We start from the raw sequence: 203,982 nt of genomic DNA, 5'->3' as shown, positions 1-203,982 counted from the left end.
GCACGCGCGCGACTTTGCCGCTTGGCGGGTTACCCTTCCGGGCTGGCGTTGACGCGCGTGCTTCGACAGGCTCAGCACGAGCGGATTTCGGGGTAGCGGGCCGGGGCAACGGCCCCGTATCCCAAACGACAACGGCGCCGGCCGATGAGGCCGACGCCGTGTTTGACGTGCCTTTCGGCTCAGATCCGCTCGATCACGATTGCAGGCGCCATGCCGCCCGCCGCGCACATCGTGACGAGGCCGTAGCGGCCGCCGGTGCGTTCGAGTTCGTCGAGCACGGTGCCGATCAGGATCGAGCCGGTGGCGCCGATCGGGTGGCCCAGCGCCATGGCGCCGCCGTTGACGTTCACTTTGGCGCGGTCGAGGCCGAGGTCGCGGATGAACTTTTCGGTGACGACGGCGAAGGCCTCGTTGATTTCCCACACGTCGATGTCGTCGACTGTCAGGCCCGCCTTGGCCAGCACCTTCTTCGCCGCCGGGACCGGGGCGTTGAGCATCAGCGTCGGATCGTCGCCCTGGTTGGCATAAGCGACGACGCGCGCGCGCGGCTTCAGCCCGTGTCTTTCGGCATAGGCGGGCGAAGTGATCAGGATGGCCGCCGCGCCGTCGACCACGCCCGATGAATTGCCGGCATGGTGCACGCCTTTCCAGTCGAGATCGGGATAGCGGCGCTGGATCTGCTTGCGGAAGGTGACGCCGCCGCCAAGGTCGAAATCGGCCACCCCGTCAAAGCTGGCCTTGAGCGACGAAAGCCCTTCGAGCGTCGTTTCGGGGCGGGGGAATTCTTCGTGATCGAGCGCGACCGAGCCGTCTTCGTTAAGCACCGGCACCAGCGATTTGGCAAAACGCCCTTCGGCAATCGCGACCGCGGCGCGCTGCTGGCTGACCAGCGCGAGCGCGTCGAGATCGGCGCGGGTAATGCCTTCCATGGCTGCGATCGCATCGCCGCACACGCCCTGATGCGATTGCGGATGGATCGCGTCGAGCTCGGCATTGCCCGAGCCCATACCCAGCAGCGCAATCCCGGCATTGGCCAATTGCGCGCCATAAGCGGCGGTAAAGCTCATCATTTCGGTGCCGCCGGCGATCACGCAGTCTTCCATGCCCGACAGGACGCTGGCCGTGGCGAGATTGACCGAGGTGATCCCGCCGCCGCAGAAGCGGTCGAGCGTAGTGCCGCTGGCGGTGATGTCATAGCCGGCGGCGAGCGCGGCCATGCGCCCCAGATCGCCGCCTTGCTTGCCATATTGCGACGAGGTCGACCAGATCACGTCATCGACGGTGGTGGTGTCGAGGCCGTTGCGGTCCTTGATCGCCTTGAGCACGGTGGCGGCGAGGTGTTGCGGGTGCAAGTGCGACAGCGCGCCCTTGCCGGGCTTGCCCACCCCGCGTGGCGTGCGGACAGCGTCGATGATATAGGCTTCGGCCATGTCTCAATCCTCTCGATTGTATTTAACCGAACGATTAAAGGCTTTGCGGACGCCGCGCAAGCGTTAAGGTGTGGTCTGACCGCGCGAGGAGATACCCCCCCAATGCCGCCAATTGACATTCTTGAACAGGCGAGGGGGTTTGCCGACCGGATCGTCGCGCTTCGCCGCGCCATTCATGCCGAGCCCGAGCTGGGCCTGGCCAATCCGAAAACGCGCGACAAGCTGCGCGCGGCGCTGGCCCATTTGCCGCTCGAATGGCGCGAGGGGCCTTCGACCACCGGGCTGGTCGCGCGGCTGGTCGGGACGGGAGCGGCAGACGGGCCTTTGCGCCGTGTGCTTTTGCGCGGGGATACCGATGCGCTGCCGATGGCCGAGGAAACCGGGCTGACCTTTTCATCACACGTGCCGGGGGCGATGCATGCGTGCGGCCATGATACCCATGCCGCGATGCTGGCGGGCGCGGCGCATGTGCTGTGCGCGCGGGCCGATCTGTTCGCGGGCGAAGTGGTGTTCATGTTTCAGCCGGGCGAGGAAGGGTTTCACGGCGCGCGCTACATGATCGAAGACGGGCTGCTCGATCCGTTGCCCGACGCGGCCTTTGCCCTGCACGTCATGCCCGACAGTCCGCACGGGCTGATCGCGGGGCGCGCGGGCGCCTTGATGGCTTCGGCCGATCGGTTCGAGATCATCGTGACCGGGCAGGGCGGCCATGCCTCGATGCCGCACCAGACGCTCGATCCGATGCCGGTCGCCTGCGAAATCGTCACCGCGATCCAGACGATGGTCACGCGGCGCTTTCCCGTGGCCGACCCGGTGGTGGCGACGGTATCCGAAATTCACGCGGGCACGGCGCACAACATCATCCCCGATCGCGCGGTCTTGCGCGGCACATTGCGCACGCTGTCGCGGCATAACCGCATTGCGCTGCATGAACGGCTGACGACGCTGGCCAAAGGGATTGCGGCGGCGCACGGGCTGTCGGCCACGGTCGCGGTGTTCGAGGGCTTTCCGGTGACCATCTGCGATGCGCGCGCGGTCGATCTGGGCGAGGCGGTGACGGCGAGCCTTGGCACTGCGGCCGGTTTTCAACGCCTGTCGCATCCGATCATGGGCGCCGAAGACTTTGCCTATGTGCTTGAAAAAACGCCCGGGGCGATGTTCTTTCTCGGTGTTGCGGCGCCCGACGCCGATCCGAAACAATGCTGGGGCATTCATTCGCCGCGCATGGTGGTCGATGAAGCCGCGCTGCCGATCGGCACTGCGCTTCTGGCCGGATGCGCCGAACGGTTTCTGACGCGCGGCTTCAAGTAGGAATTCGACAGCGATGATCGATGAACGGGTTCTGGACTTCGAAGGCATTCACAATTTCCGCGATTATGGCGGCTATGCCGCGCGTGGCGGGCGGCTGGCGCGCGGGCGGCTTTGGCGATCGGGGCAACATGCCGGGGCGTCGCCCGCCGATCTGGCACGCGTGCGCGATCTGGACATCGCCACGGTGATCGACTTGCGCGGCGACAGCGAGCGCGCCGCGTTTCCCTGTTTGCGGCACGAGGATTTTGCGGGCGAAGTGCTGTTTTTCCCGGGCGAGACGGCCAGCATGAAAGGCCGCGCCGCGCATGAGGAAATGGCCGATGCCATCCGCAGCGCCGACGATGCCCGCGCGGCAATGGTGCGGCTCTATCGGGGTATGCCCTATCGCGACGTGCTGATCGGGACATGGCGGCTGTATGGCGAGGCATTGGCCACGCGCGACGGGGCGAGCCTGTTGCATTGTCTGGCGGGCAAGGACCGCACCGGGGTCGGGGTCGCGCTGGTGCATCATCTGTTGGGCGTCCATCGCGACGACATTTTCGACGATTACCTGCTGACTAACCGCGCGGGCAATGTCGAGGCGCGAATCGCGTCGCAAAGCGCCAATCTGGCCGACAGAGGGCTTGGCGATGCGGCGCTGCGCGTGATCCTGGGAGTCGAGGCGGACTATCTCGACGCGGCGTTTGCCGCGATCCGTGAAAGCCATGGCAGCATCGAGGCCTATGCCGATGCGGTGCTAGGCATAGGCCCGGCGCAAGTCGCGGCGATCGAGGCGCGCCTGCTGGCCTGATTGCCTGACAGATTGACTCCGCCGTCTGCGCGCCTATTTCGCCGGGGCACTTCGGAGGATTTCATGGCAACCACGCACAAGACCCGCATGCTGATCATCGGTTCGGGCCCCGCCGGGCTGACTGCGGCGATCTATGGCGCGCGCGCCGGGATGCAGCCGATCGTGGTGCAGGGTCTGCAACCGGGCGGCCAGTTGACGATCACCACCGATGTCGAAAATTATCCCGGCTTTCGCGATGTGATCCAGGGCCCCTGGCTGATGCAGGAAATGCAGGCCCAGGCCGAACATGTCGGCACGCGCATGCTGTGGGACACGATCACCGACATCGATCTCGACGGATCGCCGTTCCGCGCCACGGGCGACAGCGGCGATGTCTATGAAGGCGATGTCCTGGTCATTGCCACCGGCGCACAGGCGCGCTGGCTGGGCGTGCCGGGCGAGCAGGAACTGTCGGGCAAGGGCGTTTCGGCCTGCGCGACCTGCGACGGGTTTTTCTATCGCGGCAAGAAAGTCGTGGTGATCGGCGGCGGCAATACGGCGGTCGAGGAAGCGCTGTACCTGACGAACCATGCCAGCGAAGTCGTGCTGATCCATCGCCGCGACACGCTGCGGTCGGAAAAGATCCTGCAGGACCGTCTGTTTGCCCATCCCAAGATCAGCGTGCTGTGGAACAAGGCGGTCGATCGCTTTGTCGGCGGCGATAAAGGCCTGACCGGTGTTGCGCTGATCGACACGGTGACCGGCGAACAAAGCGAAGTGTCGACCGACGGCGCGTTCGTTGCGATCGGCCATGCGCCGTCGACCGAGCTGTTCCGGGGCAAGCTTGAGCTTGATGCCGCCGGTTATGTCGTGGTCGAGCCGGGTACGCCGAAAACCGGGATTCCCGGCGTGTTTGCCTGCGGCGACGTGATGGATCACACCTATCGTCAGGCGGTCACGGCGGCGGGCACCGGCTGCATGGCCGCGCTCGATGCCGAACGCTTCCTCGCGCACCGCGATTTCGCTGCGGGGCAATAAGCCGATCCTCCCCGAATCGGGGAGGATTTTTCAGTGCCGCGAGGCGTTTTCAGTGCCGCGAGGCGTTTTCAGTGCCGCGAGGCGTTTTCAGTGCCGCGAGGCGTTTTCAGTGCCGCGAGGCGCTTTCAGTGCCGCGAGGCGTTTTCAGTGCCGCGAGGCGGTGGCTTCGATCAGGCGGTCGAACAGCCAGTCGCCCGCGTTGTCGGCAAATGTGTGGCTGCCGGTCGGGTGGATCATCACGCGCGGATCGTCGTTTGGCCAGACGGCGCCAAAGCGTTGGCCGACACGGTCGCCCGCCGCGATCAGCAGCGTGACCGGACCAGCGAAGCGCGCGAGGCCTGACCGGAGCGTGTCGACCAGCGGCGAGGGGGCCTCGCTGCGCTGCACCGCGCGGCCAAGCCCGCGAAACAGCTTGCGCAGATCGATCCGGCCGCTGAGCAGCCGCCATAGCGCGCGCGGGTCGGCCAGCCGCGTCAGATAGCGCCGACGCAGCGCGCCGGGCGTGTGGCCTGCGGCATCATCGTCCGCATCGTCGAGTGTCCAGGGGTTGGCGAGAACCAGCCCGTCCAGCCCCGCGCCATACAACATCAACGCGCTCGCCGCATCGCATATGCCAAAGCCGACGACCCGCCGCATCCCCGGCAACGCGGCGCGAAACGCGGCGAGCGCGGCGGCAATGTCGTCCTGCGATCCCTGCCAGCCGCCGTTTTCGCCGTCGCTGTCGCCGATCCCGCGCCGGTCGAAGCGGAACACCGGAACGCCGCCCGTTTCGGCCAGCCGCGCCGCCAGGTGCGCCATGCCGCCAAAGGCACCCGCACGGATCTCGCTGCCGCCCGATACGATCAGCAGCCCGGTCATCCCGTGTGCCCCGGCGCAATCGAGCATCCCGTAGAGCGTGTCCGGTCCGCAGGAAAAGGCGATCGGGCGGCGGCTCATGCGGTGATTTCCGCCGCGATGACGCCCGCAAGCCGCGCGGCTTGCGCCGGGTCATCGCCCGGTTCGGCGCGCAACCACAGCGCAGGGCCGCCCAGTTCGGACTGGCGGATTTCGCGCTGGCCTTCATCGAGCGGGCGCGCGCTTTCGAGCCCCGCGATCAGCGCCGGGCCAAAGTCGTATCCGGCGAGCATGATCCCCTCGGTGCGGCCCGTGTCGATCAGCGCGGCGCTGTCTTCGTGCCGCCCGGCTTCGCGCGCAGCGATCACCCGCGCGCGCACCATCTGGCGCAGGATCGCCGGGCCGGAGACCGGTTCGAGCACCCAGCCGGGCAATGCATTGGGAAAGATCAGCGCCCCGCCGCGCACCGCGAGCACATGGCTGGCGGCAAAGTGCCGTGCCGCGCGCGCCATCGCCTGGCGCCAGCCGTGCAGGCTTTGGCCGAAGAAGGGTTGCAGGCTTTCATTCGTGCCGGGCAAGTCGGGCAGGAAGCTGTCGATGCCATGCCCATCGAGCGCGCGCATGGTCGAGACGAGCAGGCGCCGCGTGCGGTTCATTTCCGCCAGCAAAGGCGGCACGATCAGCAGGCGGTGGCGCCGATTGCGATCGATCGCGGCGGCGAATTCCTCGACGGGCCGATCGCGTCCTGGCCCATCGCGACCAGAGGCTTTGTGATCCGAGCAGGGCCAGGCTACGATCAAGGACGGCGCTTCTCGCGCACGAAATCGAGCAGGGCGCCATACGTTTCAAGCAAGTCGCCGCTGATTTCGGCATCGTCGATGAACACGTCGAAGCGTTCCTCGATCGCTCCGAACAGCGTGGCGATGGCCATCGAATCGAGCTCGGGCAAGGCGCCGAGCAGCGGGCTGTCGGGCGCCAGCGCGGCGCGGCGCGCGCCATTCAGGCCGAGCACGTCGCCGAGCACCTGGCGCAAACCTTCATCGCTGTCGTCGATCACGCTCAAAGTCCCGCTGTTGCGTGCGCCGCTTTATCCATGGGCTTCGGGCCGGGCAAGGCGCAGCACGGATTTCGCCACTATTCTGCCCGCCATCGGCCAGCGGCGCAGCGTTCCGGGGTATGCCGCTTCCAGCCGATACCGCGGGCGGACATCCTCCATCCAGTCGCGCTTGTAGGCATCGTCGCCGGTGCCGAAATCGATCGTGGCGACGCGATCTTCGTCGAATGCCATGGCAAACAGCGCGTGGCTGAGCAGCGTGCCGGGCGAGTGCATGGCGGCGGCGGGGCTGTGCGCGAGCTTGTGAATGAACGCGGTGCCGTCCTCGATGGTCCAGAACTGCGTCGCGACCGCAAGGCCGTCGATGCTTGCCAGCCCCAGCCGCAAGCGGCCCGCCGCGCCTTCGGCTTCGGCAAAGCGGCGCAGGAAGCGCGGCGAGCCTTCGGCGGGTTTCCAGCTTTGCGCGTAAATCGCTTCGTAGGCGTCCCAGTCGGCTGGATCGAAGGCGCGGGCGATGCGGATGTCGACAGTGCCCTTGCGCTGTTTGCGCCGGACGGTTTCGCGCAAAGGACCGGGGCGCCGGGCCCACCATGCGGCGAAATCGCGCCCGGCGGGGTGCAGGACGTGGTTGTGATCGGCATGGCCGAGCCGTGCGATCCAGCCCGCCGCCCGCGCCGCATCGTGCAACACAGCCGCTTCGGGCGCGGGCAAGGGGGCAAACGACAGCGCGCCGACGCGGGTCAGGCTGCGCAGGATCGCGGTCATCAGGCGCGGCGCGGCGCCGGTATCGTTCCAGCGCGGGCGGGCGATGAAGCTGTACCAGTTGGCCAGCGCGCCATAGCCGCCGGGGCCTTCGACCAGAGGCAGCGCCGCCAGCGCCTCGCCTTCGCGCGCGACAGCGATCAGCGTGCGCGCCGGGGCCAGACATTCGTCCGCCATCAGCCGCAGCCAGTCGAGCCGATCGAACGGCGTTGCGCCCGGCGCGCAGGCGAACAGTGCGGCCAAGGCAGGGTCCGCTTGCGCTTCGGCGAGTTCGGCGTGATAGACTTTCATCGTGACCGCGACTGTCGTTCCCATATCCGAGGCGCCCATACCCGAAGGGCAGGCCCGCCCGCTCGATCACCTGCCGCTGATGGGCGCAGGCGATGCCCCCGCACTGGTGCTGGGCGAGCAGGTCATGGACCATGCCGCGTTAAATCGGCGTATAGGCCAGTTGGCGGGATGGTTGGCAAGTCGCGGGTTGGCAAGTCGCGGGTTGGCAAGTCGGGGGGGGCCGGGCGCACGGGTGGCGAGCTGGTTGCCCAAGGGGGAGCTGGCGTGCCTGCTGCCGCTGGCGACGGCGCGCGCCGGGCTGATCCATGTCCCGATCAATCCGCTGCTCAAGCGGGCGCAAGTCGCGCATATCCTGTCCGACAGCGGCGCGGCGCTGCTGATCGCCAATCCCGCGCGCGCGGCCACTTTGGCAAGCGGCGATCTTGGCGCTTGCCGGTTGATCGAAGATGTCGCGTTTGACGATGGTGATGCTTTGCCGCCGTCCGCTGCGCCGGTCGATGATCTGGTTGCGCTGCTTTATACCAGCGGGTCGACCGGGCGGCCCAAGGGAGTCATGCTCAGCCATGCCAACCTTTGGCTCGGCGCGGCGAGTGTGGCGCGGTATCTGGGGCTTGGCTCCGATGATCGCGTGCTGGCGGTGTTGCCGCTGGCGTTCGACTATGGGCAGAATCAGCTGTTGTCGGCGTGGTTTGCGGGGGCCTGTGTCGTGCCGCATGATTATCTCGTGCCGCGCGATGTCGTGCGCGCGGTCGAGCGGCACGCGATCACCACGCTGGCCGGGGTTCCGCCGTTGTGGCGCCAATTGGCCGCGCTGGACTGGCCGCCTGCCGCCGTGGCGGGCTTGCGCCGGATGACCAACAGCGGCGGCGCGCTCGACGAGGCCCTGGTGCGGCGGTTGCGCGTCCTGGCGCCCGATGCCGATCTCTATGCGATGTACGGGCTGACCGAGGCGTTTCGGTCGACCTTTCTCGATCCCGCGTTGATCGATGCGCATCCGACCGCGATCGGCGAGGCGATCCCTTTTGCCGAAGTCATGGTGGTGCGCGACGATGGCGCGGCGGCGGGGCCGGGCGAAGAGGGGGAACTGGTTCACGCCGGGCCGCTCGTCGCGCAAGGCTATTGGCGTGATCGCGCGCGCACCGCCGAACGCTTTCGCCCCGCGCCCGGCTGGTCGCGCCATGGCGGGGTGGCGGTCTGGTCGGGCGACCGGGTGCGGCGCGATGCGGCGGGCTTGCTCCATTTCGTCGGGCGGCGCGACGCGATGATCAAGACGGCGGGCAACCGGGTCAGCCCGCAGGAGATCGAGGACGCGGCGCTGGCCACCGGGCTGGTCGTCGAAGCGGTCGCGCTGGGTCTGCCCGACGCGGATCTTGGGCAGGCGATCCATCTCGTCGTTAGCGGCGCATCCGACAGCGGGGCCCTGATCGCCGCGCTGGCGCGCGATCTGCCCAATTTCATGGTGCCGCGCGCGGTGCACTGGCGCGACGCGCTGCCGCTCAATCCCAATGGCAAGATCGATCGCGCGGCGCTTTACCGGGAATTATCCGCTTTGCCCGATAAGCCGGGGCGATGATTCTTCCCTGCAAACCGATGGGCCCCATACCGCAGGGCTTTGCCGCGACAGGCGGGCAACTGGCGATCGGCGGCCTATCCGTGCGCGATCTGATTGCCCAGGCCGGCGGCGCGCCGCTGTTCGTCTATGACGCGGGGCTGATCGGGCAGAAGATTGCGGCGTTTCGCGCGAACCTGCCGGGCGTTGCCTTGCATTATGCGGTCAAGGCCAATCCGTTTGCTCCCTTGCTGGCGTTCATGGCCACCAAAGTCGACGGGTTCGACATCGCGTCGGCGGGGGAACTTGCGCGGTTGCAGGCGGCGGGCGTGGCGGGCGCGCGCATCGGCTTTGCCGGGCCGGGCAAGCGCGATGCCGATCTGGCCATGGCGATTGCCGCCGGAGTCACGCTGCACATCGAATCCGCGCGCGAGGCGGATCGCGCGCTGGATGCAGGGGGCCGGGCGGGGATCGCCCCGCGCCTTGCCATCCGGGTCAATCCCGATTTCGAGCTCGGCGGGGCAGGCATGCGCATGGGCGGCGGCGCGCGGCCGTTCGGCATCGATGCCGAAGCCGTGCCCGCGCTGGCACGGCGGCTGGTCGCGGCAGGCGCGGACTGGCAGGGCTTCCATGTCTATGGCGGCAGCCAGTCGCTCGATGCCGGGGCGATCGTCGCGGCACAGGCGGCGACGCTGGATCTGGTCGCGCGGCTGGCCGAGGCGGCGGGGGTTGGCGTTCCGATCTGCAATCTGGGCGGCGGTTTCGGCATTCCCTATTTCGCCGGGCAGCCGCCGCTCGACCTCGCGGCGGTCGGCAGCGGGCTGGGCGAAGCGCTCGCGCGGCGCGCGCCGGTGCTGAAGGAAACGCGCTTCGTGATCGAGCTGGGCCGCTGGCTGGTAGGCGAGGCGGGGGTCTATCTCGCCGAGATTGTCGATCGCAAGACCAGCCGGGGCGAAACCTTTCTGGTGATCGACGGCGGGCTGCATCATCAGTTGGCAGCGAGCGGCAATTTCGGCAGCGTGATCCGCCGCAATTACCCGTGCGCCGTGGCGACGCGGTTTGACGCTGCGGCGGACGACGTGGCGCATGTCGTGGGCTGTCTGTGTACCCCGCTTGACCGGCTGGGCGATTCGCTTGCGCTGCCCCATGCCGAGCCGGGCGATGTCATTGCCCTGTTTGGCGCCGGGGCTTATGGTGCAAGCGCCAGTCCGTCGGCATTTTTGGGGCATGGCCCGGCGCGCGAGTTGCTTGTCGGTCTTGGTTAAGCATTCAGTAAGGCGCTGTTCCGTCTTGGGACGGCGCTGCCCGAAGCTGAAGCACTAACGGTATCTTCACCCTTTTTGGACATAGCGTTGCCGTGGAAATGCGCGATCCGCGTCCCCATCAGGGACATGCGGAACACCGGGTTTGCCCCGTTGCGGCGGGGCAGCGCCGTTGGAAATGCGCGAATGCGCTTGCAAAGGATGGTTCATGCCGAACGACGCCTCGTCCGCCTCACAAGGCCGCCCGGTCACCCGGCGGGCCGCTTTGGCGTGTGCCGGGCTCGCGGTCGTCGCGCTGTCGGGCTGTGCCGGTGGCGGGGGCGGGGTGCAATTGCCCCCGGCTTCGTTCGTGTCGCTGCAGGAGGGGCCGGGCGAAGACTATATCATCGGCCCGCTTGATCAATTGACCATTTTCGTGTGGCGCAATCCCGAGCTTGGCGCGCAAGTCCAGGTGCGGCCCGACGGGCGCATCACCACGCCGTTGATCACCGACATGCCGGCAGTGGGCAAGACGCCCTCGATGCTGGCCGAAGACATCAAGCTGCAACTGTCGCAATATATTCAGGAACCGATCGTCTCGGTTATCGTCGACAAGTTTTCCGGCACGTTCAGCCAGCAGGTGCGCGTGGTCGGCGCGACGGAAAAGCCCGCGTCGATACCCTATCGCGCCAACATGACTCTGCTCGATGCGATGATTTCGGTCGGTGGGCTGTCGGAATTTGCCGCGGGCAATCGCGCGCGGCTGATCCGCTTTGACAAACAGACCGGCAAGCAGAAGGAATTCGCGCTGCGCATCAACGATCTTCTGCGCAAGGGCGATACGCGTGCCAATGTCATGCTGATGCCGGGGGATGTGATCATCATCCCCGAGAGCATGTTCTGAGCGGCGGGGCCAACGGCATGGGGGGGCTTGTCGATCAGATCCGGGCCGCGCTCTACGGCATCTGGAACCGGCGCTGGATTGCGCTGGGGGTGGCGTGGATCGTGTGTCTGGCCGGATGGCTGGCGGTGGGGGCGATCCCCAACAAGTATGAATCGCATGCGCGCATCTTTGTGCAGATCGACGACGTCTTGTCCGACCAGATCGGCGTCGGGGCCGACCGCCATCGCGACATCAGCCGTGTGCGCGAAACGCTGACCAGCGCGGTAAACCTCGAAAAGGTCGTGCGCGCGACCAGGCTGGGCGAAAAGGTCACCAATGAAAAGGCCATGGAAAGCGCCGTGACCGCGCTCGCCAGCGCGGTCAAAGTCACCAACAGCCAGGAAAACCTGTTCGAGATCAGCGCCACGTCCGGCAGCGGCGGCTATACCGATGCGGAAAATGCCAAGCTGTCGCAGGATATTGCGCAAAAGATGATCGACATCTTTCGCGAAGAAAACCTGTCGGGCGGGCGCGGCGAGATGAGCGACACGCTGGCCTTCATGGATCAGCAATTGTCCGATCGGCAAAAGGATCTCGAAGCTGCCGAGGCCAAGCGCCAGCAGTTCGAGGCCAAAAACGCCGGATTGATGCCGGGCACCGGCGCGGTATCCGCGCGGATCGAGGGCGCCCGTTCCGAATTGCGCGGGGTCGATTCAGACCTTCTGGCGGCGCAAAGCGCGCTGGCCTCGATCAACGGGCAGATGGCCGGAACGCCGCCGACGATTACCCTTCCCGGCGCAAGCGGCGGGGCAAAGGGCGCGCTGGCGCAGGCCCAGTCCGACCTTGCCGCGATGCGCGGGCGCGGGTTGACCGACGGCCATCCCGATGTGATCGCGCTCAAGGCGCAGATCGCGCAACTGTCGCGCGCGGCCGCAGCCGAAGGCAACCATGGCGGTGGCGGCACGCCCAACCCGGCCTTTGCCTCGCTCCAGTCGATCAAGGCCGACCGCGAAGCCAGCGTTGTGGCGCTGCAATCGCGCAAGGCCTCGCTGCAACAGGACATTGCCCAGCTCACCACGCAGCAATTCAGCGAACCGGCGGTCGCCGCCGAAGCCTCGCGCATCAATCGCGATTACGATGTGCTCAAGGAACAGTATGACAAGCTGTTGCGCGATCGCGAGGCGCTGCGCCTGCGCGGGCAAGTCGAAAGCGAGCACAATGCGATCAAGTTTGAAGTGATCGATCCGCCGACCGTTCCGCATGGGCCTTCGGCGCCGAACCGTCCCTTGCTGCTGGCGGGCGTGTTGATCGCCGGGCTGGCGGCGGGATGCGGCGTCGCGTTTGCGCTTGGCCACATGCGCGGGACATTTGCCACGACGGCAGAGCTGGAACGGACGATCGGCCTGCCCGTGCTGGGCGCGGTAACGCTCGCGCTGACTCAGCCGGCGCAGGCCGAACAGCGCCGGCAATTGAAATGGTTCGGCGGCGGTCTTGCGGGGCTGGTGCTGGTGCTGGTCGTGCTGATGGCGTTGGAATTCATGAAACGCCGGTTGGTGGCTTGAGCGGACGGAGCAGGGAACCGATGACCGATCAGAGCCATCTGCCGCCGAAAGGGCCGGCCAAGCGTCCGGGAAGACGCACCTCGCTGATCGAACGCGCGGGCGGGGGCGATGACTGGCGCCGGATTGTCGCGCCGGAATCGCAAGCCCCGGCGGCACAGCCCGAAGCGGCGCGCAAGGCGACATTCGCCCCGATCCAGCCGCCGATTGCGCTGGAAAGCGGCCCGCTTGACGGGCTTTCGCATGAACCGGCCCCATTTTCCGCGCCCGCAACGCAAGCGGCGCGCGACCCTGCGCGGTTTGATGCGATACCGGCGGCGCAAGTGTTTCGCGGCACGTTTCATGCGATCGACCGCAAGCATTTGCGCGAACAGGGCCTGATCGAACCCGAAGGGCCGGTCACCGGCCTGCTCGAGGAATTCCGCATCATCAAACGCCAGTTGTTGCTGACGGCGGCGGAAACGCGCGCCGGGCGCGGACCGGTACACGGGATGCGGATACTGGTCTGTTCGGCGCTTCCGGGCGAAGGCAAGACGTTTTGCGCGGTCAACCTGGCGCTGTCGATGGCGGCGGAAAAGGATACCGAAGTGCTGCTGGTCGATGCCGACTTTGCCAAGCCCTCGGTGCTTTCGACGCTGGGTCTGCCGGGCGGGCCGGGGCTGCTCGATGCCTTGTCCGACCCGCGCGTTGCGGTCGAGGACTGTATTCTGGGTACTGACATTCCGGGGCTGTTTGTGCTGCCGGCGGGCAATGCCTCGGGCTCGGACACCGAATGGCTGGCGGCGGCGCGGACAGCGCAAGTGCTCGACCGGCTGACATCGCAGACACGCGGGCGGATCGTGATTTTCGACAGCTCGCCGGTGCTTGCCGCCTCGCAGGCGAGCGCGCTGGCGCTTCATGTCGGGCAGGCGGTGGTCGTGGTTCGCGCCGATATGACCAGTGAGGCCGCGCTGCGCGATGCGGTCGGGCTGTTGTCGGGCTGTGACGACATCAAGCTTTTGCTCAACGCAGCCCATTTTTCGCCGAGTGGGCGCCGTTTCGGCACCTACTATGGCTACAAGGAGTAAGGCCGCATGAAGGGGGTCTTGCATATCACCGTCAGTGCGTTTGCGCTGATCGCGTCCGGGGGATGGGGCAGCCTTGCGCTTGCCCAGACCGCAACGGGTGTGCGCGGCGGGGGCGCGCCGTTGACCTATTCCAATCCCGATGGCGGCGACGATGCCGCGACCGCGCCCGACGGCAGCTTGGCCGCACCGTCATCCGATCGCGCCTATACCCCGCCCGGCGGTGCCGGCACCGGGGGCAAGCCGCGCAAGCGCACGCGCATCGTGCCCTATCTCGAAATCGATCAGACCGTCTACGATGAGGTCACGCCGCATAGCCCGACCGTTACCTATACGACCCTGGCCGCCGGGGTCGACATGACGATTGCCGATCGTCGCACCAGCGGCATGGCCTCGATCCGCTATGAACACCATTTTACCGAAACCGGCGGGGTCGGCAGTTCCAATACCGTGACCGGCATTGCGCGCACGTCGACGCAGATTCTGCCGCGCACGCTGACGTTCGATTTCGGCGGGCTTGCGACGCGGACGTCGATCGCGCCGAGCGGCGGGGTGCTGGCCAATCCGGTCGACAATCTGGGCTCGATCTATCAGATCTGGTCGCTCTATGCGGCGCCTTCGCTGTCGACCCATGCCGGTGTGGTGGGGATCAAGGCGTCCTATGGCCTGGGCTATAACGAAATCGACCAGATCCGCGCCTATACCCCGTCGGGCAGCAGCACGCCGGTCGATCTGTTTGGTCATTCGCTCAGCCAGCAGGCCTCTGCCTCGGTCGGGGTGCGCCCGGGCGAAGTCATGCCGTTCGGCGTGTCGCTGCTCGGTGCCTATTTGCGCGAGGACATGTCGAATCTCGATCAACGGCTGATCGACGAACGGGTGGGGCTTCAGATCACGCAGCCGGTGTCGCGCACTGTCGCGCTGATCGGCGATGTCGGCTGGGAAAAAGTCGAAGTGGCGCAGCGCAATGCCGTGCTCGATGCCAACGGCAATGCGGTCACCACCGCCAACGGCCAATATGTCATCGACAAGAGCAAGCCGCGTCAGCTCGCCTATCGCACCGACGGACTGACCTGGGATGTCGGGGTGGTCTGGCGGCCGAGCAAGCGGACCATGGCGTCGGCCACTATCGGCAAACGCTATGACAGCACGACGTATTACGGCAGCCTTTATTATCAGCCCAACAGCCGCCAGTCGCTCAACGTTTCGGTGTTCGACGGGATCTATGGCTTCGGGTCGGGGATGATGACGGCGCTGCAACAGTTGCCGACCGATTTCACCGTCACGCGCGATCCGTTCAGCGGCAATGTCGGCGGCTGTTTCCTGGGCAGTACGGGCGGCAGCTGCGTCACCGGTGCGCTCGGCTCGGCCAATGCGGCGGTTTTCCATGCGCACGGGGTCAACGCGGCCTATGGGGTCACGCTCGGCAAGATGAGTGTCAGTCTGGGCGGTGGCTATATCGCGCGCCGTTTCATCACGGGGGCGGATACCGTGCTGGCCAGCGAAAACGGCGCGCTCGATCAGACCTGGTTTGTCGATGCCGGGCTGTCGGGGCCGATCGACCGCCAGACACGCTTTTTTGTCAACGGTTTCGCTTCGGTCTATCATACCAGTGCTGTCGCTTATGGCGATACTGCAAACTGGGGGATAAACGGCTCGCTGGTTCATCATCTGACCGATCGCCTGATCGGGACGGCTTCGGTCGAAGTGATGGGGGTCAATCCGCAGGTTTCGCCCGATCAGCTCGACATGCTCGGGCAGCTCGGGCTGCGCTACAACTTCCGTTAAGGGCAGGGAACGCCAATGTACGATCAGTTCTATGGGTTCAGCGGCCGTCCGTTTCAGCTCGCGCCCGATCCGGAATTCTATTTCGAAAGCCTGACGCACCGCAAGGCGCTGTCCTACCTCGGCTATGGGCTGGCGCAGGGCGAAGGCTTCATTGTCATCACCGGCGAAGTCGGCGCGGGCAAGTCGACGCTGGCGGCGCATCTTGTCGCCTCGATCGATCGTCAGCGGCTGACCGTGGGGCAGATCGTGACCAGCCGGCTCGATGGGGACGAACTGGCCCGACTGGCGGCGCAGGCGTTTGGCGTCGTGCCGCAAGCCGCGCACGACAAGGCCGCCGCGCTCGGCGCGCTCGAGATGTTTTTGCAGGACGAAGCACGCGCGGGGCGCCGCTCGCTGCTGATCGTCGACGAAGCGCAGAACCTGTCGGTGGCGGCGCTCGAAGAGCTGCGCATGCTGTCCAATTTTCAGCTCGGCGCGCATCCGTTGTTGCAGATCCTTTTGCTCGGGCAGCCTGAATTTCGCACCATCCTGAGCTCGCCGGGGCTCGAACAGTTGCACCAGCGGGTGATCGCCACGCATCATCTCGATGCGATGGAGGCCGACGAAGTCGGGCCTTATGTCGAGCACCGCCTGAAGCATGTCGGATGGAGGGGGCGCCCTGCATTTGCCGCCGGTGTCTATGCCCGGCTGGCCGAAGCGAGCGGCTGCGTGCCGCGCCGGGTCAACCAGTTGGTCAATCGGCTTTTGCTGCTTGGTGCGGTCGAAAAGGCCGACACGATCGATCTCGACATGCTCGACGAAGTGATTGCCGACCTCGCCGGCGATGCCGACGACGATGCCGTTGCCGCGCCGCGTTCGGTCGATTTCGTGGCGCCGCCCGCTGCAAGCGAGGCGCAGGAAACGCACGAAGAGCCCGCTGCCGCCGATCACGACGGGATCATGGACCGGCTGATGCGTGAGCTTGCCGCGCGCGACGAACAGATCACCGAATTGCAGCAGGCGGTGATGGAACTGGCCGAAATGCGCGCGCCCGCAGCCGTAGTCAGCGCGCCGGAACCCGATCTCGAACCGCTGCTGTCGGCGATCGTCGACCTGACGCGACGTATCGATGCGCTCGAAGTGCGCACCGGCGATCAGAATGAAGCCATCCGCCACGTGCTGACCATGCTGATCGAATGGCTCGAAGCCGAAAACGCGTCGGCGCGGGCCGCCTGATCCAGACCGCCGGGGGTTACCCATGCACAGCCTGATCAGTCAGCCGGTCAACGGCCTTTCGGTCGATGTGGAAGACTGGTTCCAGGTCGGTGCGTTCGAACATGTGATCGATCGCGACCGCTGGGACAGCCTCGATTTGCGCGTCGAGCGCAATTGCGATGCAATTCTCGCGCTGTTTGCCGAGGCCGGGGTGAAAGGCACGTTTTTCACGCTGGGCTGGATTGCCGAACGCCGCCCGGCCATGATGCGGCGCATCGCGGCGCAAGGGCACGAAATTGCCAGCCATGGCTGGGATCATGCCCGCGTGTTCACCATGGACCGCGCCGGATTTGCCGCCGATCTCTCCCGCGCCCGCGCGGTACTGGAGGATATGACCGGCGCACAGGTGATCGGCTATCGCGCGCCGAGTTTCTCGATCGACGCGCGTAATCCCTGGGCTCACGAAGCGCTCGCCGAAGCGGGCTATCGCTATTCGTCGAGCGTCGCGCCGATCGCGCATGATCACTATGGCTGGCGCGAGGCGCCGCGCTTTGCCTTTCGCCCCGTCGCAGGGGCTGATCTGATCGAGATCCCGGTGACGACGGTCGAATGGGCCGGGCGGCGCATGGCGGCAGGCGGCGGCGGGTTTTTCCGGCTGTTTCCTTATGCCCTGTCGCGCTGGGCGCTGCATCGGGTCAACCGGCACGACGCGCGGCCAGTGCTGACCTATTTTCATCCCTGGGAAATCGATCCCCATCAGCCGCGCGTGGCCGAGGCGCCGTTGCGCTCGCGTTTGCGCCATTACAGCCGACTGGGCGCGATGCGCGGCAAATTGCGCCGCCTGCTTGGCGATTTTGCCTGGGGCCGGATGGATGCACTGGCCCAGGCCGAAGCGGCCCGGCTTGAAACGGGGCGGGCGGCATGATGATGCATGCGCCCATCGCCCGCGCCCCCCTTGCCAGTGACGGCGTCCGGCTCGCCGGGCCAGACGACGCCGCGCGGATTGCCCGTTTTGTTGCTGAATGTGCCGACGCGACGGCGTTTCACCGTCCCGAATGGCTGCACGCGGTCGAGCACGCCTGCGGCCATGAAGGGCATGTCCTGCTGGCCGAAAGCGGGGGGGCAATCGCCGCTCTGCTGCCGCTTCATGCGGTGCATTCGCCCCTGTTTGGTCGCGCGCTGGTGTCGATCGGGTTTGCCGTCGATGGCGGCGTCATCGGCGATGCCGCCCATGCCGGGGCATTGGGCGATGCGGCGATCCGGCTCGCGGCGCGGCTGTCGTGCCCGTCGGTCGAATTGCGCGGCGGGCCCTTGCCCGCGGGGCCGGGCTGGCATGTGAAAACCGACAGCCACGCCGGGTTTGTCGCGCCGCTCGCCGCCGATGACGACGCGCAATTGACCGCAATCCCGCGCAAACAGCGCGCCGAAGTGCGCAAGGGCCTGGCCAATGCGATGACGGTGCGCATCGGGCGCGACGCGGCGGATCGGGCGATGCACTACGCGGTCTATGCCGAATCCGTGCGCAATCTCGGCACGCCGGTTTTTCCGCGCGCGCTGTTTGACGCGGTGCTCGATGCCTTTGGCGCCGATGCCGACATTCTGACCGTGCTGGCCGATGATCAGCCGGTGGCTTCGGTGCTCAGCCTTTATCATCGCGGCGCGGTCATGCCGTATTGGGGCGGCGGGGTGTTTGCCGCACGCGCGCTGCGCGCCAATGACGTGATGTATTACCGGCTGATGTGCCATGCCCGCACGCGCGGCGCCGACAGGTTTGATTTCGGCCGGTCCAAGACCGATAGCGGGGCGTTTCATTTCAAGCGCAACTGGGGCTTTGCTCCGCAACCGCTGGCTTATGCGCAATGGACCGCCGACGGTATGGCGCCGCGCGATGTCAATCCGCTGAGCCCACGCTATCGTGCGAAGATCGCGCTGTGGCAAAAGCTTCCGCTGGCGATTGCCAACCGGGTCGGCCCGCTGATTGCCGGGGGGCTTGCCTGAACCGCCATGGCTGATCCGCATCCCGAAGTTCTGTTCCTCGCCCATCGCATTCCCTGGCCGCCCGATCGCGGCGACCGCATCCGGTCGTGGCATCTCCTGCGCGCGCTGTCGGCGCATGCCCACGTCCATCTCGGCTGCCTCGTCGAGGATGCGGCCGAGGCCGCCCGATCCGGCGCGCTTGCCGAAATCACGGCAAGCCGCTGCCTCGCGCCGCGCAAGGGCTCGATCGGCTGGGCGGGAATTCGCGCGTTGATCACGGGGCAGCCGGTCTCGGTCGCGGCATTTCGCTCTGGGCGGTTGAAACGCTGGGTGCGGCAGACGCTGGCGACGCGGAACATCGGTACGATTTTCGTGTTTTCGGGGCAGATGGCGCAATTCGTGCCCGATGATTTTCGCGGGCGCGTGGTGATGGATTTTGTCGACGTCGATTCGGCGAAATATGCCGCCTATACGGCGGCGATGCGCCCCGGCCCGGTGCGTGCGATCCATGCGCGCGAGGCGCGCGTGCTCTCGGCTTATGAAGAGCGCTTTGCGCGCCGCGCGGATCTGTCGCTGCTGGTCACGCCGGAAGAACGCGATCTGTTTGTCGCCGGGCTGACCGATCCGACCGGGATTGCCGTCGCGGCGCTGGGCAACGGGATCGACGCGGCGACCTTTTCGCCCGACGCGGTTGCGCCCGAGTCGAGCCTGGCAGAGGGTGAGGCGGGGCCGCAGATCGTGTTTACCGGGCAGATGGACTATGCCCCCAATGTCGCCGCCGTGTGCCTGTTTGCGCGCGAGGTCATGCCGATCATCCGCGCGCGTTGTCGGCAGGCCCGCTTTTCCATTGTCGGGCGCGCGCCGACGGCCGAGGTGCGCGCGCTCGACGGGCTTAACGGGACGCGGGTGACCGGCGAAGTGCCCGATGTGCGCCCCTGGCTGGCGGGCGCGGATCTCGTCGTCGCGCCCTTGCTGATCGCGCGCGGGGTGCAGAACAAAGTGCTCGAAGCCATGGCCATGGCCCGCCCGGTCTTGCTGACCCCGGCGGCGGCGACCGGGATTGGCGCGCGCGACGGGGTTCATTTTGCGATTGCCGAAGGCGTGGATGCGCTGGCGGCGCGCGCGCTGGCCTTGCTCGACGATCGCGACGCGGCGCGTGCGATGGGGTCGGCGGCGCGGGGCTTTGTGCTTGCCGAAGCGGGCTGGGACAAAGTGCTGGCGCCGCTGCCGGACATGATGGGGTGGGACGGGATGGAGCGGGCCGGTGCAGACTGAGGGCGTGTCCGCCGATGCCGCGCCCGTGCTGCCCGCGCATTGGCGCACACCGCTGGGGCAATTGGCGGCGGTCTGGCTTGGCCTGATCGTCCTGTTCTTTCCCGATTGGTCGGCGATGGCCGGGCAATGGTGGGGCAGCTCGACCTATAATCACATCCTGCTCATCCCGCCGATCCTCGGCTGGCTGATTGCGCAACGGCGCCGCGAAGTGCTGCGGCTGACCCCGGTCGGCTGGTGGCCGGGGCTGATCGTGTTTGCCGGTGCCGGGCTGCTTTGGCTGCTGGGCGATTTTGCCGGGCTGTCGGTGGTGCGGCAATTGGCTGTCGTGATCATGGCGCAGGCGTCGCTGGCGGCGATCCTGGGCCCCGAAGTCGTGGCGGGGCTGCTGTTTCCCTTGTTTTACATGCTGTTTCTGGTGCCGATGGGGGATGAGCTGATCCCCTTTCTGCAGACTCTGACCGCGCGGCTGACGATGGTGTTTCTGGGGCTGGCGCATGTTCCGGCGACGATCGAGGGCGTATTCATCACTACCCCGGCGGGCTATTTCGAAGTGGCCGAGGCGTGTTCGGGGGTGAAATTCCTGATCGCGATGGTCGCCTATGGCGCATTGGTGGGCAATGTCTGCTTCTTGCGATGGAGCCGCCGCGCCGCGTTCATGGCGGTCTCGGTCGTCGTGCCGATCCTCGCCAACGGCTTGCGCGCGTTTGGCACGATCTGGATCGCCGGGTGGTATGGCATCCGCTTTGCCAGCAGCTTTGATCATGTGTTTTACGGCTGGGTGTTCTTTGCCGTGGTCATGGCGCTGTGCATGGCTGTCGGCTGGCGCTTTTTCGACCGCTCGGTGGAAAGCGCGATGATCGATCCCGAAGCGATCACAGCGCGCTCGCTGGTGCGCCGATTGCGCGTGATGCGCCTTTCGGGCAGCATTGCCATGCCGGTGATGCTGGCCATCGCGCTGGCCTTCATCGGTTGGGGCGGGGCGGCATCGTGGCTGACGGCCAAACTGCCTGAAGGGACGCGACTGCCTGCGATCGAGGGGTGGGAACCTGTCGCGACCGATGACGGCGTTAACTGGACCCCGCTGTACGGGGGATCGGATCGCCATGTCCGGATGCGTTTTCGCAATGCTGCGGGCGACACGGTCGATGTTGCGTTTGCGCTCTATGCCAACCAGGGCAAAGGGCACGAGGCGGGCGGATTCGGCCAAGGTGCGTTGCCGCTCGGTTCGCACTGGGCGTGGGAGCGTCCCGGGCCTGCGGTGGGCGTGGCGAAAAGCGATGTGATCCAGGCACCTGGCCCCGAACGCCGGTTGTGCCTGACCTGGTATCGCAGCGGGGATCTTTTGACCGGCAGCAATCTGGCGCTGCGGCTCCATGTCATGGTCGATCATCTGCTGTTGCGGCGGCAAGCGACTGCGGTGCTGATCCTGTCGGTTTCGGATCGGCTCGATCATGATCCGGCAGCGGCTTTGACCGCGTTCATTGCTGCCGCCGGTCCGGTCGATCGCTTGATCGCCGGGATGGGGGGCTAGCGCGATGTGCGGCATTGCCGGGATCTTCGATACGCGCGGGACCGGCCCGGTTGACAAGGGCCGGATCGAGGCGATGCTTGCCGCCGCGCCGCATCGCGGGCCCGACGGGCGGGGCATCTGGACCGCGCCGGGGATCGGGCTGGGGCATCTGCGCCTTGCGATCATCGATCTGGCCGGATCGCCGCAGCCGATGGCATCGAGCGATGGCGCGGTCATGCTGGTGTTCAACGGCGAGATCTACAATTTCCGCGAATTGCGCCGCGAACTGCAAAGCGAAGGCGCGCAGTTCCACACCGATGGCGACAGCGAGGTGATCATTGCCGCCTGGCAGCGCTGGGGCGTCGCTTGCCTGCCGCGCCTGCAGGGCATGTTTGCCTTTGCGCTCTATGACTTGCGGCAGAAGACCTTGCTGCTCGCGCGCGACCGGCTGGGGGTCAAGCCGCTGTTCACCGCGACGCTTGCCGATGGCAGCGTGCTGTTCGGGTCGGAGCTGAAGCAGCTTCTCGCGCATCCCGGTCTGGCGCGCGACATCGATCCGCTCGCGGTCGAGGACTTCATGGCATGGGGCTACGTGCCCGACACACGCTCGATTCTCAAAGGCGTCGAAAAGCTCCCCGCCGGGCATTACCGCCTGTTGCGTCACGGCACGCCGCCGACCGCGCCGGTCCAGTGGTGGGATGTCAGCTTTGCCGATCGCGCCGACGGATCGGTCGCCGCGCTTGGCGAAGAACTGCTTGATCGGCTGCATCAGGCGGTGACCTCGCGGATGACCGCCGACGTGCCGCTTGGGGCGTTCCTGTCGGGCGGGGTCGACAGCTCGACCGTGGTGGCGCTGATGGCCGAGGCCAGCGCCGATCCGGTCAAGACCTGTTCGATCGGGTTCGACGTCGCTGCGCTCGACGAAACCGCCTATGCCGACCGCATCGCCGCGCAGTTTCACACCGAACATTATCGGCGGATGGTCGGATCGGGCGATTTTGCCGCGATCGACACGCTCGTCGCGATGTTCGACGAACCGTTTGCCGATGCCTCCGCGCTGCCGACCTGGCGGGTGTGTCAACTGGCGCGCGAACACGTCACCGTCGCACTGTCGGGCGACGGCGCGGACGAGGCGCTGGCGGGCTATCGGCGGCTGGCGTTTCATCATCGCGAAGATCAGGCACGCGCCTGGCTGCCGCGCGGTATGCGCCGGGGCCTGTTCGGGGCGCTTGGTGCGGCCTATCCCGCGCTGGGCTGGGCGCCGCGCCCGCTGCGCGCCAAGGCGACTTTGCAAAGCCTCGCGCTCGACAGCGAAGAGGCATATGCGCGAACGTTGTCCGTCACGCGCTCGGAAGTGCGCGGCGCGCTCTATTCCGATGGTTTCAAGCGGGCGCTCGGGGGCTATCGCGCCGAAGATCCGGTTGTCGATCTGATGCGCCGGGCCCCGGCGCGCAGCGGGCTCGACCGCGCGCAATATGCCGATTTGAAGCTCTATCTGCCCGGTGACATCCTGACCAAAGTCGATCGCGCGAGCATGGCGGTCAGCCTTGAAGCGCGCGAACCGCTGCTCGATCACCGGCTCATCGAATTTGCCGCGCGCCTTCCCGAAACCTTCCGCGTGCGCGGCACGACGGGCAAATGGCTGATGAAAGAGGTGATGCGCCCGACTTTGCCGCAAGACATCCTGTTTCGGCCCAAGATGGGCTTTGTCACGCCGATCGCGGCATGGTTTCGCGGGCCGCTGGCCGGCGCGGCGCGGGGGATCGCGGCTGATGGTCTGCTGGCCCAAACCGGCTGGTTCGCTCCCGAGGCGATTTCGGGTCTGGTCGATGCGCATCTGTCCGGGCGCGCGGACACCAGTCGGACGCTGTGGCAGCTGCTGATGCTTGAAAAAAGCCTTGTGCGTTTGACCGGTTTTCCCGGCTGAACCGGGCATGGCGAAAGGCCGCTGCCTGGTAACGATTTGGTAGCTTTCACGCCAAGGCATAGGTTTGCGTGGTTGATATGTCGTAACCAAGGTAAGGGGATGTCAACCAATTCGGACTAGTTTCATGGAGCTTATTGACGGTTCCAGGGATCGATGCGTAGACTTTTGCGATCACCACTATGGCTCGCGCTGCTCCTTGCCCTGGCTGACTGGGCAACGGGCTTCAGCGACCCTGTGGCGCATGGTTACTGGCACGCCGTCTACAAGAACTGGCAGAACGCGGCCCCGCAGTCGATCGTCGTCGTCAATGTGGGTGACATCAGTGATCTGGGATCTGCGGGTGAAGCGCGGCTGATTGATCTGGTTCGGTCAAGTAAGCCTAAGAACCTATATCTTGATTCTAAATTTCATTTTGATAAAATCAGCTCTGATGATGCGAAATTGCGTGTAGCGTTGGATAAGCTTGGACAAAATACGGTATTTGTAATAAGGCCTTTGAATAATAATCACTTTATTGAGAGAGATAAATTTGAAATTCCAGATCAGTCATTGATCAGAAATCGCCGTGTTGCAGTTTCGGCATGGCAGGATAATTTTATTTGGTTTGCTGAAAGCGCGCCCTATTGGGTCGAGATAGACGGAACGCGCTATCCGACTTTCAGCACTGAACTGAGCGGAGTCCATTCCGGACTCCAATCGCTGTATTATCCGGATTTTTCGGTCGACCCCGATACTATACCGTTCATTTCTGCGCGGGCGCTGCTCGACGGACGCATGCCATCAGCAGCACTTGCCGGAAAGGCGGTCGTCCTCGAGGCGTCGGGGCAGGAGAGCTCGCTCCGCTATTTCGGTCATGGTACGGTCACTCCGGCAGCTTTCGACATTGCCGGTGCGGTCGCGCTGAGCCGTCCCATTAACGTCAACCTGAGTGGACTGGCGATGCTGGCGCTGGTCTTTGCTCTGCTTTATTGGGGGCATGGTGCGGCCACCAAGCGGACGAAGTGGCTGGCTTACAGCCTCGTGCTCGTTGCGGTTCTGCCACTACCGGTGTTGCTGCGTGGAATGGGGCTGATCGCCTATCCCGATGCCGCGATGTTCTGCGCGGCGGTCTTTGCGTCGATCCGGATCTGGCAGAAGCGTATCAAGCGGGTCCAGCATACCAGTGCCTCGGGCTTGCCCAATATGCTGGCGCTGTCCAACAGCACTTTGCCGGTCGGCTGCGATGTGGTGGTTGCAAGCGTTGCACGGTATGAGGAAATGCTGGCGACGTTGCCGCGTGAATTGCACGGCGAATGCGCGCGGCAGATCGCCCGGCGCATTGCGGTTGGGTGCGGCGCGACCGAGATATATCATTCCGACGGCGGCCATTTCGCCTGGACCGAGGAGGCCCGTCCGCTCGACATGCAGTTGAGCCATCTCGAAGGGCTGCGCGCGCTGTTCGCCGCGCCCTTGCAGATCGGGCCGCATACGTTCGACACCAACATCCATTTCGGCCTCGACCGGAATGAAGGCGTCGAAACCGCAACGCGGGTCAATTCCGCTCTGGCCAGCGCCAACGAGGCGCTTGCCAATGGCCGCGCGATCGAACTGTTCGAAGCGCACCGCCTGGCCGAGGCTCCGTGGGAGCTTTCGCTGCATGCCCGCATCGACGAAGGTTTGCGCAACGGTGATATCTGGCTGGCCTTTCAGGCGCAGTGGGACATTGCGACCAACCGGATCTGCGGCGCCGAAGCGCTGATCCGCTGGAATCACCCGACGCGCGGGCCGATCGCGCCCAATGCCTTTATCCTTCAGGCCGAACGCGCGGGTCGCATCGACGCGCTGACCTATTGGGTTCTCGATCAGGCGATCACCGCTGCGCAGGCGATCAATGCCAAAGGCGAACGGTTTCAGATGAGTGTCAACTTGTCGGGGCAAATGGTCGACAAGCCCGATCTGGTCCGGAACTTTGCCGAAATTGCCGCACGCCGCGGCATCGATCCGCACCTGATCACGGTCGAAGTCACCGAAACCAGCACGATGGGTAATCGCGCCGCCGCAGTTCACAACCTCACGCAACTGCGTCAACTGGGTTTTCGGCTGTCGATCGACGATTTCGGGACGGGTGAAGCCAGCCTTGCCTATCTCGCCGATTTGCCGAGTGACGAGCTTAAGCTCGACCGCCGGTTTGTGGCACGGATCGTCGACAGCGATCGCGAACGCGCCATCGTTGCCAGTACGATCGGGCTTGCGCACGCTTTGGGCCAGACCGTGGTCGCCGAAGGGATCGAGGATGCCGCAACGCTCGCGCTGTTGCGCGACATGGGCTGTGACCTCGCTCAGGGTTTCTACCTTGGCCGCCCGCAACCCTTTGCGGTGTTCGAGCGCGAATACGACGCCAGCGGGTTGCGCGAGTTTGGCCGTGTTTAGAACTTGTTAACCATCCGATGTGGTAGTAAATGATGTCCTCCACCGTGGATGGAGGACAAACTCATGTGGCGTTATTTTTTCCAGTAATCAGTTCTGGCTTTGCCGACTGATCCTTGCAGGCCGGGTGGCGAAATCGCGGATTTCCGGGAAATTAACCACCTTGCTTGAGCAAGAATTTGAAGCCCGTGCTCTGCGCGGGCTTCTTTTTTTGGGGCAAAGGCAGCCGAATCAGAGTTAACGCGCGGCCGTTGATGGCAGCGCCTGGCCCATGTCCATGCGAAGCAATTGTCTCATTTCGGGATCGCGAAGGGCCGGGATCGCGAACGGCGGCGATCAATCCTCGCCGTGGCCCAGCGCCAGATAGTCCTGGCTCTGCATTTCCATCAGGCGGCTGACCGTGCGGTCAAAGGCAAAGCGCCCTTCGTCATCGCCGCCGCCGCTGGTGTCGTAAAGCGCGCCAGGCGCTGCCGCGGCCGTAACGATCAGCTTGACCTTGTGTTCGTACAGCGCGTCGATCAGCGTGATGAAACGCATCGTCTCGTTGCGCCGCTCGGGGCCGAGCTGCGGGATCGCGACGAGAATGACGGTGTGATACTTGCGCGCGATCGCCAGGTAATCGGGGGCGCCGCGCGCCTCGGTACACAGCCGCTTGAAGCTGAACACCGCGACGCCTTTCAGGCTTTTTGGGACATGCAGCATCCGTCCGCCGCCCACATCGAGCTCGGCCGAAGGAACATGCGCGCTGTCTTCGGGCGGATAGTCGGTCAGGCGGAAGAACGCTTCGCGCACTTGCGCCGTCGCGGCATCGCCGACCGGCGTATGCCAGGTGCCGACGCCCTGCATGCGGTCGAGCCGGTAATCGGTCGGGCCATTCAGCGTCAGCACGTCGAGCCGACCCTTGATCAGCGCGATGAACGGCAGAAAATGTTCGCGATTGAGGCCGTTCTTGTACAGTTCCGACGGAGCGCGGTTTGACGTGGTGACGATGACCAGGTCATGTCGTTCGATCAGCGCGGTGAACAGCCGGCTCATGATCATCGCGTCGGCGCTGTTGTTGACGACCATCTCGTCGAACGACAGCACGCGCGTTTCTGCTGCGATCGCCGCCGCTACCGGCAGAATCGGATCACCGCTTTCCTTCTTGCGCTCTTCGCGCAGGCGCGCATGCACATCGAGCATGAATTCGTGAAAATGAACGCGACGCTTGGCGGAAATGGCCAGGTTGTCGTGAAACAGGTCCATCAGCATCGACTTGCCGCGCCCGACGCTGCCCCACAGATAGACCCCGCGCGGGGTGGCAGCGGCCTTGCGCCCGAACAGCCGCCCGACGAGGCTTGCCGCAGGGACGGGATGCTCCAGCTCCTGCTGCAACCGGTCGAGTCGCGCGGCAGCGGCGGCCTGTTCGGGATCGGGGCGCAATTCGCCAGCGGCGACGAGTTCGGCATAACGGTCGGATACGCGCAAGATCTAAGGCCCTCTCAGCGAACCGACGGCTTGCGCACGGTGCCGTTGTAGGCGGCGACAAGGTGTCCGTCCTGTTCGATCACGCCGCGCACGAATACCAGCCGCCGCGTTTCGCGCAGCACTTCGCTGACGGCATCGAGTGGTTGACCGATGCGCCCGGCGCCGATGAATTGAGTCGACAGATCGAGCGTGACCGATCCACCGGCATCGGCACCCAGAATCAGGCGAATGCCGGTAAACAGCGAAATGTCGATCAGCGCCAGCGTGACCCCGCCATGCACTGCATCGAGCAGATTGCTGTGCTGCCGCTCGGGAAACATGCGCAGGCGCACGGACGGATTGCCGCCCGGCAGCGTTTCCTGCCGCACCAGCATCCGCCCCATGGTTTGGGAATTGAAACGGGTCTGATCGGTCAGATCCCAGGTGAACCAGCCGGGATGATCCGCGGCTGGTTCATGAAGGAAATCGACTTTGCGCTCGTCCACGATCGATCAGAGCGCGCGTTCGGCCTGAAGCTTCTTGATTTCGGCGATCGCGCGCGCGGGCGACAGGCCCTTGGGGCAGACATTGGCGCAGTTCATGATCGTGTGGCAACGATAGAGGCGGAAGGGATCTTCCAGCTCGTCGAGCCGTTCGCCGGTCATTTCATCGCGGCTGTCGGCCAGCCAGCGATAGGCCTGAAGCAGGATGGCCGGCCCCAGGAACTTGTCCGAATTCCACCAGTAGCTGGGGCACGACGTCGAGCAGCAGGCGCACAGGATGCATTCGTAAAGCCCGTCGAGCTTTTCGCGCTGTTCGGGGCTCTGCAGGCGTTCCTTGCCCGAGGGGGTGGGCGAAACGGTCTGCAGCCAAGGGCGGATCGAGGCATATTGCGCATAGAAATGCGTGAAATCGGGCACGAGGTCCTTGATCACCTGCATGTGCGGCAGCGGGGTGATGCGGATTTCACCCTTGAGATCTTCGATCGCGGTCGTGCAGGCAAGGCCGTTGCGGCCATTGATGTTCATCGCGCACGAGCCGCAGATGCCTTCGCGGCACGAGCGGCGGAACGTCAGCGAAGGATCCTGATCCGACTTCATCTTGATCAGCGCGTCGAGCACCATCGGGCCGCAGGCATCGAGGTCGATGTCAAAGCTGTCATAACGCGGATTTTCGCCGCTGTCGGGGTCATAGCGATAGACTTTGAACTTCCGCACCCGTCCGCTGGTTGCGGTCGCGTGATGGCGCGCCTTGCCGGTAATCGTGGAATTCTTCGGAAGACTGAAAGTCGCCATGTCCAAACCCTTCTTCGACGCAGCGTCGCGCTTGTCCAATCCTGGCATAGACCTCGGGGGAGGCCTGCCGGTTCTGTTCGCGCATGCGAACGTTCGAGTCGTCCTTAGCGCAACCGGCGCAAGGGGCAAGAGTCTGATCGTCTGATCGACCCTGTCCGATCGTGCGAGGCGCATTTGGGAGGATCGAAAAAGGCGGCGCCGACCGTCGGAGGCTGTCGCGGACAGACCGGCGCCGCATGTCGTTCACCCGCCGCGCGAGCCCGCTCCGGGGGGACGGGCAGGATCCAGGGATTCCGGTGATCAGTCACGCGTGGGGGCGCCACGAGGGAAGGCGTGCATGCGATCGCGTGAATAACCATCGGCTTCGCCCATTGGCTTCGATCTCGCGTGCCAGAGAACGCGCGGGAACGACGCGGCAGGGTGCGCTGGTCAGCCGTCTGACGAGACGGGCAGGCCTTTGCAAAACCAAAAGTGAACGCATCGCGTTAAGGAGAATTTGACCAGCGCGGTTGATTGACCGGAAACCACGTTTTGTTGGAAATCATCGCTGGAGTCGCGTTGCCGCTAAAGTTCGGGCGCGGCCCAGCGCATGTCGTGAAGATAGGGCGTGGCGGCGCGCGCGGCGGCGATGGCTCCGGGATCGAGCGTCGTGATCAGCAGGCCTTCGTCATCGGCGGCGCGGGCGCGGACGAGGCCGTCGGGACCGACGATCGCCGATTGCCCATCGAAGCGATAACCGTATTCTTCGCCCGATCGGTTGGCAAAGGCCAGCCATAGCCCGTTTTCAAGCGCGCGGACGCGGATCACCGCTTCGGCAATCAGCGGGAATTCGGCCCCGACTGCGGTCGGTGCGAGGACCAGATCCGCTCCGCGCAAGGCGAGATCGCGCAGCGTTTCGGGATATTCGGTGTCGTAACAGATCGAAAAGCCGATGCGCCAGCCGTGCAAGTGCGCGATTGCGCTGGCCGTGTCTCCGGCGGCAAACAGCGCCCGCTCGTAATCGCCCCACAGATTGACTTTGCGATAGGCCAGCAAAGTTTCCCCCTCGGCGTCGATCAGGCGGACGCTGTTGTAGCGTACCTGATCGGGAGCGAGTTCGGGGTAGCCATAGGCCAAGGCCAGGCCATGGCGGCGGGCGAGCGTCGCCATGCGCGCCTGCCATGGGCCGTCAGCCGGTTCGCTGGCGGCGGTAACCGCAGGGGTGTCGAAATAGCCGCTGGTCCAAAGTTCCGGCAGCAACAGGAGGTCGACACCGCCCAGCACTCCGCTGTCGAGCAATGCGGCAAGCCGGTCGATCATCGCATCCGGTTGTCCGCACAGGCCGGGTTGCTGCCATACGGCAAGCGTGAACGGGCGGCGTGGTGCGGTCATGAGGGCGAGCCTTTGCAGATCGGACGATCCCGCCCGCGACCGTTCGGTCGGCGGGCGGGACTATCCTCGATCACGCGCCGAACGTGCGCTGCCACCAGCCGCGACGGGGCGTTCCCGCTTCATCGCTGCCGGCATCCTCGGACGAGGCGTCCGCAGGGGCATCTGCCGCGGTGGCGTCGACCGCCGCTGCGGGTTCGGACGCTGCTGCAGGTTCGGATGGGGCTGCAGGTTCGGATGGGGCTTCGACATCGGCCTTCTTGCGGCGCGTGCGCTTGGGCTTGGCCGGTGCTTCGGCTGCAGGCTGGGCCTCGGCCTCAGGCTGGGCCTCGACCGGCGCGGCTGCTTCGGCTTCGACATCGGCCTTCTTGCGGCGCGTGCGCTTGGGCTTGACCGGTGCTTCGGCTGCGGGCTCGGCTTCGACCGGCGCGACCGCAATGGGCGTTTCGGCCGCTTCGGGCGCGGCTTCGGCGGTCACATCGGCCTTCTTGCGCCGGCTGCGCTTGGGCTTTGGCTTGGCTTCGGCCTCAACCGGCTCGGCGATTTCCGGCGCAGGTTCGACAACGACGTCAACGACGGCTTCGGCCGGAGCGGCCTCGTGCGTGTTGGCGTCGTCGGTGTCGTCTGCGCCCGCTTCGCCTGCATCGGCTGCGCTATCTGCATCACTGCCGTCGCGGTTGCGACGACGGCGGTTACGGCGGCGACGCTTGCGGCGGCCTTCGCCCCCGTTTTCGCCCCCGTTTTCGCCCCCGTTTTCGCCAAGGCCTTCGCCCGCGTCTTCGGCGTCGCTACCCGCTGCTTCGTCGCCGGAGTCGTCGGCTTCGCCCGGTTCGTCGCCTTCGGCGGTTGCGTCGGCTTCCGCTGCGCCTTCGTCATCACGCTGGTCGCGGTTGCGACCGCGCCGACGGCGACGGCGTTTGCGCCGGTTGCCACCTTCGCCGTTGTCAGCGGCTTCGCGCGGTTCGCGCGGTTCGCGCGCGGGCTCGCGTTCGGCCTCTTCCTCTTCCTCGATTTCGTCTTCTTCCTCGATCAGATCGTCTTCGACGGGCTCGACGATCGGTTCGAAGCGGGGGATGAATTCGGGGCGCGGCCCGCGCGATGCGACGCGCATCTTGGCGCCTTCGTTTTCGCCTTCGGGGATCACTTCGACCACGACGCCATAGCGCGCCTCGATCTCGGCCAGATCGGTACGCTTGGCATTGAGCACATAGATCGCCGCTTCCTGGCTGGCATAGAGCGTGATGACGCTGCCCTTGCCCTTGGCGGCTTCGTCTTCGATCATGCGCAGCGCTGACAGCCCGGCGGACGATGCCGTCCGCACCAGCCCCGACCCGTCACAATGCGGGCAGGCGCGGGTGGTCGCTTCGAGTACCCCGGTACGCAGCCGCTGACGGCTCATTTCCATCAGGCCAAAGCCCGAAATCCGCCCGACCTGAATGCGCGCGCGGTCGTCCTTGAGCGCGTCCTTCATCGCCTTTTCGACTTTGCGGACGTTCGATCCGTATTCCATGTCGATGAAGTCGATGACGACAAGCCCGGCCATGTCGCGCAGGCGCAACTGACGGGCGATTTCGCGCGCCGCTTCGAGATTGGTCGACAGCGCGGTCGCCTCGATCCCGAGTTCCTTGGTCGACCGGCCCGAGTTGATGTCGATCGACACCAGCGCTTCGGTCGGGTTGATCACGAGATAGCCGCCGCTGCGCAGCTGGACCACGGGATCGTACATTGCGGTCAATTGATCTTCGGCGCCATAGCGCTGGAACAGCGGGACCGGGTCGGCATATTGCTTTACCCGCTTGGCGTGGCTCGGCATCAGCAGCTTCATGAAATCCTTGGCGGCGCGATAGCCCGCTTCGCCTTCGACCACGACCTCTTCGATTTCGCGGTTATAGATGTCGCGGATGGCGCGCTTGACCAGATCGCTGTCCGAATGGATCAGCGCGGGCGCGCTTGCAACCAGCGTGTTTTCGCGGATTTCGTCCCACAGCCGGGCGAGGTAGTCGAAGTCGCGCTTGATCTCGGTCTTGGTGCGCTGGAGCCCGGCGGTGCGCACGATGCAGCTCATCGTCTTGGGCAGCGCCATTTCCGAGATGATCGTCTTGAGCCGCTTGCGATCGGCCGACGAATTGATCTTGCGGCTGATCCCGCCGCCATGGCTGGAATTGGGCATCAGCACGCAATAGCGGCCGGCGAGGCTGAGATAGGTGGTCAGCGCGGCGCCCTTGTTGCCGCGTTCTTCCTTGACCACCTGGACCAGCAGCACCTGACGGCGCTGGATCACGTCCTGGATCTTGTAGCGGCGGCGCAGCGCCAGACGGCTTGCGCGCAGTTCGTCGGCTTCCTTGGCCTGACCCCGGCTCTGGCGCCGACGGCCGCGCCCACGGCGCTGCCCCCCGTCGCTTTCGCTGCCTTCGCCTTCGGCGTCTTCGTTTTCGGCGTCGTCGCCGTTTTCTATCACGCCGCCTTCGATGGTCGCAACCTGGCCGGTGCCGGCGTTGTCGACTTCGGTTACGCCGTCGGCATCGTCGAACGGATCGCTGCCCTCAAAGCCGCCATCTTCGAATTCGTCATCTTCATCCTCGTCGGCGGCGCGCAGCGCGGCCTCGGCCTCGGCATGACGCGCCTCTTCGGCGAGCAGGGCTTCGCGGTCTTCCTTGGGGATCTGGTAATAGTCGGGATGGATCTCGCTGAACGCAAGAAAGCCATGACGATTTCCGCCAAAGTCCACGAATGCGGCCTGAAGCGATGGCTCAACCCTGGTTACCTTGGCAAGGTAGATATTGCCCTTGATCTGTTTGTGATCGGCAGACTCGAAATCGAATTCTTCAATCCGGTTGCCTGTTAGCACCGCCACCCGGGTTTCTTCCTGGTGGCGCGCATCGATAAGCATGCGCGTGGTCATTACATAATCTCCAGCCGCGCGGCCGCGGGACGGATCCCGGGAACTGGGCGCGGTTCATTGCGGTGGCGCGTGCGCCAGCCGGGCAGCGGTAGCTGCCGGCTGGGCGGTTCGCGAATGCGGGTTTGCCGGTTACGAGCGGGGCCCAAGGCCCCGAATGCTCGCCGCCCGGCGGCGGTTGGCGTGAATCTGCCGAAATGACGATGCGCGGCGACAAGCGCGCAAGCCCAACGATAAAAAGACCAGCAAGGTCAAATCCTGCACGGCCATGATGGGGGGAGCCGCATTTTGACCAACCGCGAAAGGCCCCCATGGGGCGCTTCGTCAGGCTGGAAATTCGGCTCGTCATTATCGGCATCAACCTCTGGCGGGGGGGAGGGGCAAAAAATTATGCCGCCTTTTCCCGCATTTTCAACCGGTTCGTCCTGCCAACGGCCCTCTCTCGCCAGCCTTGCTTGATAGGTTTGCATCGTGCACGCAAAAGGCATGCATTCCGCAGCAAGGCGCGACTGGTGCCGGTGCTGGCATTCTCCGGTATGTGGGGTGCTAGCATTGCAATTGCAAAGCGGCAATTAAAACAATTGCGCCTTTTTAGCCGGATCGGCGGCTTTTTTTGTGGGCGGCCGCTTTTTTTAGGGTGGTTTGGGCAATGGGCTGGCGCAAGGCTCTCCGGAAGGGTTAATGGCAAATCGGGATGGAACCGGCCGAACGAGGCCACAAGCGCAAAGATCACGGTTGCCAGATGGATGTGTCGGCACGCAATGACAGGGGGGCGCGGCGCAGCGGCGATTGGGTGCGCTTGCTTTGGGCCGGCGCGATCATGGCCGGTTTTGCCCTGACGCTGGCGGTGCTTGGGGCATGGCTGCGGTTTGAAATCGCGGGGCGCGGCGGCATGCCGGCCTATGTCGTGCGGATTGCACTGCCCGATGGCCGGGGCGCAATCGGGCTGCCGCCGGTCGAAGGGCCTGCCGATGCCAGCCGTCCGCTGGTGGTGATCGATGCCGGGCATGGCGGGCACGATCCCGGGGCCAGCGGGCCGGGCGGCGAACATGAAAAGACGCTGACGCTGGCGCTGGCTTTGGCCGTGCGCGATGCGCTGTTGGCGGATGGGCATGTGCGCGTGGCCCTGACGCGCAGCGACGACCGCTTTCTCGCCTTGTCGGAACGGTCCGGGATGGCCCGGCGGCTTCATGCCGACGTGTTCCTGTCGATCCACGCTGATGCGGCCGATGCGCCGGACGCGGCGGGGGCAACGGTCTATACGCTGTCGGATACGGGCTCCGGCGCGCTCGCCGACGCGGTGGCGGCGCGCGAAAACCGCGTCGATACGATCAACGGCGTCTCGCTTGACGGCAAGGACGATGCCGTCTCGCAATTTCTTGTCGACTTGTCGCAACAGCGCATGCGGCGCAATTCGCAGGATTTTGCCGCGCTGATCCGGCGCGAAGGCGAAGGGCATATGCGGTTTCGCGATGTCCCGCTGCAACAGGCGGCATTTGTCGTGCTGAAATCGCTCGATTTGCCCTCTGCGCTGCTCGAAGCGGGCTATGTCAGCAATCCCGCCGATGTTCGCGCCATGACGTCGCGGCCCTGGCGCGACGGGTTCGGCAGGGCTGTGGCCCATGCGATCGAGATCTTTCTGGCCGGTGGGGGCGGGGCATGATGCAGCCGCGCGCAACTTGTGCGATTTCCAAAACGCGCATCGTGCTCTAAAGCCCCGGCACGATGGCCAACGATACCCCGCCCGACGACACGCCGCCCCAGGACACGCCTTCCTCTGGCGCTGAGCCCGTGACCTATCGCATTCGCCGTTACGGGTCGGGCTGGCCGGCCCGTGTCTGGCACGCGTTGACGGCAAAGGGGTGGCCGCGTCGCCTGGGCATCGTGGTGGTGGTGCTGGCGCTGCTTTACGGCGTGGCCTGGTTCACGTTTATCCGTGGCTTGCCCGGCGCCGACAAGTTGCTGACGTATCAGCCGCCTTTGCCGACGATGGTGCGCGGCGACAATGGCGAGATCGTCTCGTCCTATGCGCGCGAACGGCGGGTGCAACTGCGCTACGTCGATTTTCCGCCGACGCTGATCGGCGCGTTCCTCTCGGCCGAAGACAAATCGTTCTTTCAGCATCACGGCGTCGATGTGACGGGGCTGGCGGGCGCCGTGGTCGATTATGCGACCAAGTTCGGCACCGGGTCGCGTGCGCGGGGCGGATCGACGATTACCCAGCAGGTTGCCAAGAACCTTCTGATCGGAAACGAATATTCGGTCACGCGCAAGCTCAAGGAAATGGTCCTGGCGCTGCGCATCGAATCCGTGCTGACCAAGCAGCAGATTCTGGAGCTCTATCTCAACGAGATCCCGCTCGGGCGGCAGAGCTTTGGCGTGCAGGCCGCTGCCCGAGCCTATTTCGACAAGGACGTCGGCGATCTCAAGCTCAACGAGGCCGCCTTCCTCGCCATTCTGCCCAAGGCGCCCGAGACCTATGGCCGCGCGAAATCCGTCGACAAGGCTCTGTCGCGGCGCAACTGGGTGCTCGATCAGATGGTCAAGAACGGCTATGTCACACGCGCCCAGGCCGATGAGGCCAAGGCGCAGCCGCTTGGCCTCGTTCAGCGCCGCGCCGACAATTACACCAGCGATGCTGGCTATTTCCTTGAAGAAGTGCGGCGCCAGTTGATCGACACATTCGGCGAAAACGCAGATGATGGCGCCAACAGCGTCTATGCCGGCGGGCTCTGGGTGCGCACCTCGCTCGATACGCGGTTGCAGACCGCCGCGCAGGATTCGTTGCGTGCCGGTCTCATGCGCTATGCCGCCGGTCGCGGCTGGCACGGGCCGATCGCGACGGTCGATCCGGCGCAGTGGCAGGGGCAGCTGATCGGCAGCAATATTGCGATCAGGTATCTCGACTGGCGCGTCGGGGCGATTCTCGAAAAGGCAGGCTCGGCGGGGCGCATCGGCTTTGCCGATGGCAGCACGGGGCGCGTGTTCGGCCTGGCCGACGGGGTAAAGCCCGGCGATGTCGTCGCGGTTGCGCCAAGCGGCGCCGACTGGGCCTTGCGGGTCATTCCCGAAGTGTCGGGCGGCATGGTCGTGCAAGACCCCGAAGACGGGCGCGTACTTGCCATGCAGGGCGGGTTCGATGCGCATCTCGGCTCGTTCAATCGCGCGACCCAGGCCAATCGTCAGCCCGGCTCGACCATCAAGCCGTTTGTCTATGCCACCGCGCTCGATAACGGCATGACGCCGACCTCGATCGTCCTCGACGGCACGTTCTGCGTCTATCAGGGCGCGGCACTGGGGCAGAAATGCTTCAAGAACTTTGGCGACGAAGGCGGCGGCGGCAGCCACACCATGCGCTGGGGCCTCGAACAATCGCGCAACCTGATGACCGTGCGGATCGCCAACGATGTCGGCATGGACAAAGTCGTGCGCACGATCAAGACGGTCGGGATCGGCGCCTATCCCGCCTATCTGTCGATGGCGCTGGGCGCGGGCGACACCACCGTCTCACGCATGGTCAATGCCTATGGCGCGCTTGCCGATCATGGCCGGCTGCATGACCAGACGCTCATCGACTTTGTCCAGGACCGCAACGGCAAAGTGATTTTCCGCGCCGACAAGCGGACGTGCGACACGTGCAACATGGCACAGTGGGACGGCAAGCCGATGCCGCGCTTCAAACCGACCGGACGCCAGGCGCTCGACGCGCGCACGGCCTATCAGGTGGTACACATGCTCGAAGGCGTGGTCGTGCGCGGTACGGCGGCCAGTCTGCGCGATCTCGATTTGCCGCTGTTCGGCAAGACCGGCACGACGTCGGGGCCGACCAATGTCTGGTTCGTCGGCGGCAGCCCGCGCATCATCGCCGGGATCTACATGGGCTATGATCAGCCGCGCAGTCTGGGCGGCTATGCGCAAGGCGGGCGGATCGCCGCGCCGATCTTCAAACAATTCGTCCAGGCCACGCGCGACCAATGGCATGCGATTCCGTTCACTGCGCCCGAAGGCATCCGGCTGGTCAAGATCGACCGTGTTTCGGGCAAGCGCGTGTTCGAAGGCACGCCGGCCGATCGCGATCCCAAGGCCGGGGTGATCTGGGAAGCGTTCAAGCCCGACAGCGAGCCGCGCCGCACCAGCCGCGATCTTCAAGTCTCGACGCGCGAGGCGGTGCTCGATGCGTTGCGCAAGGCTTATGCCGCGCGCTACGGCGCCGGGGCGATCGGCTCGAGCGATGGCGATGCCGTCGAGGAGCAGGGCACGGTCTATTGATCAAGGTGGGCTATCGATCGGGGCGTGCGCTTGATTTGGGCAGGACGTCTTGCCGCTTGAGAGCGCGCGCGGCTGTGGTATCGTCTGCGTCATGATCCCACATCGCCTTGCTGCGGCCGCTGCCGCGCTTTCGCTCGCCCTGGCCCCGCTTGCCGCTCACGCCGAACTGGCCGTGGGGGCAACCGCGCCCGATTTCACCACACAAGGGGCGCTCGGCGGAAAGCCGTTGCCCGTCTCGCTCAAGGCGCTGCTCGCCAAGGGGGCGGTGGTTCTCTATTTCTATCCCAAGGCATTTACCCCCGGCTGCACGCTCGAAGCGCACGCCTTTGCCGAGGCCAGCGCCGATTTCGCCAAGGCCGGGGCAACCGTGGTCGGCATGTCGAACGATTCGATCGAGTCGCTGCAGAAGTTCTCGACAATGGAATGCCGGGACAAGTTTACCGTCGCCAGCGCCAGCCCGGAGGTGATCAAGGCCTATGACGTCGCGCTCGTCGCCGACGGCAAGAACACCGGATTGGCGAGCCGCACCAGCTATGTGATCACACCCGACGGCCGCATTGCCTTTGCCCATACCGATATGGACTGGCACAGCCATGTCGAACAGACGCTCGCACTGGTGAAAATGCTCAACAAGGAACATTGACGGCCCGGCCCCACCGGCAGGCAGGGCCAGAAGCGGCTTTACAAGCTGCGTCGCTTCGTTAAGCGGCGCAGCTTGTCGTTTTTGTAATGCGGTGCGCTGTCTTGCGCACCGGGGCGATGGAGTGGAAAAGTCATGCGTGCCGAAGGGCAGGCCCATATCGACCGCATCGAACGCGCGCTCGCGCTGGTCCGCAAGTTTCTCGACTGGGATCGCGCGGTGCGGCGGCTCGACGAGCTGAATGCGCGAGTCGAGGATCCGAAGCTGTGGGACGATCCCAAGCAGGCCGAAGCGGTCATGCGCGAACGTCGGCGGCTCGAAGCCTCGATCGGCACGGTGAACCAGATCGGTCAGGAAATGGCCGATGCCGTCGAATTCATCGAACTGGGCGAAGCCGAAGGCGATGACGCGATCGTGGCCGAAGGGCTCGAAACGCTCAGCCGGCTGGCCGCGCGTGCCGATGCCGACAAAGTGCAGGCCTTGCTTGCCGGTGAAGCCGACGCCAACAATGCCTTCCTCGAAGTCCATGCGGGCGCGGGCGGCACCGAAAGCCAGGACTGGGCCGAAATGCTGCAGCGCATGTATACGCGCTGGGGCGAACGGCATGGCTACAAGGTCGAACTGGTCGACTATCACGCGGGCGAAGCCGCCGGGATCAAGAGCGCGACGCTGCTGATCAAGGGCGAAAACGCCTATGGCTATGCCAAGACCGAAAGCGGCGTGCACCGGCTCGTGCGGATCAGCCCTTATGACAGCTCGGCGCGGCGCCATACGTCGTTCAGCTCGGTCTGGGTCTATCCCGAAATCGACGACAATATCGATATCGAGATCAACCCCGCCGACCTGAAAATGGATACCTATCGTGCCTCCGGCGCTGGCGGGCAGCACGTCAACACCACCGATTCGGCGGTGCGCATTACCCACATTCCGAGCGGGATCATCGTCGCCAGCCAATCCGACCGCAGCCAGCACAAGAACCGCGCCACGGCGATGGGGATGTTGCGCGCGCGGCTCTATGAAGCGGAACTGGCCAAGCGCGAAGCGGTGGCCAGCGGCGAATATGCCTCCAAGACCGAGATCGGCTGGGGGCACCAGATCCGTTCCTACGTGCTGCAACCCTATCAGCAGGTGAAGGATCTGCGCACCGGGGTCGTCTCGACCAACCCGGGCGAAGTGCTCGACGGCGCGCTCGATCCGTTCATGGCGGCGGCGCTGTCGCAGCGGGTGACCGGCGAAAAGGTTGCGGTCGAGGATGACGATTGACCGAGGGGCAGGCGAGCGAAGTCGCTGATTTTGCCGATTGCCCAACGGTGATGTCCCGGCGGTAATTTCAGGGCAATGCTCTTCCGCTTTGGTGCAATTGCGCCTAACCTGAGAGCTACAGGCGGCCCGGTTGGGGGGCCGTGGGGGTTGCTATCGATGGCTGGCGTGGCGACACGAATGAGCCGGTTGTCAGGTCTGAAAGTGTAATATGTCTGTTTTCAAAGGTTTGAAGCCGATCCTTTATGGCGGTCGTGAAGTCTGGCCGTTGATCGAGGGGGGCAAGGGGGTTGCCGCCACCAATCACGCCAGTTCGGGCGCCTGGGCTGCGGCGGGCGGTATCGGCACGGTCAGCGCGGTCAACGCCGACAGCTACGATCCCGAGGGGAAGATCGTACCCCAGCTCTATCCGCAACTGACCCGCCGCGAACGGCACGAACAACTGATCCGCTATGCCATCGACGGCGCGGTCGAACAGGTGCACCGCGCGCATGACATCGCGGGCGGTCATGGTGCGATCAATATCAACGTGCTGTGGGAAATGGGCGGGGCGCAAGCCGTGCTCGAAGGCGTGCTCGAACGCACCAAGGGCCTTGTCACAGGCGTCACCTGCGGCGCGGGCATGCCTTACAAGCTGTCGGAAATCGCGGCGCGGTTCAATGTCAATTACCTGCCGATCGTGTCTTCGGGCCGCGCCTTTCGTGCGCTGTGGAAACGCGCCTATCACAAGGTCGCGCACCTGATGGCGGCGGTGGTCTATGAAGACCCCTGGCTGGCCGGGGGGCACAACGGCCTGTCCAACGCGGAAGACCCGCGCAAGCCCGAAGATCCCTATCCCCGCGTCAAGGCGCTGCGCGACACGATGCGCGCCGAAGGCGTGTCGGACGATGTGCCGATCATCATGGCCGGCGGCGTGTGGTTCCTGCGCGAATGGAACGACTGGATCGGCAATCCCGAGCTGGGCTCGATTGCGTTCCAGTTCGGCACGCGCCCCTTGCTGACGGCGGAAAGCCCGATTCCGCAAGAGTGGAAGGATCGCCTGCGCACGCTCGATCCGGGCGACGTCCTGCTCCATCGTTTTTCGCCGACCGGCTTTTATTCCTCGGCGGTGCGCAATCCGTTTCTGCGCAGTCTCGAAGCGCGCAGCGAGCGGCAGATCCCCTATTCGCGCGTCTCGGCAGGCGAACACACCGTGCAGCTTGACGTCGGCGTGCGCGGCAAGAATTTCTGGGTGACGCCGACCGATCTGGGCCGCGCGCGCGAATGGGCGGCGCAAGGTTTCGAACACGCGCTGCGCACGCCCGATGACACCGTGGTGTTTGTTTCTGCGCAAGAACGCGACGCGATCCGCAAGGATCAGGCCGATTGCATGGGCTGTCTGTCGCATTGCGGTTTTTCGTCGTGGAAGGATCACGACGACTATTCGACCGGCCGTCTCGCCGATCCGCGCAGCTTCTGCATTCAAAAGACGCTGCAGGACATCGCGCATGGCGGCGACATTGACCAGAACCTGATGTTTGCAGGGCACGCCGCCTATCGCTTCAAGCAGGATCCGTTCTATTCGAACGGCTTCACCCCGACGGTGAAGCAACTGGTCGATCGCATCCTGACCGGCGACTGATCAACGGCGCCTCCCCAAAACGCGCCCCCAAAAAATGCGCGGGGCGCGCTGGGGGAGGTGTTGGACCTATTCGCAATCCCGGCTTGAAACGCCGTGGTTTGCCTGATCGGCGCCGTCGATCTCGGCGGCTTCGCTGATGCGCATCGGCACGATCATGGCGACCATCAGCGCGACGATCGCAGTGCCGATGGCGCTCCATGCCACGACCACGCCCACGCCCATCGCCTGGGCGATGACCTGGCGCAGCGGGCCCATGCCGGGGGCATAGCCGGTCCCGCCCAGCGTTCCGGCGATCAGCGGCGCGGCGAGCATGGCGCCGGCCAGCCCGCCGAAGCCATGGACCGCGACAAGGTCGACCGCGTCGTCGATCCCGCTCGCCCGGATCAGGCGCGCCGCGATCCAGCCGACCAGCGCACCGGCCAGCCCGGCCAGCATCGCCGTGCCCGGGGCGATGGCATTGGCGGCCGCGCTTGCCGCAATCAGGCCTGCCAGTGCCCCCCGTGCGAGGCTGAACGGATGGGCTTTGCCACTGGCCAGCGTATCGGCGAGCAGCCAGGTCAACGCTCCTGCGGCGGCGGCAACTTGCGCATTGATCAAGGCGGTTGCGGCATCATCGCTGGCGGCCAGTGTTGCCCCGGCGGTCAGGGCCAGCAACGCGGCCCACACCATGCCGGTCCCGGCCAGCGCCAGCCCCGGTGCCGACCCGTGCGGACCATCGGCTCCGGTCAACCGCGCGCGCCGCCCCATCAGCAACGTGATGACCAGTGCCGATATCCCGACACAGCCATGGACCACCAGCGCGCCGCCGAAATCGACGGTGCCAAGCCGCGTTTCCAGCCAGCCGCCGCCCCGGATCCAATGGGCCAGCGGGGCATAGACGACCAGGCTCCACAGCCCCGCAAAGGGAACGATCCAGGCGATGTTTCCGCGTTCGGCCCATGCCCCGGTCAAAAGCGTCGCGGCGAGCACGGCAAAACCCAGTTGCAACAGCACGAAGGCGGTTTCGGGCACAGCGCTCGATCCGCGCACATTGGCAAGATCGAGCAGCATCCAGGCATTGCCGCTGCCCAGCCAGCCGCTGGTGACGTTGCCAAACCCGAGCGTATAACCGACCGCGACCCACGCCAGTGTGACGATCGCGGCAATGGCGCCGACTTCGGTTGCCGTCGCGGCGAAGGCTTTTGCCCGCAATCGCCCGCCATGATGGAGGATGATGCCCGGCAGGATCAAGGCCAGCGCAAGCAGGGCCATGCCGAGCACGAAGGCGGTATCACCGCTGTCGACCGCATCGCCGCCATCGACTTGTGCATGCGCGAGCGAAGGGGCGAAAGCCAGCAGCCCCGCCATCCAACGCAAACCGATACTGGCTAATCCGATTTTGGCCAATCCGATCCTGCGCAGCCAAATCCTGATCGCGTTCGAAATCCGCATGCCTGTCCCTGCCAAGACCGTGGGGTCATTCGCAGGCCTTATGCCTCGCCCATGCTTAACGGACCACTAGCAATCTGGCCCCCTGTCTCTCAGGCCCAGCCTTCCAGCACCTGATCGGGCGGACGGTGGCCGTCGACCCAAAAGCGGATGTTGGCGATGACCTTGTCGCCCGAGGCGATGCGTCCTTCGACCGTGGCGCTGCCCATGTGCGGCAGGATGGCGACGTTGTGATGATCGCGCAGGCGTTGGTCGACCAGCGGTTCGTGTTCGAACACGTCGAGTCCGGCGCCGCCGAGATGGCCCGAGCCGAGCGCCTGGATCATCGCTTCTTCCTCGACGATCGTCCCGCGCGCGGTATTGATGATAAAGGCGCCGGGCTTCATCAGTGCGATCCGCCGCGCGTCGATCAGATGAAGCGTTTCGGGCGTCGCCGGGCAATGCAGCGTCAGGATGTCGGTTGCCGTCAATAGCGCGTCGAGATCGGGTTCGTACCGCGCGCCGAGCATGGTTTCGAGCGCTTCGGGCACGCGATGGCGGTTGTGATAGACGATCGGCATGCCAAAGGCCCGCGCGCGGTGTGCAACCGCCTGGCCGATCCGGCCCATGCCGACGATCCCCAGCACGCGCCCGCCAAGGCGATGGCCGAGCAGAGTCGAGGGCGACCAGCCATGCCATTGCCCGCTGCGCAAGAGGCGCCCGCCGTAATTCAGCCGCCGGGCGACCGACAGGATCAGCGCGAGCGTCATGTCGGCGGTATCGTCGGTGAACACGCCCGGCGTGTTGGTCACCATGATCTTGCGCGCGCGCGCGGCAAGGAGGTCGATATGGTCGATGCCTGCGCCGAAATTGGCAATCAGCCGCAGCCGGGGCGGTGCCAGCGCGATCAGGTCGGCGTCGATCGTGTCGGTGACGGTCGGCACCAATACGTCGGCATCAGCCATCGCGGCGATCAGTTCGTCGCGGCTCAATGCGTGATCGTCGCGATTGAGCACGACGTCGAACAATTCGGCCATGCGTGCCTCGGTCTCGGGCAGCAGCCGCCGGGTGACGACGACGCGGGGCTTGCCCGCCACGCGGCGAGTTTCGACAGGCGGGGTAACGCTGGGCGTGTGGCTCGGCATGGCCTATCGCTAGTCCGGCGGTGGGGCAGGGGTCAAGTGTCCGGGGGCAGACGTCGGGAAATGTCCACCGCTTGTGGTGCGGCGGCGCCTTGCCCTTCGCGCATGATGGTGTATCGCCGATGCCGATGCCGTTGCGGATGAAGGACACGACACCGCTCTCGAGAGCGTTTGGTTTGGCGGCTGCGGGCGCGCTGGCGCTCGGGCTGGTGGCCATGGTGTTTGACGTGCGGCCTCATGCGGCGCACGCCGCCGACAGCGAGGCAAGTTCCTATTGGGTGTCGCTTCGCAACAGCCAGACCAACATGCGCGTCGGGCCGGGGCGCGATTATCGCATCAACTGGATCTATGTCCGCGCCGGATTGCCGCTCAAGGTGTTGCGCGAAATGGGCGGCTGGGTTCTGGTCGAAGATCCCGATGGCGCGCGCGGCTGGATGCTGACCCAGTTCGTTTCACGCAAGGCGCATACCGCGATGGTGCGTGATGCAATCGCCGAGATCCGCGAAAATCGCGATGGATCGGGCCGCATGTTGTGGCGCGCAGAGCCCGGCGTGATTGCCCGGCTGACCGGTGACTGCAATGTCGGCTGGTGCAAGGTCGACATCGATGGCCGGCAGGGCTTCGTTCGGGAATCCGCGCTGTGGGGCGCGGCCAAGCCCTGATCGTGCGCCGAACGGTGAGGGGTTTCGCCGGTCGGCAAAACCCCCCGTTTCAAGTCAATCAGACCAGTTCAATCGCCACGGCAGTGGCTTCGCCGCCGCCGATGCACAGGCTGGCCACGCCCTTCTTGAGCCCGCGCGCCTTCAAGGCGCTGATCAGCGTGGTGATGATGCGTGCGCCCGAAGCGCCGATCGGGTGGCCGAGCGCGGTCGCGCCGCCGTTGACGTTGACCTTGTCATGCGGGATGCCGAGGTCGTGCATCGCGAACATCGCGACGCAGGCAAAGGCTTCGTTGACTTCGAACAAGTCGACATCGTCGATCGACCAGCCGGCACGGGCGAGCAGCTTTTTGATGGCGCCGACCGGAGCGGTGGTGAAATCCTTGGGTTCCTGAGCATGCGCGGCCAGGGCGATGACCTGGGCGACCGGAGTCAGCCCTTCCGCCGTGGCCACCGACTGGCGGGTCAAGACGAGCGCAGCCGCGCCGTCGGAGATCGATGACGATGTCGCCGCGGTGATCGTGCCGTCCTTGGCAAAGGCGGGCTTGAGCGTCGGGATCTTGTCCGGCTTGCCCTTGCCCGGCGCTTCGTCGGTGTCGACGATCGTTTCGCCGGCGCGCGATTTCACCGTGACGGGTGCGATTTCATCGACAAAGCGACCGTCGGCGATCGCACTCTTGGCGCGGTGCAGCGATTCGATTGCATAGGCGTCCTGCGCCTCGCGGGTCAGTTGATAGGCGTCGGCCGTTTCCTGGGCAAAAGTGCCCATCGCGCGACCGGCTTCATACGCGTCTTCGAGACCGTCGAGGAACATGTGGTCATAAGCGATGTCATGGCCGATGCGTGCGCCCGAACGGTGTTTTTTCAAAATGTAGGGCGCGTTGGTCATCGATTCCATGCCGCCCGACACGACATAGTCGACCGAACCCGATGCCAGCGCTTCGGCGCCCATGATCAGCGTCTGCATGCCCGAGCCGCAAACCTTGTTGACCGTGGTTGCCTGAACCGAGGTGGGCAGTCCGGCCTTGATCGCGGCCTGGCGTGCGGGCGCCTGGCCGAGCCCGGCGGGCAGGACGCAGCCCATGTAAACGCGATCGAACTTGTCACCGGCAACGCCCGAGCGGGCGACGGCGGCCTTGACCGCAGTGGCGCCGAGGTCGGTGGCCGAGACATCGGCCAGCGCGCCTTGCATCGCGCCCATCGGTGTGCGCGCATAAGAGAGGATGACGACCGGATCGGCGGCGGAAAACTGGGCCATGAGAAAGTTCCTCTGCTCGTGTCTGTTCTGCTGTGTCTGCATCTAGTGCCCCGGGCCGCTCTTTGCAATTCGACGAAGGGGCGCCCGGCCGCGAAAATGTTGCGCTGCACCACGCGAGGATCGGTTGCCAAGCCGCAGACGAGGCGTAAACTCGCCGGGAAAAGGCGGGTTTTGGCCGTTTCAGGCTGTGTTGACGCTACGGCCCGGAGACAATCCGGAAATGCAATTGCGGCAGCGACCGCGTGGCGGCCGATTCGCCGCAGAAAAACGGGGAGAAGAACATGGCAGGCGCAGTGAACGAGACCGGGGCCGGCAACACCCCCGCAGCGATGCAGGCGCTGCTCGAGCGGCAGAAGCGCGCCTTTGTCGAGGCGCGGCCCGAGGCGTTGAGCGTGCGCCGCGACCGGTTGGCGCGGCTGGCCACGGTGCTCAAGGAGCATGGGGCGGCATTCGCTCGCGCCATGAGCGAGGATTTCGGCCATCGCAGCCATGAACAGTCGATGCTGACCGACGTGATGCCCTCGCTCAGTCTGGTGCGCTATTGCGAAAAGAACCTGTCGCGCTGGACCCGGCCCGAGCGGCGCGGAACGATGTTTCCGCTGGGACTGCTCGGGGCGAGGGCCGAAGTGCGCCATGAACCCAAGGGCGTCATCGGCATCGTTTCGCCGTGGAATTTCCCGATCGGGCTGACTCTGGCGCCGCTGGCGCAAGTCTTTGCCGCAGGCAACCGGGCCCTGATCAAGCCGAGCGAATTCACCGAGGCGACGTCCGCGCTGCTGGCAGACGTCCTGTCGCGCTATTTCGCACAAGACGAAGTCGCCGTGATCGAAGGCGGGCCCGAAGTCGGGCAGGCGTTCTGCGGTCTTGCGTTCGATCATCTGCTGTTTACCGGCGCGACGGGCGTGGGGCGCCATGTCTTGCGGGCGGCGGCGGAAAACCTGGTTCCGACGACGCTTGAACTCGGTGGAAAATCGCCGACGATCCTGGGCCGAAGCGCCGATATTCAGCGCGCTGCGCAGCGGATTGCGCTCGGCAAGATGATGAATGCCGGGCAGATCTGCCTCGCGCCCGACTATATGATGGTGCCCGAGGACATGGCCGACCGCGCGATCGGCGCGATCGAAGCGAGCGTTGCGGCGATGTATCCGACGCTGCTGTCCAATGACGACTATACGTCGGTGATCAATCGCCGCCATCGCGACCGGCTGGTCGGACTGGTCGAAGACGCGGTGGACAAGGGTGCCGAGGCGATCGTGGTCAATCCCGGCGGCGAAGACTTTGCCTCGACCAACGGCAACAAGCTGCCGCTGACCATCCTGAAGGGCGTCAACGACGACATGAAGGTCATGCAGGACGAGATATTCGGTCCCATCCTGCCGGTCATGACCTATCGCGGGGTCGATGAGGCGATCGATTATGTCAACGCGCACGACCGCCCGCTCGGCCTCTATTACTTCGGCGAGGATTCGCGCGAACGCGAACGCGTGCTCACGCGCACGATCTCGGGCGGGGTCACGGTCAATGACGTGATCTTCCATGTCTCGGCCGATGACTTGCCGTTTGGCGGGGTCGGGCCGTCGGGCATGGGCAGCTATCACGGTATCGAGGGTTTTCGCAGTTTCAGCCACGCGCGCGCGGTCTATCGTCAGCCGGCGATCAATGTCGCCGGGCTTGCCGGGCTGATGCCGCCTTATGGCAAGGCAACGCAGCGCACGTTGAAGATGCAGTTGAAATAGCGGCATGATCCAACATGCAATCGATGCACGCGCATGGTCGATCGGCGCAATCGTGCGACCGTCGACCATGGTCGGTGCGGATTGCCACTTTACCGTGCGAATGCCCGCAACGTCACGGAAATCAGCCGAAAATTGATCATTTTGCCATGTTGCACTGCCCAAAAAGGATGGGGCAAGCCGGCAAATATGCAATGCCAACCACTTGCGCCGGGGCCGAGGCGGGACTAGGGGCCGGGGCACAGACTTAAAAAGGCGAGTCAGCCCCTTGGTCGACCAAACATCCTATCTGGCAGGTTACCTGCCGATCCTCATTTTCCTCGGAATTGCGCTGGCGCTTTCTGCTGCCTTCGTTTTCCTGCCGATCGGTGCATCGCGCCTGACCGGTACGCACAATCCTGATCCCGAAAAGCTGTCGGAATATGAATGCGGTTTCCCCGCGTTCGAAGATCCGCGCAGCCAGTTCGACGTGCGTTTCTATCTCGTGGCGATCCTGTTCATCGTCTTCGATCTGGAGGCCGCGTTCCTGTTTCCCTGGGCGGTCAGCCTGAAACAGACGCAATGGACAGGCTGGACGACGATGATGCTGTTCCTGTTCGAACTGGTCATCGGATTCATCTATGCCTGGAAGAAAGGGGCGCTGGACTGGGAATGAACGACATGGCGACCTCTCCCGTGCCCGTTGGCGGCGCGAACCTCATCGCGCCCGATCAGGCGTTTTTCGACAGCCTCAATGCCGAAGTGTCGGACAAGGGTTTCCTTGTCACGTCGACCGAGGAATTGTTTCAATGGGCTCGTACCGGCTCGTTGTGGTGGATGACATTCGGCCTCGCCTGCTGCGCGGTCGAGATGATCCACGTCAACATGCCGCGTTATGACATGGAGCGTTTCGGCGTTGCCCCGCGCGCTTCTCCGCGTCAGTCCGACGTGATGATCGTGGCCGGTACGCTGTGCAACAAGATGGCCCCCGCGCTGCGCAAGGTCTATGACCAGATGTCGGACCCCAAGTACGTCATCTCGATGGGCAGTTGCGCCAATGGCGGCGGCTATTACCATTACAGCTATTCGGTGGTGCGCGGTTGCGATCGCATCGTGCCGGTCGACATCTATGTCCCCGGTTGCCCGCCGACTGCCGAGGCACTGCTCTATGGCGTGATGCAGTTGCAGCGGAAAATCCGCCGCGCCGGCACGCTGGCGCGCTGAGAAAGGGGCAAGGGATGGCACACGTGCTCCACTCCGCACCGCGTTACGCCTCGTTTGACGGTGTGCTCGACGGACTTCTCGCGCGGCTTGGCGATGCGGTCGTCGCCTCGCGCGAAGAACATGGCGAAATCGTTCTGACGGTCGTGCGCGATCAGGTCGAAGACGTGCTGCGCACGATCCGCGACGAGGAATCGTTTCAGCAGTTGATGGACATCGCCGGTGTCGATTATCCCGACCGGGCCGAGCGCTTCGAAGTCGTCTATTGCCTGCTGTCGGTCACGCGCAACTTGCGCCTGATCGTCAAGGTTTCGACCGACGAAGCGACTCCGGTGCCGACGGTGACGACGCTGTGGCCCAATGCCGGCTGGTACGAACGCGAAGTCTACGACATGTTCGGCGTGCTGTTTGCAGGCAACACCGATCTGCGCCGCATTCTCACCGACTATGGCTTTCAGGGGCATCCGTTCCGCAAGGACTTCCCACTGACCGGCTATGTCGAACTGCGCTATTCCGAAGAGGACAAGCGCGTGGTCTACGAACCGGTGCGCCTGGCGCAGGATCTTCGCCAGTTCGATTACACCAGTCCGTGGGAAGGGCCGCATTACGTGCTGCCCGGCGATGAAAAGGCACAGGGAGAGAAGGCATGAGCTTTACTCTCGAACAGTCGCCGACGACCGGCGATGAAGTCATCAGCAACTACACCATCAACTTCGGCCCGCAGCACCCTGCGGCGCACGGGGTCTTGCGCATGGTGATGGAGCTTGACGGCGAAATCATCGAACGCATCGATCCGCATGTCGGCCTGCTGCATCGCGGCACCGAAAAGCTGATCGAGTACAAGACCTATCTTCAGGCGTTGCCGTACTTCGACCGGCTTGATTACTGTTCGCCGCTGGCCATGGAATATTCCTACGTGCTGGCGATCGAAAAGATGCTCAATGTCGAAGTGCCGATCCGCGCGCAGTATCTGCGCGTGCTGTTTGCCGAACTGACGCGCATCTGCAATCACATGCTCAATCTCGGCAGCCACGTCATGGACGTCGGCGCGATGACGCCGAACTTGTGGATGTTCGAGATCCGCGAAGACTGTCTGACGTTTTTTGAACGCGCTTCGGGCGCGCGGATGCATTCGGCCTGGTTCCGCCCCGGCGGCGTGCATCAGGACGTGCCGCTCAAGCTGCTGACCGACATCGGCGAATGGCTCGATACGCGCCTGCCCGAATTGTTCGAAGACGCGATGAGCCTGGTCGTCGACAACCGCATCTTCAAACAGCGCAATGTCGACATTGCTCTGGTCAGCAAGGAAGACGCGCTGGCCTGGGGCTTTTCGGGTCCGATGATCCGCGCTGCGGGCATTCCCTGGGATCTGCGCAAGGCGCAGCCCTATGATGTCTATGACCGGATGGATTTCGAAATTCCGGTCGGCACCAATTCCGACTGCTATGACCGGTTCATGGTCCGCGTCGAGGAAGTGCGCCAGTCGGCCCGCATCATGAAACAGTGTCTGGCAGACATGCCCGAAGGCCCGATCGCTTCGTCGGACCGCAAGGTCTCGCCGCCCAAGCGCGGAGAGATGAAGAGCTCGATGGAATCGCTGATCCATCACTTCAAGCTCTACACCGAAGGCTTTCACGTTCCGGCGGGCGAAGTCTACGTCGCCACCGAAAGCCCCAAGGGCGAATTCGGCGTCTATCTGGTCAGCGACGGCAGCAACAAGCCCTATCGCTGCAAGATCCGCCCGACCGCGTTTTCGCATCTGCAGGCGATGGACTTCATGTCGAAGGGTCACATGCTGCCCGACGCGACCGCCATTCTGGGCGCCATCGACGTGGTGTTCGGGGAGTGCGACCGGTGAGCGCGCCGTCGCGCCCTGGCCTCTTGCGGCATGTGTCGATCGTGGCCTGCCTCGTCGGGCTGGCCACGGCCGGCGTGTTCCTGCTTGCCACCTGGAAAGGCTCGCCGACGCCGGCGTGGATGCCCATGCTGCTCGCCATGGTCGCCGGCTATGAACTGGTACAGTGGGGCCAGGGGCTCTGGTTGAAACGGGCGGGGCGTTGATCATGATCGGTACACCTGCCTTTATTATCAAGGACATTGCCTGAGATGGCCGACCGTCATCCCGAACCCGATAGCCCCGAACTGCGCGCGCGCTGGGGTCAGTTTGCCTGGACCGGCGACAATGCCGCCAAGGCGATCGAAATCGTTGCGCGCTATCCTGCCGGGCGTCAGCGCAGCGCGGTCATGCCGTTGCTCGATCTCGCGCAGCGTCAGGTCGGCGCCGAAGAGAACACGCAAGGCTGGTTGCCGCTGCCGGTGATCGAATATGTCGCGACCTATCTCGACATGCCGGTCATCCGCGTGCTCGAAGTCGCGACGTTCTACACGATGTACAACATCGCGCCGATCGGCCGGTTCCACGTTCAGGTCTGCGGCACGACGCCGTGCATGCTGCGCGGGTCGGACGACATTCTGGCGGCGTGCAAGGCGCGCGGTCTGAAAAAGGGCCACACCACGGCGGACGGCGTGTTCACGCTGACCGAAGTCGAATGCATGGGCAACTGCGCTTCGGCCCCGATGGTTCAGATCAACGACGATAACTACGAAGATCTGACCGCCGAAAGCGTGACACACATTCTCGACGAACTCGCGGCAGGCCGTCAGCCCAAGACCGGCACGCAAGCGCCGGGGCGTCACACGGTCGAACCGTTGGGCGGGGCCACCTCGCTGACGGCGATGGTGACCGGGAACCACGATTATCGAGGGGAGTGGTAAGTCATGGCTCTGCTCGACAAAGATCGCATCTTCACCAATCTTTACGGCTTTCAGCCGTGGAATCTGGCTGCGGCGCAAGCGCGCGGCGATTGGGACAATACCAAGGCTCTGCTCGAACGCGGGCGTGACGCGATCATTCAGGAAATGAAGGATTCGGGGTTGCGCGGGCGCGGAGGCGCGGGCTTCCCGACCGGCATGAAGTGGTCCTTCATGCCCAAGGAATCGCGCGATGGACGGCCCAGCTTTCTGGTCATCAACGCCGACGAATCCGAGCCTGGCTCGTGCAAGGACCGCGAAATCATCCGCCACGATCCGCACAAGCTGATCGAAGGCGCGCTGCTTGCCGGTTTTGCGATGGGTGCGCGCGCGGCCTATATCTATATTCGCGGCGAATATATCCGCGAAGCCGAAACGCTGTTTGCGGCCGTGCGCGAAGCCTATGATGCGGGTCTTGTCGGTCGCAACGCTGCGGGTTCGGGCTATGATTTTGACGTCTTCGTCCATCGCGGCGCGGGCGCCTATATCTGCGGCGAAGAGACCGCGATGATCGAAAGCCTCGAAGGCAAGAAGGGCCAGCCGCGGCTCAAGCCGCCGTTTCCGGCAGGCGCCGGGCTTTATGGCTGCCCGACCACGGTCAACAACGTCGAATCGATCGCGGTGGCTCCGACCATCCTGCGTCGCGGCGCGGCGTGGTTTTCCTCGTTTGGGCGCGACAACAACAAGGGCACCAAGCTCTTCCAGATCTCGGGGCATGTCGAAAAGCCCTGCGTGGTCGAAGAAGAAATGGGGATCCCGTTTCGCGAGCTGATCGAGCGCCATTGCGGCGGCATTCGCGGCGGATGGGACAATCTGCTCGCGGTGATCCCCGGCGGGTCTTCGGTGCCGCTGGTTCCGGCCGAGCAGATCATGGATGCGCCGATGGACTTTGACGGACTGCGCGCGCTGGGCTCGGGCCTCGGCACGGCGGCGGTCATCGTCATGGACAAGTCGACGGACATCGTCCGGGCGATCGCGCGGCTTTCGCACTTCTACATGCATGAAAGCTGTGGTCAGTGCACGCCTTGCCGCGAAGGCACCGGCTGGATGTGGCGCGTCATGGAGCGCCTGCGCACGGGCGATGCCGAAGTCGAGGAAATCGACATGCTGTTCAATGTCACCAAGCAGGTCGAAGGTCATACGATCTGTGCGCTGGGTGACGCGGCGGCCTGGCCGATCCAGGGCCTGATCCGCCATTTCCGCCCCGAGATCGAACGCCGCATCCTCGAAAGAGGTGCGCTTCGGGAGGCTGCCGAATAATGCCCAAGGTCAAAGTAGACGGCGTCGAACTCGAAGTTCCGGCCGGGGCCACCGTGCTCCAGGCCTGCGAGCTCGCCGGCAAGGAAATCCCCCGCTTCTGTTATCATGAGCGCCTGTCGATTGCCGGCAATTGCCGCATGTGTCTGGTCGAGGTGAAGCCCGGGCCGCCCAAGCCGCAGGCGTCGTGCGCGCTTCCGGCCAGCGAAGGCCAGGAAATCCGCACCGACAGCGAAATGGTCAAGAAGGCGCGCGAAGGGGTGATGGAGTTCCTGCTCATCAACCACCCGCTCGATTGCCCGATTTGCGATCAGGGCGGCGAATGCGATCTTCAGGATCAGTCGGTGGCCTATGGCCGTGGCGGTTCGCGCTATCACGAAGAAAAGCGCGCGGTCACGCAGAAGAACATGGGCCCGCTGATCAAGACGGTGATGACCCGCTGCATTCACTGCACGCGCTGTGTGCGGTTCAGCGAGGAAGTGGCCGGGGTCGATGAAATCGGCGCGCTTTATCGCGGCGAAAAGACCCAGATCTCGACCTATCTGGAAAAGGCCGCGAAGCACGAGCTGTCGGCCAATGTCATCGATCTGTGCCCGGTCGGTGCGCTGACCAGCCGTCCCTATGAATTCGAAGCGCGGCCGTGGGAATTGAAGAAGACGCTGTCGATCGACGTGTCCGACGCGATCGGGGCCAATATCCGGCTGGATTCGCGCGGTCGTGAAGTTCTGCGCATCCTGCCCCGTGTGAATGACGACGTGAACGAGGAATGGCTGGCCGATCGCGCCCGTTTCCTCGTCGATGGGCTGACTCACCGCCGGCTCGATCGCCCCTGGCTGCGCCTCGACGGCAAGCTTCAGGCAGCGACGTGGGCTGAAGCGCTGGCTGCGGTCGGCAAGATCAAACCGGGATCTTCGGTTGCGGTGATCGCGGGCGACATGGTCGATTGCGAAACCCAGTTTGCCGCCAAAAAGCTCGCTGCCGCGCTCGGTTCGACTTTGCTCGAAGGGCGTCAGACCGGCCTTGCCTATGACACCTCGAATCTCGCGGTGCTCGCGTTCAACACGACGCTGGCCGGGATCGAGGATGCCGATGCAATCCTGATTTACGGCAGCCACGTCCGCGACGAGGCGCCGCTGCTCAACCCCCGGTTGCGCAAGGCCGTCAAAAAGGGCGCCAAAGTCTATATCATCGGGCCCTGGTGGGAACCGACTTATGCCGCGACGCATCTGGGCGACGATGCCGGGGCGATCGACGCCTTGCCCGAAGACGTGGCCTCGGTGTTTGCCAATGCGGCACGCCCCGCGATCATCATCGGCGGCGGCGCGCTGGCCAAGGGCGGTCTCGAAGCGGGTCTTGCCTTTTCGGCGCGCTTCAATCTGGTCCGCGAAGGGTGGAGCGGCTTTAACGTGCTGCACTTCGCTGCGGCGCGGATGGGCGGGCTGATGCTCGGTTTTGCGCAGAAGGGCGGGATCGCCGATCTCGTTGCCGCGCAGCCCAAGCTGCTGATCTCGCTCGGTGCCGACGAAGTCGACTTTGCCAAGTTCGCCAATTCGATGATCGTGCACATCGGCCATCACGGCGACAAGGCGGCGCATCTCGCCGACGTGATCCTGCCGGCTGCCGCGTTCAGCGAAAAGGACGGCACTTACGTCAATACCGAGGGCCGTGTGCAATATGCGGAAAAAGCAGTCTTTGCGCCCGGCGACGCGCGTGAAGACTGGTCGATCCTGCGCGCGCTCGCCGATGCCCTGGGCGTTTCGGTCGGCTTTGACAGCTTTGACGAATTGCGCGCCGCGATGATCGCCGAGGTGCCCTCGCTCGGTGTCGAAGGGCTCGCGCCTTATGGCGACATCCCGGCGGCGCCTGCTGGGGCGCATGCTTCGGGCGTGATCGGCTATCCGGTCAAGGATCGCTATCTGACCAACGCGATCGGTCGCGCCAGCCCGACATTGCAGCGCTGCTCGGCCGAATTGATTCACGGCAAAATTCAGGCGGAGGCCGCGGAATGACCCCGTTTCTTCAAGGACTTGGTCTGCCCTTCGGGTGGGCCTGGACGCTGGCCACGATCATCGAGATCCTGCTGATCGCGCTGCCGGTGATGCTGGCGGTGGCGATGGTGATCTATGCCGACCGCAAGATCTGGGCGGCGATGGCGCTGCGTCGCGGGCCCAACGTGGTTGGCCCGTTCGGCCTGCTTCAGTCGTTTGCCGATGGTCTCAAGGTCTTTCTGCAGGAAACGATCATTCCTGCCGCGGCCAACAAGACGCTGTTCCTGATCGCGCCGATCATCACGTTTACCGTGGCATTGCTTGCCTGGGCGGTGATCCCCTTCGCGCATGGTGCCATGCTCGCCGATATCAATGTCGGGCTGCTCTATATCCTCGCGATCTCCTCGCTAGGGGTTTACGGCATCGTCATTGCCGGATGGGCGTCGAATTCGAAGTATCCGTTCTTTTCGGCGATGCGCGCTTCGGCGCAGATGATCAGCTATGAAGTCTCGATCGGTTTCATCCTGATCTGCGTCGTGCTCTGGGCCGGCAGCTTCAATCTCGGCGTGATCGTCGAGGCGCAAAAGGGCTTCGGCTTTGGCGTGATCAACGGTTTCTGGTGCAGCCCGCTGCTGTTTCCGGTCTGGGTCATGTTCCTGATCTCGTCGATGGCCGAAACGCAACGCGCGCCGTTCGACCTGACCGAAGCGGAAAGCGAACTGGTCGCCGGCTATCAGACCGAATATTCGTCGATGGCTTTCGCGCTCTACTGGCTTGGCGAATATGCCAACGTGCTGCTGATGTGCGCGCTCAATGCAACGTTGTTCTGGGGCGGGTATCTGCCGCCGTTCAACTGGGCGCCGCTCTATCTCGTGCCCGGGCTGATCTGGTTGATCCTCAAGATCCTGTTTGGCTTTTTCGTGTTCAGCTGGGTCAAGGCGACCGTTCCCCGGTATCGCTATGACCAGTTGATGCGCCTTGGCTGGAAAATCTTCCTGCCGCTCTCGCTGCTGTTCGTCTTCCTCGTCAGCGGCTACCTGATGCTGATCGGACATTTCGCATGACCGCCGCGCAACTCGTCAAGAGCTTCACCCTGTGGGAGTTCGTCAAGGCGCACTGGCTGACCTTGAAGTATTTCTTCAAGCCCAAGGCGACCGTTAACTACCCTTACGAAAAGAGCCCGATTTCCCCGCGTTTTCGCGGTGAACATGCGCTGCGTCGCTATCCCAACGGTGAAGAGCGCTGCATCGCGTGCAAGCTGTGCGAAGCGGTCTGCCCGGCGCAGGCGATCACGATCGAGGCCGAGCCCCGTGACGACGGTTCGCGCCGCACGACACGCTATGACATCGACATGACCAAATGCATCTTCTGCGGCTTTTGCCAGGAAGCCTGCCCGGTCGATGCGGTCGTCGAAGGGCCGAACTTCGAATACGCCACCGAAACCCGCGAGGAGCTGCTTTATGACAAGGCCAAGCTGCTCGCCAACGGCGACAAGTGGGAGCGAGCGATCGCTGCCAATCTCGAAGCCGATGCACCGTACCGGTAAGGGGGCCTAAGTCCATGATCCAGGCAATTGCCTTCTACCTCTTTGCGACCATGATGATCACCTCCGGGGCGGTCACCATCCTCGCGCGCAACCCGGTCCATTCGGTGCTGTGGCTGATCCTCGCGTTCTTCAACGCTGCCGGGCTGATGGTGCTTGCAGGCGCCGAATTCATCGCGATGCTGCTGATCATCGTCTATGTCGGCGCGGTTGCGGTCCTGTTCCTGTTTGTCGTGATGATGCTCAACATCGACTTTGCCGAAATGCGTGCCGGATTCATCCGCAATGCGCCGCTCGGTGTGGTGCTGGGTGTCGTGCTGTTCGTTGAACTGTTCGTCGGCATTCTGGTGCGCAGCGCCGGTGACCTCGCGATCGGCAACGCGGCGAGCGTTTCGGCGGTTCCTGCCGGTCTGTCCAACACCGCAGCGATCGGCGCTCTGCTCTATACGCATTATCTCTTCGAATTCGAAGCGGCCGGCATGATCCTGCTTGTCGCGATGATCGGCGCGATCGTGCTGACCCATCGCCAGCGCAGCGATGTGCGCGGCCAGAACGTTTCGAAGCAAGTCGCCCGCCGCCCCGAAGAGGCGACGATCAACGTGAAACCCGAAATCGGCAAGGGGGTGTCGCTGTGACCCTTCGACAAGCTCAGGGTGAGCGGATTTCCAGGGAGCTACGCTCGTGATTGGTATCGGCCACTATGTCGTCGTGAGCGCGATCATGTTCGTGCTCGGCGTGCTCGGCATCTTTCTGAACCGCAAGAATGTCATCATCATCCTGATGGCCATCGAGCTGATCCTCCTGTCGGTAAACCTCAATCTGGTCGCGTTCTCGGCGTACCTGCACGATCTTGTCGGGCAGATCTTCGCGATGTTCGTGCTGACCGTTGCGGCGGGCGAAGCGGCGATCGGGCTGGCTATCCTCGTCATCTATTTCCGTGACCGCGGCACGATCGCGGTCGATGACGTCAACCGGATGAAGGGCTGAGAGAATCCAGATGTCTTCCATCCAGATCATCGTCTTTGCGCCGCTGATTGCGGCGATCATCGCCGGGCTCGGCAACAAGGCGCTCGGGGCCGTTCCGGCCAAGCTCCTGACCACTGGCGCGCTGTTCCTGGCGTGCGGGTTGTCCTGGCCGATTTTCTGCTCGTTTCTCGGCGGCCATGCCGAGGCGAGCGTCACACCGATCCTGAGCTGGGTAAAGTCGGGGGATCTCGATTTTGCCTGGGCCTTGCGGGTTGATACGCTGACTGCGGTCATGCTGGTGGTGATCACCAGTGTTTCGGCGCTCGTTCACCTCTACTCATGGGGTTACATGAGCGAAGAGCCGGATCAGCCGCGCTTTTTCGCGTACCTCTCGCTGTTTACCTTCGCCATGCTGATGCTGGTGACGGCGAACAACCTGGTCCAGATGTTCTTCGGCTGGGAAGGGGTGGGGCTCGCCTCGTACCTTCTGATCGGGTTCTGGTTTCGCAAGCCCAGTGCCAATGCTGCCGCGATGAAGGCCTTTGTGGTCAACCGTGTCGGTGACCTTGGCTTCATGCTCGGCATTTTCGGCGTGTTCCTGGTGTTTGGCACGGTCTCGATCCCGCAGATCCTGCATGATGCGCCGGGTCTTGCCGGTTCGACGATCGGCTTTCTGGGCTATCGCTTCGACACGGCTACGGTGCTGTGCATCCTCTTGTTCATCGGCGCGATGGGCAAATCGGCGCAGCTTGGGCTGCACACCTGGCTTCCCGACGCGATGGAAGGCCCGACCCCGGTGTCGGCGCTGATCCACGCGGCGACGATGGTGACCGCCGGCGTGTTCATGGTGTGCCGTTTGTCGCCGCTGTTCGAACAAAGTCCGACGGCCCTGCATTTCGTCACCGTGATCGGCGCGCTGACCTGTTTCTTTGCCGCGACGGTCGGCACGACGCAGACCGACATCAAGCGCGTGATCGCCTATTCGACCTGTTCGCAGCTCGGCTACATGTTCTTTGCAGCCGGTGTCGGCGCCTATGGCGCGGCGATGTTCCACCTGTTTACCCACGCCTTTTTCAAGGCGCTGCTGTTCCTCGGCGCGGGCTCGGTGATCCATGCCATGCACCATGAACAGGACATGCGGTACTATGGCGGGCTGTGGAAGAAAATCCCGCTGACCTTTGCCGCGATGACCGCCGGTACGCTGGCGATCACCGGGGTCGGCATCGACGACGTGTTCGGCTTTGCCGGGTTCTATTCGAAGGACGCGATCCTCGAAGCGGCTTTTGCCCGTGGTACCGAAGTCGGCATGTTCGCTTTCGCGATGGGCATCTTTGCCGCGCTGCTGACCAGCTTCTATTCCTGGCGTCTGGTGTACCTGACGTTCTTCGGCAAACCGCGCTGGGAACAGTCGGAGCATATCCAGCACGCAGCGCATGATGCGCATGGGCACGATAATCATGGTCATGACCATGCGCATGGGCACGGCGATCATGACCACGCGCATGCCAGCGACGGCACATTGGGCTATCACCCGCATGAGAGCCCGCTCAACATGCTGGTGCCGTTGATCCTGCTGACCGTTGGCGCGGTGTTTGCCGGGTTTGTGTTCGCCCCGTTCTTCCTGAGCGAAGGCACCGGCGAATTCTGGAAGGGTGCGCTGGTCTTTGACGAAGCCTTGCTCCATGCCGCGCACCATGTGCCGGGTTGGGTCAAGCTGGCACCGGCAGGCGTCATGCTGACCGGTCTGGCCATCGCGACGTATGCCTATGTGCTGAACCCGGCGTTCCCGGCAGCATTTGTCCGGCAGTTCGGTTTCCTCCACCGTTTCCTGCTCAACAAGTGGTACTTCGACGAGCTCTATGACGTCATCTTCGTCCGTCCCGCCCTGTGGCTGGGCCGGGTATTCTGGAAGGTGGGCGACATCGGGATCATCGACCGCTTCGGTCCGAACGGCGCCGCAAAGGTCGTCGCTCTCGCCAGCCGCGGGGCCGTCAGGCTCCAGTCCGGATACCTCTACAGCTATGCGCTGGTCATGCTCGTCGGCCTTGTCGGCGCGATCAGCTGGGTGATTGCACGATGACCGGCTTTCCCATCCTTTCGTTCATGTTGCTGGTGCCGCTGGTCGGTGCCGTGTTCAGCCTCAAGACCGGCCGCGAAACGGCGCGCATGATCGCGCTCGTCGCGACGCTGATCGATTTCGCGCTCGGCGTGGTGCTGTGGACGCATTACGACGTCGGCGGCGCGCAATGGCAGTTTCAGGAACGCGCCGACATCTTTGCCGGTTTTTCCTGGAAGCTCGGGATCGACGGCATCGCGCTGGTGCTGCTTGAGCTGACCGTGTTCCTCATGCCGATCTGCATCGGTGCGAGCTGGAACTCGATCGAAAAGCGCGCGGGCGAATATTACGCCGCGTTCCTGTTGATGGAAACGCTGATGATCGGCGTGTTTGCGGCGCAGGATCTGTTCCTGTTCTACATCATGTTCGAAGCCGGGCTGATCCCGATGTATCTGATCATCGGGATCTGGGGCGGCGCGGAGCGGATCTACGCCAGCTACAAGTTCTTCCTCTACACGCTGCTCGGCTCGGTGCTGATGCTGATCGCGATGTTCTGGATGGTCAACGTGGCAGGCACGACCGACATCCCGACGCTGATGCAGTATGATTTCCCGGCGCAGGCGCAAACCTGGCTGTTCCTTGCCTTCTTCGCGAGCTTCGCCGTCAAGATGCCGATGTGGCCGGTCCATACCTGGCTGCCTGACGCGCACGTTCAGGCGCCGACCGGCGGCTCGGTGATCCTGGCCGGCGTTCTGCTCAAGATGGGCGGCTACGGCTTCATTCGCTTCTCGCTGCCGATGTTCCCGATTGCCTCTGCGCATTTCGCGCCGCTGGTGTGGGGTCTGTCGATGGTGGCGGTAGTGGTCACTTCGCTGATCGCGCTGGTTCAGGCCGACATGAAGAAGCTGATCGCCTATTCCTCGGTCGCGCACATGGCGATCGTCACGGTCGGGCTGTTTGCCTTCAATCGCCAGGGTCTCGAAGGCTCGATGGTGGTGATGCTCAGCCACGGCCTCGTGGCGGGCGCGCTGTTCCTGGCTGTCGGGGTGATCTACGATCGGCTGCACACGCGCGAAATCGTCCGCTACGGCGGGTTGGCCATCAACATGCCCTATTACGCGCTGTTCCTGCTGCTGTTCACGATGGCGTCGATCGGCCTTCCGGGGACGAGCGGGTTCGTCGGCGAATTCCTCTCGATGCTTGGCGTGTACAAGGAATCGAGCTGGGTGGCGGCGATCTCGGGCACCGGGATCATTCTGGGCGCGGCCTATATGCTCTATCTCTATCGCCGCGTGGCTTTTGGCGAACAGAAGAACGCCGATGCCGCATCGATGCTCGATCTCGACGGGCGCGAGTGGGCGATGATGGTGCCGATGGCCGCTGCCGTGTTGTGGATGGGGGTCTATCCGGAATCGTTCATTGCGCCGATGCGCAAGGACATCGGGGTGGTCGAGGCGCGCGTCGCCATCGCCAAGCCCAAGGGAGATGCTGACGTGAAGATCGGTGCGCCTGCGACTGCTGCATCCGCAGCGCTTGCTGCTGCTCAGTTGAAGGGGGTGAAGTAATGGATTTCATCCACTCGCTGGCTGCCGTCTCGGCAGAAGAGCTGATCAGCAGCGCGGGCCTCGTGCTCCTGCTCGTGGCGGCGTGGGGTGGCGACAAGGCCGGGCGCGGCATTGCGATTGCGGCGTTTGCCGTGCTCGTCGGCGCGGCGGCGATTGCCCTGCCCACTCTGCTTGGCAGCGTCGGCGGAAGCGCGTCGCTGGCATTCGAAGGCCATGTCCGGCTCGATGCTTTCGCTGCATTTGCCAAGCTGTTGATCTATCTCGGTGCCGGTGTCGCGCTGATCGTTGCGCCCGCGTTTTTTGAGCGTGAGGGCGGTTTGCGGGCTGAATTTCCGCTGCTCGTGCTGCTCGCGGCGCTGGGCATGGGGATCATGGTTTCGGCCAACAACCTGCTCACGCTTTATATCGGGCTCGAACTGAACAGCCTGGCTTCCTATGTGCTCGCGGCAATCTTGCGCAGCAACGGGCGCTCGGCCGAGGCGGGCCTGAAGTATTTCGTGCTCGGCTCGCTCGCTTCGGGCATCCTGCTCTATGGTATCAGCCTGACTTACGGCTTTACCGGGACGACGTCGTTCGACGGCATCCGTGCCGCGTTTGGCGCAGGGCCGCTGTCGGTCGGTGCGACCTTCGGGCTGGTCTTCGTGCTGTCGGGTCTTGCGTTCAAGATCAGCGCCGCGCCGTTCCACATGTGGACGCCCGACGTCTATGAAGGCGCGCCGACGCCGGTCACCGCGTTTTTTGCCACGGCGCCCAAGGCGGCGGCGCTCGCGCTGCTGATGCGGGTGAGCCTGGGGGCGTTTGGCGCGCAGCCGGGCGCCTGGCAGCAGATCGTGATCTTTGCCTCGCTCCTGTCGATCGTGATCGGTGCGCTCGGCGCGATCGGGCAGGACAATATCAAGCGGCTGCTTGCCTATTCGTCGATCAACAATGTCGGTTTCATGCTGATCGGTCTTGCCGCCGGGACCCAGGCGGGCGCTTCGGCGACGCTGGTCTATCTGGCGATCTATGTCGTGACTTCGGTTGCTGCGTTCGTCGTGGTGCTGGCGCTGCGCGATGCGCAAGGCAAGGCGATCGAATCGATTGCCGATCTTGGCGGCCTGTCGCGCACGCATCCGGGGCTTGCCGCCGCGCTTGCGGTGGTGATGTTCAGCCTCGCCGGTGTTCCGCCGCTGTTCGGCTTCTGGGGCAAGTTCCTGGTGTTCCAGGCGGCGGTGCAGGCGCATCTTGTCGTGTTGGCGGCGCTCGGTATTGCGGCATCGGTGATCGGCGCGTTTTACTACCTCAAAGTGGTGAAAGTGCTCTATTTCGACGATGTGGTCGACAAAGTGCGTGGGGGCAGCGAGTTTGCCAACCTGGTGCTGCTGACCGCGTCGACGCTGTTCCTCTCGCCGCTCGGCTATTTGCTGACCCGCTGGCTCGGCGGTCTCGCCGGCAATGCGGCGGCAGCGCTGTTCCGCTTGTCCTGATCCGGCCTTGATCGAAACCGTCGCCGAAATCCTCTCGACCAACAGCGCGCTTCTGGCGCGCCTTGGCGGGGGCGAAGCAATCGGGGAGGGATACTGGCTGGTTGCCGATCGCCAGAGCGCGGGGCGCGGTCGCGCCGGGCGGCAGTGGAGCGACGGGCACGGTAATTTCATGGGCTCGACCGTGGCCTCGGTCGGGGCTGATGATCCGCCTGCGCCGACATTGTCATTGGTGGCGGGTGTGGCCCTGCATCGCACACTCGAGGCGCTGGTCGGTGCGTTGCCGGACATGCGGCTCAAATGGCCCAACGATGTACTGGTCGATCGGGCGAAGCTTGCCGGCATCCTGCTTGAACGCAATGGCGATGCGGTTGTCGTGGGCATTGGGGTCAATCTGGTGCAGGCCCCGGCCTTGCCTGACCGACCGACTGTGGCGCTGGCTGCATTGGGCCGTGCCGTCTCGCGCGATGTGTTTGCCGCGGCGCTGGCCGACGAATGGCATGCCGCACTTTCCCTGTGGCATCGGCAGGGCTGGCCCGCCTTGCGCGAAGACTGGTTGGCGCGCGCGCATCCGCGGGGTACGCTGCTGTCGGTACGCGATCGCGATGCCGGGGTGATCATCGGCGGCTTTGCCGGGCTCGATCCCGATGGCGCCGCGCTTCTCCGCTTGGCGGATGGTGAACGGCGTGCCATCCACGCGGGCGATATTGAACTCGTGGGGGAATGATGCTGCTGGCGGTTGACGTTGGAAACACCAATGTCGTCTTTGCGCTGATCGACGGGCGCGAAATTCTCGGTCGCTGGCGCATTGCCACCGATCCCCGGCGCACGGCTGACGAATATGCCGTCTGGCTATTACAACTGCTTCATTTGCAGGGGTTTTCGCCCGATTGTGTGAAGCGCGTGATCGTGTCCACCGTGGTGCCGCGCGCGCTCCACAATATCCAGGTTCTGTCGAACAAGTATTTTCATCAGGATGCGCTGATCGCGGGCGAGCCGCCTGTCGAATGGACCTTGCGCATCGATGTCGATCAGCCGCGTTCGGTCGGCGCGGACCGGGCGGTCAATGCGATGGCGGCGCATGAGCGCTTTCCCGGCGATCTGATCGTGGTTGATTTCGGGACGGCGACGACATTCGACGTGATCGACGGCGAGGGCACCTACAAGGGCGGGATCATCGCGCCGGGGATCAACCTTTCGCTCGAAGCGTTGGTCAATGCCGCCGCGCGCCTTCCGCGCATTGCCATCGAGGCGCCGCGTGCCAATGGCAGCGTGATCGGGCGCAACACCGAGGACGCCATGCATATCGGCGTGTTCTGGGGCTATGTGGCGATGATGGAAGGCCTGATCGCGCGGCTGCGGGCAGAGATCGGCCGCCCTGTCACGGTCGTCGCGACCGGGGGCCTTGCGGTGTTGTTCCACGACCACACCACCATCTTCGACCATGTCGAAACGGACCTGACGCTTGACGGGCTTGCCCTGCTGGCCGAACGGGTAAAAGATTAACCGTGGCGGTCGGACATCGCCCCAAGTTTAGTGATCAGGAATTTACGTGAAGCCCGGAAAAGAATTGCTGTTCTTGGCGCTCGGTGGATCGGGCGAAATCGGGATGAACGTCAACCTTTATGGCTGCAACGGCAAATGGTTGATGGTCGATCTCGGCATGACGTTTTCGGACCCGTGGTATCCGGGGGTCGATCTGGTCTTTGCCGATCTGGAATTCATCGAGGAACGCCTCAAGGATCTCGTCGGCATCGTGCTGACCCATGCGCACGAGGATCATATCGGCGCTGTGCCCTATTTCGCGCAGGATCTCGGCGTGCCGCTTTATGCTACGCCGTTTACCGCGCGACTGGTCCATGAAAAGCTGGTCGAAGCGGGGATCGAGAACGACGTCGAGCTCAATATCGTTGAAAACGGCGGGAGCGTGGCGCTGGGGCCGTTTGACATCCGGTATGTCCCGCTGGCGCACTCGATCGCCGAAGGCAATGCGCTGGTCATCGACACGCCTTATGGCCGGGTGTTTCACACCGGCGACTGGAAGCTTGACGATGCGCCGCAGATCGGTGTGCCGGCGACGCCCGCCGAACTGACCGCGATCGGCGATGAAGGCGTGCTCGCGCTGGTGTGCGATTCGACCAATGTGTTCAATGCCAAGGCCTCCGGGTCCGAAGGCGCGGTCCGCGACGGGCTGCTCGAAACCGTGGCGGGGCTCAAGGGGCGGCGCGTGGTCGTGACCACGTTTGCCTCGAATGTCGCGCGGTTGCAGACTTTGGCCTGGGTGGCGCAGCAGACCGGGCGGCGGCTGTGCGTCGCCGGGCGTTCGCTCGACCGGATCATCGCGGCGGCCAAGGCCAGCGGGTATCTCAAAGACTTTCCCGAATGCGTGCCGATGGACCGGGCGATGGACCTGCCGCGCGGCGAAGTGCTGATCCTGGCCACCGGGGGGCAGGGCGAGGCCCGCGCGGCGCTGGCGCGGATTGCCGGGGATTCGCATCCGATCAAGCTCGAAGCGGGCGACGCGGTGGTTTTTTCCAGCCGGCAGATCCCGGGCAACGAATTGCAGATCGGGCGCATTCACAACACGCTGGTGGCCAAGGGCGTGCGCGTTGTCACCGATCGGCAATCGATGATCCATGTTTCGGGCCATCCCGGACGCCCCGAACTGATCGAGCTTTACAAGTGGATCCGCCCCGAAATCCTCGTGCCCGTTCATGGCGAACTGCGCCACATGGACGAACAGGCGCGACTGGGGCTGGCCGAAGGTATTCCGCGCTCGATCCTTCAGAAAAACGGCGATCTGATCCGGCTCGCGCCCAAGGGCCCGCACAAGGTGTCCGAAGTGCGGTCCGGTCGGTTCGTGCTCGACGGTGACATCATTGCGCCCGCCGATGGCGAAGCGATGTCTGCGCGGCGCAAGCTGGGGCAGATGGGGCTGATCACCGTCGCGCTGGCGGTCAATCCCGAGGGCAAGCAAGTCTCGCCCGTCGAAGTGGCGACGATCGGCATCCCGCTCGACGAGGACATGGAAGGCTTTGTCGCCGAAGCGCAAGTCGATGCCGCCGAAGCCGTCGCCAAGCTCAAAGGCGATCGCCGCCGTGATCGCGGAGCGATTGCCGAAGCGGTCCGTCTGGCGATACGCCGCTGCGGTCAACGCTGGATCGGTCGCAAGCCGATGGTGCAGGTCATGCTTCGCGCACACTGAGCGCGTTTGGGCAGGGATTAGGGAGACCGGGAATGCGCTGGACCTCGATCGTGGCGATTTTCACGCTGTTCTGGGTGCTGTCGGCGTTTCTGGTCATGCCTTTCGGCATCCGGACACACGACGAACTCGGGCTGGAAAAAGTGGCTGGCCAGGTCCACAGCGCGCCGGGCAATTTCCGCCCGCGGCTGATCGTGCGCCGCGCGACGGTGGTCGCGCTGGTGCTGTTCGGGCTTTACTACGCCAACTATGTGCACCAGTGGATCACGCTTGACGATCTTGACATCTCGCCGTGGCTTGGTCTGGTGAAGTGAGGGATCGGAGCCTTTATACTCCTTCGAGCGCGTAGCCTGCCGAGCGAACCGTGCGTACCGGGTCGGGCGCACCGGGGATGGCAATGGCCTGGCGCAGGCGGCGGATGTGAACATCGACCGTGCGCAGTTCGATGTCGCTGCCGCTGCCCCAAACGGCGTCGAGCAGTTGACCGCGCGAAAAGACGCGGCCCGGGTGTTCCATGAAATGGCGCAGCAGGCGAAATTCGGTCGGGCCGATCTTGATCGATTCGCCCTGACGCGTGACGCGGTGTGCGGTGGGGTCGAGCGCAAGGTCGCCCACGGTGATCGTCTCGCCCGCGAGGGCCGGGCGCACACGGCGCAAGACCGCGCCGACGCGGGCGATCAGTTCGCGCGGGGAGAATGGCTTGGTAACATAGTCGTCGGCGCCGATTTCGAGCCCGCGCACGCGGTCGTCTTCGTCGCTGCGCGCTGTCAGCATGATGATGGGGACATGCGCGGTCGCCTTTTGGCGGCGCAGTCGGCGGCAGACTTCGATCCCGCTGGTCCCGCCGATCATCCAGTCGAGCAGGACGAGATCGGGGGTGTCCTCGGCGGCCAGCAACAGCGCCTCGTCACCATCGTCGGTGGTGCGCACGTCATAGCCTTCGCCGCGAAAGCGATATTCGACGAGCTCCGCGAGCGCGGTGTCATCCTCGACCAGGAGCAGCTTGGGCGCGGACATGGTATGATTTCCCCGTTCTGAGCCGGGCGTTGAGCCCGCTCTCGGCACGTTGCGCAGACACCAGCAATGTTACGGCATTATGACGATGCGGCAACTGCGTTGCGCACCGCCTCTTTCAATCCTGTGCGTTCAGCCTGGCGGGGGCACTTCTTCGCGCTCGGGCAAATAGATACCGGTCGCGGCATAATGGACCAATTCCGCGATGTTCGTCGCCTGATCGCCGATCCGTTCGATATTGCGCGCCACAAACAGCAGTTGGGCGACGCTGCCGATTGTCGCCGGATTTTCGACCATATATGACACAAAATTGCGAAATACACTGTCGTAAAAGGCGTCGACTTTGGCATCGCGCTGGACGATTTCGGCGGCGGCGACCGGATCGCGCGCGGCATAGGCGGTCAGGACGTCATGCACCATGTCGCCGGCCAGTTCGTTCATCATCGGCAGCAGTGTCAGCGGCTCGAATCGCTTGTGCCCCTCGATACGGCCGACGCGCTTGGCGATGTTCTTGGCATAGTCGCCGATGCGTTCGATGACTCCGGCGATTTTCAGCGCAGCGATGACTTCGCGCAGATCGTCGGCCATCGGCGCGCGCAAGGCCAGAACGCGGACCGACAGCCGGTCGACTTCGCTTTCCAGCATGTCGATGCGCCGGTCGCGGGCAATCACCCTGGCGGCCAGATCTTCGTTGCCGCCGACCAGCGCATCCATGGCCTCGGTGATCGACAGTTCGGCCAGCCCGCCCATTTCCGCGATCAGCCCCCTGAGGCGGGTCATGTCCTCGTCGAATGCCTTGACGGTGTGTTCAGCGACCATGGGCCCCTTTCCGTGCTGATCGGTGTGTCCGACCGCTGTTGCCATACTTCGTGCGGCTATTGCGAAGATTTGTGAAGATGCCGGACGGCTGTGACGATGGGTTTGCCACATCCATTTGAACGAATGGCTTATACCATGGACTGATCACCGGATGCCGGGGCGGGGAGGCGGTGCGGCTGCTCGATCAGGCCGAGGCGGATCGTGACGGTCGTGCCAAGGCCGAGCTTGCTGGTGATGTCGAGCTTGCCGCGATGGCGCTCGACGATGTGTTTGACGATGGCAAGGCCAAGGCCGGTGCCGCCTGCCGCGCGGCTGCGCCCCGGATCGGTGCGATAGAACCGGCGGGTGAGGTGCGGAATATGGTCGGGATGAATGCCCTCGCCATGGTCGGTCACGCTCAGGACGGCTTCATGGCCGCGCCGCACCACGCGCAATTCGACCGCGCGCGCCGGATCGGAATATTTCATCGAATTGTCGACGAGGTTGCGGATCACCTGATCGAGTTGCTGACGATCGCCCCGCACCATGGCGTCCTCGGTGACAACGACAATGCGATTGTCGCCCACCGTCGCGCCGACTTCGCCGCCGATCGAAGCGGCCATCTGGCCAAGATCGATCAAATCGCGCGGGATGTCGTGCTTTTCCGCCTCGATCCGCGACAGCGACATGAGATCTTCGACCAGGTGTTGCAGCCGCTTGGCTTCGCGCAACACAGTCGCGTGAAAGCGCGCGGTTGTCGCCGGATCGATCCGCGCATCGGGATCGGCCAGCGTTTCTATATAGCCGATGATCGACGCAAGCGGGGTGCGCAGTTCGTGGCTGGCATTGGCAACGAAATCGGTGTGGGCGCGGCTGATGTCGGCTTCGGCGGTCTTGTCGACCAGTTCGATCAGCGACAGGCGGTCGTCTACCGCGACACGCCGCACTTGCCAGATGCTGCGCGGCCCGGTCAGCCCGCGCACCGTGACGCTGCCTTCGCGCGTGTCGAGCAGAGTGATCGCTTCGGGATGGCGCAGCGCCACGCGCGCGTCCTGGCCGATGATGTGACCGCCCAATTCGGCGCGGGCGGCGGCATTGGCGGCCGCGATGCGCTGGCCGTCGAGCATCAGTACCGGTACGCCAAACGGCTCGATCAGATCGATCATCGCCTGTCGCGACAAACTGCCGACTTCGACCATGCGCACTTCGACCAGGGGGGCGGGCTGCGTCAGCCAGAGCGTCACTGTCCAGACCAGCACGACCCCGATCGTCAGGACCAGCCCGGCCCCCGCCAGCAGCATGACCGCGCCTGCGACCAAGGCGACGGCAATGCCCGTCCAGGGCAGCGGCGGCAGGCCGAAAAACGACATGGTATGTTCAGGCGGGTTTGTAAGATTGGCGGTCATCGGGGGGGCATCTTGTCAGGGTAACCTTCGGCGTACCAGTGCCAGGTTACTGATTATGGACAGATCATGCGCGCAATCATGCCGATTGGCGATCACCACCCGGTGCGCAGGCCCTTGGCGAGGCAGGCGATTGCCACGATCAGCGCAAGGGCCGAGACTTTGCCCCAGGCAATCAGCGAGACTTTGTCGAGATCGCGGCGGCGGCTGTGCATGCGGTCGCGGATCGCGCCAAACAGCGCGACGGCTCCGGCGATCGCGGCGGCAGCGAGCAGCGGATGACCGAGGATGAGCGATTGAAGTTCCATGAGGGCCCGTCATCAAGGGGGCAGGCGGTGCTTGCATCCGTCAGGCACCGGTTCCAGGCGTCCTGGTGACCCCTACGGGAATTGAACCCGTGTTTCAGCCGTGAGAGGGCCGCGTCCTGACCGCTAGACGAAGGGGCCTGTATCGACAGGTCGTATCATACCCGTGGTCCCGGAACCCGGACTATATTCACCACAGCACATTGCCGATGGTGACCCCTACGGGAATCGAACCCGTGTTTCAGCCGTGAAAGGGCCGCGTCCTAACCGCTAGACGAAGGGGCCATGAAGGCATGCCGACCGGAGGCTTGCAATCGGCTCGACGGACAAGTCGAAACCGGCAGTATGGTGACCCCTACGGGAATCGAACCCGTGTTTCAGCCGTGAAAGGGCCGCGTCCTAACCGCTAGACGAAGGGGCCGCCGGGCATGCCGCCGCTGGGCAGGCCCGCGCCTCTATTGGCTCTATCCCGGTGCGTCAACCCATATTTGACAGCGATTGTCATCAGCGGGTTGATCGGCTGTTTCGAGGCGCCCTGCCGCGTTTAAAGTGCCGCGCTTAAAGGGCCGCGTTCAACTTGCCGCGTTCAATCGGCGAAGGCTGCGTCTTCGACATGGAGTTCTGCGGCAGGCCGGCTCGCCCAGTCATCGATGCGCGCACGCCCGGCCAGCCAGAACTGGCGCCCTTTCGGCGCATGGAGCAGGGCCTGGCCCAGTTCGGTCGACGCCGCGCGAAAGGCGATCGCCTTGAACGAGCGACCATCGTTGCCTGCGGCGACCATGCGGACATGATCCTGTCCGACGAGATCGACTTTGACCAGCCGCACCGGGCCGATCGCGATGCGCGGGCCGGGCCAGCCGACGCCGAACGGCCCGGCTGCATCGAGCGAAGTGACCAGATCGGGAGTCAGCCCGCCCGGAGCCAGCGAGAGGTCGAGCAACAGCGTCTGCGCCGTGCGCGCACGCGCCACGTCGCGCGCCAGGCGCTCGTCGAGAAACGCGCGCAAGGCATCGAGCCGGTCGGGCGCAACGGTCAGCCCGCACGCCATCGCATGACCGCCGCCTGCAACCAGCAACCCGGCCTCGCGCGCGGCGATCACCGCTGCGCCAAGGTCGACTCCGGAAATCGAACGGCCCGACCCCTTGCCATGCCCGGCATCGTCGGCGTCGAGCGCGATGACCAAGGTCGGCTTGCCGGTCTTTTCCTTGATCCGCCCGGCGACAATGCCGATCACCCCGGGGTGCCAGCCCGATCCGGCGAGCACGGGAACGCATGTATCGCCGGCCAGCGCCAGGCATGCCTCGGCCGCTTCCTGCACGACTTGCTCGATGCCGCGCCGTTCATCGTTGAGCTGCGACAGGCTTGCGGCGATCGTTGCCGCCTCGTCCGGGTCGGCGGTTGTCAAAAGGCGCACGCCGAGCGAGGAATCGCCGATCCGCCCCGCCGCGTTGATGCGCGGGCCCAGCGCAAAGCCGAGATCGCTGCACGTCGGCTGGCGATTGATCCGGCTGGCATCGATCAGCGCGGCGAGCCCGACATTGTCGCGCCGGGCCATGACTTTCAGCCCTTGCGCCACGAGCGCGCGATTGAGCCCGCGCAATTGCGCGACATCGGCAACGGTGCCCAGCGCGACCAGATCGAGCAGTCCCATCAGGTCGGGCGGGGCGCCTTTGCCGAAATAGCCGCGTTGACGCAGATCGCGCGCGGTGGCGATGGCCAGAAGGAACGCCATGCCGACGGCGGCCAGATGGCCATAAGCGGCGGCCTCGTCGCTTTCGTCGAGCCGGTTGGGATTGACCAGCGCCACGGTTATCGGCAGCTCGGTCGCGCATTTGTGATGATCGACCACGATCACTGCGACCCCGGCCTTGGCAGCCATGGCCAGCGCATCGTGCGCCATTGCGCCGCAATCGACGGTGATCACCAGCTCCGCGCCTTCGGCGCCCAGGCGCACGAGCGCTTCGCCCGTGGGGCCGTAGCCTTCGAGCAGACGATCGGGGATATAGGCGCGTGCCGATCTGCCGCAAAGCTGGAGAAAGCGGATCAGCAAAGCCGCGCTGGTTGCGCCGTCGACGTCGTAATCGCCATAGACCGCGATCGCCTCGCCCGACACGATCGCATCGGCCAGACGGGCGGCGGCCTTGTCCATGTCGCGAAAAATCGACGGATCGGGCAGAAATTCGCGCAAGGTCGGGCGGCGATGGCGATCGAGTTCGGACCGGTCGACCCCGCGCGACAGCAGCAATTGGTCAACGAGGTCATTACCGGCGGTCAGGCCATCTCCGGCAAGGTCCATGTTGCCGCCGCGCCAGCGCCAGGCCTGCCCCGAGAGCGAGCGGTCGATCGCGGTGACAGGGGTCATGAAGCGGTGGTCGTCGGCGGGTGATGAAGCATCCGCAGGCATCTAGACGATCACGGGCGCAAGCAAAAGAGCATGGCCTTGCGAAACGCATCGCGGTAAAGCTGTCGCAAAATGTCGCAGGATCGGGGTGGGGGTCTCGCGGGGAACAAAGGGGACCGGATATGGCTTGGCATTCTGGATTTTCTCGGCGGGCTGGGCGGCATGATCGACGGCGCATTGACCGGGGGTGCGCTGAATGGCGCGAGCAATGGCGACGGGTGCCCCTGGTGGTCCGATTCTGATATTTGCTACGGCTATCGGCAAAGTGGTGCGCAAATGTCAGAATCTTTTCGGATCACTCGAAACCTTTGATTTTAGTGGATTTCAAGATTTTGACATTTGCGACCATGCCCCCCGCCGTCCTGTTGATCATCTGGCACAGCCGAACCGGCGCGGCGCAGGCGATGGCCGAGGCCGCGCTGGCGGGGGCGGATGAAGAAGGCGTTGGTGCCGCGCGCCTGATGCGCGCGCGCGAGGTCGGGGCCGACGATGTCCTGGCCGCGGCGGGCTATCTGTTTGTCTGTCCGGAAAATCTCGGCACGATCAGCGGTGAAATGAAGGAGTTTTTTGATCGCACGTTCTACGCGGTGATCGGCCGGACAGAGGGGCGCCCTTATGCCACGGCGATTGCTGCCGGGAATGCCGGACAGGGGGCCGAGGCGCAGATCGACCGCATTGTCGCCGGCTGGAGGCTGCGACGCGTTGCGCCCTCGCTGATCATGCGGTTCGGGGGCGATACGCCCGAAGCGATCACCGCGCCGAAACGGTTGTCAGGTAACGTTCAGCAAAGCTGTCGTGAATTGGGACGGTCGTTCGCTGCGGGCTTGCAACTTGGCATATTCTGACCTTTTGGTTGCGGCAAGACCGGGATCGCGCCCGCAGCGGACTCAACTTGTAGTATTGGCCTGTGCGGAACTGGCCGGGATCGATTGATGGCGGCAACAGAAGAACGCGATTCAAAAAGGCGAAAGACCGGCTCGGCCAGAGGATCGGCGCTTGTGCCTGTCGCCGGGTTGTTGTTCGATCCTGCTTCGCGTCCGGCGCTGGCCGAGCTCGAGGAACTGGCCCGGACAAGGCGCATATTTGGCGTCACGCACCTTGATGCCGGTGCGGGGCTGGCGGAACTGTTTCTTGATGGGCTGACTTTCGATTGCCTTGGTTGTGGTCCGGGCGCCCCCTTGCGGATGGATACCGCGCTGCAACTGGTCGCGCTGCCGGGCGATTTCGCCGTTGCCGATCATGCGCTGGTGACGCTGGGGCCGGGGGCGCATCTTGCCGGGGCGGGGCAATTGCTGCCGGTGGTGCGGGTGCTCGCCGGGCTGATGCTGGCCCTGTCGGAGCTGCCGGGGATCCGGGCCATCGCATGGTTGCCGGCGCGACTGACGATGTCACCGGCCTGGTTTGCCGAAGCGATCGGTATCTGGTTGAAGGGTGGCCCGTTTCCCGCGTTGGCGTTGACCGGATTGGCGCGCTCGGAGCTTGGCTATGCCAGCCGGGGCTTGTCCTATTTCGTCGGGCAGGAGTTCGTCTTTTCGGGCAAGGACGGAAATCTGCGCGAATCCGATGTGCGCGGGGCCATGCGGTTGACCGACTGGCTGGTTGCGCATGGCCCCGTCGATAGCCGACGCGAAGTGGAACTGGCCGGATTTGGTACAGTTCTGCTTGAGCCTGAAGGGCCTAACAGCTTGCGCGCGCGCAGTCTTTAGCACCGATTTGGCACCAAGCCGGACGATCCCGTTTTCGGCAATGGTTTGTTTACCCGTACAGCGCAGCGTGATTCCCGTAATCGTGGGGGATCTGGAGATGTCCGCTCAATGAAGTCGCCGCGCGCGGCGTTGCCATTTCGGTCGGTCAATGTGCCCGGAAGTGCCGGGTATTGTGCCGGCTTGCAGCGTCATCATGTTCTGCCACGGCAATTGCTCGATGTGCGCGGCGTGGCCGGCCTGATCGATGAGATCGGGGCGGGTGCTTTCGGATTCCATGACTTTCGGCGCAACGGCCTGCTATTGCCCGCGACCGACGACGAAGCGGTTCGGCTTGGTCTGCCGCTGCATCGCGGGCCGCACCATTCCTACAATGGTCTGGTCATCGAGCGCATGGGGCAGATCGAGGCCGGGTGGCAAAAGCGCCGTCGCAAAGGGCCCGATAACCGCGCCATGGTCGAGGCGTTGATGCGCATCGACGTGTTGCAGCGCGCGCTGCGCCGACGTCTGCTCGATCCCGCCCGTTGGCGCGGCAAAGTGCTCAACGCGCGTGATCCTGCGCTCGATTTCAGCCACCTCGACCGCATGGCCGAGGCGCTGTGGACGGCTACCGAGCCAGTTTCTGCCTGATAACGTCTCGGCCTGATCCTCTGCTATTTCAGAAACGGCGCGCTGTTGGCGGCAAGCGCGGCGGCGGCGGCACGATATTCGGCTTCGAATTTGGCCACGCGTTCCGCAACGGTTTCAACCGCCTTGATCGTGCCGATGCCCTGGCCCGAGCCCCAGATGTCTTTCCATGCCTTGGCCTCGGTATTGCCTCCCGAGCCGAAGTTCATTTTCGACGGGTCGCTTTCGGGCAAGTGATCGGGATCGAGCCCGGCGCCCACGATCGATGAGCGCAAGTAATTGCCGTGAACCCCGGTAAACAGGTTCGAATAGACGATATCGTCTGCCCCGGAATCGACGATCGCCTGCTTGTAGGCGTCGATTGCGCGTGCCTCGTGAGTGGCGATCCAGGCTGAGCCGATATAGGCGAGATCGGCGCCCACCGCCTGCGCGGCAAGGATCGAGCGACCATGCCCGATCGCCCCCGACAGCGCGACCAGTCCGTCGAACCAGGTGCGGATTTCCTGAACCAGTGCAAACGGCGATTGCGCCCCGGCATGGCCGCCGGCGCCAGCAGCGACCGGGATCAGGCCGTCGGCGCCCTTTTCGATCGCCTTGCGCGCAAAGCGATTGTTGATCACATCATGCAGGACGATCCCGCCCCAGCTGTGTGCGGCCTGATAGACATCCTCGCGCGCGCCGAGCGAGGTGATCAGCAGCGGCACTTGCCATTTGCCGCACAGCGCGATGTCTTCTTCGAGCCGGTTGTTGGTCTTGTGCACGATCTGGTTGACCGCAAAGGGTGCCGCCGGGCGGTCGGGATGCGCGCGGTTGTGCGCGGCCAATTCCTCGGTGATTTGATGCAGCCATTCGTCGAGCTGGCTGATCGGGCGGGCGTTGAGCGAGGGGAAGCTGCCGACAACGCCGGCCTTGCATTGCGCGATCACCAGTTCGGGGCCGGAAATCAGAAACAGCGGCGAAGCAATCACCGGCAGGCGCAGATTGGCGAAAAGCGGGGGAAGGGGCATCGTTGCTCTCTCTCGTCGTGTAATTTAAGTGATCGATTAAACGCATCGCTATCCGCTTGCGCCCCGGTTTGTCAAACCCTTGAACGGGGTATCAGGCCGGTGGCGGCAAAATGTTTTCGATGCCATAGACGCGAGCGGCGGTTCCGGCGAACAGCGCGCGCTTTTCGCCCGCCGAGGCGCCGGTGGAAAGGCGTTTGAACGCATTCCACAAAGTCGCGTAGTCGGCGCCCCACAGATCGACCGGATAATTGCTTTCGAACATGGCGCGTTCCGGGCCGAAGGCATCGATGCAGGTTTCGATATAGGGTCGCCACAGCGCAGCCAGAACTTGCGAACCCAGACCTTTGGCCGGTCCTTGCTCGGGCATGCCGCAGAACGCCATGGCCAGCCCGCCCAGTTTGACGCAGACATTGGGCAATTCGCCCAGCGCGCGGATTTTCGTCCGCCAGATGTCGAAACGTTCGTGCAGATGTCCGTGATAACTGGCGATGTTGAGCGGCGTACCGCAATGGTCGAGCACGATCGGTTGATCGGGAAAGGCGCGGGCGAGCGCGATCACGTCGTCTAGCTGCGGTTCGAGCACCCAGGCGTCGAATGTCAGGCCAAGCTCGCCAAGGTGCCGAAACCCCGCGCGGAACGCCTCATCGCCAAACAGCCCCTGCGGCGCATGAAACGGAGGGCCCAGCACGTCGGGATCGGCATCCCACGCGCCTGAGTGGCGAATGCCGCGAAACCGGGGCGATGCGGCGACCAATGCTTCGAGCACATCGCGTGCGCCGTCGCCGCGGGTCAGGTCGGCATGGCCGACGATCGCCGCGCAAGGGCGATAGGCGCCATAGAGCCCGCTTGCGCCTTGTGCGGCGACGCCATTGACGAATTCGACTTCGCCCACCGACTTGAGCGCGGGATCGCCGTCGCAGTTGTAGAATGCGCCGCATTCCATGAATACCGTGCCGATCACATTGTGCCCGGTGGTCACGTCGGCGTGGAGCTGGTCGAACGTGTAATAGGGCGCACGGGCGATCGCGGCGATGAACGGGTGCTGCGGCTCGGGGAAATGGGGCAGCAATTGCCGCAAGTCCCACAAGTGGTGATGCGGATCGATGATCGGCAGGTCGGGCTCGAGAATTGCTTCGGACATGGTCACTCCCGCAGTTGGCCGTTCGGCCCTGGCGGGAACTATGGCTGAAACGGCGTGGGTCGCAAGCCGCTTTAAGCGGTTGATTGAATTTGTGCGGGGAGCCCGATCGAGCCCCCCGCAATTCGGTTCAGGCGCGGACTGCGTTGGCGGCGGACAGGATCGCGCGGACGCTGGCGGTGGCGACGTCTTCGTCGATGCCGACGCCCCAGACCACTTTGCCTTCGGGCGTTACGCATTCGACATAGGCCGCTGCGCGCGCATCGCTGCCGCCGGTCAGCGCGTGTTCGGAATAGTCGCGCACATCGATGGCGATGCCAAACCCTTCGCGAAGCGTGGCGATGACCGACGAGATCAGCCCGTTGCCGCGCCCGCTGACCGACTGCACTTTGCCGTCGACCGTGATCTTGCCCGCAAAGACGCGGGTGCCGTCGCTGGCCTTGGCTTCTTCATAGTCGATCAGTTGAAAATGCTGTGGCGCGTCAAGGCGATAGGCCCGGCGGAACACGGCCCAGATGTCGTCGGCATGAAGTTCGCGGCCCAGTTCGTCGGCCAGCGCCTGCACATGGCGGCTGAAATCGGCCTGCATTTTCTTGGGCAGCTTGAGCCCCTGATCCTGTTCGAGCACCCAGGCAAAGCCGCCCTTGCCGCTTTGCGAATTGACCCGGATCACCGCTTCATAGCTGCGGCCGAGATCGGCGGGGTCGATCGGCAGATAGGGCACCGCCCAGAGCTGGTCGTTGCGGCGTTCCTGGGCGGCGAAGCCTTTCTTGATCGCGTCCTGATGGCTGCCGGAAAAGGCGGTGAAGACCAGTTCGCCGCCATAAGGATGACGTTCGGGCACGGGCAGCTGGTTGCAATATTCGACCGTCTGGATAACGTGATCGATGTCGGAAAAATCCAGTTCCGGATCAACGCCTTGCGTGTACATGTTCAAGGCGACCGTAACCAGGCAGCAGTTGCCGGTGCGCTCGCCGTTGCCGAACAGGCAGCCTTCGACGCGGTCGGCGCCGGCCATCATGCCCAGCTCCGCCGCCGCGACGCCGGTACCCCGGTCGTTGTGCGTGTGCAGGCTGATCACCGCGCGGTCACGGCCGGGCAGATTGCGGCAGAAATATTCGATCTGGTCGGCATAGATGTTTGCCGTTGCCGCCTCCACCGTCGCCGGCAGATTGAGAATGATCGGCTTTTCGACTGTCGGCTGGAGGATCTCCATCACCGCTTCGCACGCCGCGATGCTGAAATCGAGTTCGGCGGTCGAAAAGGTTTCCGGGCTATATTCGAAATGCCAGTCGGTCTGCGGAAAGCGCGCCGCCTGATCGCGCAGGAACGAGGCCCCGGCGCGGGCGATGTCGAGGATCTGCGCCTGGGACATGCCGAACACGACTTCGCGCCACAGCGGCGAGACCGCGTTGTAGACGTGAACGATCGCCTGTTTGGCGCCGGCGAGGCTTTCGAACGAGGTCTTGATCAGGTCTTCGCGCGACTGGGTCAGCACCTGGACAAAAACATCGTCGGGAATGCGCCCCTGATCGACGAGACCGCGGATGAAATCATATTCGGTCGCCCCGGCGCTGGGGAAACCGACCTCGATTTCCTTGAGCCCGACTTTGAGCAGCAAGTCGAAGAACCGCGCTTTCTTTTCGGCGTCCATCGGGTCGATCAACGACTGGTTGCCGTCGCGCATGTCGGTCGACAGCCAGCGCGGCGCCTTGGTGATGGTGCGGCTGGGCCACTGACGGTCGGTCAGCGGAACTTGCGGGAAGGGACGGTACTTGACCGAGGGATTTTTCAGCATGGACATGGGATGATGCTCTGGAACCGGAATGTTGCAAATACTGTGCCGATGCCCGCGAAACAGGGGGCTGCTAAAACGGGCTCTATCGGCACATCGATGTGGTGCAAGTCCCCTGGGCGCCGTGCGCGCCGCGAAACCGACGCGTCAGCTCACGCCCAAGGGCGGATAAGTCGCAGGGTAAGGTTCGACAAGCGCGTCATGGTCCAAGGCTATGGTCAATCGAGCGCGGATTGTCCAGAATGAAAGCAAGCCGGGGCAACGAAATTGACCCCGACGGGAAGAGGATAGTGCCCGATGAACGGTCTTGTCGAACCTTATGTCCTTGCCGTGCCCGAAACGGCGCTTGTCGATCTTTGTACGCGGATCGACGCGACGCGCTGGCCCGAGCGAGAGACCGTCGATGACTGGTCGCAAGGCGTGCCGCTGGCCGCGTTGCAGGATTTCGTGTCGACCTGGCGCCACGATTACGACTGGCGGCGGACCGAGGCGTGGATCAATGCGCAAGGGCTGTCGAGCACGGTGATCGACGGTGTGGCCATTCGCTTTCTGCATGTCCGTTCGCGTCATGAAAACGCGACACCGTTGCTTTTGACCCACGGCTGGCCGGGCTCGATTCTCGAATTTCGCGAGGTGATCCCGCGGCTGACCGATCCGCAGGATGCTGCCGATGCGTTTCATTGCGTGATCCCCTGCCTGCCCGGCTATGGGCTGTCGGGTAAACCGGACAAAGCGGGCTGGGGCGTCGAGCGGATCGCGCGGGCCTGGGGCGTGCTGATGGCGCGGCTGGGCTATGATCGCTGGTTTGCGCAAGGCGGCGACTGGGGGGCGGCGGTGACGACGCAGATCGGGCGGCAGGCCATTCCCGGCTGCGCGGGGATCCACCTCAACATGCCGATCGCGCGGCCCTTGCCCGAAGACCTCGTCGCTCCGGGGCCGGACGAACTGCGCGCCCTGGCCGCATTGCAGCACTATCAGGAATGGGATTCGGGCTATTCGACGCAGCAGCGCACTCGCCCGCAGACGGTCGGCTATGGCCTGGTCGATTCGCCGGTGGGCCTTGCGGCATGGATCTATGAAAAGATGGGGGCCTGGACCGACAATGCGGGCAAGCCCGAAGACTCGCTCAGCCGCGTCTCGATCATCGACAATCTGATGCTCTATTGGCTGACGGCGACCGGCGCGTCATCGGCGCGGCTCTATTGGGAAAGCTTTGGCAGTTTTGCCCCGCAAGACATCACCATGCCGGTGGCGTGCAGCGTGTTCCCCAGGGAAATCCTGCCCGCCCCGCGCAAATGGGTCGAACGCCACTGCACCAATCTGGTCTATTGGAACGAACTGGACAAAGGCGGCCACTTCGCCGCCTGGGAACAGCCCGAAGCTTTCGCCGACGAACTGCGCAAGGCCTTTGCCCTGATGCGTTGACAGAAAAGATGCGCTGACACAAAAAAAGCCCCTTCCCGCGAGGGAAGGGGCTCGATGGGCGTGATGCTCAGTTCTTGGTCTGGTCGACCAGCTTGTTGGCGCCGATCCAGGGCATCATGGCGCGCAGTGCAGCGCCGGTCTTTTCGATCGGGTGCGCGGCGGCGGCCTTGCGTGCGGCCTTCAGCTCGGGCTGGCCGGCGCGGTTGTCGAGCACGAAGTTCTTGACGAAGCGGCCCTGCTGAATGTCGGCCAGAACGCGCTTCATTTCCGCCTTGGTTTCGGCGGTGATCAGGCGCGGACCCGTCGTGATGTCGCCATATTCGGCGGTGTTCGAGATCGAATAGCGCATGTTGGCGATGCCGCCTTCATACATCAGGTCGACGATCAGCTTCACTTCGTGAAGGCATTCGAAATAGGCCATTTCCGGGGCATAGCCGGCTTCGACCAGCGTTTCGAACCCGGCCTGGATCAGGTGGGTCAAACCGCCGCAGAGCACGGCCTGTTCGCCGAACAGGTCGGTTTCGCATTCTTCCTTGAAATTGGTTTCGATGACGCCCGAACGACCGCCGCCAACGCCCGAGGCATAAGCGAGCGCGATGTCATGCGCATTGCCGGTGGCATCCTGCGCCACGGCGATCAGGCAGGGCACGCCGCCGCCCTTGACATATTCGCCGCGCACGGTGTGGCCCGGACCCTTGGGCGCGATCATGATCACGTCGACATCGGGGCGCGGCTCGATCAGGCCGAAATGCACGTTGAGCCCGTGGGCAAACGCCAGCGCCGCGCCGGGGCGCAGATTGGCGTGAATGTCGTCGGCATAGATCGCGGCCTGATGTTCGTCGGGCGCGAGAATCATGAGGATGTCGGCCCAGGCGGCCGCTTCTGCATTGGGCAGAACCTTGAAGCCGGCTGCTTCTGCCTTGGCGGCGCTCGCCGAACCCGGACGCAGCGCAATCGCGACGTTCTTGATGCCCGAATCGCGCAGGTTCTGGGCATGGGCATGGCCCTGGCTGCCATAGCCCACGATGGCGATCTTCTTGTCGGTGATCAGGTTGAGATCGGCGTCGGCGTCGTAATAGACCTTCATGTCGGTTCCGTTCTGCAAAAAGGGTCTGGATGAGTTTGAAAAGTTAAGGAAATCAGGCGGCTTCCTTGCCGCGGACCATGCCGACAACGCCGGTGCGGCCCACTTCGACAAGGCCGAGCTCTTTCATCAGCGCGACAAACGTGTCGATCTTGTCGGGCGACCCGGTCAGCTCGAAGACAAAGCTCGATGTCGTCGTGTCGACCACTTTGGCGCGGAAGATGTCCGCCACGCGCAGCGCTTCGACGCGGATATTGCCCGTGCCGACGACCTTGATCAGCGCCAGTTCGCGCTCGATATAGGGGCCGACTTCGGTCAGATCGACGACTTTGTGTACCGGCACCAGCCGTTCGAGCTGCGCGCGGATCTGATCGATGATCGACGGCGGGCCGTGCGTGACGATGGTGATCCGGCTCAGGTCGTGGTTGTCGGTGATGTCGGCCACGGTCAGGCTGTCGATGTTGTAGCCGCGCGCGGTGAACAGACCGGCGATCTTGGCGAGAATCCCCGCTTCGTTATCGACGGTGATGGTCAGGACGTGGCGTTCTTCGGCCTCGATGGTGGTACAGTTCATGGTGTGTGTCCCCCTCAGACCAGCGCCTTGGCGGTGTCGTCCATCGTCCCGGCAACTTCGTCGCCATAGAGGATCATGTCGGTATGCGCCGCGCCCGACGGAATCATCGGGAAGCAGTTGGCTTCCTTGACCACCAGGCAATCGACGAAGACCGGGCCGGGATGATCGATCATCGCCTGAATCCCGGCATCGAGTTCATCCATCGTGGTGATGCGAATGCCCTTCCAGCCATACGCTTCGGCCAGCTTCACGAAATCGGGCAGGCTGTCCGAATAGGAATTGGAATAGCGGCTTTCGTACGTCAGTTCCTGCCACTGGCGGACCATGCCCATCCATTCGTTGTTGAGCACGAAGACCTTGACCGGCAGGCGGTATTGCGTCGCGGTGCCCATTTCCTGAATGTTCATCTGGATCGAGGCGTCGCCGGCAATGTCGATGACCAGCGAATCGGGGCAACCGGCCTGCGCGCCGATGGCGGCAGGCAAGCCATAGCCCATCGTGCCAAGGCCCCCCGACGTCAGCCACTTGTTGGGCCCGGTGAAGTGAAAGTGCTGCGCGGCCCACATCTGGTGCTGGCCGACTTCGGTGCTGATCACCGGATCGCGGTCGCGCGTCAGCTCATACAGCCGCTCGATCGCCTTTTGCGGCATGATTTCCTGCCCGCGCGACGGATAGGAAAGGCTCTGGCGCGCGCGCCAGCCGTCGATATGGGCATACCATTCGACCTGATCGACGGCAGTGTGGCCGGTTTCGAGCCATGCCTCGATCATCTGTTCGAGCACGACCGCGCAATCGCCGACGATCGGCAGATCGACATGGACCGTCTTGTTGATCGAGGCGCGATCGATATCGACATGGATTTTCGCGCTGTTGGGCGCAAAAGCGTCGAGCCGCCCGGTGACCCGGTCGTCAAACCGAGCGCCCAGCGCGATGATCAGGTCGGCCTTGTTCATCGCCATATTGGCTTCATACGTGCCATGCATGCCGAGCATGCCGAGCCAGGCCGGATCGCCCGCCGGAAAGGCGCCGAGGCCCATCAGCGTCGAAGTCACCGGCGCGCCGGTCAGCTTCTGAAATTCGCGCAAGGCACGGCTGGCTGCGGGGCCGGCGTTGATGATCCCGCCACCGGTATAGAAAATCGGGCGTTCAGCAGCGGCGATCATCGCGACGGCTTGCGCAATGTCGGCCGATGCGGCGGTGGTCTGCGGGGCATAACGCGTGCGGCGCTGCGGCGGGCGACCGTTCCAGTGCGCGAGGCCGATCTGCACGTCCTTGGGAATGTCGATGACGACCGGGCCGGGGCGACCGGCGGTAGCGATATGAAACGCCTCGTCGACGATCCCGGCGAGATCCGCCGGATCTTTCACCAGATAGTTGTGCTTGGTGCAATGGCGGGTCAGGCCGACGGTATCGGCCTCCTGAAACGCGTCGGTGCCGATCAGGGCGGTGGGAACCTGCCCGGTGATGACGACGAGCGGGATCGAATCCATGAACGCATCGGCAATCCCGGTGACCGCATTGGTCGCGCCCGGGCCCGACGTCACCAGCACGACGCCGGGCTTGCCGGTCGCGCGCGCATAGCCTTCGGCCGCATGCGCCGCGCCGGCTTCGTGACGGACGAGGATATGGCGGATGCGTTCTTCGCCGAACAGCGCGTCATAGATCGGCAGCACTGCGCCGCCGGGATAGCCGAACACGAATTCGACTCCCTTGGCGACCAGACTTTCGACCAGGATTTCCGCGCCGCTGCGCTCGGTGTTCACAGGTTTATTCCCCAATTTGGCGGAAATGCGGGCCGATAGACCCATCCGCCGATGAAAAACAGCAAAAAAGCCCGGTGTCGCCACCGGGGCCCCTGCCGATTGTGCGCCCTGCGAGTGCCCGGGCGGAGCGAGATCAAATATTTCGGCCCGGCCGCATGGTCATGCGTGCCGGGCCGTCTCTCCCTCCTCGGGCACCCGGATTTCCGCAAAACAAGGGAAACCCAGGCAATTGACGGCCTGCTACTTGACATAATCAGTCATGTCAAGCGGCTATTATTGAAATAATCCTGCTATATCGGCCTTGTCAATGTAATTTTCAATCGCAAGCCGAGGCCAGGTGGCGGGCATCTGGTGCCGCAGCCAGGTATATTGCCGCTTGGCATAGTTGCGCGTGGCTTGTTGCCCCGAGCCGATGGCCGATTCGGCGTCCATGTCGCCCGACAGAAATGCGGCAATTTCGCGCACTCCGATTGCGCGCATCACCGGCAGCTCCGGATCGAGCCGCCGCGCCAAAAGCGCGCGCACTTCCTCGATTGCGCCGTGCTGCCACATCGCGGCAAAGCGCCGGTCGCACCGCTCGTAGAGCCAGGGCCGATCCGGCATCAGCACGACCGCCGACACGCGAACCGCATCGCCGATCCCGCCCTCGCGCTCGGCCTGCCAGTCCGCCAGCGGACGCCCGGTGGATCGCACCACTTCGAGCGCGCGCGCGATCCGCGTGATGTCCGCCGGGGCCAGCCTGGCCGCGCGTTCGGGGTCTTCGCGCGATAGCGCCGCCCAGGCTTGCGCGACGGGCAGGGCGCGGACTTGTGCGCGAATGTCGGGATCGATCGGCGGGATCGGGGCAATGCCGTCGAGCAGCGTGCGGATATAGAGCCCGGTCCCGCCGACCAGGATCGGCAAGGCGCCTGCCTCATGCGCGCGGGCGATTTCGGTGCGCGCGGCGGCGGCCCAATCGGCGGCGGAGCAGGCTTGCGCACCGTCCCACGCGCCGAACAGGCGATGGGAGACGCCGCGCATCTCGTCGGGTTCGGGACGCGCGCTCAGGATGGCGAGGTCGGCATAGACTTGTGCGCTGTCGGCATTGATGACGACCGCGCTGCGCCCGGCGGCTTGTTCGGCAAGCGCGAGGCGCACGGCAAGATCGCTCTTGCCGCTGGCGGTCGGCCCTGCAATGAGCGCGAGGCTTGGCTGATGCCGATTGTCATTCGAGGAATTGCTGGTGCTCATAGCCCGCCTGATAGCAGACACAGAAACGCTTGGAGACCGGCTTGCGGTCGCTATGGAAGAAATCGAGGAAACCGGCGCCGAAGTCGTCGGCGCGGGAATGCTCGATTCGAATCCCGATGTGCTCGAACTCGAAGTCGACGAATGCGACGCGGCGACGTTGCGCCGGGTGCTCGATGCGCATTTCCCCGATGCCGACTTGTTGATTGCCGATGCGCCGATCACGCTGCCCGGCCTGTTTGTGTCGGACATGGATTCGACCATGATCGGACAGGAATGCATCGACGAACTGGCCGATTTCGCGGGGCTCAAGGCGCATATCGCGGCGATTACCGAGCGCGCGATGCAGGGCGAACTCGATTTTGCCGCTGCGCTGCGCGAACGCGTCGGCTTGCTCAAGGGATTGTCGGCAGCGACGATCGAACAGTGCCTCGACGAACGCATCCGGCCGATGGACGGCGCTGCGACTCTGGTGCGCACGTTGAAGGCGCATGGTGCGCATTGCGTGCTGGTGACCGGCGGATTTCATGCCTTTGCCGATACCGTTGCCGCAGCGCTCGGCTTTGACCGCGTGGTGGGCAACCGGCTGGCGGTCGAAGATGGCGTGCTGACCGGGCATGTGATCGGCGATATCGTCGACAGCACGGTCAAGCGCGCGGTGCTGGTCGAGGAAGCGGAACGATTGGGCGAGGGTGTGGTCAGCCTGGCCACCGGCGATGGCGCCAACGACATTCCGATGATTCGCGCTGCGACTCACGGCATTGCCTATCGCGCCAAGCCCAAAGCGCGCGAAGCCGCCACCGGGCGCATCGATCGCGGCGATCTGACCGCGATTCTCGACCTTTACGGTATCCCGCGCGAACGCTGGGTGACGCATTGACGCTTTATTTACATCGATGTTAGTATGAGGGCCGGAAAAAAGAGGGTGACTTCCGGCCATGACTGCGATTCCGTTCTCTGTCGAAACCGACCTGCCGATCTATGACGAGCGCCGCCCGGTCTTGCATACGCGTCCGGGCAAGGCGCTCCATCACTTTCGCGAACTGCTCAAGGACAAGGAGCGGACCGAGGAAGTGTTCCGGATTTTCGAAGCGCTGCCCTGGCGCGGGATGCGCGCGGCGGGCACGCGCCTGTTACGCAGCGAACGCGGGCAGGCGTTGCGCGCGCGCGAACCGTTTCTTCCGGCGATCCTTGATGATCACGCCGCGCTGCGCCGCATGGCGCCGGGCTCGCTGGCGCATGCCTATTGCGATTTCATGGAAAGCGAAGGGCTGACCGCGCAAGGGCTGGTCGACGAATTCGCCAAGTTCGCCAAGGACAAGCCGAAGTTCGATGATCAGTTCGCGTGGTATCTCAACCGTCTGCGCGATGTGCATGATCTGCTTCACGTGCTGACGGGGTATGGCCGCGATTCGCTGGGCGAGGCTTGCGTGCTGGCTTTTACCTACAGCCAGCAGCCGAGCCCCGGCCACTTGTTCATCGGCTATATGGCCGCGCTCAATATCAAGAAGACGGCGAAAAGCGACGCGCCCGTGCTGCGGGCGGTTCGCGAAGGGCAAAGGCTGGGCAAGGCCTGTCCGCGGCTGTGCGAGCAGGCGATCACCGAGTTGCTGCCGCTGCCGCTCGACGAAGTGCGCCGCCGGTTGCACATCACCCCGGCGCGCCATTATCACCGCGCGCATGCCATTTGGCGGTCAATGGGCATCGATCCCTATGATCTGCTCGGCAAGGCGCCGACGACGCAAGGCCAAGCGCTGACCGCGTGATTTCCTGCCCCGTCGCAGGGATGGCAATTACACATCGGGTCATCGAACCTGTGCCGTCCGCACGCGCGGTATTCGGGTTGCAGCGGAAGCCCGGCCGCGCATTGAGATATATTACTGTTTTTTCAGAAGCATACGCTTGTCCAGAGCTTGTCGAAGGACGCGCGCGACGGTTGGTCAGGTGACGAGGTAAGTGCGCCGCGCAGGCCTCGGTGCGCGTCCTTTGGCAAGCTCTGGACGAGCGGACCTATTTGATAACCATGCATAAAATATGCGCAATTGAGATATGTGAAGCAGGTAGCCCCATACGGGGATGGGCTTTTGTCGGTCAGGCTTCCATCCAGTCGCGGAAGAACGCTTCGTTGCGCTCTTTCAGCGTCGCGATCGGGACTGCAAAGCCGGGGCCCTTGAGCGTGTCGCCGCCGGTCGTGCCGATGCGGCGCACGGCAACGCCCGGTGCCGAAAGCGCGGCATCGGCGGGGGTGGTCACCACATAGCGGCTCTGATCTTCGCCGAATGCGCTTGCCGCATCGGCCAGGGCATCGATGGTGCAGCCGATGCCGCCGGCCATCGCCATTTCGGCAAGCGCGACGAGCAGGCCGCCGTCCGACACATCATGCACCGCGCTGACGCGGCCATCGGCAATCAGTTCCCGCACGAATTCGCCGTTGCGGCGTTCTTCGATCAGATCGACCGGCGGGGGAGCGCCGGCTTCCTGCCCATGAAGTTCGCGCGCATAGAGCGACTGGCCGAGATGGCCGCCGCTTTCCGGCCCGCCGATCAGCCAGATCGCGTGGCCTTCGCCCTTGAAGCGGATCGTCGCCATGGTCTCGTAATCGAGCATCAGCCCGACGCCGCCGATGGCCGGGGTGGGCAGGATCGCACTGCCGCCGCCGGTCGCCTTGGATTCGTTGTACAGCGAGACATTGCCCGACACGATCGGGTAATCGAGCGCGCGGCACGCATCGCCCATGCCGTTCAGCGCCTCGACGATCTGCGCCATGATTTCGGGCCGCTGCGGATTGGCGAAATTGAGGCAATTGGTGATCGCCAGCGGCGTTGCGCCGACCGCGCAGAGATTGCGCCAGGTTTCCGCGACCGCCTGCTTGCCGCCTTCATAAGGATCGGCATAGCAATAGCGCGGGGTGCAATCGGTGGTGATCGCCAGCGCCTTGGCGCTGTCGTGCACGCGCACGACGGCCGCATCGCCGCCCGATTTCTGCAACGTGTCGGCGCCGACCTGGCTGTCATATTGTTCCCAGATCCAGCGACGGCTGGCAAGATCGGGACAGCCGATCAGCGTAATCAGATCGGCCCCGAGATCGCCGCTTTCGGGCAGATCGCCGAGCGCCGGAACCGCCGCCCAGGCCTTGTAATCGGCCAGCGAAAGGTGTGGGCGGTCATAGAGCGGGGCTTCGTCGGCAAGCGGGTCGAGCGGGATGTCGCAAACGACCTCGCCGTTCCATTCCAGCACCATGTGCCCGGTATCAGTCACTTCGCCGATCACTGCGAAATCGAGCTCCCACTTGCGGAAAATCGCTTCGGCCATCGGCTCCTTGCCGGGCTTCAGCACCATGAGCATGCGCTCCTGGCTTTCCGACAGCATCATTTCATACGGCGTCATGCCTTCTTCGCGGCACGGCACCATGTTCATGTCGAGCCGGATCCCGGCGCCGCCCTTGCTGGCCATTTCGACCGAGCTCGATGTCAGCCCCGCCGCGCCCATGTCCTGAATCGCGACGATCGCATCGGTCGCCATCAATTCGAGGCAGGCCTCGATCAGCAGCTTTTCGGTGAACGCATCGCCGACTTGCACGGTCGGGCGCTTTTCGTCGCTCTTGTCGTCGAAATCGGCGCTGGCCATGGTCGCGCCGTGGATGCCGTCGCGCCCGGTCTTCGATCCGACATAGACGATCGGATTGCCGAGGCCCGTCGCCGCCGAATAGAAAATGCGATCCTGATCGGCGACGCCCACGGTCATCGCGTTGACCAGGATGTTGCCGTCATAGGCCTTGTGAAAATTGGTCTCGCCGCCGACCGTGGGCACGCCGACGCAATTGCCGTAGCCGCCGATTCCCGCGACCACGCCTTTTACCAGATGCTTCATCTTCGGATGATCGGGGCGGCCAAAGCGCAGCGCGTTCAGGTTGGCAACGGGCCGCGCGCCCATCGTGAACACATCGCGCAAGATGCCGCCGACCCCGGTCGCCGCGCCCTGATAGGGCTCGATATAGCTCGGGTGGTTGTGGCTCTCCATCTTGAAGATCGCCGCCTGTCCGTCGCCGATGTCGATCACCCCCGCGTTTTCGCCCGGGCCGCAGATCACCCAGGGGGCGCTCGTCGGCAGCTTTTTGAGATGGAGACGGCTCGACTTGTACGAGCAGTGTTCCGACCACATGACCGAAAAGATGCCCAGTTCGACCAGATTGGGCTCTCGCCCCAGCGCGTGAAGCACACGGGCGTATTCGTCCTCGGTAAACCCGTGGGCGGCGACGGTCTCGGCGGTGATGGCGCTTTGTTGTGCAGACATGCGCGGGGCTCTAGACCATGGCGCGGCAAAGTTGCACCCCGTTTTTTACGCGCGAATGCGCCGGGTCGCACCGACGAGTGCCGTCGCCAGGATCACCATGGCATAAGCGAACAGCGCCAGGCCCTGTTGCCCCGCTTCGACCCGGGTGGTGCGCGCGCCGAACCAGTCGATCGCCTGAAACACTGCGAGCTCGGCAATCAGCAGCCCGAGCGCCGGCAAGGCCCAGCGCGAAATGGCCTGCGTGCGCCGGATATAGAACGCCAGCGAGCCAAACGTGATCGCCAGTTCCAGCGGTTTTTCAAGCCATGGGGCATTCCACAGGCCAAGCCCGAGCAGCGGCGGGCGGCCCGCCAGCGTCAGATCGGGGCGATGGACGAGGAGATCGAGCAGCCAGTGCGATACCACCAGCGCGGCAACGATCGCCGCCATGGCCCGGTTGCGCCAGACCGCCAGCGTCACGAGCCCCAGCGCCAGCCCCCAGCATGCCGCGCCCACCAGACTGTGCGTATAGGGCATGTCGTAAAGATCGAGCCAGTTGGACGCTGTGGCCCCGGCGATCAGGCGATAATGTTCGATTCCCATGAGGGCAAAGCTGAAAAAGGCAAGGTCGATCGCTTGCGTCGCCACGGCGCCCAGCCACAGCGGCGGGCCCTGGCGCGTTCCCGAGGCCAGAAAGGCCGGTGCATAATGTCCGATGAACATGGTGTCCTCCCCCTGGCCGTTTCCGCTCTCGCCGAATCAGCCTGTTGCGCGCTGCCGTGCGATTGTGCCCGGCGACAGGCTTGACCAGCCCCGCGCGGGCCGTCAATTGTCGCTGTGATGACCAGCCAGACCGAGATCGCCGCGCTATCCTTCGAAGAAGCGCTCAAAGCCCTTGAGGATGTCGTGCGACGCCTTGAAAGCGGCGAGGCGCCGCTCGACGAATCGATTGCGCTCTATGCCCGCGGCGATGCCTTGCGCGCGCATTGCCAGGCGCGGCTCGATGCGGCGCAAGCGCGAATCGAGGCGATCGTGGCCGACCGGGATGGCCGCGCCGCAGCGACCAGGCCGTTCGACGAAGCTCCGGCTTGAACGCGATGACGCTCGGCGAAGGGCCCGAACCGCTTTTGGCCGACGCGCTTGTGCGCATCGCGCGCGAAGTCGATGTCTGTTTCGACACGCTGTTGCCGGTTCCGGGCGACGCGCGCGATCGGCTCTATCAGGCGATGCGCTATGCCGCGATCGGCGGGGGGAAGCGGTTGCGCCCCTTGCTGGTGATGGCGGTGGCGGGATTGTTCGGGGTCGACCGCCATATCGCGATTCGCGTCGGTTGTGCGATCGAGGCGATCCACGTCTATTCGCTGATCCATGATGACCTGCCGTGCATGGATGATGACGCGCTGCGCCATGGCAAGCCGACGGTGCATGTTGCCTTCGACGAGGCGACGGCTGTGCTTGCGGGCGATGCGCTCCATGCGCTGGCGTTCGAGATTCTTGCCGATCCGGCGCTGATCGGCGATCCGTTTACCCGCATCGAGCTCGTGCGCACGCTGGCCACGGCAAGCGGGGCGGCGGGCATGGCCGGCGGGCAGATGATGGACATGGTCGCCGAAACGACATCGTTCGACCTTGCCACCGTAACCCGCCTGCAACAGCTCAAGACCGGGGCACTGCTGAGCGCGGCGGTCGAAATGGGCGCGATTCTGGGGCGGCTGTCGGCGGAAGGGCGGTCGCATTTGCGCGGCTATGCGCGTGACATCGGGCTGGCGTTTCAGATTATCGACGACCTGATCGATACCGAAGGCGACGAGGCGGCGGCGGGCAAGGCGCTGCGCAAGGACGAGGCCGCCGGCAAACAGACCTTCGTGTCGTTGCTTGGCCCCGATCGCGCCCGCGCGCAGGCGCACATGCTGGTCGATCAGGCGATCGGCTATCTCGGATCGCATGGCGAAGAGGCCGATCTGTTGCGCGCGATCGCGCGGTTCATCGTCGAGCGCGATCGCTAGACAATTTTTTTGGCCGTCACCGGAATGGAGAGGATTTCACGTGGCAGGACATAAGGAACGGATCGGGGTCTATCCCGGCACATTCGATCCGATCACGCGCGGGCATCTGGATATTATCCGGCGCGGGGCAAAGCTGGTCGATCGCCTGATCATCGGGGTGACGACCAATATGTCGAAAAACCCGATGTTCAGCCCCGACGAGCGTATTGCCATGGTCCGGCGCGAAGTGTCCGAACAGGGCATCGCCAATGTCGATGTCACCGGATTCAACGCGCTGTTGATGAAATTTGCCGAGCATCAGGGCGCCAACGTGATCGTGCGGGGCCTGCGCGCGGTCGCGGATTTCGAATACGAATATCAGATGGCGGGGATGAACCAGCAGCTCAACAACCGGATCGAGACGGTGTTTCTGATGGCCGATGTCAGCCTGCAGCCGATCGCATCGAAACTGGTCAAGGAAATCGCGATGTTTGGTGGCGACATCACCCAGTTCGTATCCCCGTCTGTGCGCGATGAAGTCGTGGCGCGGGTCGAGGCGCAAGGGCGGCTGGGCGATTATTGAACGGCGCCAGCCCGGCGCTGCCGTCAAAATCCGCTCTTTCGCCGATTTTGATCAAGAATTGTTCATTGCAGGCTCAGCCCGGCTCGCCTATCCGCGAGGCACAACTTTCGACAGGATGGTCCTTGATGCGTTTTCGCGTGCTCGCCTCTTTTGTGTCCGGCGCCGTGATGGCCGCCGCGCTCGTGGCCGCGCCGGCTTTTGCCCAGCAGAAGAGTGCCAAGGATGAGGTGAAGCCGTTCAAGGTCGACCGCGTCGTTTCGTCGAACGCGATCCAGTATGCGATCGATCCTGATGAAAGCCATGATCCCGAAAACGTCCTGGTGCTTTATCTGTCGAATGGCGGGCGCATCGCGATCCGGCTGATGCCGCAATGGGCGCCGCACCATATCGAGCGGATCAAGACGCTGGTGCGTCAGGGTTTTTATGACGGGATCATCTTCCACCGGGTGATCGACGGATTCATGGCACAGACCGGCGATCCGACCGGCACGGGCCAGGGCGGGTCAAAGCTGCCCGATCTCGCCGCCGAATTCAACGATGTGCCCCATGGCCGGGGCACTGTGTCGATGGCGCGCACCGACGATCCCAATTCGGCCAACAGCCAGTTCTTCATCGTCTTTTATCCGCGCTCGGCGCTCGACCGGAAATATACCAATTTCGGGCGGGTGATTTCGGGCATGTCCACGGCGGACAGCATCGCGCGCGGCGAACCGCCCGCGCACCCGACGCGCATCATTCAGGCCTCGATCGCCGCCGACAACAAGCCGGCACCGCCGCCGCAGGCCGCAACGCCTGCGCCGACTTCGATCACCGCCGACATGCTCAACCATTCCAAGGCGCATTGAGCCGCATGATGCCGGTGCCTGCCGATGCGGGTTGATCTGTTCGATTTCGATCTGCCGACGGACCGCATTGCGTTGCGCCCGGCACGGCCGCGCGATTCTGCGCGGCTGTTGCATGTCGCAGGCGAGGGGCCTTTCGATGATCGCCGGGTCAGCGACTTGCCGCAGTTGCTGCGCAAGGGCGACGTGCTGGTGTTCAACGACACGCGCGTCATCCCGGCGCAGCTCGAAGGTCGGCGCGGCGAGGCGCGGATCGGCGCGACGCTGCACAAGCGGATAGACTTGCGGCGCTGGCAGGCGTTTGTCCGCAATGCCAAGCGCCTGCATCCCGGCGATGTGATCGCATTTGGCGCCGATGTCACCGCGCTGGCCGAAACGCGCCACGATGACGGCAGCTGGACCCTCGCCTTTGCCGGGAATGAACCGGTCGAAGTCCTGCTCGAACGTGCCGGGCGCATGCCCTTGCCGCCCTATATCGCGGGCAAGCGGGCAACCGACGAGGCCGACCGCAGCGATTATCAGACGATGTTTGCCGCGCGCGACGGGGCGGTCGCCGCGCCGACCGCCGCGCTCCATTTCACGCCGGGCCTGCTTGCTGCCCTGGCCGAGGCCGGGATCGGGCATGAAACGCTGACGCTCCATGTCGGCGCGGGGACATTCCTGCCGGTCAAGGCCGACGATACGCAATCCCACGCGATGCATGCCGAATGGGGCCGGATCGAGCCCGACACAGCCGACCGGCTCAACGCGGCGCGGGGGCAGGGCGGGCGGATCATCGCGGTCGGCACGACCAGCCTGCGCCTGCTCGAAAGCGCGACCGGCGAAGATGGGGTGATCCGGCCCTTTGCGGGCGACACCTCGATTTTCATCACGCCGGGCTATCGCTTCCGCGCGATCGATGGGTTGATGACCAATTTCCATCTGCCGCGTTCGACGCTGTTCATGCTGGTCAGCGCGCTGATGGGGCTGGAGCGGATGCAGGCGGTCTATGCCCATGCCATCGCCGACCACTACCGCTTTTACAGCTATGGCGATGCCAGCTTGCTGTTGCCGAACGGATAAGGCGGTATTGGCTTGAGCTGTCTCCACCAGCCCTTCTGTCGTTTCTTCCCGATTGAATTGATGTTGGGTCAGGCCAATTGGATAGACGCTGCATTGAAGAATAGCACTGAGTCGCGCATATAAGGTTCATGTCTATATCAGCGAAATGCGGTCAGTTGGCAGAATACTGGGATTTGGTTCCCGCAATCCTTGGTGGTGTGATCGGCGCATTGGCTGGGGGTATCCCCGCTTGGCTGTTGGCCAAACGTCAATCGGATGAGACACTTAGTCGGGATGCAACGCAGCGCATCGATGACCAAAAGGCACGTGCATTTTCAACAGCTGTGAAGCTAATTTACATTATAAACAGCACTATAGGTCTAAGAATCCACGTTAAATCTTGTATGGCAGTTCGCGAGGATCCGAGCCGAGCTCACATGGACCCATGGCAGGTGTTGATTCCGATGATTGGAGAGACTGACGAAGGTGCCATTCGCTTTACTGCTGACGAAATGGCCGTCTTTGCGGCTGCAGGCGAATTTGATTTTATGCAGGATATGATGCTTCTGGCGGTCCGGCATGCGTCATCGTCGGCGGCATTCCAAGAATATTGCATGATGCGAAGCGAGTTTCTTCGCGTTGGCCCAAAGCCCGTGGCTTTCGATGGTCAGATAGGTTCGACAACACTTACACCGGAAGAGGCTGTCAGTTTTTTGCCGTATACGATCCCTTTAAACAATGTCGCGTTGGGTTTGGATGCGAGGCTAGACGAAGATGTTCGACTATCAAGATCGGTTGCGGCCAAGTTTGGCCCAGTGACCAAGAAATATTTTAAGGTTGAGCAATTCGCTTCGCTAACTTTTCCAACCGACGAAGAGCTTTCTGCGATGATGAAACCGCTCAATCCGACTGAATGACTTTCTGGAACTTGGTATATGAATTGATTCTGTCTCAGAATTCGACTTCAAGCTCTTCGAAATCCTCGGCTTCGGCCTCGGCACCGGCCTGCCACACGCGCATCGGCTCCCATGCCTCGATCGTGTCGCAATAAGCGTCGCTCGGTCCGCTCGGTTTGACGGCATATGTGCGGAAACGGGTGGTGACGGGGGCGTACATCGCATCGGCGATCGTCGGGCTTTCGCCAAACAGATAGGGGCCGCCGTATTTGCCCAGGCATTCCTGCCAGATCGTCTCGATCCGTTCGATGTCGGGCCGCGCGCCGGAAAACACCGGAAAGCGCTCATGCCGCACTTTCAGGTTCATCGGCAGGGCCGAGCGCATGGCGGCAAAGCCCGAATGGATTTCGCCCGAGATCGAGCGGCAATGCGCGCGCGCGATGCGATCGGCGGGCAGCATTTGCGCCTCGGGATAGAGTTCGTTCAGGTATTCGGCGATGGCCAGGGTATCCCACACGCTCGCGCCTTCGTGAGTCAGGCGCGGCACCAGTACCGAAGGGCTGAGCAGCAGAAGCTCGGCGCGATCGGCGGCGCTGCGTTCGACGCGCTGCTCCTCGACATCGAGCGCGGCCAATTGGCACAACAGCCAGCCGCGCAATGACCAGGCCGAATAGGTCTTGCTCGATATGGTCAGAATCGCGCGCGACTTGACGATTCTGATCGATTTCCTGCCGGCCATCGCGTGTTTCCCGTCCTGTCAGTGCCGCTGGCAGGTAATCATGTCGCGAGACACTTGCCAAGCGCATTGATGCAGCGCAGCATGAATTGGGGGAAATTGCCACGCGGCAACGAATCGCGGGTGCCGCAACAAAGGAAACGGCGTGTACGCAGCGTTCCAGGCTTTTAGCGATGTAATGGAACCCTCTCGCCGGGTGGCGCGGGGCATGCTGGAATTGCGCGACCGCTTCTTTCCCGATGCCGACCAGAACGACTGGGTCCGGCGGTTTCATGCCTTGTGCGACGGGTATACGCTGGCCAGCGTGATCAGCACCCGGCCCGCGTTTGACATCAAGGCGGTGCCGGTGGGCAATGCCATGGTCCCGGTGCGCGAAGAAGTCGCGATGTCGCTGCCGTTTGGCGATCTCATTCATTTCGCCAAGGACGCGGTCGAGATGCCGCAGCCCAAGATGCTCGTGGTCGCGCCGCTGTCGGGGCATTATGCGACGCTGTTGCGGCATACCGTCGAAGTGCTGCTGCGCGATCACGATGTCTATGTCACCGACTGGCGCCATGCGCGCGAAGTGCCGCAATCTGCGGGCCGCTTCGGGCTTGAAGACTATACCGACTATATCATCGCGTTTCAGCGCCATCTTGGGCCGCATGGCCATTTGCTTGCGGTGTGTCAGCCTTGCGTCCCCGCGCTGGCGGCGGTCGCGATCATGGCGGGCGAGCGCGATCCGTGCCAGCCGCGCACGATGACGCTGATGGGCGGGCCGATCGACGTGCGCGAGGCGCCGACGGTGGTCAACGAACTTGCCCGGGCGAATTCGTTCGGCTGGTTTGAAAGCAATCTGATTTCGCGCGTACCGGCGCGCTATCCCGGCGCGGGGCGGCGGGTCTATCCCGGATTCCTGCAATTGACCGCGTTCATGTCGATGAATCCGGGGCGGCATTTCGAACAGTTTCGCCGCTTTTACCAGGCGCTGGCCGATGGGCGCGAGGGCGATGCGGCCAAGATCCGCGATTTCTATATCGAATATTTCTCGGTGCTCGACCTGACGGCGGAATTCTATCTCGAAACGATCGACCGCGTGTTTCAGCGCGCCTTGCTGGCCAAGGGCGAATTGATGCACCGGGGAAAGCGGGTCGATTGCGGCGCGATTCACCGCACCGCGCTGCTGACCGTCGAAGGCGAACGCGACGACATCTGCGGCGTGGGGCAAACGGCCGCCGCGCATTTGCTTTGCACCAGCCTGCGCCCGCATCTCAAGCGCCATCACCTGCAACCCGGCGTTGGCCATTACGGGGTGTTTTCCGGGTCGAAATGGGAAACCCAGATCTATCCGCAAGTCCGAAATCTCGTTCTGGCAATGGGTTAAGCGGTAAACCACGCCCAGATCAGCTTCGCCGTCAGCAACAGGCTGACGGTGACCAGCAAGGGCCGGATCACCGCTGCGCCGTGGCGCGTGGCGAGGCGGCTGCCGATCAGCGCGCCGGTCATCGCGCCAAGCCCCATGGTCAGCCCGAGCAGCCACAGCACTTCGCCCCCGCTCGCAAACACGATTAGGCTGCCCAGATTGCTGGCGACATTGATCAGCTTGGTCAGCCCCATCGCGCGGGTCAGCCCCATCCCGCGCAGCGACACGAGGCTGGCGGCATAGAACTGCCCCGCGCCGGGCCCGAAAAACCCGTCGTAAAACCCGATTCCCGCCACCACCGGGGCATAGGCGCCGGGCCCGAGGCGCGGCGGGGCGTCATGATCCTCCATCCGCCGCGACAGCACGGTATAAAGCGCCACCCCGATCAACAGCATCGGCACCAGCAGCCCCAGTGCATGCGCATCGATCCGCCGGATCAGCAGCGCCCCGGCCACCGCGCCCAACAGGCTCAGCGCCGCAAACGGCAGGCCGCCGCGCAAGGACAGCAGCCCGGCGCGGCGAAAACGCCAGGTCGCAACGCTGGTGCCGAGGATCGATTGCAGCTTGTTGGTGCCCAAAACGCAATGCGGCGGCAATCCCGTCGCGATCAGCACCGGCATCATGATCAGCCCGCCACCCCCGGCAATGGCATCGACCGTGCCGGAAATGACCGCGACGCCGGTCAAGACGGCAAACAGCACAGGGCTGACGGACACGGGTTCGAGCAAGCTGAGCAAGGTCATTTGCACGCCATGGCAATCATGCCTAAAGGCCGCAATCCCGCTTTTTTGCAGACTGTAAGGCCCATGACCCGTTTTTCGTTCGAGATCCACGCCACCGAAGGCAAAGCGCGCACCGGCGTGATCCGCATGATGCGCGGCGACATCCGCACGCCCGCGTTCATGCCGGTCGGCACCGCCGCCACGGTCAAGGCGATAAAAATGGAGGACGTGCGCGCCGCCGGGGCCGACATCATCCTGGGCAATACCTATCACCTGATGCTGCGCCCCGGCGCCGAACGCATGGCGCGGCTGGGCGGATTGCACAAATTCGGCGGCTGGGATCGCCCGATCCTGACCGACAGCGGCGGCTATCAGGTGATGAGCCTGTCCTCCCTGCGCAAGATCACCGAGGACGGCGTGACCTTCGCCAGCCACCTCGATGGGTCGCGCCACATGCTCAGCCCCGAACGCTCGATGGAAATCCAGCGCCTGCTCGGTTCCGACATCGTGATGTGCTTCGACGAATGCCCGAAAATCGATCAGCCGCGCGATGTGATCGCCCGCTCGATGGAAATGTCGATGCGCTGGGCCCGCCGCAGCCGCGATGCGTTTGACGCAGGCGGCGAACACGCAGAACGCGCCGCCCTGTTCGGCATCCAGCAAGGCGGACTCGACGAACGCCTGCGCGCCGAAAGTGCCGGCGCCCTCTCCGCCATCGGCTTCGACGGCTACGCCATCGGCGGCCTGGCCGTAGGCGAAGGGCAAGAGGCGATGTTCGCCACCCTCGATTTCGCACCGGGCCAGTTGCCCGAAAATGCCCCGCGCTATCTCATGGGCGTCGGCAAGCCCGACGACCTCGTCGGCGCCGTCGAACGCGGCGTCGACATGTTCGACTGCGTCCTCCCAACGCGCTCGGGCCGCAACGGCCAAGGCTTTACCTGGAACGGCCCGGTCAACATCCGCAACGCCCGCCACGCCGAAGATTCAGACCCGCTCGACCCCCGCTGCGCCTGCCCGGTCTGTGCCAAATACACCCGCGCCTATCTGCACCACCTGCACCGCGCAGGCGAAATGCTCGGCGCCATGTTGCTGACCGAACACAACATCTGGTTCTATCAGCAGTTGATGGCCGCCATGCGCGCCGCCATCGCCGAAGGGCGCTTCGCCGCGTTTGCAGTGCAGTTCCGGCGGGATTATCTGGCGGGGCGCTAAGGCGGAAGTATGGCCTCCGGCGGGCAAGGGCCATCGCCCTTGCATCCCGGTATTTGGCGGCACACGGTTCGAACCAACTATACGCCCCAACGACCGTTTTGCGCCCATGTCGGACATTCAAGGCTAACTGCCCTCACTCACGTCCTCCCGGCTTTGAGTCCGGAACCCGCTGCCTTTTCCCCGTGAATTGAGCATGCCGTCTCCGGAATTTCTTGGTTGGCCCCTTGCAACGCGGTGTGAACTCTCACGGGAATTTTGGCGCCAGTCTACGGAATTGGCGTTGGTCTCCGCTGTTGGGCTACGTTCGCAAGTCTGCGAATGACGGATATGAGGCGCAGACCTGCTCAAGGGAACGCAACCCGTGCCTATATTCCCTTCGTCATGCCGGACTTGATCCGGCATCCAGCGGGCCTTTTGGCGCCGGGGTTGGCAGGGGGGCGAAACCAAGGCCCGGGGCGAGGTCGTGCCAATCGGGATTGAGGGTCTGGATCAGCGCGATCTTCCAATCGCGACGCCAGCTTTTCAATTGCATCTCCCGCGCGATGGCTCGCTCCATGTCGCCGTACAGTTCGTAAAAGACCAGCCGTTTGACCTGATGGCGGGCGGTGAAGCCTTCATGCGCCCCGCTGCGATGCTGCGCGAGGCGGCGCATCAGGTTGCTCGTCACGCCGATATAGAGTGTGCCCAGGCGATCACTGGCCATGATATAGATACAGGGCTGGCGTTCCTCGGGCATGACATCTCTTATCCCGTTTGGGGTGGAAGCGTCCGGGGCAAAAGGCACCGATTTGGCGCCGCTCGGCGTGTCACCGCACGCTGGATGCCGGATCAGGTCCGGCATGACCGAAATGTGTGGGGCGCCATGCGACATTTCGCGCTGGTGTCGGCTATTGGGTCACGCATGCAATGCTGCCGGCGGGGCGGCAGTCTCATCCAGTGCCATCCGGTTTATGTGAGCGGATGCGTGGGGACGCCAAGCTCCGGCCCGGCGGTGGCCAGGCGCATGTCGAGAGTGCAGAGTGTGGCGCCTTGTTCCGATGCAACGGCAAGGTGCAGTGCGTCACCGGCGCGAAGGCCGAGGGCATGGTGATCCACAAACTTTGCCGCGACCCTGAAATGTCCGGCTGTCACGGATAGAACCGTGAAGCTGTCCGCTACCATCTGGTTGAACAGCGCCAGCGCCGCCGCGCGCAAAGCAAGATCGATCTGTCCCGTCCGCAGCTTGATTGCCATCGCAGACGACACTTCGGCTATCGTCCAGTCGCTGATGGCCAGTTGTTCCGGGTCCTGATCCGTCAGCCATCCCTGAATTCGCGCCGTTTCCGCTTCGTTGGAAAGGGCCGCAACGATCAGCGACGTGTCGAGATACAGCATCAGTAGCGATCGCCCTCACGCATGGCGCGGACCAGCGCTTCGGCGCTTTGGTCTTGTGGTGGCATGGCCGCCGACAGCGCCCTGAGCGCATCGAGATTGATCGGCTTGCGCGGGCGGCAGGCCGCCGTCAGTTGCGCCACAAGCTTGCCCCGCCGGGTTATGCCGATGGAATCACCCGCCTCGACCCGATCAACGAGTTCGCTCAGATGCGCCTTGGCATCCGCCAGATTGATTGCGCTCACCATCGCCTCCTGACCATCCAGATAGTCATATAGCGCGTTCGCATGTAAAATTCCACTGCTCCGGTGGAGCGCGATCGGCAAGGCCAGCAATTTCCGGGTTGCAAGGGCAATGGCCCTTGCCCGCCGGAGGCCCTTTTCCTGCCTGCCGCAGGCAACAAAAAAGGCGGGGTTTCCCCCGCCTTCTTCGTTTGTCTGGCGATGAAGCCCGACTGATCAGCGCGAATAGAATTCGACGACCAGGTTCGGTTCCATCTTCACCGGATAGGGCACTTCGTCGAGCGTAGGCACGCGGACGAAGGTTGCCTTGTCGGCTTCGGCGGCGACATATTCGGGGATGTCACGTTCGGGCAGGCTCTGGGCTTCGGCGACGAGCGCCATTTCCTTGGCCTTGTTGCCCAGGCTGATCACGTCGCCGGGGCGGACGCGACGGCTGGCGATGTTGCAGCGCACGCCGTTGACGCGGATGTGGCCGTGGCTGACGATCTGGCGCGCCGAGAAGATGGTCGGTGCGAACTTGCAGCGATAGACCACCATGTCGAGGCGCTGTTCCAGCAGGCCGATCAGGTTCTGGCCGGTATCGCCCTTCATGCGCGAGGCTTCCTGATAGGTTGCCTTGAACTGCTTTTCGGTGACGTCGCCGTAATAGCCCTTGAGCTTCTGCTTGGCGCGGAGCTGAATGCCGAAATCCGACACTTTGCTCTTGCGGCGCTGGCCGTGCTGGCCGGGGCCATAGCTGCGGCGGTTGACCGAGCTCTTGGGACGACCCCAGATGTTTTCGCCAAGACGGCGGTCAATTTTGTACTTCGATGCCTTACGCTTCGACACGCGAGGGGTTCCTTTCATTTGCGTCATGGCCGGGCAGGATTGCCGCAGTCATGCTGTGACCCGGGTTCGCACCATGGCACCAAAGAGTGCGCCATGCGGCCGCCGCTTCACCGGGTTTGCGGGGCCAATCGGACCGTGTTCCGGCTGGACAGAGCCGCCGGGGTTCGCGTGGAAGGGCGCGCATGACCAGACATCGGCGCGGATGTCAAGCCTTTGGGCTCAGGAATTGCGCTCGCGGATGCGGCGGTGGTGGGCCAGCGTGGTCAGGATGCCGCGCATGGTGCGCACTTCGAGGTGATTCCACGCGGGCTTGGTGAACATCGTGCGCAAGGTGCGCATGGTCACGGGTTTGCGGATTTCCGGTTCGAAATAGCCGAGCGGTTCGAGCATGCCGGTCAATTGATCGAACATGCCGTCGAATTCGAATTGCGGGGCAGGGGGCAGCAGCTCTTCGACCGGCGGCTGGACGAGCGCCGAATCCTGCGTGGCGTGCTTTGACCATTCATAGGCGCACAGGATCACTGCCTGCGCGAGATTGAGCGAGCCGAATTCGGCGTTGATCGGCACGGTGATGATCGTGCGTGCGATCGCCACATCGTCGGTGTCGAGCCCCGAGCGTTCCGGGCCGAACACGATCGCGCTCTGCGCCGGGGCGGCGACGATCGCCGCGGCGGCGGCTTCGGGGGTGACGACCGGCTTGGTCACGCCGCGCTTGCGCACGGTGGTTGCATAGACATGCGCGCAATCGGCAACCGCTTCGGCCAGTGTGTCGAACACTTCGGCGTGTTCGAGCACCACGTCTGCGCCAGACGCCGAGGGACCGGCGGAGGGATTGGGCCAGCCGTCGCGCGGGGCGACCAGCCGCATCCGCGTCAGCCCGAAATTGAGCATGGCGCGCGCGGCCTTGCCGATGTTTTGGCCCAGTTGCGGGCGGACCAGTACGATGATCGGGGGCGGCACGTTTGGGGCGGGATTGGTCAAGGATGCCCCACTTCGCGCACGGTGCTGGCGAATTCCTCGAAATCGCGCGCTTCGGTAAAGTCGCGATAGACGCTGGCAAAGCGGATATAGGCGACGCTGTCGACCTGGCGCAGCGCGTCCATGACCATTTCGCCGATCTGCTTCGAGGGCACTTCGCTTTCGCCCAAGGTCTCGATCTGACGCTGGATTCCGGTGACCAACTGGTCGAGCCGTTCCTGTTCGATCCGCCGCTTGCGGCAGGCGAGCGTGACCGATTGCTCGATCTTGGCCCGGTCAAACGGTTCGCGGCGGTCGTCGGACTTGATCACCATGACTTCGCGCAGTTGCACGCGTTCGAACGTGGTGAACCGCGCGCCGCACCCTTCGCATTGCCGACGCCGACGGATCGAGGTGTTATCCTCGCTCGGCCGGCTGTCTTTTACCTGGCTGTTGTCATGGGCGCAGAACGGGCAACGCAAGGAATCACATCTCCGGGTAAATGGGATAGGCGGCGCACAAATCGGCCACGCGGTCGCGCACGCGCTGTTCGATCTGGCCGTCGCCTTCATCGCCGTTGCGCGCAAGGCCTTCGACGACTTCGGCAATCAATTGGCCGATGATGCGGAATTCGTCTTCGCGGAAACCGCGCGTCGTTGCCGCCGGGGTGCCGAGGCGAATGCCCGAAGTGACGAACGGCGAGCGCTTGTCAAACGGCACGCCGTTCTTGTTGCAGGTCAGCCAGGCGCGATCGAGGCCTTTTTCCGCCGCCTTGCCGGTGACGTCCTTGGGGCTGAGATCGGCGAGCATGAGATGGTTGTCGGTCCCGCCCGACACGATCGCGATGCCGTTTTCCTTCAGGCTTTCGGCCAGCGCCTTGGCATTGGCGACGACCTGATGGGCATAGGCCTTGAATTCGGGGCGCAGCGCTTCGCCAAAGGCAACCGCCTTGGCAGCGATGACATGGACCAGCGGCCCGCCCTGAAGCCCGGGGAACACCGCCGTGTTGAATTTCTTGGCCAGCGCTTCGTCGTTGGTCAGGATCACGCCCGAGCGCGGTCCGCGCAGCGATTTGTGCGTCGTCGTGGTCACGACATGCGCGTGGGGAAACGGCGAGGGGTGTGCGCCGCCGGCGACGAGGCCGGAAATGTGCGACATGTCGACGAGCAGATAGGCGCCGACTTCATCGGCAATCGCGCGGAACGTTTCGAAATCCCAGAACCGCGAATAGGCGGTGCCGCCGGCAATGATCAGCTTCGGCTTGTGCTCACGCGCCAGCGCGGCGACATTGTCCATGTCGATCAGATGATCGTCGGGGCGCACGCCGTAAGGGATCGGCTTGAACCACTTGCCGCTCATGTTGACGGGCGAACCGTGCGTCAGGTGCCCGCCCGAATTGAGATCGAGGCCCATGAAGCTGTCGCCGGGCTGAAGCAGGGCGAGGAACACCGCCTGATTCATCTGGCTGCCCGAATTGGGCTGCACATTGGCATAGTCGCAGCCGAACAGCGCCTTGGCACGCTCGATCGCCAGGTTTTCGACGACGTCGGCATATTCGCAGCCGCCGTAATAGCGCTTGCCCGGATAGCCTTCGGCATATTTGTTGGTGAAGATCGAGCCGGTGGCTTCCAGCACGGCGAGGCTGGTCACGTTTTCCGACGCGATCAGTTCGATTTTCGTCTGCTGGCGATGCAGCTCATTGCGGATCGCCGCATAGACTTCGGGGTCGGCACCGGCGAGATGCTCGGTAAAGAAACCCGCTTTGCGGATGTCCGGCGCGGTTGACGTTGCTGCGGTCATCTGTGTGGCTCCTCTTTACCGGTCAAAAGGTGGGGTGGGAAAGCTTGGCGACGCGGCCTTCGTGGCGTCCGCCTGCGAATGTGCCGGCCAGAAACGCTTCAAGGCAGGCCTTGGCCTGATCGATCCCGATCAGCCGGGCGCCCATCGCGATGACATTGGCGTCGTTGTGTTCGCGCGCCAGCGTTGCCGAATAAGGGTCGGACACAAGCGCCGCGCGACAAGCGGGATGGCGGTTGACCGCAATCGAAATGCCGATCCCCGATCCGCAAAGAGCCACGCCGCGCTCTGCCGCGCCGCTCGCCACCGCATCGGCCAGTTTATAGCCGAAATCGGGATAATCGACTCGCGCATCGCTGAACGGGCCGAGGTCGGTCACGTCATGGCCCCATTCGACAAGCGCGGCGGCAAGCTCTGCCTTGAGCGCGAAAGCGGCGTGATCGGAAGCGATGGCAATGCGCAAGAGATCTGGACCTGACTGTTGTGTGACTTTTGGGGATCACGGGATTCGTTCTGCGGCGCCCATAAAGCCATCCGCGCTTGGGCACCACATAATTTGCCTTTATGGTCGCGGGCGGGGTAATGCTTTCGCGGGGCGCGCAAGGGAGATGGGGCGCTGATGCGCAAGACTTTGGGTATGATTTCGCGCCATTTGCCCGCGTTGGCCGTGCTCCTTCTGGCGCTGGCTCTGGCGATCCTCGGCACGACGCCGCCCAGGCCGACTGCGCCGGATCGCCCGGCGCAGGATTTTTCGGCCGGGCGCGCGATGGCCGATGTGCGCGTCATTACCAAGGCGCCGCATCCGGCAGGCTCGGCGGCGGATGCGGCCTTGCGCGGCTATCTGACGCAGCGGCTGACCGGGTTGGGGATGACGGTGCGCGCCGATTCGTTCGAGCCCGATCCCGACCGTATCGCGCGCAATATCGATTGGGGCGGGCCGGCGGATCGGCCGCGCGTGCTGACCAATCTGATCGCGGTGCTGCCCGGGCGCAATCCCGCGCTGCCGGCGGTGGCATTGATGGCGCATCATGACAGTGTGGCCTCGTCGCCCGGCGGGGCGGATGACGGCGCGGGGCTGGCCGCGATTCTCGAAACAGTGCGCGCGATTGCCCAGGGCCCGCGTCCGGCGCGCGATCTGGTGGTGATTCTGACCGATGGCGAGGAAATCGGGCTCGACGGGGCGCGGCATTTCTTTGGCGGATTGCCGCCGCCATCCGATCCTTTGCGCGACCATATCGGCACGCTGGTCAATCTTGAGGCGCGCGGCGGCGGGGGCCGGGCGATGCTGTTTCAGACCGCCGATGACAATGGCGAAGGCATCGCGCTGGCGGCGGGCGCGATCAGGCATCCCGGCGGGTCTTCGCTGGCGGTCTTTCTCTATAGCGTGCTGCCCAACGACACGGATCTGACCGAGGCTCTGTCGTGGACGAATTCGCACGGCGTGGCGGCGTACAATTTCGCCTTCATCGGCCGACCGGGGCTGTACCATTCGCCCAAGGCCGATGCCGACCGGCTCGATCAGGGCGCCTTGCAGGACATCGGCGGGCAAGTGCTCGATCTGACGCGCGCGCTGCTGGCCGCGCCCAGCCTGCCGCACGCGGCGCCCGACGTGGTGTTTTTCGATGTGTTCGGCCTGACCATGGTGACATTGCCGACGTATGCAGGCTGGATCATGCTTGGGCTGGCGTTCATCGCGATCGGGGCGATCTGGCACCGGCGCGGTCGCGGGCGTGGCCATGCGCGTGCGGCGATCGGCGGGGCGGGGCGGATGCTCGGGCTGGCCGGGCTTGCCACTTTGCTGGTGATGGGCGCCAATCTCGTATCGTTTCACGTCGGCGGGCCGAATTATTATGACCGTCTGGCGGCAACGCCCCGGCTTGAAGCGATGGCGGGGGCGAGTGCCTTTGCGGCGTTCTTCATCGTGATCGGGCGGTGGCGACCGGGGCGCGCCGGTCTGGTCGGGGCGCTTGTCCCGCTGTGGCTGGCAGCCGCCGTGATACAGGCGCTCGCGCCGGTTGCGGCCTATGTGGTGATCGTGCCCGTCTTGCTGGCGGCGGTGATCGCGCTGCTGCCCGAGGGGAAAATGAGCCGGGTTCTGGCGGTGGTGATCGCGGCGCTGGTGATCGGGTATCAATTCATGCTGGGGCACGAGATGCTGCAGGCGGTGGGCGGCGACTTGCCGCTGGTCGTCGCGCTGCCGCTGGTCCTGGCGGCATTGACGATTCTGCCGCTGTGGCAACCCATGTCACGCCGGTCGCGACGCGTGGCAGTACTGGCGTTTGGTCTGGCTGCGATCGCCATCGCGCTGCTGATTCGCGCTGCACCGATCGCCGACACGATCCCGCCCTATAGCCAGACTACGCGCCCGGTTTCTTGAGCGGGGGGGGCAGTTCTATAGTAATCCGCTCATCCTGAGCCTGTCGAAGGATGCGCGCCAAGGTCAGCCCCGCATGCCCGCAACATTTTCTTGGGCAGGCGTCTCGCGCATCCTTCGACAGGCCCAGGATGAGCGGACTGTGTTGTTGTTTCAGCAGTGTATGGGGGGGATCTTGTGTTGTGACAAAAAACGCCGGGGTTTTGCCCCGGCGTTTGTTTGTCTTGCCGATCGAGGCCAGCCTTACTGATCGAGAAACGAGCGCATCTTTCGGCTGCGGCTCGGATGCTTGAGCTTGCGCAGGGCCTTGGCTTCGATCTGGCGGATGCGTTCGCGGGTCACCGAGAACTGCTGGCCGACTTCTTCGAGCGTGTGATCGGTGTTCATGCCGATGCCAAAGCGCATGCGCAGCACGCGTTCTTCGCGCGGGGTCAGGCTGGCGAGGACGCGGGTGACCGTTTCCTTGAGGTTGGACTGGATCGCGGCATCGACCGGGATGATCGCGTTCTTGTCCTCGATGAAATCGCCCAGGTGCGAATCTTCCTCGTCGCCGATCGGCGTTTCGAGGCTGATCGGTTCCTTGGCGATTTTCATCACCTTGCGCACTTTTTCGAGCGGCATCGACAGGCGCTCGGCCATTTCCTCGGGCGTGGGCTCGCGGCCCTGCTCGTGGAGAAACTGCCGACTGGTGCGCACCAGCTTGTTGATCGTTTCGATCATGTGCACCGGGATACGGATGGTGCGCGCCTGATCGGCGATCGAGCGGGTAATCGCCTGGCGAATCCACCAAGTCGCATAGGTCGAGAACTTGTAGCCGCGGCGGTATTCGAACTTGTCGACCGCCTTCATCAGCCCGATGTTCCCTTCCTGAATCAGGTCGAGGAATTGCAGGCCGCGATTGGTGTATTTCTTGGCGATGGAGATGACGAGGCGCAGATTGGCCTCGACCATTTCCTTCTTGGCGATGCGCGCTTCGCGCTCGCCCTTTTGCACCATGTTGACGATGCGGCGGAATTCGCCGAGCGACATGCCGGTGGCCGACGCGATGTCGGAAATTTCGCTGCGGATGCGTTCGACGGCATTGCCCTCGACGCTGGCAAAGGCGGTCCACTTCTTGTCGCGCGTGGCAACGCTGGCCAGCCAGCTTTCATCAAGTTCGCGCCCGACATAGCTGTCGAGGAAGTCCTTGCGCGGGACTTTGTGGCGCTCGGCCAGACGCAGCATCTGCCCGCCCAGCGTGGTCAGCCGACGGTTGAAGGCATAGAGATTGTCGACCAGATATTCGATCTTGGTCGCGTGGAACTGCACCGATTCGACCAGCGCGGTCAGCACTTCGCGCAAGGCGTGATAGCGCGCTTCCTTTTCGGCGGGGAATTCGATGCCCAGCCCGATCGCTTCGAGCCGCTGCGCCTGCATCTGTTCGAATTCGCGGAACGACGCGGTGATTTCGGCAAACTTTTCGAGCGCTGCCGGCTTCAGCTGCGCTTCCATCTGGGCGAGCGAGAGGGTGTTGTCCTCTTCCTCTTCCTCTTCGGCGCGCGGCGTGCGGCGTTCGCGCAGTTCGTCGTCCTCGTCCTCGGCAGCGGGCTCTTCCTCGACGTCCTCTTCTTCCTTGAACGTCGGGCCTGCCGTGGCTTCGGTGATTTCGCCGTCGGCTTCTTCGCCGTCTTCGGACAGGTTTTCCGGCTGTGGCTCTTTCGACAGCATGGCGTCGAGATCGAGAATCTCGCGCAGCTGCATTTCGCCGGCGTTGAGCGCTTCGGACCACTGGATGATGGCGTGGAACGTGATCGGGCTTTCGCACAGGCCCATGATCATCGTGTCGCGACCGGCCTCGATCCGCTTCGCAATGGCGATTTCGCCTTCGCGGCTGAGCAGTTCGACCGCGCCCATTTCGCGCAAGTACATGCGCACCGGGTCATCGGTACGCTCGATCGTTTCCTTGCGCTTTTCGACGACCGGGCGGTCGTCCATCCCGGTTTCGGGCTCTTCGGCCTCGCGGTCTTCGGCCTCGCGCTCTTCGGGATCGACGGCGTCTTCATCGCTTTCGACGATATTGACGCCCATTTCCGAGATCGCGGCCATGATGTCCTCGATCTGCTCGGAGTTCATCTGGTCCTGCGGCAGGGCCTCGTTCAATTCGTCGTAAGTGATGATCCCGCGCCGCTTGGCCCGCGCAATCAGCTTCTTGATGGAAGCGTCGTTGAGGTCGATCAGCGGAGCGTCGCCGCTGTCGGTCTTGTCATTCGATGCCATTGAACCCCGGTACCACCCGTTCGAGCCGCGCCCACCGATGGACGCCAAAAATACGTTGCGTACAATTATAACGCAGCACGAGCACGACCCATTTGCCCCAACCGCGCACGCAATGCCAGCCTTCGTTGCACGAGGCGTTGCTGTTCGGCGAAACTTTCTTCGCTGAGCTCATACTCGGCACGGGCGGTGGCTTCGGCCATGGCCGCTTCCACCCGGGGCATTTCGACAAGCAGTTCAACCGCTTCGGCAATCAGACCGGCATCGCCGCCGGCAATCGCGCCAAAGGGCAGCCCCGCATAATCGCCAGCACCGGGCAGCCGCACACCTCGCGCCGCCAATATGGGACCGAGCCCCGCACTTTCAAGACTGTCTCCGCGCGAATCGGCCCCGCTGTCCGAATCGGGGACAGCCGCCGAATCGAGCAGGGCATCGAGCAGGGCGGCCATGTCGGGATCGGCGGGCACGAGATGCGCCAGCGCTTCTGCATGGCGGGCGATTTCCGATGGCGCCGCGACAAGACCGGCCAGAACCGCGTTGAGCAACGGGGCGAGCGTCTTGCCGAATTGACCGACCAGTTGCAGCCGCGCGGTGTCTTCGGCCCCCAGCGGCTGTTCGGGCGGCTGCCAGCGGCCGTTTGGGCCCTTGCTGCCGCGTCGGGGGGCGTTGCCCGGCTGGCGCATCGTTTGCCGCATCGGGGGGGCACGGTCGCGCGCCGGATAGGCCAGTGCGCCAAAGCGGTCGAGCAAGTCGCGGCGATAGAGCGAACGGATGTCGGGGTGCTGGATCGTTTCGGTCTGATCGATCAGGCGTTGCTTGAGCCCGGCCTTTGCTTCGGGCGTGTCGAGCGGTTCGGCATCGCGCTCGGCCTGCCACAAGGCTTCGATCAGCGAAGTGCCCTGGGCGAGCAGCGCCTCCATCGCCGCCGGGCCCTGTTTCCTGACGATGTCGTCGGGGTCCATGCCGCCGGGCAGAGTAACGATCGACAGGCTGTGTCCCGGCTTCAGCAGCGGCAGCGCGCGGGTCATCGCGCGGCGCGCGGCGCGCTGGCCCGCAGCATCGCCGTCAAAGCACAGGATCGGGCAGGGCACGACTTGCCACAGCCGCTCGATCTGATCCTCGGTCAGCGCGGTGCCGAGCGGGGCGACTGCTTCGGCAATTCCCGCCGCCGCCAGGGCCACGACGTCCATATAGCCTTCGACCACGACGATCCGGCCTTTGGTGCGTGCGGTCGGCGCGGCGCGGTGCAGATTGTAGAGCGTGCGCCCTTTGTCGAACAGCGGGGTGTCGGGCGAATTGAGATATTTGGGCGCATCGGTCTTTTCCGATGTCAGGATGCGGCCGCCAAATGCGATGACCCGCCCGCGCGTATCGTGGATCGGCAGCATGAGCCGGCCGCGAAAACGGTCATAGGGATCGCGCCCTTCGACCGCGATCAGCAGCCCGGCCTCGATCAACTGCGCTTCGCCAAACGCGGCCAGCGCCGATTTGAGGCTCCCGCGCGAATCGGGGGCAAAGCCAAAGCCAAAGCTGTCGATGATCGCCGGGGGAAAGCCGCGCGTCGCCAGATAGGCGCGCGCGGCGCCGCCCGCTTCGCCCCTGAGGCATTGGCGAAAGAAATCCTGCGCCGCCGCCATCGTGTCGTGGAGCGTCTTGGCCTGTTCGGCGCGGTGTGCGGCGCGCGGATCGGGCGCGGGCATGTCCATCCCGGCGAGCGCGGCCAGATCCTTGACCGCGTCCATGAACGGCAGCCCCTGATGATCGGTCATCCAGCGGATCGCATCGCCATGCGCGCCGCAGCCGAAGCAGTGGTAAAAGCCCTTGTCGTCGTTGATCGTGAAGCTGGGCGTCTTTTCGTTGTGAAAAGGGCAGCACGCCTTGAATTCGCGCCCTGCCTTTTGCACGCGCACCGATCGCCCGATCAGCCCGGACAGGCTGATGCGGCTGCGCAGTTCATCCAGGAATTGCGGCGAAAGGCTCACGCCGAAAGCGCGGCCTTTACCAGCGCGCTGGCGGCGGCCATGTCGACTTCGGTGCCGTGCCGGGCTTTCAGCGCGCCGACGACTTTGCCCATGTCCTTCATGCCCGCGGCGCCCGTTTCGGCGATGAGCGCGACGATGATCGCGCGCACATCGTCTTCGCTCAGCCGCGCAGGCAGGAATTCCTCGATCACCGCCAGTTCGGCCTTTTCGATGTCGGCCAGTTCCTGCCGTCCGCCCTGTTCATAAAGCGTGATCGATTCGCGGCGCTGCTTGGCCATTTTCTGAAGCACGTCGACGACCAGGACGTCGTCTTCGGGCACGCTGGCGGCGGTGCGCAATTCGATGTCGCGGTCCTTGATCTTGGCAAGGATCAGCCGAACGGCGGCCAGACGCGGCTTGTCGCCGGCTTTCATCGACGCAACCTGGGCGGCCTTGATGGTATCGCGGATCATGATGTACTCTTTTCCCGTCGTTTGCTTTCGCAGATGCGAAAAATCCTCGGCCATGGCCTGCCTGGCCGACTCGGCGGGCGGAGATCGAGCAAAATCAAGCGGCTGGATCACCGTTGCCGCGCCGTTCAGCGGGGCGATCGTGGCGTGATCCCTGTCCTTAGGCGAAGATTCTCCCCCATGCTAGGTTGACGCTGCGCGATGTTGGGCCTAGCGGGCGAACCTTAGCAACATCGCCAGAAACCCTGTCCAACGGAGCGCCCCAGACCATGGCCGACCCCGCACTTTCGCACGTCTCTCAGCCCGAGGGCGCTACGGGAGTTCTCGTGCTTGCCGATGGTCATGTCGCATGGGGCTGCGGATTTGGCGCGGTGGGCAATGCCGTGGGCGAAGTCTGCTTCAACACCGCGATGACCGGGTATCAGGAAGTGATGACCGATCCGTCCTACGCCGGGCAGATCGTGACCTTTACCTTTCCCCATATCGGCAATGTCGGCACCAACAACGAAGACATGGAAAGCCACGGCGGGCTCGGCGCGGTCGGCTGCATCGTGCGCGAGGATGTGACGGCGCCTGCCAATTTCCGCAGCCAGGGCACGTTTCCCCGCTGGCTCGAATTGCAGGGCAAGATCGGTCTTGCCGGAATCGACACGCGCGCGCTGACCCGCCGCATCCGGCTGAACGGCGCGCCCAACGCGGTGATCGCGCACGATCCCAAGGGGCAGTTCGACATTCCCGCGCTGCTCGAGCGCGCGCGCACCTGGCCCGGCCTCGAAGGCATGGATCTGGCCGTCAAGGTCAGCCGCGAAGCGAACGAGGAATGGGAAGGCTCGATCTGGCATCTGGGCGAGGGCTTTGCCCGCGCCGAGGGCCGTAACCGCCCGCATGTCGTGGCGATGGATTTCGGCGCCAAGGACAATATTTTCCGCAATCTGGTCAAGGCCGGCGCGGATGTCACCGTGGTCCCGGCGGAAACCACGCTCGATGCCATTCTGGCGCTCAAGCCTGCGGGCGTGTTCCTGTCAAACGGTCCGGGCGATCCGGCGGCGACCGGCGTCTATGCCGTGCCGGTGATCAAGGGCCTGCTCGATCGTGATGTGCCGGTGTTCGGCATCTGTCTTGGCCATCAGATGCTCGCGCTCGCGGCGGGTGCCAAGACGATCAAGATGCATCAGGGCCATCGCGGCGCCAACCATCCGGTCAAGCGCATCGACGACAACGTGGTTGAAATCACCAGCATGAACCATGGGTTCGCCGTCGATGCCGCGACTTTGCCCGAAGGCGTGGTGGAAACCCACGTCTCGCTGTTCGACGGCTCGAACTGCGGCATCGCGCTCACCGGCAAAAACGCGTTCAGCGTGCAGTATCACCCCGAAGCCAGTCCGGGTCCGCAGGACAGCTTCTACCTGTTCGAAAAGTTCGTCGGCTCACTGGGTTGAAACCGTGACCGTCATTCGTCCCTACTTCCCCTTTCCGCCGCTTTCGGGCGTGCGGGTCAAGATGGCAGCGTAACCGATCATGCCCAAACGCACTGACATTTCCTCGATCCTGATCATCGGCGCCGGGCCGATCGTCATCGGCCAGGCCTGCGAATTCGATTATTCGGGGACGCAGGCGGTCAAGGCGTTGAAGGAAGAGGGCTATCGTATCGTCCTGGTCAATTCGAACCCGGCGACGATCATGACCGATCCGGAAATGGCCGACGCGACGTATGTCGAGCCGATCACGCCCGAGATCGTCGCCAAAATCATCGAAAAAGAGCGCCCCGACGCGCTGCTGCCGACGATGGGCGGGCAGACCGCGCTCAACACCGCGCTCGCGCTGTTTCGCGACGGCACGCTGGAAAAGTATGGCGTGACGATGATCGGCGCCAATGCCGAAGCGATCGATAAGGCCGAAGACCGCCAGAAATTCCGCGATGCGATGGACAAGATCGGCCTCGAATCCGCGCGCTCGGGCGTGGCGCATTCGGTCGAGGAAGCGCTGGCCGTGCTCGAAACCACCGGGCTGCCTTCGATCATCCGGCCTTCGTTCACGCTGGGCGGGACGGGCGGCGGCATCGCCTATAACAAGGACGAATTCATCAAGATCGTGCGCGGCGGGCTCGATGCTTCGCCGACCACCGAAGTGCTGATCGAGGAATCGCTGCTCGGCTGGAAAGAGTACGAGATGGAAGTCGTGCGCGATCGCAACGACAACTGCATCATCATCTGCTCGATCGAAAACGTCGATCCGATGGGCGTCCATACGGGCGATTCGATCACCGTCGCCCCGGCGTTGACGCTGACCGACAAGGAATATCAGATCATGCGCAGCGCATCGATTGCGGTTCTGCGCGAAATCGGTGTGGAAACAGGCGGTTCGAACGTACAGTTCGCAGTCAATCCCAAGGATGGGCGGCTGATCGTCATCGAGATGAACCCGCGCGTGTCGCGCTCGTCGGCGCTGGCGTCAAAGGCGACCGGGTTCCCGATTGCCAAAGTCGCGGCCAAGCTCGCGGTCGGCTATACGCTCGATGAAATCACCAACGACATCACCGGGGCGACTCCGGCCAGCTTTGAGCCGACGATCGATTACGTCGTGACCAAGATCCCGCGCTTTGCCTTTGAAAAGTTCAAGGGCTCCGAGCCGCTGCTGTCGACGGCGATGAAATCGGTCGGCGAAGTCATGGCGATCGGCCGCAATTTCAAGGAATCGGTGCAAAAGGCGCTGCGTGGGCTCGAAACCGGGCTCGATGGCTTCAACCGCGTCGACGAGCTCGAAGGCGTCAGCCGCGACGAGATCAACGCCGCCCTGTCGCGCGCGACGCCCGATCGGCTGCTGGTCATCGGCCAGGCTTTCCGCGAAGGCTTCAGCGTCGAGGATGTCCACGCTGTCACCAAGTACGAGCCGTGGTTCCTGCGCCAGATTGCCGAGATCATCGCCGAAGAAGCGAGCGTGATCGCCAAGGGCCTGCCGCGCGATGCCGCAGGCCTGCGCCGCCTGAAAGCGATGGGCTTTTCCGACAGCCGCCTGGCCAAGCTGGCCGTGCGGTCGGTGCAGATGGTGGGCAGCGCCAATATGGCGCGCGCAGGGCTGGTGCATGACGTGGTCGAAGCGATGGCCGGCGCGACCAGCGAAGCCGAAGTGCGCGCGCTGCGTCAGCGGCTGGGCGTGCGTCCGGTATTCAAGCGCATCGACAGCTGCGCCGCCGAGTTCGAAGCCGTCACCCCCTACATGTATTCGACATACGAAGGCGGCCTGTTCGGCGAACCCGAAAACGAATCGAACCCCACCGACCGGCGCAAGATCGTCATTCTCGGTGGCGGGCCGAACCGCATCGGGCAGGGGATCGAATTCGACTATTGCTGCTGCCATGCCTGTTTCGCGCTTGAAGAAGCCGGGTTCGAAACGATCATGATCAACTGCAACCCGGAAACCGTTTCGACCGACTACGACACCTCGGACCGGCTCTATTTCGAGCCGCTGACAGCCGAAGACGTGCTCGAAATCCTCGATGTCGAACGGTCTAACGGGACGCTGGTCGGGGTGATCGTGCAGTTCGGCGGGCAGACTCCGCTCAAACTGGCGCAGGCGTTGCAGGATGCGGGAATTCCGATCCTCGGCACCTCGCCCGACTCGATCGATCTGGCCGAAGATCGCGAACGCTTTTCCGATCTGGTCGTCAAACTCGGCCTGCTGCAGCCTGCCAACGGCCTGGCGCGCAGCCGCGACGAAGCGGTCGCGGTGGCCGCGCGCATCGGCTATCCGGTGCTCATGCGGCCGAGCTATGTGCTGGGCGGACGGGCGATGGAAATCGTCGACAGCGTGGCGCAGCTTGACGATTATATCGCGACGGCGGTCAAGGTTTCGGGCGACAGCCCGGTGCTGATCGACCAGTATCTGCGCGATGCGATCGAATGCGACGTCGATGCGCTGTGCGACGGCGATCAGGTCGTCGTGGCCGGTGTGTTGCAGCATATCGAAGAGGCCGGGATCCATTCGGGCGACAGCGCCTGCACGCTTCCGCCCTATAACCTGCCGCCCGAAATCATTGCCGAAATGGAGCGCCAGACGGTGCTTTTGGCCAACGGGCTCAATGTGCGCGGGCTGATGAACATTCAGTTCGCGGTCAAGGACGGGCTGGTCTACCTTATCGAAGTCAATCCGCGCGCGAGCCGTACCGTGCCGTTCGTCGCCAAGGCGATCGGTCAGCCGATTGCCAAATATGCGGCGCGGATCATGGCGGGCGAAAAGCTGGCCGATTTGCCGCCGATCCGCCGCGACATCGGCTATATGGCGGTCAAGGAAGCGGTGTTCCCGTTTGCCCGCTTCCCCGGCGTCGATCCGGTCCTGTCTCCGGAAATGAAATCGACCGGCGAAGTCATGGGGATCGATGCGAATTTCCCGATGGCCTTTGCCAAGTCGCAGTTGGGCGCGGGCGCGGGCTTGCCGGATTCGGGCAAATTGTTCGTTTCGGTCAAGGACAGTGACAAGCCGGTGATCGTGCCGGCAGTGCGCACGCTGGCGGGCCTCGGCTTCAAGGTCGTCGCGACCGGGGGTACGGCGCGCTATCTTGAAGAACAGGGGATTGCGGTCGACCGTGTCAACAAAGTCGCCGAAGGCCGCCCGCATATCGTCGATCTGATCATCGACGGCGATATCGCCCTTATTTTCAACACCACCGAAGGCTGGCAAAGCCACAAGGATTCACAGTCGATCCGGCGCTCCGCGCTCACCGGAAAAGTCTGCTATTTCACCACGGCAGCGGCTTCGCTGGCTGCGGCGGAAGCGATCGAGGCGCTGCGCAGTGCCGAACTTGATGTCAGGTCTTTGCAAGACTATTATCAATAGGCTTTCACAGGATCCCCCTGCACAAGCGTATGCCTTGCCCGAGTCCCCCCAAGGACTGAGGGGGAGACAGTTTTTCCCTCGTCGCCATGAATGCGGCGAGGTTCGAGAGAAAAGGAATACGGATGGCGACTGAAAAGCTGCCGATGCTCCAGGAAGGCTATGACAAGCAGGTCAGGGAGCTGAAGGCGCTGCGCGAGGAACGCCCGCGCATCGTTGATGCGATCGAGGAAGCGCGTGCCCATGGCGATCTTTCGGAAAATGCCGAATATCACGCGGCCAAGGAACGCCAGGGTCAGGTCGAAGCCTCGATCGCGGATCTGGAGGACAAGCTCAGCCGTGCGCATATCATCGACCCGACCACGCTGTCGGGCGATCGCATCGTGTTTGGTGCGACGGTCACTCTGCTTGATGATTCTGACAAACCGGTGCGTTATCAGATTGTCGGTCAGGCCGAGGCCGATGCCAAGATCGGGCGAATCAGCTATAATTCGCCGCTGGGTCGTGCGCTGATCGGGCGCAAGGTCGAGGAAGAGATCGAAGTGACCGTGCCTTCGGGCGATCGCTTCTATGTGGTCGAAAAGATCGAATTCATCTGATCGGCCGAGATTTCGGCGACCTATGAAAAAGGCCCCGGAACCCATTGGGTTTCGGGGCCTTTTTGTTGAATGGGCGGACTGGATCAGTCTTCAGATTTGCCCGGTTCGAGCAAGCGGTGCAGGTGCACGACGACATAGCGCATTTCGGCGTCATCGACCGTGCGCTGCGCCGCGCCGCGCCAGGCTTCTTCGGCGCTGTGGTAGTCGGGAAACACGCCGACCACGTCGATTGCCTTGAGATCGACGAATTCGAGACCTTGCGGGTCTTTGACCCGACCGCCCATCACGAGGTGAAGCTTGTCCATGGGGAACTTTCCGTAGGGGAAGAGGGAGGCACAGCCCCTGACAAATGAGCTCGGGTAATTCAAGTACGATGAACGTCTTTATTCGGGTGTTCACGTGCTGAGCGCGGGCCCGTGTCAAGCCATTCCTCTTGTGACAGGCCGGGTTGCGACAGGCCGGGGTGTGACAGGATGGCCGTTCAGTCGTGTTTGCGTTGGATCAGGCGGTGGAGCGCGGATTCGCCTGCCTCGCGCAGCTTGGCCAGCACGGCTTCGGCAACGCCTGCGCCCTTTTCGCCGACGCCTTCGAGATGGCCGAGCTGTTCGCCGATGCGTTCCTCGATTCGGCCAACGCCGTCCTTGCCTGCGGCGGCGGCGCGCGTGGCATAGCGCAGCGCCAGGTCTGCGCCGAGCGCGGCCAGGCGCGTGAGGCGCGCGGTCGTGGCGTCAAGGGCCGCATCTGCGGGTATTTCGACGGCTGCCTTGCGCTTCTTGCGCCGCGACAGGGCCCCGGCGATCAGCGCGCCAACCGCGATCCCGCCGGCAATCGTCGCCACCGGATGTTCGTGTACGAATTCGCGCGCCCGGTTGGTGGCATTGGCCGCCAGTTCGTTGCTGCGCAGGCGCGCGGCTTCGATGCGTTCGGCCAGAGTGGTGTCCGAACTATCAGACGTATGGTCGGTTTCGGTCATGGGGGGACTCCTTGAAACACCAACGAACAGGGTAACGCGAACGAGAGGGCGGGCGTATCGGGCTTTAGTCGCGAAAATGCGCGATGGCCTTTTCCGCCCAGACAAAGACGGTCTGCGCCAATCCGCCTAGCCGGTTCCTGAACAGCCATCCGGCGAGAGCGGCCAGCGTCACGCCGAGCACGAGGCGGTTTTCGCCAGCGAGCGCGACCCCGTCTTCGAACGTATCGACCGCGCCCGCAATCACCCGTTCGCGCACCCGACTGGTCAGCGGCCGATCGGCCAGCCCATGGCGCAAGGTGGCCAGATCGGTGCGCACGATCCCGCGCGCCGCATCGCGCAGCCGCCGCGTCTCGATCACTTGCGTCTCGCCGGTATCGCCCGTCCCGAATCGGGTGTTCATACCGTTCCCCCGTCCTTGTCCGGGCCGATCAGCAGCCGGATCATCCGCCGCCCGCGCCGGATCGCAAGCCGCAGGCTGACAGCCCCCAGCAGGCCCAGCGCGATCGTCATCAGCCCGAGCGCGCCCCAGGGCCCGATCAGCGGTGCCAGCGCGAGCAGGAGTCCCACGACGATGGCCATCAAGGTAAAGAACGCGAAGAACAGCGCCAGGACCAGCAGCAGCGCGATGCTTTTGGCGCGGCTCAGCGCATAGGCCAGCGCCGCGCGCAAAAAGCCCGCCTCGGCCTCGACCAGCGTCTGCACATCCTCGATCAGCGCGCGCAACAGCGTCGCGAGCGAGGGTGCCTCGGCCTCTTTCCGATCAGGTTCGGTCACGTGAATGCCGGTTCGCGTTTACGCGTCGCGACTGCCCGAACGGCTGAACAGCCGGGCAAACAGAAAGCCGGTCACCGCTGCAATGCCCAGCGCGGTGGCCGGGCTCTTGCGCACGAATTCCTTCACGTCTTCGCCCAGATCGCCGATGTCCTTGGCGGCCAGCTTTTCCGCCGAGCTTTCCAGTGCACCGGCCGCCGAACGGGCATAATCGCCATAGGTCACGCCAAGCTTTTCATCGATCACCGGGGCGGTGTCGGAGATCGCGCGACCGACGACGGCAATCGCCTCGCTGGTCTTGTCTTTGCCCTGGCGGGCGAGATCGAGGCTCTTGTCGCGGGCTTGCCCGGCGAGCGCGCTGGCCTGTTCGCTCCATTCGGCGGCGGTCGCCCCGGCCTTTTCGCGCGCGGCGGCAGTCAGATCGGCGGCATCGGCGCGCAGCGCCCCGGCGCTGGCGCGGGCATCGTCGATGGCTTTGGAAAAGCGCGATTTGATCGCGGTTTCACACGTTTCGGCCACGGGCTCTGCGGTTGCGGGGGCGGTTGCCGGCTGCTCGCCTGCGTCCGACCCTGCGATGTCCGTTGCGATGTCCGTTTCCGGGGCGGGAGTGGAATTGGCCATGGCGCATGTCCTCCTTGCAGTAACGGTCATATCGGCCAAACGCTGGCCGCGAGTCCTTGTTCCGGCAATCCTAGCCCAAGCCCCCGGCGAAAGCGCCCCATAATTCGCCCTGCCATAATTCGTCCGGTTTGCGCATTGCAACTGTACATACGACGCTTGCCTGTCCCCGGTGCAACCGATAGGAGCCGCCCGAAAGGGCGTTGTCCAGCGCTACCTTGTCCATTTGGCCCTGTTCTTTGGCCCTGTCCTTTGACAGTGCCTTTTGGCTTCCTTTTTGAAAGGCCCGATCATGACCGCGATCATCGACATTCATGCGCGCGAAATTCTCGACAGCCGTGGCAATCCGACCGTTGAGGTCGATGTGCTGCTCGAAGACGGCTCGTTTGGCCGCGCGGCGGTGCCTTCGGGCGCTTCGACGGGCGCTCACGAAGCGGTCGAACTGCGCGACGGCGACAAGAGCCGCTATCTCGGCAAGGGCGTGTTGAAAGCGGTCAACGCCGTCAACACCGAGATCGCCGAGGCGCTGGTGGGCGTCGACGCCGAAGACCAGCGCGAGATCGATCTGGCGATGATCGAACTCGACGGTACGGAAAACAAGGCGCGGCTCGGCGCCAATGCCATTCTCGGCGCGAGCATGGCCGTGGCCAAGGCTGCCGCCGATGCGCGCGGTCTGCCGCTGTACAGCTATATCGGCGGTGTTGCGGCGCATGTCCTGCCGGTGCCGATGATGAACATCATCAATGGCGGCGAACATGCCGACAACCCGATCGATTTTCAGGAATTCATGATCATGCCGGTCGGCGCGCCGTCGCTTGCCGAAGCGGTGCGCTGGGGCTCGGAAGTGTTTCACACGCTGAAGAAGGGCCTTCATGAAAAGGGCCTGGCGACTGCGGTGGGCGATGAAGGCGGCTTTGCGCCGAACCTGTCGAGCACGCGCGATGCGCTCGATTTCATCCTCGCCTCGATCGAAAAGGCCGGGTTCAAGCCGGGCGAAGACATTGCGCTGGCGCTCGACTGCGCCGCGACCGAATTCTTCCGCGACGGCAAGTATGAAATCAGCGGCGAAGGCCTTTCGCTCAGCGGCGAAGCCTTTGCCGACTATCTCGCCGCGCTGACCGATGCCTATCCGATCGTGTCGATCGAAGACGGCATGAGCGAAGACGATTTCGCCGGCTGGGCCGCGCTGACGTCCAGGATCGGCCACAAGGTGCAGCTGGTCGGTGACGACGTGTTCGTGACCAACCCGCGCCGCCTGGCGATGGGCATCGAAAAGGGCCTCGCCAATTCGCTGCTGGTCAAGGTCAACCAGATCGGCACTCTGACCGAAACGTTGGAAGCGGTCAGCATCGCGCAGCGCGCCGGTTATACCGCGGTCATGTCGCACCGTTCGGGCGAAACCGAGGATGCGACGATCGCCGACCTCGCGGTTGCGACCAACTGCGGCCAGATCAAGACCGGCTCGCTCGCCCGCAGCGACCGGTTGGCCAAGTACAACCAACTGATCCGCATCGAGGAAGAACTGGGCCATTCGGCACACTTCGCCGGCAGGGGCGCGTTCGTCCGCATCCGCGCCTGATCGCTTTACAGGTTCAATTGGCAAACGGGGTCGGGTATTGTCCGGCCCCGTTTGTTTTGGACCATATCGGCCGCACTCTTGGCGGCCTGACAGGGTTGCCACGCGCGCACACAGGGCTATCGTCCAGCATGTTAAGGGCTGCGGGGGGCGGCTTGTGGGCTAGAGGTCATGCGATGCGCCGGACACCGAGTTGGAAGATTGTTCCTGCGACAATTATGCTGGCGTTTCCCGGTGTGGCCCTGGCCGGAGATCAGCTGTCCATAGCGCCCGCTCCTGACTGGGTGCGCCCTGTTGCCTACAAGGACAGCCCCGCCACCGACACGCAGGCGGCCGTGCAAGTGCTCGGCTCTGATATGCAAGTGCGCTTCGTCGGGGGCGAAGCGCAGCGTTTTGCCCATGTCGCGTTTCGTATCCTCAATCCCAGCGGGCTCAGCTCGGGCAATCTGTCCTTGTCGTGGAGCCCCGATCAGGGCGGTCTGACCGTGCACAAGGTGCTGATCCACCGTGGCAATCAGCTTATCGATGTGTTGGCCGGCGGGCAGACCTTTACCGTTCTGCGCCGCGAGCAGAATCTCGAAATGGCAACACTCGACGGTGTGTTGACCGCCAGCCTTCAGCCCGAAGGGCTGCAAGTCGGCGATATTGTCGAGTACATGTATACCGTGACGGCCCACGATCCGGTCATGCGCGGGCACATCGAATTCGGTTCGCCCGGGTGGAACAGCCTGCCGATCGGGCGTGCGCATCTCAAGGTTATCTGGCCCGGGTCGATCCCGATGCGGGTCCGCACGGATGGTCCGCTGCCGCAAGTCATGCCGGTGCAGGCGGGCGGTGACAAGGTGGCCGAGATTACCATCGACGATCTCGATCCCGGTCTCCCGCCGCGTCATGCGCCGGCGCGCTATCGGCTGGGCCGGGTCGTGGAAATGACCGACTTTGCGAGCTGGGGCGATATTTCGCGGTTGATGGCGCCGCTTTATGTCACCGCATCGGCGATCCCCGCAAGCGGGCCGCTGCACGACGAACTGGAAAAGATCCGCAATTCCTCGCCGGATTTCCGTGCGCGAGCGGAGGCCGCACTGGCACTGGTGCAGGACCGGGTGCGCTATGTCGCGCTGGAAATGGGCGTTGGCGGCTATGTGCCCAGCGATGCCGCAATCACGTGGTCGCGCCGGTTTGGCGATTGCAAGGCCAAGACGGCGCTGCTGCTTGGCCTGCTGCACGGATTGGGGATTGCGGCAGAGCCGGTTGCAGTCAATGTGGTGGCGGGCGACGGGATGGATCAGCGGTTGCCGCTGGCTGCCATGTTCAATCACGTGCTGGTGCGCGCGACTATCGGCGACACAACTTTTTGGCTCGACGGCACGAGGGCCAGCCACCACCGTCTGCGGAGCGAGGATGTGCCGCTGTTCGACTGGGGCCTGCCGCTGGTCGCCAGCGCGACCGGGCTGGTGCGGATGATGCCGCCGCCACCCAGTGTGCCGTTTGAAGCAATGTCGGTGCATATCGATGCCTCCGCCGGGGTGCAGGCACCGGCGCCGACCGAGGCGGAAATCGTGCTGACCGGTGATTCTGCGGCGGGGACCAACGATTCGCTTGCCGCCATGACGGCCGATGCCCGGCGCGAGGCGCTGGAACGGCTGTGGAAGACGCGATTGGGGCAAATCGAAGTCAAAACGTCCAGTACCCGATACGATACTGACGCAGAAGCGTTGCACATCGTGATGTCGGGCACGCTCAAGATGGAATGGCCGCATGGCGAATACCATGTCGAACCAGCCAATTTCAGCTTTGCCAATGTCGATCTGAGCCGGGCGGCGGGTAGGCCGACGGACATTCCCTATGCCGTGACGTACCCTCTCTACAACCGCACCACCGAGACGATCGTGTTGCCCAAATCAGAGGGCAGTTTTCACATCGGCACGGCGATGGAAGTGGACGAAACCGTCGCAGGATTTGCCTTGCATCGCCATGCCGACCTTCGCGGCGGTGTGTTTACGATCGAATCGTCGATGCGCAGCATGGCGCCGGAATTTCCCGCGCGCGACGCGACCACAGCGCAGGCGCGGTTGCGTGCCCTGGCGCAGCAACAGCCCTTGTTGCACATGCCGCTGGCCTATCGATCGACCAGCAACGAGATCGCTGCGGCGCGTGCCGATGAACCGACCACGTCCGAAGCTTATGTCAACCGCGCCATTGTCTACATGCGTCAGGCGATGGACGGCGCAGCGCGCAACGATCTCGATCGTGCGATCGCGCTTGATGCCAACAATCCCTATGCTTGGGCCGATCGTGCCGCCGTGAAGGGCAAGGCTCGCGATTTTGACGGCGCACGCGCGGATCTGGCCAAGGCAGAGGCGATCAATCCCAACATTGGCGTGATCTACAAGGTCAAGGGCGAACTGGCCCAGGAGACCAGGGATTGGCCCGGCGCACTGCGTGCCTATCAACAGGCGCTGGTCCTCGAACCCGAAGACGATACGACGCTGGCGCGGCTGGGCGCGATCAATGCGCAATTGGGCAATTATGCGCAGGCTCTGGAATATACAGGCAAGTTGGTACGCGGAAAATCGAACGATCGCGCGGTGTTGTTGCTTCATGCCGGTATGCTCGAAAAGCTGGGGCGCAATGCCGAACTGATCCAGATACTGGATCGCATGATGCGCACCGAGCCGAACAACACGATGTTTCTGCGATCGCGCGCGGGCGCCTATATGCGCATGGGGCGGCGCGATCTGGCGATGAAGGACATCATGACGCTGGCGCGGCTGGGCGGCAAGGGCAAGGCGGCGAAGGCGCCCGAGATGATTGCGCCGCCGATCGAGGTGACTGCCCCGTCGCGGCGCTGAATCACAGAATTCTAATTGGTCAATTAAGACCACTTCACAAAGTCGGATGCTTGTGCCAGCCTCTCGGGCGGAGAGGATAACAGGACATGGCAGCATTCCCGACGAATGCCGGGGCGGTTACGCCCGAATGGCTTGCGCCGCGTCTGTGCGCAGGCGGCGAGGGGGCAATTGTCGCGCTCGATTTCGTGCCGATCGGCACGGGGCAAGTGGGTGATACCGCGCGCTTTACCCTGACGTGGGACCGACCGGGGGCCGGGCCGCAGACGATCGCGGCCAAGTTCGCTTCGGCCGACCTGACCAGCCGATCGACGGCGGCGATGTTCGGGCTCTACGCCAGGGAAGTGAATTTCTATCGCACGCTGGCGGGCGCCATCGATGTGCGCACGCCGCATGTTCATGCCAGCGAACTGAGCGCTGACGGCGCGGAATTCGTCCTGCTGTTCGAAGATCTTGGCCCGGCGCGCGGGGGCAACCAGCTGGACGGATGCTCGATTGAGGATGCGCGCCACGGCGTGATCCAGGCCGCAGCGCTCCATGCGTCGACGTATGGTGCGCCGTGGCTGGCCGATGCGGCTTGGTTGCAGCCGGTGCCGGGGATCGTTGAGCGCATGAGCGAGCTCTATCCGCAGGCGCATGCCCTTTTTCGCGAGCGCTACGACGGAATGCTCGCACCCGAACTGATGGCGATATGCGATGCGCTCAATGCCGACATCGCCGGCTATTATGGCCGCAACCCGGCCTTGCGCGCGGTGTGTCATGGCGATTTCCGACTCGACAACATGCTGTTCGACGTGTGCGGCGGAAGGGAGCCGATCGCGGTGGTCGACTGGCAGACTGCGGGCGCCGATTGCCCGCTCAAGGATCTCGGCTATTTCCTCGGCTGCGGCATCGGCAGCGCCGTGCGTCGTCCGCACGAGGATGAACTGATCGACCTCTATTGTGCGCAGATGTCCCGCCGCGGAGTCCCGTTGACGCGCGCTATGATCTGGGACCGCTATCGCCTTGGCGCGCTGCACGGGGTCGCCACCGCCGTATTCAGCGCCGCCTTTGTCGTCAGGACCGAGCGCGGCGATGCCAACTTTCTGTCGATGGCGCGCAATTCGTGCGAGCTCGCGCTCGATCACGACAGCATCGGCGCGCTGAAAACCTGTCTGGAGACCGGATCATGCTGACCAAGGGCGACGACTTTCCGCTGCATCAGACTCCCGAGCCGGTGGCCTATTCCGGCACCGACCGCAATTTCTATGATCGCTATTTCTTCAACGGCTATGGGCCCGACGGCGGGGACTTCTTTGCCGTCGCGTTTGGCGTCTATCCGCATCTCAACGTCGCCGATGCGCATTTTACCGCGATTCGCGACGGGGTGGAATATTGCCTCCATGCCTCGCGCGAGCTGCAGATGGAGCGGCTCGACCTTTGCGTCGGGCCGATCGCGATCGAGGTGGTCGAGCCGCTGCGCCGATTGACAGTCCGGGTCGCCGGGGAAGGCATCGCGGCCGAATTGCACTTTACCGGGCGTTCGTTTCCGATCGAAGAGCCGCGCTTTACTTATCGCGTGGGGCCGCGGGCCTATATGGATTACACGCGGCTGACGCAGAACGGCACCTATTCGGGCTGGATCGAGATCGACGGCAAGCGGATCACGCTCGATCCCGCGACGACGGGTACGCGCGACCGCTCATGGGGCGTGCGCCCGGTCGGCGCTGCCGATACCCAGCCGCACGGGCACGGCGTGGTGCAGAGCTTTTTCTGGCAATGGACGCCGATCAATTTGCCGAACCGCAGCGTGTTTTTTCATCTCAATGCCAACCGCGACGGATCGCCGTGGAACACGCGCGCGGTGATCGCGCCCGACGGCGGCGCGCCTGCCGATTTTTTTGAAACCCCCTCGGCGCGGATGGAGGCGCCGTTACAGCCCGGCACGCGCTGGCCGGCACTCGGCCGGCTGACCATCGCCGCGCCGGACGGGCCGCTGACGCTCGATTTCGAGCCGCTGGTGCGGTTTCAGATGCGCGGGCTGGGCTATGTCTCGCCCAAGTGGGGCCATGGGCTCTATCACGGGCCGCTGGTGGTGGAGCGCGAGGATCTCGATCTTGCCGCGCTTGATCCGATGGCCCCGACGATGGAGAACTTTCACGTCCAGATCGTGTCGCGCGTGACGACGAGTGCGGGCGAGGTCGGGATCGGCGGGTTCGAGCAACTGATCATCGGGCCCTATGAGCCCCTGGGGCTGAAAGAGTATTTCGACGCCGGCTGACCTGATTGGGCATCAGGCGAGCATGATCAGCACCGCTGCGCCGAGCGCGATCAGCCCGCCGCCCAGCGCGCGCGTGCGGTTGACGTGTTCGTGCAGAAACACGGCGGCGATGATCAGGCCGAACACGATCGACGTTTCTCGCAAAGCGGCCAGCCGGGCGACGTTACCCAGGCGATAGGCGCCGAGCGCGAGGCCGTAGGAGACGATCGACAAGGCACCGGCGATGGCGCCCGCGCGCCATTGCGTGCGTGCCGCAATCACGAATTCGCGGCCCCGGCGCAGCGCGAAATACCCGCCGATGCCGACGCCGGTGGCGATGAAATTCCAGACGACATAGCTGATCGCAGCGGGCGTTGCACGCACGCCGCGCGCATCGATGACGGTATAGGCGGCAATCGCCGCGCCGGTGCCCAGCGCCCAGCCCAGCGCACGAAGCGGCGGCGCATTGCGCAAGGCAACCAGCAGCGTACCCATCGAGACAAAGGCAATGCCCAGCGCAATCGCCAGGGTCATCGCATCGCCCAGCACGAGCACCGAGGCGATCGCCGCGATCACCGGGGCGCTGCCGCGCATCACCGGATAGACCGCGCTCATGTCGGCGAGCGCAAAGGCCCGCACCAGGCACGACAGATAGACGAGATGCGCCGCGAGCGATCCCGCCAGCCAGAGCCACGCGCCATGGGGCAGGGGCACGATGAAGGCGAACGGCATCACGATCAGCGCGCTCGATCCATCGATCATCGCGCGCCCCGACATCTTGTCGCTGCCGCCGGCCTTGAAGATCGCATTGACGGTGGCATGGGTCATGCCCGACCCGATCATCATCAATCCGGCCCAGTGCGCGGGGCTGATGTTCGGGAGCAGGGCGCTCAGCTGAATCGTTCCCTGAGCGCGAGCAGCGCAAGCGCCGCCTTGGCCGCTTCGCCGCCCTTGTCTTTTTGCGCCGGGTCTGCGCGGACAAGCGCCTGCGCTTCGTTTTCGACGGTCAGGATGCCGTTGCCGATGGCCAGGCCGTCGATGGTCAGCGCCATGATCCCGCGCGCGCTTTCGCCCGCGACGATTTCGAAGTGATAGGTCTCGCCGCGAATGACCACGCCGATCGCGACATAGCCATCATAGTCGCCGCTTTGATCGGCGAGCGCGATCGCGGCGGGGATTTCGAGCGCACCCGGCACGGTGATCACTTCGGCCTTGTGCCCGGCCGCCTTGAGCGCGGCCTTTGCCCCCTGGATCAACTGGTCGTTGAGGTGGTCATAAAAACGGGCTTCGACAATCAGAAACTTGGCCAAGGCAAGGACTCCCCGAGAAAACTTATTCCACCGTAATCGGGCGTTCGCCGACGATATTGAGGCCATAGCCTTCGATCGCCACGACATTGCGGTGGGAATTGGTCAGCAGCACCATGTCGTGAACGCCCAGATCGGCGAGGATCTGTGCGCCGATGCCATAGCTGCGCAAGTCCATATCCATCATGCCCTTGCCGCTGACTTCATTGATCAGTTGCGTCGGCTCCGCGGGCATGAGCAGGACGATGATCCCGGCGCCGGCTGTACCGATTTCGGCCATCGCGCGTTGCAGCACGCGTTTGCGCGGACCGGGCTGGCCCAGCACATCGGCCAGGATCGAAATGGCATGGACACGCACCAGCGTCGGCTCGCCCGTTGCGACCGCGCCCTTTTGCAGGACGAGATGGACCGAGGCGTCGATCTTGTTGCGATAAGTGCGGATGGTCCAGTCGCCGCCATAGTCCGACTGAAACGGCGCGTGGCTGACGCATTCGACAAGATTGTCATGGCGGCGGCGATATTCGATGAGATCGCGGATCGTCCCGATCTTGAGCCCGTGACGACGGGCAAAGGGGATCAGGTCGTCCATCCGCGCCATCGTGCCGTCTTCGCGCATGATTTCGCAGATCACGCCCGAGGGATTGAGCCCGGCAAGGCGCGAAATGTCGACGGCCGCCTCGGTATGGCCGGCGCGGACCAGCGTGCCGCCGTCGCGCGCGATCAGCGGAAAGACGTGACCGGGGGTAACGATGTCATCGCGTGTTTTCGATGCGTCGATCGCGACCGCTACGGTGCGGGCGCGATCGGCGGCGGAAATTCCGGTGGTGACCCCTTCGAGGGCTTCGATCGAGACGGTGAAGGCGGTTTCGTGACGGGTGCCGTTGTTGCGGCTCATCAGTTCGAGGCCCAGCTGTTCGCAACGGACGCGCGGCAGAGTCAGGCAGATCAGGCCGCGGCCGTGCGTGGCCATGAAATTGATCGCATCGGGCGTTGCCATTTGCGCCGGGATGACCAGATCGCCTTCGTTTTCGCGATCTTCGTCGTCGACGAGGATGAACATCCGGCCATTGCGCGCTTCGTCGATGATCTCTTCGATCGTGGCGAGCGCGGGGGTCTCATCGCTTTCGCTGAGGACGCGTTCGAGCTTGGCCAGCGTTTCCGCCGTGGGATTCCAGCCGGGCTGCGTGATGTCGCGCAGCGTGTTGGCGTGGAGGCCGGCGGCGCGGGCGAGCCCGGCGCGAGACATGCCGCCTTCGGTGACGAGTCGGCGGAAGCGATCGATGAGGTCAGTGGACATGGTGTTGAGCTATGTCATTGCGATGTGAATTGCAAGAGGGGTGCGCACACTGCGATGTGAATTTGTTGCGCCTGCAAATGCGATGCTGCACAGGCTGCCGCATCATGCTTGCCACAGTTGTGCAATCTTCCCGGTAATCGAGCGAATGGTTTAAATAACCGGTTGACAAACATTCGGGCTCGTTATGTCTTGTGCAGAGGTAGTCCGCAAGAAAATGACGGACACCGCTGGAGAGAGAGGTCTGGGGATATGAGGGGCAAGCTTTGCCTGATGGCTGGCGTGTGCGCCGCCACTTTGTCACAACCCGTTTTTGCGCAAAATGCCAAGCCGGGGGCGGCGCCTGAAACAAACGGGATTCAGGAAATCATCGTTACGGCACAACGCCAGTCACAGCGTCTTCAGGAAGTTCCCATCGCGGTCAGCGCATTTTCTGCCCAGGCGCTTGAGCGTCAGCAGATCAAGACCACCAGCGACTTGCAATTGTCTCTGCCCAGCGTAACATTTACAAAGACCAACTTTACCTCATCGAGCTTTACCATTCGCGGCATCGGCGACTTGTGTGTCGGTGAAAGCTGCGACAGCGCGACGGCGGTTCATCTCAATGACGCGCCGCTGTTTCAGACCCGCCTGTTCGAAGGCGAATTTTTCGATCTTGGGCAAGTCGAAGTGCTGCGCGGGCCCCAGGGTACGCTGTTTGGCCGCAATGCGACCGCCGGCGTGGTCAATTTCCGCACAGCGCCGCCGGTTTTGGGTAAATTCGAAGCGTCCGGCGACATCGAATACGGCAATTACAACGCGGTCAAAGTCAAAGGCATGATCAATGTGCCGTTGACCCAGACTTTGGCCGTGCGTGCCTCGGGCTATTACTTGCGTCGTGACGGCTATACCACCAATCTCTATGACAATTCGAAGATCGACGGTCGCGACATGTACGGACTGCGCGGTTCGTTGCGGTGGGAGCCGTCATCGCGCACCACTGTCGACATCGTGGCGCAGTATTTCCATGAAAACGATTCGCGCATGCGCATTCAGAAGCAGGAATGCCAGACCGACCCGACCGGGATTCTGGGCTGTCTCAATGCGTCGCAAGGCACCGGCGTGACGAATGCGAACTCGACGCTGGCGAGCGTGCTGACTTCGAAGGAGTTCTTCGCCACCCAAGGGCTGCCGACCGCGCTTGCGCTGGGCAGCGTCTATGGCGCAAACCTTTATGGCAATGCGCAGAACCCGACCGATCCGCATCAGGTCTATACCGGGTTTACCCCCCGCTATTATTCGGTCGATACGATACTTCAGGGCACCTTGAAGCAGGAAATCGGCGACAAGCTGGATCTGCGGATCGAGGGCAATTACGAATATACCAACGTCGACTCGATGCAGGACTACAACAACGCGATCCAGGATCGCACGTTGATCCAGCCTGCGCTCAACACTCTGGCCTATCTTGCCAGCGGCGCGGCCGGTGCGGGGCTCGCTTCGTATCTCGGCCCGGCAGTCAGTGCGCTGATGCCGCAGGGCCCGGCGGGCCCGATCTGCACGTCCTTGCCGAATGGCAGCGGCACGGGCATCTATGGCGGCAACAGCGTCTGCTCGAACGTCCCCTTGTCGTTCGACCGCTCGGATCAGGTCAGCGCGGCATGGTCGACAGAAGCGGTTCTGACCTCGAAGTTCGACGGCAGGCTCAACTTCCTGCTCGGCGGGATCTATAGTCACAACCATATCAGTTATAACGATTATGACGTCGACTCGTTCGGGCTCGATTATTTTGCGGGTGTGGTCGGGTCGCTCGGCAACATGGCGGCAGGGCGCAGCCCCGGCTATCTGGCAACGCCGTTCTACGACAACAACACCAATTACTACACCTTGAACTCGTTCGGAATTTTTGGCGAAGCCTATTACAAGGCCAGCGACACAGTGAAATTGACGCTCGGCTTGCGCTACAACGACGACAAGAAGATCATGTCGGCGCGCACGACGTTGTTCAACTGGCCGACCGCATACGGGACAGCCAATGCCTATTCTTCGCCTTATGCGGCGTATTTCAACGCCGATCCCAATTCGGCGACGCCGGTTCCCAACGCGGTCAATACCAGCCATGGCCGCGCCCTGACCGGACGTGCGGTGCTCGATTGGCAGATCACCCCCGACAACTTGCTCTATGCCTCGTATTCGCGCGGCTACAAATCGGGCGGGATCAATCCGCCGCTGTCAAATATCTTTACCGTGCCGACGACGTTCAAGCCCGAATTCGTCAATGCCTTTGAAATCGGGTCAAAAAACAGCTTTGGCCATGGGCAGCTGCAATTGAACCTGACCGGGTTTTTCTATCTCTATCAGGATTTGCAACTGTCGCGCATCGTCGCGCGCACGTCGGTCAACGACAATGTCAGCGCCCATATCTACGGCGTCGAAGTCGAAGCCGTCCTGCGTCCGATCCGTCCGTTTACGGTCAACATTTCGGCCAGCTATCTGCACACCGAAGTGTCGAGCGATGATTACCTGGCCGACCCGCGCGACTTTGGCGGGGGCCGTTCCGACGCGGTGATCATCAAGGACATCACCAACGGGGCAAACTGCGCCGTCGTGCCCAACACGCCCGGCAATGCCGCCGCTTCCAACGGCTTTGTCGATCAGGTCAATGGCGCGATCAATGCCGGCGCCATCCCGGGGCTCGCTGCGGGTGCCGGGCTGCAGGGCACCACGGCCTTTCCGCAGGGCGGCGGGATTGCCTCGACCGGCGCTTACTCGGTCTGCGCCGTGTTGGCGGGGCTTGCAGCGACCGACAGCGGGGCCAACGGGGTCACCGTCCTGTCCGACGGGGTCAAGGTCAACATCAAGGGCAATCAACTGCCCGGTGCGCCGAGCTACAAAGTCACGATCGGGGCGCAGTATGAAATTCCGCTCGACCGCATGGTGCTGACGCCGCGCGTCGACTTCCACTTTACCGGGGAATCGACGGGCAGTGTGTTCAACGGCGCGGTCAATGCGGTGCCGTCCTACATTCAGCTCAACGCGCAGGTCCAGCTCGATGGGCCGGACCACAAGTGGTACTTGCGTGCCTTTGTCGAAAACCTGACCAACAACAACGCGATCACCGGCCTTTATGTGACCGATCAGTCGTCGGGCAATTTCACCAATATCTTCACGCTCGATCCGCGCCGCTACGGCATCGCGGCGGGCTTCAAGTTCTAACCGGGTTGGGGGGACCGGTCCCGATCAGGGACCGGCAAGGAGGAAACGCCGGGGGCCCCAAGCCTCCGGCGTTTTTTCATGTATTCCCTATTATTTTAAGGATGTTCAGCGCCGCGCGATATAGCCGTCCTGCCAGTCGAGCACGGTCAGATAATTGCGCAGCCGGTTGGTCTCCAGCTTTGCCAGCAAGGGGTTGTCGTGAAAGGGCATCACGGCTTCGGCAACCGCCTCGGCCCAGGGCGCGGTGGCCTCGAACAGCACGCCAAGCCCGAATACGGCCGGGACATGGGCATAAAGCAGGCGTCGCTCGCCCGCTTCGGCCTGGCGGCAGAAATCCTCGATCGCGGTCAGAACGCCGTTGCGAGGGCCCCCCGATTGCAGTGCCCAGGCAAAGTGGCCGCCGCCGCGAAAGCCCCGGCTGATTCTGTACCCCGTGTCGTCGAGCGTAACCCCGGCATCGTGGCTGCACGGTTGACGATATTCGTGCGGGATGCGTTCGGGCGCATAATACATGTCGCGGCGCGAACAGGGCCAGCCGACGTCGTGCAGGATGGCCAAAAGCGGCTTGCCGTCGCGCCGGGCCAGGGCGTCGGCGGCGCTCAGTTCATGGAGCACGGTATAATAATTGTGATCGCCGTCGATCAGCCAGGCGTCGATTCCCGACAGGCCCGCGAGGACGTCCAGGCTCGGCTGTGCGATGTGGTGAACGTGGGGCTGTGTGGCGGCCCAGTCGATGAATTCGGGCGCAGGGGAAGGATCGATCGCGATCAGATCGCCACCGCGCTTTGCGCAGAAATCGGCCAGCGGCTGAGTCATGCCGCCGAATTCCGCACCGATCTCGACGATCGTGCGCGCGCCGGCCAGATCGAGCACGCCAAGGATAAGGTCGCCGAATTCGGCCATCGAATGAATCAGGAGTTCGCTCATGCCACCGTGTCCGAACAAGTCATGGCGACCTGCTAAAGACTTGTGGTTGGCAAAGCCTTGTGCGGCCCCTACGCGGTCCCGCTAAGGCGCGTGCGGCGGACATGACGGATCACGGCGGCAACCCGCGCGGCAATGCCTGTAACGGAAATGCCTGTAATGGGAATGGTGGACGCACTTGGGCTCGAACCAAGGACCCGCTGATTAAGAGTCAGCTGCTCTGCCAACTGAGCTATGCGTCCATTCCCGTTTCGGACCTGCCTCATGGCGGAGGGCAGGGTGGCTGGTGGACGCACTTGGGCTCGAACCAAGGACCCGCTGATTAAGAGTCAGCTGCTCTGCCAACTGAGCTATGCGTCCATCACCACAGTGCCGCAAACCGGCGTGGGAAGCGCCCCCATAACGATTTCTGCCGTCGTGCCAACCCCGAATCGTTCGCCCTGGCGTAATTTTCCAACCGAGGCAGAGCAATCTTCTAGCCGAGGCCGCCGGGCGCACGCCGCGACCAACGGTCCACGGCCATGATCGTGCCCACGCAGATCATGTTCGTCATCATCGAAGACCCGCCGTGGCTGAGGAACGGCAGCGGGATGCCGACCACCGGGGCAAGCCCCATGACCATCATCATGTTGATGCAGACATAGAAAAAGATCGTCGTCACCATCCCGGCGGCAAGCAGGCGGGAAAACCGGTCGGGCGCGCGCATGGCGACTTTCAGCCCCCAGTACAGAACGATCGTAAACACTGCCAATACGAACAGCCCGCCGATCATGCCCCATTCTTCGGCCATCGTCGCAAAGACAAAGTCGGTGTGCGCCTCGGGCAGGTAATCGAGATGGCTTTGCGAGCCGTTGCCAAAGCCCTTGCCGAACATGCCGCCCGACCCGATCGCGATCTTTGACTGGGTGATGTGATAGCCCGAGCCAAGCGGATCGCTTTCCGGATCGAGGAACACCAGCACCCGCTTGCGCTGATAATCGTGCATCACGAAAAAGAACATGATCGGCGCGGCGATCGAGGCGCCGATCCCGCCGCTGACAAACAGCCACAGCGGCAGACCGGCAATGAACATCATCACCAGCGCGCCAAAGCTGATCGCCAGCGCGGTGCCGAGATCGGGTTGCAGCATGACAAGCCCCGCCGGGATCAGCAGGATCACGATCGGCGGCACGATCGCGCGCCAGCCGCGGATCTCGTTCATCGGCAGCATCGCATAGAACCAGGCGAGCACGAGCACGATCCCCGGCTTCATCAGTTCCGAAGGCTGCAGCGTCATGAACCCGAGATTGAGCCAGCGCTGGCTGCCCCCGCCAATCCGCCCGATCAGCTCGACCAGCACGAGCAGTCCGCACAGCACCACATAGCCGGGCAGCGCGATGCGCTTGAACCAGTCCTGCGGCACGCGTGCGAGCAGCATGGCCATGACCAGAAAACCGAAAAAGCGGATGACATGCATCGCCGCCCAGGGCTGAAGCCGTCCTCCGGCCGCCGAATAGAGCACGGCGCCGCCGAATATCGTCAGCAGGCTGAGCGGGATGATCACTTGCCAGGGCTGACGCGCCAGCGCTTGCGGGACATAGGCGCGCGGCATCATTGCGGGGCGGCTCCGCTGCTCGGCGCCGGAGTGGGCGGCGCGGACGAAGGCGCGGGCGTCGGCGAAGCCTCCGGCTCGGGCGCGGGGCTTGCCGCGTCGGTTACGGGGGTGGCGGGCTCGTCGTCGCGGTTGTTGGCGTCGGTCTGATCGTTTGCCGCGTCGTCGCTGGGCGGGGCGGGGGCGGTGGCACCGTATTTGGCGGCATAGGCGGCATATTTGGCCGCCATGCGTTGTTGTGTCGTGCCGCCCCACTGGCTTTCATAATCGGTGAGCACGGCCATCGCCTTGTCCTGATCGAACAGATAGGTCATGACATCGCGCGCGATCGGATAGGCCGAGCCCGAACCGCCGCCGTGTTCGATCGCCACCGCGCAGGCATAGCGCGGCTTGTCGAACGGGGCGAAACAGATGAAGTGGCCGTGATCGCGGCGTTTCCACTCGCCGCCCTTGCCGTTGCCGAGATTGAGCCCGACGACTTGCGCCGTCCCGGTCTTGCCCGCCATCTGGACGCCCGGAATCGGGATTCGCGCCTTGCCCGCAGTCCCGCGCCCGTTGACCACTTCGTTCATCGCGGCATGGATCAGGTCGAGATGATCCTGGCGAAATCCCATCGAAGGCGAAGGCGGGGCGTGACGGTCGAGAATCAGGCGCGGGCTGTGCTTCAGCCCCGAGGCCAGGCGCGAGACATAAGTCGCCTGCTGCAAGGGATTGACCAGCATATAGCCCTGGCCGATCGTCGCGTTGACGGTGTCGTAGACCGCCCACTCCTTGTGATACTTGCGCAATTTCCACGCGGGATCGGGCACCGTGCCATAGGACTGGCCGGGATAGGGCAGGGGGAAGGACGAGCCCAGGCCCATCCGCCGCATCATCTTTGCGATCGCATCCATGCCGATCTGTTGCGCAAAGTGATAGAAATAGACGTCACACGACTGATAGATCCCCTTCATCATGTCGGTCGTGCCGTGGCCGTGATGATTCCAGCAATGGAATACCCGGTTGCCGACGCGCAGGCCGCCCGCGCAATTGACCGTGGCATGGGGATCGAGCCCGGCTTCGAGGAAGGCCAGCGCGACCATCGGCTTGACTGTCGATCCGGGCGGATAGAGCCCGCGCAGGACTTTGTTGCGCAAGGGGACATGGTCGTCTTCGGACAACATCTTCCATTCGATGCGGCCGATCCCGTCGGAAAACGAATTGGGATCGTAGCAAGGCATCGACACCATCGCCAGCAAGTCGCCGGTCAGGCAGTCCATCACCACCACCGACCCGCTTTCGAGCCCGATGCGCCGCGCGGCATATTCCTGAAGCCCGGCGTGAATGGTCAACTGGATCGGCTGGCCGGGAACGTCTTCGCGCGTACCCAGTTCGCGCACCACGCGCCCGCTTGCCGTCGCTTCGACGCGGCGCGCGCCGGGCACCCCGCGCAGGCGCATTTCAAACACCTTTTCAAGGCTGTCCTTGCCGATCTTGAAGCCCGGTGTGATCAAGAGCGGATTGTGTTCGCGCACATAATCGTCGGCAGACGCCGGGCCGACATAGCCGACCAGATGGCCGACGGCGGCACCCGAGGGGTAAAACCGCGAAAAACCCCGCTGCGGGATCACGCCCGGCAATTCGGGCAGCCGCACGCTCACCGCGGCAAACTTGTCCCAATCGAGCTTGCTGGCGACTTCGACCGGCTGAAACCCGCGCGACTTGTCGATCTTGTCCTTGATGTCGGCAAGGTGATCGGGCGTCAGACTGAGCAGGCTCTGCAATGTCGACAGCGTGGCATCGGGATTGTCGAGCCGGTCGGGAATCAGGTCGACGCGGAAATCGGCGCGGTTCGACGCCAGCGCGGTGCCGTTGCGATCGAGCACCCAGCCGCGCCGGGGCGGGATCAGCGAAAGATTGACCCGGTTGCTTTCCGAGGCGGCGCGATACTTGGCATTTTGCGCGACCGCGAGATATCCCAGCCGCGCCGCCAGCAGCAGCCCGACCCCGCCTTGAACCGCGCCGAGCAGAAAGGTGCGCCGCTCGAACGTCTGGGTCAGCCGCGCGGCCGTCATCGGCAGCTTCTGCTTCTTCATCGGCGTCTAAAGCCTCCGCAAGGGGAGGAGGCGCACGCGGTCGAGCAGCGCGACAAGCCGGTTGACCACGGGAAACAGCGCGACCGTCGTCAACCATTGCGGCCCGATCGTCAGCGGCAAGGGATAGCCCGCCGCAAATCCCGCGACGCTTGCGCCAAGCAGCAGATAGGCGCTGAGCAGCACCGCCGCCGCCAGCCAGTCCTGCATGAACCCGCGCCACAAGAAGCGTTCGTCGATCACGTCCATCGCCAGCATCGCCGCCGACCACAGCACGATGCCCGATCCAAACGGTTGCCCGCTGTAAAGATCATCCCACGCGCCCAGCGGCAGCCCCGCCCAGACCGGCAGGAAGCTGGGGCGCAGCATGCGCCAGCCAAGCAGCGTCATGAAGGCAAGCGGGGGAATTACCGGGGCCGAGGCGATCACCGGCGAAAACGTCACCAGCGACATTGCCATGATCGAGACCCACGGCAGCCCCACCGCCAGCCAGGGTAACGGCGCGCGGTTGATCGGGCGATGCGGTGTCGCGTCGCGGCCCGTGGCAAGGCGAGTCGAGGCCGGGCGTGTCACGGCAAGGCGCGGGATTGCAACCACGGCTCAGTTGTCATCCTTGGGCGGCGGCCCGGCGGCCTTGACGCTGGCAGACATCGCCGCGACGGCCTCGCCCTTGTAGATCGGCAGCACGAGGACATAGTCGGTCGCTGCCGGGTCGGCTGCCAGTCGCCCTTCGGCCCCGTCACGCCGCGCTTCGGCAACGACAGCGACCGGAACGCCGGGGGGATAGATCCCGCCCGAGCCGGAAGTCACGAAGATATCGCCCGCATGGAGCGGATTGTTGCCCATGGTCAAAAGGCGGATGGCGATCTTGCCATTGGCGGCGCCCTGGACAAAGCCGGGCAGGCCATCGGTGGCGCGGCGCACCGGCACGACGTTATCGGCATCGCTGATCAGCAGCACGCGGGCGGTATCGCGGCTCACTTCGACCACCCGGCCGACCAGCCCTGCCGCGCCGCGCACCGGTTGGCCGGCGCGCACCCCGCGCGCGGCCCCGGCGTCGATCACGGCATAGCGTCGCGCGCTCGCTGCGGTCGATCCGATCAATCGCGCGGCGCTGACCGGCGGCGCGGCCTGATCGACAATGCCCAGCAATGCCTTGAGGCGGCGGTTTTCATCGGCGACGGCGCGCGTGCTGATCGCGGCGGCGCGGGCGGCGGCGATTTCGTGAGTCAGTTCCAGGTTTTGGCGGCCGGTGTCGAAATAGGCGCTGAACGCCGCCACGATACCCGCGCCCGAACGGCGCGCCGCCGACGAGGCTTCGCCCACCGGCGCCCCGATCTCGCTCGCTGCACCGCGCAAAAAGGCAAATGCCCCGGGATCGAACAGCGACAGGCCAAGCGCGACCAGCCCGACAATGATGCCCACAACGGCAATCACATAGCCGGTAAAAATGCCGTATTGCGCCCTGCGCGAATAGCCCGGGCGCAAGTCTCGCGACCGCGCCATAAAAATCTATTCCCCTTCCGATCGCTCCCGATACCAGGACCGATGTTGTCCTGGCACCGGTTGCGATGAAGTCTTGCTGAACGACGGTGCCGGGCCGGGTCGAATCGGCCCGTACCGCCTCAGGCGGTCATCAGCACGCCGCGATAGATCGGATCTTCCATCGCGCGGCCCGTGCCCAGCGCGACGCAGCTCAGCGGATCTTCGGCAACCGAAACCGGCAGGCCGGTTTCTTCGCGCAGATGTTCGTCAAGCCCCTGGATCAGCGCGCCGCCGCCGGTCAGCACGATGCCCTGATCGACGATGTCGGCGGCCAGTTCGGGCGCGGTGTTTTCCAGCGCGATGCGCACGCCTTCGACGATCGCGCCGATCGGTTCGGACAGCGCTTCGGCGACATTGGCCTGGCTGATGGTGATTTCCTTGGGCACCCCGTTGACGAGGTCGCGGCCCTTGATGTGAATGATTTCGCCGACGCCGTCCGCCGGGATCGTGGCGATGCCATATTCCTTCTTGATGCGTTCCGCCGTGGCTTCGCCGATCAGCAGGTTATGATGGCGGCGGACGTAGGAAACGATCGCTTCGTCCATCTTGTCGCCGCCGACGCGCACCGACGTGGTATAGGCCAGGCCGCGCAGCGACAGCACGGCGACTTCGGTCGTGCCGCCGCCGATGTCGACGACCATCGAGCCGACCGGTTCGGTCACGGGCATGTCGGCGCCGATCGCGGCGGCCATCGGCTCAAGGATCAGGAATACCTGGCTGGCACCCGCATTGCTGGCCGCGTCGCGGATCGCGCGGCGTTCGACCGACGTCGAGCCCGAGGGTACGCAGATGACGATTTCGGGGTAGCGCAACACGCTTTTCTTGCCGTGCACTTTCTGGATGAAGTGCTTGATCATCGCCTCGGCCACTTCGATGTCGGCGATCACGCCGTCGCGAAGCGGGCGGATCGCCTCGATGTTGTCGGGGGTCTTGCCCATCATCATCTTGGCGTCGTCGCCGACGGCCTTGACGCGCTTGATCCCGTTGATCGTCTCGATGGCGACGACCGAGGGTTCGTTGAGCACGATTCCGCGATCCTGGACATAGACCAGCGTATTGGCTGTGCCGAGGTCGATCGCAATGTTCTGGGAACCGAACTTGAAGAATCGAGAAAACATCGAAGCCATCAGGAAATCCGTCGAATCAGCGGGTTGGCACGCAATCACATGCCGAACCGAAACTTGGGTGCACGAGCGAAGGCTGCCCATTAGCGCAACGCCGGCGCAAAACCCACCCATTTGTGTTGCACAATTCGGGATAACCCATGCCGTCCGTCTCGAAAAGCGGTGGGTTCGGCGCTAGGCTGGGCAAATGGCATCCGAAATCCGCGAGATCCGCAGGCTACCCGAACACCTCGTCAATCGCATCGCGGCGGGCGAAGTGGTCGAGCGCCCGGCCAGCGCGCTGAAGGAACTGGTCGAAAACGCGATCGATGCCGGGGCGTCGCAAATCGCGGTGCGCCTGTCCGAAGGCGGGCTGTCGCTGATCGAAGTGAGCGATGACGGCTGCGGCATGCGCGCGGACGAGATCGCGCTCGCGCTGGAGCGGCATGCCACCTCGAAACTGCCCGAAAGCCTGATCGGCAGCGACAGCGCGCTCGAACGCGTGGTCACTTTGGGGTTTCGCGGCGAAGCGCTGCCCTCGATCGCCTCGGTCGCGCGGCTGACCGTCGAAAGCCGCTCGCGCGAAACCGGCGAAGCGTGGCGGCGCGTGGTCGATCATGGCGACCTGATTGCCGACGGCCCCGCCGCCTTGCCCCCCGGCACGCGCGTCCGGGTGGAGGACTTGTTTGGCCGGGTTCCCGCGCGGCGCAAATTCCTGCGCTCGGCGCGTTCGGAATGGGCCGCCGCGCTCGATGTCGTGCGGCGGCTGGCGATGGCCCGGCCCGACATCGGCTTTACGCTCGAACACGATGGCCGCCGTGCCTTGCAGGTGCAGCCGGGCGATCGGCTCGATACGCGGGTGGCGCAGCTGGTATCGCGCGATCTCGTCGCCAATTCGGTCGCGGTCGATCTGGCGCGCGGGGCGTATCATCTCGTCGGGGTGGCGGGCCTGCCGACCTATAATCGCGGCGTCGCCGATCATCAGTATCTGTTTGTCAACGGACGCCCGGTCAAGGATCGCCTGCTGATCGGGGCGGTGCGCGGGGCCTATGCCGACATGCTGGCGCGCGATCGCCATGCCGTGCTCGCGCTGTTCCTGACGCTGCCTGCCGAGGAAGTCGACGTCAACGTGCATCCGGCCAAGACCGAAGTGCGATTTCGCGATTCGGCGCTGGTGCGCGGGATGATCGTCACCGCGCTGCGCCAGGCGCTGTCCGAAGGCGACCGCCGCGCGGTGCAGGCGCCCGATGCTGCCGCGATGCAGGCCTGGCAAGTCGAGCCGGTGACCGAACACCAAAACACCCTGTTTGCCCGCACGTCGCCGAGCCTTGGCCTTGCCGCGCCCAGGCTGGGCGAGGCGGGAGCGGCCTGGCGCGGCTATGAAGCGGCGGTGATGGCCCCGCCGCAGGCGCGCGCCGAGCCTGCCGCTGCGCCGATGCCCGATCCGGTCGAGCATCCGCTGGGCGTTGCGCGCGGGCAAGTCGCGCGGACGTATATCGTCGCCGAGGCGGACGACGGGCTGGTTCTGGTCGATCAGCACGCCGCGCACGAACGGCTGGTGCTCGAACGCCTGCGCGCCGCCGGGGCGGGTGGAGGTCGGGCCCCGGCGCAGGCGCTGCTGCTGCCTGAAGTGGTCGAACTGGACGAGCCCGATTGCGACCGGCTGGAAGAAGCGGCGGACGATCTCGCGCGCTTTGGGCTGGTGCTCGAACGCTTCGGCCCAGCGGCGGTGCTGGTGCGCGCGGTTCCGGCGGCGCTGGGCAAGGGCGATCCCGCCGCGCTGGTGTGCGATGTCGCCGACGACCTGACGCGCCATGGCGCCAGCCTGCTGGTCGGCGAAAGGCTCGATCTGGTGCTGGCGACCATGGCCTGCCATGGCTCGGTGCGCGCCGGGCGCGCGCTGTCGGTGGCGGAAATGAACGCGCTCTTGCGCGAAATGGAGGCAACGCCCCGCTCGGGCCAGTGCAACCATGGCCGACCGACCTGGATCAAGCTGGCCCATGGCGACATCGAAAAACTGTTCGGGAGAACCTGATGCGCAAAGCCACGATCGCCGCCCTGCTGTTCGCGCTGCCGTTAGCTCTGGCCGCCTGTTCGGGCGGCAAGCCCGACGCCGCGCCGCAACTCGCACTGCAACCGATCCTCTATTTCGACGTCACGCAAAACAAGCTCTATGGCTCGGGCTGCAACTTCGTGCCGTCAAACGGCGGCATGGGCGCAGTCTTCCTCGCGCAAGCCGAACGCGGCCTGATCAAGGTCGATGATCACATCGTGGACATCCCGCTCGCCCCCGACGCCACCCCCCTGCCGCAAGGCGCCCACACCCGATACGCGGGCCCACTCTACAGCGCAGCCCTGACCCCCGTACCGGGCGGCAAGCCCAAGACCATGGGCGTCATCACCGTCTTCCCCGCCCACCTCGTCATTGCCGACGCCAAGCGCCAACCCATCTACGACGCCACCGGCGACGCCCAATGCAAGCCGATGTAGCGGCGGTCCTCGGTGGATCGGTGCAGGGCTGCCGTTGGGAAGGGCGGACATTGGCCGATTACGGTCTAGCGGCTTTAGGGCCGATGATTTAGTAAACTTGCCATTCCCAATTCCTATCGGAAATGGGCGCACGGTACCCAAAACGTCCGCAGACAGGGCACCCTGTTATATCCCAGCGAGAAGGGAGAGGACACAGTGGCTCACAAGATTTTTCTAAGTCACAACCACCATGACAAGCCTTTGGTTGAGGCTGTCGCCGTCCGGCTTGCTGGCATTTTCGGCAAAGAACAGGTCTTTTACGATTCGTGGTCAATACGCCCCGGTGACGGCATCATCGAGCAAATGAGCAAAGGGCTCGACGCGCCAGAGTTCGTCTTTTTCTTCGTGTCAGCTGCGAGCCTCGCAAGCGGTATGGTCAAGCTAGAGTGGCAAAATGCACTCTACGCGGCCTCTCAAGGCAAAACGCGCATCATTCCCGTGAGGGTGGACGGCAGCGCAATGCCCGCCGTGCTGCTTCAGACCTTGTATATCGACATGCATTCCATGGGTTTGGAGGTAGCGATTGCGCATATTGTCAGCATTACGCAGGGCGATGCATCCTTCACGCCGCAGTACCTTGGTTTTTCAAATCTGACCTTCACGGCTTCGTTAGTCCAGGACGGCGCAATCGACATAGTAGTGCGCGCGTCTCACCTGATGGAACCCAACGTCAAATTCGTAGCGCTTGTCGACAATCTTGAAGCTGAAATTGGCTGGGAAACTCCAGGCGTCCCCATGAATGTTAGCGGCTACAATGCTGATGTCCCACTTAGCAACGGAGTAGTTACGAACGGAGTGTTCCTGCAGCCTTCGGGGGCCGCATTGACTCCATCTCATCCCGTTCGCTTGAGACTTACCCGGAAGGGCGAAGCACCAATCGCCTTTAGAGGCCTCTTGCATGAACGCGGGGAAAACAATTGGGTGCCCGTCCCGCCCGTGTCTGGGTAAATTGCTCGCGGTCTATTCTCCAGGTGCTGGAGACATCGATGCGTTTCACTTTCGCGAAAAGTTGCCGGTCCGCGTCAGGTTGGATCCTAAGTCGCCCAGAATGACCGAGATGTGGCGCGAACCGGCCTAAGGGAACGCAACCCACGCCTCTATTCCCTTCGTCATGCCGGACTTGATCCGGCATCCAGCGGGCCGTTGGGCGCCGGGGCTGGCAGGGGAGCGAAGCCAAGGCCCGGGGCGAGGTCGTGCCAATCGGGATTGAGGGTCTGGATCAGCGCGATCTTCCAATCGCGGCGCCAGTTTTTCAACTGCTTCTCGCGCCCGATGGCCCGCGTCATGTCGTCGTGCAGTTCGTAATAGACCAGCCGTTTGACCTGATGGCGCGCGGTGAAGCCGTCGAGTGTCCCGCTGCGATGCTGAGCAATGCGGCGCATCAGGTTGCTCGTGACCCCGACATAGAGTGTGCCAAGGCGATCGCTGGCCATGATATAGACGCAGGGCTGGCCTTCTTCGTGCATGACCTCTCTTAGCCCGTTCGGGAGATAGCGTCCGGGGCGAACCGGCACCGATTTGGCGCGGCCGGCGCGTGGCTGCACGCTGGATGCCGGATCAGGTCCGGCATGACGGATATGCGCGGGGCAGTATCCGGAATTGGCGCCGATCTGTGTTGTGGGGCTACGGCCTCAGTCGGTGCCTTGCGGGTCGCGGGTGCGGACCATGGCGCGGCTGGTCATGCTCATGACCATGACACCGTCCTGGTTGAAGACGCGGGTTGCGGCGCGGAAGAGGCCGCGGTCGGGTTTGGTCTTGCTGCGGCGTTTTTCGAGCAGTTCGATTTCGACGCTCAGCGTGTCGCCGGGGTAGACCGGGCGCAGCCAGCGCAGATCGTCGACGCCGGGGGAGCCGAGGCCTTGGTGGCCGGTATTCTTGTGGTTTTCGACCAGCATCGCCATCGTCATCGCGCACGTGTGCCAGCCGCTGGCGGAAATCCGCCCGAAATGCGTCTGCGCCGCCGCCGCATCGTCGAGGTGAAACGGCTGCGGATCGTATTCCGTGGCAAAGGCGATGACGTCTTCGCGCGTGACGGGATAGGCGCCGAACCGCTGGACTTCGCCCACGACCATGTCTTCGTAGAATTGCATGGTCGTGGATTTGCCCGCTTGCGCCGGGTGTGTCAACGCGGCTTAGCCGATCGCTTAAACGTTGAAGCGGAAGTGCAGTACGTCGCCGTCCTTGACGACATAGTCCTTGCCTTCCTGGCGCAGCTTGCCCGCATCGCGCGCGCCGCTTTCGCCGCCCAGCGCGATATAGTCGTCAAAGGCGATGGTTTCGGCGCGGATGAAGCCGCGTTCGAAATCGGTGTGAATTTCGCCTGCCGCCTGCGGGGCGCGGGCGCCCTTGTGCACGGTCCAGGCGCGCGCTTCCTTGGGCCCGACGGTGAAAAACGTGATCAGGTGCAGCAGTTCGTACCCGGCGCGGATCACCCGGTTGAGCCCGGTTTCATGCAGGCCCATCTCTTCGAGAAAGGCCAGCCGTTCGTCGGTGTCCATGCCGACGAGATCGGATTCGATCGCGGCAGACACGATTACCGCTTCGGCGCCTTCGGCCTTGGCCTTTTCGAACACGCGCGCCGACAGGGCATTGCCGTTGGCGGCGCAGTCTTCATCGACATTGCAGACATAGAGCACGGGCTTGGCGGTCAGCAGCTGCGCCTGACGGAATACGCGCAGTTCCTCCTCATCCTTCGGCTCGGTCAGCCGCGCGGGCTTGCCTTCGCGCAGGAGGTCCAGCGCCTGGCCCAGCACCGAGGCCATGATCTTCGATTCCTTGTCGCCGCCGGTCGCCTTTTTCTGCGCGGCGGGGACTCGCTTTTCGAGGCTTTCGAGGTCGGCCAGCATCAGCTCGGTCTCGACCGTTTCGGCATCGGAAATCGGATCGACCTTGTTGTCGACATGCTGAATGTCGTCGTTTTCAAAACAGCGCAGCACGTGGACGATGGCGTCGACTTCGCGAATGTTGCCGAGGAACTGGTTGCCCAGGCCTTCGCCCTTTGACGCCCCGCGCACGAGCCCGGCGATGTCGACAAAGCCGAGCTGGGTCGGGATGGTCTTTTGGCTGCCCGCGATCGCCGCCAGTTTGTCGAGGCGCGGATCGGGCACGCCGACATTGCCGACATTGGGCTCGATCGTGCAGAACGGATAATTCGCCGCCTGCGCCGCCTGCGTTTCGGTCAAGGCGTTGAACAGCGTCGACTTGCCGACGTTGGGCAGGCCCACGATCCCGCAGCGAAAACCCATGTGCGTGTCACTTTCCTGATGCGCCGCTGGTGTCAGCCCAATCGGGCGCGGCCGTTTCCATTTGCCCGCGCGATGGTATCCCTTTGGCCCAAGGTCAAGGGGGCAGGTGCGCAGCCTGCGGTTTGGCGCGCCTGATTCATCGAAACTTCAAGGCTTGGCGGCATGATGGCGCGGCAATGAAACGGATATTTGCCTCTCTTCTCCTTGCTCCGGGCCTGATTCTGGCCGGTTGCGGCCATCATGACCCTGCGGCGCGGTTTGCGGAGGCCAAAGCGGCGTTTGCTGCCGAAGATTATGGCCGTGCGCGCGCGGCGGTGCTTGCCGGTCTCGAATCCGATCACGGCAATCGCGAGATGCTGCTCCTGCTGGCGCGTGCCGATCTGGCGCTGGGCGATGGCGACGGGGCGGGCAGCGTGCTGACGCAACTGGCCGATCTCGGGATGACCGGGGTGCCATGGACCGAGCTGAGTGCCGAGGCAGCCTTGCTGCGCGGGCAGGCGCGCGAGATGGACAGGATTTTGGGCGACGATCAAAGCGCGGTCGCCTGGCGGCTGCGTGGCGAGGCGGCGCTCGCCGCGAGGGACAGCACCTCGGCGCTGGCCGATTTTCAGCATGGCATGGCGGCCGGCAACGATTTCCGGCTGGCCGTGGACTATGCCCGGTTTCTGATCGACGGCGATGACATCGACGGGGCAGAGCGCGCCTTGCAGATCATGCGCAAGACGGGCGCCGAACGGCTCGATACCTTGCTGATCACCGGCACGATTGCGCAGCATCGCGGGCAACTCGATGCAGCCGAGCGGGCCTATGGCGAGGCGGCAAAGCGTTTTCCGGCGCGCGCCGAACCGCTGGTTGCGCTGGCCGATCTGGCCGATCTGCGCGGGGCTCCCGACGTGACCGCGCGCTATGCCGATCAGGCGCGGGCGATTGCCCCCGATCAGCCGCAGGTCTTTGCGCTGACCGTGCGGGTCGCGGCGGAAAAGGGCGATTGGGCCAAAGTGCGCGACATGCTCGGCCCGCGCGAAAGCTCGCTGGATTTGCGCAGTTTCGAAGGGCTGGCCTATGGCGAGGCGCTGCTCCATCTCGGCCATGCCGAAGCGGCGCGGGCGATCTATCAAAAGGCGCTGCTGCTCTCGCCGCAAAACCCGTTTGCCCGATTGATGCTTGCCGAATCCGATCTGGCGGCAAACGACGGGGCCGGGGCGCTTTCGACGATCCGCCCGCTGGCCGACAGCGTGCTGGCGGGGCCGCGCGAACTCGATGTGGCGATCCGTGCGGCGAGCATGGCGCACGATCCGGTGCTGGCGCGCTATTCCGAACGGCTGCATTCGCCGCAACTGGCCGCGATCAACGCCGCTGCCGAGCAAGCGCAGGCGGCCATGGCGCGGCGCGACTGGTCAGGCGCGCTGGCCGCCTATCGCGCGATTCCCGGCTATGACAGCGATGCCGAAGTGTTGAAGCGCCTGGCGGCGGTGGCGACCAACCTGGCGCAGCATGACGCAGCGCTGGGCTTTGCCGATCGCGCGCTGGCGCTTGATCCGCGCAATCCCGACATGCTGCACATGGCGGGGCTGGTCCGGCTCAATGCCGGGCGCGATCTGGATACGGCGCAAACGCTCATGCGTCAGGCGCTGGAGCGCGATCCGACCAATCGCGTGTTTCGCGCCGATTTCGCCCGCGCCGGGGGCTGATCCCCGGAAAGGCAATGGCCTGACGGCAAACGGGCGAAAAGATGCCCGGCCGGAAGCATCCGACCGGGCTATGCCATGACAATCAGCGGCGGCGGCGGCGCGCTGCGGCCATGCCGATGAAGCCCAGACCCATCATGCCGAGCATGCCCGGTTCGGGAACCGTGGTGCCGCCCGAAGTCGACGAAGTGGTCGTGCCGCCCGAGGTCGAAGAGGTGGTCGTGCCGCCCGAGGTCGAGGAGGTGGTGGTACCGCCCGAGGTCGAGGAGGTGGTGGTGCCGCCCGAGGTCGAGGAGGTGGTGGTGCCGCCCGAGGTCGAGGAAGTGGTCGTGCCGCCCGAGGTCGAGGAAGTGGTCGTGCCGCCCGAAGTCGACGAGGTCGACGTACCGCACATCGCTGCGCCGATCGAGTCGCCGCAGTTGCAATAATGGACGTGGCCCGGGGTGCTCCAAGCGAGCGCCGGGGTGGCGACGAGAACGCCGATGATGGCCGTGGTGACAGTGGCAATGCGCTTCATGATACTTCCCCTGTTTTCATAACCGCGCGCGGCGCTGACCGCGTATATGACTGGTTAACCCAATAGAGAGCATGACTCGTGCCAATTGCGAATTTCCGCCATATTTGTTAGTTAACGGGTGCTGTGCTCGATGCGTTGTGTAAGCGTTTCCGACTCTTGCGCATTAATCTGCGTAAAGATTTGGTGTTGTTTCAGACGTGCGCTTCGATCAGCCTTGCTGGATCAAGGCGACATCGTTCATGAAACGCACATCGTCGCCGCGCGCCAGCCATTCCGCAGCGCGCGCCACAGCGCCGAGCATCTCGGCCAGATCATCGGTCTCTGCCTTGGCATAATTGCCCAGGACATGGCCTGTCACCCGGTCCTTGTGTCCCGGATGGCCGATGCCCAGCCTTACCCGGCGAAAATCGGCGTCGGCATGGCGCTCGATCGAGCGTAGCCCGTTGTGTCCGGCTGTGCCGCCGCCGGTCTTGACCTTGACCTTGAACGCGGGGAGGTCGAGCTCGTCGTGAAACACTGTCAGCGCATGGGTGTCGAGCTTGTAAAAGCGCAGCGCCTCACCCACGGCGCGACCGCTTTCGTTCATGAACGTCGCGGGTTTCAGCAGGATCACGCGCTCTGTGCCGATGCGCCCGTCCTGAACCCAGCCCTGGAATTTCTTTTGCACCGGGCCAAAGCCATGGACTTCGGCAATCGTGTCGAGCGCCATGAAGCCGACATTGTGCCGATTGAGCGCATATTGCGGGCCCGGATTGCCGAGGCCGACCCAGACTTGCATGATGGCGAAAGCTCCGTTGGATGCGGCTTTGGGTTAGGCGTGCGGCGGGCAAAAAAGAGGTTCATCGCGGATTCGCGGGATGAGTTTGTCAACTTTGTCACCCCGGACTTGATCCGGGGTCCAGCTTTCGTTTGACGCCACCGGTTCATTTGTCGGGCCCTTGGCAGAGCGTGTTGATGATCGGCTCGTGCCAAGACGGCAGCTGGATCCCGGATCAAGTCCGGGATGACGATAATCTAGAAACGCACTCAAATACCAGTTCCCGCAAATCCCCGATGAACCAAAAAAGAACCCCTTCCCGCGGAGGGGGAAGGGGTTCCCTGATGGTCTTCTGGGCGCACCGTGGGAGCGCCCGGATGATCAATCCTTGGCGGTGTCGCCTTCGGAAGACTTCAGCGCCGAAGGAGCAACGATCGTCGCAATCGTCGCGTCGGATTCGTGCGTGATCGCGCGCACGCCGTCCGGCAGCTTGATGTCGTGCATGTGGATCGAATCGCCGATTTCGAGCCCGGTGACATCGACGGTGATGTCGTTGGGGATCGCTTCGGGAATCGAGACCAGTTCGAGTTCATGCGCAACGATGTTGAGCACGCCGCCGCGCTTGATGCCGGGCGAGGCTTCTTCGTTGATGAACAGCAGCGGCACTTTCACATGCACGGCGTGGGTGGCGGAAACGCGCAGAAAATCGACATGCAGCGGGCGGTCGGACACCTTGTGCAGCGCAACGTCCTTGGGCAGGGTGCGCACAACGATGCCGCCGACGTTCAGATCGACGATCGAATTGAAGAAGTGGCCGGTGCCAAGCGCCTTGACGAGCGCCTTTTCCTCCAGATGGAGGGCAATCGGTTCCAGATTGCCGCCATAAATGACAGCGGGGATACGGCCGGCACGACGCAGCACGCGGGAGGCTCCCTTGCCTACCTTTTCGCGCGCTTCGGCCGACAGAAAAAGCGTTTCGCTCATGTGTCTGGTCCTTAGGTAAATAGTATGAAGCTACGATTTTCCCGCCACGCCTCCAGGGATGACCATGCCGGGAAGCGGCGGCCCATAGCGCGTTTGGCCAAAAAAGCAAGCGTTCCGGGGTTTCAATAGACGCGCTTGATGGTCCATCCCCTGGCGCGCAGCATCGCGGGCAGGCCGTCGCGGCCCGAGACATGCGCGGCGCCGACCGCGATGAACGGGCGCGCGCCGCTGCGCAGCAGACTGTCGAGTTGCGCAGTCCAGGCGCGGTTGCGCGCGGTCAGCAGGGCTTCATGGAGCGTCGGATCGGCGAGGAAGTCGCTGTTGGCCTCACGCGTCAGGCCCAGTTCGTCGCCTTTGAGCCAGAGGTTCAGCATCTGGGCATCGCTGTCGCGGTGATCGGTCGCTTCGCGCGCGACATCGGCGAGCAGACGGTCTTGCGAACGCGGGGGCAGGGCGTCGAAAATCGCGAACTGGCTGTCGACGGTTTCAAGGCCCATGACCGGTTTGCCTGCCATGCGCGCGCGCAATTGCGGCTCGACCCCGTCGCTCGCTTCGGCACCGGCCTTTTGGCTGGCAAGCGCGGAAATCTGCAAGGCGACGGCCCAGGATTCCTCATCGCGAAACCGCGCATCGTCGAGGCCGAGCATTTGATACGTGGCAAGCAGCGCCTTTTGCCCGGCCGGATCGAGCCGCGCGCTGGGCGGGGGCAGGCCGGGGGTCATCGCCAGCCGGGCCAGCGCCGTGCCGGCGATCCGGGGATCGAGCGGTTCGCCGATTTCCATGACCAGCCGGTCGGCGGACGCCATCGCCGCATCGATCGCCGGGCGGCGCCAGACCGTGCCCGGCGGCAGGGCATGGACGGTGCCGATGATCCAGCCGTGTATCGTGTCGTTGCCCGATTGGCCGATGGCCCAAAGCGCGACTTGCGGCGCAGGCGCCGGAGCGGGCGCAGGCTGGCAGGCGGCGAGCAGCAGCAGGCCGAGCGCTACGGCGCAGCGGCGGATCACTGCACGCGCTCCACGCGGATACCGGAATGGGCAAGCACGTCCTGCACGCTGCCCGCACCGGCAAGGTGTCCCGCGCCGATGGCCACGAACACTGTTCCGGGCCGCGCCAGCCGGGCGCGAATCCACGCGGCAAAGCCCCGGTTGCGGTCGAGAATCAGGCGCTGGATCAACAGCGGGTCATCCTTGCCTTCATCCTCGTTCATCATGCGGGCGAGGCCTGCGGCATCGCCTTTGCCCCAGGCATCGAACATCGCGTCGATTTCGCCGTCGATGGCGTCGAACTGGTCGATCACGGTCTTCAGATAGGCCAGTTGCGATGCACGCGGCAGGGTATCCAGCGCGGCCAATTGCCCGTCGGGGGTTTCGATCCCGGTGCGCACGACCTTGCGTTCCGCCCCCTTGCGTTCTGCCAGACGCGCGGCAAGTCCTGCCTCGACCCCGGTCTTCGCGTCGAATCCCCGACGCAGCAGCGGCAGTGTCGACAGCGCGACCGCCGCATACCAGGGCTTTTCGCCATCGAAGCGGTCTGCGCCAAGGCCAAACTGCGCCAGCCGCTCGGTCAGGGCTGCGCGCTCGTCATCGGGCAACAGGGCCGACAAGTGTTCGCCCGGCGGCAATGGCGAGCGCGCGGCGAGCGCCAGGCGCGTCGCGCTGCCGTCGGGATCGTCGATTTCGGTGGCGATCTCGTCGGCGGTGTCGGCGGCATGGGCGACCGGGCCGGTCAACCAGCGGGCGCCGGGGGGCAGCATGTGAATCGTGCCAAACAGCCAGATCGTCGTGCCATGGCGAGTCACCTTCCACAGCGCGGGGTGCAGCGGCGCCGGATCGGCATAAGCCGCCGGAGCGAGCCCTGCCAGCAGCAGCGCAAGGGCAAAGCGGCGCAAAAGCGCGCGAAGGAGGCCTGGTTTCATTGCCCCAAGGCATGGCCCAGCAGGGCGCGGGCGGCAAGTCCCCGCAGCTAGTGGTCCGATTCTGACATTTGCTACCGCTCTCGGCTAGGTAGTGCGCAAATGTCAGAATCTTTTCGGACCACTGGAAACTTTTGATTCTAGTGGATTTTTCGTTTTTGACATTTGCGACCGTGCTATCCGGATGGCGGGATGCAAATGTCAAAAACAATCCACTAGTTTGGGTAAACCACGCCTGCGCCGGTTGATTTGCGGCGGCGTATCGGCCAAATGCGCGCGCATGGCCGAAAATCAGCAGACGCCGCCGAGCTTTCAGGACATGATCCTGCGCCTCCATGCTTATTGGAGCGCGCAAGGCTGTGTGATCCTGCAACCTTATGACATGCGCGTCGGCGCGGGGACGTTTCACACCGCGACGACTCTGCGCTCGCTCGGGCCGGAATCGTGGAATGCCGCCTATGTGCAGCCCAGCCGCCGCCCGACCGATGGCCGCTATGGCGAAAATCCCAATCGGCTGCAGCATTATTACCAGTATCAGGTGATCATGAAGCCGAGCCCGGCGCATTTTCAGGAGCTCTATCTCGGCAGCCTGTTTGCGATCGGCATCGATCCGCTGCTCCACGACATCCGCTTTGTCGAAGATGACTGGGAATCGCCGACGCTTGGTGCCTGGGGGCTGGGCTGGGAAGTCTGGTGCGACGGGATGGAAGTCAGCCAGTTCACCTATTTCCAGCAGATGGGCGGGTTTGACTGCAAGCCGGTGGCGGGCGAGCTGACGTATGGGCTCGAACGGCTGGCGATGTATATTCAGGGCGTCGACAGCATTTACGACCTGCGCTTCAACGATGCCGGCGTCAGCTATGGCGACGTCTTCCTCGAAAACGAGCGGCAGATGTCGAAATGGAATTTCGAAGTCGCCGACACCGATACGCTGTTCAAGGGGTTTCAGGCCGCCGAAGCCGAATGCCGCCGCGCGATCGAAGCCGACGTGCCGATTGCCGCCTATGAACAGGCGATCGAGGCGAGCCACTTGTTCAACTTGTTGCAGGCGCGCGGGGTGATTTCGGTCCAGGAACGCGCCAGCTATATGGGCCGGGTGCGCGATTGCGCGCGCGGCGCCTGCGAGGCCTATATGGCCAAGTTCAAGGACGAATGGACTGCAAAGTTTCCGGGGTGGACGGCATGAGCGCGCATTTCCTGCTTGAACTGCGCTCGGAGGAAATCCCCGCGCGGATGCAGGCGCAAGCCCGCGCCGATCTCGAACGCCTGTTTCGCAAGGAGCTGGAAAGTGCGGGGCTGCGGCCCGGCGCCATCCCCGATGCGGTCAAAGTGTGGTCGACTCCGCGTCGGCTGGCGCTGATCGCGCGCGATCTGCCGCTGGCGACAGAGGCTGTGCGCGAGGAACTGAAAGGCCCGCGCACCAGCGCGCCGCCACAGGCGCTTGAAGGTTTTTTGCGCAAGACCGGCCTGTCCGCCGATCAACTGACCGAGCGCGACGGGGTGTGGTTCGCCGTGCTCGAAAGGCCGGGCCGCGCTACCGCCGATGTGCTGGCCGAGGCGATCCCGGCGCTGATTCGTGCGTTTCCCTGGCCCAAGTCGCAGCGCTGGGGCGCGGCATCGCTGTCGAGCGAAAGCCTGCGCTGGGTGCGTCCGCTGTCGGGGATCATTGCGCTGCTCGGCGGCGAGGTGGTGCCCTGTGACATCGGCGGGATCGTTTCGGGGCGCGAAACCGTGGGCCACCGGTTCCATCATCAGGGCACTATCACGATCGACGGCGTTGACGATTACGCCGCCAAATTGCGCGCCGCGCATGTCATCGTCGATCATGCAGAACGGGAAGCGATCGTGCGCGACGGGGCGCGCCGCGCTGCGTCCGAGGCCGGGCTGGTGCTGGTCGATGACGAAGGGCTGGTGATCGAAAACGCCGGGCTGACCGAATGGCCGGTGCCCTTGCTCGGCCGGTTTGACGAAGCGTTTCTCGCGGTGCCGCCCGAAGTGATCCAGCTGACCGCGCGCGTCAATCAGAAGTATTTCATCTGCCGCGATGCTGCGGGCAAGCTTGCCAATGCCTTCGTCTGCACCGCCAATATCGCGGCCCGGGACGAGGGCGCTGCGATCATCACCGGCAACCGCAAGGTGCTGGCGGCGCGGCTGTCCGATGCGCGCTTTTTCTGGGATCAGGACCAGAAGACGCCATTGGCCGAACAAGCGAAGAAGCTTGGGCGGATCACGTTCCATGACAAGCTCGGCAGTCTGGCCGAAAAGGTCGCGCGCGTGGCCGATCTGGCCGAGTGGCTGGCGCAAGAGGGCCTTGTTCCCGGCGCAGATCCTGCCGAGGCGCGGCTGGCGGCCCAATTGTGCAAGACCGATCTGGTTACCGAAATGGTCGGCGAATTCCCCGAATTGCAGGGCCTTATGGGCGGTTATTACGCCCGCGTCGAAGGCTTGCCCGATGCTGTGGCCGATGCAATCCGCGATCATTACAAGCCGGTCGGGCAGGGCGACGATGTGCCGCGCGCGCCGGTGACTGTCGCCGTCGCGCTGGCTGACAAGCTCGATACCTTGCGTGGCTTTTTCGCGATCGATGAAAAGCCGACCGGCTCGAAAGACCCGTTCGCGTTGCGCCGCGCGGCGCTTGGCGTGATCCGCCTGATTACCGACAATGGCTTGCGGCTGGCCGTGGCCGAGGGTGATCTGCTGGCCTTCTTCGCCGACCGCCTCAAGGTTCAGCAGCGCGAAGCGGGTGTGCGGCACGATCTGATCGATGCGGTGTTTGCGCTGGGCGGCGAAGACGATCTCGTGCGGCTGCTTGCGCGGGTCCATGCCTTGCAGGCGTTCGTCGGCACCGAGGACGGGGTCAACCTGTTGGCCGGGTACAAACGTGCGGCCAATATCCTGAAAAAGGAAACGTGGCAGCCGCTGCCGCAAACCTATACAGCCGAGCCCGACGAAGCGCTGCTTGGCGCGGCGCTGGCCGAGGCGGCGCCGAAGGTCGAGGCGGGCATTGCCTCCGAGGATTTCACTGCCGCGATGGCCGCGCTGGCCAGCCTGCGCGCGCCGATCGATGCCTTTTTTGAAACGGTCACCGTCAATGATGCGGATGCGAGCAAGCGTGCCAACCGTTTGGCACTGCTTGACCTATTTCGTGCTGCGGTGCACAAGGTCGCCGATTTTTCCCGTATCGAGGGTTAAGCGGCCGGGATAAAACCCGGTCCTTTCAAGTGCAGTCGAGGAGCTGTTGGGATCATGAGCGCATACGTATTCCATTTCGGCGGCGGGGCCCGTTCCGAAGATCCCCGCTCGCGCGACAAGACGATCGCCGGGGGCAAGGGGGCAAATCTTGCCGAAATGGCCGGGATCGGTCTGCCGGTGCCGCCGGGCTTTACCATCAGCACCGAAGTCTGCACGCAATACAACAGCGCGGGCAAGAGCTTTGATGACGCGCTGCGCGCTGCGGTGGCCAAGGGTGTCGCGCATATCGAGGCGGCCACCGGTCGCACATTCGGCGATGCGGCCAATCCCTTGCTCGTGTCGGTGCGTTCGGGTGCGCGCGTGTCGATGCCGGGGATGATGGACACCGTGCTCAATCTCGGGCTCAACGACGCGACGGTCGAAGGGCTTGCGGCGGGCGCGGGCGATGCGCGCTTTGCCTGGGATTCCTATCGTCGCTTCATTCAGATGTATTCCGACGTGGTGCTCGGCCTCGATCATCACCGGTTTGAAGACGCGCTGGAAATCGCCAAGGAAGACAACGGGTTTTACGCCGATGTCGAAATGCGGGCGGAAGACTGGCAGGCGCTGGTCAAGGAATACAAGGCGATCGTCGAAGACGAGCTGGGCCGTCCGTTTCCGCAGGATGTCCACGAACAGCTGTGGGGCGCGATCGCGGCGGTGTTCGACAGCTGGGAAAGCGACCGGGCCAAAGTCTATCGCCGGTTGAACGATATCCCCGCCGACTGGGGCACGGCCGTCAATGTTCAGGCGATGGTGTTCGGCAACATGGGCGACACCTCGGCGACGGGCGTTGCCTTTACCCGCGACCCGGCGACCGGCACGAAAGCCTATTATGGCGAATGGCTGGTCAATGCCCAGGGCGAAGACGTCGTTGCCGGCATTCGCACCCCGCAATACCTGACCAAAGCCGCGCGCGAAGCCGCCGGTGCCAAGCCGCTGTCGATGGAAGAAGCGATGCCCGCCGCCTATGGCGAGCTGGCAGCTGTCTTTGAACTGCTCGAAAAGCATTACAAGGACATGCAGGATATCGAATTCACCGTCGAGCAGGGCAAGCTGTGGATGCTGCAGACCCGCTCGGGCAAGCGCACCGCCAAGGCCGCGCTGAAAATGGCGGTGGACATGGTGGCCGAAGGGCTGATCGATGAAGCGACCGCGATCCGCCGCATCGATCCGATGGCGCTCGATCAGTTGCTGCACCCCACGCTCGATCCCAAGGCGCCGCGCGACATCCTGACGCGCGGGCTTCCGGCCTCGCCGGGCGCGGCATCGGGCGCGGTCGTGTTCGATGCCGATACGGCCGAACGCCGTGCCGATCGCGGCGATGCGGTGATCCTCGTGCGCGTCGAAACCAGCCCCGAAGACATTCACGGCATGCACGCGGCGCGCGGCGTGCTGACCGCGCGCGGCGGGATGACCAGCCACGCCGCAGTGGTTGCGCGCGGCATGGGGCGGCCTTGCGTTTCGGGCGCTTCGGGCGTGTCGATCGACATGGTCAATCGCGTGGCGCGGATCGGCGGACGCGAAGTGCGCGAAGGCGATGTGATCACGCTCGACGGTTCGAACGGCGATGTCATGGCCGGCGAAGTGCGTACGGTCGAACCCGAACTCGTGGGCGATTTCGCCGTGCTGATGGCCTGGGCCGACGGGCATCGCCGGATGAAAGTCCGCGCCAATGCCGAAACCCCGCACGATTGCCAGGTCGCGCGCCAGTTCGGTGCCGAAGGCGTCGGGCTGTGCCGTACAGAGCACATGTTCTTTGATGCCGGGCGGATTACCTCGGTGCGCCAGATGATTCTGGCCGACGACGAAGCCGGTCGCAATGCCGCGCTGGCCAAGCTGTTGCCCGAACAGCGTGCCGACTTTACCGCGATTTTCGAAGTCATGGCGGGCCTTCCGGTCACCATTCGCCTGCTCGATCCGCCGCTTCATGAATTCCTGCCGCACAGCGACGCGGAATTTGCCGAAGTGGCCGAAGTGACCGGGCTCGGGGTCGATCACCTCAAGCGTCGGGCTGACGAGTTGCACGAATTCAACCCGATGCTGGGCCATCGCGGTTGCCGCCTCGGCATCACGTTCCCCGAAATCTATGCCATGCAGGCGCGCGCCATTTTCGAAGCCGCGCTCGATGTCGCGGCGAAGTCGGGCGAAGCGGTCGTGCCGGAAATCATGATCCCGCTGGTCGCGACGAAGAAGGAATTGCAGATCCTGCGCGCGCTGGTCGACCGGGTGGCGGGCGAAGTCTTTGCCGAACGCGGCGCGAGCCTCGATTATCTCGTCGGCACGATGATCGAATTGCCGCGCGCCGCGCTGATGGCGGGCGAAATCGCCGAAGAGGGCACGTTCTTCTCGTTTGGCACCAACGACCTGACTCAGACCACGCTCGGGGTCAGCCGCGACGACGCCGCGCGTTTCCTCAATCCTTATGTCGAACAGGGGATCTATCCGCGCGATCCGTTTGTCAGCCTCGATATCGAAGGCGTCGGCCAATTGGTCGAAATGGCCGCCGAGCGCGGCCGCAAGACTCGCCCCGACATCAAGCTGGGCATTTGCGGCGAACATGGCGGCGATCCGGCCTCGATCGCGTTCTGCGAAAAAGTCGGGCTCGATTACGTCTCGGCCAGCCCCTATCGCGTGCCGATCGCGCGTCTTGCCGCTGCGCAAGCCGCACTGGGCTGACGCAAGAAAGCTCCTCCGCCATGCCCTGGGGGAGGAGGCTTGCGACATCAGAACTTGGGCGGTTTGAGTGCGCGGGCCCAGCCGGACAGCGTGAGAATCTCGAAGGTTTCGGTAACGCGCCCGTCCTCGGCCAGCGCCGTAAACGCGGCGCGCGCGCGCGCCAGCGCCGCTTTGCCCAAAGGTGCGCCGCCGCGCATCAGGCAGGCCGACAGGCCCTGCGTGCGCACGTCTTCGATCAGCCGGTCGAGGCTGCGATAGCTGGCTTTGAGGCTGTGGCTATCGACCACCGGGTCGGCAAATCCGGCGCGTTGCAGCAATTGTCCGCCCGCGCGCACGTCGACTTGCGGATGAATGCGCGGAGCGGGACGTTCGCCGTCGGCCGCCAGCATGATCGCGCGCAAGGCCGGTAAACTGCCCGCGCCGGGCATCGCGATGATGGCCAGTCCCTCGGGCGCAAGCGCGCGGCGCAGATGAATCAGCGCGCCCGGCAGATCGTTGACCGTATCGAGTGTGCCGAGGCTGACGATCAGGTCGAAGCCGTCGGCAAAGGGCAGGGGGTGTTCTTCATCGATCGCCAGTTCGCCGGGCCCCGGTGCCGGATCGGCGCGCGTGACGGCAACACCTTGCGCCGACAGGGCCGCAGCGAGCGCGCCGGTGAAATCGCCCACCAGCAAGGCGCGGGCGGGCGTGTGGCGCAGGAACGCCAGCCGGTCGAGCACGTCTTCGACGATGTCGTCGGTCATGAAGCGGGCGGCATCCTCGCGCCTTTGCAGCACGCGCATCCGTTGCCGCAGCAGGAACCGGCGCTGCATCGAAAAGATTGCGGGGGGCGATTGCGGGGGCGGGGATTTTTGGGCCATCCCGTTTCCCTGCCGCCATGCGGCGCTCTTGCCAAGTCCGTCTTGCCGTCCGACACAGGACACTTGCAAGGTAACAAGGGGCAGATGGTGAACGTCAAGCGGGCAGGCATCGGTCGCATGGGCGCCCCGCTGGTCGATTTGCTCTTTCCCCCGCGGTGTCCGTTGTGCGGGGGCGCGGTGGCGCGGCATGGCGGGCTTTGCGTCGATTGCTGGGGCGGACTTGTTCTTCCCGGCGAGCCTTGCTGTTCGCTGTGTCAGCGCCCGCTGCCCGATCGCATCGCGCAGCAAGGCGGCGATGCGGCGCTGGCTCTGGCCGATGCCGCGCGGGGCGAATGGGTTTGCGCGCCATGCCTGGCAGAGCCGCCACGACACGAAGGGATTGCGGCGGCAACGCTCTACAACGACGCCTCGCGACGGCTGATACTCACTTACAAACACGGGCGCCGGATAGCGCTTGCGGACTTCATGGTGCGGTTGATGGTGCCGCGCCTGCCGGTGCTCGATGGCGAATGGCTGGTGGTGCCGGTGCCGTTGCATCGCTGGCGCCTGTGGCGGCGCGGGTTCAACCAGTCGGCGCTGTTGGCGCGCGGAATCGCCCGCGCGCTGGGGCAGCCGGTGTTGGTCGACGCGCTGCAGCGCCCGCGCGCCACGCCGTCGCTGGGGCATCTGGGCCGGAAACAGCGTGCGGCTTTGCTGCAAGGGGCGATCCGCCCCAATCGCGCCCATGCTGCGCGGTTGAAAGGGGCGAGCATCCTGCTGGTCGATGACGTGCTGACCAGCGGGGCGACGACCGATGCCTGCCTTGTCGCCTTGCGCAAAGTCGGTGTGCGCCGCGTGCGAATCGCATGCTTTGCGCGCGTGGCCGATGATACGTTAGCCATTGGCGTGCACGGGGCTCTTGGCGGATATGGGGCTATTGGCGGGTATGGCGAAAACGCGCCCGCAGCCCTGGAGCAGGCCGGGCCGTAAAGCCCAAAAAGAATGACGCCCGGAACTTGCGCTCCGGGCGTCAGGCGTGACGAAGTTTCAGCGAAGTGGTATGTCTTCACACACCGGACGGCCCCCCGACCGTCACCGCTTATGGTCCCTCATGTTCTTCCTCGCCAAGCGGTTCAACGCACCTGCCCGACGAAGTATTTCCCTGAACTTTGGCGCTCATGCGCCGCCTTGCGGCGGTCCAGAACACGGTTCCCTCAAACCGCAGGGCCTGTTTGCCGCGATCGTGGCGCTGTGGAAACGGTAATGTAACAGAACCATGGATTTTGCCCCCCCTCTGTGGTTATCCTGCAACAAATGCAGCATGGGCTGCGCCTCTCTGCGAACAATCTGCCAAGGATTTGCCTCATTCCCACCTTTTCAGCCCCCCCCGCTCCCCACGACGCCGCCACGACTCCGGCCAATCAACAGGACTTGCGCGAGCAGGGCAGCGTGTTCATGCCGCGCTTCGATTCTCACGGGCTGGTCACGGCGGTGGCGGTCGATCGCACCAGCGGCCGCCTCTTGATGCTCGCGCACATGAATGCAGAGGCGATCGAGCGCACGCGCGAAACCGGCCATGCGCATTTCTGGTCGCGGTCGCGCGGGCGGCTGTGGATGAAGGGCGAATCATCGGGGCACGTGTTGCGCGTGGTCGAAATCCGCGTCGATTGCGATCAGGACGCGCTCGAACTGATCGTCGATGCAGCGGGGCCGGCCTGCCACACGATGGCGCAAAGCTGTTTTTATCGCCGGATTGCAGCCGATGGCTCGCTCGAACGCGTTGCAGGCGATTGACGCTTACGTAAAGGTCAGATAGCGTTGCTTTATGTCAACGCAGCCAGCCAGCGATACTCTTCGCAGCCTTTCGGACGATATGGCCGATCATACCGGGCATTTGCATCAGCCTGATGCGCTCGCCCGCGATCATTATACCATTTCGGACTTGTCCGCCGAATTCGGGGTGACCGCGCGCGCGCTGCGTTTCTATGAGGACGAGGGGCTGATCGCGCCGACGCGGCACGGCCTTTCGCGCATCTATTCAAAGCGCGACCGGGCGCGGCTGGCGTGGATCATGCGCGCCAAGAACGTGGGCTTCAGCCTGTCGGAAATCCGCGACATGATCGACCTTTACGACGTCGGCGACGGGCGCATCGAACAGCGCCGCGTGACCATTGCCAAGTGCCGCGAACGGATCGACAATCTGCGTCGCCAGCAACAGGACATCGAGGCGACGATCGCCGAATTGACCAGCTTTGTCGCTTTGGTCGTCGATCGCGAAAGGGCTGAGGGCCGCGACATCGAGGCCACGGCCCCGTCTATCGCAGCACGCTCCCAATCCTGAAGCAATCGGACGCCAGACTGGAACGTCCCCAAAAAAATCCAAGGAGCAAGGATATGCCCGTTTACAAGGCGCCGACCCGCGACACGCGGTTCGTCATCAACGAACTGATCGGCCTTGAAAAGTTTCAGCATCTCGCAGGCTTTGCCAATGCCGGGCAGGATCTGACCGACGCGGTCATCGAGGAAGCGGGCCGCTTCGTCTCCGAAGTCATCGCTCCGCTCAACCAGGTCGGCGACCGCGAAGGCTGTACCCGCCATGCCGATGGCAGCGTGACGACGCCGACCGGGTTCAAGGCGGCCTATCGCCAGTATGTCGATGGCGGCTGGGCCACGCTGAGCGGGCCGGAAGAATTCGGCGGGCAGGGGATGCCCCATGTCATCGGCTTTGTCCTCGAAGAATACCTCGCCAGCGCGAATCAGGCCTTTGCGATGTATCCCGGCCTCGCCAACGGGGCGATTTCGGCGATCATTGCCAAAGGTTCGCCCGAGCAGCAGCAGACTTATCTGCCCAAAATGGTCAGCGGCGAATGGCTCGGCACGATGAACCTGACCGAGCCGCATTGCGGCACCGACCTTGGCCTGTTGCGCACCCGGGCCGAGCCGCAGGCTGACGGCAGCTATGCCATCACCGGAACGAAGATCTTCATTTCTGCGGGCGATCACGACCTGGCGGAAAACATCATCCATCTCGTCCTGGCCAAGACCCCCGGCGCGCCCGAATCGTCAAAGGGTATTTCGCTGTTCATTGTCCCGAAGTTCCTCGTCAACGCGGATGGAACGCCGGGCGCGCGCAATGCGGTCTCGGTCGGATCGCTCGAGCACAAGATGGGGATTCACGGCAATGCGACATGCGTGATGAACTATGACGGGGCTAAAGGTTTCCTGATCGGCGAGGAATGCAAGGGCCTTGCCGCGATGTTCATCATGATGAACGCGGCGCGGCTGGGTGTGGGCATGCAGGGGCTGGCGCAGGCAGAGGCCGCCTATCAGAATGCGGTGCTCTATGCGCAGGAACGCCGCCAGGGTCGCGCGCTGACCGGCCCGGCCGAGCCGGGGCAGAAAGCCGACCCGCTGTTCGTCCACCCCGACGTGCGCCGCATGTTGATGGATGCCAAGACCTTTACCGAAGGGATGCGCGCGCTGTGCCTGTGGGGCGCGTTGCAGGTCGATCTGTCGCACAGCGCCTTGACCGAGGACGAGCGTCAGGCCGCCGATGACGTGATCAGCCTGCTGACCCCGGTGATCAAGGGCTATGGCACCGATCGCGGCTATCAGACGGCCACCGACATGCAGCAAGTCTGGGGCGGGCACGGCTATATCGCTGAAAACGGGATGGAACAGTTCGTTCGCGATGCGCGGATCGCGATGATCTACGAAGGCGCCAACGGGGTTCAGGCGATGGATTTGTGCGGGCGCAAGCTGGCGCAGAACGGGGGGCGTGCGATCCAGCGTCTGTTTGCGCTGATCGATGCCGAAGTGGCTGACGCGGGCGACAATCCTGCCGTCGCGCTGGTTGCCGAACGGCTGGGCAAGGCCAATGGCGAGCTGAAGGCTGCGACCCTGTGGTTCATGCAGAACGCGATGACCGATCCCAATGCGCTCGGTGCCGGGGCTTATGCCTATATGACGCTGACCGGGGTGGTGACGATGGGGCTGATGTGGCTGAAAATGGCCAAAGTGGCCGCCGCGACGCTGGCCGCCGGGACGCAGGAACCGGCGTTTTACGAAGCGAAGGTGATCTGTGCCCGCCACTGGGCGCTGCGCGTTGCGCCGCAGGCCGGTTCGTTGCGCCGCGAAGTCGAAGCGGGCCCCGACACGGTCATGGCGCTGCCGGTCGAATCGTTCGCGACCGCCTGACGCCATGAAAAAGCCCCTCCCCGAGCGGGGAGGGGCGGTGGCGCTCAGCCGTAGATTTCGTCGAGCAGGCCGGTCAGTGCGGCCCACGACTGGCGATCGGCGCTGGCGTCATAGGCGATCGCCGGAACGCCGCGCGCGTCACTGCCGGGGTCGGTAAAGCCGTGGCGCACACCGGCATAGCTGTGGAAATGCCAGTTGGCGCTTGCTTCGTCCATTTCCTCCCAGAACGAGAGGACCTGGGTACGCGGCACCAGCGGGTCGGCATCGCCATGGCTGACGAAAATGCGCGGGGCGATCGGCGTCTGCGCGCTCGCCGGGCGGTCGGTCGACAGGATGCCGTGAAAACTGGCGACGAGCGCAAGATTTTCGCCCGCGCGCGCGGCTTCCAGCGCGGCCTGCCCGCCCATGCAGTATCCCACTGCCGACAGCGTCAACCCGCCCGCCAGCGCGCGGAGCGCCGCAATGCCCGCGCCGATGCGCCGACGATAGGTGTCGACATCGGCGCGCAAGGCATTCGCCAGTTCGCGCGAATGGTCAAAGTCGGTGACCGGCGTGCCGTAGAAATCGGCGATCAGCGCCAGGAACCCGGCTTCGGCCAGGAGCCTCGCGCGGCGCTCGATCGGCGCATTGACGTTCATGATCGTCGGATAGACGACCACTGCGCCGCGGGGCGCCCCGACCGGGCGGGCAAGCCACCCGGTCAAGGCCTGATCGCCGTCGGTATAGGCGATACTCTCCAGCGTCATCCCGCTCACTCCGGCAGGAAATCGGGCACCGACAAGTAGCGTTCGCCGGTGTCGTAATTGAAGCCGAGCACGCGGCTGCCGACAGGAAGCTCGGGCAGTTTCTGCGCGATGGCCGCGAGCGTTGCGCCCGAACTGATCCCGACCAGCAGACCTTCGACCCGTGCGCTGCGGCGCGCCCATTCCTTGGCATCGGCGGCGTCGACCTGAATCGCGCCCTCGATCGATTGCGTGTGCAGGTTGCCGGGGATGAACCCGGCGCCGATCCCCTGAATCGGGTGCGGCGCGGGCTGGCCGCCCGAAATCACTGGCGACAGCGCCGGTTCGACGGCCCAGGCCTTGAGATCGGGCCAGACTTGCTTCAGCCGTTCGGCGCAACCGGTCAGATGCCCGCCGGTGCCCACGCCGGTAATCAGCGCGTCGATCGGCGTGTCGGCGAAATCGTCGAGGATTTCCTGCGCGGTGGTGCGCACGTGGACCGCGATATTGGCAGGGTTTTCAAACTGTTGTGGAACCCAGGCGCCGGGAATTTCCTCCAGCAGCTGTTTCGCGCGCTCGATCGCGCCCTTCATGCCCTTTTCGCGCGGGGTCAGGTCGAACGTCGCGCCATAGGCGAGCATGAGCCGGCGGCGTTCGATCGACATCGATTCGGGCATGACCAGAATCAGGCGATAGCCCTTGACCGCCGCGACGAGCGCAAGGCCGATGCCGGTATTGCCCGACGTCGGCTCGATGATCGTGCCGCCGGGTTTCAGCGTGCCGTCGGCTTCGGCGGCCTCGATCATCGCCAGCGCGATGCGATCCTTGATCGATCCGCCGGGATTGCCCCGCTCGCTCTTGATCCACACCTCGTGATCGGGAAACAGCCGGGACAGGCGAATATGCGGCGTTTTGCCGATGGTCGCGAGTACGGAATCTGCTTTCATGTCGCTTGCTCCTTCAAATGGGGGATCGTTGCGAAACAGGTTTGATCATCTGTCGGCGTAGTTGGCAGAAAAAGTGCGCACGCGGCGCAATTCGGGAAAGGCCAGCGTCCAGGCTGCGGTTATCGCGACTGCGCCGATCCCGCCCAGCACCACCGCGCCGGTCGCCCCGAGCACGGCGGCGGCAAGCCCCGATTCCATTTCGCCCAGTTCGTTCGAAGCGGAAATGGCGAGGCCGGAAACCGCCGAGACGCGCCCGCGCACAGCGTCTGGGGTATGAAGCTGTACCAGCGTGTTGCGGATGAATACCGAGACCATGTCCGCCGCGCCCAGCGCTGCCAGCAAGGCCAGCGAGACGAGGAAATTGCGCGACAGGCCAAATCCGGCAGTGGCAATGCCAAAGGCTGCGACCGCCATCAGCATCCGCGCGCCGACGTCCTGTTCGATCGGGCGGCGCGCAATGATCAGGCCGATGACGCTTGCGCCGAGGCTGGGCATGCCGCGCATCAGTCCCAGGCCATAGGCGCCCACCGGTTGGCCGTGCCAGGTCAGAATGTCGCGCGCATAGATCGGCAGGAGCGCGCTTGCTCCGCCAAGCAGTACGGCAAACAGGTCGAGCGTCACGCAACCGAACAGGAAGCGGTCGCGCCAGACAAAGAGCATGCCTTCGGTCATCTGGCGCAAGGGGTGTGTCTTGGCATTGTCGGGCGGCGGCGGCACGGGGCGGATCCGTGCGATGCCGATCGCCGCCAGCAACAGCAGCACGCCCGACAGCGCATAAGGCAGCGCATGGTTTACCGCGAACAGCACGCCCGCCAGCGCCGGCCCCGCCACCGCGCCGACCTGCCAGGCCATCGCGCTGATCGCAACGGCGCGCGGCATCAACGGGGCGGGGACGATGTTGGGCGCGATCGACGATTGTGCCGGGCCGATGAACGTGCGCACCGTGCCATGCAGCGCGGCCAGCGCGAACAGCAGCGGCAAAGACAGCGTGCCAAGCGCGGTGACCAGCGCCAGCGTCAGCGCGACCAGCACATCGATCAGCGTGGCCAGCGCGGTGACAGCGCGCCGGTCGAACCGGTCGGCGATCACGCCGGCGATCGGTGCGAACAGAATCTGCGGCAGAAACTGGACCAGGCCGAGCACGCCGAGCTGAAAGGCTGCGGCCTTGATCGACATGCCGTATGACCCGCGTGCCAGATCGTAAAGCTGATAGCCCAGCACGACGACCATGCCGTTGGTGGCAAAGACCGAGGCGCAGCGCGCGATCCAGAACCGGCGGTAATCGGGTATCGCCAAGGGCGAGACTGGTAGTGCCGTCTCGGTCGGTGGTCGCGGGGATGATGCTCTATCGGTCACGGATGCGAGGCATGACAGCGCGGCGGCGGCTTGCCAAGCGATCAAACGTTTCCGGCGCTAAATCTCAACTAAATCGATTGATAAAATGATCGGAGCTGTGCGGCCTTTGGGCGGGCTCTGATCGGGCGCCAAGCCTCAGTGCGGTGAGCGCAGCCGGGGGTTGGGCTGCAACGATTTGATCATTTTGGCAAAATCATCCATCCGAATGATCCGTTCGAATTGAAATCCGGAACGGTCCTGATCGCTCCACACCAGAAAGGCTTCGATTCGGCCGATTTGCGGCAGGCGAATCGTCACGCGTTCGCCGCGCCCGAGTTCATGCGGGCTGCGCACCATGAAACCGGTGGTCGACACGTTGATCAATTGCAGCATCACATCGCCGAGTCGGCGGTGTTCGGCCATGAGCGTCAGATCCACCGGATGGCGGGTGGAACTGCGTTGATCGGTGACTGAAAGCTGAGCCCCGCCTGACATCGTTCCTCCTCCTTGGTCCAGAGCCACGCTCCCGCCAGGCAGGTGAATCCGACCCGCAGGAGCCCGATAATCATCATCCGAAATGGCTACGATTTCGTAAAGCAGGCGGCAAAAGCTTGCCGGAGGCGGTAAAAAAATTCCGGCAACCGTTTGGTAAGGCATAAAAAATCGCCCGGCGCAAAGGCCGGGCGAGTGGTTGATTCGCAAAGGCTGTCCGTAGCGCTCAGGCCCGGCGCAGGATGGCGTGTTTCTTCTTGCCGGACGAGAGACGCACCTCTGCGCCCGACAGCGCGATATGGTGGTTTTCGTCGCTGATCGCGGCGCCATCAAGTCGTGCGCCGCCGCCCGCAATCAGCCGCTTGGCCTCGCCCCGGCTGGCGGCAAAGCCCAGCGCGATCAAGGCGTCGATCACGCCGATGCCGTCTGGGCCGACCGCGAGTGTCGGCAGATCCTGGCCAAGGCCGCCGCCCACAAACGTCGCCGCGGCGGTCGCTTCGGCGGCTTTGGCAGCGTCGTCGCCGCGCACCAGCCGCGTCACTTCGTTGGCCAGCACGACTTTGGCGGCATTGATCTCGCTGCCTGCCAGTGCGTCGAGGCGGGCGATTTCATCGAGCGGCAAATCGGTGAACAGGCGCAGGAACCGGCCGACATCGCGGTCGTCGACATTGCGCCAATATTGCCAGAAGTCATAGCTGGGCAGATCGGCCTCGTTGAGCCAGACCGCGCCATTCACGCTCTTGCCCATTTTCGCCCCGTCGGCCGTGGTGAGCAGCGGAGTGGTCAGGCCATAGAGCTCGATCGCGTTCATCCGCCGCGTCAGCTCGATGCCGTTGATGATATTGCCCCACTGGTCCGACCCGCCGAGCTGAAGCCGGCAGCCGTGGCGCAGCGCCAGCTCGCGAAAGTCATAGGCCTGCAAGATCATGTAGTTGAATTCGAGAAAGGTCAGCGGTTGTTCGCGATCGAGCCGCAGTTTGACCGAATCGAACGACAACATGCGGTTGACCGTGAAATGCGGGCCGACCGTGCGCAGCAGGTCGATATAGCCGAGCCCGGCCAGCCAGTCGTCGTTGTTGACCATGACCGCGCCGGTCGGGCCATCGCTGAAATCGAGCAGACGGTGAAACACTTGCGAGATCCCGGCGATGTTCGCCGCGATCGTCTCGGTGGTGAGCAGCTTGCGGCTTTCGTCCTTGCCGCTGGGATCGCCGATCTTGGTCGTGCCGCCGCCCATCAGCGCGATCGGCTTGTGCCCGGCCTGTTGCAGGCGGCGCAGCAGCATGACCGAGGCCAGGTTGCCGACGTGGAGCGATGGCGCGGTGGCGTCATAGCCATTATACGCGGTCACGATCGCTTCGCTGGCCAGCGTGTCGAGGCCATGGGCATCGGTCAGCTGATGAATATGCCCCCGTTCGGAAAGCAGGCGGAGAAGATCGGACTTGTATTGCGTCATGACACTCGTTTCCTGAATGGAAAACGCGCCTAGCACGGAGTTTGGCGGTTGGAAATGTTGCAGCTGATCCCCCATCCGGCGCATCCGCCCTTGCGCGTCGGCGCGATTGCGGCGCGCGTTCTTTCGCTGGATGCCAACTGGTGCGTGCTGCGCTGGAAAGTGGAAGGCGCGGCCGATCTCGTGGTGCCGCCGTTCGCCGGGCGCGCGCGGACTGACGGGCTGTGGCAGACGACCTGTTTCGAGCTGTTCGTGGCACCGGTGCATTACCTCGCCCAGATCCCCGACCCCGCTCATGCTGAGCCGGTCGAAGCATGCGCGCCGATACCAGCAGGCCCAGGCTCGACCGTTTCGCGCATCCTTCGACAGGCTCAGGATGAGCGGCTTCGACAGGCTCAGGATGAGCGGCGGGAAGGTTGGGGGGATGAAGGGGGGGCAACAGGCTACACCGAGTTCAACTTTTCCCCCTCCGAACGCTGGGCCGCCTATGACTTCAACGGCTATCGCACCGGCATGGCGGAGCGCGCGGTGCCGCGCCCGCCGGTGATCACCCCGCGTCGGGGCGGCGATGTGCTGTTCTGCGATGTCGCCATACCCGTCGTCGCGCTGCCGCCGCTGCCCTGGCGGTATGGCCTGACGGCGGTGATCGAGGAGGCGGGCGGGGTGAAATCGTTCTGGGCCGCGGTTCATGCGCAGGACGTGCCCGATTTCCACGATCCGGCTTGCCTGTCTGCCACACTTGCGGCACCGGATGCAGCATGACAGTCCTGTTCGGCATCGACCGCCTGATCGCAGACCCCGCCTTGCGCGCGCCTCTGGTGGGCAAGCGCGTCGCGCTCGTGGCCCATCCCGCCTCGGTGACGCAAGACCTTGTCCATTCGCTCGACGCGCTGGCGGCGATGCCCGAAGTGACGCTGAGCGCTGCGTTCGGCCCGCAGCACGGGCTGAAAGGCGACAAGCAGGACAATATGGTGGAAACCGCCGATTTCCACGATCCCGACCACGGGATTCCGGTGTTCAGCCTCTATGGCGAAGTGCGTCGGCCGAGCGCGGCGATGATCGACCATGCCGACGTGTTTCTGTTCGATCTCCAGGATCTCGGCTGCCGGATCTATACGTTCGTCACCACGCTGCTGTACCTGCTGGAAGCGGTATCGGGCACGGGCAAGGCGGTCTGGGTGCTTGATCGGCCCAACCCCGCCGGGCGCCCCGTCGAAGGGACAACCTTGCGCTCCGGCCATGAAAGCTTTGTCGGCGCGGGGCCGATGCCGATGCGCCACGGGCTGACTCTGGGCGAAATGGGGCGCTGGTTCATCGATCATTTCGGGCTCGATGTCGATTATCGGGTGATCGCGATGGAGGGCTGGGCACCCGAGGCCGGGCCCGGCTTCGGCTGGCCCGAAAGCCGGGTGTGGATCAACCCGTCGCCCAATGCGGCCAGCCTCAACATGGCGCGCGCTTATGCCGGAACGGTCATGCTCGAGGGCGCGACTTTGTCCGAAGGGCGGGGCACCACGCGTCCGCTCGAAGTCCTGTTCGGCGCGCCCGATGTCGCCGCGCGCGATGTCCTGGCGCAGATGCAGCGGCTGGCGCCCGCGTGGCTGGCGGGCTGCGGCTTGCGCGAATGCTGGTTCGAACCGACCTTTCACAAGCATGCGCATCAGGCATGTTCGGCGCTGATGATCCATGCCGAAGGGCCGTTTTACGATCATCGCGCGTTTCGCCCCTGGCGATTGCAGGCACTGGCGTTCAAGGCGATCCGGCAGCTTTACCCCGACTATCCGCTGTGGCGCGATTTTCCCTATGAATATGTGACGGATCGGCTGGCGATCGATGTGATCAACGGGGGCCCGGCCTTGCGCGAATGGGTCGATGATCATGCCGCGCTGCCCGGCGATCTCGACGCGCTGGCCCGGCCCGACGAAGCGGCCTGGAGCGAAGAGACCGCGCGCTATCGCCTCTATTGAGCGGGCAGCGGCCTGCCGCGCCGCACCCGCCGGATGCTGAGCGGCGCGCTTTCGGGCAGGAACAGCATTGCGCCAAGCCCCATGCAGGCGATGCCCATCAGATACCATGCCAGCACCGCCGGATTGCCCGTCCGGTGCAGCAGCCAGGCGAGATTCATCTGGGTCGTTCCGCCCATCGTCGTCACCGGGATCGTATAGACCAGCGCAAACGCCCGCGCGCGCATCCGACGCGGCAGGCTTTCGCTGACGGCGGTAAACGCCGCCGAAAACGGCATCGTGCCAAGGCCTGACAATACCACATTGAGGATCAGAAACGCCGCGATCGTCGGCGCGGCCAGAAACCAGGTAAACAGCGGCATGATCATCACTACAAAGGCCATTTGCGGCCAGATCATCGCCGGTCGCCGCCCCACCTTGTCGCTCAGCCAGCCGCCCAGAATGGCGGTCATCATCCCTGCGCCATTGTTGACCAGATCGCCCGCCATCCCGACCCAGATCGGCAAGTGCAGGGTGTTTTGCGCATACGTCGCCATGTAGAGAAAGATATAGGTCGTGGTCGTGCCCGCGCCGATGATGATCATGCCCAGGATCACCACGCGCCAGAACCCGGTCGGTGTTGCCGTCAATTCCTCCGCCTCGGTCATCGGCGCGTCGTGATGGACCGGGTGATCGGGCAGGCTCGACCGGATCATCAGCGCAAAGGGCAGGATCGTCGTGCCGGCGAGCAGTGCGATGCGCCAGCCGTAGCGCCCCAGTTGATCATCGTTCAGCCACAGACTGAGCAGGAAGGCGACCAGCGCGCCGACCGTAAAGGCGATCATCTGGCTCGAATTCTGCCAGCTTGAGGCCCAGCCGCGCCGCTCGGGCGGCACCGATTCCAGCATGTAGGTGGTCGCCGCGCCGACTTCGCCGCCGAGCGCAAAGCCCTGGCACAGCCGCGCGGCAATCGCGAGGATCGGCGCGGCAATGCCGATCGTTGCATAGCCGGGCGTCAGCGCCAGCGTGATGATGCCGACCCCCATCAGGATCATCGACAGGAACATGCCCGATTTGCGCCCGTGGCGATCGGCATAGCCGCCGATCATCCAGGCGCCGACGGGCCGCGCGACAAAGCCTGCGCCAAACGTGGCGAGCGATCCCATCAGGCTGAGATAGCCGCTGGTCGAAGGGAAAAAGGTGTGGCCGATCTGGATCGCGAAATAGGCGTATGTGACGAAGTCATAGAATTCGAGCGCGTTGCCGCAGGTCGCCGCGAGAATCGCGCGACGGGCAATACGGGGATCATGACCGGCCATTCGGATCCTTTCGCGGATGGGCAGGGGGCATTAATCCGCTGCCGATGCGCCCGGTCAAGCCGTGGGTTCAGCCCTTCTTGCGGGTCAGTTCGCGCATCGCCGCGTCAAGCCCGCCCAGCGTCAGCGGATGCATCGAGCCGCCGACCAGATCGCGGATCATCTTGGTCGATTGCGAATAAGTCCACTGCTTTTCGGGCACGGGGTTGAGCCAGACCGTGGCGGGATAGGTCTGCGCCACGCGGTGCAGCCAGACCGCGCCTGCCTCTTCGTTGAAATGTTCGACCGAGCCGCCCGGATGGGTGATCTCATAGGGGCTCATCGCCGCATCGCCGACGAAGATGATCTTGTAATCATGGCCGAATTTGTGAAGAAGATCCCAGGTATTGGTGCGCTCGGACCAGCGTCGCCGGTTATCTTTCCACACGCCTTCGTAAAGGCAGTTGTGGAAATAATAGAATTCCATGTTCTTGAATTCGGTGGTCGCCGCGCTGAACAGTTCCTCGACCAGCTTGATGAACGGGTCCATCGATCCGCCGACATCGAGAAACAGCAACAGCTTGACCGCGTTGTGCCGTTCGGGCCGCATGCGGATGTCGAGCCAGCCCTGCCGCGCGGTGCCTTCGATCGTGGCGTCGAGATCAAGCTCGTCGGCGGCGCCTTCGCGGGCAAAGCGGCGCAGGCGGCGCAGCGCGACTTTGATATTGCGCGTGCCCAGTTCGCGCGTGTTGTCGAGATTTTGGAACTCGCGCTTTTCCCAGACCTTGATCGCGCGCCCGTGTTTGCTTTCGCCGCCGATGCGCACGCCTTCGGGGTTATAGCCCGAATTGCCAAAGGGACTGGTGCCCCCGGTGCCGACCCACTTGTTGCCGCCCTGATGGCGCTCGTGCTGTTCTTCGAGCCGCTTTTTCAACGTCTCCATGATCTCGTCCCACGATCCCATGGACTTGATCGCGGCCATTTCCTCTTCGGTCAGGAATTTCTCGGCAACGGCTTTCAGCCAGTCTTCGGGCACGTCGACCGGGCGCTGCCCATAATCGGACAGCAGCCCCTTGAACACTTTGTTGAACACCTGATCGAAGCGGTCGAGCAGCCCTTCATCCTTCACGAACGTTGCGCGCGACAAGTAATAGAACGCTTCGGGCGTGCGATCGATCACTTGCTTGTCGAGCGCTTCCAGAAGCACGAGATGCTCCTTGAAACTGGCCGAAATCCCGGCCGCGCGCAGTTCGTCGACGAAATTGAAGAACATCGGGTCAGCCTTTTGGTGCCGGTGCCGGGGGCTGGCGGGCAAAGCGTTCGAGCTTGGGGTCGAACACCGCCCAGGCGGGGGCGTCGTCGGTCCAGATCACCGCTTGCGGGGCAAGGTCGTTCGGCTGATCGATCACGCCGAAGCGCACGGTTTTCAAATGCATCCGTGCCGAGCTTTGGCCATAGACCTGCGTTCCGCACGCGGGGCAGAAATGAAAGGTCAGCGTGTTGCCGCTCGCTGCCGTCCATGTCGCGGCGCCGAGTGCGCCGTCGATCTGCACATCATCGCTTTTGAAAATGGCGTTGTTGGTCGCGCTGCCCGCAGCGATCGTCTGGCATTGCCGACACCAGCACTGGCGCGTGGCCAGCGGCTGGGCGTCGATCCGCAAAGTCACCGCGCCGCACGCGCACCGTCCGCTATAGCTCATTCCCGATCTCCTACCCGTTACGACGCGCCATGAACGCCAGCCGTTCGAACAGCATGATGTCCTGTTCGTTTTTCAGCAAGGCGCCGTGCAGCGGCGGGATCGCCTTGGTCGGATCGCGGTTTTGCAAAACGTCGAGCGGCATGTCCTCGTTGAGCAGCAGCTTGAGCCAGTCGAGCAGTTCCGACGTGCTCGGCTTTTTCTTGAGGCCGGGCACATCGCGCACTTCGTAAAACACTTCCAGGGCTTTGGCGATCAGCGTGCGCTGAATGCCGGGGAAGTGGACATCGATGATCGCCTGCATCGTGTCGCGGTCGGGAAACTTGATATAGTGGAAAAAACACCGGCGCAGGAACGCGTCGGGCAGTTCCTTTTCGTTGTTCGAGGTGATTACCACGATCGGGCGTTCGGCTGCCGTGATCCGCTCTTGCGTCTCGTAGACGTCAAAGCTCATGCGATCGAGTTCCTGTAACAAGTCGTTGGGAAACTCGATGTCGGCCTTGTCGATTTCGTCGATCAGCAGGACGGGCAGTTCGGGCGCGGTAAACGCCTCCCACAGCTTGCCCTTCTTGATGTAATTGCTGATGTCGTGGACGCGTTCATCGCCAAGCTGACCGTCGCGCAGGCGCGCCACCGCGTCGTATTCATACAGGCCCTGTTGCGCCTTGGTGGTCGATTTGACATTCCATTCGATCAGCGGCGCGCCGACTGCTTTGGCAATTTCGTGCGCCAGGACAGTCTTGCCGGTGCCCGGTTCGCCTTTGACCAGCAAGGGCCGACGCAACAGCACGGCCGCATTGACCGCGACTTTCAGATCATCCGTGGCGACGTAGTTGCTGGTGCCTTCGAAACGCATCGACTTGTCCTGACCCATTTAACCAAGTGGTTAAGCCTATCGTCCCCCGACCCGCTCTGCAAGAGCTGTGGCAAAAAGTCGCAGGTGGTAACAGGGGCGAGCAAAATGGTTGCATCCGCACGGGCGGATTGGCAGGGCGTAAAGAAGGGGCCCGCGTTCGGATACGTTTTGACGGGTAATGGAAATTCCGCTGGGCACTGCTGCTGAAGACGAGATCCTGGTTGAATACCGGGCGAGCCGCTATGGCGCGCCGACACGGTCGCGCTATGTCGCGGCTTTGCTGTCGTTGGGCGTCTGCGCGCTGCTGGTGCTCACCCTGCTGTCGATGGCGGCGATAACCGGGCAGGTGCGCACGGCGGCCACCGTGCTGACTGCGCTGAAACTGATGCCCCCGCCGGAAAAGGAAAAGCAGCCCAAGCCGCACCACTCGGCCAAGGCGCCCAATCCGGCGCAACACACGCCGCCTGCGGCAACGATGAAGCCGCCGCCGCACGTGGCCATCAACAATCCCGACAAAGTCGAATGGCCCGAAGGGTTCATTCACACCAGCCACGCCGAAATGGCGATGTCGGACATCAGCAAGATCCATTCCGGCGTGGGGCCGGGCCATGCCGAAGCCTCGGGCGGCGGCGGCCACAGCGCCGGCGACGGCCCCGACGATCTGGGCTTTTACAAGGCGGAATGGTACCGCAAACCGCCCCGTTCGGCGCTCGACAGCTATATGCGCCCGGGTCAGGATACGGGGCGTTGGGCCGAAATCACCTGTCGCATGATCGAAGACTATCACGTCGAAGATTGCCACGAACTCGCCGAAGAACCGAGAGGATCGGGCATGGCGCGCGTGCTGCGCGAAGCCGCCTGGCAATTCCTGGTCCGTCCGCCCCGTCGCAATGGCAAGCCGCTGCTCGGCGAACGCGTGCGCATCCACTACGATTTCACGCATGGCAGGGCGAGCGAGAGCGAGGAATGAGGCGCGGTGGGGCGGCGCGGCCAGATCCGATGTCCCCCGCTGCAATATTCGGCCTATGTTTCTCTCGCTGTGGATGAATTGATTGGCCGGAACCCTGCGTATCCCAGCGAGCGAGGCGCGACCAATTTAAACTCAACAGATTGAAAATACGATAAAATACACATCTCGGTCGTCATTCCCGCGAAGGCGGGAATCCAGTTCCGACGCTGCTGTGAGCCGCGACTTCCGGTTCGGGCCGCAGCGCACCTGGATTCCCGCCTTCGCAGGAATGACGAACAAATAAACAAATATCAGCGCAGGACCGTTGTTACGCGTCGATCAGGTCGGGGTCGATGTCGGCGGCGCGGTTCTGGATGAACATGAAGCGGTGTTCGGGGTTGCGGCCCATCAGGCGGTCGACCAGATCCTTGATCGCGTGGCGCTGTTCGTGCTGTTCGGGCAGGGTCACGCGCAGCAGCGAGCGGCTGGCCGGGCTCATGGTGGTTTCGCGCAATTGCTGCGGGTTCATTTCGCCAAGGCCCTTGAACCGGCCCACGTCGACTTTGCGGCCCTTGAAGACCGTGGCTTCCAGTTCGGCGCGGTGGGCGTCGTCGCGGGCATAGGCGTTGGTCGTGCCCGCAGTCAGGCGGTAGAGCGGCGGCTGGGCGAGATAGAGATGCCCGCGCCGGACCACTTCGGGCATTTCCTGAAAGAAAAAAGTCATCAACAGCGTGGCGATATGCGCGCCGTCGACATCGGCGTCGGTCATGATGACGATCCGGTCATAGCGCAGCGCATCGGGGTTGCAGTCCTTGCGCGTGCCGCAGCCCAGCGCCAGCGACAAGTCGGCGATTTCCTGATTGGCGCGGATCTTGTCGTTGGTGGCCGAGGCGACATTGAGGATCTTGCCGCGGATCGGCAGGATCGCCTGGGTCTTGCGGTCGCGCGCCTGTTTCGCGCTGCCGCCGGCGCTGTCGCCTTCGACGATGAACAGCTCTGTCTCGCCCGAGCCTTCGCCCGAACAATCGGTCAGCTTGCCCGGCAGGCGCAGCTTGCGCGAATTGGTCGCGGTCTTGCGCTTGATTTCCCGCTCCGCCTTGCGGCGCAGGCGTTCGTCCATCCGCTCCATCACCGCGCCGAGCAGGGCTTTGCCGCGATCCACGTTGTCGGTCAGGAAATGGTCGAAATGGTCGCGCACGGCCGCTTCGACCATGCGCGCCGCTTCGGGACTGGTCAGCCGGTCCTTGGTCTGGCTTTGAAACTGCGGATCGCGGATGAACACCGACAGCATGACTTCGCTGCCGGTGATCATGTCTTCGGGCGAGATGTCCTTGGCCTTTTTCTGGCCGATCAGGTCCCCAAAGGCGCGGATGCCCCGTGTCAGCGCGGCGCGCAGCCCCTGTTCATGCGTGCCGCCGTCGGGGGTCGGGATCGTGTTGCAGTAATAGCTGTAGGCGCCGTCGGACCACAGCGGCCAGGCGATCGCCCATTCGACGCGGCCCATTTCCTCGCCTGCCGGGCCATGCGGAAAATCCTGGCTGCCGGCAAAGGGGATCGCGGTGACGCATTCGCGCGTGGCGATCTGTTCGGCAAGATGATCGGCAAGCCCGCCGGGAAACTGAAACGTCGCTTCGGCCGGGACATCGTCGCTGCACAGCGCGGGTGCGCATTTCCAGCGGATTTCGACGCCTGCAAACAGATAGGCCTTTGACCGGGCGAGGCGGAACAGCCGCGCGGGCTTGAACTTTGCATCGGCGCCGAAAATCGTCGTGTCGGGGACGAAAGTGACCGTGGTGCCGCGCCGGTTGGGCGCATTGCCGATCCGTTCGATCGGGCCTTTGGCAAGGCCGCAGGAAAATTCCTGCGCATAGAGTTCCTTGTTGCGCGCGACTTCGACGCGCGTCAGCGTCGACAGTGCATTGACCACCGAAATGCCGACGCCGTGCAGCCCGCCCGAGGTGGCATAAGCCTTGCCCGAAAACTTGCCGCCCGAATGGAGCGTGGTCATGATCACTTCGAGCGCGGATTTGCCCGGATATTTGGGATGTTCGTCGACCGGAATGCCGCGCCCGTTGTCGCTGATCGTCACGCGTCCGGGCGCCCCGGGTTCTTCTTCGAGCGTGATTTCGATGCGATTGGCATGGCCCGCGACGGCTTCGTCCATCGCGTTGTCGAGCACTTCGGCGACAAGGTGATGCAGCGCGCGTTCGTCGGTGCCGCCGATATACATGCCGGGGCGACGCCGGACCGGTTCCAGCCCTTCGAGTACCTCGATCGCGGAACCATCGTAACTTTCCGCAGGAGACGAGGCGGGCTGCTTGTCGAACAGGTCATCGGCCATGGCACCGGCCATAGCGGAACGGGGGATTTGCGCGCAAGGCGGGCAGGGTGCTTATCCCGCCCTTTTTGGTCTCAATTCTGGGGCTGGAAATGTGCGGGCGCCGGGCTGACGGTGGTGAAAGTGCCCGCGCCGACTTCGCGCACTTCCATCGCGCGCTCGGCAATGCCGAATTCGTTGAAGCGGAACACCCCGTCGAGCCCGATGAAGCCCTGCGGATCATAAAGCCGCCCGGTCGGGAATATCGTGCCCGCTTTCCAGTCGCGCGCGACATTGAGCGTCAGCAGCACCGAATCATAGCCGAGCGTGGCAATGCGCGGCGGGTTGGCGGCAAAGCGATTGCGATAGGAAGTTTCGAACTGGCCAAACCGCTTGTCGGAAATCGCCGCAAACCAGCTTCCGCGCAGCGAGGCACTGCGCGCAACCGTGCCTTCGCCCGCCCACAATTCGGTGCCGAGCAGGCGCATGCCGTTCGCAAACGGCGCGGCAAAGGCCGCGATGCGCGCGCCGTCGGCGATCAGGATGGCATCGACCTGGCCCTTGGCCTTGACCCGGCGCACCGCGCTGCCGACCGAAGTGTTGGTGCGCTCATACGTCTCGATGTCGGTCACCCGCACATTGGCGGTCCGCGCCGCGCCGGAAAGGGCGGCCGCCACGCGCTGACCATAGACGCCCGTCGGGATGATCGCGCCGACGGCGGTCACGCCATGCGCGCGGGCATAGCCGATTACGCGCGCGACCGATTGCCCCGGCACCTGGCCAAACACGAAGACATCGCGCGCGGCGGTATCTGCATCGTTGGAATAGGTGATCATCGGAACATGGGCGGGGCGGGCGACGGCGGCGACGGCGGTCACGTCCTCGGCGGTCAAGGGCCCGAGAATCAGTCGGGCGCCATCGGCGATCGCCTTGCTCGCGGCGATTCCGGCGCCATTGGCAGTGTCATACGTCGTGATGCGAAGATTTTGCGCATTGGTATCGAGCAGCGCCATCGTCGTTGCATTGGCAATCGCCTGGCCGATCGCGGCATTGCTGCCGGTCATCGGCACCAACAGCGCGATGCGGTGACGATCGGTATCGCTGGGCAGGACATTGGCCTGGGGCGTGGTTTCTGCGGGCTTTTGTGCTGGCGCCTGAACGGTCGGCTTGGGCACGACGGCGCAGCCCGCCAGCAGCGAGAGCCCCGCCAGAACCACGGTGCGCCGCATGAACTGCCCCCGCGCCGACCCATGTGCGCCGGTATGCGCTGCACTGCCTTGGCTGATCATCGCTTGCCTCGTTCCCCTGAGCCGGTCCATGTGGGCCGATGGACACTCTTTCTCTTGATCCCGGGCTCTATATCGTCGCGACCCCGATTGGCAATCTTGGCGACATGACCCGGCGCGCCATCGACGTACTCGGCGCGGTGTCGGTCATAGCCTGCGAAGACACGCGCGTCACCGGCAAGCTGATGGCGCATCTGGGTATTCGCAAACCTCTGCGTCGCTATGACGATCATGCCGACGCGGCGGCGCGCGATGCGCTGATCCAGCTGATGCGCGAGGAAGCGGTGGCGCTGGTATCGGACGCGGGGACGCCGCTGATTTCCGATCCGGGCTATCGTCTGGTCCGCGCGGCGCAGGCCGAGGGCATTGCCGTAACCAGTCTGCCGGGGCCGAGCGCGTTGATCACCGCGCTGACGCTGTCGGGGTTGCCGACCGATCGCTTTCTGTTTGGCGGGTTTCTTCCGGGCAAGGACAAGGCGCGCGGCGATGTCCTGCGCGAGCTGGCGGCGATTCCGGCGACCTTGGTGTTCTATGATACCGGGCCGCGGCTTGCCGAGACGCTCGATGCCATGGCCGAGCTTTTGCCAAGGCGCGAGATCGCGGTGGCGCGCGAATTGACCAAGCTGTTCGAGGAATGCCGCCGTGGCAGCGCCGCAGAGCTTGCCGCGCATTATCACGAACATCCGCCCCGGGGCGAAATCGTCGTGCTGGCGGGCCCCCCGAGCGAGGCGCCCGCGCCCGATGCCGCAGCGGTCGATGCCGCCCTGCGCGAGGCGTTGGCGCGGCTGCCGATTTCGCAGGCGGCCAAGGATGTCGCCCGGTCCACCGGGCTTGATCGCAAAGTCCTCTATGTCCGCGCGCTGGCGCTTCAGTCCGAGGCGCCATGAGCGGCAAGCGCCGGGCTGCGCGCGACGGACAGCGCGGCGAATGGCTCGCCGCGCTCTATCTCATGGCCAAAGGCTGGCGCATCGTCGCGCGGCAACAGCGGATCGGCCATGGGCGCGGCGTGGGTGAAGTCGACATCGTCGCGCGGCGCGGGCGCGTGCTCGCCTTTGTCGAAGTGAAATGGCGGCGCAAGGCGCAGGCGCTCGATGAGGCGATCGACGAACGCCGCCTGCGCCGCGTCGCGCGCGTGGCCGAGGCTCTGGCGCCCCGGCTGGCGCGGCCTGCCGATGCAGTGCGGATCGACGTGATATTGCTTGCGCCGTGGCACTGGCCGCGCCACATCACGCACGTCTGGCAGCCGTAAAGCGGGCTGTCTCCACACAGGAATTGTCGCACTATGCCGGTACGCGTCGCGGTCCAGATGGACCCCATTGCCACGATCAACATCGCCGGGGATTCGTCGTTTCACCTGATGCTGTCGGCGCAGGCGCGCGGGCACGAATTGTGGTATTATGACGTCAAGTCGCTGGGGTGGGAAGCCGGGCGCGTCACTGCAGAGGCGGCGCCGGTCAGCGTGCAGCGCGTCGCGGGCGATCACTATACGCTTGGCGAAGTGCGCAAGATCGACCTCGGGCGCGACATCGATGTGATCCTGATGCGTCAGGATCCGCCGTTCGACCTCGGCTATATCACCGCGACGCACTTGCTCGAACGGCTCGAAGGCGAAACGCTGGTGGTCAATGACCCGCGTTCGGTCCGCAATGCGCCTGAAAAAGTCTATGTGCTCGATTATGCGAAGTACATGCCGCCGACGCTGATCACGCGTTCGGCGGTCGATGTGCGCGCGTTTCAGCGCAAATGCGCCAAGGACGGTCAGGATACGTGCGCGGTGGTGGTCAAACCGCTCCACGGCAATGGCGGCAAGGCGGTGTTTCGCATCGAGGCCGACGGCAGCAATCTTTCGGCGCTGACCGAACTGTTTGGCCAGGTCTGGCCCGAACCGTTCATGGTCCAGCCCTTTCTTCCCGAAGTCGCCGAGGGCGACAAGCGCATCGTGCTGGTCGACGGCGAAGTGCTCGGCGCGATCAACCGCAAGCCGGGCGAGGGCGAATTCCGTTCCAACCTCGCCGTCGGCGGCTATGCCGAAAAGAGCGTGTTGACCGAGCGCGAGGCGGAAATTTGCGCGGCAATGGGCCCCGATCTGAAAGCGCGCGGGCTGGTGTTTGTCGGCATCGACGTGATCGGCGGAAAATGGCTGACCGAAATCAACGTGACATCGCCGACCGGTATCGTCGCCATCGAAAATTTTGACGGCACCGACACCGGCGGCGCGATCTGGGATGCGATCGAGCGGCGCCTGAAGGCATAAGAGGGGCCGGTGGGGCGAGAGGAGCAGGCGGGATGAGCAGCGAAGACGACGGTTTGCGTACCGACCGCCGCGATTTTCTGGGCGGGCTGGCGCTCGGGCTGGGCGCGGCGCTGGCTGGGGGCATTGAGGCGGCTGAGGCGTCCCCTGTGGATAAGTCCGGGGGTAAAGCTGTGGATGCGGCGCTGCGGCACCACATCGACACGATCGTCGTGATCTTTGCCGAAAACCGCAGCTTCAATTGCCTGTTTGCCGATTTTCCGGGGCTGGCCGAGCCCTTGTCGGCGGTATCGCCCGACCGTGCGGCGCAGCGCGACCGCGATGGCAGCGTGCTGCCGCATTTGCCGCCGGTGTGGGACGGCATGGTCCCGGTCGAACAAGTCGTCGAACACCGCGCGCACAAGATCGGGCAGGACGATCTGCCGCGTCTGGCCAATGCCCCCTTTGCGCTCAGCACGCCCGAAGGCGATCCGCTGCCGACCGGACTGGTGACGCGCGATCTGGTCCATCAGTTCTATGAAAACCAGTTGCAGATCAACGGCGGACGCAACGACCATTTCGTCGCCTGGGGCGATAGCGGCGCGCTGGTCATGGGCCATTACGCGCAGACCCGGCGCGATCTTCGCCTGTGGCAGCTCGCGCGTGAATTCACGCTGTGCGACCGGTTTTTCATGGGTGCGTTCGGCGGTTCGTTCCTCAATCACCAATACCTCGTCGCCGCGCAGCCGCCGCTCTATCCCGGCGCCGATACCAGCATCGCCAGAGACATGATCGCCGAGCTGGAAGACGGCCCCGGCGGGATCCGGTTGAAGCGCAAGGCGGACTGCAAGGCGAGCGCGCTCGACGGACCCGCTCTGTTCGTCAAAAGCCAGATTGCCCCGCCTGCGCCCGGCTATCCCCAATTTCACGCGGTCAATACGATGTTGCCACCGTTTCTGCCTTCGCCCTGGCCCGATACGGCCAAGGCGGGCTGGGCCGATGCGACCAGGCCGATCGTGCTGGTGCCGCAGCATCACGAAACGATCGGCAGCAAGCTCGACAAGGCGGGCGTCGAATGGGCGTGGTATGCCGGGGGCTGGGCCATCGCGCTGGCGGGCGCGGCGGGCGACGGGCAATATCCGCCGTCACCCAATTTTCAGTTCCACCACCAGCCGTTCAACTATTTCGCCGCGTTCGGCCCCGGCAGCGCGGCCCGCGACAAGCGGTTGCGCGATGGCGGGCTGGGCGACACCGCGCGCACCAATCGCCTGATCGCCGATGCCGAAGCGGGGCGCCTGCCTCCGGTCACGTTTTACAAGCCGCAGGGCAATCTCAACATGCATGCGGGCTATTCCGACATCGATTCGGGCGACCGGCATATCGCCGCCGTGATCGACGCCTTGCGCGCGAGCCCGCAGTGGGACCGCATGGCGATCGTCGTTACGTTCGATGAAAACGGCGGCTGGTGGGACCATGTCGCCCCGCCAAAGGGCGACCGCTGGGGGCCGGGGACACGCATTCCGGCGCTGGTGATCAGCCCGCACGCGAAAAAGGGCCATGTCGATCATACGACCTATGACACCGGATCGGTGCTGCGCCTGATCACGCGCCGGTTCGGGCTGGAAAAGCTCGATGGGCTGGTTCTGCGCGAACGGGCGATGGCCGAAGCGGGCGGGCCGCCGCCGGGCGATCTGACCGAGGCGCTGGACCTGGTGTGATGTATGAAAGCCGGCCTTTGCGCGGCTTGCGCACGTCCAATGGGACGGGGTTCCGCTTTTCAAAAAACACCCGCTCGTCCTGAGCTTGTCGAAGGACGCGCGCCGAGGCCGGCCCGGCGCACTTGCCATATCTTCTGAACCAACTGTCGCGCGCGTCCTTCGACAGCCCAGGACGAGCGGACATATCAACGAAAATATATGTGAATCAAAGCCCCCCCACGGGAAGGCTTTGGATCTCAGTCCGTCGGTTTTTCGTCGGCCAGCCATTGTTCGAGATACTTGATCGAATAATCGCCGCTGAGGAACACGGGATCTTCGAGCAGGCGCTGATGCAGGGGGATCGAGGTTTTTACGCCTTCGATGACCATTTCCTGCAAGGCGCGTTTCAGCCGCATGATGCAGCCTTCGCGCGTGCGGCCATAGACGATCAGCTTGGCGATCATCGAATCGTAATAGGGCGGGATGCGATACCCGGCATAGAGCCCGGAATCGACGCGCACATGCATGCCGCCCGCCGCGTGATAGGCCGTGACCAACCCCGGCGACGGGGTGAAGTTGAACGGGTCTTCGGCGTTGATGCGGCATTCGATGGCATGGCCGCTGAACACGATTTCATCCTGCGTGACCGACAGCGGGCGGCCGTCGGCGATGCGGATCTGTTCGCGCACGAGGTCGACGCCGGTGATCGCTTCGGTCACCGGATGTTCGACTTGCAGCCGGGTGTTCATCTCGATGAAGTAGAATTCGCCGTTTTCCCAAAGGAATTCGATCGTGCCGGCGCCGCGATAGCCCATGTCGGCCATCGCCTTGGCGACAATGCCGCCCATGCGATCGCGTTCCTCGGGGGAAATGACCGGCGAGGGCGCTTCTTCGAGCACTTTCTGGTGGCGGCGCTGCAACGAACAGTCACGCTCGCCGAGGTGAATCGCCTTGCCGTTGCCGTCGCCGAAAATCTGGAATTCGATGTGGCGCGGGTTCCCGAGATACTTTTCGAGATAGACCGTGGCATCGCCAAACGCGGCTTTGGCCTCGTTGCCCGCCGCTTGCATCAACTGTTCAAGCTCGTCTGGGCCATTGCACACTTTCATGCCGCGCCCGCCGCCGCCCGAAGCCGCCTTGATGATCACCGGATAGCCGATTTCTTCGGCAATGCGCGCCGCTTCGACCGGATCGTCGATCGCGCCGTCAGAGCCCGGCACCAGCGGCAGGCCGAGCTTGCCCGCCGTGCGCTTGGCTTCGACTTTGTCGCCCATGGTGCGGATATGTTCGGGCTTGGGCCCGATCCAGGTGATCCCGTGCGCTTCGACGATTTCGGCAAACTTGGCGTTTTCCGACAGGAAGCCATAGCCGGGGTGTATAGCGTCGGCCTGGGTGATTTCCGCCGCCGAAATGATCGCCGCAATGTTGAGATAGCTGTCCTTGGCAGCCGGCGGCCCGATGCACACGGCATGGTCGGCCAGACGGACATGCATGGCATCGGCATCGGCGGTGGAATGCACCGCGACCGTCTCGATCCCCATTTCACGCGCGGCGCGATGGATGCGCAGCGCAATTTCGCCGCGATTGGCGATAAGCAGGCGCTTGATGGCCATCGGCTCGTGTCCTGTTTCTATGACGCTCAGGCGATCACGACCAGCGGCTGGTCATATTCGACCGGCTGGGCATTCTCGACGAGGATCGCCTTGACCGTGCCGGAAGAAGGCGCCGTGATTGCGTTCATGACTTTCATCGCCTCCACGATCAGCAGGGTATCGCCCGCTTTCACGCTCTGGCCGACGCTCATGTAGTTCGCCGCGCCCGGTTCGGGCGAGAGATAGGCGGTGCCGACCATCGGCGAGCGGACCGTGCCGGCCTGCTCTGCCGCCGGGGCGGCGGCGACAGGCGCTGCCGCAGGGGCCGCTGCCGCCGCAACCGGCGCGGCGTATGTGGCGGCCACCGGTGCCGCGCTCAGCGTCCGCGCGACGCGGATCTTGCGCGTGCCGTCTTCGACTTCGATTTCGCTGAGGCCGGTTGCGCTCAGCAATTCGGCCAGTTCGCGCACGAGTGCGCTGTCGATGGCCATGGTGTCCGGGGTTTTACCGGTGTTCGCGCCGCGGTCTTGCGCCATGTGTCGTTGTCCTCGCGGGGATGAAAGCTTCTGTGTAGCGCCGCGCCATGCCCGCGCCGCGCGCGGCTGGCAAGAGGCTTGTATACGCGGCCCGATGCCAATCCCCAGTTTTAAAGCTTCGCGACGGCTTCCAGCGCGACCACATAGCTGTTGGCGCCAAATCCGGCGACCGTGCCCAGTGCGGCCATGCCGACAAAGGACTGGTGGCGGAACGCCTCGCGTTTGTGGGGATTTGACAGGTGCACTTCGATGACCGGGGTGCGGATCGCCTTGATCGCATCGTGCAGCGCGACGCTGGTATGGGTATAGGCCCCGGCGTTCAGCAGGACCGCGCGCGCGCCCTCCGCTTGCGCTTCGTGAAGCCAGTCGATGAGGTGACCTTCGTGGTTCGACTGGCGCATGTCGATTTCCAGCCCCAGTTCTTGCGCACGGTCTTCGAGCATGCCGGCAATGTCGTCGAGCGTGTCATCGCCGTAGATTTCCGGCTCGCGCATGCCGAGCAAGTTGAGATTGGGGCCGTTGAGAACATAGACGAGCGGAGACAGGACTGGCTGAGACATGACGGGCTGAGACAGGACGGGCTGAGACATGGCGGCACAATTTCCGTTGGTTGGCGGATTGGCCAGCGTGATAGACCGGCGGCGCGAAAGCGCAAGCGTGTGCCGTTATTGGTCGGGATTGGCGGGCATTGCCGGGGCCGGATCGATCGGCGCGGTATCCATGGCGGGCTGGCCATATTCGGTATCGGCGCCCTGGGCGATGTCGGGCTGGGCGGCGGGCGGCTGGTTCTGGACCGGTTCCTGCGCGTGCTGGTTGGCGAGCGTTTCGGCGCTTTTGGCCCGCTTTTCGGCGGCATCGGCGCGCGCTTCGGCGGCGGTCAGGCGCTGTTGCAGATCGGCGGCGCTGTCCGACGGGCCTTGCGAACACCCTGCCACCAGCATCGCGGGGGCAAGCAGCAGCGCGGCAAGCGAGGCTTTGGTCAGGCGAAGAGAGCGGGTCAGGTCCATGGCAGGCTTCGTCATACCCGCAAAAGGTTACCCGATGCTCACCGGCCCGGGTCATGGACAGGCGCGCGCTCGTCCTGTGGGCGCCGCCCGGTCATGCGCAGATAAAAGCGCGAGAAATACGACGGGTCGGCAAACCCCAGTTCGGCCGCGACCGCGCTGGCACTGGCGCCGGTATAGCGCAACAGCCGTTGCGCTTCGAGCGCGAGGCGCCGGTTGATCAGCATTTGCGGGCTGTGTCCGAGATGGCGCTGCGACAGCCGGGTCAGTGTGCGCACGGTGGTGCCGATCGAGCGCGCATAGAAATCGAGCGGGCGGTGTTCGGCAAGATGCGTTTCGACCAGATGGCGAAACACCGCCAGCCGTCGATCGCCGGATTCGGCGAGACCGGCATCGGCGACCAGCGTCCGCAGCAGCGCTTCGGCCAGCGAGTCGAACAACGCATCGTTGATCCCGCTGCTTTCCCAGCCGTTTTCGCCCAGCGCGATCAGTTCGTCGGCCAATCGTGCGGCGCGCGCGGCCGTCGTCGGGCCGAGCTGCCCATGCCCGCCGCGCGACAGCAGCGCGGCCATGGCATCGCCCGGCGCCGCTTCGTCGGCCAGCCATCGGGCGCGGCGCGCAAATTCCTGGCCGAGCGTCAGGACATGGCCCGCCGTATCGGGCGCAAAGCGGAACCCATGCACCACGCCGGTCGGAACGATGATGAAGGCCGGGCCGTGAAGCGCGAACGGCGTGCCGTCGAGCGTGACTTCGGCAGGCCCGGCATGCACCAGCAACAATTGCACCGCGCGGTCGTGACGATGCGGCGCGATGGCCCAATCATGCAGTGCACTGCGCGCCGCGATCGTTTCGATATGGGCAAAACCCGCCGGGCTGAGCCAGTCATCCTCACCATAGAGAGCAAATGTCGGGATGGTTGGGGCGGGCATCGCGCATTGTCCTGAAAGTACCAGCAATCTGACCGTGCCATCCCTTCACGCAGCGCACGCTGCCGTCAATAGCGGGCGATAACGACCGGTCGCGTGCGGCCTGAAAGGTCTTGGGGAGAAATGACATGAAAACCGATGTCGCCATCATTGGCGCCGGACCTGCGGGCCTGCTTCTGGGGCATCTGCTGCGCGCCGAAGGGATTGCCTGCGTCGTGCTGGAGCGCCAGACCGGCGACTATGTGCTGTCGCGCATCCGCGCCGGGGTGCTCGAACGGGTAACGGTCGGTCTGATGGAACGGCTCGGCCTCGATGCGCGGATGAAGGCCGAAGGCTTGCCGCACGGCGGGTTCAACCTTGCCGATGGCGAGCGCCTGATCCGCATCGATGTGGCGGGGCTGACCGGCGACAGCGTGATGGTCTATGGCCAGACCGAATTGACCCGCGACCTGATGGACGCCGCCGAACCGCGCGGTCTGGAGGTGATCTACGAAGCCGGCGATGTCGCGCTGCACGCCATCGACAGCGACTCGCCCTATGTGACTTATAGCAAGGACGGCGTTGCGGCGCGGATCGATGCGCGGATCGTGGTCGGTTGCGACGGGTTCCATGGCCCGAGCAGGCGGGCGATTCCGGCCAGCGTCGGCCAGGTCTTCGAACGCGTCTATCCGTTCGGCTGGCTCGGCATTCTCGCCGATGTGCCGCCGTGCAACCATGAGCTGATCTACGCCAACCACGAACGCGGTTTTGCGCTCGCCTCGATGCGCAGCCCGACGCGCAGCCGCTATTACATCGACGTGCCGCTGACCGAAAAGGTCGAAGACTGGTCCGACGATCGCATCTGGGACGAACTCGCGGTGCGGCTGGGCCCCGAGGCGGCGGCACAGATCACGCGCGGCCCCTCGATCGAAAAATCGATCGCGCCCTTGCGCAGCTTTGTCTTCGAACCGATGCGCCATGGCAGCCTGCTGCTCTGCGGCGATTCTGCGCACATCGTCCCCCCGACCGGTGCCAAGGGGCTCAACCTTGCGGCGAGCGATGTTCATTACGCTGTCGAAGCGCTGGTTGCGTTTTTCCGCCACGGCGATGCCGACGCGGTGGCGGGCTATTCGGCCAAGGCGCTGGCGCGGGTATGGAAAAGCGAACGCTTCAGCTGGTCGCTGACCAAATTGATGCACCGCTTCCCCGAAGACGGCCCGTTCGAGCGCCGCATGCAAGTCGCCGAGCTGGACTACATTGCCTCAAGCGAAGCAGCGCAACGCGTCATTGCGGAAAATTACGTCGGGTTGCCGGTTTGAAGGTGATTTTCAAGTAATGCGGAGATTTATTGAAAGCCATTCACTCGCCAAAATGAATGGGCGGGCCAAAATGAATGGGCGGGACATAATCCCGCCCATCTGCTTCTGGAAGGGGGCTTTTTTGATCAGGACCAGCCGTCTTGCGCTTCGAGCTGGGCGGCGAGTTCGCCGATGACGCGGTAGCAGTCGAGCACGCCCGCCAGCGAGCTGTTGGGTTGGCGGCCCTCGCGGATTGCGGCGATGAATTCGCGGTCCTGCAATTCGATACCGTTCATGCTGACATCGACTTTCGACACATCGATCTGCGCATCGCGACCATCGAACAAGTCATCATAGCGGGCGATATAGGTGCCGGTGTCGCCGATATAGCGGAAGAACGTGCCGAGCGGGCCATCGTTGTTGAACGACAAGGACAGCGTGCACAGCGCGCCGGTTTCGGCTTTCAACTGGATCGACATGTCCATCGCGATGCCCAATTCGGGGTGCCTGGGCCCCTGGAGCACATTGGCGGCGACGATCTTGCCCGATTGATAGGCAAACAGGTCGATCGTGTGCGCGGCGTGGTGCCACAGCAGATGGTCGGTCCAGCTGCGCGCTTCGCCTTTGGCATTGATGTTCTTGCGGCGGAAGAAATAGGTCTGCACGTCGAGCTGTTGCAGCGCGAGATCGCCCGCAACGATGCGCTTGTGCACCCATTGGTGCGACGGATTGAAGCGGCGGGTGTGGCCGACCATCGCGACGAGGCCGGTTTCCTGTTGCTTGGCCATCACGGCTTGCGCATCGGCCCAGCTGTCGGACAAGGGGATTTCGACCTGAACGTGCTTGCCCGCTTCGAGGCAGGCGATGGTCTGTTGCGCGTGCATCTGCGTCGGGGTGCACAAGATCACGGCGTCGACATCGTCGCGGGCAAGCGCATCGGCCAATTCGGTCGAGCTGTGCTTCGCGCCGTATTTGGCGGCGACGGCGGCGGCCTGTTCGCCGGTGCGGCTGATGATCGAGACGATCTCGACGCCTGCGATGTTTTTCAGGCCGTCGAGATGCTTTTCACCGAAAGCGCCTGCGCCGGCCAGCGCAATTCTGACAGGGGCGTTGGACATGGGTCCGTAATCCTTGGAAAAAAAGACCGGGCGCGGGTGTTTGGCCCGCGCCCGGCAGGGTGGAAGTCAGTCTGCCGGTTCGAGCACGATATGCCCGATCGCGGTGTTGGAGCAGGGGATATGGTAATGCCGGTGCAGCAGGCGGGTCTTGTGCCCCAGCGCGCCGCGCATGATCAGCCACATGACCATTTCGATCCCTTCGCTGCCGGTTTCGCGCAAGTATTCGATATGCGGAATCCAGCGCGCGGCGTCGCTGTCGCCGATCAGCAAGTCGAGGAACTTGTTGTCCCATTCGCGGTTGAGCAGCCCGGCGCGGGGGCCCTGCAACTGATGGCTCATGCCGCCGGTGCCCCAGATCTGCACGTTGAGATCTTCGGGAAAGCTTTCGACCGCGCGCTTGATCGCCTCGCCCAGCGACCAGCAGCGATTGCCCGACGGGACCGGGTAGGTCACGACATTGACCGCCAGCGGCACGACTTTGACCGGCCATTTTTCCGGCGTGCCGAACATCATCGACAAAGGCACGGTCAGGCCGTGATCGACGTCCATCTCGTTGATGATGGTCATGTCGAAATCATCGAGGATCAGGCTTTGCGCGATGTGCCAGGCCAGATCGGCATGGCCTTCGACATCGGGCACGGGGCGCGGGCCCCAGCCTTCGTCGGCGGGCTTGTAGCGTTCGGCACAACCGATCGCGAACGTCGGCACGATCTTCATGTCGAACGCCGAGGCATGGTCGTTATAGACCAGCACGATCACGTCGGGCTTTTCCTTTGCCTCCCATTCGCGGGTCCAGTCGTATCCGGCAAAGATCGGCCCGAAGTAATCGTCGCGCGTCTTGCCCTGATCGACCGCGACGCCGAGCAGGGGGACGTGGCTCGATCCCACGCCTGCGGTAATGCGCGCCATCGTCAATATCCCCCTTTGATCGAGCGCACGCCAATCGGACTGCGCCCGCCGTTCAGCATCATGTCCCGGTATTCGGGGAAGGTCATGTCGGTCATCGTCGAGACGGCCTCGGCAAATGACAGGCCGTCTGTCGAAAACAGCTTCGACAGGAAATAGACATTGCCACCAAGATCGAGCAGGCGATTGTAATCGCGCGCTTTCAAGGCGTCCTTGGCCTCATCTGTCAGCGGCCACTCGTTCATATAGGCGGCTTCATCGGCGCGGAACCGGTCGCGATTTTCCGCTTTCATCAGGCTCATCGCAAACTGGTTTATATGATAGCCGCGCCGCGCCCGGGCGGCGGTGTAGACGCGCGTTCCGGGAATATCCTCGAGTTCCGCCAGGTATTCGTGAATGTTCCGCCGGGCTGCGGTCGCCCGGTGAGCTGTCATATTGGGATCGGTCATAGGCCTCTCTCCTTGAGGCGAGCGTCGAGCCGCGGAAATACGCGGCGCGCGTTGCCTTCGAATATCGCGTGGCGTGCTTCGGCGCTGATCGGCAGCGCGTCGACATACCGCTTGGTGTCGTCGAAATAGTGCCCGGTGGTGGGGTCGATGCCGCGCACCGCGCCGACCATTTCCGAGCCGAACAGGATGTTCTTGGTCTCGATCACTTCGGCGAGAAGATTGATACCCGGCTGATGATAGACGCAAGTGTCGAAGAACACGTTGTTCATCAGGTGGCCGTCGAGCGCGGGCTTTTTCAGCATGTCGGCAAGACCGCGATAGCGCCCCCAGTGATAGGGCACGCCGCCGCCGCCATGCGGGATGATGAAGCGAAGCGAGGGGAAGCGGCTGAACAGATCGCCTTCGAGCAATTGCATGAAGGCGATCGTGTCGGCGGCGATGTAATAGCCCCCCGTCGCATGCATCGCCGGGTTGCACGAGCCCGAGACGTGGATCATCGCGGGAACGTCGAGCTCCACCATCTTTTCATAGAACGGAAACCAGTAGGGATCGGTCAGCGGCGGATGGGTGAAATGCCCGCCGCCCGGATCGGGATTGAGATTGCAGCCGATGAAGCCAAGCTCGGTGACGCAGCGTTCAAGCTCGCGCACCGACGAGGTCATGTCCGCCTCGGGCGACTGCGGCAACATGCATACGCCCGCAAACGTCTCGGGGTAGAGATCGACCACGCGCGCGATCAGATTGTTGCACGCGCGCGCCCAGGGCACGGCGACGGTCTGATCGCCGACATGCGGCGCCATCGCGCTGGCGCGGGGGGAAAAGATCGTCAGGTCCGCGCCGCGTTCCTGAATCAGGCGCAACTGGTTGGCCTCGATCGTTTCGCGGATTTCGTCGTCGCTGATCGCGGGGTAGGGCGGGGCAGGCTCGCCCGCCTTGAATGCTGCGGTTTGCGCTGCGCGCCAGGTGTCGTGACCTTTGGGCAGGACGGTATAGTGCCCGTGGCAGTCGATAATCAGAGTCATGGTGCCGGTTCCTAAAGATCAGCCGGGGATTTTTGGTGTCGGAAGGGGCTGCCCGGCCTGTTCGCGCTGACGGCGGACAGTGCCTGCGGTCATCAGCGGCTCGACGCCGAGCGCGGCAAGGGTCTTGGCGCTTTCCTCCATCTCGGCGGCGCGGCGCAGCCCGTGCGTGGTCATGCGTTCGACATTGTAGGCGGCGCGCACGAACCAGCTGTCTCGCCGCTCGCTGGCATCGAGCGAGGCGAGCACGTCTTCGGCAACGCCCGCGCGATTGGCGGCGAGCATCATTTCGGCGGTCAGCGCTTCGACGCCCTTGACCATGACCGAGCGGATCATCTTGATCGCACTGGCCCGGCCGATGTCTTCGCCGACCACGCGGATGGCGGCAAAGCCCGCCTGCGCCAGCGCCAGCGCCGCATCGTCCGCCGCTTTGCCCGCCAGCAGCAGCGGCACTTTCATGCGCGCCGGATTGACCGGGGCAAGCACTGCGACATCGACATAGCGTCCGCCCGCCGCTTCGATGAATGCCGCCGCCGCGCGCTTGGTATCGGGCGCAACCGAATTCATGTCGCACCACAGCGCGCCCGGTGCCAGAAACTGCGCATAGTCGCGCGCGACAGCCAGCGCGGCATCGGCGGTCACCAGCGACAGCACCAGCGACGCACCATCGAGCGCGGCTGCCGCCGTGTCGGCAAATGCGACGCCAAGCTCTGCCGCAGCATCGGCGCGATCGGCGCGGATGTCGAAAGTGCGCGCCATGCTGCCCCACTGGCCCGCGCGGGCGAATGTCGATCCGGCTTCGCCGAAACCGATAAGGGCGATGGTCTGATCCATGGCCGTCATCCCTGCAGCGCGCGCCCCGCCGCGGCAAATCCAAATGCGCCGCAGTCCATAAGTTTACGCTAAGTGAGGTTGGTTTGCATCCGGCGGACGATGGCTTTGATCCAGATCAAGCGCGCCGGGCGGCCGGGCTGTCAGATCGTCGTCATCACCGGGCGAATGAAGCGGAACCCCGCAGACAAGCGGGCCGACCGTCCGGCTTTGCGGGAGCATGCCGATGGCTGATCACGACACACTACCCATTCCGGGCACGACCTTGTTTGACGGGGATGCTGCGGCCAAGGGCTATGCGCTCAATGCGCTGTGCTATTCGTTCAACGATGCGGCCAACCGTCAGGCCTTTCTCGATGACGAGGACGCCTATTGCGCGCGTTTCGACCTGACCCCCGTGCAACGCAAGGCGGTCGCGGATCGTGATGTGCTGGGCATGATCGCGGCGGGGGGCAACATCTATTACCTCGCCAAGCTGGCCGGGATCTTCGGCCTGAATGTGCAGGACGTCGGCGCCTTGCAGACCGGCAAGACGGTTGCCGAATTCAAACAGATGTTGCTCGATCAGGGAAAGGACCTGGCCCATGGCTGAAGTCGTCGGCGCCTATTTTACCAGCCATGTGCCCGCCATCGGCGGCGCGATCCATCGCGGCGATCAGCAGACGCCGTATTGGAAGCCGTTTTTCGACGGTTTTCTGCGCGTCCACGAATGGCTGGCCGAGGTCAAACCCGATGTCGCGGTGGTGTTCAACAACGATCACGGACTGAACTTTTTTCTCGACTGCCTGCCGACGTTTGCAGTCGGCGCGGCGCATGAATATCACAATGCCGACGAGGGCTGGGGCCTGCCGCTGTACAAGTCGTTCGCCGGGCACCCGGCGCTGAGCTGGCACATCATCGAGCAACTGGTGGGCGATGAATTCGACCCCGCGACCTGCCAGAAGATGAAAGTCGATCACGCGCTGTCGATCCCGTTCGAACTGGCCTGGCCCGATGTCGATGCCTGGCCGGTGAAGATCGTGCCGGTGGCGATCAACACGGTGCAGCATCCGTTGCCTTCGGCAAAGCGCTGCCTTGCCCTCGGGCGCAGCATTCACCGCGCGCTGGCCAGTTGGCAAGGCGATGAACGGATCGTGGTGATCGGCACCGGCGGTTTGTCGCATCAGCTTGATGGCGCGCGCGCCGGGTTCATGAATCCCGAGTACGACCGTTTCTGCCTCGACAATCTGGCGAGCGATCCCGACGCGCTGACTCATCACAGCATTCACGACATCGTGCGGCTGTCGGGCACGCAAGGCGTCGAAGTGCTCAACTGGATCGCCGCGCGCGGCGCGCTGGGGCCGACGGCGCGCGAAGTGCACCGCAATTATCACATTCCGATTTCGAACACGGCGGCGGCCACGCTCCTGCTCGATCCGGTGTAGGCGTTCAGCGTATCGTTGCGACGGCGGTCAGGTCGGCCAGAAATTCCGCCTGAACCGCCGTCGGGCGCCATGAGGCGCGCGTGGTGACGCCGATCACGCGGCGAAACGAACTGGGCATGGCGCCGAGCGAGGTCAGCCAGTTCGCTTCGAGTTCGACCGCGACCTGATCGGGCGAGACCAGAGTCAGGAAATCGCTGTCGATCAGCACCTGGCGAATGGTCATGACCGAGCCGGATTCGACCGGGACCGGGGGGGCGGGTGCATTGGCATCGGCAAACATCGCGTTCCAGGAATCGCGCAAGGGGGCGCCGCGTGCGGGCAGAATCCAGGCATGACGGGCAAGCGCGGCGAGATTGGGTCGCGTCCCGGCCAGCGGATGACCGGCGCGCGCGACGATGATCGGCTCGTCTTCGAACAGCGCGGTCTGCACGAGGTCGGGCTCGATCAGCGGCTGACGCAGCGCGCCGATCATCATGTCGATCATGCCGTTGCGCAAAGGTTCGACCAGTTCGGCGCGCGCGCCTTCGGCAATTGCGATGCGCACCTGGGGATGGCGTTTGAGAAACCGTGCGACGGCGGCGGGCAGGATGCGCGCGCGCGACAAGGGCATGGCGCCGACGGCGATGCGGCGGATTTCGCGGCCTTTGAGAGCTTCGATCTCGGCAAGGCCCGCTTCGAGTTCGATCCGGGCGAGGCGAAAGATGCGGGCGAGCGCGTGTCCGGCTTCGGTCAGCACGACCGCATTGCTGCGCCGTTCGACCAGCACTTTGCGCAGCGAAAGCGACAGGTCCTTTACCGCACGGTGCAGCGTCGGGACGGCGAGGCCGGTGCTGATGCTTGCGCCGAGATAGCCGCCGCTGTCGGCGAGCGCGAGCAGCGCGCGCAGCCGGGCGGTCGTGACATGCGGGCTGATCGAGCGGTCGAGCGCGGCGCGGATGCGCGGGACGAGCAAGTTGGCCGCGGGTGTCGGCACCATGCCGTCGTGGCGCCGCTCAAACAGTTGCAGGCCCAACTGACTTTCCACGCGGGCGAGCGCCTGGGTCAGCGCGGGTTGCGTCAGATTGACCGCGCGCGCCGCTGCGCCCATCGTGCCCAGCTCTGCAATCTGGGCGATCGCGGCCATGTGGCGAAGGTTGAAATCCCAGATGTCCATTCATGCTCCGTGCCGGTTTGCGTGTCGGGTTTAGCAAGATCTAATGGCTTTGCCAGAGTTCCTGCTTTCCCTTGGCTGCTGTCAGGCGCAACTCGGCGCCAGACCGGAAACCATCAAGCGAGCCCAAATCTCATGAGTGGACCAAACCCTTTCACTGGAATTGTTGTCCAGACCATCGAACGCGCCCCCATCGACGTGATCGACGGGCTTGCCCATTGCGGCGTCGCCACTGTGCACGAGGCGCAAGGGCGCACCGGTTTGCTCGCCAGTTCGATGCGTCCGATCTATCGCGGCGCGCGCATTGCGGGCTCTGCCGTGACGATCAGCGCGCCTCCGGGCGACAACTGGATGGTCCATGTCGCGATCGAACAGCTTCAGCCGGGCGACATCCTCGTGCTGGCGCCGACATCGCCTTGCGAAGACGGCTATTTCGGCGATCTTCTGGCGACTTCGGCGCAGGCGCGCGGCTGTCGCGGGCTGGTGATCGATGCCGGGGTGCGCGATGTGCGCGATCTGACCGAGATGCAGTTTCCGGTCTGGTCCAAGGCGATCTTTGCGCAAGGCACGGTCAAGAATACGCTCGGCTCGGTCAATGTACCGGTGGTCTGCGCGGGCGCGGCGGTGCAGCCAGGCGATGTGATCGTGGCCGACGATGACGGCGTGTGCGTCGTGCCGCGCGAAAGGGCGGCAGAGGTGCTCAAGGCGGCGCAGGCGCGCGAAGCGAACGAGGCGGACAAGCGCGCCAAGCTGGCGTCCGGGGTGCTCGGGCTCGACATGTACAAGATGCGCGAACGGCTCGAAAAGGAAGGCCTGAAATATGTCTGACGCCGTGCGCTGCATGTGGATGCGCGGCGGTACGTCAAAGGGCGGCTATTTCCTCAAGGAGGATTTGCCCGCCGATACGGCGGCGCGCGATGCCTTTCTGCTTGGGGTGATGGGCTCGCCCGATCCGCGCCAGATCGACGGGATGGGCGGCGCCGATCCGTTGACCAGCAAAGTCGCGGTGGTGCAGCGTTCGGCGCGGGCCGGGATCGATGTCGATTACCTGTTTCTGCAAGTCTTCGTCGATCAGGCGATCGTTTCCGACGCGCAGAATTGCGGCAATATCCTTGCCGGGATCGGCCCTTTTGCGATCGAGCGCGGGCTGGTTGCGGCAACCGGCGATGAAACGCGCGTTTCGATCTATATGGAAAACACCGGGCAAGTCGCCGTGGCCACGGTGCAGACGCCCGGCGGCGTGCCGACGTATGCCGGCGAGGCTGCAATCGACGGGGTGCCGGGTACGCATGCCCCGGTCCCGCTCGAATTTCGCGACACGGCGGGATCGAGCTGCGGCGCGCTGCTGCCTAGCGGCAACGTGGTCGATGTGATCAACGGCGTGGCTGTCACGCTGATCGACAATGGCATGCCCTGCGTGGTGATGAAGGCCGCCGATCTCGGCATCACCGGGTATGAAGATCGCGAATGGCTCGACGCCGCCACCGAGCTCAAGGCGCGGATCGAGGCGATCCGGCTGATCGTCGGACCGATGATGAATCTGGGCGATGTGGCTGAAAAGTCGGTGCCCAAGATGATGCTGGTCGCCCCGCCGCGCGCCGGGGGCGCGATCTGCGTGCGCAGTTTCATTCCGCATCGCGCCCATGCGACGATCGGCGTGCTCGGCGCGGTCTCGGTGGCGACGGCGTGCCTTTTGCCAGGATCGCCCGCTGCCGCGCTTGCGCAGATTCCCGAGGGCGCGCGCAAGACGCTGTCGGTCGAACACCCGACCGGCGAAATGAGCTGTGTGCTCGAAACCGACGATACGGGCGCGGTGATCAGCGCCGCATTGTTGCGCACCGCGCGCAAATTGATGGATGGAGTTGTCTTCGCATGACGGACCGCATTGTCTCGTGGCACGCGAGCCCCTCGACGCCGCGCTATCGGCCGCCCGCCGGTGCGATCGACGCGCATTGCCATGTGTTTGGCCCTGCCGCGCAGTTTCCGTTCAGCGCGAAGGCCAAATACCTGCCCGAAGACGCCGGGCCGGACAGGCTGTTTGCCTTGCGCGATCATCTCGGTTTTGAGCGCAATGTGATCGTGCAGGCGAGCTGCCATGGCACCGACAATGCCGCCACGCTCGATGCCATTGCCAGGTCAAACGGGCGCGCGCGCGGCGTGGCGGTGGTCGATCCGGCGATTTCCGAGGCAGAGCTTCATGCGCTCCACGCGGGCGGCATGCGCGGCATCCGCTTCAATTTCCTGAAGCGGCTGGTCGACGATGCGCCCAAGGACAAGTTCCTCGATGTCGCGCGGCGGCTGCCTGCCGGATGGCATGTGGTGATCTATTTCGAGGCCGACATTCTTGAAGAACTGCGCGGTTTCATGGACGCGATCCCGGTGCCGCTGGTGGTCGATCACATGGGCCGCCCCGACGTGACGCAAGGGCCCGACGGCGCCGACATGAAGGCGTTTCGCCGCCTGCTCGATTCGCGCCCCGACATCTGGTTCAAGGCGACCTGTCCCGACCGGCTCGATCCGACCGGCGACCCGTGGAACGCCTTTGCCGATGCCGTCGCGCCGCTGGTCGCCGATTATCCGGATCGTGCGCTGTGGGGCACCGACTGGCCGCATCCCAACATGCAGGACGCGATCCCCGATGATGGGCATCTCGTCGACATGATCCCGCGCATCGCGCCCACTGCCGATTTGCAGCACAAGCTGCTCGTCGCCAATCCGATGGCGCTTTACTGGGCGGACTGACCAGCAAAGCGCTTGCGCTCGGCGGATGGCGGTGATCAGATTGCCGCTCCTGCCTTGCGGAGCGTTGCTGCCTTGTCGATGCGTCTTGACCTGTTTCGATCGCTGTGGGGCTGGCAGATAGCAGCAGGCGGGGCGGCAACAGGCGGGGGCGATTGGGCGCGGTGCGGCGCGGAATGTCGCGAAAACGGCTTTGTCGGGGTCGAAGCGCGTCTCCCCGCCGATCCCTTTGCCCGGCGCGCGCTGAAATCGGCGCTGGAGAGCGAAGGGCTGGGCTATATCGCGGTGGTGTTTACCGGCGGCGATGTGATTCCCGATCAGCGCTGGACCGTCGCGCAGCATCTCGACCGCCTGGCCGAAGCGATCGAGGGCGCGCGCATGGTGGGCGCCCGGTTTGTCAATGTGCTGCCCGGCAACGACCGCTGGCCGCTGGCGCAACAGGTCGATTTCTTTGGCCGGGCGCAGGCGCTGGCCGATGCCTCGGGCATGGTCTGCAGCTTTGAAATCCATCGTGCGACGTCGCTTTACAGCCCGTGGGTAACGCTCGATGTCATCGCGCAAGTGCCGCGCTTGCGCTTCACCGCCGATCTCAGCCACTGGGTGGTGGTGTCGGAGCGGCTGCTCGATGATCCGCTCGACGACTTGTCGCCGTTTCTGATCCGCGTGCATCATGTCCAGGCGCGCGTCGGCTATGATCAGGGGCCGCAAGTGCCGCATCCCGCCGCGCCCGAATATGCCCACGCGCTCGCCTGGCATCAGGCGATGTGGGAACGCGTGTGGGCAGAACACCGCGCCGCCGGGCGCGAAGTGACCACGGTAACCCCCGAATTCGGGCCCGACGGCTATACCCATCTCTTGCCGTTTACCCGCGCGCCGGTCGCCGACACCTGGGATCTCAACCGGTGGATGGCGCAGACGACCCGCGATCATTTTGCCACATGGAGCCAAAGGCCATGACCAATTTCGAAGCGCTGCCGATCATCGACATCAGCGGCCTGCTCAGCACGGATAGGGGTGATCGGCAGGCGGTCGCCGACGAACTGGGCCGCGCCGCACGCGAAGTCGGGTTTTTCTATATTCGCGGGCACGGCATTTCGTCCGAGCGCATCGCGGGCTTGCGCGCGGCGGCGGAGAGCCTGTTTGCACACGATCTCGACTGGAAAATGCGCAATCACATCGGGATCGGGCGCGGGCACAAGGGCTTTGTCCCCGAAGGCGAGGAAATCTACGGCACCGGCAAACCGGATCACAAGGAAGCCTGGGACATCGGCTTCGAGGCTGCCGACGATCATCCTTTCGTGCGCGCCGGGCAGCCGCTGATCGGCGGCAACAAATGGCCCGAACTGCCCGGCTTTCGCGAGGCGGTTTCGGCCTATTACGCCGACATCTTTGCGCTCGGACGGACTTTGTTCCAGGGCTTTGCGCTGGCGCTGGGGCAGGACGAACATGCCTTTGACGGGTTTGTCACTTGTCCGCCGTCAAAGCTGCGGCTGATCCATTATCCGGTCGATCCCTCCGCCGAAGACACGCCCGGCATTGGCGCACATACCGATTACGAATGCTTTACGCTGTTGCTCGCCGATCAGCCGGGGCTCGAAGTGTTGAACGGCGAGGGGCGCTGGATCGATGCGCCGCCGGTCACGATCGATGGCGAAGAACTTTATGTCATCAATGTCGGCGACATGCTCGAAGTCATGACTGCCGGGCAATTCGTCGCCACCACGCACCGCGTGCGCAAAGTGCGCGAGGAACGCTATTCGTTCCCGCTGTTCTTTGCCTGCGACTATGCGACGAAGATCCGCCCGCTGCCCGAATTCGACCCCACCGGCGAAAAGTCGGCGCAATACCCCGACATCACCATCGGCGATCACATGTGGTCGATGGCGTTGCAGACCTATCGCTATTTGCGCGCAAAGGTCGCGGCGGGCGAACTGGCCTTGCCCGAAAACGCCCGCGCGACCAATACGTTCGGCCAGTTCAGGACTTTGGCCGAGGCGGATCAGGCCTGATCCGCCCCGAAACGGGCAGGATCACGCGACCCCGCGATCCTGCCCTTCCCAGAATTCGGCGCGCATCGCCTTCTTGTCGAATTTGCCGACCGCCGTGCGCGGCAAGGCGTCCTTGAAGATCACGTGTTTGGGCGCCTTGACGCTGCCGATGCGTTCTTTGCAATGCGCGATGATCGCTTGTGCATCGGGCGCGCCTGGGGCTGCGACGATCAGCACGGTCACCGCTTCGCCCCATTTCTCGTCGGGAATGCCGATCGCGGCGCATTCGAGAATGCCGGACAATTCGGTCACCGCCGCTTCGACTTCGGTGCAGAACACGTTGAAGCCGCCGGTGACGATCATGTCCTTCTTGCGGTCGACGATGTAGTAGAACCCATGCTCGTCGCGGCGCCCGACATCGCCGGTATGGTGCCAGCCGTGCGCCCAGGTCTCGGCGCTGACTTCGGGCATTTCGAAATAGCCGCCGCCGACAATCCCGCCGCGTCCGACGATTTCGCCGACTTCGCCTGGGCCCAGCAGGGCGCCGTCATCGTCCATCAGTTCGACGCGCACCGAATATGTCTGTTGCCCGCAACTGGCGAGCCGCTCGGGATGATCGCCCGCTGCGGCGGCAGCGACGACGTGCGGCGAAAGCCATGTCGCGACGAGGTGAAACTCGGTCTGGCCATAGCTTTGGCACATGCACGGCCCAAACACCTCGACCATCTGGCGCAGCTTTTCCGGCGCGCAAGCCGAGCCTGCGAGCAGGAAATATTTCAGGCTCGAATAGTCGATATCGCGCACACGCGGATGGGCGAGCAGGGTATAGACCGCAGTCGGCGGCAGGAACGTGTGGGTGACGCGATGCTCCACGATCGCATCCATCACCGCGTCGGCGTCGAATTGCGGCAGCACCACCACCGTTGCCCCCATCGCGATCCCGGCCATGGTGAACGGCCCGGCGGCATGGGTGAGCGGTGCCGTCGCCAGAAATACCGGGGGCGTATCGGTCGCCATGATATTGCCGATCGTTTCCAGCATGGTGCCCCAGCTGCGGTTGAGCACGCGCACGCCCTTGGCCGGGCCGGTGGTGCCGCCGGTGGCGATGATCGCGGTCAGTTCCTCGCCATTGCCGGTCGGATCGCCCCAGTCGGGCACGCGAGGCGATCCGGCAGGCAGCATGAAGGCATCGATCGAGGGCGCATCGCCCTCATCGGCATCGAGGCAGATCATCAGCCGGATCGTCGGCACGTCCCGCTGCACCTGGCGCGCGTCATCGGCATAGCTCGAATGATAGAACAGCACGCTCGCACGGACATAAGTGAGATAGGCGATGTTGTCGGCCAGCGCATTGCGCGTGTTGACCGGAATCCACGCGGCGCCCGCCCGCCACAACGACAGCATCGCGACAAGTACGGCAGGGTGATTGGGGCTCATCACCGCGACCGCTTCCTGATGCGCCAGCCCCGCTGTCAGGAGCGCGCCGGCAACGCGGTGGGTCAGATCGTGAACTTCGCCATAGGTCAGCGTCTGGCCGTTGGCGATCAAGACGGCGCGGTTTGGATGGAGGCGAACCTGGCGGTCGAAATAGTCGATGTTACGCATGGTTGGCAGCCTCTTTTCGACCAGTGATCTTGGCTGTTTCGGCCGAAGTCGAGGCGGGGCCGGTGTTGCGGCTGACCAACCCGCCGACCAGAGTCGGCCCTTTGGCAAAAGGTTCGGGATCGCCCGCGCGCAGTTTCAGGCCAAACAGCGGGCTCATCCCCGGAATGCGGCCCAGCCCGCCATAGAGGTCGAAGCCCCGGTCGATCCAGTCGCGCAAGGGCTCGTCATCGGTCATCGGCGGAATGTCCGCCACGCTGGCGCACCACAGAAACACCGCCAGCGCGCGATAGTCGGCATAGTTGGGCGCATCGCCGCCAAGCCATTTGTGATCGCGCAGGATACCGCGCAGCAATTCAAGCTCGGGCAGGACAAGCGGCAGGCGGTCTTCGCGCCCGGCGGCGAGGTCTTCCATCGGCGCCCCCCACATGCGGCGGCGCGATTCGACGATATAGGGAATGTCTTGCGCAAAGCAGCGATCGCGATAGCCGACCGCGAAGCAGCGCGCCCAGGGGCCGACAGCGGTCTTCCACAGCCAGGCTTCGAGGAACTGGGTCAGCACTTTGACCGAAGGATCGCCGATCAGCGTGGGACGATCGGGATATTTGGCATCGAGATATTCGGCGATCAGCCACGAATCGAGCACCCATTCGCCATCATCGACAATCACCGGCAGGCGTTCCGACCGACCGCCCGTGCGGTCGAGGATACCGGTGAATCCGCCATCGACGACATCGAGGTCAAACCCCTTGTGCTTTAGCGCGTACTTGGTTGCCCAGACAAACGGGCTGGTGGTGCAGCCGCTGGCATGCTGCAAGTCGAAGAACCTGATTCGATTGTCTTTTGCCATCTTGCCGTCCTCTCCCGATCCGCCCTTTGGTGCCGCTTCCATGGTGTCCGCCGCGCGATGACGGGGGTGGACGACGGGCGTGATCCGCTCTAAACATTGTTAGTAATGCATACAAATGCAGGCAAGGGAAGGGGTTTTGCCATGGGTGTCGTGCCCCATGGGAATGGTGCGAAACAGTCGGCCCCCGGATGCCGCAGCATCAGGGGCGGCAGATCAGTCCGCGCGCCACAGCGCGCCGAGCGCCGGGATCAGGTGATCGCGGTGCGCGGGATCGATCCGCGCCATCAGATCGTCTTCGAACTGAGTCGTGATGGCGTCCGCCTGAGCGCGGCGCCGCCGGCCGGATTCGGTCAGCAGCACGGCTTGCGACTTGCCGTCGATCGGGCGCCGCTCGATCAGCCCGGCGGCTTCGAGGCGCCCCAGCAGCGGCACCATGTTGGCCCGCTGAATATCGAGAATGCGGCCGATTTCGCTCGCCGTGACATCTTCGCGCCGGTCGATCAGCAAGAGCACCGATGCCTCGGCAATGCGCAAATCGATCGTGCCGAGGCGCCGTGCCAATTCGCTCATCATCGCATTGGCGGCGCGGCGCAGGGCATAGCCCGGACGAAGGCGCAGGACATCATTCATGGACGCAGACCCTTTGCCGCATGGATGCGGATAGTTATTGACAATAACATTATCATCGATATTCCTCATAGCATATTGGGTAGATCAAGAAAGAGGATGACATGAGCGAGCGCAGCGAAGCCGATACCGTCGCTTTCACCGTGGAAAACCGGATCGCGTGGGTCAAATTCAACCGCCCCGAAAAGCGCAATTGCATGAGCCCCAAGCTCAATCGCCGCATGAAGGAAGTGCTCGAGGAACTCGAATTTCGCGACGATGTCGGCGTTCTGGTGCTGACCGGCGAAGGCGAGGCCTGGTCTGCGGGCATGGATTTGCGCGAATATTTTCGCGAAACCGAAGCGCAGGGCCTTCACGCCATCCGCAAGTCGCAGCGCGAAGCCTATAGCTGGTGGGAACGCCTGCGCTGGTATGAAAAGCCGACGATCGCGATGATCAACGGCTGGTGTTTCGGCGGTGGCTATGGCCCGCTGTTTTCGTGCGATATTGCCGTCGCGTCCGAAGATGCGCAGTTCGGCCTTTCGGAAATCAACTGGGGTATCCTGCCCGGTGGCGGCGCGTCGAAAGTCGCGGTCGATCTGATGCCGCTGCGCAAGGCGCTCTATCACGCGATGATGGGCGAAAACCTGACCGGCAAACAGGCCGAAGCGCAAGGGCTGATCACCGAAGCCGTGCCCGCCGACCGACTCCACGCCCGCGTGCTCGAAATCGCCGAGGCCTTGCTCAAGAAGGATGGCCATGCGTTGCGCGCGACCAAGTGGGCCGTCCGCCGCATGACCGAAATGACGTTCGACAATGCCGAGGATTACCTGATCCGCGCACAGGAAGCGCTGCACAGCTATGGCGGGGTTGCCACGCGCAAGGAAGCGACGCGCCAGTTCCTCGACGAAAAGAGCTACAAGCCGGGGCTCGGCGTGTTCGATACATCGAAAGTCAAAGGCTGAGCGCACGGCTCGTTGCGTGGGAGAGAATGCATGTCTGACGAGGCACCGCGCTTTTCGCGCGACGCGCTGGCGCGCCTTTTGCGGCCGAAATCGGTCGCGGTGGTGGGCGCCAGTGACAAACCCGGCGCGCTCGGCGCGACGCTGATCACCAATCTCGATCGCGCCGGGTTTTCCGGCGCGATCTATCCGATCAATCCGAAACGCGATGCGATCGGCGCGCGCCCATGCCTCGCCACGGTCGCGGATTTGCCCTTGGACGTCGATGTCGCGGTCCTGGCGATTCCGCGTCCGGCGGTGCTCGATACCGTGCGTGCGCTGGCTGCGCGCGGTGTCGGCGCGGCCATCGTGTTTTCCGCCGGGTTTGCCGAAGACGGGCCCGAGGGGCTGGCCGAACAGGCCGAGATCGCGCGCATCGCCACAGACGCGGGGATGGTGATCGAGGGGCCCAATTGCCTTGGCCTGGTCAACCATGTCGACAAGATCCCGCTGACGTTCGTCGAAGCGTTTTGCGTGCCGCCTGCCGGGCGCCGCGCGGTCGGCGTGGTCTCGCAATCGGGGGCGATGGCGGCGGTGCTCGGCACCGTGCTGATCGCGCGCGCCGTACCGACCAGCTTTTCGGTATCGACCGGCAACGAAGCGGTGACCGGGGTCGAGGACTATGTCGATTGGCTGATCGACGATCCCGACACGCAAGTCATCGCGATGATCGTCGAACATTTTCGCAAACCGGCGCGGTTCATGGCTGCGGCACGGCGTGCGCGCGCTGCGGGCAAGCCGATCGTGCTGCTCCATCCCGGCACATCGAGCGCGGCGCGCGAATCCGCGGCGACCCATACCGGGGCGATGGCGGGCGACTACAAGCTGATGCGTGCCAAAGTCGCGCGTACCGGGGTGATTTTCGCCGAGACATTGCAGGAATTGGGCGATGTCGCCGAATTGCTGGTGCGCTGCCCGGCGCTGGCGCGGCCCGAAACGGCAGTGCTGGGCGAATCCGGCGCGTTCAAGGCGATGGTGCTCGATCAGGCGGAACGGCTCGGCCTGCCGCTGACCGCGCTCGACAATGCCAATGCGCCCGCCTTGCGCGCCGCGCTGCCGCCGTTCGTTCCGGTCAGCAATCCGCTCGACCTTACAGCGCAAGGGCTCAGTCAGCCGTCGATCTATACCGAAGTCCTGGGCGCCTTGCTCGATGACGATCGGGTTGGCGCGATCGTCGCCGGGATCATCCAGTCCGATCCGGCGACCGCCGACATCAAGGTGCCGGCGATCCTTGCCGCGCTCGACGGACGCACGCTGACCAAGCCGATGATCTTTGCCGGGCTCGACGAAGGCGCGCGAATGCCCGAGCACTACATCGCCGCGCTGCGCGAACGGGGCGTGCCGTGGTTTCCGACCACCGAGCGCGTGCTGACCGCGCTGACCCGGCTCGGTGGCGATCGCGCGCCGTCCGGGGCAGCGGAACCCGAAGCCCTGCCGATGCTCGCGCTCGCCGATGAGGCGGGGGTGATACCCGAATATCGCTCGAAAGCGTTGCTCGGGCCTTTGGGCGTGCCATTCCCGCGCGGGACGTTTGCGGCGAGCCCCGATGCAGCGGTCGCGGCGTCGGAAGCGCTGGGCTACCCCGTGGCCATGAAGGCGCAGGCCAGCGCGCTCAGCCACAAGAGCGATGCGGGCGGCGTGATGCTCAACCTTGCCGACGCCGATACCGTGCGCGCGGCATGGGAGCGGATGCATGCCAGTGTGGCCGCTTATGATGCGACGATTGCGCTCGATGGCGTGTTGATCGAGGCGATGGGCCCGCGCGGGGTCGAAATGATCGTCGGCGGGCGCAACGATCCCGAATGGGGCGCGGTCGTGCTTGCGGGCTTTGGCGGGGTGACTGCCGAAATCCTGCAGGACGTGCGGCTGTTTACGCCCGACATGACCGAGAGCGAAGTCCTCGCGGAACTCGGCAAGCTGAAAAGCGCGGCGCTGCTTTCCGGCTGGCGCGGGGCTCCGGCGCTCGATGTGGCGGCATTGGCGGCCCTGATCGTCAAAGTGGCGCGGCTGCTGCACAGCGAACCGCGCCTTGCCGAGCTCGATCTCAACCCGGTGATTCTCTATCCGTCAGGTCAGGGTGTCATTGCGCTCGATGCGCTGATCCTGGCGCAATAGCGTAAAGCGCCACAACCGGCCCACTCGTCGTTCGGCGGCGCGGCGAAAGCCGCGCCGTTCGAGTTCGTGCGCGATCAGGACATAATCGCTCCAGGTCGTGATCCCGGTCACGCTGCGTGCGCGACCGAGCCCTGTGCGGATTGTCGCCCAATGCGCGCGGCGTTCGTCGACGAGATCGATGCTGCGCGTGGCCGCAAGGGCGATGGGCACACCAAACCGGCTGTCGTGAAGCGCGACATCGACGGATTGTATCGCACGGGCGAGGGGGGCTGCGCCGAACGCCCCGGCGCAAGCGGCTCCGCCCTTGATCAGCGCGCGGCGGTTGAGCGTCATTTGCCCCTCCCGAGATAGGCGGCGACGCTGTCGAGCTCGCTATCGGTGGCATCGACGCGGGTCTGCGGCGGCATCGCGCCTTTGCCCATGCGCACGACCGCGTGGACATAGGCTGCGGTCAGGTCGTCGCGGTTGGCGAGCAGCGCGGTCGCCGGGCCGGCGCCTGCGGCAAGGCGTTGCTTGACCAGGAGATTGGTGCCCATGCCCGCGGCAAGGTGGCAATATCCGCAATGGTTTTCAAACAGCGCCTTGCCATCGCGTCCGGGGCTCAGCCGGTTGCCCGCCGGGGCCGGGGCGCGCATCTGATAGGGCGGAAGCGGCGGCGGATCGGCGAGAACCTGCGCCGCCGGGGCCAACAGCGCGGCGCCGAGCGCCCAACGTGCGATAGAATGCTTCATACCCGGCCCGCCTTTGCCTGATCGCGCATGGCCGAGGGCCAGACGCCCTGCTTGCCCGGTGCAAGGATGCCGTTGGGATCGAGCGCGTCCTTGATTTTCTCGTTCAGCCGCCGGAGCGCGTGGTTGTTGAAATCATAGGTGTCCATCACCGTGTCCATCCAGCCGAGGTGCGTGCGGTATTCGCCGTAGCCCGCCTTGGCCGTCTCGCCGATCAGGGCCGAGAACAGCCGCTTCATGTTGGCGACCTGATCGGGTTTATCGCGATCGTACATCAGCATGTTGATATTGGTGGCAAAGCGCCCGCCGATGGTGAAGCTGGCGTAGAAATCGACATCGTGCGCGGCAATGATCGCGCGGCTGCGCTTCAATTGCCCCATGACATGCTCGGCAGTCGCCGGGACCACCGGCGAAAAGCCCATGTGCGCGCCGCGCCCGCCGACCCAGTCGCTCATCTGCAAGGGCGCGGCAGAGGGCACGCCCATTGTCGTATCCATCGCGTTCATCGGATCGCCCGCATGCCACCAGTGCTCGGCGGGCGGCGCGGACAAGTGGCGCGCCATCGCCGCGCGCACCACGTCGGCCTTTGCACGGATCACCGGCTCTTCGCCATAAAGCCGCAGCGCGACTTGCCAATAGCCGAGCTTGTATTGCGCGAGCAGTTCCTTGACGCGCCATTCGGGGATAGCGCCGGGCTTGTCCCAGAAATCGTGGCGCTGCCCTTTCAGCACCATCTTGCCCAGCCAGCTTGGCACAAACACGTTCTGATCGATCGTACCGGCGATTTTCAGCGGGGCGATCGTGTCGATCACCCAGCCGATATCGTCTTCGTTGGGGATGTCGAACACCAGTTCGAGCGAAGCGGCGGGCGCGGGCTGCATCCACAATCCGGCGCGCGTCACCACGCCGAGGCTCGACTGCGTAAAGGCGAGATCGAACGTCGGGCCAAAGCTCATGGGATGGAGATGCCAGGCATGGTTTCCGCTCATCGCGCCCATGCCCGTGCGCACCAGATCGCCATCGGGCAGCACGACTTCAAACCCGCACAAATTGCGCGCGTGAAGCCCATAAGGGGTATAGCCGATGCCGTGTTCAAAGGCATTGCCCAGCACCGAGCCCCAGGCATTGCCCGGCACCGACAGCCATAGCGGCAGTTTTTCGCGCTGCACCGCTTCGTACAGATCGAAAAAGCTTACCCCCGGTTCGAGCACGCATGTCGCCAGTCGCGCATCGATGTCGATGATCCGGTTCATCCGCCCCAGATCGAGCACCACGCTGCCCGCCATGCGCGGGGCGGCAGTGCCATAGCCAAGGTTCTTGCCGCGCGAGACCGGCCAGAGCGGGATCGTGTGCTGATTGGCGAGACGCACAATCGCCTGCACTTCCTCGACCGAGCCCGGCGCGACCGCCGCCGAGGCGGGCCATTGATCGGCAGGGCCGGGGGCATAGATGTCGCTATAGGCGTCGCGGTCGGCATCGCCCGCCATGACCCATTCCTTGCCGACCACACCGGCAAAGGCGGTCAGCGCGGCATCGAACGCCTTTGGCCCGACGCGCGGGGGAAGGACCAGCTTCATGGCTGCAGGACTTGTGTGATCATGGTCGCTTCCCCTTCAATAATTCGACAAGATGGCAAGGCTCGGCGCATCGAGCGGCAGTCCCCTGGCCTGTTTGGCCAGGTCTTCGGCGCGCGTCCTGGCCTGCTGATCGATCAGCCAGG

Annotated in this window: 183 protein-coding genes, 5 tRNA genes and 2 pseudogenes (1 of these 190 cut by a window edge); 93 read left to right on the top strand and 97 right to left on the bottom strand. The window is 64.2% G+C overall.

Translation table 11 applies throughout. The features are described 5' to 3' along the window. Positions 1-179: 179 nt before the first annotated feature. Positions 180-1,430 (bottom strand): acetyl-CoA C-acetyltransferase, encoded by a 1,251-nt coding sequence (locus AQZ50_RS05680; protein WP_067743681.1) that lies wholly within the window; start codon positions 1,428-1,430, stop codon positions 180-182. A gap of 102 nt (positions 1,431-1,532) precedes the next feature. Between AQZ50_RS05680 and AQZ50_RS05675 the strand changes: the two genes are divergently transcribed. The 3 genes from AQZ50_RS05675 to trxB all read left to right on the top strand — a co-directional run bounded on the left by AQZ50_RS05675 (position 1,533) and on the right by trxB (position 4,548). After that, entirely contained in the window at positions 1,533-2,741 is a 1,209-nt protein-coding gene (locus tag AQZ50_RS05675) for a M20 metallopeptidase family protein (protein ID WP_067743678.1), read from the top strand. Between the two features lie 13 nt (positions 2,742-2,754). After that, complete coding sequence (locus AQZ50_RS05670) at positions 2,755-3,531, top strand: tyrosine-protein phosphatase (protein WP_067743675.1); 777 nt, start codon at positions 2,755-2,757, stop codon at positions 3,529-3,531. Positions 3,532-3,594: 63 nt separating this feature from the next. After that, on the top strand, positions 3,595-4,548 hold the full coding sequence (trxB, locus tag AQZ50_RS05665; RefSeq protein WP_067743672.1) for a thioredoxin-disulfide reductase: 954 nt from the start codon (positions 3,595-3,597) through the stop codon (positions 4,546-4,548). A 144-nt stretch (positions 4,549-4,692) separates the two neighbouring features. On the opposite strand, the gene AQZ50_RS05660 is transcribed toward trxB, so the two are convergent. Genes AQZ50_RS05660 through AQZ50_RS05645 form a run of 4 tightly spaced genes read right to left on the bottom strand, consistent with a single transcriptional unit; the run spans position 4,693 to position 7,513 of the window. Next, positions 4,693-5,484 carry a hydrolase 1, exosortase A system-associated gene (locus AQZ50_RS05660; RefSeq protein ID WP_067743669.1) on the bottom strand — a complete coding sequence of 264 codons (792 nt, stop codon included), beginning with the start codon at positions 5,482-5,484 and terminating at the stop codon, positions 4,693-4,695. Then, positions 5,481-6,182, bottom strand: coding sequence for an alpha/beta hydrolase family protein (locus AQZ50_RS05655; RefSeq protein WP_231730124.1), 702 nt, complete (start codon positions 6,180-6,182; stop codon positions 5,481-5,483). The genes AQZ50_RS05660 and AQZ50_RS05655 overlap by 4 nt, the downstream gene beginning before the upstream one ends. Continuing rightward, positions 6,179-6,439 (bottom strand): acyl carrier protein, encoded by a 261-nt coding sequence (locus AQZ50_RS05650; RefSeq protein WP_067743666.1) that lies wholly within the window; start codon positions 6,437-6,439, stop codon positions 6,179-6,181. The genes AQZ50_RS05655 and AQZ50_RS05650 overlap by 4 nt, the downstream gene beginning before the upstream one ends. Positions 6,440-6,469: 30 nt before the next feature. After that, positions 6,470-7,513: a GNAT family N-acetyltransferase gene (locus AQZ50_RS05645; protein ID WP_231730123.1), complete on the bottom strand. Its 1,044-nt coding sequence runs from the start codon at positions 7,511-7,513 to the stop codon at positions 6,470-6,472. 55 nt (positions 7,514-7,568) lie between these two features. Here AQZ50_RS05645 and AQZ50_RS05640 point away from each other — a divergent pair, with 55 nt between their 5' ends. The 13 genes from AQZ50_RS05640 to AQZ50_RS20890 all read left to right on the top strand — a co-directional run bounded on the left by AQZ50_RS05640 (position 7,569) and on the right by AQZ50_RS20890 (position 25,862). Further along, complete coding sequence (locus AQZ50_RS05640; protein ID WP_082703439.1) at positions 7,569-9,062, top strand: acyl-CoA ligase (AMP-forming), exosortase A system-associated; 1,494 nt, start codon at positions 7,569-7,571, stop codon at positions 9,060-9,062. Further along, on the top strand, positions 9,059-10,303 hold the full coding sequence (locus AQZ50_RS05635; protein ID WP_067743660.1) for a pyridoxal-dependent decarboxylase, exosortase A system-associated: 1,245 nt from the start codon (positions 9,059-9,061) through the stop codon (positions 10,301-10,303). The genes AQZ50_RS05640 and AQZ50_RS05635 overlap by 4 nt, the downstream gene beginning before the upstream one ends. Before the next feature lie 205 nt (positions 10,304-10,508). Next, the gene (locus AQZ50_RS05630) at positions 10,509-11,183 is read left to right on the top strand and encodes an XrtA/PEP-CTERM system exopolysaccharide export protein (RefSeq protein ID WP_082703438.1); all 675 of its coding nucleotides are present in this window, start codon (positions 10,509-10,511) and stop codon (positions 11,181-11,183) included. A 17-nt stretch (positions 11,184-11,200) separates the two neighbouring features. Continuing rightward, positions 11,201-12,724 (top strand): XrtA system polysaccharide chain length determinant, encoded by a 1,524-nt coding sequence (locus AQZ50_RS05625; RefSeq protein ID WP_067743659.1) that lies wholly within the window; start codon positions 11,201-11,203, stop codon positions 12,722-12,724. A 20-nt stretch (positions 12,725-12,744) separates the two neighbouring features. Beyond that, complete coding sequence (locus tag AQZ50_RS05620; protein ID WP_067743657.1) at positions 12,745-13,788, top strand: P-loop NTPase family protein; 1,044 nt, start codon at positions 12,745-12,747, stop codon at positions 13,786-13,788. A 6-nt stretch (positions 13,789-13,794) separates the two neighbouring features. Beyond that, positions 13,795-15,570, top strand: a complete 1,776-nt coding sequence (locus AQZ50_RS05615; RefSeq protein ID WP_067743655.1) for a hypothetical protein — start codon at positions 13,795-13,797, stop codon at positions 15,568-15,570. 15 nt (positions 15,571-15,585) lie between these two features. Beyond that, a complete protein-coding gene (locus AQZ50_RS05610; protein WP_067743653.1) occupies positions 15,586-16,785 on the top strand; it encodes an AAA family ATPase in 1,200 nt (399 codons plus the stop codon). Between the two features lie 22 nt (positions 16,786-16,807). Next, entirely contained in the window at positions 16,808-17,689 is an 882-nt protein-coding gene (locus AQZ50_RS05605; protein ID WP_067743650.1) for an XrtA system polysaccharide deacetylase, read from the top strand. A 2-nt stretch (positions 17,690-17,691) separates the two neighbouring features. After that, complete coding sequence (locus tag AQZ50_RS05600) at positions 17,692-18,762, top strand: FemAB family XrtA/PEP-CTERM system-associated protein (RefSeq protein WP_369801388.1); 1,071 nt, start codon at positions 17,692-17,694, stop codon at positions 18,760-18,762. A gap of 6 nt (positions 18,763-18,768) precedes the next feature. After that, complete coding sequence (locus AQZ50_RS05595) at positions 18,769-20,016, top strand: TIGR03087 family PEP-CTERM/XrtA system glycosyltransferase (RefSeq protein ID WP_067743646.1); 1,248 nt, start codon at positions 18,769-18,771, stop codon at positions 20,014-20,016. Further along, a complete protein-coding gene (gene xrtA / locus AQZ50_RS05590) occupies positions 20,006-21,547 on the top strand; it encodes an exosortase A (RefSeq protein WP_231730122.1) in 1,542 nt (513 codons plus the stop codon). Before AQZ50_RS05595 ends, xrtA begins: the two co-directional genes overlap by 11 nt. Positions 21,548-21,551: 4 nt before the next feature. Then, positions 21,552-23,453: an XrtA/PEP-CTERM system amidotransferase gene (locus AQZ50_RS05585; RefSeq protein WP_067743643.1), complete on the top strand. Its 1,902-nt coding sequence runs from the start codon at positions 21,552-21,554 to the stop codon at positions 23,451-23,453. A gap of 153 nt (positions 23,454-23,606) precedes the next feature. Next, positions 23,607-25,862: an EAL domain-containing protein gene (locus AQZ50_RS20890; RefSeq protein WP_231730121.1), complete on the top strand. Its 2,256-nt coding sequence runs from the start codon at positions 23,607-23,609 to the stop codon at positions 25,860-25,862. A gap of 333 nt (positions 25,863-26,195) precedes the next feature. On the opposite strand, the gene zapE is transcribed toward AQZ50_RS20890, so the two are convergent. From zapE to AQZ50_RS05555, 5 genes are all read right to left on the bottom strand, one after another. Then, a complete protein-coding gene (zapE, locus tag AQZ50_RS05575) occupies positions 26,196-27,329 on the bottom strand; it encodes a cell division protein ZapE (RefSeq protein WP_156427230.1) in 1,134 nt (377 codons plus the stop codon). A gap of 11 nt (positions 27,330-27,340) precedes the next feature. Beyond that, the gene (locus AQZ50_RS05570; RefSeq protein ID WP_067743637.1) at positions 27,341-27,811 is read right to left on the bottom strand and encodes a PaaI family thioesterase; all 471 of its coding nucleotides are present in this window, start codon (positions 27,809-27,811) and stop codon (positions 27,341-27,343) included. Between the two features lie 6 nt (positions 27,812-27,817). Further along, the gene (locus AQZ50_RS05565; RefSeq protein WP_067743634.1) at positions 27,818-28,600 is read right to left on the bottom strand and encodes a succinate dehydrogenase iron-sulfur subunit; all 783 of its coding nucleotides are present in this window, start codon (positions 28,598-28,600) and stop codon (positions 27,818-27,820) included. A 564-nt stretch (positions 28,601-29,164) separates the two neighbouring features. Then, positions 29,165-29,971, bottom strand: a complete 807-nt coding sequence (locus AQZ50_RS05560) for a nitrilase-related carbon-nitrogen hydrolase (protein WP_067743631.1) — start codon at positions 29,969-29,971, stop codon at positions 29,165-29,167. 70 nt (positions 29,972-30,041) lie between these two features. Then, complete coding sequence (locus tag AQZ50_RS05555; RefSeq protein WP_067743628.1) at positions 30,042-32,870, bottom strand: Rne/Rng family ribonuclease; 2,829 nt, start codon at positions 32,868-32,870, stop codon at positions 30,042-30,044. A gap of 739 nt (positions 32,871-33,609) precedes the next feature. Between AQZ50_RS05555 and AQZ50_RS05550 the strand changes: the two genes are divergently transcribed. The 5 genes from AQZ50_RS05550 to AQZ50_RS05530 all read left to right on the top strand — a co-directional run bounded on the left by AQZ50_RS05550 (position 33,610) and on the right by AQZ50_RS05530 (position 40,657). After that, the gene (locus tag AQZ50_RS05550; RefSeq protein WP_156427229.1) at positions 33,610-34,530 is read left to right on the top strand and encodes an N-acetylmuramoyl-L-alanine amidase family protein; all 921 of its coding nucleotides are present in this window, start codon (positions 33,610-33,612) and stop codon (positions 34,528-34,530) included. 62 nt (positions 34,531-34,592) lie between these two features. Next, positions 34,593-37,136 carry a penicillin-binding protein 1A gene (locus AQZ50_RS05545; protein WP_067743622.1) on the top strand — a complete coding sequence of 848 codons (2,544 nt, stop codon included), beginning with the start codon at positions 34,593-34,595 and terminating at the stop codon, positions 37,134-37,136. Between the two features lie 91 nt (positions 37,137-37,227). Continuing rightward, on the top strand, positions 37,228-37,779 hold the full coding sequence (locus tag AQZ50_RS05540; protein ID WP_067743619.1) for a peroxiredoxin: 552 nt from the start codon (positions 37,228-37,230) through the stop codon (positions 37,777-37,779). Between the two features lie 132 nt (positions 37,780-37,911). Further along, entirely contained in the window at positions 37,912-39,039 is a 1,128-nt protein-coding gene (gene prfB / locus AQZ50_RS05535) for a peptide chain release factor 2 (RefSeq protein WP_067743616.1), read from the top strand. 208 nt (positions 39,040-39,247) lie between these two features. After that, positions 39,248-40,657, top strand: a complete 1,410-nt coding sequence (locus tag AQZ50_RS05530) for an NAD(P)H-dependent flavin oxidoreductase (RefSeq protein ID WP_067743613.1) — start codon at positions 39,248-39,250, stop codon at positions 40,655-40,657. A 66-nt stretch (positions 40,658-40,723) separates the two neighbouring features. On the opposite strand, the gene AQZ50_RS05525 is transcribed toward AQZ50_RS05530, so the two are convergent. Together AQZ50_RS05525 and AQZ50_RS05520 are read right to left on the bottom strand one after the other, a co-directional pair. Further along, on the bottom strand, positions 40,724-42,004 hold the full coding sequence (locus AQZ50_RS05525) for an ammonium transporter (protein ID WP_067743951.1): 1,281 nt from the start codon (positions 42,002-42,004) through the stop codon (positions 40,724-40,726). Positions 42,005-42,177: 173 nt separating this feature from the next. Then, the gene (locus tag AQZ50_RS05520) at positions 42,178-43,209 is read right to left on the bottom strand and encodes a 2-hydroxyacid dehydrogenase (protein ID WP_067743611.1); all 1,032 of its coding nucleotides are present in this window, start codon (positions 43,207-43,209) and stop codon (positions 42,178-42,180) included. Positions 43,210-43,328: 119 nt separating this feature from the next. On the opposite strand from AQZ50_RS05520, the gene AQZ50_RS05515 reads away from it, so the two are divergent. Beyond that, positions 43,329-43,868: an SH3 domain-containing protein gene (locus tag AQZ50_RS05515; protein ID WP_231730120.1), complete on the top strand. Its 540-nt coding sequence runs from the start codon at positions 43,329-43,331 to the stop codon at positions 43,866-43,868. Between the two features lie 58 nt (positions 43,869-43,926). On the opposite strand, the gene AQZ50_RS05510 is transcribed toward AQZ50_RS05515, so the two are convergent. Next, positions 43,927-45,123, bottom strand: a complete 1,197-nt coding sequence (locus AQZ50_RS05510) for an acetyl-CoA C-acyltransferase (protein ID WP_067743609.1) — start codon at positions 45,121-45,123, stop codon at positions 43,927-43,929. Positions 45,124-45,404: 281 nt separating this feature from the next. On the opposite strand from AQZ50_RS05510, the gene AQZ50_RS05505 reads away from it, so the two are divergent. The 20 genes and pseudogenes from AQZ50_RS05505 to AQZ50_RS05410 all read left to right on the top strand — a co-directional run bounded on the left by AQZ50_RS05505 (position 45,405) and on the right by AQZ50_RS05410 (position 65,221). Next, positions 45,405-46,859 (top strand): coniferyl aldehyde dehydrogenase, encoded by a 1,455-nt coding sequence (locus AQZ50_RS05505; protein WP_067743945.1) that lies wholly within the window; start codon positions 45,405-45,407, stop codon positions 46,857-46,859. A 265-nt stretch (positions 46,860-47,124) separates the two neighbouring features. Continuing rightward, positions 47,125-47,511 (top strand): NADH-quinone oxidoreductase subunit A, encoded by a 387-nt coding sequence (locus AQZ50_RS05500; protein WP_067743607.1) that lies wholly within the window; start codon positions 47,125-47,127, stop codon positions 47,509-47,511. After that, positions 47,508-48,059, top strand: a complete 552-nt coding sequence (locus AQZ50_RS05495; protein WP_067743604.1) for a NuoB/complex I 20 kDa subunit family protein — start codon at positions 47,508-47,510, stop codon at positions 48,057-48,059. The genes AQZ50_RS05500 and AQZ50_RS05495 overlap by 4 nt, the downstream gene beginning before the upstream one ends. A gap of 14 nt (positions 48,060-48,073) precedes the next feature. Then, a pseudogene (locus tag AQZ50_RS05490) lies at positions 48,074-48,688 on the top strand (NADH-quinone oxidoreductase subunit C); the annotation flags it as partial. 14 nt (positions 48,689-48,702) lie between these two features. Then, the gene (locus tag AQZ50_RS05485) at positions 48,703-49,914 is read left to right on the top strand and encodes an NADH-quinone oxidoreductase subunit D (RefSeq protein WP_067743594.1); all 1,212 of its coding nucleotides are present in this window, start codon (positions 48,703-48,705) and stop codon (positions 49,912-49,914) included. Continuing rightward, positions 49,911-50,117: a hypothetical protein gene (locus AQZ50_RS05480; protein WP_067743592.1), complete on the top strand. Its 207-nt coding sequence runs from the start codon at positions 49,911-49,913 to the stop codon at positions 50,115-50,117. Before AQZ50_RS05485 ends, AQZ50_RS05480 begins: the two co-directional genes overlap by 4 nt. A 45-nt stretch (positions 50,118-50,162) precedes the next feature. Then, entirely contained in the window at positions 50,163-50,831 is a 669-nt protein-coding gene (locus AQZ50_RS05475) for a complex I 24 kDa subunit family protein (RefSeq protein ID WP_067743589.1), read from the top strand. Between the two features lie 3 nt (positions 50,832-50,834). Beyond that, a complete protein-coding gene (gene nuoF / locus AQZ50_RS05470; protein ID WP_067743586.1) occupies positions 50,835-52,127 on the top strand; it encodes an NADH-quinone oxidoreductase subunit NuoF in 1,293 nt (430 codons plus the stop codon). Then, the gene (gene nuoG / locus AQZ50_RS05465; protein WP_067743583.1) at positions 52,127-54,133 is read left to right on the top strand and encodes an NADH-quinone oxidoreductase subunit NuoG; all 2,007 of its coding nucleotides are present in this window, start codon (positions 52,127-52,129) and stop codon (positions 54,131-54,133) included. The genes nuoF and nuoG overlap by 1 nt, the downstream gene beginning before the upstream one ends. After that, positions 54,130-55,176, top strand: a complete 1,047-nt coding sequence (nuoH, locus tag AQZ50_RS05460) for an NADH-quinone oxidoreductase subunit NuoH (RefSeq protein WP_067743581.1) — start codon at positions 54,130-54,132, stop codon at positions 55,174-55,176. The genes nuoG and nuoH overlap by 4 nt, the downstream gene beginning before the upstream one ends. Beyond that, positions 55,173-55,658: an NADH-quinone oxidoreductase subunit NuoI gene (gene nuoI, locus AQZ50_RS05455; RefSeq protein ID WP_067743578.1), complete on the top strand. Its 486-nt coding sequence runs from the start codon at positions 55,173-55,175 to the stop codon at positions 55,656-55,658. The genes nuoH and nuoI overlap by 4 nt, the downstream gene beginning before the upstream one ends. Before the next feature lie 14 nt (positions 55,659-55,672). Next, positions 55,673-56,290 carry an NADH-quinone oxidoreductase subunit J gene (locus tag AQZ50_RS05450; RefSeq protein ID WP_067743575.1) on the top strand — a complete coding sequence of 206 codons (618 nt, stop codon included), beginning with the start codon at positions 55,673-55,675 and terminating at the stop codon, positions 56,288-56,290. Positions 56,291-56,336: 46 nt separating this feature from the next. Next, positions 56,337-56,642 (top strand): NADH-quinone oxidoreductase subunit NuoK, encoded by a 306-nt coding sequence (nuoK, locus tag AQZ50_RS05445; RefSeq protein ID WP_067743574.1) that lies wholly within the window; start codon positions 56,337-56,339, stop codon positions 56,640-56,642. A gap of 10 nt (positions 56,643-56,652) precedes the next feature. Further along, positions 56,653-58,701 (top strand): NADH-quinone oxidoreductase subunit L, encoded by a 2,049-nt coding sequence (gene nuoL / locus AQZ50_RS05440; protein ID WP_067743571.1) that lies wholly within the window; start codon positions 56,653-56,655, stop codon positions 58,699-58,701. After that, the gene (locus AQZ50_RS05435) at positions 58,698-60,242 is read left to right on the top strand and encodes an NADH-quinone oxidoreductase subunit M (protein ID WP_067743568.1); all 1,545 of its coding nucleotides are present in this window, start codon (positions 58,698-58,700) and stop codon (positions 60,240-60,242) included. The genes nuoL and AQZ50_RS05435 overlap by 4 nt, the downstream gene beginning before the upstream one ends. Further along, complete coding sequence (gene nuoN, locus AQZ50_RS05430) at positions 60,242-61,708, top strand: NADH-quinone oxidoreductase subunit NuoN (protein ID WP_067743564.1); 1,467 nt, start codon at positions 60,242-60,244, stop codon at positions 61,706-61,708. Before AQZ50_RS05435 ends, nuoN begins: the two co-directional genes overlap by 1 nt. Before the next feature lie 7 nt (positions 61,709-61,715). Then, a complete protein-coding gene (locus AQZ50_RS05425) occupies positions 61,716-62,432 on the top strand; it encodes a biotin--[acetyl-CoA-carboxylase] ligase (RefSeq protein ID WP_197412380.1) in 717 nt (238 codons plus the stop codon). Continuing rightward, positions 62,432-63,211, top strand: coding sequence for a type III pantothenate kinase (locus tag AQZ50_RS05420; protein WP_067743943.1), 780 nt, complete (start codon positions 62,432-62,434; stop codon positions 63,209-63,211). The genes AQZ50_RS05425 and AQZ50_RS05420 overlap by 1 nt, the downstream gene beginning before the upstream one ends. 103 nt (positions 63,212-63,314) lie before the next feature. Continuing rightward, entirely contained in the window at positions 63,315-64,910 is a 1,596-nt protein-coding gene (locus AQZ50_RS05415; RefSeq protein ID WP_369801387.1) for a ribonuclease J, read from the top strand. A gap of 32 nt (positions 64,911-64,942) precedes the next feature. Continuing rightward, the gene (locus tag AQZ50_RS05410) at positions 64,943-65,221 is read left to right on the top strand and encodes a DUF1467 family protein (protein WP_067743556.1); all 279 of its coding nucleotides are present in this window, start codon (positions 64,943-64,945) and stop codon (positions 65,219-65,221) included. Between the two features lie 13 nt (positions 65,222-65,234). On the opposite strand, the gene phoB is transcribed toward AQZ50_RS05410, so the two are convergent. From phoB to recJ, 8 genes are all read right to left on the bottom strand, one after another. Next, a complete protein-coding gene (phoB, locus tag AQZ50_RS05405; RefSeq protein WP_067743553.1) occupies positions 65,235-65,924 on the bottom strand; it encodes a phosphate regulon transcriptional regulator PhoB in 690 nt (229 codons plus the stop codon). 129 nt (positions 65,925-66,053) lie between these two features. Next, positions 66,054-66,740: a phosphate signaling complex protein PhoU gene (phoU, locus tag AQZ50_RS05400; protein ID WP_067743941.1), complete on the bottom strand. Its 687-nt coding sequence runs from the start codon at positions 66,738-66,740 to the stop codon at positions 66,054-66,056. Positions 66,741-66,868: 128 nt separating this feature from the next. Further along, entirely contained in the window at positions 66,869-68,125 is a 1,257-nt protein-coding gene (locus AQZ50_RS05395; protein ID WP_082703422.1) for a sensor histidine kinase, read from the bottom strand. 92 nt (positions 68,126-68,217) lie between these two features. After that, on the bottom strand, positions 68,218-68,430 hold the full coding sequence (locus tag AQZ50_RS05390; RefSeq protein WP_067743550.1) for a hypothetical protein: 213 nt from the start codon (positions 68,428-68,430) through the stop codon (positions 68,218-68,220). Positions 68,431-68,493: 63 nt separating this feature from the next. Beyond that, positions 68,494-68,568 (bottom strand) — tRNA-Glu (locus AQZ50_RS05385). Positions 68,569-68,637: 69 nt separating this feature from the next. Next, positions 68,638-68,712, bottom strand: a tRNA-Glu gene (locus AQZ50_RS05380). 61 nt (positions 68,713-68,773) lie between these two features. Next, positions 68,774-68,848: transfer RNA gene (locus AQZ50_RS05375), tRNA-Glu, on the bottom strand. Between the two features lie 165 nt (positions 68,849-69,013). Continuing rightward, the gene (gene recJ, locus AQZ50_RS05370) at positions 69,014-70,789 is read right to left on the bottom strand and encodes a single-stranded-DNA-specific exonuclease RecJ (RefSeq protein WP_067743938.1); all 1,776 of its coding nucleotides are present in this window, start codon (positions 70,787-70,789) and stop codon (positions 69,014-69,016) included. Positions 70,790-71,175: 386 nt separating this feature from the next. Here recJ and AQZ50_RS05360 point away from each other — a divergent pair, with 386 nt between their 5' ends. The 3 genes from AQZ50_RS05360 (at position 71,176) to AQZ50_RS05350 (ending at position 73,161) form a co-directional block, all read left to right on the top strand. Then, positions 71,176-71,673, top strand: a complete 498-nt coding sequence (locus AQZ50_RS05360) for a flavodoxin family protein (protein WP_067743935.1) — start codon at positions 71,176-71,178, stop codon at positions 71,671-71,673. A gap of 87 nt (positions 71,674-71,760) precedes the next feature. After that, on the top strand, positions 71,761-72,534 hold the full coding sequence (locus AQZ50_RS05355; RefSeq protein ID WP_067743545.1) for a hypothetical protein: 774 nt from the start codon (positions 71,761-71,763) through the stop codon (positions 72,532-72,534). A gap of 108 nt (positions 72,535-72,642) precedes the next feature. Next, positions 72,643-73,161, top strand: a complete 519-nt coding sequence (locus tag AQZ50_RS05350) for an AHH domain-containing protein (protein WP_082703421.1) — start codon at positions 72,643-72,645, stop codon at positions 73,159-73,161. Positions 73,162-73,184: 23 nt separating this feature from the next. On the opposite strand, the gene AQZ50_RS05345 is transcribed toward AQZ50_RS05350, so the two are convergent. The 3 genes from AQZ50_RS05345 to leuA all read right to left on the bottom strand — a co-directional run bounded on the left by AQZ50_RS05345 (position 73,185) and on the right by leuA (position 77,107). Further along, positions 73,185-74,165, bottom strand: coding sequence for an NAD(P)H-dependent flavin oxidoreductase (locus tag AQZ50_RS05345; protein ID WP_067743542.1), 981 nt, complete (start codon positions 74,163-74,165; stop codon positions 73,185-73,187). A 91-nt stretch (positions 74,166-74,256) separates the two neighbouring features. Then, positions 74,257-75,306, bottom strand: coding sequence for an amidohydrolase family protein (locus tag AQZ50_RS05340; protein WP_067743539.1), 1,050 nt, complete (start codon positions 75,304-75,306; stop codon positions 74,257-74,259). Positions 75,307-75,433: 127 nt separating this feature from the next. Then, positions 75,434-77,107, bottom strand: coding sequence for a 2-isopropylmalate synthase (gene leuA, locus AQZ50_RS05335; RefSeq protein WP_067743536.1), 1,674 nt, complete (start codon positions 77,105-77,107; stop codon positions 75,434-75,436). 288 nt (positions 77,108-77,395) lie between these two features. Here leuA and AQZ50_RS05330 point away from each other — a divergent pair, with 288 nt between their 5' ends. Next, positions 77,396-78,523, top strand: coding sequence for an epoxide hydrolase family protein (locus AQZ50_RS05330; protein WP_067743531.1), 1,128 nt, complete (start codon positions 77,396-77,398; stop codon positions 78,521-78,523). A 67-nt stretch (positions 78,524-78,590) separates the two neighbouring features. Here AQZ50_RS05330 and ilvC read toward each other — a convergent pair whose 3' ends face one another. The 4 genes from ilvC to miaA form a co-directional block, all read right to left on the bottom strand. Further along, the gene (gene ilvC, locus AQZ50_RS05325; RefSeq protein ID WP_067743528.1) at positions 78,591-79,610 is read right to left on the bottom strand and encodes a ketol-acid reductoisomerase; all 1,020 of its coding nucleotides are present in this window, start codon (positions 79,608-79,610) and stop codon (positions 78,591-78,593) included. Positions 79,611-79,662: 52 nt separating this feature from the next. Then, a complete protein-coding gene (gene ilvN, locus AQZ50_RS05320) occupies positions 79,663-80,181 on the bottom strand; it encodes an acetolactate synthase small subunit (RefSeq protein ID WP_067743525.1) in 519 nt (172 codons plus the stop codon). A 14-nt stretch (positions 80,182-80,195) separates the two neighbouring features. Beyond that, positions 80,196-81,944 (bottom strand): biosynthetic-type acetolactate synthase large subunit, encoded by a 1,749-nt coding sequence (gene ilvB / locus AQZ50_RS05315; protein WP_067743522.1) that lies wholly within the window; start codon positions 81,942-81,944, stop codon positions 80,196-80,198. Between the two features lie 273 nt (positions 81,945-82,217). Beyond that, positions 82,218-83,174, bottom strand: coding sequence for a tRNA (adenosine(37)-N6)-dimethylallyltransferase MiaA (gene miaA, locus AQZ50_RS05310; protein ID WP_067743518.1), 957 nt, complete (start codon positions 83,172-83,174; stop codon positions 82,218-82,220). Here miaA and serB point away from each other — a divergent pair. Continuing rightward, on the top strand, positions 83,167-84,051 hold the full coding sequence (serB, locus tag AQZ50_RS05305; RefSeq protein ID WP_067743929.1) for a phosphoserine phosphatase SerB: 885 nt from the start codon (positions 83,167-83,169) through the stop codon (positions 84,049-84,051). The genes miaA and serB overlap by 8 nt on opposite strands. Positions 84,052-84,109: 58 nt before the next feature. Next, on the top strand, positions 84,110-84,937 hold the full coding sequence (locus AQZ50_RS05300) for a Coq4 family protein (RefSeq protein WP_067743515.1): 828 nt from the start codon (positions 84,110-84,112) through the stop codon (positions 84,935-84,937). Positions 84,938-85,262: 325 nt separating this feature from the next. Here the strand turns inward: AQZ50_RS05300 and purL are convergent, their stop codons facing one another. Continuing rightward, on the bottom strand, positions 85,263-87,464 hold the full coding sequence (gene purL, locus AQZ50_RS05295; RefSeq protein ID WP_067743513.1) for a phosphoribosylformylglycinamidine synthase subunit PurL: 2,202 nt from the start codon (positions 87,462-87,464) through the stop codon (positions 85,263-85,265). Positions 87,465-87,509: 45 nt separating this feature from the next. Next, the gene (locus tag AQZ50_RS05290; protein WP_067743511.1) at positions 87,510-88,166 is read right to left on the bottom strand and encodes a hypothetical protein; all 657 of its coding nucleotides are present in this window, start codon (positions 88,164-88,166) and stop codon (positions 87,510-87,512) included. Positions 88,167-88,283: 117 nt separating this feature from the next. Between AQZ50_RS05290 and AQZ50_RS05285 the strand changes: the two genes are divergently transcribed. The 6 genes from AQZ50_RS05285 to AQZ50_RS20340 all read left to right on the top strand — a co-directional run bounded on the left by AQZ50_RS05285 (position 88,284) and on the right by AQZ50_RS20340 (position 92,811). Next, positions 88,284-88,535: an exodeoxyribonuclease VII small subunit gene (locus AQZ50_RS05285; protein WP_067743506.1), complete on the top strand. Its 252-nt coding sequence runs from the start codon at positions 88,284-88,286 to the stop codon at positions 88,533-88,535. A gap of 5 nt (positions 88,536-88,540) precedes the next feature. After that, a complete protein-coding gene (locus AQZ50_RS05280; RefSeq protein WP_067743503.1) occupies positions 88,541-89,449 on the top strand; it encodes a polyprenyl synthetase family protein in 909 nt (302 codons plus the stop codon). Between the two features lie 40 nt (positions 89,450-89,489). Continuing rightward, positions 89,490-90,011, top strand: coding sequence for a pantetheine-phosphate adenylyltransferase (gene coaD / locus AQZ50_RS05275; protein ID WP_067743499.1), 522 nt, complete (start codon positions 89,490-89,492; stop codon positions 90,009-90,011). A gap of 125 nt (positions 90,012-90,136) precedes the next feature. Next, complete coding sequence (locus tag AQZ50_RS05270; protein ID WP_067743497.1) at positions 90,137-90,856, top strand: peptidylprolyl isomerase; 720 nt, start codon at positions 90,137-90,139, stop codon at positions 90,854-90,856. Positions 90,857-90,880: 24 nt separating this feature from the next. After that, complete coding sequence (gene queA / locus AQZ50_RS05265; protein ID WP_067743495.1) at positions 90,881-91,915, top strand: tRNA preQ1(34) S-adenosylmethionine ribosyltransferase-isomerase QueA; 1,035 nt, start codon at positions 90,881-90,883, stop codon at positions 91,913-91,915. A 128-nt stretch (positions 91,916-92,043) separates the two neighbouring features. Then, positions 92,044-92,811 carry a hypothetical protein gene (locus AQZ50_RS20340; RefSeq protein ID WP_231730119.1) on the top strand — a complete coding sequence of 256 codons (768 nt, stop codon included), beginning with the start codon at positions 92,044-92,046 and terminating at the stop codon, positions 92,809-92,811. A gap of 34 nt (positions 92,812-92,845) precedes the next feature. On the opposite strand, the gene AQZ50_RS05255 is transcribed toward AQZ50_RS20340, so the two are convergent. Next, complete coding sequence (locus AQZ50_RS05255; protein ID WP_067743491.1) at positions 92,846-93,529, bottom strand: glutathione S-transferase; 684 nt, start codon at positions 93,527-93,529, stop codon at positions 92,846-92,848. A gap of 142 nt (positions 93,530-93,671) precedes the next feature. Between AQZ50_RS05255 and AQZ50_RS05250 the strand changes: the two genes are divergently transcribed. Then, positions 93,672-94,889 carry a polyhydroxyalkanoate depolymerase gene (locus AQZ50_RS05250; protein ID WP_082703419.1) on the top strand — a complete coding sequence of 406 codons (1,218 nt, stop codon included), beginning with the start codon at positions 93,672-93,674 and terminating at the stop codon, positions 94,887-94,889. On the opposite strand, the gene AQZ50_RS05245 is transcribed toward AQZ50_RS05250, so the two are convergent. Continuing rightward, entirely contained in the window at positions 94,886-95,671 is a 786-nt protein-coding gene (locus tag AQZ50_RS05245; protein ID WP_067743486.1) for a TSUP family transporter, read from the bottom strand. The two genes, AQZ50_RS05250 and AQZ50_RS05245, sit on opposite strands and share 4 nt — an antisense overlap. A gap of 63 nt (positions 95,672-95,734) precedes the next feature. Between AQZ50_RS05245 and tgt the strand changes: the two genes are divergently transcribed. After that, entirely contained in the window at positions 95,735-96,862 is a 1,128-nt protein-coding gene (gene tgt, locus AQZ50_RS05240; RefSeq protein ID WP_067743484.1) for a tRNA guanosine(34) transglycosylase Tgt, read from the top strand. Positions 96,863-97,241: 379 nt separating this feature from the next. On the opposite strand, the gene AQZ50_RS05235 is transcribed toward tgt, so the two are convergent. The 8 genes from AQZ50_RS05235 to rpiB all read right to left on the bottom strand — a co-directional run bounded on the left by AQZ50_RS05235 (position 97,242) and on the right by rpiB (position 102,520). After that, positions 97,242-97,598 (bottom strand): GIY-YIG nuclease family protein, encoded by a 357-nt coding sequence (locus AQZ50_RS05235; RefSeq protein ID WP_067743481.1) that lies wholly within the window; start codon positions 97,596-97,598, stop codon positions 97,242-97,244. A 212-nt stretch (positions 97,599-97,810) separates the two neighbouring features. Beyond that, positions 97,811-98,236, bottom strand: coding sequence for a type II toxin-antitoxin system VapC family toxin (locus AQZ50_RS05230; protein WP_067743479.1), 426 nt, complete (start codon positions 98,234-98,236; stop codon positions 97,811-97,813). After that, on the bottom strand, positions 98,236-98,559 hold the full coding sequence (locus AQZ50_RS05225) for a type II toxin-antitoxin system Phd/YefM family antitoxin (protein ID WP_231730118.1): 324 nt from the start codon (positions 98,557-98,559) through the stop codon (positions 98,236-98,238). The genes AQZ50_RS05230 and AQZ50_RS05225 overlap by 1 nt, the downstream gene beginning before the upstream one ends. A 132-nt stretch (positions 98,560-98,691) precedes the next feature. After that, positions 98,692-99,303 (bottom strand): 30S ribosomal protein S4, encoded by a 612-nt coding sequence (gene rpsD, locus AQZ50_RS05220; protein WP_067743477.1) that lies wholly within the window; start codon positions 99,301-99,303, stop codon positions 98,692-98,694. 219 nt (positions 99,304-99,522) lie between these two features. Beyond that, entirely contained in the window at positions 99,523-100,284 is a 762-nt protein-coding gene (locus tag AQZ50_RS05215; protein ID WP_255354596.1) for an RNA methyltransferase, read from the bottom strand. Continuing rightward, positions 100,281-100,742, bottom strand: a complete 462-nt coding sequence (nrdR, locus tag AQZ50_RS05210; protein ID WP_067743475.1) for a transcriptional regulator NrdR — start codon at positions 100,740-100,742, stop codon at positions 100,281-100,283. Before nrdR ends, AQZ50_RS05215 begins: the two co-directional genes overlap by 4 nt. Positions 100,743-100,746: 4 nt before the next feature. After that, positions 100,747-102,060 (bottom strand): serine hydroxymethyltransferase, encoded by a 1,314-nt coding sequence (gene glyA, locus AQZ50_RS05205; protein WP_067743472.1) that lies wholly within the window; start codon positions 102,058-102,060, stop codon positions 100,747-100,749. A gap of 22 nt (positions 102,061-102,082) precedes the next feature. Beyond that, positions 102,083-102,520, bottom strand: a complete 438-nt coding sequence (rpiB, locus tag AQZ50_RS05200) for a ribose 5-phosphate isomerase B (protein WP_067743470.1) — start codon at positions 102,518-102,520, stop codon at positions 102,083-102,085. A gap of 156 nt (positions 102,521-102,676) precedes the next feature. On the opposite strand from rpiB, the gene AQZ50_RS05195 reads away from it, so the two are divergent. Then, positions 102,677-104,434, top strand: coding sequence for a M20/M25/M40 family metallo-hydrolase (locus AQZ50_RS05195; RefSeq protein ID WP_231730117.1), 1,758 nt, complete (start codon positions 102,677-102,679; stop codon positions 104,432-104,434). A 240-nt stretch (positions 104,435-104,674) separates the two neighbouring features. Here the strand turns inward: AQZ50_RS05195 and rpoD are convergent, their stop codons facing one another. The 3 genes and pseudogenes from rpoD to AQZ50_RS05180 all read right to left on the bottom strand — a co-directional run bounded on the left by rpoD (position 104,675) and on the right by AQZ50_RS05180 (position 109,118). Continuing rightward, positions 104,675-106,687 (bottom strand): RNA polymerase sigma factor RpoD, encoded by a 2,013-nt coding sequence (gene rpoD, locus AQZ50_RS05190; RefSeq protein WP_067743458.1) that lies wholly within the window; start codon positions 106,685-106,687, stop codon positions 104,675-104,677. Positions 106,688-107,481: 794 nt separating this feature from the next. Continuing rightward, positions 107,482-108,666 (bottom strand): annotated as a pseudogene (gene dnaG, locus AQZ50_RS21240) (DNA primase); the annotation flags it as partial. After that, positions 108,663-109,118: a GatB/YqeY domain-containing protein gene (locus AQZ50_RS05180; protein ID WP_067743918.1), complete on the bottom strand. Its 456-nt coding sequence runs from the start codon at positions 109,116-109,118 to the stop codon at positions 108,663-108,665. The gene AQZ50_RS05180 and the pseudogene dnaG, both read right to left, overlap by 4 nt. A 266-nt stretch (positions 109,119-109,384) precedes the next feature. Here AQZ50_RS05180 and carA point away from each other — a divergent pair, with 266 nt between their 5' ends. The 3 genes from carA (at position 109,385) to greA (ending at position 114,544) form a co-directional block, all read left to right on the top strand. Continuing rightward, entirely contained in the window at positions 109,385-110,554 is a 1,170-nt protein-coding gene (gene carA, locus AQZ50_RS05175; protein ID WP_067743448.1) for a glutamine-hydrolyzing carbamoyl-phosphate synthase small subunit, read from the top strand. 79 nt (positions 110,555-110,633) lie between these two features. Beyond that, positions 110,634-113,948: a carbamoyl-phosphate synthase large subunit gene (carB, locus tag AQZ50_RS05170; protein WP_067743445.1), complete on the top strand. Its 3,315-nt coding sequence runs from the start codon at positions 110,634-110,636 to the stop codon at positions 113,946-113,948. A gap of 122 nt (positions 113,949-114,070) precedes the next feature. After that, complete coding sequence (gene greA, locus AQZ50_RS05165) at positions 114,071-114,544, top strand: transcription elongation factor GreA (RefSeq protein ID WP_067743442.1); 474 nt, start codon at positions 114,071-114,073, stop codon at positions 114,542-114,544. 83 nt (positions 114,545-114,627) lie between these two features. On the opposite strand, the gene AQZ50_RS05160 is transcribed toward greA, so the two are convergent. The 5 genes from AQZ50_RS05160 to AQZ50_RS05140 form a co-directional block, all read right to left on the bottom strand. Beyond that, positions 114,628-114,849, bottom strand: a complete 222-nt coding sequence (locus tag AQZ50_RS05160; protein ID WP_067743439.1) for a DUF4170 domain-containing protein — start codon at positions 114,847-114,849, stop codon at positions 114,628-114,630. A 176-nt stretch (positions 114,850-115,025) separates the two neighbouring features. Next, the gene (locus tag AQZ50_RS05155; RefSeq protein ID WP_067743436.1) at positions 115,026-115,517 is read right to left on the bottom strand and encodes a DUF883 C-terminal domain-containing protein; all 492 of its coding nucleotides are present in this window, start codon (positions 115,515-115,517) and stop codon (positions 115,026-115,028) included. A gap of 64 nt (positions 115,518-115,581) precedes the next feature. After that, entirely contained in the window at positions 115,582-115,917 is a 336-nt protein-coding gene (locus AQZ50_RS05150; protein WP_067743433.1) for a hypothetical protein, read from the bottom strand. Beyond that, on the bottom strand, positions 115,914-116,291 hold the full coding sequence (locus tag AQZ50_RS05145) for a phage holin family protein (protein ID WP_067743429.1): 378 nt from the start codon (positions 116,289-116,291) through the stop codon (positions 115,914-115,916). The genes AQZ50_RS05150 and AQZ50_RS05145 overlap by 4 nt, the downstream gene beginning before the upstream one ends. Positions 116,292-116,309: 18 nt before the next feature. Beyond that, positions 116,310-116,909, bottom strand: coding sequence for a hypothetical protein (locus AQZ50_RS05140; RefSeq protein ID WP_067743427.1), 600 nt, complete (start codon positions 116,907-116,909; stop codon positions 116,310-116,312). 289 nt (positions 116,910-117,198) lie between these two features. Here AQZ50_RS05140 and eno point away from each other — a divergent pair, with 289 nt between their 5' ends. The 4 genes from eno (at position 117,199) to AQZ50_RS05120 (ending at position 123,591) form a co-directional block, all read left to right on the top strand. Next, a complete protein-coding gene (eno, locus tag AQZ50_RS05135) occupies positions 117,199-118,485 on the top strand; it encodes a phosphopyruvate hydratase (protein WP_067743915.1) in 1,287 nt (428 codons plus the stop codon). A 215-nt stretch (positions 118,486-118,700) separates the two neighbouring features. Beyond that, positions 118,701-121,334: a DUF3857 domain-containing protein gene (locus AQZ50_RS05130; RefSeq protein ID WP_231730116.1), complete on the top strand. Its 2,634-nt coding sequence runs from the start codon at positions 118,701-118,703 to the stop codon at positions 121,332-121,334. 86 nt (positions 121,335-121,420) lie between these two features. Then, positions 121,421-122,506, top strand: a complete 1,086-nt coding sequence (locus AQZ50_RS05125) for a phosphotransferase family protein (RefSeq protein ID WP_067743421.1) — start codon at positions 121,421-121,423, stop codon at positions 122,504-122,506. Continuing rightward, entirely contained in the window at positions 122,500-123,591 is a 1,092-nt protein-coding gene (locus tag AQZ50_RS05120; RefSeq protein ID WP_156427227.1) for an Rv3169 family protein, read from the top strand. Before AQZ50_RS05125 ends, AQZ50_RS05120 begins: the two co-directional genes overlap by 7 nt. Before the next feature lie 12 nt (positions 123,592-123,603). On the opposite strand, the gene AQZ50_RS05115 is transcribed toward AQZ50_RS05120, so the two are convergent. From AQZ50_RS05115 to ribB, 3 genes are all read right to left on the bottom strand, one after another. Then, complete coding sequence (locus AQZ50_RS05115) at positions 123,604-124,398, bottom strand: DMT family transporter (protein WP_231730115.1); 795 nt, start codon at positions 124,396-124,398, stop codon at positions 123,604-123,606. Between the two features lie 62 nt (positions 124,399-124,460). Further along, complete coding sequence (ribH, locus tag AQZ50_RS05110) at positions 124,461-124,880, bottom strand: 6,7-dimethyl-8-ribityllumazine synthase (protein WP_067743417.1); 420 nt, start codon at positions 124,878-124,880, stop codon at positions 124,461-124,463. Between the two features lie 22 nt (positions 124,881-124,902). Further along, on the bottom strand, positions 124,903-126,174 hold the full coding sequence (gene ribB / locus AQZ50_RS05105; RefSeq protein ID WP_067743415.1) for a 3,4-dihydroxy-2-butanone-4-phosphate synthase: 1,272 nt from the start codon (positions 126,172-126,174) through the stop codon (positions 124,903-124,905). 249 nt (positions 126,175-126,423) lie between these two features. Here ribB and AQZ50_RS05100 point away from each other — a divergent pair, with 249 nt between their 5' ends. Beyond that, positions 126,424-129,366: a TonB-dependent receptor gene (locus tag AQZ50_RS05100; RefSeq protein ID WP_197412379.1), complete on the top strand. Its 2,943-nt coding sequence runs from the start codon at positions 126,424-126,426 to the stop codon at positions 129,364-129,366. A gap of 105 nt (positions 129,367-129,471) precedes the next feature. Here the strand turns inward: AQZ50_RS05100 and AQZ50_RS05095 are convergent, their stop codons facing one another. The 8 genes from AQZ50_RS05095 to AQZ50_RS05060 form a co-directional block, all read right to left on the bottom strand. Further along, positions 129,472-130,293, bottom strand: a complete 822-nt coding sequence (locus AQZ50_RS05095) for a class I SAM-dependent methyltransferase (protein WP_067743412.1) — start codon at positions 130,291-130,293, stop codon at positions 129,472-129,474. Positions 130,294-130,456: 163 nt separating this feature from the next. Further along, positions 130,457-130,532: transfer RNA gene (locus AQZ50_RS05090), tRNA-Lys, on the bottom strand. Between the two features lie 42 nt (positions 130,533-130,574). After that, positions 130,575-130,650 (bottom strand) — tRNA-Lys (locus AQZ50_RS05085). Positions 130,651-130,765: 115 nt separating this feature from the next. Then, positions 130,766-131,881, bottom strand: coding sequence for a rod shape-determining protein RodA (rodA, locus tag AQZ50_RS05080; RefSeq protein WP_067743408.1), 1,116 nt, complete (start codon positions 131,879-131,881; stop codon positions 130,766-130,768). Further along, entirely contained in the window at positions 131,881-133,956 is a 2,076-nt protein-coding gene (gene mrdA, locus AQZ50_RS05075; protein WP_067743405.1) for a penicillin-binding protein 2, read from the bottom strand. The genes rodA and mrdA overlap by 1 nt, the downstream gene beginning before the upstream one ends. Before the next feature lie 6 nt (positions 133,957-133,962). After that, entirely contained in the window at positions 133,963-134,550 is a 588-nt protein-coding gene (locus tag AQZ50_RS05070) for a rod shape-determining protein MreD (protein ID WP_231730114.1), read from the bottom strand. Between the two features lie 3 nt (positions 134,551-134,553). Further along, positions 134,554-135,459: a rod shape-determining protein MreC gene (gene mreC / locus AQZ50_RS05065; RefSeq protein WP_067743404.1), complete on the bottom strand. Its 906-nt coding sequence runs from the start codon at positions 135,457-135,459 to the stop codon at positions 134,554-134,556. A gap of 119 nt (positions 135,460-135,578) precedes the next feature. Continuing rightward, positions 135,579-136,625 (bottom strand): rod shape-determining protein, encoded by a 1,047-nt coding sequence (locus AQZ50_RS05060; RefSeq protein ID WP_067743402.1) that lies wholly within the window; start codon positions 136,623-136,625, stop codon positions 135,579-135,581. A gap of 184 nt (positions 136,626-136,809) precedes the next feature. Here AQZ50_RS05060 and mutL point away from each other — a divergent pair, with 184 nt between their 5' ends. From mutL to AQZ50_RS05045, 3 genes are all read left to right on the top strand, one after another. Then, on the top strand, positions 136,810-138,636 hold the full coding sequence (gene mutL / locus AQZ50_RS05055) for a DNA mismatch repair endonuclease MutL (RefSeq protein ID WP_067743400.1): 1,827 nt from the start codon (positions 136,810-136,812) through the stop codon (positions 138,634-138,636). Further along, positions 138,636-139,091, top strand: a complete 456-nt coding sequence (locus tag AQZ50_RS05050) for a hypothetical protein (protein ID WP_067743398.1) — start codon at positions 138,636-138,638, stop codon at positions 139,089-139,091. The genes mutL and AQZ50_RS05050 overlap by 1 nt, the downstream gene beginning before the upstream one ends. A gap of 195 nt (positions 139,092-139,286) precedes the next feature. Beyond that, complete coding sequence (locus tag AQZ50_RS05045) at positions 139,287-140,078, top strand: toll/interleukin-1 receptor domain-containing protein (RefSeq protein ID WP_067743395.1); 792 nt, start codon at positions 139,287-139,289, stop codon at positions 140,076-140,078. A gap of 161 nt (positions 140,079-140,239) precedes the next feature. Here the strand turns inward: AQZ50_RS05045 and AQZ50_RS05040 are convergent, their stop codons facing one another. The 3 genes from AQZ50_RS05040 to ychF all read right to left on the bottom strand — a co-directional run bounded on the left by AQZ50_RS05040 (position 140,240) and on the right by ychF (position 142,375). Next, positions 140,240-140,596, bottom strand: coding sequence for a GIY-YIG nuclease family protein (locus AQZ50_RS05040; RefSeq protein WP_067743392.1), 357 nt, complete (start codon positions 140,594-140,596; stop codon positions 140,240-140,242). Between the two features lie 165 nt (positions 140,597-140,761). Then, on the bottom strand, positions 140,762-141,220 hold the full coding sequence (locus AQZ50_RS05035) for a MaoC family dehydratase (RefSeq protein WP_067743389.1): 459 nt from the start codon (positions 141,218-141,220) through the stop codon (positions 140,762-140,764). A 54-nt stretch (positions 141,221-141,274) separates the two neighbouring features. Further along, positions 141,275-142,375, bottom strand: coding sequence for a redox-regulated ATPase YchF (gene ychF, locus AQZ50_RS05030; RefSeq protein WP_067743386.1), 1,101 nt, complete (start codon positions 142,373-142,375; stop codon positions 141,275-141,277). Between the two features lie 176 nt (positions 142,376-142,551). Here ychF and AQZ50_RS05025 point away from each other — a divergent pair, with 176 nt between their 5' ends. Next, the gene (locus AQZ50_RS05025; RefSeq protein ID WP_067743903.1) at positions 142,552-144,066 is read left to right on the top strand and encodes a tetratricopeptide repeat protein; all 1,515 of its coding nucleotides are present in this window, start codon (positions 142,552-142,554) and stop codon (positions 144,064-144,066) included. Between the two features lie 82 nt (positions 144,067-144,148). On the opposite strand, the gene AQZ50_RS19970 is transcribed toward AQZ50_RS05025, so the two are convergent. The 5 genes from AQZ50_RS19970 to AQZ50_RS05000 form a co-directional block, all read right to left on the bottom strand. Continuing rightward, positions 144,149-144,580 carry a PEP-CTERM sorting domain-containing protein gene (locus AQZ50_RS19970; protein WP_082703416.1) on the bottom strand — a complete coding sequence of 144 codons (432 nt, stop codon included), beginning with the start codon at positions 144,578-144,580 and terminating at the stop codon, positions 144,149-144,151. Positions 144,581-144,788: 208 nt separating this feature from the next. Next, positions 144,789-145,358: an aminoacyl-tRNA hydrolase gene (gene pth / locus AQZ50_RS05015; RefSeq protein ID WP_067743384.1), complete on the bottom strand. Its 570-nt coding sequence runs from the start codon at positions 145,356-145,358 to the stop codon at positions 144,789-144,791. Between the two features lie 360 nt (positions 145,359-145,718). After that, entirely contained in the window at positions 145,719-146,321 is a 603-nt protein-coding gene (locus AQZ50_RS05010; RefSeq protein ID WP_067743381.1) for a 50S ribosomal protein L25/general stress protein Ctc, read from the bottom strand. A 122-nt stretch (positions 146,322-146,443) separates the two neighbouring features. Further along, positions 146,444-147,328: a TraB/GumN family protein gene (locus AQZ50_RS05005; protein ID WP_067743379.1), complete on the bottom strand. Its 885-nt coding sequence runs from the start codon at positions 147,326-147,328 to the stop codon at positions 146,444-146,446. Next, a complete protein-coding gene (locus AQZ50_RS05000) occupies positions 147,325-148,239 on the bottom strand; it encodes a TraB/GumN family protein (protein WP_231730113.1) in 915 nt (304 codons plus the stop codon). Before AQZ50_RS05000 ends, AQZ50_RS05005 begins: the two co-directional genes overlap by 4 nt. A gap of 277 nt (positions 148,240-148,516) precedes the next feature. Here AQZ50_RS05000 and AQZ50_RS04995 point away from each other — a divergent pair, with 277 nt between their 5' ends. Genes AQZ50_RS04995 through ppdK form a run of 3 tightly spaced genes read left to right on the top strand, consistent with a single transcriptional unit; the run spans position 148,517 to position 154,146 of the window. Further along, the gene (locus AQZ50_RS04995) at positions 148,517-149,422 is read left to right on the top strand and encodes a glycine--tRNA ligase subunit alpha (protein WP_067743377.1); all 906 of its coding nucleotides are present in this window, start codon (positions 148,517-148,519) and stop codon (positions 149,420-149,422) included. Further along, positions 149,419-151,428: a glycine--tRNA ligase subunit beta gene (glyS, locus tag AQZ50_RS04990; protein WP_231730112.1), complete on the top strand. Its 2,010-nt coding sequence runs from the start codon at positions 149,419-149,421 to the stop codon at positions 151,426-151,428. The genes AQZ50_RS04995 and glyS overlap by 4 nt, the downstream gene beginning before the upstream one ends. Before the next feature lie 54 nt (positions 151,429-151,482). Next, positions 151,483-154,146: a pyruvate, phosphate dikinase gene (ppdK, locus tag AQZ50_RS04985; protein ID WP_067743372.1), complete on the top strand. Its 2,664-nt coding sequence runs from the start codon at positions 151,483-151,485 to the stop codon at positions 154,144-154,146. A 47-nt stretch (positions 154,147-154,193) separates the two neighbouring features. On the opposite strand, the gene AQZ50_RS04980 is transcribed toward ppdK, so the two are convergent. Further along, a complete protein-coding gene (locus tag AQZ50_RS04980; RefSeq protein ID WP_067743369.1) occupies positions 154,194-155,006 on the bottom strand; it encodes a class I SAM-dependent methyltransferase in 813 nt (270 codons plus the stop codon). Between the two features lie 117 nt (positions 155,007-155,123). Between AQZ50_RS04980 and AQZ50_RS04975 the strand changes: the two genes are divergently transcribed. The 4 genes from AQZ50_RS04975 to AQZ50_RS04960 all read left to right on the top strand — a co-directional run bounded on the left by AQZ50_RS04975 (position 155,124) and on the right by AQZ50_RS04960 (position 159,182). Continuing rightward, positions 155,124-155,975 (top strand): ComF family protein, encoded by an 852-nt coding sequence (locus AQZ50_RS04975; protein ID WP_082703434.1) that lies wholly within the window; start codon positions 155,124-155,126, stop codon positions 155,973-155,975. Positions 155,976-156,416: 441 nt separating this feature from the next. Next, entirely contained in the window at positions 156,417-156,779 is a 363-nt protein-coding gene (gene hisI, locus AQZ50_RS04970; RefSeq protein ID WP_255354595.1) for a phosphoribosyl-AMP cyclohydrolase, read from the top strand. Positions 156,780-156,858: 79 nt separating this feature from the next. After that, positions 156,859-157,326 carry a MerR family transcriptional regulator gene (locus AQZ50_RS04965; protein WP_197412383.1) on the top strand — a complete coding sequence of 156 codons (468 nt, stop codon included), beginning with the start codon at positions 156,859-156,861 and terminating at the stop codon, positions 157,324-157,326. A gap of 53 nt (positions 157,327-157,379) precedes the next feature. Further along, positions 157,380-159,182, top strand: a complete 1,803-nt coding sequence (locus AQZ50_RS04960; RefSeq protein WP_067743364.1) for an acyl-CoA dehydrogenase C-terminal domain-containing protein — start codon at positions 157,380-157,382, stop codon at positions 159,180-159,182. Positions 159,183-159,226: 44 nt separating this feature from the next. Here the strand turns inward: AQZ50_RS04960 and AQZ50_RS04955 are convergent, their stop codons facing one another. From AQZ50_RS04955 to tyrS, 5 genes are all read right to left on the bottom strand, one after another. Beyond that, a complete protein-coding gene (locus AQZ50_RS04955) occupies positions 159,227-159,928 on the bottom strand; it encodes a dienelactone hydrolase family protein (protein WP_197412378.1) in 702 nt (233 codons plus the stop codon). A gap of 5 nt (positions 159,929-159,933) precedes the next feature. Next, positions 159,934-160,851, bottom strand: coding sequence for a cysteine synthase A (cysK, locus tag AQZ50_RS04950; RefSeq protein ID WP_067743358.1), 918 nt, complete (start codon positions 160,849-160,851; stop codon positions 159,934-159,936). Between the two features lie 45 nt (positions 160,852-160,896). Further along, positions 160,897-162,147, bottom strand: coding sequence for an MFS transporter (locus AQZ50_RS04945; protein ID WP_231730111.1), 1,251 nt, complete (start codon positions 162,145-162,147; stop codon positions 160,897-160,899). Positions 162,148-162,342: 195 nt separating this feature from the next. Beyond that, positions 162,343-162,681, bottom strand: coding sequence for a PilZ domain-containing protein (locus tag AQZ50_RS04940; protein ID WP_067743356.1), 339 nt, complete (start codon positions 162,679-162,681; stop codon positions 162,343-162,345). 223 nt (positions 162,682-162,904) lie between these two features. Then, positions 162,905-164,134: a tyrosine--tRNA ligase gene (gene tyrS / locus AQZ50_RS04935; protein ID WP_067743353.1), complete on the bottom strand. Its 1,230-nt coding sequence runs from the start codon at positions 164,132-164,134 to the stop codon at positions 162,905-162,907. A 54-nt stretch (positions 164,135-164,188) separates the two neighbouring features. Here tyrS and AQZ50_RS20885 point away from each other — a divergent pair, with 54 nt between their 5' ends. Together AQZ50_RS20885 and AQZ50_RS04925 are read left to right on the top strand one after the other, a co-directional pair. Further along, positions 164,189-164,893, top strand: coding sequence for a DOMON-like domain-containing protein (locus AQZ50_RS20885; protein ID WP_067743887.1), 705 nt, complete (start codon positions 164,189-164,191; stop codon positions 164,891-164,893). Continuing rightward, positions 164,890-166,098 (top strand): exo-beta-N-acetylmuramidase NamZ family protein, encoded by a 1,209-nt coding sequence (locus tag AQZ50_RS04925; protein WP_067743350.1) that lies wholly within the window; start codon positions 164,890-164,892, stop codon positions 166,096-166,098. Before AQZ50_RS20885 ends, AQZ50_RS04925 begins: the two co-directional genes overlap by 4 nt. Here the strand turns inward: AQZ50_RS04925 and AQZ50_RS04920 are convergent. The 4 genes from AQZ50_RS04920 to AQZ50_RS04905 all read right to left on the bottom strand — a co-directional run bounded on the left by AQZ50_RS04920 (position 166,092) and on the right by AQZ50_RS04905 (position 169,922). Beyond that, entirely contained in the window at positions 166,092-167,393 is a 1,302-nt protein-coding gene (locus AQZ50_RS04920; protein WP_067743347.1) for an MFS transporter, read from the bottom strand. The genes AQZ50_RS04925 and AQZ50_RS04920 overlap by 7 nt on opposite strands. A 67-nt stretch (positions 167,394-167,460) precedes the next feature. Beyond that, a complete protein-coding gene (locus tag AQZ50_RS04915) occupies positions 167,461-168,642 on the bottom strand; it encodes a vWA domain-containing protein (RefSeq protein WP_067743344.1) in 1,182 nt (393 codons plus the stop codon). A 4-nt stretch (positions 168,643-168,646) separates the two neighbouring features. After that, on the bottom strand, positions 168,647-169,069 hold the full coding sequence (locus AQZ50_RS04910) for a GFA family protein (protein ID WP_067743341.1): 423 nt from the start codon (positions 169,067-169,069) through the stop codon (positions 168,647-168,649). Positions 169,070-169,079: 10 nt separating this feature from the next. Further along, positions 169,080-169,922: an AAA family ATPase gene (locus AQZ50_RS04905; protein ID WP_067743884.1), complete on the bottom strand. Its 843-nt coding sequence runs from the start codon at positions 169,920-169,922 to the stop codon at positions 169,080-169,082. A 178-nt stretch (positions 169,923-170,100) separates the two neighbouring features. Between AQZ50_RS04905 and AQZ50_RS04900 the strand changes: the two genes are divergently transcribed. Next, a complete protein-coding gene (locus AQZ50_RS04900; RefSeq protein ID WP_067743338.1) occupies positions 170,101-170,892 on the top strand; it encodes a hypothetical protein in 792 nt (263 codons plus the stop codon). A gap of 307 nt (positions 170,893-171,199) precedes the next feature. On the opposite strand, the gene AQZ50_RS04895 is transcribed toward AQZ50_RS04900, so the two are convergent. Continuing rightward, a complete protein-coding gene (locus AQZ50_RS04895; protein ID WP_067743881.1) occupies positions 171,200-173,212 on the bottom strand; it encodes a DNA topoisomerase IV subunit B in 2,013 nt (670 codons plus the stop codon). A 71-nt stretch (positions 173,213-173,283) separates the two neighbouring features. Beyond that, entirely contained in the window at positions 173,284-174,477 is a 1,194-nt protein-coding gene (locus tag AQZ50_RS04890; protein WP_369801383.1) for a penicillin-binding protein activator, read from the bottom strand. A gap of 38 nt (positions 174,478-174,515) precedes the next feature. Here AQZ50_RS04890 and rsmI point away from each other — a divergent pair, with 38 nt between their 5' ends. Genes rsmI through acpA form a run of 4 tightly spaced genes read left to right on the top strand, consistent with a single transcriptional unit; the run spans position 174,516 to position 178,422 of the window. Beyond that, complete coding sequence (gene rsmI, locus AQZ50_RS04885) at positions 174,516-175,361, top strand: 16S rRNA (cytidine(1402)-2'-O)-methyltransferase (RefSeq protein ID WP_067743335.1); 846 nt, start codon at positions 174,516-174,518, stop codon at positions 175,359-175,361. Further along, a complete protein-coding gene (locus AQZ50_RS04880; protein WP_067743332.1) occupies positions 175,358-175,723 on the top strand; it encodes a YraN family protein in 366 nt (121 codons plus the stop codon). Before rsmI ends, AQZ50_RS04880 begins: the two co-directional genes overlap by 4 nt. 33 nt (positions 175,724-175,756) lie before the next feature. Continuing rightward, positions 175,757-176,728 (top strand): glutathione synthase, encoded by a 972-nt coding sequence (gene gshB / locus AQZ50_RS04875; protein ID WP_067743329.1) that lies wholly within the window; start codon positions 175,757-175,759, stop codon positions 176,726-176,728. Between the two features lie 32 nt (positions 176,729-176,760). Further along, on the top strand, positions 176,761-178,422 hold the full coding sequence (gene acpA, locus AQZ50_RS04870) for an acid phosphatase (RefSeq protein WP_067743326.1): 1,662 nt from the start codon (positions 176,761-176,763) through the stop codon (positions 178,420-178,422). Between the two features lie 236 nt (positions 178,423-178,658). On the opposite strand, the gene accC is transcribed toward acpA, so the two are convergent. The 5 genes from accC to AQZ50_RS04845 all read right to left on the bottom strand — a co-directional run bounded on the left by accC (position 178,659) and on the right by AQZ50_RS04845 (position 182,462). Further along, on the bottom strand, positions 178,659-180,014 hold the full coding sequence (accC, locus tag AQZ50_RS04865) for an acetyl-CoA carboxylase biotin carboxylase subunit (protein WP_067743323.1): 1,356 nt from the start codon (positions 180,012-180,014) through the stop codon (positions 178,659-178,661). A 26-nt stretch (positions 180,015-180,040) separates the two neighbouring features. Beyond that, positions 180,041-180,529, bottom strand: a complete 489-nt coding sequence (gene accB, locus AQZ50_RS04860; RefSeq protein ID WP_067743320.1) for an acetyl-CoA carboxylase biotin carboxyl carrier protein — start codon at positions 180,527-180,529, stop codon at positions 180,041-180,043. A 110-nt stretch (positions 180,530-180,639) separates the two neighbouring features. Then, entirely contained in the window at positions 180,640-181,119 is a 480-nt protein-coding gene (aroQ, locus tag AQZ50_RS04855) for a type II 3-dehydroquinate dehydratase (RefSeq protein ID WP_369801382.1), read from the bottom strand. A gap of 75 nt (positions 181,120-181,194) precedes the next feature. After that, positions 181,195-181,536 carry a hypothetical protein gene (locus tag AQZ50_RS04850; protein WP_067743316.1) on the bottom strand — a complete coding sequence of 114 codons (342 nt, stop codon included), beginning with the start codon at positions 181,534-181,536 and terminating at the stop codon, positions 181,195-181,197. Between the two features lie 38 nt (positions 181,537-181,574). Then, the gene (locus AQZ50_RS04845) at positions 181,575-182,462 is read right to left on the bottom strand and encodes a helix-turn-helix domain-containing protein (RefSeq protein ID WP_067743313.1); all 888 of its coding nucleotides are present in this window, start codon (positions 182,460-182,462) and stop codon (positions 181,575-181,577) included. 125 nt (positions 182,463-182,587) lie between these two features. Between AQZ50_RS04845 and pobA the strand changes: the two genes are divergently transcribed. Next, the gene (gene pobA / locus AQZ50_RS04840; RefSeq protein WP_067743311.1) at positions 182,588-183,757 is read left to right on the top strand and encodes a 4-hydroxybenzoate 3-monooxygenase; all 1,170 of its coding nucleotides are present in this window, start codon (positions 182,588-182,590) and stop codon (positions 183,755-183,757) included. A gap of 125 nt (positions 183,758-183,882) precedes the next feature. On the opposite strand, the gene AQZ50_RS04835 is transcribed toward pobA, so the two are convergent. The 5 genes from AQZ50_RS04835 to AQZ50_RS04815 form a co-directional block, all read right to left on the bottom strand. Beyond that, positions 183,883-184,854: a Gfo/Idh/MocA family oxidoreductase gene (locus AQZ50_RS04835; protein WP_067743308.1), complete on the bottom strand. Its 972-nt coding sequence runs from the start codon at positions 184,852-184,854 to the stop codon at positions 183,883-183,885. A gap of 66 nt (positions 184,855-184,920) precedes the next feature. Further along, complete coding sequence (locus AQZ50_RS04830; RefSeq protein WP_067743305.1) at positions 184,921-185,763, bottom strand: class III extradiol dioxygenase subunit beta; 843 nt, start codon at positions 185,761-185,763, stop codon at positions 184,921-184,923. A gap of 2 nt (positions 185,764-185,765) precedes the next feature. Beyond that, positions 185,766-186,209, bottom strand: a complete 444-nt coding sequence (ligA, locus tag AQZ50_RS04825) for a protocatechuate 4,5-dioxygenase subunit alpha (protein ID WP_231730110.1) — start codon at positions 186,207-186,209, stop codon at positions 185,766-185,768. Then, positions 186,206-187,231 (bottom strand): amidohydrolase family protein, encoded by a 1,026-nt coding sequence (locus AQZ50_RS04820; protein ID WP_067743302.1) that lies wholly within the window; start codon positions 187,229-187,231, stop codon positions 186,206-186,208. The genes ligA and AQZ50_RS04820 overlap by 4 nt, the downstream gene beginning before the upstream one ends. An 18-nt stretch (positions 187,232-187,249) precedes the next feature. Further along, the gene (locus tag AQZ50_RS04815; protein WP_082703433.1) at positions 187,250-188,062 is read right to left on the bottom strand and encodes an NAD(P)-dependent oxidoreductase; all 813 of its coding nucleotides are present in this window, start codon (positions 188,060-188,062) and stop codon (positions 187,250-187,252) included. A 223-nt stretch (positions 188,063-188,285) separates the two neighbouring features. On the opposite strand from AQZ50_RS04815, the gene AQZ50_RS04810 reads away from it, so the two are divergent. Together AQZ50_RS04810 and AQZ50_RS04805 are read left to right on the top strand one after the other, a co-directional pair. After that, on the top strand, positions 188,286-188,651 hold the full coding sequence (locus AQZ50_RS04810; RefSeq protein ID WP_067743296.1) for a protocatechuate 4,5-dioxygenase subunit alpha: 366 nt from the start codon (positions 188,286-188,288) through the stop codon (positions 188,649-188,651). Continuing rightward, the gene (locus tag AQZ50_RS04805; RefSeq protein WP_067743293.1) at positions 188,644-189,483 is read left to right on the top strand and encodes a class III extradiol dioxygenase family protein; all 840 of its coding nucleotides are present in this window, start codon (positions 188,644-188,646) and stop codon (positions 189,481-189,483) included. Before AQZ50_RS04810 ends, AQZ50_RS04805 begins: the two co-directional genes overlap by 8 nt. Before the next feature lie 4 nt (positions 189,484-189,487). Here the strand turns inward: AQZ50_RS04805 and AQZ50_RS04800 are convergent, their stop codons facing one another. Then, complete coding sequence (locus tag AQZ50_RS04800) at positions 189,488-190,636, bottom strand: LysR family transcriptional regulator (protein ID WP_067743290.1); 1,149 nt, start codon at positions 190,634-190,636, stop codon at positions 189,488-189,490. Between the two features lie 132 nt (positions 190,637-190,768). Between AQZ50_RS04800 and ligK the strand changes: the two genes are divergently transcribed. The 5 genes from ligK to AQZ50_RS04775 all read left to right on the top strand — a co-directional run bounded on the left by ligK (position 190,769) and on the right by AQZ50_RS04775 (position 195,381). Next, entirely contained in the window at positions 190,769-191,461 is a 693-nt protein-coding gene (gene ligK, locus AQZ50_RS04795) for a 4-carboxy-4-hydroxy-2-oxoadipate aldolase/oxaloacetate decarboxylase (protein ID WP_067743286.1), read from the top strand. Beyond that, positions 191,454-192,509 carry a 4-oxalomesaconate tautomerase gene (locus AQZ50_RS04790; protein WP_067743283.1) on the top strand — a complete coding sequence of 352 codons (1,056 nt, stop codon included), beginning with the start codon at positions 191,454-191,456 and terminating at the stop codon, positions 192,507-192,509. Before ligK ends, AQZ50_RS04790 begins: the two co-directional genes overlap by 8 nt. Further along, positions 192,506-193,375, top strand: coding sequence for an amidohydrolase family protein (locus tag AQZ50_RS04785; RefSeq protein ID WP_067743280.1), 870 nt, complete (start codon positions 192,506-192,508; stop codon positions 193,373-193,375). The genes AQZ50_RS04790 and AQZ50_RS04785 overlap by 4 nt, the downstream gene beginning before the upstream one ends. A 78-nt stretch (positions 193,376-193,453) precedes the next feature. After that, positions 193,454-194,329, top strand: coding sequence for a sugar phosphate isomerase/epimerase family protein (locus AQZ50_RS04780; protein WP_067743277.1), 876 nt, complete (start codon positions 193,454-193,456; stop codon positions 194,327-194,329). Then, positions 194,326-195,381, top strand: a complete 1,056-nt coding sequence (locus tag AQZ50_RS04775) for an isopenicillin N synthase family dioxygenase (protein WP_067743275.1) — start codon at positions 194,326-194,328, stop codon at positions 195,379-195,381. The genes AQZ50_RS04780 and AQZ50_RS04775 overlap by 4 nt, the downstream gene beginning before the upstream one ends. Before the next feature lie 21 nt (positions 195,382-195,402). Here the strand turns inward: AQZ50_RS04775 and AQZ50_RS04770 are convergent, their stop codons facing one another. The 3 genes from AQZ50_RS04770 to AQZ50_RS04760 form a co-directional block, all read right to left on the bottom strand. Further along, positions 195,403-196,965 (bottom strand): class I adenylate-forming enzyme family protein, encoded by a 1,563-nt coding sequence (locus AQZ50_RS04770; RefSeq protein WP_067743272.1) that lies wholly within the window; start codon positions 196,963-196,965, stop codon positions 195,403-195,405. Continuing rightward, positions 196,958-197,812 (bottom strand): beta-etherase, encoded by an 855-nt coding sequence (locus AQZ50_RS04765; RefSeq protein WP_067743869.1) that lies wholly within the window; start codon positions 197,810-197,812, stop codon positions 196,958-196,960. The genes AQZ50_RS04770 and AQZ50_RS04765 overlap by 8 nt, the downstream gene beginning before the upstream one ends. Before the next feature lie 213 nt (positions 197,813-198,025). After that, positions 198,026-198,442: a MarR family winged helix-turn-helix transcriptional regulator gene (locus tag AQZ50_RS04760; RefSeq protein ID WP_067743270.1), complete on the bottom strand. Its 417-nt coding sequence runs from the start codon at positions 198,440-198,442 to the stop codon at positions 198,026-198,028. A gap of 101 nt (positions 198,443-198,543) precedes the next feature. Here AQZ50_RS04760 and AQZ50_RS04755 point away from each other — a divergent pair, with 101 nt between their 5' ends. Together AQZ50_RS04755 and AQZ50_RS04750 are read left to right on the top strand one after the other, a co-directional pair. Then, positions 198,544-199,383, top strand: a complete 840-nt coding sequence (locus tag AQZ50_RS04755) for a p-hydroxycinnamoyl CoA hydratase/lyase (protein ID WP_067743267.1) — start codon at positions 198,544-198,546, stop codon at positions 199,381-199,383. Between the two features lie 30 nt (positions 199,384-199,413). Continuing rightward, positions 199,414-201,534, top strand: coding sequence for an acetate--CoA ligase family protein (locus tag AQZ50_RS04750; RefSeq protein ID WP_067743264.1), 2,121 nt, complete (start codon positions 199,414-199,416; stop codon positions 201,532-201,534). On the opposite strand, the gene AQZ50_RS04745 is transcribed toward AQZ50_RS04750, so the two are convergent. The 4 genes in view from AQZ50_RS04745 to AQZ50_RS04730 are tightly spaced (at most 36 nt apart) and all read right to left on the bottom strand, a layout consistent with a single transcriptional unit that may run on beyond the window. After that, on the bottom strand, positions 201,487-201,867 hold the full coding sequence (locus tag AQZ50_RS04745; RefSeq protein ID WP_067743261.1) for a hypothetical protein: 381 nt from the start codon (positions 201,865-201,867) through the stop codon (positions 201,487-201,489). The genes AQZ50_RS04750 and AQZ50_RS04745 overlap by 48 nt on opposite strands. Next, positions 201,864-202,265 carry a c-type cytochrome gene (locus tag AQZ50_RS04740; RefSeq protein WP_067743258.1) on the bottom strand — a complete coding sequence of 134 codons (402 nt, stop codon included), beginning with the start codon at positions 202,263-202,265 and terminating at the stop codon, positions 201,864-201,866. The genes AQZ50_RS04745 and AQZ50_RS04740 overlap by 4 nt, the downstream gene beginning before the upstream one ends. Beyond that, complete coding sequence (locus AQZ50_RS04735; RefSeq protein WP_067743256.1) at positions 202,262-203,839, bottom strand: FAD-binding oxidoreductase; 1,578 nt, start codon at positions 203,837-203,839, stop codon at positions 202,262-202,264. Before AQZ50_RS04735 ends, AQZ50_RS04740 begins: the two co-directional genes overlap by 4 nt. Before the next feature lie 36 nt (positions 203,840-203,875). Further along, positions 203,876-203,982, bottom strand: partial view of an outer membrane protein assembly factor BamB family protein gene (locus AQZ50_RS04730; RefSeq protein ID WP_067743254.1) — the 3' portion only. It continues 2,059 nt past the right edge of the window; only the last 107 of its 2,166 coding nucleotides appear in the window; its start codon lies off the right edge, out of view; the stop codon is at positions 203,876-203,878.

Source organism: Novosphingobium sp. Fuku2-ISO-50 (assembly GCF_001519055.1).
In the GTDB taxonomy this organism is placed as follows: domain Bacteria; phylum Pseudomonadota; class Alphaproteobacteria; order Sphingomonadales; family Sphingomonadaceae; genus Novosphingobium.
Note: the sequence above shows the minus strand (reverse complement) of the source record. Positions and strands in the feature narration are given on the sequence as shown.

What these genes read in the sequence shown, in the direction of transcription:
- AQZ50_RS05680 (WP_067743681.1), bottom strand. Translation starts at nt 1,430, where the DNA reads ATGGCCGAAGCCTATATCATCGACGCTGTCCGCACGCCACGCGGGGTG.
- AQZ50_RS05675 (WP_067743678.1), top strand. Translation starts at nt 1,533, where the DNA reads ATGCCGCCAATTGACATTCTTGAACAGGCGAGGGGGTTTGCCGACCGG.
- AQZ50_RS05670 (WP_067743675.1), top strand. Translation starts at nt 2,755, where the DNA reads ATGATCGATGAACGGGTTCTGGACTTCGAAGGCATTCACAATTTCCGC.
- trxB (WP_067743672.1), top strand. Translation starts at nt 3,595, where the DNA reads ATGGCAACCACGCACAAGACCCGCATGCTGATCATCGGTTCGGGCCCC.
- AQZ50_RS05660 (WP_067743669.1), bottom strand. Translation starts at nt 5,484, where the DNA reads ATGAGCCGCCGCCCGATCGCCTTTTCCTGCGGACCGGACACGCTCTAC.
- AQZ50_RS05645 (WP_231730123.1), bottom strand. Translation starts at nt 7,513, where the DNA reads ATGGGAACGACAGTCGCGGTCACGATGAAAGTCTATCACGCCGAACTC.
- AQZ50_RS05640 (WP_082703439.1), top strand. Translation starts at nt 7,569, where the DNA reads ATGGGCGCAGGCGATGCCCCCGCACTGGTGCTGGGCGAGCAGGTCATG.
- AQZ50_RS05635 (WP_067743660.1), top strand. Translation starts at nt 9,059, where the DNA reads ATGATTCTTCCCTGCAAACCGATGGGCCCCATACCGCAGGGCTTTGCC.
- AQZ50_RS05630 (WP_082703438.1), top strand. Translation starts at nt 10,509, where the DNA reads ATGCCGAACGACGCCTCGTCCGCCTCACAAGGCCGCCCGGTCACCCGG.
- AQZ50_RS05625 (WP_067743659.1), top strand. Translation starts at nt 11,201, where the DNA reads ATGGGGGGGCTTGTCGATCAGATCCGGGCCGCGCTCTACGGCATCTGG.
- AQZ50_RS05620 (WP_067743657.1), top strand. Translation starts at nt 12,745, where the DNA reads ATGACCGATCAGAGCCATCTGCCGCCGAAAGGGCCGGCCAAGCGTCCG.
- AQZ50_RS05615 (WP_067743655.1), top strand. Translation starts at nt 13,795, where the DNA reads ATGAAGGGGGTCTTGCATATCACCGTCAGTGCGTTTGCGCTGATCGCG.
- AQZ50_RS05610 (WP_067743653.1), top strand. Translation starts at nt 15,586, where the DNA reads ATGTACGATCAGTTCTATGGGTTCAGCGGCCGTCCGTTTCAGCTCGCG.
- AQZ50_RS05605 (WP_067743650.1), top strand. Translation starts at nt 16,808, where the DNA reads ATGCACAGCCTGATCAGTCAGCCGGTCAACGGCCTTTCGGTCGATGTG.
- AQZ50_RS05600 (WP_369801388.1), top strand. Translation starts at nt 17,692, where the DNA reads ATGCATGCGCCCATCGCCCGCGCCCCCCTTGCCAGTGACGGCGTCCGG.
- AQZ50_RS05595 (WP_067743646.1), top strand. Translation starts at nt 18,769, where the DNA reads ATGGCTGATCCGCATCCCGAAGTTCTGTTCCTCGCCCATCGCATTCCC.
- AQZ50_RS05585 (WP_067743643.1), top strand. Translation starts at nt 21,552, where the DNA reads ATGTGCGGCATTGCCGGGATCTTCGATACGCGCGGGACCGGCCCGGTT.
- AQZ50_RS20890 (WP_231730121.1), top strand. Translation starts at nt 23,607, where the DNA reads ATGCGTAGACTTTTGCGATCACCACTATGGCTCGCGCTGCTCCTTGCC.
- AQZ50_RS05565 (WP_067743634.1), bottom strand. Translation starts at nt 28,600, where the DNA reads ATGGCGACTTTCAGTCTTCCGAAGAATTCCACGATTACCGGCAAGGCG.
- AQZ50_RS05560 (WP_067743631.1), bottom strand. Translation starts at nt 29,971, where the DNA reads ATGACCGCACCACGCCGCCCGTTCACGCTTGCCGTATGGCAGCAACCC.
- AQZ50_RS05555 (WP_067743628.1), bottom strand. Translation starts at nt 32,870, where the DNA reads ATGACCACGCGCATGCTTATCGATGCGCGCCACCAGGAAGAAACCCGG.
- AQZ50_RS05550 (WP_156427229.1), top strand. Translation starts at nt 33,610, where the DNA reads ATGGATGTGTCGGCACGCAATGACAGGGGGGCGCGGCGCAGCGGCGAT.
- AQZ50_RS05545 (WP_067743622.1), top strand. Translation starts at nt 34,593, where the DNA reads ATGGCCAACGATACCCCGCCCGACGACACGCCGCCCCAGGACACGCCT.
- AQZ50_RS05540 (WP_067743619.1), top strand. Translation starts at nt 37,228, where the DNA reads ATGATCCCACATCGCCTTGCTGCGGCCGCTGCCGCGCTTTCGCTCGCC.
- prfB (WP_067743616.1), top strand. Translation starts at nt 37,912, where the DNA reads ATGCGTGCCGAAGGGCAGGCCCATATCGACCGCATCGAACGCGCGCTC.
- AQZ50_RS05530 (WP_067743613.1), top strand. Translation starts at nt 39,248, where the DNA reads ATGTCTGTTTTCAAAGGTTTGAAGCCGATCCTTTATGGCGGTCGTGAA.
- AQZ50_RS05525 (WP_067743951.1), bottom strand. Translation starts at nt 42,004, where the DNA reads ATGGCGGGGCTGCTGGCTTTCGCCCCTTCGCTCGCGCATGCACAAGTC.
- AQZ50_RS05520 (WP_067743611.1), bottom strand. Translation starts at nt 43,209, where the DNA reads ATGCCGAGCCACACGCCCAGCGTTACCCCGCCTGTCGAAACTCGCCGC.
- AQZ50_RS05515 (WP_231730120.1), top strand. Translation starts at nt 43,329, where the DNA reads ATGCCGATGCCGTTGCGGATGAAGGACACGACACCGCTCTCGAGAGCG.
- AQZ50_RS05510 (WP_067743609.1), bottom strand. Translation starts at nt 45,123, where the DNA reads ATGGCCCAGTTTTCCGCCGCCGATCCGGTCGTCATCCTCTCTTATGCG.
- AQZ50_RS05505 (WP_067743945.1), top strand. Translation starts at nt 45,405, where the DNA reads ATGGCAGGCGCAGTGAACGAGACCGGGGCCGGCAACACCCCCGCAGCG.
- AQZ50_RS05495 (WP_067743604.1), top strand. Translation starts at nt 47,508, where the DNA reads ATGAACGACATGGCGACCTCTCCCGTGCCCGTTGGCGGCGCGAACCTC.
- AQZ50_RS05485 (WP_067743594.1), top strand. Translation starts at nt 48,703, where the DNA reads ATGAGCTTTACTCTCGAACAGTCGCCGACGACCGGCGATGAAGTCATC.
- AQZ50_RS05475 (WP_067743589.1), top strand. Translation starts at nt 50,163, where the DNA reads ATGGCCGACCGTCATCCCGAACCCGATAGCCCCGAACTGCGCGCGCGC.
- nuoF (WP_067743586.1), top strand. Translation starts at nt 50,835, where the DNA reads ATGGCTCTGCTCGACAAAGATCGCATCTTCACCAATCTTTACGGCTTT.
- nuoG (WP_067743583.1), top strand. Translation starts at nt 52,127, where the DNA reads ATGCCCAAGGTCAAAGTAGACGGCGTCGAACTCGAAGTTCCGGCCGGG.
- nuoH (WP_067743581.1), top strand. Translation starts at nt 54,130, where the DNA reads ATGACCCCGTTTCTTCAAGGACTTGGTCTGCCCTTCGGGTGGGCCTGG.
- nuoI (WP_067743578.1), top strand. Translation starts at nt 55,173, where the DNA reads ATGACCGCCGCGCAACTCGTCAAGAGCTTCACCCTGTGGGAGTTCGTC.
- AQZ50_RS05450 (WP_067743575.1), top strand. Translation starts at nt 55,673, where the DNA reads ATGATCCAGGCAATTGCCTTCTACCTCTTTGCGACCATGATGATCACC.
- nuoL (WP_067743571.1), top strand. Translation starts at nt 56,653, where the DNA reads ATGTCTTCCATCCAGATCATCGTCTTTGCGCCGCTGATTGCGGCGATC.
- AQZ50_RS05435 (WP_067743568.1), top strand. Translation starts at nt 58,698, where the DNA reads ATGACCGGCTTTCCCATCCTTTCGTTCATGTTGCTGGTGCCGCTGGTC.
- nuoN (WP_067743564.1), top strand. Translation starts at nt 60,242, where the DNA reads ATGGATTTCATCCACTCGCTGGCTGCCGTCTCGGCAGAAGAGCTGATC.
- AQZ50_RS05420 (WP_067743943.1), top strand. Translation starts at nt 62,432, where the DNA reads ATGCTGCTGGCGGTTGACGTTGGAAACACCAATGTCGTCTTTGCGCTG.
- AQZ50_RS05415 (WP_369801387.1), top strand. Translation starts at nt 63,315, where the DNA reads ATGAACGTCAACCTTTATGGCTGCAACGGCAAATGGTTGATGGTCGAT.
- AQZ50_RS05410 (WP_067743556.1), top strand. Translation starts at nt 64,943, where the DNA reads ATGCGCTGGACCTCGATCGTGGCGATTTTCACGCTGTTCTGGGTGCTG.
- phoB (WP_067743553.1), bottom strand. Translation starts at nt 65,924, where the DNA reads ATGTCCGCGCCCAAGCTGCTCCTGGTCGAGGATGACACCGCGCTCGCG.
- phoU (WP_067743941.1), bottom strand. Translation starts at nt 66,740, where the DNA reads ATGGTCGCTGAACACACCGTCAAGGCATTCGACGAGGACATGACCCGC.
- AQZ50_RS05395 (WP_082703422.1), bottom strand. Translation starts at nt 68,125, where the DNA reads ATGACCGCCAATCTTACAAACCCGCCTGAACATACCATGTCGTTTTTC.
- AQZ50_RS05390 (WP_067743550.1), bottom strand. Translation starts at nt 68,430, where the DNA reads ATGGAACTTCAATCGCTCATCCTCGGTCATCCGCTGCTCGCTGCCGCC.
- recJ (WP_067743938.1), bottom strand. Translation starts at nt 70,789, where the DNA reads ATGACCCCTGTCACCGCGATCGACCGCTCGCTCTCGGGGCAGGCCTGG.
- AQZ50_RS05360 (WP_067743935.1), top strand. Translation starts at nt 71,176, where the DNA reads ATGCCCCCCGCCGTCCTGTTGATCATCTGGCACAGCCGAACCGGCGCG.
- AQZ50_RS05355 (WP_067743545.1), top strand. Translation starts at nt 71,761, where the DNA reads ATGGCGGCAACAGAAGAACGCGATTCAAAAAGGCGAAAGACCGGCTCG.
- AQZ50_RS05350 (WP_082703421.1), top strand. Translation starts at nt 72,643, where the DNA reads ATGAAGTCGCCGCGCGCGGCGTTGCCATTTCGGTCGGTCAATGTGCCC.
- AQZ50_RS05345 (WP_067743542.1), bottom strand. Translation starts at nt 74,165, where the DNA reads ATGCCCCTTCCCCCGCTTTTCGCCAATCTGCGCCTGCCGGTGATTGCT.
- AQZ50_RS05340 (WP_067743539.1), bottom strand. Translation starts at nt 75,306, where the DNA reads ATGTCCGAAGCAATTCTCGAGCCCGACCTGCCGATCATCGATCCGCAT.
- leuA (WP_067743536.1), bottom strand. Translation starts at nt 77,107, where the DNA reads ATGTCCATGCTGAAAAATCCCTCGGTCAAGTACCGTCCCTTCCCGCAA.
- AQZ50_RS05330 (WP_067743531.1), top strand. Translation starts at nt 77,396, where the DNA reads ATGAACGGTCTTGTCGAACCTTATGTCCTTGCCGTGCCCGAAACGGCG.
- ilvC (WP_067743528.1), bottom strand. Translation starts at nt 79,610, where the DNA reads ATGAAGGTCTATTACGACGCCGACGCCGATCTCAACCTGATCACCGAC.
- ilvN (WP_067743525.1), bottom strand. Translation starts at nt 80,181, where the DNA reads ATGAACTGTACCACCATCGAGGCCGAAGAACGCCACGTCCTGACCATC.
- miaA (WP_067743518.1), bottom strand. Translation starts at nt 83,174, where the DNA reads ATGAGCACCAGCAATTCCTCGAATGACAATCGGCATCAGCCAAGCCTC.
- AQZ50_RS05300 (WP_067743515.1), top strand. Translation starts at nt 84,110, where the DNA reads ATGACTGCGATTCCGTTCTCTGTCGAAACCGACCTGCCGATCTATGAC.
- purL (WP_067743513.1), bottom strand. Translation starts at nt 87,464, where the DNA reads ATGTCTGCACAACAAAGCGCCATCACCGCCGAGACCGTCGCCGCCCAC.
- AQZ50_RS05290 (WP_067743511.1), bottom strand. Translation starts at nt 88,166, where the DNA reads ATGTTCATCGGACATTATGCACCGGCCTTTCTGGCCTCGGGAACGCGC.
- AQZ50_RS05285 (WP_067743506.1), top strand. Translation starts at nt 88,284, where the DNA reads ATGACCAGCCAGACCGAGATCGCCGCGCTATCCTTCGAAGAAGCGCTC.
- AQZ50_RS05280 (WP_067743503.1), top strand. Translation starts at nt 88,541, where the DNA reads ATGACGCTCGGCGAAGGGCCCGAACCGCTTTTGGCCGACGCGCTTGTG.
- AQZ50_RS05270 (WP_067743497.1), top strand. Translation starts at nt 90,137, where the DNA reads ATGCGTTTTCGCGTGCTCGCCTCTTTTGTGTCCGGCGCCGTGATGGCC.
- queA (WP_067743495.1), top strand. Translation starts at nt 90,881, where the DNA reads ATGCGGGTTGATCTGTTCGATTTCGATCTGCCGACGGACCGCATTGCG.
- AQZ50_RS20340 (WP_231730119.1), top strand. Translation starts at nt 92,044, where the DNA reads ATGTCTATATCAGCGAAATGCGGTCAGTTGGCAGAATACTGGGATTTG.
- AQZ50_RS05255 (WP_067743491.1), bottom strand. Translation starts at nt 93,529, where the DNA reads ATGGCCGGCAGGAAATCGATCAGAATCGTCAAGTCGCGCGCGATTCTG.
- AQZ50_RS05245 (WP_067743486.1), bottom strand. Translation starts at nt 95,671, where the DNA reads ATGACCTTGCTCAGCTTGCTCGAACCCGTGTCCGTCAGCCCTGTGCTG.
- tgt (WP_067743484.1), top strand. Translation starts at nt 95,735, where the DNA reads ATGACCCGTTTTTCGTTCGAGATCCACGCCACCGAAGGCAAAGCGCGC.
- AQZ50_RS05235 (WP_067743481.1), bottom strand. Translation starts at nt 97,598, where the DNA reads ATGCCCGAGGAACGCCAGCCCTGTATCTATATCATGGCCAGTGATCGC.
- AQZ50_RS05230 (WP_067743479.1), bottom strand. Translation starts at nt 98,236, where the DNA reads ATGCTGTATCTCGACACGTCGCTGATCGTTGCGGCCCTTTCCAACGAA.
- glyA (WP_067743472.1), bottom strand. Translation starts at nt 102,060, where the DNA reads ATGACCGCAGCAACGTCAACCGCGCCGGACATCCGCAAAGCGGGTTTC.
- AQZ50_RS05195 (WP_231730117.1), top strand. Translation starts at nt 102,677, where the DNA reads ATGCGCAAGACTTTGGGTATGATTTCGCGCCATTTGCCCGCGTTGGCC.
- rpoD (WP_067743458.1), bottom strand. Translation starts at nt 106,687, where the DNA reads ATGGCATCGAATGACAAGACCGACAGCGGCGACGCTCCGCTGATCGAC.
- AQZ50_RS05180 (WP_067743918.1), bottom strand. Translation starts at nt 109,118, where the DNA reads ATGATCCGCGATACCATCAAGGCCGCCCAGGTTGCGTCGATGAAAGCC.
- carA (WP_067743448.1), top strand. Translation starts at nt 109,385, where the DNA reads ATGGCCGACCCCGCACTTTCGCACGTCTCTCAGCCCGAGGGCGCTACG.
- carB (WP_067743445.1), top strand. Translation starts at nt 110,634, where the DNA reads ATGCCCAAACGCACTGACATTTCCTCGATCCTGATCATCGGCGCCGGG.
- greA (WP_067743442.1), top strand. Translation starts at nt 114,071, where the DNA reads ATGGCGACTGAAAAGCTGCCGATGCTCCAGGAAGGCTATGACAAGCAG.
- AQZ50_RS05160 (WP_067743439.1), bottom strand. Translation starts at nt 114,849, where the DNA reads ATGGACAAGCTTCACCTCGTGATGGGCGGTCGGGTCAAAGACCCGCAA.
- AQZ50_RS05155 (WP_067743436.1), bottom strand. Translation starts at nt 115,517, where the DNA reads ATGACCGAAACCGACCATACGTCTGATAGTTCGGACACCACTCTGGCC.
- AQZ50_RS05150 (WP_067743433.1), bottom strand. Translation starts at nt 115,917, where the DNA reads ATGAACACCCGATTCGGGACGGGCGATACCGGCGAGACGCAAGTGATC.
- AQZ50_RS05140 (WP_067743427.1), bottom strand. Translation starts at nt 116,909, where the DNA reads ATGGCCAATTCCACTCCCGCCCCGGAAACGGACATCGCAACGGACATC.
- eno (WP_067743915.1), top strand. Translation starts at nt 117,199, where the DNA reads ATGACCGCGATCATCGACATTCATGCGCGCGAAATTCTCGACAGCCGT.
- AQZ50_RS05130 (WP_231730116.1), top strand. Translation starts at nt 118,701, where the DNA reads ATGCTGGCGTTTCCCGGTGTGGCCCTGGCCGGAGATCAGCTGTCCATA.
- AQZ50_RS05125 (WP_067743421.1), top strand. Translation starts at nt 121,421, where the DNA reads ATGGCAGCATTCCCGACGAATGCCGGGGCGGTTACGCCCGAATGGCTT.
- AQZ50_RS05120 (WP_156427227.1), top strand. Translation starts at nt 122,500, where the DNA reads ATGCTGACCAAGGGCGACGACTTTCCGCTGCATCAGACTCCCGAGCCG.
- AQZ50_RS05115 (WP_231730115.1), bottom strand. Translation starts at nt 124,398, where the DNA reads ATGACCCATGCCACCGTCAATGCGATCTTCAAGGCCGGCGGCAGCGAC.
- ribB (WP_067743415.1), bottom strand. Translation starts at nt 126,174, where the DNA reads ATGTCCACTGACCTCATCGATCGCTTCCGCCGACTCGTCACCGAAGGC.
- AQZ50_RS05100 (WP_197412379.1), top strand. Translation starts at nt 126,424, where the DNA reads ATGAGGGGCAAGCTTTGCCTGATGGCTGGCGTGTGCGCCGCCACTTTG.
- AQZ50_RS05095 (WP_067743412.1), bottom strand. Translation starts at nt 130,293, where the DNA reads ATGAGCGAACTCCTGATTCATTCGATGGCCGAATTCGGCGACCTTATC.
- rodA (WP_067743408.1), bottom strand. Translation starts at nt 131,881, where the DNA reads ATGCCGCGCGCCTATGTCCCGCAAGCGCTGGCGCGTCAGCCCTGGCAA.
- mrdA (WP_067743405.1), bottom strand. Translation starts at nt 133,956, where the DNA reads ATGAAGAAGCAGAAGCTGCCGATGACGGCCGCGCGGCTGACCCAGACG.
- mreC (WP_067743404.1), bottom strand. Translation starts at nt 135,459, where the DNA reads ATGGCGCGGTCGCGAGACTTGCGCCCGGGCTATTCGCGCAGGGCGCAA.
- AQZ50_RS05060 (WP_067743402.1), bottom strand. Translation starts at nt 136,625, where the DNA reads ATGGCTTCGATGTTTTCTCGATTCTTCAAGTTCGGTTCCCAGAACATT.
- mutL (WP_067743400.1), top strand. Translation starts at nt 136,810, where the DNA reads ATGGCATCCGAAATCCGCGAGATCCGCAGGCTACCCGAACACCTCGTC.
- AQZ50_RS05050 (WP_067743398.1), top strand. Translation starts at nt 138,636, where the DNA reads ATGCGCAAAGCCACGATCGCCGCCCTGCTGTTCGCGCTGCCGTTAGCT.
- AQZ50_RS05040 (WP_067743392.1), bottom strand. Translation starts at nt 140,596, where the DNA reads ATGCACGAAGAAGGCCAGCCCTGCGTCTATATCATGGCCAGCGATCGC.
- AQZ50_RS05035 (WP_067743389.1), bottom strand. Translation starts at nt 141,220, where the DNA reads ATGCAATTCTACGAAGACATGGTCGTGGGCGAAGTCCAGCGGTTCGGC.
- ychF (WP_067743386.1), bottom strand. Translation starts at nt 142,375, where the DNA reads ATGGGTTTTCGCTGCGGGATCGTGGGCCTGCCCAACGTCGGCAAGTCG.
- AQZ50_RS05025 (WP_067743903.1), top strand. Translation starts at nt 142,552, where the DNA reads ATGAAACGGATATTTGCCTCTCTTCTCCTTGCTCCGGGCCTGATTCTG.
- AQZ50_RS19970 (WP_082703416.1), bottom strand. Translation starts at nt 144,580, where the DNA reads ATGAAGCGCATTGCCACTGTCACCACGGCCATCATCGGCGTTCTCGTC.
- pth (WP_067743384.1), bottom strand. Translation starts at nt 145,358, where the DNA reads ATGCAAGTCTGGGTCGGCCTCGGCAATCCGGGCCCGCAATATGCGCTC.
- AQZ50_RS05010 (WP_067743381.1), bottom strand. Translation starts at nt 146,321, where the DNA reads ATGAGCGAAACGCTTTTTCTGTCGGCCGAAGCGCGCGAAAAGGTAGGC.
- AQZ50_RS05000 (WP_231730113.1), bottom strand. Translation starts at nt 148,239, where the DNA reads ATGAAACCAGGCCTCCTTCGCGCGCTTTTGCGCCGCTTTGCCCTTGCG.
- AQZ50_RS04995 (WP_067743377.1), top strand. Translation starts at nt 148,517, where the DNA reads ATGGCCGAAAATCAGCAGACGCCGCCGAGCTTTCAGGACATGATCCTG.
- glyS (WP_231730112.1), top strand. Translation starts at nt 149,419, where the DNA reads ATGAGCGCGCATTTCCTGCTTGAACTGCGCTCGGAGGAAATCCCCGCG.
- ppdK (WP_067743372.1), top strand. Translation starts at nt 151,483, where the DNA reads ATGAGCGCATACGTATTCCATTTCGGCGGCGGGGCCCGTTCCGAAGAT.
- AQZ50_RS04980 (WP_067743369.1), bottom strand. Translation starts at nt 155,006, where the DNA reads ATGGCCCAAAAATCCCCGCCCCCGCAATCGCCCCCCGCAATCTTTTCG.
- AQZ50_RS04975 (WP_082703434.1), top strand. Translation starts at nt 155,124, where the DNA reads ATGGGCGCCCCGCTGGTCGATTTGCTCTTTCCCCCGCGGTGTCCGTTG.
- AQZ50_RS04965 (WP_197412383.1), top strand. Translation starts at nt 156,859, where the DNA reads ATGGCCGATCATACCGGGCATTTGCATCAGCCTGATGCGCTCGCCCGC.
- AQZ50_RS04960 (WP_067743364.1), top strand. Translation starts at nt 157,380, where the DNA reads ATGCCCGTTTACAAGGCGCCGACCCGCGACACGCGGTTCGTCATCAAC.
- AQZ50_RS04955 (WP_197412378.1), bottom strand. Translation starts at nt 159,928, where the DNA reads ATGACGCTGGAGAGTATCGCCTATACCGACGGCGATCAGGCCTTGACC.
- cysK (WP_067743358.1), bottom strand. Translation starts at nt 160,851, where the DNA reads ATGAAAGCAGATTCCGTACTCGCGACCATCGGCAAAACGCCGCATATT.
- AQZ50_RS04940 (WP_067743356.1), bottom strand. Translation starts at nt 162,681, where the DNA reads ATGTCAGGCGGGGCTCAGCTTTCAGTCACCGATCAACGCAGTTCCACC.
- tyrS (WP_067743353.1), bottom strand. Translation starts at nt 164,134, where the DNA reads ATGACGCAATACAAGTCCGATCTTCTCCGCCTGCTTTCCGAACGGGGG.
- AQZ50_RS20885 (WP_067743887.1), top strand. Translation starts at nt 164,189, where the DNA reads ATGTTGCAGCTGATCCCCCATCCGGCGCATCCGCCCTTGCGCGTCGGC.
- AQZ50_RS04925 (WP_067743350.1), top strand. Translation starts at nt 164,890, where the DNA reads ATGACAGTCCTGTTCGGCATCGACCGCCTGATCGCAGACCCCGCCTTG.
- AQZ50_RS04920 (WP_067743347.1), bottom strand. Translation starts at nt 167,393, where the DNA reads ATGGCCGGTCATGATCCCCGTATTGCCCGTCGCGCGATTCTCGCGGCG.
- AQZ50_RS04915 (WP_067743344.1), bottom strand. Translation starts at nt 168,642, where the DNA reads ATGTTCTTCAATTTCGTCGACGAACTGCGCGCGGCCGGGATTTCGGCC.
- AQZ50_RS04910 (WP_067743341.1), bottom strand. Translation starts at nt 169,069, where the DNA reads ATGAGCTATAGCGGACGGTGCGCGTGCGGCGCGGTGACTTTGCGGATC.
- AQZ50_RS04905 (WP_067743884.1), bottom strand. Translation starts at nt 169,922, where the DNA reads ATGCGTTTCGAAGGCACCAGCAACTACGTCGCCACGGATGATCTGAAA.
- AQZ50_RS04900 (WP_067743338.1), top strand. Translation starts at nt 170,101, where the DNA reads ATGGAAATTCCGCTGGGCACTGCTGCTGAAGACGAGATCCTGGTTGAA.
- AQZ50_RS04895 (WP_067743881.1), bottom strand. Translation starts at nt 173,212, where the DNA reads ATGGCCGATGACCTGTTCGACAAGCAGCCCGCCTCGTCTCCTGCGGAA.
- AQZ50_RS04890 (WP_369801383.1), bottom strand. Translation starts at nt 174,477, where the DNA reads ATGATCAGCCAAGGCAGTGCAGCGCATACCGGCGCACATGGGTCGGCG.
- rsmI (WP_067743335.1), top strand. Translation starts at nt 174,516, where the DNA reads ATGGACACTCTTTCTCTTGATCCCGGGCTCTATATCGTCGCGACCCCG.
- AQZ50_RS04880 (WP_067743332.1), top strand. Translation starts at nt 175,358, where the DNA reads ATGAGCGGCAAGCGCCGGGCTGCGCGCGACGGACAGCGCGGCGAATGG.
- gshB (WP_067743329.1), top strand. Translation starts at nt 175,757, where the DNA reads ATGCCGGTACGCGTCGCGGTCCAGATGGACCCCATTGCCACGATCAAC.
- acpA (WP_067743326.1), top strand. Translation starts at nt 176,761, where the DNA reads ATGAGCAGCGAAGACGACGGTTTGCGTACCGACCGCCGCGATTTTCTG.
- accC (WP_067743323.1), bottom strand. Translation starts at nt 180,014, where the DNA reads ATGGCCATCAAGCGCCTGCTTATCGCCAATCGCGGCGAAATTGCGCTG.
- accB (WP_067743320.1), bottom strand. Translation starts at nt 180,529, where the DNA reads ATGGCGCAAGACCGCGGCGCGAACACCGGTAAAACCCCGGACACCATG.
- aroQ (WP_369801382.1), bottom strand. Translation starts at nt 181,119, where the DNA reads ATGTCTCAGCCCGTCCTGTCTCAGCCCGTCATGTCTCAGCCAGTCCTG.
- AQZ50_RS04850 (WP_067743316.1), bottom strand. Translation starts at nt 181,536, where the DNA reads ATGGACCTGACCCGCTCTCTTCGCCTGACCAAAGCCTCGCTTGCCGCG.
- AQZ50_RS04845 (WP_067743313.1), bottom strand. Translation starts at nt 182,462, where the DNA reads ATGCCCGCCCCAACCATCCCGACATTTGCTCTCTATGGTGAGGATGAC.
- pobA (WP_067743311.1), top strand. Translation starts at nt 182,588, where the DNA reads ATGAAAACCGATGTCGCCATCATTGGCGCCGGACCTGCGGGCCTGCTT.
- AQZ50_RS04835 (WP_067743308.1), bottom strand. Translation starts at nt 184,854, where the DNA reads ATGTCCAACGCCCCTGTCAGAATTGCGCTGGCCGGCGCAGGCGCTTTC.
- AQZ50_RS04830 (WP_067743305.1), bottom strand. Translation starts at nt 185,763, where the DNA reads ATGGCGCGCATTACCGCAGGCGTGGGATCGAGCCACGTCCCCCTGCTC.
- ligA (WP_231730110.1), bottom strand. Translation starts at nt 186,209, where the DNA reads ATGACCGATCCCAATATGACAGCTCACCGGGCGACCGCAGCCCGGCGG.
- AQZ50_RS04820 (WP_067743302.1), bottom strand. Translation starts at nt 187,231, where the DNA reads ATGACTCTGATTATCGACTGCCACGGGCACTATACCGTCCTGCCCAAA.
- AQZ50_RS04815 (WP_082703433.1), bottom strand. Translation starts at nt 188,062, where the DNA reads ATGGATCAGACCATCGCCCTTATCGGTTTCGGCGAAGCCGGATCGACA.
- AQZ50_RS04810 (WP_067743296.1), top strand. Translation starts at nt 188,286, where the DNA reads ATGGCTGATCACGACACACTACCCATTCCGGGCACGACCTTGTTTGAC.
- AQZ50_RS04805 (WP_067743293.1), top strand. Translation starts at nt 188,644, where the DNA reads ATGGCTGAAGTCGTCGGCGCCTATTTTACCAGCCATGTGCCCGCCATC.
- AQZ50_RS04800 (WP_067743290.1), bottom strand. Translation starts at nt 190,636, where the DNA reads ATGGACATCTGGGATTTCAACCTTCGCCACATGGCCGCGATCGCCCAG.
- ligK (WP_067743286.1), top strand. Translation starts at nt 190,769, where the DNA reads ATGAGTGGACCAAACCCTTTCACTGGAATTGTTGTCCAGACCATCGAA.
- AQZ50_RS04790 (WP_067743283.1), top strand. Translation starts at nt 191,454, where the DNA reads ATGTCTGACGCCGTGCGCTGCATGTGGATGCGCGGCGGTACGTCAAAG.
- AQZ50_RS04785 (WP_067743280.1), top strand. Translation starts at nt 192,506, where the DNA reads ATGACGGACCGCATTGTCTCGTGGCACGCGAGCCCCTCGACGCCGCGC.
- AQZ50_RS04780 (WP_067743277.1), top strand. Translation starts at nt 193,454, where the DNA reads ATGCGTCTTGACCTGTTTCGATCGCTGTGGGGCTGGCAGATAGCAGCA.
- AQZ50_RS04775 (WP_067743275.1), top strand. Translation starts at nt 194,326, where the DNA reads ATGACCAATTTCGAAGCGCTGCCGATCATCGACATCAGCGGCCTGCTC.
- AQZ50_RS04770 (WP_067743272.1), bottom strand. Translation starts at nt 196,965, where the DNA reads ATGCGTAACATCGACTATTTCGACCGCCAGGTTCGCCTCCATCCAAAC.
- AQZ50_RS04765 (WP_067743869.1), bottom strand. Translation starts at nt 197,812, where the DNA reads ATGGCAAAAGACAATCGAATCAGGTTCTTCGACTTGCAGCATGCCAGC.
- AQZ50_RS04760 (WP_067743270.1), bottom strand. Translation starts at nt 198,442, where the DNA reads ATGAATGATGTCCTGCGCCTTCGTCCGGGCTATGCCCTGCGCCGCGCC.
- AQZ50_RS04755 (WP_067743267.1), top strand. Translation starts at nt 198,544, where the DNA reads ATGAGCGAGCGCAGCGAAGCCGATACCGTCGCTTTCACCGTGGAAAAC.
- AQZ50_RS04750 (WP_067743264.1), top strand. Translation starts at nt 199,414, where the DNA reads ATGTCTGACGAGGCACCGCGCTTTTCGCGCGACGCGCTGGCGCGCCTT.
- AQZ50_RS04745 (WP_067743261.1), bottom strand. Translation starts at nt 201,867, where the DNA reads ATGACGCTCAACCGCCGCGCGCTGATCAAGGGCGGAGCCGCTTGCGCC.
- AQZ50_RS04740 (WP_067743258.1), bottom strand. Translation starts at nt 202,265, where the DNA reads ATGAAGCATTCTATCGCACGTTGGGCGCTCGGCGCCGCGCTGTTGGCC.
- AQZ50_RS04735 (WP_067743256.1), bottom strand. Translation starts at nt 203,839, where the DNA reads ATGAAGCTGGTCCTTCCCCCGCGCGTCGGGCCAAAGGCGTTCGATGCC.